The sequence below is a fragment of the Arsenicicoccus cauae genome, from assembly GCF_009707125.1.
In the GTDB taxonomy this organism is placed as follows: Bacteria; Actinomycetota; Actinomycetes; order Actinomycetales; family Dermatophilaceae; genus Arsenicicoccus; species Arsenicicoccus cauae.
In genome coordinates this window covers 1-168,467 of sequence record NZ_WLVL01000021.1, presented here as the reverse complement: position 1 = coordinate 168,467, position 168,467 = coordinate 1, and the positions used below count along the sequence as shown (strand labels likewise).

Below are 168,467 nucleotides of genomic sequence, written 5' to 3'. Positions count from 1 at the left end.
ACCCGCCGTCGTGCCTCCCGCCGCCGCGCAGGCCGCACCGGCCGCGACGGTCTCGCCGTCGGCCCCCGCAGCGACGGTCTCGCCGTCGGCCCCGGCCGCCACGCCGTCGACCCCGGCCGCGACGGTCTCGCCGTCGGCCCCGGCCGCCACGCCGTCGACCCCCGCAGCGACCCCGACGTCCAGCGGCACCACGCCGACCAACGCCAGCGACCCCGCCTGGGTGACGCCCGAGGTGCAGGCGCAGTACGAAGCGCTCAACTGCAGCGACCCGAACCTCGACCTCAAGGTCACCGACGACCCCAAGAAGCCGCTGGTCACCTGCTCGACCGACCGCGCGGCCAAGTACATCCTCGGCCCGGCCGAGCTCGAGGGCCAGGACATCGCCGACGCGACCTCGGGCCTGCAGCCCAACCAGGCGGGCGGCACGGGCACGGAGTACGGCGTCAACCTCACGCTGACCGGGGACGGCGGCAAGAAGTTCGCGGACCTGTCCAAGCGGCTGCTCAACCTGCCCCCGCCCCGCAACCAGTTCGCGTCGGTGCTGGACGGCGAGGTCATCGTCGCCCCGCGCATCACCGTGCCGATCCTCGACGGCCGCTCCAGCATCACCGGGTCGTTCAACGCCACCAGCTCCGAGGCCCTGGCCCAGCAGCTGAAGTTCGGTGCGCTGCCGATGTCCTTCCGCGTCGAGACGCAGGACACCGTGAGCCCGACGCTCGGCGCCGACCAGCTCAGCAAGGGTCTGCTCGCCGGCGCCATCGGCTTCGTGCTGGTCATGCTGTACGCGCTGGTCCAGTACCGCGCGCTCGGCCTGGTGACCGTGGCCTCGCTGATCATGGCCGCCGCGCTGACCTACCTGTGCATCACGCTGCTCGGCTGGTCGCAGAACTTCCGGCTCTCGATGGCCGGCGTCACCGGGCTGATCCTGTCGATCGGCATGACGGCCGACTCGTTCATCGTCTACTTCGAACGTGTGCGGGACGAGATCCGCGAGGGGCGCTCGATCCCGGCGGCCGTCGAGGCGGGCTGGCAGCGCGCCAAGGGCACGGTGGTCATCTCCGACGCCGTCAACCTGATCGCCGCCGTCGTCCTCTACCTGCTGGCCTCCAGCAACGTGCGCGGCTTCGCCTACACGCTGGGCCTGACCACGATCATCGACGTCATCATCGTCTTCTTCTTCACCCACCCGATGCTGGCGCTGCTGTCCCGCACGAGGTTCTTCGGCCAGGGGCACAAGCTCTCGGGCTTCGACCCCGGCGCACTGGGCGCCAAGCCCGCGCGCTACATCGGGCGCGGCCGGTTCCGCGACCCGGACGCCGAGCTCGAGGCGCTGGACGCCGAGCGCGCCGCAGCGCGGCAGCGCGAGGGCAGCTACACCAAGGAAGGCGGGGCCGTGCTGTGAGCAAGGTCGCTGATTTCGGTAACGACCTCTACACCGGTCGCCGGGGGCTCGACTACGTCGGGCATCGCAAGGTGTGGTTCCTCCTGTCCGGGCTGCTGCTGGCGGTCTGCATCGGGTCGCTCGCGTTCAGCGGGCTCAACCTCGGTCTGGAGTTCCGCGGAGGCTCGGAGTTCAGGGTGTCGAGCATCGCCGACACGTCCGGGTTCGAGACCCGGGCCAAGGACACCGTCGAGACGGCCGCTGCCAAGGCGGGCGAGCAGGCGGGCAACGTCACCGTGACCAAGGTCGGCAACGACTCCATCCGGGTGCAGACCGAGAAGCTCGCCGACGCCCCCACCCAGGCGGTGAGCACGGCGCTGGGCCAGGAGTTCAAGGTCGGCAAGGACCAGGTGTCCAGCACCTTCGTCGGGCCGTCCTGGGGGCAGTCGGTCAGCCAGCAGGCGTTGCGCGCGCTGCTGATCTTCTTCGCCATCGTCGCCGTCGTGCTCGCGTTCTACTTCCGCACGTGGAAGATGGCGGCGGCCGCGCTCATCGCGATGCTGCACGACATGGTGATCACGGTCGGCCTCTACACCCTGCTCGGCTTCGAGATCACCCCCGCGACGACGATCGGCTTCCTGACCGTCCTGGCCTACTCGCTCTACGACACCGTCGTGGTCTTCGACAAGGTCAAGGAGAACGTCCGTGCGGCGAGCCACACGGGGCGCCAGACCTTCAGCCAGGCGGCCAACCTCGCGGTCAACCAGACGCTGGTGCGCTCGATCAACACCTCGATGATGTCGGTGATCCCGGTGACCGTCGTGCTCATCGTCGGGCTGCTCGTGATCGGCCCCGGCGTGCTGCTCGACCTGTCCCTGGTCCTGCTGGTGGGCATCCTGGTCGGTGCGTACTCCTCGGTCTTCATCGCCACTCCGGTGCTGGCGATGCTGCGCGAGCACGAGCCGGCCATGAAGGAGCAGGCCAAGCGGGCCCGCCGCTACCAGGACTCGCGAGGTGGCGCGAACTTCTCCGGCACTCTGCTCGCCGACCTGGGCCAGCACGGCACGCACAGCTCGATGCTCGACCCGGAGCTGGCGCCGGCCACCGCTCCGGCCGGCGTCACTGCCGGCACGACGCGCACGGACGCAGAGGCGGGCACGGGTGGTGCGACCTCGGCCACCCGGCCGGCCCCGGGGGCGACGGCCACCCGGCGCCCGACCCACCCCGCTGCGGGGGAGGGCCGTCGGCCCCTGCACCCGAGCGTCACCCAGGGCGGCCCTCGCAACCAGCCGCGGCGGGTTCCGCGGTCCAAGCGATAGGAGCCGTATGCCGACCAGCCCGCACCCCGACCGCGAGCAGCAGCGCGTCGCCGAGCTCGTCGAGTCCCTCATGCGGGACGTCCCGGACTTCCCGCAGCCCGGCGTGCTGTTCAAGGACTTCACGCCGCTGCTGTCCGACGGGGCCGCCCTGGCGCAGGTCGTCGACGACATCGCCCGCCGCCACCGCGGCGAGGTGGACGTCGTCGTGGGGATGGAGGCGCGCGGGTTCATCCTGGGCGCTGCCGTCGCCTACGCCCTGGGCGTCGGCTTCGTGCCGGTCCGCAAGGCAGGCAAGCTCCCCGGCGCCACCGTGACCGAGGACTACACGCTGGAGTACGGCTCGGCGACGCTCGAGATGCACCAGGACGCCCTGCACCGCGGCCAGCGGGTGCTCGTCCTGGACGACGTCCTCGCGACCGGCGGCACGGCCGCGGCCACCTGCCGCCTCGTGGAGCAGTGCGGCGCCACGGTCGCGGCGTGCGAGTTCGTGCTGGAGATCGACGCCCTGGGAGGGCGGTCTCAGCTTGTGGATCGCGTGGTCTCATCGCTGCTGCGGGCCTGAGCGCGTCCTAGGATGGCGGGATGAGGGACCAGGACACGCGGAGCCGTTCGGACCTGCCGGGTGCCGGCCCGGGCGCCGAGGTGACGGCGCTGCGCGCCGAGCCGGACCCCACCGTCTCGGACCTCGGTCCGGCCGACGCCGTGTCGGGCGCACCCGACGGCGCCGCGGTGCCGGAGCCGACCGTCCTGCTGCCCGGCTCCGCCCGCATGCGGGCCCGGTTCGCGCGCTTCGGCGGGCGCACGTCGGCCAACCCCGTGCTCGAGCCGATCCTGCGCTCGCTCAAGCTCACCCACCCCAAGGCCGACACGAGCGTCGTCGAGCGGGCGTACGCCGTCGCGGAGCGCTGCCACCGGGGGCAGCTGCGCAAGAGCGGCGACCCCTACATCACCCACCCGCTCGCCGTGTCAACGATCCTGGCGGACCTCGGCATGCCGCCCTCGACCATCGCGGCCTCGCTGCTGCACGACACCGTCGAGGACACCGACTACTCGCTGGACGAGCTGCGCCGCGAGTTCGGGGACGAGATCGCGCGCCTCGTGGACGGGGTGACCAAGCTCGACAAGGTCCACTATGGGGACGCCGCCCAGGCGGAGACGGTCCGCAAGATGGTGGTCGCGATGGCCCGCGACATACGGGTCCTCGTGATCAAGCTGGCCGACCGGCTCCACAACGCACGGACCTGGCGCTATGTCTCGGCGAGCTCTGCCCAGCGCAAGGCCCGCGAGACCCTCGAGATCTATGCCCCCCTCGCGCACCGGCTCGGCATGAACACCATCAAGTGGGAGCTCGAGGACCTGTCCTTCGCGACGCTGTACCCCAAGGTCTACGACGAGATCGAGAACCTCGTGGCGGGACGGGCGCCCGCGCGTGAGGAGTACCTCGCCGGCGTCCGCGAGCTGGTGCTCCACGACCTCGCGCAGGCGCGGATCAAGGCGACGGTGACGGGCCGCCCCAAGCACTACTACTCCGTCTACCAGAAGATGATCGTGCGGGGGAAGGAGTTCGACGAGATCTTCGACCTCGTCGGGGTCCGCGTCCTCGTGGAGTCGGTGCGCGACTGCTATGCCGCGCTCGGGGCCATGCACGCGCGCTGGACGCCGGTGCCGGGGCGGTTCAAGGACTACATCGCCACGCCGAAGTTCAACATGTACCAGTCGCTGCACACGACGGTCATCGGCCCGGGCGGCAACCCCGTCGAGATCCAGATCCGCACGCACACCATGCACCGGCGCGCGGAGTACGGCGTCGCGGCGCACTGGAAGTACAAGGAGGACGGCCCGGGCACCTCCGCCCCCACCGACGACGGCCAGACCGACATGTCCTGGCTGCGCTCCCTCGTCGACTGGCAGCAGGAGACCAGCGACCCGGGGGAGTTCCTGGACTCGCTGCGCTTCGAGATCAACACCCAGGAGGTGTTCGTCTTCACCCCCAAGGGTGAGGTTGTCGGCCTGCCCGCAGGGTCCACGCCCGTGGACTTCGCGTATGCCGTCCACACCGAGGTCGGTCACCACTGCATCGGCGGCCGGGTCAACGGTCGGCTCGTCCCCCTCGAGTCGCGCCTCGAGAACGGCGACGTCGTCGAGGTGCTCACCTCCAAGGCACCCGACGCCGGTCCGAGCCACGACTGGCTGACCTTCGTCAAGAGCGCACGGGCGCGCAACAAGATCCGCGGGTGGTTCTCCAAGGAGAGGCGCGAGGAGGCCATCGAGTCCGGCAAGGACGCGATCGCCAAGCAGATGCGCAAGCAGGGCCTGCCCGTCCAGCGGCTCACCTCCGCCGAGTCGCTGACCGCCTTGGCCCGCGAGCTGCACTACCAGGACATCAGCGGGCTGTATGCCGCGGTCGGCGGCGGCACCATCTCCGCCCAGCACGTCGTGTCCAAGATGCTCGCGCAGGCCGGCGGCGAGGAGGGGCTGACCGAGGACGCCGCCGAGACGGTGTCGCCGTCGCGGCGCACCCGCCGCGTGCGCGCGACCGACCCCGGTGTGGTCGTCGTCGGCACGGACGACGTGTGGGTCAAGCTCGCCAAGTGCTGCACGCCGGTGCCGGGCGACGACATCATCGGCTTCGTCACCCGCGGGCACGGCGTCTCGGTGCACCTGCGGGACTGCACCAACGCCGCCGGGCTGCTGGCCGAGCCGGAGCGGCTCATCGACGTGCAGTGGGCGCCCACGGCGTCCTCGGTCTTTCTCGTGCAGATCCAGGTGGACGGTCTGGACCGGTCCCGACTGCTCTCCGACGTCACCCGCGTGCTCGCCGACCTGCACGTCAACCTCATGTCGTCGAGCTCGTCCACCACGACCAACCGCGTGGCGACCTTCCGGTTCACCTTCGAGATGGGCGACCCCGCCCACCTCGACCACGTCATGCGGGCCATCCGCAAGGTCGACGGGGTCTTCGACGTCAGCCGGGTCGGCGGGGCCCGCAAGATCGAGCAGCAGTGAGGAAAGACCTTGCGTAGCAACGAATTCGGCCAGCCCATCGGCGATGACGTGTGGGGCTGGCACCCGCGCGTGCTCCCCCGCGACGTGCGCCTGGTGGGTCATGAGGTGACCCTGGTGGACCTCACGCGAGACCACGTGCCCAGCATGTTCGAGCTGACCTGCGGCGAGGGCGACGAGCCGCTGTGGACCTACATGTCCGCCGGGCCGTTCCGCACCACGACCGAGCTCGGCGCCTATGTCCACAAGCAGATGCGCAACCCCACGACCATCCCGCTCGCCATCATCGGCAACGAGACCGGGCGGGTGGTGGGGACCGCCTCCTGGCTGCGGGCCGACGTCGCCAACGGGGCCATCGAGATCGGCTCGATCCTCTACTCCCCGGAGATGCAGCACCACCGCGGTGGCACCGAGTCGATCTATCTCATGGCGCGGCATGCGATCGACGAGCTCGGCTACCGCCGCCTCGAGTGGAAGTGCGACGACCTCAACGAGCCCTCCCGTCGGGCGGCGGTGCGCTACGGCTTCACCTACGAGGGCACCTTCCGCAACGCCGTCGTCTACAAGGGTCGCAACCGCGACACCGCGTGGTACGCCATGACCGACGAGGAGTGGCGGCGGCTGCGCCCGGCCTACGAGCAGTGGCTGTCGGACGACAACTTCGACGAGGACGGGCGGCAGCGGTCTCGGCTGTCCGAGCTCACCGCGGCCGCGCTGGCGTGACCTCCCCGGCCCGCCCGCAGGGGCGCACCCTCAGCGGCGTGGGAGGGGGCGGCGGCGCGCGGCGAGCACAGCGATGGCCAGGCATGACGCCGCTGCCACCAGGGCTGACGTCAGGGGCCGTCCGGCGAGCGTCTCGGTGATGCGGGGGAGGGCCGGGGTGGGCACCCACGGACGCAGCACCGGCGCCATCCCCAGCAGCGGGAGCCCGATCATGAGCGTGCCGGCCACCGTCGCGAAGCCCGCCAGGACGCCCCGGGCGACCACCGCCGCCAGGGCCGAGGCGGCGACGACGAGCGAGAGGTATGCCGACCCCGCCGCCCAGCACCGCAGGACGGTCGGGACCGTCGGGGCATCGAGGAGCATGGTCGTCTCGTAGACCGCGCACCCCAGCCCCACGGTGAAGGCGACCACGACCGCGGCCCAGGAGGTCGAGGTCGTGGAGCCCGACGCCACCGCCGAAGTCGATGCCGAGGGCGCGGGTACGGATCCCGGCGGTCATGCCCGGCCTCCCCGGTCACGGCCGAGGAGCAGATAGGCCACCGGGCCCAACGGGAACGAGGCCAGGACCAGGACGGCCCAGGCCCAGCGGGGCAGGTGGCGCGCGCCCCGGCTGCGTGCCAGGTCGAGCAGGACGAGCGCCAGGGCGAGGAACGCCAGGGGGGCGAGGGCGGCGAGAGCACGGCTGTCCACGGGGACCTCCATCAGGGTGTGCGGGACTCACGTGCGGCGCATCGTGCGCTGCACGTCGGGAAGGGTGGGTGGTGGGTGGTGGGGTGGCGTACCGGGATCAGGGCCTTCGGCTCAGCGCCTCGAGCAGGGCTGCGCCGGTCGCCGCGTCGTCGACGGTGATCGTGAACCGCCGACCGTCGTGACGGGTCACCCGCAGCGCCGAGCCGCCGCGGGTGACCAGGGCCGGGCCGAGGACGGGGGAGAGGCGATAGCCCCAGCCGCCGTAGTCGACGGGGTCCACCTGGACGACCTCGGCAGCGGCGACGTCCTCGAGCGGCACGTGCCCGCGGGGCAGGCCCAGACGGCCGCGCCAGCGCAGACCCGCCTCGTCGACGGTCACGCGGTAGCCGGTGAAGGCCGCGCCGATGACCAGGACCAGGGCGGGCACCCAGGCCAGGGACCACGCGCGGTCCCGCAGCATGAGCGCGAGGGGCACCACGGCCCCGACGACCAGCACCACGGTCATCCACCGAGGCTGCCCCGTGCGGGAGACCCAGACGGCGCGCGTGCCGGGGGGCAGCTCCTGCCGGAGCCGGGGGGCCGGCGGGGATGTCGGGGCGGCCGGTCCCTCGGGGCAGAGCCGCGCTGCCAGCCACCCCGCGAGCAGCCCCAGTGCCACCGCGACGGCGGCCGACGGGACGGGCAGGCGGGCGGCATACGGGTCGGTGAGGTCGAGGTGGGCGTGCAGGACCAGGGCGAACACCGAGGAAAGGACGACCTCGACGGCGACCAGGCCCGCCACCAGGGCCGCCGGTCTCGGACCGCGCCGGCTGCTGACCAGCACGAGCGTGCCGACGACGGCCACGGCCGCGAGTGCTCCGTAGAAGCCGGTGACCTGGGCCGCGGCCTGGCCCACCTGGTCCGGCACTCCGGTGATGGAGAAGTGCGAGGCCATCCGATCAGGCAGGCGGGGCCACCACAGGAGCAGCAGGACACCCGGCACCGCGAGGCAGGCAAGCAGGGGGACGAGGGTGACCAGCAGGGTCCGCCGACGGGCGCGGGCCCCCAGGTCGACGTGAGGTCGAGGGCTGCGGACGGTCATGATGTCGCCTCCTGGTCGAGGAGAGTGTGGAGCTGGGGGAGCGTGAGGCCGTGGCGGCGGCCGACCTCCACGAGCGTGCGGGCGGCCTGCTCGAGCTCTGCCGTGTCCAGGCCCTTGGCGGTGACCACGGCGCCCCGGCCGCGGCGGAGCTCCAGCGCCCCCTCGTCGCGCAGCGTGGTGTAGGCCCGCAGGACGGTGTGCATGTTGACCCCGAGGCTGGAGGCGAGTTCGCGCGCGCTGGGGAGCTTGTCTCCGGGCCCGACGTCGCCGCGCAGGATGGCGCCGCGCACCTGAGACACGAGCTGGCCGTAGAGCGGCTCGGTCGACTCCGGGTCGATGATGATGAGCACGCGATAACTCTAGTTGTTCTAGTGCAACTAGAACAACTGCGTTGTCCGGGTCCTTGTGCCCCAGCCGTCGTCGTATGACGCAACCGCCCGCCTCCCGGTGATCGGGCAGGCGGGCGGTTCCGGCATACGGGGCGGGCTAGGACTGGGCCTTGTGGACCATCTCCAGCAGGGCCCGGCGGGAGGCCAGGGACTCCTCGGCGGCCTTGATCTTCTTGTCGTCGCCGGAGGCACGGGCCTTGTCCAGGGCCTTGTTCTCCTTCTCGAGGGCCCGCTCGATCTGCTCGGCGAAGGCGCTGGCGCGGTGGTTGACCTCCGGGTTGGACTTCTTCCACCGGGCGTCCTCGGCGTCGCGCACGGCCTGCTCGACCTTGCGCAGCTCGCCCTCGATGCGCCCCATGTCCGAGCGGGGGACCTTGCCGGCGGCGTCCCACTTGTCCTGGATGGTGCGCAGCGCGGACTTCGTGGCGCCCAGGTCCTTGATCGGCAGCAGCGCCCGGGCCTGCTCGAGCAGACCCTCCTTGACCTCCAGGTTGGCGCGGAACTCCTTGTCCTCCTCGGCCGAGACCTCGTCCTTGGCGTTGAAGAAGGCGTCCTGGGCGGCCTTGAACCGGCCCCACAGCTCGTCGTCCTCCTTGCGCCCGGCGCGACCCGCCTTGCGCCACTGGTCCATCAGGCGCTTGAAGGCACCCGCGGTGGGGCCCCACTCCTTGCTGGTCGAGAGCTTCTCGGCCTCGGCGACGAGCTTCTCCTTGGCGGCCCTGGCCTCGGACTGCGTGGACTCCAGCTCGGCGAAGTAGACGCGCCGGGCCTTGTCGAAGGAGTTGCGCGCCGCGCTGAAGCGCTGCCACAGGGAGTTCTCGGACTCGCGGTCGAGCTTGACGGAGGAGCGCTGGTGCTTCTTCCACTCGTCGAGGAGCTCGCGGATGCGCGCGCCGCTGGCCTTCCACTGCGTCTTGGCGGGGTCCTGGGCCGCGATCTGCTCGGCCTCGGCGACGATGGCCTCACGCTCGGTGCGGGCCTGGTCGCGGGCGGCGGCGCGCTCGGTCGCCTCCACCTGCCGGCGCGCCTCGATGGCGGTGGCGATCGACTCGACCTTGGCGTCCAGGCCGGGCAGGTCCCCGACCACGTTGGCCTCGCCGATGTGCTCGCGCAGCTTGGCGAGGTCGTCGGTGGCCTCCTTGGCGGACAGGCTGGTCTGCAGCACGCGGTGGTAGAGGAGCTCGGCGGCCGCCCACATCTCGTCGTACTTGCGGGCGAAGTAGGCCAGGGCCTCCTCGCTGCTCGCACCCGGGTAGGACCCGACGGCCTTCTCGCCGTCCGGGGTCCGCACGTAGACGGTGCCGTCCTCGGCCACCCGTCCGAAGGTCGCCGCGTTGCTCGGCGGGCCGGCGGGCGGGGCGATCGGCGCCGGCACGGCCGACGGGGACGCGGGCGCCGGACGCGCCGGGGGCTTGGGCATGGCGGCCGGGGTGGGCACGCGCGCCGGGCTGGGCGCTGGGCTCGGGGCGGCCGGCTCGTCCGTCGTGACGCCCTCGCTGGCGGAGGAGGTGGCCTCGGCCGAGACGTCGCTGCCCTCGCTCGCCGAGGTGCTGGTCTCGGTCGCGACGGTGGTGTCCGCGGGGACCGCCTCGTCGGCAGGCGCAGCGCCCTGCACCGGCGCCTCGACGCCGGTCTCGGCGGGGGCGGCCTGCGGGGCCTCGGACGACACGGCTGCGTCGACCTCGGCGTCGACGGGCTGGGTGGTCGGCTGCTCGGGCTGATCGGACACAGTCATGCCTTCTTCTTGGTGACGGAGACCTCGAGGATGCTGATCGGGGTCTTCGGACGGCCGTCGCCTCGGCCGTTGGAGTCGTCGGACCCCGCCGCGGCGATCTGGTCCACAATATCCATCCCGCCGGTGACCTTGCCGAATATCGAGTAGCCACCTCCGTCGGTGGGCAGCCTCGAGGCCTGGTGGACGACGAAGAACTGGCCGCCGTTGCTGTTGGGGTCCTGCGTCCGGGCCATGGCGACGACGCCGCGCGGGTAGGCGCCGTCGGCGGGCGCGTTCTCGATGCCGAAGCCGTAGCCGGGAGAGCTCGCACCCGTGCCCGTCGGGTCGCCGCACTGCAGCACGGACAGGCTCCCGGTGGTCAGGCGGTGGCAGGGGCTGGGGGCCCAGTAGCCCTCGCGGGCCAGGTGCAGGAAGGACGCGACGGTCTGCGGCGCGGCCTTGCCGTCGAGCTCGATCGTGACCGGGCCGCAGGTGGTCCGCAGCGTCGCCACCCAGGTCGCGCCCTCGGCGGTCGCCTTGTCCGGGACCTCGCCGAACTGCTTGGGCTTGCTCTGGAGCGCCGGTGGCGTCGTGCAGCGCCCCGACGGTCCGGCGGTGCCGGTGGGGGAGGCCGCACCGGACGGTGCGGCGGCCGAGTCCCCGCGCGGCCGCATCGCCAGCGCCACCCCCACCACCGTCGCCAGCACGATCGCCACCGTCGCGACCACCGCCACGAGACGCCGGGTGCGGGCACGCTGCTCCGCCCTGCGCCGCTGCGCGGCCTGGACCTTGTCGTGGCGCCGCCTGGCTCGCGCGCGCTCCTGCTCCCTCGTCACGCGCACGAGTGTAGGGAACGCCACCGACAGGCCCCGCCCGGGCGCCCCGTCTCGCCGACGGCGTCCCGTGCTCGGCCCGGTCCGCCCTCCCAGTAGGCTGACGCGGTGCTCGTACTCGCCTTCCCCGCGCAGGCCTTCGCCACCAACTGCTATGTCGTGGCCCCGGCCGCCGGCGAGCAGTGCCTCGTCGTGGACCCGGGCATCGGGGTGGTCGAGCAGCTGCGCTCCGTGCTCGTTGAGCACCGGCTGAAGCCCGCGGCGGTCCTGCTGACCCACGGGCACGTCGACCACGTCCACTCGGTGACCCCGGTGTGCACCACGGGCGACGACGCCGACCTTCCGGCATACATCCATGGCGACGACCGCTATCGGCTCGCCGACCCCGCCGCGTCGCTCGACCCGCAGCTGCTCGCGATGTTCGGGCAGCAGTTCGGGCGGGCGTGGTCCTGGCGCGAGCCGCCGCGCGTCGAGTCGATCGTCGACCGCCAGCACCTCGACCTGGCCGGGCTCGGCGTCGACGTGGCGCACGCGCCCGGGCATACCGAGGGGTCGGTGATGTTCACGCTCCCCGGCACCCCCGACGGCCTGCCCATCGAGGCCGAGCGCACCGTGCTCGCGGGGGACGTGCTCTTTGCCGGCTCCATCGGTCGCACAGACCTGCCCGGCGGCGACCACGAGGCCATGCTCCGCAGCCTGCGCGAGGTGGTCCTCCCGCTCGCCGACGACACCCTCATCCTCCCCGGCCACGGCCCCGCGACCACCATGGAGCGCGAGCGGGCCGCCAACCCCTACCTCAAAGGACTCTGACCTCCCGTGAGCACCAGGATCGCCCCCCTGTCCGGATTCCCCGAGTGGCTGCCCGCCGAGCGCGTCGTCGAGCAGGCCTTCCTCGACATCATCCGCGAGACCTTCGAGCTGCACGGCTTCGTGTCGGTCGAGACCCGCGCCGTCGAGCCCGTCTCCCGCCTGCTCGGCAAGGGCGGCGACGCCGACAAGGAGATCTACGGCGTGCACCGCCTCGCGGGCGACGCCGAGTCTGGCGCGGACCCCGACGGCGAGGCCGAGCAGTCCGACCCGGACAAGGCGCTCGGCCTGCACTTCGACCTGACCGTGCCGTTCGCGCGCTACGTCCTGGAGAACGCCGGCAAGCTGACCTTCCCCTTCCGCCGCTACCAGATCCAGAAGGTCTGGCGGGGCGAGCGGCCGCAGGAGGGCCGCTTCCGTGAGTTCACCCAGTGCGACATCGACATCGTCGACGCCGGCTCGCTCGCCGCGCACTACGAGGCGGAGATGCCGCTGGTCATCGCCGACGTCTTCAGCAAGCTGCCGATCGGGGACTACCGGATCCAGGTCAACAACCGCAAGATCCCCGAGGGCTTCTACCTCGGGCTCGGGCTGACCGACGTCGTCGGGACGCTGCGGATCGTGGACAAGCTCGACAAGATCGGGCCGGAGGGCGTCACCGAGCTCCTGGCCTCCGCCGGGGCGACGGACGAGCAGATCGGGCAGTGCCTCGCGCTCGCCGAGATCTCCTCCACCGACACGACCTTCGCCGACCGGGTGCGCGCCCTCGGCGTCTCGCACCCCACCCTCGACGAGGGGCTCGCCGAGCTGACCGCCGTCATGGAGGCCGCGATGGCGCAGCGTCCGGGTGTGCTCGTCGCCGACCTGCGGGTCGCGCGCGGCCTCGACTACTACACCGGGACCGTCTACGAGACCCAGCTGGTCGGCCACGAGTCCTACGGCTCGGTCTGCTCCGGCGGCCGGTATGACGCACTGGCCTCCGACGGCAGGACCACCTACCCCGGGGTCGGGATCTCCATCGGGCTGTCCCGCCTGCTCGCCCGCCTCGTGTCGACCGGCGCCGTCCGGGCCTCGCGCCCCACGCCGACCTGCGTGGTCGTCGCGCTCGGCGTCGAGGAGGACCGGGCGCGCGCGACGGCCGTCGCCGCCGAGCTGCGGGGGCGGGGCATCGCCACCGAGATAGCGCCCAGCGCAGCGAAGTTCGGCAAGCAGATCAGGTTCGCCGACCGGCGCGGGATCCCCTTCGTGTGGTTCCTCGGGGCCGAGGGCGCCTCGGACTCCGTCAAGGACATCCGCTCCGGCGAGCAGGTCGACGCCGAGTCGGCCACCTGGACCCCGCCCGCGGAGGACCTGCGACCCGTGCTGGAGCGCGTCGAGGACTGACGGGGTCGTCGGGTCGCCCCTGGGGCAGGCGCGACCCGACGAGGCGGGCAGGCGGCCTACAGTGGCCGTATGACGATGTCCGGGGGGACGTGGCAGGAGCAGGCGGCACGACGCACGGCGGTCTCCCGCGAGGCCCGGACCCTGCCGCGCGAGCCGGCCTCGTGGCCGTCTCGCGTCGCGCTGGGGCTCGCGACCGTGGCCTGGCTCGGGACGCTGGTGTGGCTGGTCGCCACGCTGCCGGAACGCGTGCCGACGCACTGGTCGAGCGGCACCATCCCCGACCGGTGGTCGAGCCGGGGCGTCGCGCTGGCGACGTCGGCGTTGCTGCCGCCGGCCATCGCCGACGGGCAGATCGGGGTCGCCGCGCACCGTCCCGGCGGGGAGGTGCCGGGGTGGGCCTTCCCGGTGACGCTGGCGTGCTTCCTCGCGTCGATCGGCCTCGTCGTGGCCCGGATGGGCCTCGGGGGGCGCTACCGACCGCGGGAGGACGACCCCGACCTGGGGTGACGGGACCCGACTGGCCGGCCAGGTCGTCCACGCCGGCCCCGCGGGTCAGGACGCCGTGGGGTCCCAGATCTCCCGGCCGGCGGCGCGGGCCTCGAGGTTGGGCACGAGCTCGCCGTCCAGCTGCTCGCGGATGATGTCGGCGTGCCCGGCATGCCGCGCGAGCTCCTCGACCAGGTGCAGCATCTCGTAGCGCCGGGTCCCCATCATCGCCGGCAGGCCATCCCACGGCGCCGGCGGCTGCATCGACTCCTCGTCCGGGTCGGAGGCGAGCGAGCGCTCGCGGCAGGCGGCTCGCCAGTGGTCCAGCTCGGCCAGGACGCCGGACAGGGTGTGCCGGTCGTCGAACGCGAACGAGTCCATGAAGGCGTGATAGCCCGCCTCGTCGATCTCTCCCGAGCGCCCGCCCTCGGCGTGCTGGCGCAGGACGTAGGTGACGTGGCGCATCAGGCCGCCGAGGCACAGCTCGCTGCGCGCGGGCCGTTCGCGAGCCTGGTCGTCGGTCAGGTCGGCGGCGCTGGCGCGCAGGGCGTCCACCTGCGAGTCGGCATACGCGGCGAGCATCTGGATCTCGGGATCGGTGGTGGGTGCGTACATCGGGACCTCTCCTTGTCGGTCAGGGTGTCTCGGTCGGCGTGTCGAGCTGGTCCGTCCGGTCGACCCGGGCGGTGCTCATGGCTCCACGGTGGCCTCCCCTGCGGACACCTTCTGTCCGCGGTGTCCGGCAGGATGTGCCGTATGGCGGACACCACCGCGCGGGCGCTGCGCCTGCTGTCGCTGCTCCAGTCCAGGCCGGTGTGGACCGGCCCCGACCTGGTCGCCGAGCTGCACGTCACCGACCGCACGCTGCGGCGGGACGTGCAGCGTCTGCGCGACCTGGGCTACCGCGTCGAGTCGGCGGCGGGGACCGGTGGCGGCTACCGCCTCGTGACGGGACGGGAGCTGCCCCCGCTGCTGCTGGACGACGACGAGGCCGTGGCGCTCGCGGTGTCGCTGCGCCTCGCCACGCAGGCCACGGTCGAGGGCATCGGTGATGCGTCGGTGCGGGCGCTCGGCAAGCTGGAGCAGGTGATGCCCGCACCCCTGCGGGAGCGGGTCGCCGCGCTCCAGGAGACGACCGTGATGCTGGCGCCAGGCGGGGCGCAGGTCGACGTGCGGGCCGTCACCGACCTGGCCACCGCGGCGCGGGGCCGCGTCCAGGTGCGTTTCTCCTATGTCAAGCGTGGGGGCGAGGTGGGGGAGCGCCGGGTCGAGCCCTACCACCTCGTCGTCGCGGGTCGGCGGTGGTACCTCTTCGCCTGGGACCTGGACCGCGACGACTGGCGCGTCTTCCGGGTCGATCGGACCTCGGACGTCCACGTCACGACCTGGCGGTTCACGCCCCGTCCCTGCCCCGACCCGGCCGGCCACGTGCAGCGGTCGATCGGCACCGGGGGTTACCGCTGGACCGTCGTGGTGCGCCTCGGCGCCCCGGCGGAGGAGGTGCGGGAGCATCTGCCCCCCGCCGCCGGGACCGTCGAGGCGGACGGGCCGGACGTCTGTGTCGTGACCGTCGGGGCCAACGACCTGCCGATGGCCGCGTGGTATCTCATGAACCTCGCCGAGGACGTGCAGGTGATCTCGCCGCCCGAGCTGCGTGACGCCTTCGCCCAGCTCGGCGCGCGGGCCCAGCGCGCCGCCTCGGTGCCGCTGGGTGACGGCGCGCGACGCTCGGTGAGGGCGGCGGTGGGAGATCGAGGCGCTGATCGTCAGGAGGGTTGACGGCCGCGGTCGACGCTCCTGACGGTCCGGAGGCGGCATCGACCATCCTTCGGGTGCGGCGCATGGCGCTGGGGGCTCAGCGTGCGGAGCGTGGCGCTGGGGGTCGCAGCCCCTGCTCTCGCAGCTCCATGACGGCCAGCGCGTGCACCACCTCGGGATCGCCGCGCCGCCAGGCGCCCACCGGGTCGGGGGAGATGCGGGTCAGGCGCTCCAGGGGCTGACGGGCCATGGCGCGCAGGGCGAACAGGTCGAGGTCGGCCTCGGAGTCGACGAACCGCTGCGCCGCCGTCGCCGCCCGCACGAACGCCACCCGCCGCGCCACCCACCACAAGGTGACCAGCAGGATCGGGACGGCCGCGGTCAGCAGGCCCAGCAGCCAGCCGATCTGCTGGATCTGGGCGACGAGGTCCGCGGACGAGCGGGCGATGCCGTCACCCGTGCCCGAGGCCCGGTCGAACGGCACCTTGAGGGTGTCGCCGACGAGGGGCAGGTCGCTGACCGACGAGCTGGCGTCCCGCATGGTGCGCCCCAGGTCGCTGGCGCGCGCCTGGATGCCCACGACGGGCTCGGCGAGGCGGACGACCGTGTCCTGCACCAGGCGCCCGACCCACACCCACGAGGCGATCCACGCGAGCAGCAGCAGGTCGCCCAGGACCTGTCGGAAGCGTCGGGCCGGGGCGGCGGCATACAGCGTCATGGGTCCAGTGTCTCCGGGGCCCCACCCCGCAGGAGGACCCGACACCCCCTGGCTAGACTCGCGGGTGTCGGGCGACGGGGGGCGATCCCTCCGGGGCCAGGTCGAGCACGGGGCCGATGGCGTCCCCGGCGTGGACAGGAGAGAGCACATGTTGGTTGGCATCCCCCGCGAGATCAAGAACAACGAGTTCCGTGTGGCGATCACCCCCTCAGGAGTGCACGAGCTGGTCGCACACGGTCACGAGGTGGTCGTCGAGAAGTCCGCAGGCGAGGGGTCCTCCATCACCGACGAGGACTACACCTCGGCCGGGGCCACCATCATCGACTCGGCCGACGAGGTGTGGGCCCGCGCCGACATGATCCTCAAGGTCAAGGAGCCGATCGAGGCCGAGTACCACCGCATGCGCGAGGGCCAGACCCTCTTCACCTACCTGCACCTCGCGGCGGACCGCCCGTTGACCGAGGAGCTCATAAAGCGCAAGGTCACGGGCATCGCCTACGAGACCGTCCAGCTCCCCGACCGCTCGCTGCCGCTGCTGGCCCCCATGTCCGAGGTGGCGGGCCGTCTCGCCGCGCAGGTCGGCGCGTACTACCTCATGAAGACCAACGGCGGACGCGGCGTCCTCATGGGTGGCGTGCCCGGCGTGCAGGGCGCCAACGTCGTCGTGCTCGGTGCCGGCGTGGCCGGCCTCAACGCCGCGCAGATCGCCGTGGGCATGCACTCCCGCGTCAAGCTGCTCGACATCAACATCGCCCGGCTGCGCTACCTCGACGCGATCTACCACGGTCACCTCAACACGGTGACCTCCAACGCCCTCGAGGTCGCCAACGCCGTCAAGGAGGCCGATCTGGTCATCGGCGCGGTCCTCGTGCCCGGCGCCAAGGCCCCCAAGCTGGTCACCAACGAGCTCGTCTCGCAGATGCGGCCGGGTTCGGTGCTCGTCGACATCGCCATCGACCAGGGTGGCTGCTTCGAGGACTCGCGGCCCACGACCCACGCCGACCCCGTCTACCAGGTGCACGGCTCCACGATGTACTGCGTCGCCAACATGCCGGGCTCGGTGGCCAACACCTCCACCTACGCCCTCACCAACGCGACCCTGCCGTATGCCGTGGCGCTCGCCGACAAGGGCTGGCGTGCGGCGCTCGAGGGCGACGACGCGCTCGCGCTCGGCCTCAACACCTACGACGGCCACGTGACCTTCCCCGGCGTGGCCGAGGCCTTCGACCTGGAGTGCACGCCCGTCGACGAGGTGCTGCGCTGAAGCCGGAGCGCGCCATCCGTGGGTGGCTCGACCACCTGACCGTGGAGCGGGGCGTGTCCGACAACACGCTCTCGTCCTACGGGCGTGACATGCGCCGCTACCAGGCCTACCTGGAGCAGCGCGGCATCACCGACGTCGCGCAGGTGCGCGAGGAGGACGTGGCGTCCTTCCTCGCGCACCTGCGCACGTCGGCGCCGGGCGAGGGAGACGCGCCGGGACGCACGGCCCTGTCGGCGTCCTCGGCCGCCCGCACCCTGATCGCGGTGCGGGGGTTGCACCGGTTCCTGCTGCTCGAGGGCGTGACCCAGGTCGACCCGGCGCGCGAGGTGCGCCCGCCCACCGTGGGGTCTCGTCTGCCCAAGGCCATCCACATCGACGAGGTGGAGCGACTGCTCGAGGCGGCCTCCGTCGGCGACACCCCCGAGTCGCTGCGCGACCGCGCGCTGCTGGAGGTCCTCTACGCCACCGGCGCCCGCGTCTCGGAGGCCGTGGGCCTTGACCTCGACGACCTGCCCGGCCCCGACGTGCCCGAGGAGGAGGCGGTGGTGCGGCTGCTCGGCAAGGGCGGCAAGGAGCGGCTCGTCCCGCTCGGGTCCTTCGCCCGCGAGGCGATCGGCGCGTATGTCGTGCGCGCCCGCCCCCTGCTCGCCGCCAAGGGATCCGGGGGACCCGCCCTCTTCCTCAACCAGCGTGGCCGGCGGCTGTCCCGCCAGAGCGCGTGGGCCGTGATCCAGACCGCTGCCGGGCGTGCCGGGCTCGACCAGCACCTGTCGCCGCATACGCTGCGGCACTCCTTCGCCACCCACCTGCTCGACGGCGGCGCGGACGTGCGCGTGGTGCAGGAGCTGCTGGGGCACGCGAGCGTGACGACCACGCAGATCTACACCCAGGTCACCGTCCAACGGCTCCGCGAGGTCTTTGCCGAGTCCCACCCCCGCGCCCGCTGAGGTCGCGGGTGGGTGCGGCGACCAGGGCGCTCATCCCTAGGATGAGGGCGTGATGCTGCCCGAGTGGTTGGTGTGGTGGGCGCTGCCTCCTGCGGAGCGCTACCTGCGGCGACGATCGCCGATGGCCCCCATGGTGCCGACGAGCGGTCAGCTACAGCGCGGTTCCGCGTCATACGTCCCGCTCACCGAACGACCGCTCACCGAGGACGAGCTCGCCCGGTGGCAGGCGGAGAACCCGATGCCCGAGCCGGACGAGGAGGAGCTCGAGCGCGGGTGGCGCGAGCAGGACGCCGCCGTCGAGCGCTGGAGCCCGCGGGCGAGGGCGTGCGCCGAGCAGGTCGTCCGCACCGGTCAGGGGAGCGTCGACGACGTGCCGGGGGTGGTGCTCGAGGCGCGGCTCGTGCGGTTCCGGTGGGGGAGATCGGTGGTCGAGGTCGACGCCCGGGCCCTCGACGGACCTGCGCAGAGCAGCAGCGCCAGCGTCGTCGGTCGCGACGCCGGACCCGAGGTGGTCGACGAGGTCGCCCTGCAGGTCGCCGGCGCGCTCGCACAGGTCACCACGTGACCGGAGTGTGATCACGCACCGTGGTCACGGTATGGTCACGTGTGACTGATCTGCGCGACGCAGACCGCCGCACCAGCGTGGGAGATGATCGACCGGTGAGCCACCCGGAGCAGACCCAGCAGCAGCCGAGCGCCTACGAGTCGCCGCGCCACGACGTCCTCCCGGGGACGGACGGGGTGTTCGAGGGCACGATGGGCCCCACCGGCCGACCTGTGGTGGAGTTCCCGGAGCCCGCCCCGCTGGCGAGCCACGGCCCGGCCCGCGTCATCGCCATGTGCAACCAGAAGGGCGGGGTCGGCAAGACGACCACCACCATCAACCTGGGGGCGGCGCTCGCCGAGCTCGGCCGCAAGGTCCTCATGGTCGACTTCGACCCGCAGGGCGCGCTGTCGGTCGGCTTCGGGATCCGCACCAACGACCTCGACACGACGATCTACAACCTGCTCGTCGAGCGCGGCCTGGACGTGCGCGAGGTCATCCAGCCGACGCGCACCGAGGGCGTCGACATCATCCCGGCCAACATCGACCTGTCCGCCGCCGAGGTCCAGCTGGTCGGCGAGGTCGCGCGCGAGCAGATCCTGGCGCGCGTCCTGCGCCCGGTGATGGACGACTACGACGTCATCCTCATCGACTGCCAGCCCTCCCTGGGCCTGCTCACCGTCAACGCCCTCACCGCGGCGCACGGCGTCATCATCCCGCTCGAGTGCGAGTTCTTTGCCATGCGTGGCGTGGCCCTGCTCGTCGAGACGATCGAGAAGATCATCGACCGGCTCAACCCGCGCCTGCAGATCGACGGGATCCTGGCGACGATGTATGACGGACGCACGCTGCACAGCCGCGAGGTCGTCCGCTCGGTGGTCGACCACTTCGGCGACACCGTTTTCCACACCGTCATCAGCCGCACGGTGAAGTTCCCGGACGCCACCCTGGCCGCCGAGCCGATCACGACCTACGCGTCCGCGCACAGCGGCGCCGAGGCCTACCGCCGGCTGGCGCGGGAGCTCATCGCCCGCGGTGGTGCCGCCTGAGCGTCATGACCGAGCCAGGTCGGGCAGCGGAGGCCACGCCGGGCGGCGTCATCACCCGACGAGCGGCGGTCACTCCGTTCGAGGTGCACCTGCACAACTTCGACGGGCCGTTCGACCTGCTGCTGGGGCTGATCAGCAAGCACAAGCTCGACATCACCGAGATCGCGCTGGCCACCGTCACCGACGAGTTCACCGCCCACATCCGCGCTGCCCAGAAGGCCGCGGACGAGGGCGGGCAGGACTGGGACCTCTCCCAGGCGTCGGAGTTCCTACTCGTGGCGGCGACCCTGCTCGACCTCAAGGCCGCGCGCCTGCTGCCCACCTCGGGGCCCGACGACGAGGAGGACCTCGCCCTCATCGAGGCGCGTGACCTGCTCTTCGCCCGCCTCCTGCAGTACCGCGCCTACAAGCAGATCGCCGGCGCCTTCGCCGAGCGCATGTCGACGCACGGCCGCATCACGGCACGCCAGGCCGGGCTCGAGCCGCAGTTCGCCCGGCTGCTGCCCGAGCTGGTCATGGCCGTCACGCCGGAGCAGCTGGCCATGATCGCGGCCCGCGCGCTCACCCCCCGCGAGGCGCCGACCGTGGGCCTGGCCCACCTGCACGCCGCTCAGGTGTCGGTGCGCGAGCAGGCGTCGATCGTCGTGGGCCGGCTGCGCTCGCACGGCACCATGTCCTTCCGCTCGCTGGTCGCCGACGCCGACTCGACGCTGGTCGTGGTGGCTCGCTTCCTGTCGCTGCTCGAGCTGTTCAAGGAGGCCGTCGTGTCCTTCGAGCAGGCCGAGGCGCTCGGCGAGCTCGACGTGCGCTGGACCGGCGAGGACCGCGAGGACGTGGAGATCACGGGGGAGTTCGACGCCGCCGACATGGCCGCAGCCGCCGACGTGGCCGCCGCCGTGCTCGCGGGCGGCGAATCCGTGACCGAGCGCGGGGACCCCAGCGAGGAGCAGCGCCTCCTGGCGGAGGCCGCCCTGGCGGCGGCGAACGACATACCTGCTGGTCAGGACCACGAAGGAGGGCAGACGAATGTCTGAGGCTCAGGTCGAGGTGCAGGCCGATGAGCCGAAACCTCAGGTCGAGGAGGAGGCGTTCGACGTGCGCCACTTCCCGGCCGGGCTGCGCGGCGCGCTCGAGGCCGTCCTCATGGTCGTGGAGGAGCCGATCGACGAGAGCACCCTCGCGGCCGCGCTGGAGGTCCCCCTTGACCATGTGCACGAGCAGCTCGTCGACCTCGCCCGGGAGTACGACGAGGGCTCGCGTGGTTACCAGCTGCGGGACTTCGCCGGTGGCTGGCGCATCTACTCCCGCCCGGAGTACGCCCCGGCCGTGGAGAAGTTCCTGCTCGACGGGCAGCGCGCCAAGCTCACCCAGGCCTCCCTGGAGACCCTCGCGGTCATCGCCTATCGCCAGCCGGTGTCCCGGGCCCGCGTCAGCGCGGTCCGCGGGGTCAGCGTCGACGGCGTGATCCGCACCCTCATGACCCGTGGCCTGATCACCGAGACCGGCCACGACGAGACCACCGGGGCCGTGCTCTACGGCACGACCCCCTACTTCTTGCAGCGGATGGGCCTTACGAGCCTGGACGAGCTGCCGGCCCTGGCGCCGTACCTGCCAGACACCGACATCCTCGACGAGATCGCAGAACAGGGGCGCTGACATGAGTCCGCAGCCGAACAGGTCCAACCGGTCGTCCGGGTCCGCCGGCGGAGGCCGCCGCAGCGGCTCGGGCGGCACGAGCCGCTCGAGCGCGCCGGGAGCCCCGCGTCGCATGGGCCCGGGCGCCAAGCGGGTCGCCGGGCAGCGCCGCGCCCAGCAGCCGCAGCGACCCCGCTCCTCCGAGCCCTACGTCGACGTCCACAACCCCGAGGGCACCCGCCTGCAGAAGCTCCTGGCGGGCGCCGGCGTCGGCAGCCGCCGGACCTGCGAGCGGCTCATCGCGGAGGGCCACGTCCAGGTGGACGGGCACGTCGTCACCGACATGGGCGTGCGCGTCGACCCCGAGACCCAGCAGGTCCACGTGGACGGCGAGCGGGTGATCTTCGACGAGAGCAAGGTCTACCTGGCGTTCAACAAGCCGCTCAACGTCGTCACGAGCATGCACGACGAGCTCGGTCGCGTGGACATCGGCGACTACCTCGGCGAGGGCCGCAAGCAGCGGCTCTTTCACGTCGGTCGGCTCGACCAGGACACCGAGGGGCTGCTCCTGCTCACCAACGACGGCGAGCTCGCGCACCGTCTGCAGCACCCTGCCTACGGCGTCACCAAGACCTATCTCGCGCAGGTCCCCGGGCCGCTGCCACGCGACCTCGGCCAGCAGCTGCGCGAGGGCGTCGAGCTCGAGGACGGCCCGGCGCGGGTCGACTCGTTCAAGGTCGTCGACTCCTCGCCCGGCAAGGCCGTGGTCGAGATCGTGCTGCACGAGGGCCGCAAGCACATCGTCCGGCGCATGCTCGAGGCCGTCGGGCACCCCGTGCTCAACCTCGTGCGCATCAAGGTGGGCGAGGTCAGCCTCGGCACCCTCAAGGCCGGCAAGATGCGCGCGCTGACGCGGGCCGAGGTCTCCTCCCTCTACGACGCCGCCCAGCTGTGAGCCCGGGTCCGACCCGACGTGCCCGGATCGTCGGCACCGGCCTCATCGGCACGTCGGTCGGGCTGGCGCTGCGCGCCGCCGGGTGGCAGGTCAGCCTGCAGGACCCGTCCCCGACGGCGGTGGCCCTGGCCCGTGACCTGGGGGCCGGCACCATCGACGACGAGACGCCCGACGTGGTGGTCGTCGCCGCGCCCCCGGACGTCGCGGCCGGCGTGGTGGTCGAGCAGCTCGACCGCTGGCCAGACGCCGTCGTGACCGACGTCGCCTCGGTCAAGGGGGCCATCGCCTCCGGCGTCGCGGCGCTCGCGGGGCCGGGGTCGTCGCAGCGGTATGTCGGCAGCCACCCCATGGCGGGGCGCGAGCGATCCGGCGCGGTCGCCGGACGGCCCGACCTGTTCGAGGGGCGGGCGTGGGTCGTCGTGCCGATGCCGGACTCGACCCCGCAGGCCGTGGAGACGGTGCGCGCCCTGGCTCGGGCGGCCCGTGGCGAGGTCGTAGTGATGACCGCCGAGGAGCATGACGCCGCCGTCGCGGCCGTCTCGCACGTCCCCCAGGTCATGGCCACGCTCACCGCGGCCCGGCTGCGGGACCGCGACGAGCATGCCGTGGGCCTCGCCGGCCAGGGCCTGCGGGACGTCACCCGCATCGCCGCCAGCGACCCCCAGCTGTGGACCCAGATCCTCGCGGGCAACGCCGCCGGGGTCCGCGAGGTGCTGCTCGACGTCCAGTCGGACCTCGCCGCGGCGCTGGACGCGCTCGGGGCGCTCGCCGACGAGGCCGCCACCCCGCATCACCACACCCCGGAGCGGGACGCGCCGGGTGCCCGAGCCGTGCTCGCCCGCCTCCTCGACGACGGCAACCGCGGCCGTGCCCGCGTCCCCGGCAAGCACGGTGGCGCGCCCACGGCATACGACGTGGTCACGGTCGTGATCCCCGACGAGCCGGGCTCCCTGGGCCGGCTCTTCGCCGAGGTCGGCGACGCGGGCATCAACATCGAGGACCTGCACCTGGAGCACGCTGTCGGTCATCCCGTGGCGCTGGCCGAGGTGTCCGTGCTGCCCGCTACGAGCGACCGCCTGCGCACCCACCTGCAGTCCACCGGATGGCGCATCCACTAGGCTCGCGGCCATGACCAGCCGCGCCTCGCAGACCCCCGCACCGACCCCGCCAGGCGACCACATGAACGGCCCTGACCTGGTCGTCGTCGCCATCGACGGGCCCTCGGGGTCGGGCAAGTCCAGCGTCGCGCGAGCGGTCGCGTCGCGGCTGCGCTATGGCTACCTCGACACCGGGGCGATGTATCGCGCGGCCACCTGGTGGTGCCTGGACCAGCACGTCGACCTGACCGACGCCGAGGGCGTGGCCGCCGCGGTGCGAGCCATGCCGCTCACCATCGGGACCGACCCGGAGGCGCCGGGCGTCGAGGTCGGGGGGACGGACATCTCCGTGCCGATCCGCACGACCGAGATCTCGACCCAGGTCAGCGCGGTCGCCACCAACCTCGACGTCCGCGACGAGCTGCGTCGCCGCCAGCGCGAGATCATCGGTCTGGTCGGGCGCGAGCGCGGTGGCATCGTCGCCGAGGGCCGCGACATCACCACCGTCGTCGCCCCGGACTCGGACGTGCGGATCCTGCTCTACGCCAGCGAGGAGGCCCGCCTCGCGCGACGCTCGACCGAGCTGCACGGCAACGCCTCCACCGCCAACGTCGAGGCGACCCGCGACCAGATCGTGCGCCGCGACCGCGACGACTCGACCGTGTCGAGCTTCATGCAGGCCGCGCCCGGCGTCTCCTTGATCGACACCTCCGACCTCAGCCTGCAGGGCTCGGTCGAGGCGGTGCTCGACCAGATCGCGTCCGACCTGGGCCGCATCCGTGACTGAGGCCCGCCCCGAGCTCGATCCCGCACGCGCGAGCGACCGCCTCATGGGCGCCACCGCCCGCGTGGTGCGCGGCGTCCTGCGGATGTACCGCCTGTCCGTGCTGGGGCGCGCGTCCTTCCCCACGTCGGGGCCGGTGGTCCTCGTCGCCAACCACAGCGGCCTGCTCGACGGCCCCCTGGTCGCCGCGGTCGCGCCGCGCACCCCGCACTTCCTGGTCAAGCAGGAGGTGTATGCCGGCCGCCTCGGTCGCCTCCTGCTGCGTCTCGGCCAGATCCCCGTCGACCGCGCCACCGGTGACCGTCAGGCCCTGGCCTCGGCCCGCACGGTGCTGGAGGCCGGGGGAGTGGTCGGTGTCTTCCCCGAGGGCACCCGCGGCACCGGAGAGGTCGCCGCCGTGCAGCAGGGCGCCGCCTGGCTCGTGCTGCAGACCGGCGCGCAGGTCGTGCCCGTGGCCTGCGTCGGCACGCGCGCTCCCGGACGAGGTGCCGGGTCGCTGCCACGACCGGGCGCGCGGATGGTGGTGGCGTTCGGCGAACCCTTCTCCGTCGAGGCGCCCGCTGGCGTCCCCGGTCGCGAGCGCCTCCGCCTCGCGACGTCCCAGATCCACGAGCACCTGCGCGAGCACGTCGCCGCCCACCGATGATGGCCATGGCTCGTTATCAGATATGATCATTTCATGGATGTGCTCGCGGAGGTGCTGCAGTCGGCCGTCCGGCTCCAGCGGCTGGTGCCGGATGCCGTGCTGGTCGGTGGCTCGGCAGCCGCCTACTACGCCGGTCACCGCCAGTCCTTCGACCACGACCATGTCCTGACCGACCTGGTCGAGCGCTACGGGGCTGTCCTTGACGCGGTCGAGGCGAGCGGCGGCTGGGCCACCAGCGTGCGGGCGTCGTCCCCGCCGTTCACCATCCTCGGCTCCCTGGACGGGGTCGAGGCAGGGCTTCGACAGCTGCGACGGCGTCGCCCGCTGGAGACGGCGCGCGTCGAGGTGGCCGGCGCCGGGGAGCTGGTGGTGCCGACGATCGAGGAGACCCTGCGCGTCAAGGCCTACCTGGTGGTCCAGCGCAACCAGACCCGGGACTACCTCGACGTCGCTGCCCTGGCGGACGCGATGGGTCACGCGCCTGCCGTGACGACGCTGCTCGCCATCGACGACTACTACGCGGACCGATCCGACGAGCAGGGTGCCGTGTCAACACTTCTCGTGGAGCGGTTGGCCCAGCCCGACCCCCGCGACCGCCGCACGATCGACGAGCTGCCTCGATACAAGGGGCTGCTGCCCCGGTGGCACGACTGGTCGGCGGTGGTGCAGGTGTGCGCAGACCTTGCCGCGGCCATGGTGGACGGGGACGAGTGATGGCGCTGAGCTTTCGCAACGTCGACGCCGACCCGAGCGACCCGGTCGAGTCGTGGCCCTACGAGGGACTGGTCACGGCCGTCGAGCGCGGCGGTCTCGCCGACTGGCGCCGGATCCATCGCGCCGTCCAGGCCGACCCTTGGGGCCCGGTGGCGCGCTCGCTCGAGGACTACTTCAACTACGAGCAGCCGTATGGCGTGACGCCGCTCCTGCAGCGCTCGATCGCCGACGCACGCGCGGCCGCCGAGGCTGCCGAGAAGGCGGCGGTGGCCGACGAGGTCACGGCGCTCGTCGCGGCGAGCGGACTGTCGCGCAAGGCCTTCGCCGAGCGCATCGGCACGTCACCGTCGCGGCTGTCGACCTACGCGTCCGGCAAGGTCTCGCCGGCGGCCTCCCTGGTCGTCCGGATGCGTCGCGTCGCCGGGGTTCGTGGCCAGGACCCCGGTGAGGGTGGCTGCGCGGATGCCCGTCCGGCGGGACAGGTGGGCGCGTCGCGTCGCTCGTTCGGGCCGCGGCGGGGCGTGAGGGACAATGGGATGCCGGTGCCCGCTCCGCGGCATACGGCAAGGACTGCTGAAGGACCGCTCACGTGACCGACCACGACAACCCGACCTCCGACGAGACCCAGGTGGGGCCCGCGGCCGAGGGCGCCCTCGACGAGGGGGTCGAGCAGGCGCTGCGGGCGGGGCTCGAGGACTTTGAGCTGTCCGACGAGGACCGCGCCCTCATCGACGCCGAGCCGGGCTCGCAGGACGACGACGACAACGCCGGGCCGCTGCCCGTGCTCGCCGTGGTCGGCCGCCCCAACGTCGGCAAGTCCACCCTGGTCAACCGCATCCTCGGCCGCCGCGAGGCCGTCGTCGAGGACGTGCCCGGCGTGACCCGCGACCGAGTCGCCTACGAGGCGGAGTGGACCGGGCGACGGTTCACGCTCGTCGACACCGGCGGCTGGGAGGTCGACGCCAAGGGCATCCACCTGCGGGTCGCCGAGCAGGCCGAGGTCGCCGTCGAGCTGGCCGACGCCGTGATGTTCGTCGTGGACGCCACCGTCGGGGCCACCGACACCGACGAGGCCGTCGTCAAGATGCTCCGCCGCTCCGGCAAGCCCGTGATCCTCGTGGCCAACAAGGTCGACGACCAGCGCGCCGAGGCCGACGCCGCCATGCTCTGGGGCCTCGGGCTCGGCCAGCCGTGGCCCGTCTCGGCGTTGCACGGCCGTGGCTCCGGTGACGTCCTCGACGAGGTGCTGCGGGTGCTGCCCGAGGTGTCCAAGGTCGGCGGGGCCTACGAGCGCGGCGGGCCCCGCCGCGTGGCGCTGCTCGGTCGCCCCAACGTCGGCAAGTCCTCGCTGCTCAACAAGCTGGCGGGGGAGGAGCGCGTCGTCGTCGACAACGTCGCCGGCACCACCCGCGACCCCGTCGACGAGCTGATCCGCCTCGGCGACACCACGTGGCGCTTCGTGGACACCGCTGGCATCCGGCGGCGCGTCCACCAAACCCGCGGCGCCGACTTCTATGCCAGCCTGCGCACCCAGTCGGCCCTCGAGAAGGCCGAGGTCGCGATCGTCCTCGTCGACGCCGGCGAGCCCATCTCCGAGCAGGACATCCGCGTCATCCAGCAGGTCGTCGACGCGGGGCGTGCCCTGATCGTCGCCTACAACAAGTGGGACACCGTCGACGAGGAGCGCCGCTACTACCTGGAGCGCGAGATCGAGCGTGAGCTCGTGCAGATCCAGTGGGCCCCGCGCGTCAACCTGTCCGCGCTGACCGGGCGCAACACCGGCAAGCTCGTGCCCTATCTCGAGACGGCCCTGGACTCCTGGGACACGCGCGTGCCCACCGGGCGGCTCAACGCCTTCCTCGGCGAGATCGTGGCCGGGCACCCGCACCCCGTGCGCGGAGGCAAGCAGCCGCGCATCCTGTTCGCGACGCAGGCGTCCACGCGGCCGCCGCGGTTCGTGATCTTCGCGTCCGGCTTCATCGAGGCCGGCTACCGCCGGTTCCTCGAGCGGCGGCTGCGCGAGGAGTTCGGCTTCGAGGGCACGCCGATCGAGATCTCGGTGCGCGTGCGCGAGAAGCGCGGCCGCCAGTCGCGGTAGGCGCCCGGCATACGGCCGGGGAGAGTCGGGCTGGCACCCACGGCACCCGACCCACGACGACGTCGAGGAGGACCTGATGACGAGCACGACCCTCGCCACGACCGGAGCCACCGGACAGCTCGGGGGGCTGGTCTCCCGGCTCCTCGACCAGGCCGGTATGCCGCACCGCCTCGTCGTGCGTGACCCGTCAAGCCCGCGGGTGCCGCACCACGACGCAGTCACGGACGTCGCCGCCGCCGAGTTCGGCGACCTGGACGCGGCGACGCGGGCGCTGGCCGGGGTCGACGTGCTGCTCATGGTGTCGGCGTCCGAGAGCGCGGACCGCTTGGCGCAGCACCGCACCTTCGTCGACGCGGCGGCGGCGGCCGGGGTGCGGCACGTGGTCTACACGTCCTTCCTCGGCGCCGCGCCGGACGCGACCTTCACCCTCGCGCGCGACCATCACGCCACCGAGGAGCACATCAAGGCCTCCGGCATGGCGTGGACCTTCCTGCGCGACAGCTTCTACCTCGACTTCACCGAGGCGCTGGTGGGCGAGGACGGGGTCATCCGCGGGCCTGCGGGAGAGGGCGCCTGCGCGTTCGTCGCGCGAGCCGATGTCGCGCGCTCGGCGGCCGCGGTGCTGTCGGACCCGGCCGCGCACACCAATCGCACCTATGACCTCACGGGGCCGCAGGCGCTGACCCTCGACGAGGTGGCGAGCACCATCTCCGCGGTGCGGGGGACAAGCGTCAGCTATCACGACGAGACGCTCGACGAGGCATACGCCTCCCGGGTCGGCTACGGCGCCCCCGACTGGCAGGTCGACGCCTGGGTGAGCACCTACACCGCGATCGCCGACGGCACGATGGCGACGGTGAGCAGTGCCGTTCACGAGCTCACCGGTTCGCGGCAGACGAGCCTGGAGGAATACCTGCGCAGCACCCCGCCGCGCTGACCTCCTCGCAACCGCGGTCCCCGCACGACAAAGGCGCGGATCCACCTCCAAGGGGGTAGGAGGTGGATCCGCGCCGGTCTATGGGCCGAGCCCGCGTCACTCGTGGCCGGTGGGCTCGCTCTCGGTGCGGCGCGCGAGCACGCCGCGCAGCTCCCCGTGGGTCTCCTGGTGCTTGCGCAGCAGGTGGCGGGCGTCGAGGTAGGCCTTCGTGCGGCGTGGGGACATGGGGGTTCCTCTCGGTGGTTCCTGGATCGTTCAACGACCGGGAGAGGACAGACATTCCCGTTGTGTGAGGGTTGGGGTGGGCGCTCCTGCGGGGCGTCAGCGGTGGGCGGGATCGATTGGGAATCGTGGCCGCTCGTGCGCTAAGGTGACGTGTCGCTCACCGCGGTGGGCAACGGGCTGTAGCGCAGCTTGGTAGCGCACTTGACTGGGGGTCAAGGGGTCGCAGGTTCAAATCCTGTCAGCCCGACCGAATCCGCTGGTTTACCAGCGGAAACGCGGTCACCAAGGTAGTGACATAGGTCCGAATCGGACCTATGTCACCGAAAGATCAGCGAAAGGCCCCAACACCACCTGGTGTCGGGGCCTTTCGCTTGCCTCAACGGTAGCGCCGTCACCGGGCGATGCGGTCAAGCGGGCTACCGTGGGGGAGCGCCTCCTGAACGCGACCGACACACGACTTTAGAGTGGCCAGTGCACGATCGGATGCTTGACGAAGGGACTGGTGTGGCGCGGCTCAACCTGAAGGCCATCGAGGAGCGGGTCGCACCGCTCGGCGGCCGCGAGTCCTACGACCGAGAGCTCATCTTCGAGCTGCTCCTGGCGTACGGGAAGCCGCAGGGCAACGTCACCCGCCTGCGCAACGGCTCCCTGAACATCGCCGCGGACCCCGGCAGCGAGGTTGCGCAGAAGAACGTCGTCTACTTCAAGGAGACGACCGAGGACCCCCTCGCCGTCATCGACGAGCTCAAGACCTCCCCGGCGGTGGTGCGGTATAGCACCCGGTTCGTCATCGTCACCGACTACGACGAGCTGCTGGCGGTCGACACCAAGACCGGCGAGAACCTGATGATCCCCATCCGGGACATCGACCAGCACTTCACCTTCTTCCTGCCCTGGGCGGGCATGGAGAAGGCCCAGTACGTGTCCGAGGCCCACGCCGACGTCAAGGCGGCTGAGCGGATGGGCAAGCTCTTTGACGAGCTCCTCGCGGCCAACCCCGGCGTGATGGATGGGGTGCAGGGGCGCCACGCTCTCAACGTCTTCTTCACCCGGCTGCTGTTCTGCTTCTTCGCTGAGGACACCGGCATCTTCACCGAGACCCAGTTCACCAATGCGGTCGGGTCTCACACCCAGCCCGACGGGTCGGACGTCCACGACTTCCTCACCGACCTCTTCACGGCCCTGGACACCGAGGACCCGGCGGACAAGCCCAAGCACCTGGCGGCGTTCCCCTATGTCAACGGTCGACTGTTCACGATGAGCGTCGGACTCACCGTGCCAAGGTTCACCAAGGCGGCTCGCGACCGGCTGATCGAGCTCGGCACGCTCAACTGGAGCGAGATCAACCCCGACATCTTCGGCTCGATGTTCCAGGCGATCGTGGCGCCCGGCACCCGCTCGGACCTCGGTCAGCATTACACGTCGGTGCCGAACATCCTCAAGACGATCGAGCCGCTCTTCCTCGACGGCATCCGAGACCAGCTGGACGCCGGCTTCGACAGCGTCAAGAAGCTCGAGGCACTGCTGGAGCGGATCAGCGAGATCAAGGTCTTCGACCCCGCCTGTGGCTCCGGCAACTTCCTCGTCATCGCCTACAAGGAACTGCGCAAGGTCGAGCACGCGATCTTGGAGCGCCTCGCTGAGCTCTCCCCGAAGCACCAGGTGCTGTTCGCCGAGTCGAAGATCAACATCGAGAACTTCTACGGCATCGAGATCGACGACTTCGCCGTCGAGGTCGCGATCCTCTCGCTCTGGATCGCCAAGCACCAGATGAACAGCGAGTTCAAAGAGAAGTTCAACGTGTCGATCCCGCTGATCCCGCTCAGGGAGGCCGGTCAGATCCAAGCAGGGAACGCCACTCGAGTTGATTGGAATGCAGTCTGCCCGAATGACGGCAGCGAGATCTACCTGATCAGCAACCCGCCCTACAAGGGTGCGAAGGCGCAGACCACCGATATGAAGGCAGACTTCCCTTTCGTTTTCGGTCGACGCCCATTCGACAAGAACTTGGACTACATCGCACTATGGTTCGTCAAGGGCGCGGACTTCATCCAGGGCACACGGGCGGAGCTAGCGTTCGTAACTACCAACTCGGTATCTCAGGGAGAGCACGTCGGACTGATGTTCCCGATGATCTTTGCCAAGGGCATCGAGATCGGGTATGCATACACGTCGTTCAAGTGGGAGAACAACGCGAAGCGCAATGCTGGGGTTACCGTTGCGGTGATCAATCTTCGCTCTGCGCGACCTGGTCAAAAGTTCATCTACACGGACGATCTGCAGATCGCCGTGTCAAATATCAACGGCTACTTGGCCGACGGCGCGGATGTCGTGATCGAGCGACGTAAGGTCCCCCTGGGTGCCGCACGTCCAGATATGGTGTTCGGGTCGATGCCGCGTGATAGTGGTGGACTCATCCTCTCGCCAAGCGAACGATCGCAGATGATCGACAACGATCCGGAGAGCGCGCAGTTCATCAAGCGCTACATAGGATCTTCTGAGGCGATCAATGACGGTGAGCGATACTGCCTATGGATCACGGATCTCTCAGCCAGCGCGGCCAGGGAGATCCCGGACATCGCTGCACGACTCTCTTTCGTTGCTAGCGAGCGTTCGGAGAGTAAGGCTGGTAGCACTGCTGCCTATGCCGCCCAGCCGCACCGGTTCGTGCAGATTAGCTACAAGCCGACGGACTCAATCATTGTTCCCAGCGTCTCCTCCGCCCGGCGTGCATACATTCCATTCGGCTACGTCGGACCCGACACAGTAATCTCGAACGCCGCATTCGCCGTGTACGACGCCGAGCCGTGGCTATTCGGCGTGCTGACCTCCGCCATGCACATGACGTGGGTCCGCTCAGTGGGTGGCCAGCTGAAGACTGACTACCGCTATTCGAACACCATCGTCTATAACAACTTCCCCGTCCCGCCGCTCTCGGAGGCAACGAAGGAGGAGCTCACCGTTGCAGCGCTGCGGGTCCTTGATGTACGCGAGTACCACTGCGAGCGAACGCTGGCGGAACTTTACGACCCGGAGCTCATGCCGGACGACCTCCGACAGGCGCACGCCGACGTCGACGTACTGGTCGACTCGATCTACTCGAAGCGCGGCTACGAGACGGACGAGCAGCGGCTGTCGGACCTCTTCGCTATGTATGAGGCCATGATTGCCGAGGAGGCCGCCAAGGCTCCGGTGAAGAAAACCCGAGGTGCACGCAAGTGAACGCGACCAAGAAGCCGATCAACATCGTCGATGTGACCTACGCCCAGACAGGCGCGTCGGTCAACGTCGACCCCATGGGCATGCGCGAGATGCAGCAGCGTGTCTTCGCTAAGCGCGACGCGCAGCATCTGCTGATCAAGGCCCCGCCGGCCTCGGGCAAGTCGCGGGCACTGATGTTCGTCGGCCTCGACAAGCTCTACAACCAAGGCCGCAAGAAGATCATCGTCGCCGTGCCGGAGCGCTCGATCGGCGGTTCCTTCGCCTCGACGGGTCTGACTCAGTTCGGGTTCTTCGCCGACTGGGAGGTCAAGCCCGAGCACAACCTGTGCGACCCGGGCTCGTCCCAAGGCAAAGTGGGCGCGTTCATCGACTTTCTCAACGGTCCCGACGCCATCCTGATCTGCACCCACGCGACCCTGCGGTTCGCCTTCGAGAAGCTTGCTCCCGATGCTTTCAACGGCACTGTCCTCGCGATCGACGAGTTCCACCATGTCTCGGCCGACACCGAGTCCAGCCGCCTCGGAGCCTTGCTGCGTGAGGTCATGAACGGCTCCGACGTGCACATCGTGGCGATGACCGGTTCGTACTTCCGTGGTGACTCGGTGCCCGTGCTCTCCGCCGAGGACGAGGCCCGGTTCACGCCGGTGACGTTCAACTACTACGACCAGCTCAACGGCTACGAGCACCTGCACTCGCTCGGCATCGGCCACCACTTCTACCAAGGCCGCTATACCGACGCGATCAGCGAAGTCTTCGACTTGGACAAGAAGACGATCATCCACATCCCGAACGTAAACTCGGGCGAGTCCACCAAGGACAAGATCGAGGAGGTCGGCTTCATCATCGACTCGATCGGCCACGTCGAGTCCACCGACAGCGACACGGGCATCATCACCATCCGCCGGGCAGACACCGGTGCCATGCTGCGCCTCGCCGACCTCGTCGACGACACCGACCAGAAGAAGCGCGCGGACACGCTGCACTACCTGTCGACGGTCGCCTCGAAGGATCGTGGCGCCGTCGATGTCATCCTTGCGCTCGGCATGGCCAAGGAGGGCTTCGACTGGCCGTACGCGGAGCATGCCCTGACCGTCGGCTACCGCGCCTCCTTGACCGAGGTCATCCAGATCATCGGTCGCGTCACCCGCGACTCGCCCGGCAAGGACCATGCCCAGTTCACCAACCTCATCGCCGAGCCGGACGCTTCCCAGGCCGAGGTCAAGGTCTCGGTGAACAACATGCTCAAGGCGATCACCGCATCGCTGCTGATGGAGCAGGTGCTCGCCCAGAACTTCGAGTTCAAGACCAAGCGCACCGGTGACGAGGACGCCACGCCGCCCGGTGTGATCAAGATCAAGGGCTTCAAGGAACCGTCATCGCCGCGGGTCAAGCAGATCGTCGAGACGGACCTCAACGACCTCAAGGCCACGATCCTGCAGGACGACACCTTCGCGAAAGCGGCGGCCGGCTCAGTCGACCCGGAGACGACCAACAAGGTGCTGATCCCCAAGATCATCCGCGAGCGGTACCCCGACCTCGACGAGACGCAGGTCGAGGAGCTGCGCCAGCAGGTGGTCGTGGACTCGGTGATCAAGAACGGCGAGGTCCGGCAGGTCGGCGACAAGCGGTTCATCCGGATGTCTGAGAAGTTCGTGAACATCGACGACATCAACATCAACCTGATCGACTCGGTCAACCCTTTCCAGCGGGCCTTCGAGGTCATGTCGAAGTCGGTCACACCGTCGGTCCTGCGGATCATCTCCGATGCCATCACAGCGACCCGGGTGGAGATCACCGAGGAGGAAGCACTGGCTGCATGGCCGAAGATCCAGCAGTGGGCCAAGGTGAACAACCGGAAGCCGAACGTGCGCTCTGACGACCCGACCGAGAAGCGGCACGCGGAGATCCTGCTGTTCCTTCAGAGGAAGAAGCAGGAGCGCCAGGCCGCCCAGCGCGAGACCGAGATGGTGGACGAGGCATGAGCCCCGAAGATGCACTCGAGGCGGAAGCGGCCGCCCCGGCTAGCCTCGACGACCTGCTGGACTCAGACGTCGACGGCCTGCTCGACGCACCCGTGAAGCAGGCCAAGGTCACCCATACCGATCGGCTTGAGCGAGCCTTTCTAGAAGTTGTCGAGTTCCGACGCACTCAGGGCCGCGTGCCGGACTCCACCACCCGCGAGATCGCCGAACGGAAGCTTGGTGCCCGTCTTGACGGGATCCTGGCGAACGAGGAGAAGATCACGGCGCTCAAGCACTTGGACGAGTTCGGGTTGCTGGAGGCACCGGAAGCACCCGAGTCGATTGACGACCTGCTTGGCGACGACGACCTCGACCTGCTCGGCGATGAGTCGGGGCTGCTGGACGTGTCAGACCTGCCGGTGCGCCGCCAGGTGCACGACAGCGGTGACGTCGCCCGTCGGGAGAAATCAAAGGACTTTGAGCAGTTTGAGCCGCTGTTCAAACAGAAGCATGTTGAGCTTCGAGCAGGGGCGAGCAAGCTGCTGCCGTACTCGGGCATGGCACAGATCGTTCCGGGAGCCTTCTTCGTCCTGAACGGGGTCATGCTGTTCATTGCCGAGGTCGGCGAGACGGAGTACAAGAAGTCAACAGCGCGCGAGAACAAGCGCGAGCGGCTCCGTTGCATCTTTGAGAACGGCACGGAGTCGTCGATGTACCGGCAGTCCCTGGCGATCCGACTGAGCGACGAGGACGGCCAAGTCGTCGTGCAGGCCGAGGTTCCCGAGATCCTCGACGATGACGAGGTAAGTGGCTACATCTACGTCCTCCGGTCCCTCAGCTCTGATCCGCAGATCGCCGAGCTCAACCACCTGCACAAGATCGGCTTCACGCGCGGCTCGGTCGAGGCGCGGATCAAGAACGCCGAGAAGTCACCGACGTATCTCATGGCCCCGGTGGAGGTCGTCGCCAGCTACCGGACCTACAACACCAGGGCCTCAGCGCTTGAGAACCTCCTGCATCGGGTCTTCGCAGAGGTGCGGTTGAACCTAACCCAGGCCGACCAAAAGGGTCGAAGCTACGACCCGGCGGAGTGGTACGTGGTCCCCTGCACGGTCATCGACCAGGCGATCGACCTGATCATCTCCGGAGACATCGTCAACGTCGTATACGACCGATCGGCTGAACGACTCGTCTCCCGTGCCCCTGCCAGTCACGCGGACGACTGAGATCGTGTCTGCGCCTGTCGCGCAAAGCCTCACAGCCAGGCCGGGCACAGCCCAGCCGGGTGTCGTCTAGAGGGCGGTTACCGAGGGTGGTTCCGCCTCCACCGCCGGAACCATCGAGGAGGCACTGCCGCCGGCGCCTCCGCCACGTCGCCGAACGGCCAGACTCCTGCTGGCTTTGCGTTCGCGAGGCGAACGATCCATTCGGCGCTGGTCCGCCCGTCAGCCCTGTCCAAGGCCATGAGCAACTTCGCGTTGTCGACCTGGTCCGGAGTGACCTTGATCGCCATGACCCCTCGCTTCACGTCGGATGCCCTTCCATCATCGCCGCGCCGACGTGCCAGAGCAACGGCGTCGACGCATGTTCGTCCGATGCGACACCGGAAACAGCAGGCCACGGGGCACCCCGCGCGCGACGCGGCGGAGGTGTCGGTGTTCTGACAGTCTTGGGCATCATCGGCGAGTCGGAGGTGTCTCTTGATCAAGTCAGCGAACCAGTACCCGGTACACACGCTCTTCAGCCATGAGGGCAACGTGTTGTACCGGATCCCGCCGTACCAGCGCGAGTACTCCTGGTACAAGGCTCAGTGGGAGGACCTGTTCGAGGACCTGATCGAGGCCGACGGCGCCCACTTCTTGGGCACGATCATCACTCTCGACCAGACGACCGACACGCTAGAGGGCAACATCCTCCACGTGGTCGACGGCCAACAGCGCCTGACGACCTTGACCCTGCTCCTCGCTGCGGTCTACTCCGTGCTCAAGGAGCACATCGACGAACTCGACGACGACACCCGGACGGACGTCACGAACCTCGGCCGCCAGCTGGTGCGCAAGGCTGACCAGCAGCCGCGAGTAACACCGCAGAAGCAAGGGCACAATCTCTTCGACTACCTCAAGACGCTCGAGGACGCCGGACTGCCCGTTGAAGGCGAGTGGAAGCCGTACTACCCCAGCCGGCGGATCGCCAAGTGCTACCGCTACTTCCGATCCGCCATCCTGAAGCTGGCCGAGACGGAGGGGCTGACAGAGACGAAGGCTGCGCTTCGGGTGCACGAGGCGGCTCTGCAGGCGGTCATCGTGAAGATCGAGGTTGCCAGCCACGCGGATGCCTTCGTCCTCTTTGAGTCCCTTAACAACCGCGGCATGCCGCTCTCGCCCGTCGACCTGATCAAGAACCACCTCCTGGCCGAGTCCGAGAAGAAGCAGATCATGAACGTCGACCAGGCGTTCAAGCACTGGAACGACATGCTGACGAGCCTGGGCGACAGCTACTCCACCCAGGAGCGCTTCCTGAGGCACTACTACAACGCCTTCAAGGCGGAGCTGCCTGATGTGCCCAACGCCTCCGTCGCCACCAAATCCAACCTGATCCGCATCTACGAGAAGCTCCTCGAGCAGGACCTCAAAAAGGTCGTCGACGCACTCGTCGAGGCGAGCAAGATCTACGGCCGCATTAACTGCGTCCTGGAGCTCGACCAGCCGACGTCCCTCGACCGGGCCTTCCAGCGGCTCATGCGCGCCCAGGGCGCGCCGTCCTATGTCCTCCTGATGTGGCTCATGACGAAGCAGGAAGAACTGGAGCTCAGCGACGCCCAGGTCGAAGCCGTTGCTGACCGCCTCACAAGCTTCTTCGTTCGCCGCAACCTGACTGGCTATCCGCCCACGTACGCGCTGGCGAAGCTCTTCATGACGACCATCGACGCCGTCGGCGACGCCCGCGGCGACGACGTGCTCAAGCTCGTCGGCGAGAAGCTGAGCGCCGTATCAGCGTCCGACGACGAGTTCCGGACTCGCCTTCTCGGCCGCATCTACGAAGAGAACACCGACGTGGCCCGGTTCGTGCTGACCACGTTGGCCGAGGACGCCATGACCAAGGAGACGAAGGTCGACCTGTGGCGTCAGGAGAAGAACCACTTCGTCTGGACCATCGAGCACATCCTCCCGCAGGGCGAGAACCTGCCGGCAGCCTGGCAGGCGATGCTCGGCGGCAAAGAGGTCGCAGCCCAGGTGCAAGAAGAACACCGGCACCGGCTCGGCAACCTCACCGTCACGGCCTACAACAGCAACCTCGGCAACAAGTCCTTCATCGAGAAGCGCGACAGACGGGACTCCAAGGGTCGATACATCGGTTACAAGAACGGCCTCTCGCTCAACGCCGAGCTGGCGGCACGGGAGTCGTGGACAGCTGACGACATCGAGGCCCGGACCAAGGTGTTGGCTGAAAGGGTGATCGAGCGGTTCCCGCTAGCCTAATGCGCCGCGTCGCCCCATCAGATCCGCCGCCCTCACCGGGACGTGGTCGTCCTGGGCGACTTCACGGAGTCTGATCGGTCAGTTCTCGACCTGACGCCGCCCGCCAGATGACGTGGTCCAAGGTTCGCGGGCTGACCTCGAGCTCCTGCGCGGCAGCCATGACCAACTCGACCGCGTGGTTGGTGGTGAGCGTCGCGTCGGCTCCAAGCGCCTGCTGCAAGAACCTCAGGACCATGCGGTCCGGCTTCACCGACGGCAGGCCCGCGAGCAGCAGCAGGTAGGAGTACGTCACACCGGAGCGCTGGCTCGGCAGTTTTCTTTCCCCTGCTCACCCTCGAGGGCCTCAGCCTGCACGCCGACGCGGTCCGCACCGTCGTCCAGGACCGCGAGCTCAGCCACCGCGGGACCGAGGCCGTGCTCCTGACGATCCGGCTGGCCGTGCTCCCGGGCCTGGTCCTCACCCTGCTCGGGCCGGGCCTGGGTGCAGCCTTCCTCGCCGTGCAGCTCGCCGTCTTCGGCATCTACATGGGCGCGACCTTCGCCCCCAACCACAAGGGGATGCCGCTGGTCCCGCGGGGCACGAGGATCGACTTCCTCTCCTGCCAGGTCCTGACCTCGCGCAACATCCGCGGCGGCCGGCCGTGGACTGGCTCATGGGCGGCCTCAACCTGCAGGTCGAGCACCACCTGTTCCCGAGCATGCCGAGCGGCAACCTGCGCCGGGCGCCGTTCGTCCGCGCCCACTGCGCCGAGCACGCCGTCCCCTACACCGAGGCCGGGCTACTCGAGTCCTATGGCATCGTCGTGCGGCACCTCAACCGGGTGGGGCTGGGTGACCGGGACCCGTTCGCCTGCCCGTTCGTGACGGCGCACCGGCAGGGCTGACCGCCGCGGCGAAGGCCGCCAGCGTCCAGTCCCGGACCAGCTCGGCCGCCGCGCGACGCCGGGCGGGCTGGACGATCTCGTGGCCCTCGTCGGGCACGATCTCGCAGCGCGCGGTCCCGCCCGCCGCCTGCACCGCCTTGGCGAGCTGCTGCGACTCGCTCGGCGGGACGTTGGTGTCGTGGGCGCCGTGCACCAGCAGCACGGGCGCGTCGATCCGGTCGGCCAGCCGCAGCGGCGAGATGGTCCGCAGCAGCTCGGCGTCGTGGACGGGGTGGCCGTACTTCGGCAGGGCGGCCCGCGCGATCCACGGCTCGGTGGTGGCGTAGAACGTGCCGAGGTCGCTCATCCCCGCGATGCTCGCCCCGGCTGCGAAGAGCCCGGGTCGAGCCGCCAGGCACGAGAGGGTCAGGTAGCCGCCATACGACCAGCCCACGCACGCCACCCGGTCCGGGTCGGCGAGGCCGCGCGCGACGAGGTCCGCCACGACGTCCTCGACGTCGTCGACGCCCCGCCAGCGCAGACCGACGTCGTCGGCGTGGGAGTAGGCCCGCCCGAAGCCTCCCGACCCGCGGACGTTGGGGGCGCAGACCGAGATGCCGACCCGCAGGAGCACGGGATACAGGTGCGACCAGCCGGGCCGCTCCTGGCCCTCGGGTCCGCCGTGCAGGTGTATGACGACCGGCCCGCCCCCGTCGACCGGGCGGTCCTGCGCCGGGTGCCACCAGGACGACACCTCCGTGCCGTCACGCGTCGTGGTGTGAAGCAGCTCCGGCAGGACGGCCTGCGGGTCGCGGGTGGCGCCGTCGACATCGACCCACGCCTGCGAGACCCAGCTGCGGGTGCGCAGGTCGAGGATCTCGACGCACCGGTCCCGGTCGGGGCTCTCGACCGTCAGGGCCAGGATCGAGCCGTCGGCGCTGAGGCTCGGCTCGGTCGCGACCCATCCGGGCAGGGGGATGGCCTCTTGGACGGTGCCGTCGACCAGCTCGACGAGGGCGAGCTCGCTGCGGCCGCCGTCGACGTTCCACAGGACCGCGGCGCGGGTGCCGTCCTCGCTGACGCAGAACTCCTCGACGTCGGCGTCCGGACGAGCCATCAGGACCCGCTCCGAGACGCCGCGGCCGGTCACCGTGAGCAGCGCCAGCCGCTGCCGGTCGCCCCCGACGTCGGTGCGGACCACGACGCGCAGGTAGCCCTCGCGGCTCTCCGACGGGCACGAGGTATGCGGGGGCAGCCGCTCCGACCAGCCCGATCGTGACGGCAGGCGCCGGGGACGGTGGTCGTCGAGGATCGCGGCGGCGTCCGTGACCGAGCCGGGGTCCGGGCGCAGCAGCGCGGTGTCCTCGCCGCCCCACAGCAGGCGCAGCGACCGGTTGCCGCGACCGCCCACCCGCACCAACGACGCGCCGCCCCACGAGTCGACGAACCGGCCCTCGGGACGCCGGTCGACGACCTCGACACCGAGCGTCTGCGGGTCGACCAGCCGAGACTCGCCGGAGCCGTCCTCCAGCTCGGCGGTGACCTGGATCCGCGCGCCGTCCCAGCCGACGAGCTCCGCCGACCCGTCGCGATCGTCGTCGGCGCGCCACGCCTGCGGGTCGCCGGGGTCGGTCGTGACGACCCACACCTGGGAGCGGTACCCGCCATACGGCGCGACCTGGCAGGCCAGCCACAGACCGTCGGGAGAGTGCCGCACCCGGGTGACCGGTCCGTCGACCGGCAGCCGGACGGGCCGCCAGGTGCCGGCGCGCGCCCCCTCGAGGAAGCGCTGCACAGCTCGGGGATAGCCATCGACGTCGACGACGTGCGCCAGGGCACGGCCGTCGGGGGCGACGGACGCCCCGTGGGTGGGGCGGCCGGAGAGCTCCATCACGGTCGGAAGGTCTGGAGCCACAGCTCCAGGGTCGCGAGCTGCCACAGCTCGTTGGAGCCGAGGGTCGTGCGGGTCGTGTTGGGATCGGCGAGCAGCCGGTCGAGCACGTCGGTGTCGAAGACGTGGCGGTCGAGCGCCGCCGACGAGCCGAGGGTGTCGCGGACCAGCTCGAGCACCTCGCCCTCGAGGTGGCGGATGCCGGGGACGGGGAAGTAGCCCTTGGTGCGGTCGATGACCTCGACCGGCAGGATCGACCGGGCGGCGTCCTTGAGGACCCCCTTGCCGCCCCCGGCGAGCTTGAGCTCGGGCGGGCAGGAGCCGGCCAGCTCGACGAAGTCGTGGTCGAGGAAGGGCACCCGGCCCTCGAGGCCCCAGGCCATCGTCATCGTGTCCACCCGCTTGACCGGGTCATCGACCAGCATGACCTGCGTGTCCAAGCGCAGGGCGGCGTCGACGGAGGTGTCCGCGCCGGGGGCGGCCTGGTGGGCGGCGGCGAAGGCCCAGCTCGGGTCGTGGTCGAGTCGGTAGTCCGGGTGCAGCAGGGCGCCCACGGCGTCGTGGCTGCGGTCGAAGAAGACCCGGCGGTAGGCCTCGGTCGTCCGGTCGCGGGGGACGTCCAGGAGCGGGGGGTACCAGTCGTAGCCCCCGAGCACCTCATCCGCGCCCTGGCCCGACTGCACGACCTTGACGTGCCGCGAGACCTCTTGGGAGAGCAGGTAGAACGCGATGCAGTCGTGGCTGACCATCGGCTCGCTCATCGCCGCGAGGGTGCCGGGGACGGCCGGCAGCAGGCGGCTGGTGTCGACGTGGATCTTGTGGTGGTCGGTGCCGTAGCGGGCGGCGATCAGGTCGGAGTAGGAGTACTCGTCGCCGGACTCGCCCCCGGCCGAGTCGAAGCCGATGCTGAAGGTCTGCAGGTCCTGCTGCCCCCGCTCGGCGAGCAGCGCGACGACCAGGCTGGAGTCGAAGCCACCGGACAGCAGCACCCCCACGGGCACGTCGGCGACCATGCGTCGCTCGACGGCGGTGCGCAGGGAGTCCAGCAGCGCGTCGCCCCAGTCGCGGGCGTCCCAGTCGGCGCGGTCCTCGCAGCGGGTGAACGACGGCTCCCAGTAGACGCGGTCCGTGTAGCGGCCGTCGGGCTGGTAGGTCCGGACGGTGGCGGGCGGGAGCTTCTGGATGCCGGCGAACATCGTGCGGGGCGCGGGCACGACGGAGTGGAAGGACAGGTAGTGGTGCAGCGCGACCCGGTCCAGCGACACGTCCACGTCGCCGGCGTCGACGATCGCGCGCAGCGACGAGGCGAAGCGCAGCCGGTCGCCGCGGCGCGAGAGGTAGAGCGGCTTGATCCCGAGCCGGTCCCGGGCCAGGGTGAGCACGCCGGTGTCGACGTCGGTGATCGCGAAGGCGAACATGCCGGTCAGGTGCTCGACGCAGTCCGGCCCCCAGCGGTGGTAGGCCTTGATGATCACCTCGCTGTCGGCGTGCGAGAAGAAGCGGTAGCCGTGACCCTCGAGCTCGGCGCGCAGCTCCTGGTAGTTGTAGATGCAGCCGTTGAACACCATCGACAGGCCGAGCTCGGCGTCGACCATCGGCTGGGAGCCGCGGGGCGACAGGTCGATGATCGACAGGCGCCGGTGCCCCAGGGCGACCCGCCCCTGGGCCCAGACCCCGCCGTTGTCGGGACCGCGCGCGACCATCGCCTCGGTCATCGTCTCGACCGCCGCGACGTCCGCGGGCCGAGCACCTCGCTCGCCGAACCTGACCTCACCGCAGATGCCGCACATCAGCGCTCCTCCCCGTCCGTCATGATCCACGTGTCCTTGCTGCCGCCACCCGCCGAGGAGTTGACGATCCTGCTGCCCTCGGCCCCGGACCGGCTCAGCGCGGCCGGCATCGAGATCGCCTCCGTCTCGCGGGTGCCGCTGCGCCGCCGCAGGTGCACGAACACCCGCAGGTCCACGTGCCGCGGCCGCAGGGCGTTGCCGTCGAAGGTCGGGTGCGTGGACAGGTCGACCAGCTCCTGCCCGATGTAGCGCTCGGGGTTGGCGAGGATCTCGCGCCGCCGCTCGGCGACCTGGGCGGACGTGGCGTCCGGCCCGATGAGCACCCCGAGCCCGCCGTGCCCGTCGATCGGCTTGGTGACGAGCTCGCCCAGGTGGCCAAGGACGTGCTCGCGGGAGTCCGCGTCGGCGCACAGCCAGGAGGGGACCTGGTCCAGGATCGGCTCCTCGCCCAGGTAGTAGCGGACCATGTGCGGCACGAAGGTGTAGACGGCCTTGTCGTCGCCCACCCCGTTGCCGAGGGCGTTGGCCAGCGTCAGGGTGCCCCGGTGCAGCGCCTCGATGACCCCGGCGCCCAGAGGCTGGCCGTCGCGGCCTCCCGCCGACAGCAGCAGGTCCTCGTCCATGCGCAGGTAGGCCACGCGCACCTGGGCCGGTCGTCCGGCCCGCCGCCGCATGAGGCGCCCGTCCTCGAACCACACCTGGCTCGGGGTGAGCACGTCGACGCCCATCGCCTCGGCCAGCCCGGTGTGCTCGGGCCACGCGGAGTCGGTGGGGCCCGAGGAGAGGATGGCGATCTCGCCGGGCTCGGCGGCGCCCCCCTGCGCGGCGGCGGACAGCGTGTCGCGCAGCAGCTCGGGGACGGGACGGACGGGCCGTATGCCGCGGGGGAACACCTCGGGCACGAACCGGCGCATCAGGGCGCGCGCAGCGATGGCGTAGCCGACCCCGGACGGCACGCGCAGGTTGTCCTCGAGCACCCGCCAGCGTCCGGGTCCGTCGCTGACCAGGTCCAGGCCGCTGACGTGGTTGCGGACGCCCGGCCCGCCGAGGCGCCCGCTGGAGCGGTAGCCCGGCGCCCGGTCCAGCAGCTCGCGGGGCATCACGCCGTCGGCGAAGATCGCGCCCTCGCCGTAGCAGTCGCGCAGGAAGGCGTCGAGCGCCCGCGCCCGTTGCTCGCCGCCGGCGCTGATGTGCTCCCAGTCGGACGCGGACACGATGCGGGGGATCAGGTCGACGGGGAAGACCTGGGGCTGCGGCTGGTCGCGCAGGCGGAAGGTTACGCCGTCGGCGCGCTGCAGGTCGACGATCGCGTAGTCGCGCTGGCGCAGCCCCCGGGTCCCCAGCCGCTGGAAGGCGGCGACCACGTCGGCATACGGCGGGCGCGGTGCACCGGTCTCGTCGACGGCCTCGTCGTAGGCCGCGGGGGCCGCCCCCTCGCGGGGCCGGTAGGACTCGAGCAGGTCCTCGGTGCCGTCGACCGGGGCCGCGACGCCACGGGCGGTCTCGGCGATGAGCTGGTCGACGACGTCCGTGAGCCGGCCCCGGCGGCGGCGCGCCCGGCGCTGGCGGGCGGCGGAGCTGCCGCGCAGCAGGGCGGCCGTGGTCAGCCCGTCGACGAGCTCCCAGTCGCCGTTGGCCCGCAGCCACGGCTCCAGCGAGGCGACGAGGTCGCGGATGATCTCGGGGGCCGGGGCGGTGCGGCCCGAGCGCAGGTCGACGAGGTCGCCCTCGAGCCCCGAGCGCGCCGCCCGCCAGGACGCGGCGCGGCCGACGACGGGGGCCAGGTCGAGCGGGGGGACGCCCGCAGCGATCGTCTCGACGGCCCGGTCCACCATGGCCCGGAACAGGCCGGCGACCAGCACGATCGTGTCGGTGGAGGGGCAGCTGTCGCAGATCCGCAGCTCGATCGTGCTGATGCGCGCGGCCGGCCGGACGTCGAAGTAGATCATCCCCGGGTCGCTGATCACGCCCGTGTCGACGAGGTTGGCCACCAGCCGGTCGAACTCGGCGGCGGAGCGGGCCCCGCTCGACAGGCCCGTCGTGGGCCAGCGGCTCCACACCAGGCTCCGCACGCTGGCATAGCCCGTGTCGTCCCCGTCCGACCAGTAGGGGGAGGACGCGGACAGCGCCAGCAGCGGGGGCAGGTCGGGGGCCACGTGCTCGGCGACCAGGCAGGCCTCGTCGAGGTCGGCCACGTCGACGTGCACCTGCGAGCCGCAGATCAGCTGCTCGCGCGTGAGGAGCTGGTAGTCCGCCAGCATGCGCCGGTAGCGCGGGGTCTCGGTCACGTCGATCTCGTCGGGTGCCGACAGCGGCAGGGAGCCGGCCGCCACGATCCCGAGCCCCAGCGGCGTCGCCGCCTGCACCAGGCCCTCCCGGCAGCGGAGCAGCTCGTCGCGCAGCTCGTCCAGGTCGGTGACGACGGCCGAGTTGACCTCGACGACGCACTGCTGGAGCTCGGCGACGTACTCCGTGCGGTCGGCCAGCGCCTCGAGCAGCTCGGGGGCCTTGGCGGCGAGCCGGCGCGTGGTCAGGTCGACGACGTGGAACTCCTCCTCGACCCCCAGCCTGCGGATCGGCCGGGTCCGCGGCTGCGACGTCTGCGTCGTCTGGGGGGACTGCCGGGTCTGGGCCTGCCCGCTGGGTCGTGAGCTGTCCATGGCGTGAGGCTTCCACGCTCATGTTGCGGGCGCGTTGCGAAGTCGTGTCGGCCTGCGTCCCGCGGGCGCGGGTCGGCTCATGCCGGCCGGTCGAGGGCACCGAGCTTGGCCGGGTTGCCGTGGAGCTGGACGGTGCGGACGAGTCCGTCGCGCACTTCCAGGACCAGGCAGCGCAGCGACCCGTCGGGGGCGCTGGGCCCTTGGGGTGGGAGTGCCACGCGGTGCGGGCGCCCGGCGTGAACCGCACGTGCGCGCAGCCCACCGCGGACTGCTTGTCCGGGTTGCGGATCCCGTCGATGTAGACCGTGCCGGTGAACCAGTCCTGCGGCCCGGGGGCGGACTGACCGCCGCTCTGGGTGAACCTCATGCGATCTCTCCTCGTCCTGCTGGTGATGGCGCAGCTGCTGGAGCTGTCGATGGTGGTGGCGCCCACGACGGTGGGGTGCCTCCGGCGCATCCTCGCCCCGCCACCGCCCACAGCGCCACGTCGCAGACGGCCATCCCGGCCGCGCACCAGAACGGCGCCTTGCCACCACCGCCGAGGACGCCGACCGCGAGCGCAGCCCCGAGCCCCACCGCGACGCGTGCGGGTCGGGCGGGTGGGCGCGCCCCGGCCAGCACGGCGAGCTGGGCGCCGGCCAGCCCGGCCACGGCCTGGGCCCGCAGCGACGCAGGCGACCACCGGTGCGGGTAGCCGCGCACCCCGGTGGCGGCGTCGTCGTCCAGGTCGGGCAGGACGTTCAGCAGGTGGGCGGAGCAGCCGAGAAGCGCGCCGGCGACCGTCTGCCACAACGGCGCCGGCCCGTGGCGGGGACCACCTCTGGTCAGATGCGGCACGTGCGGAAGCCCCCCGAAGGCCACGGCATACGGCAGGATCGAGGCGGTCGAGCGCTTGAGACCAGCGTTGTATGCCCAGCCCGACCCGACGACGAGGACCACATGGACGACTCCGGCAGCACCACCGCACCTGCCCGACAGGAGCAGACAGGCACCCGTGGCCACTCCGAGGGCCCTGCGGACCACCCGCGCAGCGGCGGGGTCGCTCGCGAGCGGCTTGTCGACGCGCCCCGCGACCCGGTCCCGCCCGGCGTCGACGAGGTCGTTGCCCCACCCGATCGTCAGCTGACCGGACAGGACGGTCGCGCCCACCAGCAGGACCCGCCGGCGGGGGAGGCCGCAGCCCGCGGCGAGGGCGGTGGCGAGCCCGGTCACGACGACGGTGGGGCCGGGGTGGCACGTGGCCGCCAGCAGGCGCAGGACGGAACGGGGCATGAGCCCACGGTAGGCCCCGGACCGAGGCACGGACGGCCCAGCTCGGTGGTCGCCGTCCGCGGCGTGCTGCCGACCCACACCTATCCGCAGCACGAGATCACCGCCGCGGTGGCGGAGTTCACCGGCGCCGCGTCTGGTCCTCGCCGCCGCATGCTCGAGCAGGTGCACGCCAACGCGGGCGTGCGCACCCGTCACCTGGCCATGCCGCTCGAGCGCTACGCGCGACTGGCGGACTTCGGCGAGGCCAACGACGTCTTCATCGAGGCCGCCGTCGACCTCGGGTGCGAAGCCGTCGAGGCGGCCCTGGCCGACGCCGGTCTCGCGCCGCGCGACGTGGACCTGCTCGTCAGCGCGACCGTGACCGGCCTGGCGGTGCCCTCGATCGACGCCCGGATCGCTGCCCGCCTGCGGATGCGTCCCGACGTCCGTCGGGTCCCGCTCGTCGGTCTCGGCTGCGTCGCCGGGGCGGCCGGCATCGCCCGCGTGCACGACCACCTCGTCGGTCACCCGGACCACGTGGCCGTGCTGGTCGCGGCCGAGATGTGCAGCCTGACGGTCCAGCGCGAGGACACCACTCCCGCCAACATGGTGGCCAGCGGGCTCTTCGGCGACGGCGCCGCCGCGGTCGTGATGGTCGGCGCGGACCGACGGCCGCCGGCAGACCCGGCGGGCCCGTCCACGCGGCCGCAGGTGCTGGACACCCGGTCGCGGTTCTACGACGACACCGAGCGCGCGATGGGTTGGGACGTCGGGGCCACCGGGCTGCGGATCGTGCTGGGCGTCGAGGTGCCCGAGCTCGTGCGCTCGCACGTGCGCGACGACGTCGACGGCTTCCTCGCGCTGCACGACCTCACGCGGGACGACATCGAGTGGTGGGTCGCCCACCCCGGCGGCCCCAAGGTCCTGGAGGCCATGCAGGACGCGCTCGAGGTCCCCCGCGACGCCCTCGGCGTCACCTGGGACTCCCTCGCAGCGATCGGCAACCTGTCCTCGGCGTCGGTGCTCCACGTCCTCGCCGACACCCTCCGCACCCGCCCGCCCCGGCCCGGGTCGTTGGGGATGCTGCTCGCGATGGGCCCGGGGTTCTGCCTCGAGATGGTCCTGCTGCGGGCCCCTGAGGACGCCCGATGAGGAGCCAGACCGCGTATGCCGGACTGGTCGCCGCCGTCGCGGCCGAGCGCCTCGCGGAGCTGGTGGTGTCGCGCCGCAACGCCGCCTGGTCCCTCGCCCAGGGTGGGCACGAGGTGGGGCGCGAGCACTACCCGGCCATGGTGGCCCTGCACACCGGGCTGCTCGGGGCGTGCCTCGCCGAGATGCACTGGGGCCAGCGGAGGTTCGGACGCGGGGGATGGGTCGCCCTCGCCGGTGTCGGGGCGGCCCAGGCGCTGCGGTGGTGGTGCATCCGCACCCTCGGTCCGCAGTGGAACACGCGCGTGATCGTCGTGCCCGGCGCCACCCGGGTCACGGGCGGCCCCTACCGCTGGCTCGACCACCCCAACTACGTCGCCGTCGTCGTCGAGGGCGTCGCCCTGCCGATGGCGCACGGATCCCGGTGGACCGCAGCGGGGTTCACGATCGCCAACGCAGCGCTGCTGGCTCGCCGCATCCGGGTCGAGGAGCAGGCGCTGCGCACGCTGCACGAGACGGCCTGACGGTGGCGAGGGACCCCCGAACGCCAGGCACCGGGGCCGACGCTCACGCCAGGGCGGACGTGGATCTGGTCGTCGTCGGCGGCGGACCGGTCGGGCTGGTCGCGGCTCTGCACGCGGCGCGGCTCGGGATGAGCGCCGTCGTCGTCGAGCCCCGCCTGTCACCGGTGGACAAGGCCTGCGGCGAGGGCATCATGCCGGCCGGCGTGGCCGAGCTCGCGGCTCTCGGGGTCCACCCGGACGGCCACCCGATCCGGGGCATCCGGTACGTCGACGGCAGTGCCCTCGACGGACGCGGCCCATCTGCCGACGCACCGGTCGGGCCGCAGCCTGGGCTCGGCGTGCGCCGCACGACCTTGCACGCCGCCCTGACCCGGGCCACGGAGGCGGCGGGGGACGGCATACGGCAGGTGCAGGATCGAGTCGTGGACCTGGCTCAGGACGACGGGGGGGTCACGGTGGGGCTGGCCGGGGGAGGCGAGGTGCGCGCCGGGCACGTGGTGGCGGCCGACGGGCTGCTCTCGCCGACGCGACGGCTGCTCGGGCTCGACCGTCCGTCGCGGGCGCCGCGGAGGCGCGGGCTGCGACGGCACTACCGGGTCGCGCCGTGGACGGACCACGTCGAGGTGCACTGGGGCCGGTCGTGCGAGGCCTATGTCACGCCCGTCGCGGACGACGTCGTGGGGGTGGCCGTGCTGACCGCCTGCGTCGGGGGATTCTCCGAGCAGCTCGTCGAGATGCCCTGGCTCGCAAGCCGTCTCGAGGCCGCCGCACCGCTGGACGAGGTGCGCGGGGCGGGGCCGCTACGACAGCGCGCGGCCCACCGCGTCGCCGGACGGGTGCTGCTGGCCGGCGACGCCGCCGGTTACGTGGACGCGCTGACGGGTGAGGGGCTGACGCTCGGGTGGAGACAGGCGAGGGCGGCGGTCGAGTGCGTCGCGGTCGGCGACGCCCGGGGCTACGAGGCCCGGTGGCACGCCATCGGAATGCCCGCCCGCGCGCTGACGAGCAGCCTCGTGGTGGCCACGCGCTCGACGGTCGTGCGACGGCACCTGGTCACGGCCGCTGCGTGCGTCCCGTGGGCGTACCGCTCGGCCGTCCGGGTCGTGGCCTCCTCGGGCTAGCTGCAGTCCACGCTGGCCCCGAGCACGCGGGCCCTCGATCATCGCCTGACGATGCACGTGAGGCCGTCACATCGGTCGGGGGAGCGCACGCGGGCCGACGTGACTAGCTCAGGTAGGGCTGCTCGGGGATGAACGAGGGGTCGTGCGTGCCGACCTTGCGCGCCGCCGCCAGGTGCCCGCCGAGGAAGCCGCCCGCCCCCACGGCGCCGAGGGCGACGAGCCCCAGGGCCGCGCCGAGCCGGTGCCGGCCGTTGCGACGCGCCACCCACGACGCGACCTGCAGCCCGGCACCGGCGCCGTTGGCGATGGCGTGGACCACCCCGACGCGACGGGAGCGGGTGTCGGTCTCGGCATACTCCGACCAGCCCGACAGCGCGGCCGGCACGGCCGCCAGCACGCCGACGCCCGTCAGCAGGCGGGCCCCGTCGCGCGAGTCGTCGTCGCCGGCGAGGTCGAGCAGGCTCGCGCTCATCCACGTGCCCATGGGCACCTCGACGAGCAGGGGGTGCAGCGCGTGGCCGAGCCAGGCGCCCTGGAGCACCCGGCGCCGCAGGTCGTCGGCGACGATCGCGCCTGAGACGCGGTCACCCACGGTCACGACGGGGTCGAGGACGGTGGCTCTCTCGATGGCGTGCACGGGTGCGGCTAGCGGCGTGCGGGGTCGGGTGGTCGGCTGGTCGCGGACGGTCTCGCTGGTCATGAGGACTCCTGGTGGGAGAGGGCGGTATGGCGGGAAGGGGTGGCCGTAGAGATCAGGCGCGCACGTGTCGGGAGCGCAGCTCGGGCAGGACCTCCTTGCCGTACGCCTCGATCATGTCGGCGTAGCGGGGGCCCATGTTGGCGACATACACGTCGTCGAAGCCGGCCTCGACGAAGGGCGCGAAGGCCTCGACGTGGGCGGACACGTCGTCCCCGAAGGTCGCCGACCCGGCGATCTTCTCCCGGGTCACGAGCTCGGCCGCCTGCTCGAAGTGCTGCGGGCTGGGGAGCACCTGGCTGAGCTCGCCGGGCACCCCGGCGTTGGGCCACAGGCGGTAGGCGTCGTCGATCGCCTGCTCCTGGTCCGGGCCCCAGCCCACCTTGAAGCCGGCCTGCGTGGGGGCGTCCGCGCCCTTGGCCTGGCGGAAGGTCCGCACGCTGTCGGCATCAGGCATCGTCGTCACGAAGCCGTCGCCCACCCGGCAGGCCAGGTCCAGCGCCTTGGGCCCGAAGGCCGACACGAAGATCTGCGGCGTCTCCTCGGGCAGGGAGTAGATCCGCGCCGTGTCCACGGTGTAGTAGGGGCCCTCGTGCGAGACGACCTCGCCGGTCCACAGCTCGCGGATCAGCCCTATGGCCTCCTCGAGCATCTCGAGCCGCTGGCCGGCGTGCGGCCAGACGTCGCCGAGGATGTGCTCGTTGAGCGCCTCGCCGGAGCCGACGCCGAGGGTGAACCTCCCCGGGCCGAGCAGGCACGCGCTGGTGGAGGCGGCCTGGGCGACGATCGCCGGGTGGATCCGCACCGTCGGGCAGGTCACGGCGGTCGTGACGGGCAGGTCGCAGACCTGGCTGATCGCCCCGATCGCGGACCACACGAAGGCGGACTCGCCCTGCGCGTCGGTCCACGGGTGGAAGTGGTCGCTGATCCACAGGGCGTCGAAGCCTGCCTCGCCCGCGAGGCGGGCCTGCTCGACGATCTCGGCGGGGGAGTACTCCTCGCAGGACAGGAAGTAGCCGATGCGCTTCACGGTCGTGCCTCCTTCGTGGTGGGGCTGCTGCTCCCCATCCCACCAGGGCGCGTGGCCCGGGGGGAGGTTGTCAGCCGGGAGACTCGACGGTCGCTCGACGCTCGCGGTCAGCGGGCGAGCACCGTGCCGGCCCCGCGGTCGGCGGCCCGGTCCGCGACGTATGCCGCGAAGACGACGTCGGTCGCCGCGATGCCGAGGTTCTGGCAGGGGAGCCGCCCGTCGGGGCGGGGACGCCGGATCGCGTCGCCGGTCCACCCGGACGCCGGCGGAGGGCTTGGGCGGCACCTGCGCGCGTGCCTCGGCCCGCGCGACGGCGACCCGTGGCTCGGGCAGCAGGTGCTGGACCTCGGCGTCGGACAGGTACCGCAGCGGCGGGAGACTCACCCGTCGACCCTGGGGGACGGCGCGGGCATGGTGACGGCCCCGCCGCGAGGGGGACGCGACGGGGCCGTGCGAGGGGGAGGGGGTCGGTCAGCGACCCCGGTAGCCCGGGACCTCCGGGTTGAACGCCGCCAGCGTCCAGCGGTCGAAGGAGCGGAGCCAGGTCTTCATGAGCGTCATCGGGTGACCTCCTGTCGTCGGTGTGCATGGTGCGGGCACCCCGTTGTGTCACCACTCACAAGTATGACGAAAAGCGGCGCCATGATGCAAATAGCAGATTATTGACGATCCGTCAGACAGGGCACAGCCGGTGCTGCCGCCCGAGGACAACCTGCGGCGACAGGTCGCCCCCGAGCCGCTGCTCAACGTGGTCACCGCCCGCACCGGCTGCCCCTACCGGGGGTAAGGGCATGAGCCGGGCTTCGTTCGCCAGGCTGATGATCCCGCCGGGGGTAAGGGCATGAGCCGGGCTTCGTTCGCCAGGCTGATGATCCCGCCGGGGGTAAGGGCATCAGCCGGGCTTCGTTCGCCTGCGTTGCGGCCCCCCACGCTGCCGCACCCGTCTCGGGCGGGACCGGCATAATCGGGCGGGACCGGCATAATGCTGCGATGGTCCCTCCCGAGGTGCGCGCCGCCCTGGACGCCCTGCGTCGTCAGACGCTCGAGCGGGTCCAGGACCTGGAGCGCGACCGGTCGCGCATCGTCGACGCGAGCAGGTCGAGCAACGCCGACGACGAGCACGACCCCGAGGGTCAGACCATCGCCTGGGACCGTGAGCAGACCGCCGCCCTGCTGCGGGACGCCCGCGCGCGGCTCGCCGAGATCGACGTCGCGTCGGCCCGGCTCGACGGCGGGTGGGACGGGAGCTGCGAGGTGTGCGGCGGGCCGATCCCGCCCGGTCGCCTGCTCGCCCGCCCGACCACGGCGCGCTGCGTGGGGTGCGCCTGAGCGCGAGTCCCCGCGAGATGCCGAAGCGGCCTAGGGTGAGGGACATGGACTTTCGATACCTCGGCAACAGCGGTCTGAAGATCAGTGAGATCACCTACGGCAACTGGCTCACCCACGGATCCCAGGTCGAGAACGAGACCGCGAAGCGCTGCGTGCGCGCCGCGCTCGACGAGGGCATCACGTCCTTCGACACCGCCGACGTCTACGCCAACACCAAGGCCGAGACCGTGCTCGGCGAGGCCCTCAAGGGCGAGCGCCGCGAGTCGCTGGAGATCTTCACCAAGGTCTACTGGCCCACCGGCCCGGGAGGGCACAACGACTGCGGCCTGTCCCGCAAGCACGTGATGGAGTCGATCAACGGCTCGCTGCGGCGGCTGCAGACCGACTACGTCGACCTCTACCAGGCGCACCGGTTCGACACGGAGACGCCGTTGGAGGAGACCATGCAGGCCTTCGCCGACATCGTCAGGCAGGGCAAGGCGCTCTACATCGGTGTGAGCGAGTGGACCGCCGACCAGATCCGCGCCGGTCACGCCCTCGCCAAGGACCTCGGCATCTCCCTGGTCTCCAGCCAGCCGCAGTACTCCATGCTGTGGCGCGTCATCGAGCCCGAGGTCGTCCCCGCCTGCGAGGAGCTCGGCATCTCCCAGATCGTGTGGAGCCCGATGGCCCAGGGGGTCCTGTCCGGCAAGTACCTCCCGGGCCAGCAGCCGTCCACCGACACGCGCGCCGGGCACTCCGAGGCGGGCCAGTCCATGAGGGACCTGATGCGCGACGAGGTGCTCGAGGCGGTCCAGGGGCTCAAGCCGGTCGCCGCCGACGCCGGCCTGACCATGCCGCAGCTCGCCATCGCCTGGGTCCTGCAGAACGACAACGTCGCGGCCGCCCTCGTGGGCGCCTCCCGGCCCGAGCAGATCAAGGACAACGTCAGGGCCGCCGGGGTGCGTCTCGACGACGAGATCCTGCGCCGGGTCGACGAGGCGCTCGGCGGGGTGGTCGAGCGTGACCCGGGTCAGACGGCTGCGCGCGCACCGAAGTCCCGGCCCTGCTGATGACGGAGCTGACCGAGGAGGAGATCGCCTTCCTGCAGGGGTGCTTCGACCTGGCGCGCGACGGTGACCTGCAGCTCGCCCACCTCGTGGACGAGGGGCTCCCCGTCAACCTCACCAACGCCAAGGGCGACACGCTGCTGATCCTCGCCGCATACCACCAGCACGACGCCCTCGTGTCGGCGCTGCTGGCGCGCGGCGCCGACACCGAGCGGGTCAACGACAACGGGCAGACCGCGTTGGCCTCGGCGTGCTTCCGCCGCAACGCCGAGATCGTGAGCTCGCTGCTGCGTGCCGGGGCCGACCCCGCGACCGGGGAGCGCTCGGCGCTGGCGATCTGCGAGTTCTTCGCCCTGCCCGAGATGCTCGAGCTGCTGCGCGCCGCACCAGCCCCTCCCACCGCTCGCTGATCGTGAGGGTCTGGTCCACCATCCTTGGACCAAACCCTCACGATCCTGGTGGCGGCGGTGAGCTGGTGGAGACGGTGGAGCGGTGAGGTGTCGGGAGGTCAGGCGGAGGGGTGGGTCATGTCCATGGGGACCACCCAGCGGTCGAAGTCGCCCTCGCTCACGTCCCCGCTCGCGATCGCGGCCTCGCGCAGCGTGGTGCCCTCCTTGTGGGCCCGCTTGGCGATGGCGGCGGCCTTGTCATAGCCGATGTGCCGGTTGAGCGCGGTCACGACCATGAGGTTCTGCTCGAGGTTGGCCTCGATGCGCTCGCGCTGCGGCTCGATGCCGACGGCGCAGTGCAGCCGGAAGGACTCGCACCCGTCGGAGATCAGCCGGATCGACTCGAGCACCGCGTGCGCCATGACGGGCTTGTAGACGTTGAGCTGGAAGTTGCCCTGCGAGCCGGCGAACGCGACGGTCGCGTCGTTGCCGAAGACCCGCGTGGCCACCATCGTCAGCGCCTCGCACTGCGTCGGGTTGACCTTGCCCGGCATGATGCTCGACCCCGGCTCGTTCTCGGGGATGGTGATCTCGCCGATGCCGTTGCGGGGTCCTGAGGCGAGCCACCGGACGTCGTTGGCGACCTTCATCAGCGCGCCGCCGAGCGTGCGCAGCGCCGCGCTGACGCCGACGAGCGCGTCGTGGGCGGACAGCGCGGCGAACAGGTTGGGGGCCTGGACGAAGCCCAGCCCGGTCTCGTCGGCGATCTTGCGGGCCGCCAGGGCGCCGAACTCCGGGTGGGCGTTGAGGCCGGTCCCGACGGCGGTGCCGCCGATCGCGAGCTCGAGGACGCGGTCCTCGGACTGACGGACGGCGTCGAGGGCCTGGTCGATCTGCGCGACCCAGCCGCCGATCTCCTGACCGAGGGTGATCGGCGTGGCGTCCTGCAGGTGGGTGCGCCCGACCTTGACGACGTCGGCGAACTCCTCGCTCTTGCGGGCGAGCTCGTCCCGCAGCGCCTCGACGTGGGGATAGAGACGCTCGGTCAGCTCGAGGGCCACGGCGATGTGCATGGCCGTGGGGAAGGTGTCGTTGCTGGACTGGCCGCGGTTGACGTGGTCGTTGGGGTGCACGGGCTCCTTGCTGCCCATCACGCCTCCTGCCAGCTCGATGGCGCGGTTGGAGACCACCTCGTTGGCGTTCATGTTGGACTGCGTCCCGGACCCGGTCTGAAAGACGACGAGGGGGAAGTGGTCGTCGAGCCGTCCGGCGATCACCTCGTCGGCGGCGCGGACCACGAGGTCGGCGACGTCCTGGGGGAGCTGACCCAGCTCGGCGTTGGCCAGGGCGGCGGACTTCTTGAGGATGCCGAGGGCCCGGATCATGGGGGCGCCCCAGACGAAGGTGTCGCGGCCGATGTCGAAGTTGCCCAGGCTGCGCTGCGTCTGAGCCCCCCAGTACCGGTCCTCGGCGACCTCGACGGTGCCCATGCTGTCTCGTTCGGTGCGCGTGCTCGTCATGCCCCCACCGTATGCCGGAGGCCTGGGGACCGTGAGGCTGCCTCGCCCGCAGACGCGGTCGCTGCCCGGTGCCGCCCGCTAGATGTGGTAGTCGTCGAGCCCGGCGAGGGCCGCCTCCTCGACCGGCTCTCCCGCGGCGGCGGCCACGGCGACCGCGTCGGCGGCCTCGGAGAACTCGTAGCGCCGCTTGTAGAGGTCGAACAGGGCGATGATCGTGGCTCCGACGGGCACGCCGAGCAGCGCTCCCGAGGCGCCGAACAGCGCTCCGCCCATCATCGCGGACCCGAACGCGACGGCGGGGTGCACGTCGACCGCCCGGGCGCTGATGCGCGGCTCGACGAAGATGTTCTCGACCTGCTGGTAGGCGATCGCGTACAGCAGCACCCACAGGCCGTCGCGGGGCTCGCTGCTGACCACGCCCACGAGCACGGGCAGCACGATCGAGACGTAGGTGCCGATGTTGGGGACGAACTGGGCGACCAGGCCGGTCCACAGGGCCAGCGGCAGCCAGTAGGGCAGGTCGATGATCCACATGAACACGCCCATGGCGGTGGCGTTGATCGCGGCGAGCACCAGCCGGCTGGAGACGTAGCCGCCGATCTTGACGAGCCCGATCTCCCACATGCTGAGGACGACCCCTTGCAGGCGCGGTGGGAACAGCCGGGCGAGCCAGGTCCGCAGCCGGGGCGCGTCCGCGGACAGGTAGAAGGTGAACAGCAGGAAGGCGAAGGTGCTGAGCAGCGCGGACAGCAGGCTCGTGACAAAGCCCAGCAGGCCGGTCGCGAGCTGGCCGGCGAGGGCGGTGATCCGCTCGGAGCTGAGGTTGAGCCGGTCCATGATCGAGCTCTGGTCGATGTCGAGGCCGAAGCGCTGGTTGGCCTGCTCGACGGCGGACTGGACCAGGCTGGGTGCCTGGGTCACGAGGCTGGTCAGCTGGTCGCGCAGCATGCCGCCGAAGGCGAGGAAGAAGGCCACGAGCAGGACCGCCACACCGAGCATGACCAGCGCGGTGGCGATGGGGCGCGGCATCCGCCCGGCCAGGCGCGAGACGGCTGGCTCCATCGCGGAGGCGGCGAAGAAGGCCATCAGTGCGGTGAACAGCACCGGGGCGCCGTCCGCGAGCACGAATCGCGCGAACGTCGCCAGAGCCAGGACGGCCACCACGACCCACGCGGCCCGCCATACGGAGTGCTGGTCCAGGACGACGGTGGCCGCCGGGGTCGCGTCGGCCTCGGGCGCGCGCTCGACGACCGGCTGTCCGGTCGGCCCGGACGACGCCGGCGCGTCCACTGGATCCGGCTCGGTCGCCGGTCGCCTGGGCAGTCGCAGTCTCACCGTGGGTCCCTCCGACAGGTCGTATGCCGTCCCGCCCACGGTCACGCGGGGTGCGGGCTCGGCGCGACGAGCGTAACGCCGACCAGTTCGGTTCAACGACCGGTCACCGACGGTAGTGTGCCCCCCGTGCCACACGAGCAGGCCGCGCCGTCGGGCGCCCCCGACGAGCGTCAGACGCGCCGGCTGCTGGTGTATCTCGCGGCGGCCCTGGTCGCGGGCGGCATGCCGGTCCACGAGGTCGAGGCCGACGTGCGGCGGTGCGCGCGGGCGCTGGGCCAGTCCGGCTGCCAGCTGTCCGCGCTGCCCACGGGTGTCGTCCTGTCGCTGGGCTACGGCTCGCCGGCGACCTTCGAGGCCGTCGAGGGCTCGCTGCGGCTGGACCAGAGCGCCGAGGTCAACGTCATCCAGCGGGGCCTCGAGGACGGGACCGTCACCGCGACCGAGGCGCTCGAGCGACTCGTCACCCTCCGTGCTCGACCGCACCGCTACGACGTGCCCGGCATGTATGCCGGGGGCGCGTTCGTGGCCGCCGGCATCGCCCTGATCCTGCAGCCGTCGCTGCGCAGCGTGCTGTTCGCCCTGGTCTGCAGCCCGCTCGTCGTCGCGCTCCTGCGTGTCAGCGGGCGCCACCGGCTGCTGACGATCCTGTTCCCCAGCGTGGCGGCCTTCGTCGTGAGCCTGCTCGCGTTCTGGGCGGGGGAGCACGGCTGGGTGCCCGGCCCGTTGCGCAGCCTGCTGCCGCCCCTCGCCGTCCTGCTCCCGGGGGCGCTCATCGTCACGGGGCTGTCCGAGCTGGCGGCGGGCGCCATGGTGGCGGGGACCTCCCGGCTCGTCTACGGCGCGAGCCAGCTCGTGCTCTTCGGCCTGGGGGTGGGGGCGGCGGCGGTCCTGCTGCGGGTGCCGCCGGACCTGCTCGCCAACGATCGCAGCCACGACCTGGGCTGGTGGGCGGCCCTCGTGGGCCTGGTCGTGCTGACCGTCGGCATCAGCCTGATGGAGGCCGTCCCGCCGCGTCTCGTGCCGTGGGTCCTGCTGATCCTCGCCGCGACGTTCGCCTCGCAGGTCCTGGGCCAGGCGCTGGTGCCGAGCCCGTGGTTCGGGGCCTTCCTCGGTGCGGTGGCCGCGAGCCTCGGGGCGAGCGCCGTCGAGCTGCTGCGTCCCCGGCTGCCGCGCCTGGTGGTCTTCCTGCCGAGCTTCTGGCTGCTCGTCCCCGGTTCGCTGGGGCTCATGTCGGTGACCCAGCTCGGCCTGGACACCCCCTTCGCAGCGGACACGATCGCGCTGTCCGTCGGAGTCATCTGCGCCATCTCCGTGGGCCTGGTCGTCGGGTCCGGCATCGCGCGGGGGGCGTGGTTCGTCGGGCGCGTCTCGCGCTCCCAGCTGCGTCAGCGCGCCGGCCGGTGGGACCGGGTCAGTCACCGTCCGGGGCGCTCGCGCTGACGAGCCGCAGCACCGGGGAGGGGTCCGTCGCGGTCTCGACCGCACCTCCCGCGGCGCGCACCTCGAGATGCAGGTGGCAGCCGTCCGGCGCACCCAGGTTGCCCGCCTCCGCGAGCGGGGTGCCCGGCTCCACGCGCTGCCCGGGGGAGACGAGCAGGCGTCGCGCGTGCCCGACCAGCGTGTCCCTGGTCCCGTCCGCGGAGCGGACGCGGAGGGCGAGCGGGCCGTATGCCGGACCGGGTCGTCGCGGGACCGCCGGATCGACGACGGTGCCGGCGTGGCCGGCGGTGATCACCGTGCCGCAGGGCAGGGCCACATCGGTCCCGTGGTGGAAGCCCTGCCCTCCCGGGCACCGCGGGTCCGCTCGGTAGGAGGGCGCGGTGGTGCAGCCGTAGGGCACCATCACGGGCCAGGCCCCCGCGAACCACGGCGAGCGGTGCAGCGAACGATCCGTGTCGTAGAAGCGGTTGGCCGGGTCGAGCCCCGCCGGCAGGACGGCCGTCGTCGACGGTGACCCCGTGGCCGTCGAGGCCGTCGAGGGCGCCGAGGTCATCGAGGGCGTCGAGGGCGCCGAGGCGGCAGGGGAGTCCGCCGAGAGGTCACGGGCAGCCGGCGGGGTGTCGCCCGGCACGGTGATCTCGAGCCGGGTCGGCGTCGGCGTCGGGTCCGGCGGCGCGCAGGCCGTCAGAGCTGTCGTCGCCGTCAGCGCCGTCAGCGCCGTCAGCGCCGTTATCGCCCTCATCGCGGGCGTCCCCGTGAGGGTGGCGGCGGTGGCGGCACGACCGGGCCCGGGGCTCACAGGTCGACGACCACCACGGTGACGTTGTCCCGGCCGCCGGCGTCGAGGGCCTCGTGCACCAGCGCCCGGGTCGCGGTGCCGGGGTCCTGGTCCGCGAGCAGCGTAGTGATGCGGGCGTCGTCCAGCTCGCCGTTGAGGCCGTCGGAGCACAGCAGCAGCCGACCGGTCGCGGGCACGACCGCCACGCCCGGCGTCGCCTCGCCGTGCAGGTCGTCGGTGATAGCCCTCGTGATGCGGTACTGCCCCGGGTGGGTGCGCGCCTGCTCGAGCGTGATCATGCCGAGGTCGACCATCTCCTGGGCGACGTTGTGGTCGCTCGTGAGCGCCACCAGCTCCCCGTCCACCAGCAAGTAGGCCCGGCTGTCCCCGACCCACGCGACCACGAGCTGCCCGTCCGCGCCGCGGGCGGCGACCACGAGGGTCGTGCCCATGCCCGCCGTCACCGGGTCCTGGCGGGCCCGGTCGACCACCGCGCCCCTCGCCGCGGCCACGGCGTCCTCCAGCAGCCCCCGCACGTCCTCGCTGCGGCCCACCGCGCCACCACCGGCCATCCGCACGACGGCGTCGACGGCCACCTGGCTCGCGACCTCGCCGCCGGCATGCCCGCCCATGCCGTCCGCCACGACCCACAGGTCGTCCTCCACGGCGTAGGCGTCCTCGTTGTGGTCGCTGACGCGCCCCCGGTCGGTGAGGGCGGCGTGGCGCTGCGACGTCGTCATGCCAGCATCCTGACACGGGAGGCCGGGCGAGCACCGCAGCGGCGGGCGGACCCTCGCGGGTGACGCGTCCCACCCGTCGGCGCGTCAGCCCGGCCCGGTCTGGCGAGGTCCTAGCCTGGAGCCCGTGGAGGACCCAGGGATGCCGAGCGGATCCGAGCCCGCCGTCTCGACGCGCGTGCTCACGCTGCCTAACGCCCTCACGCTGCTGCGGCTGCTGCTGATCCCCGTCTTCTTGTGGCTGCTGCTGGTGCGCCACGCCGAGCTCGGGGCGTTCTGGGTGCTGGCGGCCTCGGCGGCGACGGACTGGCTGGACGGCGTCGTGGCCCGCCGCTACGGGCTCGTGAGCCGGCTGGGCCAGACCCTCGACCCGGTGGCGGACCGGTTGTTCGTGCTCACCACTCTGCTCGGGCTCATGGTGCACGGTGTCGTGCCGTGGTGGTTCGTCGTCCTGCTGCTCGCCCGCGACCTGTGGGGGGTGATCGAGATGGTGCGCCTTCGGCGCCACGGCCTGCGCACGCTGCCGGTGTCCTTCATCGGCAAGGCGGCGACCTTCGCGCTGCTCACCGCGTTCCCGCTCATGCTGCTGGGGCACGGGCCGGGCACCCCCGCGGCCGTCGTCCGGTCCGTGGCCTGGGCGTTCGCCTGGTGGGGGGCCGGTCTGTACTGGCTGTCGGCGATCATGTACAACATCCAGGCGCAGCAGGTCGTGCGCCGTGAGTCGGGGGAGGAGGCACGATGAGCACGTCGCCTCGCCCGCGCCGTCCGGACGAGAGCATGACCCTGCTGACGGAGATGATGGATCGTCCGCTGGACCCCGGGTATGCCGCCGAGGCCGACCGCCGGGTCGCGGCGGGCCTGACGCCGACGCCTTCAGGGCGCACGTGGCGCACCACCGTCTACCTCCTGCTGATCGGGGTGCTCGTGGCGAGCGCCGGCATGGCCCTGCGGCAGCCCAAGGCCGCCGTCACCGCGGAGAAGTCCGCGCTCGTCGCCCAGATCGAGCGCCGTCAGGCCGAGGCGGACCGGACCCAGGCGCAGATGGCCACGTGGGAGGCCGAGATGGCGCGCGTCCAGGTCCTGGCCGGCCAGGCCGAGCAGGGCCTGACGGAGCAGCTGAGGCAGGCCGAGCTCGGGGCGGCGGCCGCCCCGGTCCAGGGGCCGGGGCTGGCGGTCACCGTCGACGACGCGCGCACGAGCACCGGGACCTCCGCCGACGGCAACCCCCGCACGTCCGGGCAGGACCCGGGGCGCGTGCAGTCCAGCGACCTGCAGCTCGTCGTCAACGGGCTGTGGGAGGCGGGCGCCGAGGCGATCGACGTCAACGGGCACCGGCTCACGGCGACGTCGGCGGTGCGCTTCGCCGGGGAGGCGATCCTCGTGGACTACCGCCCCCTGACCCGCCCCTACGTCATCCACGCCATCGGGGACCCGCAGCAGCTGCGCACGCGGTTCCTGGCCACCGAGGGCGGCCGGTGGCTGGATGCCCTCGGGCGCGAGGTCGGGATCCGCCACGACGTCGTGGCGCAGGACCGACTGGTGCTGGAGGGCGACAGCGGCGTCCGCCTGCGCCACGCGACATCGGTGCCGCCCGCGGCCGGCATACCGACCACCCGCGCCGCCACCACCGCTCCCACGACCCCCAGCACAGCCCAGATGCCCGTCCCCAGCACGACGACCAGCACGACGGAGGCCAACCCGTGATCCCCGCCCTCGGACTGCTCATCGGCATCGCGATCGGGGTCTTTCTCGACCCGTCGGTGCCGGTGTGGCTGCAGCCCTATCTCCCCATCGCGATCATCGCGGCGCTCGACGCCGTCTTCGGCGGCCTGCGGGCCGTCCTCGACGGCATCTTCAACGACAAGGTGTTCGTCATCTCGTTCCTGTCCAACGTGGTGGTGGCGGCGCTCATCGTCTTCCTCGGTGACCAGCTGGGCGTCGGCGCACAGCTGTCCACCGGGGTCGTCGTGGTCCTCGGCGTCCGCATCTTCTCCAACGTCGCCTCGATCCGCCGGCACCTCTTCCACGCATGAGCACCCGCGTCCCGGACCCGCCCCAGCCCGATCCCGAGCGCCAGCCCGATCCCGAGCCCCAGCCCGTTCGCCCCTCTGCGTGGCGGCGGCTCGCCCGCGTGGGGCGCCCCCGCCTCACCAAGGCCAACGCCGTCGCGACCGCCCTCGCGGTGCTGCTGGGCTTCGCCCTCGCCACGCAGCTGCAGTCGCAGTCCCGCCGCGGCCTGGAGTCCCTGCGGACCACCGACCTCGTCCGGATCCTCGACGACCAGAACGCCCGCTCCGACCGCCTCGACGCCGAGGCCCGCCAGCTCCAGGCGCAGCGCGACGAGCTCGTGAACGGCTCCCAGCAGGGCCAGGCGGCCGTCGCCGCGGCCCGCGAGCGCCTCGACACGCTGGGCATCCTGGCCGGCACCGCCAAGGCCAAGGGTCCTGGCGTCACGATCCGCATCACCGACCCCCAGGGCAAGGTCACGGCGCCCATGCTGCTGGACGTGGTGCAGGAGCTGCGGGACGCGGGTGCCGAGGCGATCCAGGTCGGGGACGTGCGGGTGGTGGCCTCCACGTGGTTCGGCTCCCAGGACGGCTCCCTGCGGGCCGACGGCAAGCCGCTCCGCGCCCCCTACGTGGTCAGGGCGATCGGTGACCCGGCCACCATGGACGCCGCCATGCGGATCCCCGGTGGCGTCGTGGAGAGCATGAGGCAGGAGGGTGCTGACGCGGCCGTGGCGCGGACCGATAGCATCACGGTGGACGCGCAGGCGACGCCGGCGCAGCCACGTCACGCTCAACCCGTGCCGGCCCCGACGACGGGACCCGCTCCGTAGCACACGCCCACGGAGGCCTGTCGGAGCCGGAGTCATCCGCGACCTACAAAGGAGCGCCATGTCGGAGCTGTCCTACCCCGAGAACCTTCGCTACACCGCCGAGCACGAGTGGGTCGCCGTCGAGGGCGACCTTGCCAAGGTCGGCGTCACCGCGTTCGCCCAGGACGCCCTCGGCGACGTCGTGTTCGTCAGCCTCCCCGCCGTGGGGGACGAGGTGGCGGCGGGTGACTCGTGCGGCGAGGTGGAGTCGACCAAGTCCGTCTCCGACCTGTTCTCCCCGGTGTCCGGCGAGGTCGTCGAGGTCAACGAAGAGCTCGACTCCGCGCCCGAGTCCGTCAACTCCGACCCCTACGGCAGCGGCTGGATGTTCACCGTCAGGGTCAGCGACCCGGGCGAGCTCGACGGTCTCCTGGACGTGAGCGCCTACAAGGCCCAGCTCGACTGACCGATAGGCTGGTGCCTCGGCCACAATTCTCATACGGTGTCACCCGCAGTGACCCGCACGTTCTCGTGACGGGCACGGCGGGTGACACCGATTGATCGCCAAGGAGTGACTGCCTCATGAGCAACCCCGAGCAGGAGGGCCGCCGCCCTCTCCCCGAGGGTCCGTCGACGCAGCAGTTCCAAGGTGTCGGTCCCGACCTGGACCACGCCCTCGAGGGCGGCGGCGCCCAGGGTGGGCACGACCAGGCCACCGTCGACGCCCTGCGGCCCGGCACGGCCCTGCTGGTCGTGCTGCGCGGCCCCAACACCGGCGCGCGCTTCCTCCTCGACGCCGAGGAGGTCAGCGCCGGCCGTCATCCCGACAGCGACATCTTCCTCGACGACGTGACCGTCTCCCGTCGGCACGCGGTCTTCGTGCGCATGGGGGACACCTTCGAGGTGCGGGACGTGGGCTCGCTCAACGGCACCTACGTCAACCGCGAGCGCACCGACGCCGGTCGCCTGCAGGCCGGTGACGAGGTGCAGATCGGCAAGTTCCGCCTCGTGTTCTACGCCCCGTCGTCCAGCTGATGCCGGTGAGTGACGGCCCCTCCTCGCACAGCACCTACACGATCGGCGCCGTCGTCGCGGCGCTGGTCGACGACTTCCCCGACCTGTCGATCAGCAAGGTCCGGTTCCTCGAGGCCAAGGGGCTGCTCACTCCCGAGCGCCGCCCGTCCGGCTACCGCGTGTTCTCCGAGGCGGACGTCGAGCGGCTGCGCTACATCCTCACCGCGCAGCGCGACCGGTTCTGGCCGCTCGAGGTCATCCGCGAGGCGCTGGACGCCATCGACCGGGGCCTCACCCCCTCCGGCGCGGGGGAGTCCAGCCTCCCCACCGTGCCCGAGACCGTCGCCGTGGACGCGGTCGACCCGCTCCTCGCCGCCCCCCGCTCCTCGGTGCTGCTCACCGAGCGCGAGCTGCGCCGCCTCGCCGGGATCGACGAGACCACGCTCAGCGGTCTGCTGACCTACGGCCTCCTGCGCCCCGACCGCCAGGGCCACTTCGACGAGGACGACCTGGCGGTGGCCCGTGCCGCGGGCCGGCTCGCCGCCCACGGGATCGAGCCGCGGCACCTGCGGCCGTTCCGCACGGCCGCCGACCGTGAGCTGGCGCTCGTCGAGCAGGTGCGCGGACCTGCCGCGCGACGGCGTGACGACGACCCCGCGGTCGACATACTGCGGGCCTGTCTGTCCCTGCACGCCGCCCTGGTCCGAGGCGGTCTCGGGGACTGATCAGGGCCTCGCGACACGCGACGAGCCGCAGTCGGGGTACCGTGGCGGGGTGAGGTCACTAGAGGTGCTCGGGGTCCGGGTCGAGATGCCCACCAACAAGCCCATCGTCCTGCTCAAGGAGACGGACGGCACCCGCTTCCTGCCCATCTGGGTGGGGGCGGCCGAGGCCACCGCCATCGCCTACGCGCAGCAGGGGGTCGAGCCGCCGAGGCCGCTGACCCACGACCTGATCGCCACCCTCATCCCCGCGCTCGGCCACCGGCTGACCGAGATCCGGATCAGCTCGCTGCAGGACAGCTACTTCCGGGCGACGCTCGTCTTCGATGGGACCGTCGAGGTGGACTCCCGCGCCTCCGACGCCATCGCCATCGCGCTGCGCACGGGCACGGGCATCGTGACCACCGAGGCCATCCTCGACGAGGCCGGCGTGACCATCTCCGGGGAGGGCACCCAGGGGGAGGGCGGCGAGGGCGGGGAGGTGACGGCCGAGGACGAGGTCGAGCGCTTCCGCGAGTTCCTCGACCACGTCACCCCCGAGGACTTCGAGGGCGGCCCGGGCGAGGGCCCCCACGAGGCCTGAGGGCGCGTCGCCGTCCTAGGCCGTTCGGGTGGGGGGTCCCGCACGCCCCGGTGGCGCCGCCCGACACACGCCCCGGCTGCGGGCTGATGTGATTGACGACCCCTGGGCCGGGACGTACCGTCGATCACGAGCCCGGCACCACGTCCCGCGATCGCGCGGGGCGCCCTACAGCCGAGTCGAGCAGCGCGAAGGGGAGGGGCCGTGGTTCCGGAGCACACCGACCGCCCGGTCGTGCCGACCGCCTCGCAGGGGCTGCTGTTCACCGACGACCTGCCCGACCTGTCCGAGGACATCGGCTACCGCGGACCCACCGCCTGCAGGGCCGCGGGCATCACCTACCGCCAGCTCGACTACTGGGCCCGCACGGGGCTCGTCGAGCCGTCCGTGCGCGGCGCCACCGGCTCGGGCACGCAACGGCTCTACGGCTTCCGGGACATCCTGGTCCTCAAGGTCGTCAAGCGGCTGCTCGACACCGGTGTCTCCCTCCAGCAGATCCGCGTGGCGATCTCCACCCTGCGCGAGCGCGGGGTCGAGGACCTCGCCCAGATCACGCTGATGAGCGACGGCGCGTCGGTCTACGAGTGCACCTCCGCCGACGAGGTCATCGACCTCGTGCAGGGCGGGCAGGGTGTCTTCGGCATCGCTGTGGGCCGCGTCTGGCGCGAGATCGAGGGTGAGCTGTCCTCGCTGCCGAGCGAGCGCTTCGAGGACGAGGTCCAGCCGGACTTCCCCGGCGACGAGCTCACCGCCCGACGACGCACCCGCTCCGCCGGCTGACCCACCTGATCGGCGCGCGCCAGGGCGCGCAGGCCCGACCTCACCCTGCTGCTAGGGTTTGCAGCGCTGATCACCTCACGTGGGAGAGATCCCGCGCGGCGAGGGCCACGCGACGACGCGATCATCCGGCGTCGCGCCGGGCCGCCCGTCCGCGGGGCGCCGAAGGGGCAACTACCCCGGAACCTCTCAGGCACCCGGACCACGTGGGCAGGCACCCTGGATGCGTCGCCCGTCGCAGACTGGAGGGGACGGACCCGCCGCCACGGCGAGCCCGACCTACGCCCGCCTGCCACGAGGAGCCTGCCGTGAGCGCAGACAGCACCACCACCGTGCCGGAGTTCGTCTCCCGCCACATCGGTCCGCGCGAGGACGACGTCGCGCGCATGCTGGAGGTCATCGGCCAGCCCAGCGTCGAGGAGCTCATCGCCCGCACCGCGCCGGACGCCATCCTCGGCGGGCCGGCCCTCGCGCTCGACGGGGCCCCCACCGAGCAGGCCGTCACCGACGAGCTGCGCACCATCGCCGACCGCAACCAGGTCAAGACCTCGCTGATCGGCCTCGGCTACTACGGCACCGTGACGCCGCCCGTCGTGCGGCGCAACGTGCTGGAGAACCCCGCGTGGTACACCGCCTACACGCCCTACCAGCCCGAGATCAGCCAGGGCCGGCTCGAGGCGCTGCTCAACTTCCAGACGATGGTCATCGACCTGACCGGGCTCGACATCGCCAACTCCTCCCTGCTCGACGAGGGCACCGCGGCGGCCGAGGCCATGACCCTGATGCGGCGGTCCAGCAAGGCCGCCAAGGACGCCGTCCTGCTGGTCGACGAGCAGGTCCTGCCGCAGTCCTATGCCGTGATCGCCTCGCGTGCCCTGCCGCTCGGCATCCAGGTGGAGCGGATCGACCTGTCGTCGGTGACCACGGCCGAAGGACTGGTCGAGGCGTCCGGCGGCAAGGGCGTCTTCGGCGTCCTCGTGCAGTACCCCGGCGCCGACGGCGAGATCCGTGACTGGCGCGCGCTGACCGAGGCCGCGCACGAGGCCAAGGCCCTCGTCACCGCGTGCACCGACCTGCTCGCCCTCACCCTGCTGACGCCGCCCGGCGAGTGGGGCGCCGACATCGCGGTGGGCAACAGCCAGCGGTTCGGGGTGCCGATGGGCTTCGGTGGGCCGCACGCCGGGTTCATGTCGGTGCGCAAGGGCCTGGAGCGCTCCATGCCCGGGCGCCTGGTCGGGGTCTCGGTCGACGAGGCCGGCGCTCCGGCATACCGGCTCGCCCTGCAGACCCGAGAGCAGCACATCAGGCGGGAGAAGGCCACCTCCAACATCTGCACGGCCCAGGTGCTGCTGGCCGTCATGGCCAGCATGTATGCCGTCTGGCACGGTCCCGACGGGTTGCGGCGCATCGCCGAGCGGGTGCAGCGGCACACCGCCGCGGCGCGCCAGGCCCTCGTAGCGGCGTCCGTGGACGTGCGCACCCAGCACCACTTCGACACCCTCACGGTCTCGGTGCCGGGGCGCGCCGACGCCGTCATGGCTGCTGCGCTCGAGCGCGACCTCAACCTGTGGCGCGTAGACGCCGACACGGTGCAGCTGTCCTTCGACGAGACGACGGACCGGGAGCAGGTCGCGGCCGTCGTCGAGTCCTTCGGCGCGAGCTTCTCCGGGGGCGTGCCGGGCGACCTGGCCCCGTCCTGGCCCGAGGCGCTGACGCGCACCAGCGAGTACCTCACGCACCCGGTGTTCAGCGCGCACCACTCGGAGACGGCGATGATGCGCTACCTGCGCCGCCTCGCCGACAAGGACTACGCGCTCGACCGCGGGATGATCCCGCTGGGCTCGTGCACGATGAAGCTCAACGCCACGACCGAGCTCGAGCCCATCACCTGGCCGGAGTTCTCATCGCTGCACCCCTTCGTGCCGACCGACCAGTCCGCGGGCTCGCGCCAGATCGTCTCGGACCTGCAGCAGTGGCTCGTGGAGATCACGGGCTATGACGCCGTGTCGATGCAGCCCAACTCCGGTGCGTCCGGCGAGCTGGCCGGCCTCATGGCGATCCGCGCCTACCACCGGGCGAACGGGCAGGAGGAGCGCAACGTCTGCCTCATCCCGTCCAGCGCCCACGGCACCAACGCGGCGTCGGCGGTGATGGCGGGCTTCAAGGTGGTCGTGGTCAAGTCCACGGCCGGCGGGTCGATCGACATGGAGGACCTGCGCGGCAAGGTCAAGGAGCACTGCGAGGTGCTCGCCGCGATCATGGTCACCTACCCGTCCACGCACGGCGTCTACGAGGACACCATCGTCGAGCTGTGCGAGCTGGTCCACGAGGCCGGCGGTCAGGTCTACGTCGACGGCGCCAACATGAACGCCCTGGTCGGCGTCGCCCGTCCCGGGAAGTTCGGCGCGGACGTGTCCCACCTCAACCTGCACAAGACCTTCTGCATCCCCCACGGTGGCGGAGGCCCGGGCGTCGGCCCGATCGGCGTGCGGTCCCACCTGGCGCCATACCTGCCCAACCACCCGCTCGCCCCCGAGGCCGGACCGGACACGGCGACCGGGCCTGCGGCGTCCGCGCCGTACGGCTCGGCGTCGATCCTGCCGATCTCGTGGGCGTACATCCGGCTCATGGGCGGCGAGGGGCTGCGGCGCGCGACGCTCGCCGCTGTGCTCAACGCCAACTACGTCGCGGCGCGGCTGCGCGACCACTACCCGGTGCTCTACAGCCAGGACGGGCTGGTCGCGCACGAGTGCATCCTCGACCTGCGCGGCATCACGCACGACACCGGCGTCACGGTCGACGACGTGGCCAAGCGGCTGATCGACTACGGCTTCCACGCGCCGACGATGTCCTTCCCGGTCGCCGGCACCCTCATGGTCGAGCCGACGGAGTCCGAGGACCTCGTGGAGCTGGACCGGTTCTGCGACGCGATGATTGCGATCAAGGCCGAGATCGACCAGGTCGGATCCGGCGAGGTGGCGGCGGACGCGTCCGTGCTCCGGCACGCGCCCTACACCGCCGAGTCGCTGGCGGGGGAGTGGGACTACGACTTCGACCGGGCGACGGCGGCGTTCCCGGCAGGGGTCGACCCGCGTTCGAAGTACTGGCCGTCGGTGCGCCGCATCGACGGCGCGTACGGCGACCGCAACCTGATCTGCACGTGCCCGTCCCCCGAGGCCTTCGAGGACTGACGACCGCGCGAGGACACGAGCGACGTAGGAGCGAGGCCCGCAGCGCGGAGGAGGTCCGACCAGAGGGTTCGAGGACTGACGACCGCGCGAGGACACGAGCGACGTAGGAGCGAGGCCCGGAGCGCGGAGGAGTCCGACCAGCGGGTTCGAGGACTGACGACCGCGCGAGGACACGAGCGACGTAGGAGCGAGGACGGGCACCGGTGGTGCCCGGCCTCGCTCAGCCGCGGACGGGTCGACCCGCGCGGTAGGCGCTGGGCGCGATCCCGACGAAGCGCGTGAACTCGCGCGCGAGGTGGGCCTGGTCGAAGAATCCGAGCCGGGCCGCCAGGTCGGCGAGCGACTCGTCGGTGCGCGCGTCGAGGGCGGCGACGGCGTCCTGCAGGCGGTAGCGGCTGATGACGCGCTTGGGGCTGACGCCGACGAAGCGGGTGAACTGCCGCTGGAGGGTGCGTTCGCTGCTTCCCGTCTCGACGACGAGCCGGGCGACGGTGGTCAGGGAGGGGTCCGTCGCGATGTTCAGGACGGCCTCGTGGACCTCGACCCAGGCCGGGTCGACGCGGTCCAGGAGGCTCACCAGGGCCTGCTCGACCGTATGCCGGAAAACCTCGGGGTCACCCGGATCGTCGGCGGCGGCATACGCGTCCATGACCGCGCGCGGCAGCACCTCGTCGGCGAGGACGGTGCGGTCGGTGAGGGCGCCCGCGGGGACGTCGCTGACGGCGGCGAGGGCGCCGGGGCGGAACTTCGTGCCCAGCACGTAGCCGCGCCCGGCGAGGTCGACGTCGAACCGCCGCGTCGGGACGCCGGTGACCACGACGGCGTCATACGGGATCCCGGGACGACCCGAGCCCACCTCGTGGGTGAGGTTGTGCGAGAGCTGGGGGACGAGCGAGCCGGGGAAGCGCTGCTGAGCAGGCAGGTCCCAGGAGAGCAGCCAGTGGCGCTCGACGAGGGGCGCGAGCTCGTGGCCGGGCGCGATGCTCCGCGGGGGAGCCAACCGGTCCTGGGCGCGGGGGTGCAGCACCACGCCCGGCGGGGGTGGGGGCGCTGACGGGTTCGTCCAAGCCGGCACCGCTCGATCGTAGGAGCGTGGGGGCATGACGACCAGTGACTCGACCGACCCTTCCCCGACGACACCCGTGGCGCGCCTCGCGATGGTGACCCTCGACTGCGCCGACCCCGGTCCGGTCGCGGACTTCTGGGCCGAGGTGCTCGGGTGGGACAAGGCCTACGGCGACGAAAGCTATGCCATGCTGACGGGTCCGTCGCACGCGCTGGGCTTCGGGAAGGTCGAGGGGTGGCAGCCTCCCGCCTGGCCGGACACCGCAGGAGCCAAGCAGTTCCACCTCGACCTGGCGGTGGAGGACATCGCGGCCGCCGAACGGCGCTGCGTCGAGCTGGGTGCGACCGTGCCGGACGAGCAGCCGGCCGATCACGAGGAGGGGACCTGGCGGGTGCTGCGCGACCCGGCCGGGCACCTGTTCTGCCTGACCGAGGCCAAGAGCTGGGGCTGAGTCGCTGCCCGCGAAGCCCCTGCTCGCGAAACCTGGACGACGGGCGGATCCTCGCTCGTTAGCGTGGGTCGCATGCCCTCTCCCTGGCCGCGCCGCAGCGGCTCCCTCGTCCTGCGGGACGCGACGCCCGGTGACGTCGAGCAGCTGCTGACCTACCGCAACGACCCCGAGGTCAACCGCTGGATGATGCGGACCTCCGTGGATCCCGAGGAGTTCCGGCGCTCGTGGGCCGCGGCGCCCGGTAGCGACACCGACCACTCGTGCGTGGCCGAGTGCGACGGTGTCGTGGTGGCCATGGGCTTCCTGGAGATCGTGGACGACGGCCTGCACGTGGAGACACCGCGCGGCGTCGAGGCGCTCATCGGCTACATCGTCGACCCGCGCCGGGCCGGTCAGGGGGTGGCGACCGACCTCGCCCGCGGCTTGGTGGCGGCGGCCATCGACGACCTGGGGCTGCGGCGCGTCAAGGCCTGCTGCAACCGCGACAACCCCGCCTCCTCCCGCGTCCTGGAGAAGGCCGGGATGCGGCGTGAGGAGCATGGCGTCGAGGACTCCTGGCACGCCGAGCACGGGTGGGTCGACGGCTACGGCTACGCGATCCTCGCGGAGGAGTGGCGGGGTGAGGTGGGTGGCCTTCGTGAGATCCGCGACGCGTCGGCGGCCGTGCAGCCCCGGCGAGCCCTGCCACCGGCCGTCGCGTGGGAGACCGGCGAGCGGCATACGGCCAGGTTGTCCCTGGGCGACGCCGCACCGGACGACGTGGATCAGATCCTGCGCTACCGGAACCGTCCCGAGGTGGGGCGCTGGATGCTGCGAGCACGGGTGGAGCCGGAGGCTTTTCGACGGGCGTGGCTCGAGCCGGGGGAGCGCGACCGGTCGTTCGTGGCCCGGCTCGGGGACCGCGTGGTGGGGAGCTGCTCGATCCAGGTGCGCGACGGCAGCGGTCAGCCCGGCGGACCCGTGCAGGGCTGCGAGGCGGAGATCGGCTATGTGCTCGACCCGGCGTTCCACGGGCAGGGCTACGGGAGAGAGATCGCCGCTGCCGGCCTGGACCGCTGCTTCCGCGAGCTCCGGGTGCGTCGGGTGACCGCCGGCCTGTATGCCGACAACGTGGCGTCGGCCCGGTTGCTGTCCGGGCTCGGGATGCGCCTGGAGCAGTACGGTGTCCGCGACTCGTGGCTCCCCGACCACGGCTGGGTGGACGGTGCGGCATACGGCCTGCTCGCCCGCGAGTGGCGGGCCTGACCTCGACCAGCAGCGCCAGCCAAGTGACCACGCGGCCCGCCTGGCCCCCTGCCCCGTGGCCGAGGAGACCGATGGACCTGCGATTCCCCGCCCCGCTACGACCGGGGACACGGTCGGGGTGACGAGCCCTTGGTCAGGGGCGTCGGGGCCGCTGCAGACGCGTCTCGACGTAGGCTCCCGGCTATCGTGGAAGTCGTGATCACGGTCCAGGACAGCCTCGCCCGGCTGCGACGCCTCGCCGACGACGGCAGTCTGGCGAGCGCCTGCCGCGAGATCGGGGTGGCCCTCCTCGTGGTCCATGGATCCGTGCTGACGCGCCCTGACCGGGCCCGCGACGTCGACCTGGCCTACGCCACGCTGGGTGGGGCGGCGTCGGACGAGCTCACCCTGGTCAACCGGTTCCACGAGCTCGTGCCGGGTGACCACCTGGACCTGATGGACCTGGGCCGTGCCGACCCGGTCGCGCGCCTGGCCGCCCTGCAGCGGGGGGAGCTGCTGCACGAGGCGGAGCCACACCTCTACGCCGAGCAGCACCTGGCGGCGGTCGGCGCCTACCGGGACACGCAGTGGATGCGTGATCGCGCGCTGGAGCGGCTCTGATGCCCCCTCGCGACCTCGACGACCAGGTGGTCGTACGACGGCTGACGGCCATCCGTGAGCTGGTGGACCTGCTGGCCCGCCAGGGGGAGGTCAGCGGGGCGCAGCTGCGGGACGACCTCGTGCTGCGCCTGGCCGTGGAGCGCGCTCTGTCTCAGCTGGTCGACCTGGCCAGCGACGTCAACTCGCACGTCGTGGCCGTCGCAGGGATCGCCGAGCCCACGGACTACCGTGCGTCGTTCAACCAGGCTGCGCGAGCCGGACTGATCACTGACGAGCTGGCGAGACGTCTCGGCCCCAGCGTCGGCCTCCGCAACATCCTCATCCACGAGTACGTGCAGGTCGACCTGGACCTGGTGGCGAGCGCCGTTCCCCTGGCCGCGTCGCAGTTCGACGCGTACGTCGCGCAGGTCAAGACCTGGCTGCAGGCCCGCGCCTAGGAACCGGCTGCGCCGGTGACGCCGGTGAGCGGGCTGGCTAGTGTCGTCCTATGGTCCCCCAGGTGCACGGTGCCGACGAGGAGCGGAAGTCGTGACGGAGCCGAGCCGGTGGGCGCGCGCGGCCGTGGCTCATGTCAAGGGCATGAGCAGCGGTGCCCCGCTTGATCGGTCGCTGCGGATCACGCTCAACTTCCACCCAGACCGCGGATCGGCCGGCGACACCGTGGTGGACCGCCTGGCGCGAGAAGGCATCTACCGCGACCAGTTCGAGACCGGCACCAGCAACGGCGGGCTCACCGCGCACCCTGGTGGCGACCGGTTCCGTTGGGAATCACGGATCTTCGGGGGTGCGTATGACGACGCGCCCGCCTCCGAGCGACCGCGGTACGGCGCGCTGAACCACCGCCGACGGGGAGTGGGTGGCGCGGTGCGCTTCGGGTCCTCCCACCTGCGGCTGGCGGAGCACGTGCTGGACCGGGCGACCTTCTGCTTCCCGGACTCGTTCCGCGAGCCGGCGGACTTCGGGACCGCCGGTCGTTTCGACCTGCTGCGGATGTCGGCCGCGTTCGACCTCGCCGCGGCGGCGTGCGCCTCCGAGCGGGAGGAGGCAGAGCAGGGCGGGATCCTCGACGACTACGTCGAGGCGCACGTGCACGGTGTCGTGGCTCTGGCGGAGGACGTCGAGGCGGTGGTGCTGGATCCGTCATACCGCGGCACCGAGGTCGAGGCGGCGGCCGCGCGGCTCGGGGTCCCGGTCGAGTGGCACGAGGGCCGGGTGCTGACGGTCGAGGAGCTCGGGCGGCGCCGGCACTACCGCGACCCCGATGCGTATGACCTGGGGCTGGCCGTCGCACGGGAGGGGCTGCTCGACGCCGCGGTCATCGGTGAGGCTGCGCGCACGGGACTGCACCATCCGCAGAGCATCAAGCAGGTCTGGCACCTCACGGCGCGGTTCGGTCGTCCGGTCCACGACTGGCGGACGATGACGCACGACTGGGGCACCTCGGTCGACCACGTGCACCTCGCTGAGCTGCGTTGCGGCGCACTGATGCTCGGGGGAGTCAGCCTGCGGCACCTGGTGCTCGAGGTGCTGGCCTACGCGAATGACGAGGCCGAGGCCCTGGGGCGCCGGGGACTGGCTGTCGTCACGCTGCACCCGGACGGGTCCGTGGAGATCCGCGACGACGGACGGGGGACGGACACCCGCCGCGACGACGCCGGGAGGATCGTGCGCAAGCCCGTGATGGCGACGCAGGACGTGCGCTTCGCCGATCCCGGGTCCGCGCCGAGGCTCGCGGACAGGCGGCCTCGGGTGGGGATGTCGTCGGTGGCCGCCGTGTCGCGCTGGCTGGTGCACACCAACCGCCGGGAGGAGGGCGCCTGGTCGCAACGCTACGAGCACGGGGTGCCGACCACGACCCTGGCGGACGTCGCAGGGTGCGCGGGGGAGGGGACGGGGACGAGCGTGCGGTTCCTGCCGGACCCGGCCTACGTGACGGTGGGAGTCCTGTCGACGAGCGACCTCGGTGGCCACGCATGGATCGAGGTCGCGCTCCGCCGGTGACGCCTGGGGCTGCCATCCTCGCCCGGCGGTCCCTGCCGCCCCACGTCCTCCCTCGGACATGGCTGGCTCACACGGCCTCCGGCAGGGCGCGGACCTCGAGGGAGGAGCCGTTCTGGGTCCGGATCAGCCTGACCTGGGCCGGAATTCGCTGCCTGAGCTCGGCGACGTGGCTGATGATGCCGACGCTGCGACCGCCTGCTCGGAGGCCGTCGAGGACCTCCATCACGTGCTCCAGAGCCGCCTCGTCGAGCGTGCCGAAGCCCTCGTCGACGAACAGGGTGTCGAGGTCGACGCCGCCGGCCTCGGCCCGCACGGCGTCGCCCAGGCCGAGCGCCAGCGCGAGCGAGGCCATGAAGGTCTCGCCGCCGGACAGGGTCGTAGTGTCCCGGGCCTTGCCGCTCCACGCGTCGACGACCTCGAGCCCCAGCCCGCTGCGGGCGCCGCGCGCCGCCAGACGGTCGGAGTGGCGCAGCTCGTAGCGCCCGTCGGTCATGACGGCGAGCCGCTCGTTGGCCAGCGCGACGACCTCCTCGAGGCGTGCGGCCAGCACGTAGGTGGGCAGGCTCATGCGGCGCAGGTTGTTGGCCCCGGACCCGGCCACGGTGTCCGCGACCTCACGGATGACGTCGGCACGCCGGACCGCGGGAGCCAGCGACTCGAGCAGGCCGAGCGCCTCGGCGGTGTGCCGGGCGAGGAGCCCACCCGCGTCCTCCGCGACGCGTGCGGACCCGGTGGCGTCGCGGGCCTGCGCTCTGGCCCGCTCCACGGCGACGGCGAGGGCGTCGAGGTCAGGGGTGGGAGCGGCCATGGCCTCGGCGACCTCCGGGTCGTCGAGGACGGTCCTTGCCTGGAGGACGGCCTGGTCGTGACGCGTCAGGGTGGCCTCGAGCCGGCGTCTCTCGTCGACCGGCAGCGCGGCGGCCTGCACCTGGCGCGCGTCCTCGAACTGCGAGCCCTGCAGCCTCTCCGCCAGGACCTCCTCGGCTCGACGCAGCTCGCGTCGCGCCCGCGCGTGCGCCGTGCGGGTCTCGTGCAGCACGCCCAGGGCCTCGACGGTGGAGCGCACGGTCGTGAGGAGCTCGCGGACCAGGGCTCCAGAGGGCACGTCGGACCGCTGCGGGGCATCAGCCGGGGGGAGGGCAAGCTCGAGGGCGTCCTCCTCGGCCAGCTCATCGAGCAGCCTCCACGCCTCTGCGCGCTCGACCTCGCTGCGGCTGCGGGCCAGCTCCACGCGTGAACGGGCGGCGGCGAGCTGCTCGGCCGCCGTGCCGAGCGCGGTCCGGCGGCGCTCGATGTCGGCGTCCGCCTCGCGCAGGCGCGCCTCGGCCTGTGGCAGGGCGGCCGCGGCGCGTCGGGCGATGGCGTGGCGCTCCCGGGCGGTCGTGAGCGCCGCTCCCACGTCTGCCGCGCGGAGGTCGTCGAGCGCAGCGAGGCGTTCGCGCAGCTCGTCGGCGTGCGCGATCCGCGTGGCACGAGCGGACTCGAGCGCGGACAGCGCCTCGACCTCGGCAGACCTCGCCTCGGCGAGCACCTGCTCCGCAGCCTCGACGTCGTCGGCCGTGACCAGGTCCCCGGCCTCGCCGGTGGCGGGGTCCGGGTGCTCGGTGGCCCCGCACACGGGGCACGGCTCGTCCTGCTGGAGGCTCAGGGCGAGCTCGGCCGCCAGGCCGTCGGCGCGTCGACGGTGCAGCCCGGCGGTGTCCTCCTGGCGGTCGGCCCGCCACGCCGAAGCCGCCGCGGCGGCACGCGCGCAGGCCTCCACACGGGCGTCGTCCTCGGCCAACGCCTCCACGCGTGCTGCCGCCTCCCGCAGCCGGTCCACCGTGAGGCGGGCCGACTCCTCCACCTCGGCCTGGTCGGTCAGTGCGGCCAGGGCATCGGCGCGCTCGGCACGGGTGCTCTGAGCCTGCTCCAGTCCGGTCCGTGACTCCGCCACCGCGGCGGCGTGGCCGGAGACGGCTGCCGCGCTGGTCTCGGCCTCCTCTCGGGCGCCGTCCGCGTGGGACACCTGGACGGCGATGCGGGTGGCCAGGTCCGCCACGGCGTCCACGCGGCGGGTGACGTCGCGCAGCACCTGCTCGTCCAGGTCGTCTGCGGGGCCCAGCCCGACTCCTGCACCGGCTTGGCCACGGGCACCCTGACCACGCGCATCCTGGGCTCGCGCATCCTGGGCTCGCGCATCCTGGGCTCGCGCACCCTGGGCCCGCGCGCCGTCGGCCCGCAGCCCGAGGGCCGCGCACAGCCCCGCCGGGAGGGCCTCGACCGCCTGCTCATGGGCTGCAGCCGCTTCGGCAGTGGCGGCGGACAGGTGGGACGCGGCGGTGACGTAGGCGACGAGCTCGGCCGCCGCGGCTGCGCGACCCAGCTGATCCCGCATGGACGACATCTCGTCGGTCCGCGCCTCGAGGCCGGCCAGGGTCGCCGCGGCCGTCGCTGCCTTGGCCCGCAGGGCGTGCACCCGGCGCCCCGCCTCGTCGGCGCTCGCGGCGTGTCGGCGTGCCGCGTCAGCATCGGTGGCCGCGGCGTCGAGCGACGTGGCCACCTGGCCGACCCGAGTGGCGAGCCTCGTGAGTGCCTCCCGGATGGCCACCGCGTCGGACGACGAGGTGTCGACGAGCAGGTCCTCGATCACGATGGGCGCCTCGGGGGGGCCGTCGTCGGCTGCTGGCCCGTCCGCGAGCGGCCCACCGGCGGATCCGGGCGACGGCGCCGCCGCGGCCACGGCCAACGCCTGGCCGGCGGCGTCGTTGACGCGCGTGAGCGTGCTCGTGAGCCTGGCGCGGGCGTCCTTGACCTCTGCCTCGACCTCGCGCCGTCGAGCCTCCAGCCACCGCTGCACCTGCTCGAAACGTGAGGTGTCGAACAGCCGCTGCAGGATCCCTGCTCGCTCGTCCGTCGAGGCCCGCAAGAACCGCGCGAACTCCCCCTGCGGGAGCAGGACCACGGTGGCGAACTGCTCAAGCCCGAGCCCGACGACCTCACGCACGATGCCACCGATCTCGTCGGCGCGCCCGGACCCCCGGTCGACCCAGGCGCCCTCGACGCGCTCGACCATGACGACCTTGTGCTGCTGCCGGGTCGTGCCGGCGCCGCGCTTCTTGGGGCGCACGAACTCCGGGGAGCGGGTGGTGCGGAACCGCCGGGACCCGACCGACCACTCGAGCTCCACCTCGGGCACGGCGTCCGCGCCGGCGTGGTCCGAGCGCAGCGAGCCCTTCTGCCGGGCGCCGGGGATGTCGCCGTAGAGCGCGAAGCAGACGGCGTCCAGCAGGCTGGTCTTGCCGGCGCCGGTGGGGCCGTTGATCAGGAAGAGCCCGGCGGCGCCCAGCTCGTCGAGGTCGACCTCGACCGTGCCGGCGAAGGGCCCGAACGCGGTGACCCGCAGGTGGTGCAGCCTCACGACGATCCCTCCCCGCTGGTGGCGACACGGACTGCCTCCAGAGCCTCCACGACCACGGCGTGCTCCTGCGGCGTAGCGGCCGCGCCGCCGCGGACGTGCTCGAGGAAGCCGTCCACGAGCTCCGGGTCGGAGGCGACGCGCAGGCGGGCGGCATACGACCTGCTCTGCGACGGCTCGACCCCCTGCGGGTCGAGCTGCAGGGACAGCGTGTGGGGGAACCGACGCCGGACCTTGTCGATCGCGTCGAGGGGGCGGACCGCGTCGGTCAGCGTGACCTGGCAGTAGGCGGACTCCGCAGCACGGTGCGCGGGGTCGCGCAGCAGGTCCTCGAGGTCGCCTCGCAGCACCGCCAGGGGCGTGTGGACGGGGGCCTCGATCCGCTCGGTCCGGACGGCGCCGGAGCGCTCGTCGCCGAGGTCCACCAGCCACGAGGACTTGGTGTGCCGCGCCTCGGAGAAGCTCATGGCGACGGGGGACCCGGAGTAGCGCACCCGCTCGTCCAGGGTCTGGCTGCCGTGGAGGTGCCCCAGCCCCACGTAGTCCGCCTCACGGAACAAGGCGAGGGGCACGTCGCCCACGCCGCCGACGCTGATGTCACGCTCGCTGTCGCTGCTCTCGCCGCCGGTAACGAAGGCGTGGGCGAGGACGACGACGGGGCCGGCGTGCCGCTCGGCGTCGGCGGTCACTCGGGCCAGGGCTCGCTCGATGACGCCGTGGTGGGATCGCTCGGCGCCGTCGAGCTCGTCCGCCACGACGGCGGGCTCGAGGTACGGCAGGGCGTAGATGCGCGTCGCGCCGATCGAGATGGGTCGCGCCAGGTCGGCGACCGAGGTGCGCAGGTGCACCCCGGCCCGTTCCAGCAGGGGACCACCGAAGCCGAGGCGCACCGCCGAGTCGTGGTTGCCGCTCGCGAGCACCACCTGGGCGCCCGCGTCGGTGATGCGGCGCAGCGCGTCGGAGAGCAGGGACACCGTCTGCGGGGCGGGGAGCGCGCGGTCGTAGACGTCGCCGGCGACCGCCACGACGTCGACGGCCTCGGAGCGCACCACGTCCACGAGGTGGTCGAGGAACTGCTCCTGGGCAGGCAGCAGCCCGACCTGGTGGAAGGAGCGGCCCAGGTGCCAGTCCGAGGTGTGGAGCATCCGCATGGTCGACACCCTAGGAGCGACCACCGACAGACCCTCGGGGACGCGCCCTCGGGAGCCGGACGCGCGGGACGTGACGCGCCGCGGACCGGTCACGGTGCGCGCCGCGGCCGCAGGTGTGGTGCCCTAGTCCGCATGGGTCAGGAGATCTCCGCCGGGCTGAACGCCCGAGAGCAACGTCAGCGGTACCGCGAGAAGGTCCAGCAGTGCCTGGACGTGCTGGAGCGCATGCTCGGGCAGCAGGACTTCGAGACCAGCGAGCCGATGGCGGGGCTGGAGATCGAGATGAACCTCGTCGACCAGGACCTGCGACCCAGCATGACCAACGAGGCGGTTCTCGAGGCGATCGACGACCCCTTCTTCCAGAGCGAGCTCGCGCGCTTCAACATCGAGCTCAACGTGGAGCCGGAGCCGCTGGCCGGTGACCGGCTCCACGCGCTGGAGCAGACGCTCCGCGAGCACCTGCGCGCCGCCCGGGACAAGACCGGTGACACCGACATCGTCACGATCGGCATCCTGCCCACGCTGACCAAGGAGCACCTCGGGCGGGACGCGCTGACGCCGACCCCGCGCTACATCGGGCTCAACGACGCGATCATGGAGGCGCGAGGCGAGGACCTGCTCCTGGACATGGAGGGGCGAGGCGGGGAGCGGGTGGCCACCTTCGTGGACACGATCGCGCCCGAGGCCGCCTGCACGTCGGTCCAGTGCCACCTTCAGGTGGCACCCGAGGACTTCGCGGAGTTCTGGAACGCCGCTCAGGCCATCGCGGGGGTGCAGATGGCGGTGGGCGCCAACTCGCCATACCTCTTTGGCTCCCAGCTGTGGGCGGAGACCCGGATCCAGCTGTTCCACCAGGCCACGGACACCCGACCGATCGAGCTGCGCAACCAGGGCGTGCGGCCCCGGGTGTGGTTCGGCGAGCGGTGGGTGACCTCCATCTTCGACCTGTTCGAGGAGAACGTCCGCTACTTCCCCGCCCTCATCCCCGAGGTCAGCGAGGAGGACCCGGTGGGGGTGCTGGAGTCGGGCACGGCCCCCGCGCTGTCCGAGCTCAAGCTGCACAACGGCACCGTCTACCGCTGGAACCGCCCCATCTACGACACCGTGGACGGCAAGCCGCACCTGCGGGTGGAGAACCGCGTGCTGCCGGCCGGACCCACGGTGGCGGACACGGTGGCCAACGCCGCGTTCTACTACGGCCTGGTCAACGCGCTGGTCAGCATGGAGCGTCCGCTGTGGTCCAAGATGAGCTTCGCGTCCGCGAAGGAGAACTTCTTCGCCGGCTCGCGCCGCGGGTTCAACGCCAACCTCTACTGGCCCGGGCGTGGAGACGTACCCGTGGACGAGCTGGTCCTGCGTCAGCTGCTGCCGCTGGCGGACTCGGGGCTGGAGTCGTGGGGGGTGGCGACGGCGGTGCGAGACCGTTACCTCGGCATCATCGAGGAGCGCTGCAAGGCCGAGATGAACGGAGCAGCCTGGCAGGTGCGCTGCGTGGACCGGCTGCAGGAGCGAGGCGCGAACCGCGACGAGGCCCTGCGGCGGATGCTGCACCGCTACATCGACAACATGCACGAGGGTGAGCCCGTGCACACGTGGTCCCTGCCGCGCTGACCGGGTCCTGCGACCTGGTCAGCGGCTGGGCGTGACCGAGGTGCGCGGTGCTCAGCGTGGTGCGAGCTGGTTCCAGCGCTGGATCGACGGGAAGGCCCGCTCGTAGCCCAGGACGCTGATCGACCCGGCGTGCAGCTCCAGCTGCGCCCCGAACCTCGGCTCCGTGCGCAGCCATACGCTCGTCAGGATGCGGGTGGTGTGGCCGTGCCCCACCAGGACGACGTCCCTGCCCTCCTTGAGGACGGGCATCACGCGGTCGATGACGGCACGCGCCCGGGCCGCCACCTGCTCGATCGACTCGCCCGGGGTGTCACCGGGCACGACCCCGTCCTCCCAGACGGTCCAGTCGTAGCCGAGCTCCTCGCGGATCTCGGCCGTCGTGCGTCCCTCGTAGCCGCCGTAGTCCCACTCCACGAGGTGGGGGTCGATGTCCGGCTCGGGGAGACCCACCAGCTCGGCCGTGCGTCGCGCTCGCCGCATGGGGGACGACAGGACCAGGGCGAAGTCGAACTCCTCCAGCAGCGCAGCCGTGCGCCGAGCGGCTTCCTCCCCGTGCTCGGTGAGGTCCAGGTCCGTGGTGCCCGTGTGCTTCATGGCCTTGGACCACTCCGTCTCGCCGTGCCGGATCAGGACCAGCCGGCCCTCGGGGACGGGGCGTTGGGTGGGGCTACCGGTGTCGTTGCTCACGGTGGCAGGCTAACGGTCATGTCGACCGCCCAGCAGCCTGAGCACCACCGTTCCGTCCAGCTCCGGCGGACCAGCCTGGGGCGGTATGCCGCCACCAACGCCCGCGGCGGGACGTTGGAGCTGGGCACCGGCGAGGACGCGGCGTTCACTCCCGTCGAGGCCCTGCTGGCCGCGATCGGGGGCTGCACGATGGTCGACGTCGACCACCTCACGTCTCGGCGTGCCGAGCCAGTGAGGTTCTCGGTCGAGGTCGGGGGAGACAAGGTCAAGGTCGACGGCGAGGCCCGGCTGGAGGGGTTGACCGTGACCTGGGAGGTGACCTTCCCGGACGGTCCTGCGGGCGACGAGGCCCGCCGGGTGCTGCCTGACGCGATCCGTCGGTCGCACGACCGGCTCTGCACGGTGGGGCGCACCGTCGAGGTCGGGACGCCGGTCGCTAACATCGTGTCAGGTGAGGAGCCTCGCCGGGAGCGGGTGCGACCGGACGCAGAGTGATCCCACGACGCGGGCTCCGCCGACGAGCGAAGGAGCCTGTCATGACCCACGACACCATCCCCAGCGACCGCATCGTCGTCGGCGTCGACGGCTCGGCGCTCGCTCGCCCGGCCCTGGAGTGGGCGGCCCGAGAGGCGGACGGGCGCAGGGCCTCCCTGCTGCTCGTGATGGCGCAGGAGGTCGCCCAGCCCGCTCCGCACGAGCTGGGGTGGTCCTACGGGCTCGAGGAGCTGGTCCAGCAGGGCACCGAGCGGGTCCTGGACGAGGCTCAGGCCACGGTGCGCGCGTCCCACCCCGGCCTGGAGGTAGCGACGCAGGCCGTGTGGGGCAGCCCGTCCGCCGCGCTGATCGAGGCATCGCGCCACGGTCAGCTCGTGGTGACCGGTAGCCGCGGCGCGGGCGGGTGGGAGGGGTTGCTGCTCGGCAGCGTCTCCGGGGCGGTCGCCGCGCACGCACACTGCCCGGTCGTCGTCGTGCCTGACCGGGCCGCGGGCGCGCCCGCGGACGGCCCGGTGGTGCTCGGCGTCGACGACTCGGCCGAGGGGCACCGCGCCGCGTTGTTCGCCTTCGGCGAGGCCGACGGTCGCGGGTTGCCCCTGGTCGCCGTCCGGGCCTGGACGATGGAGTTCGAGGGCGGCGTGGTGCCGACCGAGGAGGGGTCGTCGGCCCACGCGGAGATGAGCCGGCGCCACACCGAGCTGGTCGAGCACGTGCTGCAGCACGGACGCGAGCAGCACCCGGACGTCGTCGTCGAGACCCGCACCCTGCGCGGCTCGTCGGTCAAGGTGCTGGCGGAGGCCTCGCGCACCGCCTCGCTGGTGGTCGTGGGCAGCCGCGGGCGTGGTGGTTTCGCCGGCATGCTGCTGGGGTCGACCAGCAGGCAGGTGCTGCAGTCCTCGCACGCGCCGGTGGCCGTGGTCCGCGTCTGAGCGGCGAGTTGTCCACAGGACGGCGTGTTCCCCGACCGTCGTCCACAGGCCCTGCACTGCGTCCGGCCACCGAACCCGCCGCGGGACACACTGGGCCCCGGTGAAGGAGGAGGGCCGACATGACGGCGACGAGGACCGACCCCTCAGAGGTCGTTCGCGAGCTGATGGGTGCGCACCCGCACGAGTGCGTCGTGTGCTACGTGGGGCGCATGGTGCAGCGGTTCGACTGCGACGGGTCCTGGCGGTGGGTGCAGACGTGGCGGGAGCAGCGAGCGCCCAGGGCGACCCGCCTCGAACGCCGGCTGGGGGTCCGGGGCGCGTCGTGCGACTGCGAGCTGCAGCTGCGGGCCTACGAGGTGGAGCCCCGCGCGCTGGCGGTCGCCTGGGACGGTCCGATCGCCTCTGTCGGCCACTGCCTGGAGGTCCGGGCGGGCTCCACCCAGCCGTGCCGTCTCTGGCGTCTCGCGCAGCGCAACTGGTGGGCGGGGGAATGCCATGCGCCGCAGACGTGTTAGGCCGACATCGCCCTGACCGAAGGAGCATCCGTGGAGGACCTGCGCTACCTGCAGCTGTCGATGGCCCAGCACCTGTTCGACCAGAAGAGATACGCCGCGGCCGCCCACTCGCTCGCCGATCTGCTGGGGACCGAGCCGGACAACGTCGCCGTGCGCCTGCTCCTGGCTCGGGCGTACTACCACTCGGCGCAGCTCGGCCGCGCGCGGGACGAGCTGACCGAGCTCGTCGAACGGGCCCCGACGGACGACTACGTCCGGCTCCTGCTCGCGCGCACCCTCGAACGCCAGGGGCTGGGCGCGGAGGCCGCCACGCAGCGGCGGATCCTGGCAGCGCTCACGGGCGACGACCGCCACCTGGCGCAGGGGACGGCGCACGGGCCCGGGACTGCGCCCTGAGGTCGGTGGGTATGTCGAAGTTCATGACACGCACGCCCAAGAGGATTCTGATCGTCGTCACCAACACCCCCCGCTACACCACCGCCGGCTACCGCACCGGGCTCTGGCTGGGGGAGCTGACCCACTTCTACGATGTGGTCACGGAGGCGGGCCACGACGTGACCATCGCCAGCATCGACGGAGGCGCCGTACCGCTGGACCCCGAGAGCCTGTCCGCGCCGATGCTCAAGAGCGGGGGGACGGGGGAGCGCTACGCCGACCCCGACTTCATGTCCCTGCTGGACGACACGGTGCGGGTCGCGGACGTCGCGGCGGAGGACTTCGACGCCATCTACCTCACCGGGGGACACGGCGTGATGTTCGACTTCCCCACCAGCCAGGCGCTCGGAGCCCTCATCGCCGACCTGGACGCCCAGGGCAAGGTGGTCTCCGCGGTGTGCCACGGCCCTGCGGGGCTGCTGGCCGCGCGCCGCGAGGACGGCACCCCCGTCATCGCCGGACGCAAGGTCACAGGGTTCTCCTGGCCGGAGGAGAAGCTCGCCAAGCGTCAGGACGCGGTCCCCTTCCGCCTGGACGAGGAGCTGAAGGCGCTGGGAGCCAAGTACTCCAAGGCCCTCCTGCCCTTCAAGGACAACGTCGTGCGGGACAAGAACCTCATCACCGGACAGAACCCCCAGAGCGCGCAGAGCGTCGCCAAGGCGGTGCTGAAGCGCCTGAAGTGACGTGCCACCGGGGGTGAGTGGGGCGGGGGACCTGGCACGGTCAGGACCCCCGCCCCCGTCTCGAGGACGGCGGGTGCATCTCGACCAGCAGCACTGGTGTGGCGAGGTCTGACCGCGGTCCAGACGTCCGCCCGCAAGGCGTAGGTCTGGCTGCAGCCGGTGTCGAGGTCGGTGATCCGCGCCTGGACGATCCCGTGCTCGTCGAGGGTGTAGAACGTTCCCGCGACGGCGGGACGTCGCACTGCGCCGACGCCCAGCGCTGGACGGTCGCCCCGCGGGTGGGCTGGTGCGCCTGTCGCGAGACGGTTGTCTTGAGACGGCTGTCGGGCCTGCGTCAGGACCCCGGTTGCGGCAGGGGGCGCTCGCACGCGTCGTCGAGGGGGAGGGACGTGTGCTCGTGCGTGATGCGAGGGCCGTTGTCGCCCGGCTCCCACACCTGGGTGAAGCGCGACACGACCTCCGTGCGCCCACCCTCGCGGTCGTCGGCGCCGTAGCAGGCGAGTCCGGAGAGGACGAGGATGGTGTCGGACCCGGCGACCCGCGGCTCACGGATCTCGCACGCCCCGTTGCCCGCGAGGTGGCGGAACCACATGTCGACGGCGGCCCGCCACTCGTCGCGTGAGGTGTACTGCCAGGCCGAGGTGCCGTCGAAGACCCGCGCGTCCTCGGCGTAGAGGTCCAGGAGCCTGTCGACGTCGATCGAGGCGACCGCCCGCTCGTAGGAGGAGATCAGCTGGGGTGCGTCCATGCTCATCATGTGAACACTGTATACATGCTCGATCGGGCGCTACAAGGGGTGGCCCGCGGCACTAGCGGAGGTCGGGCGAGAGCAGCTCGTACAACTGGTGGTCCTGGTAGGTGCCGGCGATCATGACGTACTTGCGGGCCAGCCCGTAGGGCTGAAAACCGTTACGCTCCAGCACCCTTTGCGAGGCGGTGTTGTGCAGCAGGGTCCCGGCCTCCAAGCGGTGCAGTCCCCACTCGCCGAACGCGAGGTCGACGAGCTCGGCCAGGGCCCGGGTCGCCAGGCCACGCCCAGTCTGCCCGACGCCCAGCCAGTAGCCCACGCTCGCGTACTGGCCGGCACCCCGCACGATGTTGTTGAGCGTGATGCGGCCGGCCGGCGAGCCCTGCTCGTCCAGGACGACATAGGGGCCCATGCGGCCGCCCCGGCGCTCGGACAGGGCGAGACGCACCAACTCCTGCTGCCCGCCGAGGGTGTAGAAGCGCTCGGGCCGTGCCGGCTCCCACGGCTCCAGGTGCTCGCGGCTGGCGGCGACCAGCTCGGTGAGGGCCGGGGCGTCCGACAGCTCGAGGGGTCGGATGACGGTCATGAGGGGATCATCGTAGGTGAGTCAGCGACGCTGCAGGTGCACGAGGATCTCGGCGTGGGTGGTCTGCGGGAACATGTCGAACAGCCTGGCCGCGGCGACCCGCCACGACGGCATGTCGGCGAGGTCGCGGGCCAACGTCGCGGGGTTGCAGCTGGAGTAGATCACGGTGCTGGCGGAGGACCGCTCGAGCCGGTCGGCCAGCCCCGTGCCAATGCCCCGACGCGGTGGGTTGACCACGACCAGGTCCGGGCCCGAGCTGGGCCGCAGGGCATGGGACGTCGCGTCGCCGTCGACGAAGAGTGCCGAGGTGAGCCCCAGCTCGTCCGCGCTGCGGCGGGCGCTGCTGATCGCCTCTGGTGACACCTCGACCCCCGTCGTCCGGAGCGATCGGTGGGCCGCACGTGCGCGCACGGCCGCGTGCAACGCGAATCCGCCCACCCCGCAATACAGGTCGAGCAGGTCGGTGGGTCGGGCAGCGAGGATCCAGTCGCCGGCCTGCGTGTAGAGCGCGTCCGCGACGGAGGTGTTGGTCTGGAAGAAACTGCGTGTCCCGAGGTGGAGCGTCATGCCGGCCACGTGCATCGGCAGGGTGTCCGCGTCGGTGAGCACGACCTCGTCGTCGCCCTCCAGGACCGCGGCGTGCCGTGGCTGGACGTTGGCCGACAGCACGCGGGCCCGGGGGAGGGCAGCGAGGATCGTGGGGAGACCTCGGCGCAGGCGTCCCAGCTGGTTGGTCGACCGCAGCACGAACCGCACCATCAGCTCGCCCGTGGGGGAGTGGGTCACGAGCAGGTGCTTGAGCTCGCCCTGACGGGCCCGCACGTCATACGGCTGGAGCCCGAGAGCGGGCACGACCTCGGCGAGCGCGAGCACGGCCTCGTGCAGGCCGGGCTCGTAGAGGCCGCAACGGCGCAGGTCCACCCCCTCCCCGCCGGCGTCCAGGATGCCGAAGGTCGGGGCGCTCGTGGTGCCCGCCACGGCGAGCTTGGCCTTGTTGCGGAACCCCTCCTCGCGGCTCGCCTGCGGGTCGAGCCACGCGTCAGCGGTGACGTGGTCAGCCAAGACGTCCGCGACGGCGCGCTGCTTGTCCGCGAGCTGGGTGGGGTAGGGGACACCCATGAGGGTGCACGAGCGGCAGCGCCCCGCGTCGAAGTAGTCGCACTGCATGGCCGCAAGGCTACGGGCAGCCAGGCCAGGCGAGCTTCCGCCCGCTGTCGAACCGGCGCCGCGACCCGTCCACGGGGTCGACGAACTCCAGGGTGCGGGCGAGCAGCCGCAGCGGCTCGGTGAAGTCGTCGACGGCGTCGGGCAGGACGACGGGATACAGCGGGTCCCCGACGATGGGGACACCGAGCGAGGCCAGGTGGAGCCGCAGCTGGTGCGTCCGCCCCGTGCGGGGACGCAGCCGGTAGCGGGCGAAGCCGCCGCGTGTCTCCACCAGCTCGACGAAGGTCTCGGCATTGGCCGGCAGGCCGGGGACCTCACGAGCCGTCAGGACCCCGCGGTCCTTGACGATGTGGCTGCGCATGGTCGTCGGCAGCGCGAGGTCCGCCCGGTGCGGGGCGATCGCCTCGTAGGTCTTGACGGGGACCCGTTGCTCGAACATGCGCTGGTAGGGCGTGCGCCAACGACGCTCGGTGGTCAGCACGAGCACGCCGGCGGTCAGGCGGTCGAGCCGGTGGGCGGGCCCGAGCTCGGGCATCCCGAGCATGGCGCGGGCCCGCACGACCACCGACTGCGCGACGTGGCGGCCGCGTGGGAGGGTCGAGAGGAAGTGCGGCTTGTCCACCACGACGATCCGCTCGTCCTGGTGCAGGACCGCGAGCTCCCCTGGCACGACGGCCTCCTCGCGCAGGTCGCGATGAAACCACACGAAGGTGTGCGGGCGGTAGGGCTCCTGCCCAGTCCAGGCGGTGCCGGCGTCGTCCACGAACCGCCCTGCGGCCAGCATGGACTCGACGTCGACCTCATCAGGCAGCTTGTGGCGCAGCCACTCCCGCATCGTCGCCCAGGGCGGAGGCTGCTCGGGGTCGCGGTCCGGGGTCCGCACCCACGCCGCCTGCAGCCCGTGGCGGGGCGGCAGGGGGGAGTGGGACGGCACCGGTCCATCTTGCCTCGCCTCGGGTGGGTCGTCCTCCTACCCTGGCCGTATGACGACGAACCAGGCCGCTGCCACGTTCATCATGTTCGAGGGGGCGGCGCAGGACGCGATGGCGCTGTATGCCCGGGCCTTCGGCGAGGACTGGGCGCCAGGCCCGGTGTCACTGCGCGACGGGGATCTGGGGCCGGCGACCGGACCGGTCCTGCACGCGTCGGCGGAGCTCAAGGGCCACCGTCTCATGGTGGTGGACTCAGGCGTCCCGCACGCGTTCGGCCTCACCCCGTCCATCTCGCTGTGGGTGGACTGCGCCGACCAGGCCGAGCTCGACCGGGTCTGGGAGGTCCTGGCCGACGGTGGGCAGGTCTACATGCCGCGCGGTGACTACGGGTTCACGCCGTACTTCGGCTGGGTGGGTGACCGCTACGGCGTCACCTGGCAGCTGTGCGTGGGCACGGCCGTCTGATCCGAGGGCGCATGGCTGCGCAGACGGGCCCGGTGCACGGCTCCGCCCGCCCCCGTCTGCGCTTAGACGGCCAGACCGTGGTCGTCTGGCGGATCGGGCGCTGGTCCCGACGGGTCCGCGGGGTCCGTGGGGTCCGTGGGATCCGTGGGGTCCGACAAGTCCGACGAGTTCGCGGGGTCTGGCGGGTCCGGTGGCTGGGGCGACCCTGGCAGGCTCGTCGATGGCGCCGGCTCCGGTGGCCCGGACGCGTCGGATGCTCGGGGCGCCGGTCGCCAGCTGCCCATGACGTTGACGACATCCCACTCGACCCGTGTCCCGTCGGGCGTGACGCGCCCGTTGATGTCGTGCTGATGGACGAATCTGTGGTGGTGCCCGCACAGGAGCGCCAGGTTGACGGCGTCGGTCGCGCCCCCGTCGGCCCAGTGGATGATGTGGTGGACGCGTGACCACGAGGCGGGGTTGCCGCAACCCGGGAAGGTGCACCCGCCGTCGCGCACCTCGAGCGCACGTCGCTGACCCTTGCTGGCCAGCCGCTCCGTCCGCCCGAGCGCCAGGGGCTGACCGTCCTCACCCAGCCAGACCGGGGTCACCTCGGCGTCGCACGCCAGCTCGCGAGCGTACGCAGGGAGCAGGTGCGTGCCGAGGTCGTCGACGGCGGCGACGGGCGTGGGGCAGTCGCAGGGCTCCCCGGTGGGCCGCCAGAGCCCGAAGGCGTCCTGCGCTCGGTGCTCGCACGGCCGGGCGAGGGCAGCCAACGGGATGGCGAGGTTGACCCGGGTGCCGGCACCCATGGGGCCGGTCTGCGTGGAGGCGCCGACCAGCTCGGCCATGCGCATGAGGGCGTCCAGGCGGCGCTCACGCGGGAGCCGGGTGTCGACCTGGCCCGTCTCGGGGTCGGGTGCCGGCGCGGACAACGCGGTGATGACCGCGTCCAAGGTGGCCTTGTCGTCGGGGGCCAGCAGGCCCTCGAGGCGATACAGACCGTCCGGCATCTCGGTGCAGGTGGACAGTCCACGCTGCGCCTCGTGGTGCCTGCGCGTGCGCTCCTCGCTGTCGAGGGTGCCGTAGCGGGCGAGCATCTCGGTCTTGAACCGGGCCAGCGATCGTCGGCTGGTGCACTGACGGGCGAGGGTCGTGGCGGCCTCGGCGATCTCGCCGTGCATCGCGGGGTCCGTGGCCGTCCGCAGCTCGTCGAAGACGGAGGCGGCACGACCGGCGTCGCTCGGCGTCACCTCGCCCGTCGCGAGCGCGTCGCGCAGACCGGTCAGAGCCGGCCGGGTCGTCGTGTCGATGGCCCGGCGGATGGCGTGCGCATCGGTCTCGGTGAGCGCGGCGCCCGCGTCGGTCAGCCAGGCGGCGGCGTTGGTCGACCCGGACTCGCGGATGACACCCCGCTCGCCGGCCTCGATGGTGACGGCGCACGCCAGACCGCGCGCCGCGGCGGCGACCTCGGTCGCCGTCACGGCCAGACCTGCCAGCTCCATGGACTGGACCGAGCTCAGCCCGGCACCGAGGACGCGCAGCGCCTGCAGGGCCCCGTCGAGGGTGCCCCTGGCTGCGAGTACGTCGGCGTACGTCATACAGTCAGGATATCGAACAGCAACTCGAAAATCCATATGGTTTGACCATGATAGCCGGTATTTAACCCAGCGTAGAGCGCGTCAACACTCTGCGATCAGCAGGCCTCGAGGCGTCAGGACCATGACCCCAGTGGCCAGGTCAGGGCCGGTGCCACTCGTACGGCGTCGTCGTCGTGACCTTCACGAAGCCGGAGCGCTCCAGGATCGGGCGGGAGTGCTCGGTGGAGTCGCTCTGCAGCAGCCGGATCCCGCGCCGCACGGCCGACCTCGCGCGCTCGGCGGTCAGCGCTCGATAGATCCCCCTCCGGCGCCAGCCCTCGAGCGTGGCCCCACCCCACAGCCCCGCGAAGTCGGTGCCGGCCACCGGCTCGAGTCGCCCCGTGCACACCATCTCGCCGTCCACCTCGGCGACCCACAGCTCTAGGTCGTCTCGCCCGAGGGACAGGCGGTGGAGCAGCTCGTCGGCCATCCCCGGGACCGCCTCCCCGAAGGCCTCGTCGGCGCTCGCGCACATCCGCCGCACGTCCTCCTCGGCGCTCACCCGCCGGACGACCACGCCCTCGGGCACGGGCACCTCAGCGGCCAGCACCGCTGCCTCCCCGATCATCACGGACTCGTCCTCGCCCCGCACGAAACCCCGACCGACGAGCGCCTCGTGCAAGCCCGGCGCCGCGTCGTGGCCGCGAGTCTTCCACTCCACCTTGGTGATCCGCGGGTCTGACCGATAGTGGTCGAGGGTCTCCTCGACCAGCCGGTCGATCCCGTCTGCGTCGAGCCCGCCCAGGTCTCGGTAGGTGACGAATCCCCGCGCCCCGCGATACATCCCCCACAGGACGGGTCCGTGACGTTCGCGGCTGTCGGCGGAGACGAGCTCGGCCTCGTCGCGCAGCTGGGCGTCATACATCCTGAGCAGGTCCGCGGGGGAGTGGTGCGTCATGGGCGCGAGTCTCCCCGACAATGGGGCGGACAGCACCCGACTTTCCGTGGAGGAGCCATGATCACGATCACCGTCGCGCAAGCCGGCAAGGAGCACGTCGAGTCCGGCCACTTCAAGGAGGCCATGAAGGTGCAGGGTCGGTACGCCGCCACCCGCCCCAAGGTCATCTCGTTCGAGAAGCCCGGCACCGGGTGGGACGAGCTCGGTGAGATCGAGATGCCCTGAGCCTCAGCCGGACTCAGTCTCGGACCGTATGCCGGAGGTGGTCACCGTCATGACCTCCGGGCCCGCTCCGTGATGGCCTCGGCGACCTCGTCCGGGTGACACTCGGGCAGCCAGTGCCCGGCGTCGAGCTCGACGAACCGGTAGTCCGCGTCGACGAGGTCGGCCGTCCCCTCGGCAGCCGCGCGGCCGAGCGCCACGTCGTGCCGCCCCCACACATAGGTCGTCGGGACCCGGACCTGCGAGGACCGTTGCGCACCAGCACCCTTCGTCGCACCGCCACCGGTCCTCCTGCCGGAGCCGCGGGATGAGAGCGACCGCCAGGGGGCGCTCGCGCGGTACCACCCGATCGGGCCGCGCAGGCTCGCCGGGCTGGCGAAGCGGGCGGCATACCGCTCGGCATGGTCCGCCGGAAGCCCCGCGCTGGTCAGGAAGCGCCGCATCGACCGGGACAGGACCCGCTCGGGCAGCCCCGGGACCTGGAAGGCCAACATGTACCAGCTGCGGCGCGCCTGGTCCGGCGTCCGCAGGGCGCGCGCCATCGCAGTGGGGTGAGGTGTCGACAGGACGGTCAGGGACAGCAGGCGCTCGGGCGACGACAGTGCGGTGGCCCACGCGACGGCGCCGCCCCAGTCGTGGCCGACGAGGTGCACGCGCTCGGCCCCGGAGGCGTCGACTAGGGCCAGGACGTCGCGCACGAGCTGGGTGACCCGATAGGCATCGGTGCCGGTCGGCGACGCGCCGGGGGAGTAGCCGCGCTGGTCGGGTGCGAGGGTGCGGAAACCGTTGTCGTGCAGTCGTTCCGAGACCGCTGTCCACGCGGACGCGTCCTCGGGGAAGCCGTGCAGCAGCACGACCACCTCGCCGTCGCGCGGCCCGCCGTCGACGACCTCGAAGGTCAGCCCGTCACGGGTGAAGGACGTCAGGGGAGGGGTGTCGACGTGATCCGCCATGGTGGGTGCCGTTCGTCGTGGTGAGTCTGGCCAAGGCCACCCTAGTCCGGCAGACGCGTCGTGGTCCGAGGACTGGAGCGAGTTCGCCGGGTCCGGTGCGGTGCCCGGCGGCTCGACGGCGTCGACGGGCAGGGGAGTGCGGGCCCGGAGCCGGTCCAGGCACAGTCGCGCCTCGAAGTCGTCCGTCCGATCCATGGTGGTCACCCTCCCATCACGTGGTCCGTCACGGGTAGTGGCTCCCGCGCCGCCTCAGGTGTGACCGCCCGCGGGATCATGGTTGCCGGGCCGTCGCGTCCAGGAAGGCTCTCCAGTGACGTTGACCCTGCGTGAGCCGCCCGCCCGCGCCCGCCCGCGCGAGCACCTCCTGGGTGGCCGATCGCGTGTCGTCGTCCCAGGACCCGCTGGGTCGTATGTCGAAACCCCACACGTGTCGGCACATCGCCTGCACTGCCTGGACCTGGATGCGCGACCCGGGGGAGAAGGTGCTGCCGGTTGGACCGGAGCGCCCGTCGTCCACGTGGATGTGGTTGTGGTGCGCCTCGTCGTAGAGATAGGTCAGGACCGAGGCGAAGTCGTGGTGCAGGCTCGCGGCCAGCCGCCAGTAGGCGCGTTCGAGAGCAGCGCGCTGGGCGCCAGAGCTGTTCTGCCACAGGTCATACCGACAGCTCACCCGGTCCGTGCCGTCCCCGGCTCGGACCCGCCCAAGGTCGAAGGCGCGTCCGGCGTGGTGCCACGAGAGGCGCGGACGGTCCTTGAGCCTGACCCAGGCGCCATACGACCAGAGCTGGGTCGGCGGTGGTGCCGCGAGGTAGATCCAGTGCCGGGCCAGCGTCGCGGAGAGACGTTGCGCGAAGGCCGGCTCGATCCGGAACCCGGTCGGCGTGCCGGAGATCTCGTAGTAGAGGCGCGCGTCGGCAAGGCGATCGACGCGGTGAAGCTGCTCTGACGCGACGGCCGTGGGGTCGGTGGACGGCAACGACGGATCGTCCTGCATCAGCTGATCCACGCTCTCCTGCAAGGGATCTCGAGCCGCCCAGGCCGCAGCAACGCCCAGCACCGTCACCGCGCCGGTCGCCAGCACCGCTCTTCGAGGTGGGCCTGCGCGGGGCGGCTCTGGGATGGTCATGTCGCGAGCGTCAGACGCATCATGGGGGAGCGGGCCACCCAGTCCTCGATGCTGTGCCCCTGGCCGGCATACCAGGGCTGCACCCGCCAGGCGCTGCGCGCGACGTGCTCACGGGCAGCGGGGGCGGTCACCTCGGTCGCGATGACGCGAAACTCGTTGCCCTCGAACGACAGCGACGCTCGCGGGTGGGCTCGCAGGTTGGCGATCCAGCCCCGGGGTCCGGGGGTGCCCACGACGTGCACGGCACCGTCCACCTGGACGAACCAGATCTCCACCGTGCGCTCAGCCCCGGTGCGCCGACCCGTCGTCGTGAGGTCGCAGGTCCCGGTCGCCGGTAGGTCCTCCAGCCGCAGCCTGCCCATGCGCCGAGTGTAGGCCGCGCGCCGGGGCGGACGGCAGGGAACGGGAAGGGGAACTGGCGGCAGCATGACCGGGAAGGGGGGGTGTGTCTGGGAGGCGCTGGTGACTCATCCGATGCACGACGCAGACTCGTAAATGACATAATGTAGATTATCGGCGCTAGATCACCCGTTGGGGTTCCACGTCGCGGCCCGGTGGTCGGCTTCCGGCATACAACTGCTGTGACTCCCGCGTCCGCACCAGCCGGGCGGTGCGCTCGGCGAGCGGCCAGGGCAGCTGCCGCCGCTGCGCGTGCCGTCGATCGTGATCCTGGCTCTCGCCGTCGCCGGTGTGGGCTACGCCCTCGCCTCACGCCGCCCGTTCGACCTGCCCAGTTGCGAGGCATGACCGACGTTGCCCCGTGAGCCGCTGGCTAGGCCGACATGCAGGGCGGCCTCCACCGCGTCTCAGTCGACCGAGGTGATGATCTGGTCCTGGCCGCCGAAGCTGAAGGTGTCGTCGGCGCGCAACCCGTGGATCACGTCGTAGATCGGCGCGTCCGTGGCGATGCCCTCGTAGGCCACGCCGCCCGACACGAACTCGTCCGTGGGCACACCCACGACGTAGTGGCGGCCGTCGAGCTCGATGATCGCCCCCGGCCCCACGACGTCCCGGGGCGAGACGTCGAGAGCTCTGGCCTCCTTGAGGTCGAGCCGCTCCTGCGCGTCGGCTCGGCCGAAGATGTCGTGCAGGTCCCCCGCCTCGTCCCGCTGGGAGTCGTCGTCGACCCGTCGCTGTTCCGGGGCATCCGCGCCGGCCGCCGCCTGCTGCGCCGTGCTCGAGGTGCTGGAGGCGAGGCGCTCCTGGAGGTGCGCGAGCAAGTCGTCCTTCACCTGCTGCTTGCTGCGGCTGTCCATGGATCGAGCCTAGGCGCCGACGTACTCGGCGAGGTGCTGGCCTGTGAGCGTGTCCCGCCGTCTTACGAGCTCGCCTGGGGTGCCCTCGAAGACGACGCGCCCGCCGTCGTGCCCTGCGCCCGGACCGAGGTCGATGATCCAGTCGGCGTGCGCCATGACCGCCTGGTGATGCTCGATCACGACGACCGACCTGCCGCCGTCGACGAGCCGGTCGAGAAGACCGAGCAGGTTGCCCACATCGGCCAGGTGCAGGCCGGTCGTGGGTTCGTCGAGCACGTATGTCGTGCCCTTGTCCCCCATCTGCGCGGCGAGCTTGAGGCGCTGGCGCTCGCCGCCGGACAGCGTGGTCAGCGGTTGCCCGATGGTGAGGTGGCCGAGCCCGACGTCCTCGAGCCGCTCCAGGACCTTGTGCGCCGCGGGGATCCGCGCCTCGCCCTCGCCAAAGAACGCGCGCGCCTGCGCCACCGACATGGCCATCACCTCGGCGATGTCCTTGCCACCCAGGTGGTGGTCCAGCACCTCGGGCTGGAACCCCTTGGCGCCGCACACCTCGCACGGCGTGGACACCGTGTCCATGAAGCCCAGCTCGGTGTAGATCACGCCCGCGCCCTTGCAGCTCGGGCAGGCGCCCTCGGAGTTCGCCGAGAAGAGAGCGGGTTTGACGCCGTTCGCCTTGGCGAAGGCCTTGCGCACCGGCTCGAGCAGCCCGGTGTAGGTCGCCGGGTTGGACCGCCGCGAGCCCTTGATGGCGCCCTGGTCGATGACCACGACGTCGTCGCCGCGCAGCGACCCGTGGATGAGCGACGACTTCCCCGACCCGGCGACCCCGGTGACGACGCAGAGCACGCCGAGGGGCACGTCGACGTCGACGTCCCGCAGGTTGTGGGTCGACGCGCCGCGGATGGGGAACGCCGACGACGCCTCGCGCACCGTCGCCTTGAGCTGCGCCCGGTCCTCCAGGTGGCGACCGGTGAGGGTGCCGCTGCGCCGCAGCCCGGCGACGGTGCCCTCGAAGCACACCTCGCCTCCTGCGGCTCCGGCGCCCGGTCCCAGGTCGACGACGTGGTCGGCGATCGCGATCATCTCGGGCTTGTGCTCCACGACGAGGATGGTGTTGCCCTTGTCGCGCAGCCGCACGAGCAGCTCGTTCATGCGCTGGATGTCGTGCGGGTGCAACCCGATCGACGGCTCGTCGAAGACGTAGGTGACGTCGGTCAGCGACGACCCCAGGTGACGGATCATCTTGGTGCGCTGGGCCTCTCCCCCGCTGAGCGTGCCCGCGGGCCGGTCCAGCGACAGGTAGCCCAGCCCGATCTCGACGAACGAGTCGAGCAGGTGCAGCAGCCCGGTCAGCAGCGGGGCAGCCTCGGGATGCTTCAGCCCCCGCACCCAGGCCGCGAGGTCGGTGATCTGCATGGCGCAGCAGTCGGCGATGTTGACGCCGTCGATGCGCGACTCCAGGGCGTGCGGCGCCAGCCGGGTGCCACCGCACGCGGGGCATGGCTTGAACACCACCGCCCGGTCCACGAAGGCCCGCACGTGCGGCTGCATCGCCTCGCGGTCCTTGGACAGCATCGACTTCTGGATCCGCGGGATGATGCCCTCGTAGGTGAGGTTGATCCCCTCGACCTTGATCTTGGTCGGCTCCTTGTGGAGCAGGTCCTCCCGCTCGGCCTTGGTGAACCTCCGCACCGGCTTGTCCATGTCGAAGCCGAAGCCGGAGAAGATCCGGCCGTACCACCCGTCCATCGAGTAGCCCGGGACGAGAATCGCCCCGTCCGCCAAGGACTTCGAGTCGTCGACGATGGCGGCGAGATCGAAGTCCGAGACCCGGCCGGTGCCCTCGCACTCGGGGCACATGCCGCCGGTGATCGAGAAGGTGCGCTTCTCCTTCTTGCCCTTGTTGGCCCCCGTCTGGATCGTCACGGCGCCAGCACCAGACACCGAGGGCACGTTGAAGGAGAACGCCTGCGGTGAACCGACATGAGGAGATCCGATGCGGGAGAAGAGGACTCGCAGCATCGCGTGGGCGTCCGTGGCGGTCCCGACGGTGGATCGCAGGTTGGCGCCCATGCGCTCCTGGTCGACAAGGATGGCGGTCGTCAGCCCCTCGAGGTGGTCGACGTCCGGGCGGGCGAGCGACGGCATGAAGCCCTGCACGAAGGCGCTGTAGGTCTCGTTGATCATCCGCTGCGACTCGGCCGCGATGGTCGCGAAGACCAGCGAGCTCTTGCCCGACCCCGACACCCCCGTGAATACGGTCAGCCGGCGCTTGGGCAGCTCGACGCTGATGTCCTTGAGGTTGTTCTCCCGCGCACCCTGCACGCGGATCAGGTCGTGGTGGTCGGTGGCGTGCTGCGTCATCGGGTCTCCGTTCGTCGGGCCTGCGGCCTCAGGTCGCCGGGGCCATCGTGGACCGAGACCGGTCCGGCGGTCTGCCGCCTGGCCGGGTCTGAGCCCGTATGCCGCAGCGCCGCCGTCCGGACGATCGGCGCCTCAGAGGTGCTGGACGCCGCCGCCCAGCATCGCTCCGGTCGCCGCTGCCCGGGCGGCGGGGTTGCGGCCCCTGGCCTTGTCGTGGGGGACGTACTCGTCGTCCGGCCAGGGCTCGTGCTGGTCGTGCGAGGCCCGGGCCAGCCGCTCGGAGAAGGGCAGGTCCGTCTGCCTCGCGGCGTCGGGCTCGTCGTGGTCGCGCCTCATCGCTGCCACCCACTCTCGTGCTCGCACCCACGCGCCGGCGCGTCGGTGCTGGTTCGCCCAGGGTACGCCGCGCGGCCGGGTGACGCGCGTGCCCGCGGCCGGCAAGGGGGACCGGTCGCGGGCACGCGGGTGCGGTGCGGCTCAGGGCGTGGTGCTCCCCGTCCGTTCGACTGCGGGTGCCTGCTCGTCGGTGCGCCGGGGTGCATGACCCAGGCTGAGGGTGACGACGGCCGCCCCGACCAGCAGGGCGCCGACCATCCACAGGGCGGGCTTGGCGCTGCCGGTCAGGTCGATGCTGAAGCCCGTGACGAAGGGCGCCGCGAAGCCCGAGATGTTGCCGAGCGAGTTGATCAGGGCGATGCCGGCGGCGGCACCGGCGCCCGTGAGGAAGGCGCTGGGCAGCGACCAGAAGACCGGCAGAGCGGCGCAGAACCCGATGGCCGTGAAGGTGATGGCGACCATCACGGCGAGCGGCGAGTGCTGGTAGAGCGCGACGGGGATCGAGACCCCGGCGATCACGGCCGGGACGGCGACGTGCCAGCGCCGCTCCCCCACCCGGTCGGAGTGGTGGCCGTTGACGACCATGGCGACCGCGCCGAACAGGAAGGGGACGGCCACAGGTGCGGAGCGGGTGGTCGCGCGGGTCCTCGCGCGGGCGCCGAGGTCCTGGGCGGGCCAGGTCGGCGAGCGCACGGTGGCGCTGCTCACCCAGACCGCCGACGAGGCGACCATCGCCCTCGGCCCCTCCGTCGCCCACCACGTCGTCGTCGCCGCCGTCGAGAGGCCAGACGTCGATGGGGACGGTCGAGCGGTGGCGGTGCGCCCGGTGGTGGAGGCAGGCCGAGGGTTGGGGCGACCGGGGCCCGCGAGCGCGTCACCCGTCGCGTCAGCCGTCGCGGCGGCCTGGCGGCGGGCTGACCGAGGGGTCGGCGTCCTCGCGGCGCTGGGCAGGCCCGCCGCGGTGGTGCGGTCCGAGGACCTCGGCATCCTCGCGGCGGTGCTCACCAGCGCGGGCGAGGGCTCCGGCGCGGCGCACGTGCGCTGGCAGCTCGGTCCGTTGCTCGACCGCGACGCCGAGACCGGTAGCGACCTCGTCGGGACGCTCGCGGCCTATCTCGGCTCGGGGCGGTCGCACGCCGCGACGGCTGCGCGTCTCGGCGTGCACACCAACACGCTCTACCAGCGGCTGCACCGGATCGACGAGCTGCTCGGCGAGCGCTGGCGCGAGCCCGGGCGGACGTTCGAGCTGGGCCTGGCCCTGGAGCTGCACCGGCTGACCGAGCGCGTGAGCCGAGTCGGCTGAGCCTCCAGCGATGGCCCCGCCCGGTGCTGCAGGGATGCCCGTCAGTGACCGAGACCGTTGCTCTGCAACGGAAGTCGCGCAGCGTCGGGGCCGTAGCGGACGACCGTCGCGAGGCTCGGCGGCCGGATGTCGAGGTCGTAGAGCGCCTCGGAGTCGAACCACCGGAACTCCATCCCCGGCACGAGCGCCTCGGAGGAGGTGCGGTCGACCTTGGCCTCGAAGGCGAGGTTGATCTCGTGGTGGGCCACACCGTCCAGCTCGAAGGCGTTCTCCACCACGGCTATCAGGTCGGCGACCTTGGCCTCGAGCCCGAGCTCCTCGAGGATGTCCTTGTGCAGCGCGTCCTTGGCCGACTCGCCCAGGGTCACCGAGCCGCCGGGCAGGAACCAGTAGTCATGGTCCTCGAGCCGGGTCAGCAGCACGCGGGGCCCGCTGCGGATCACGGCCGAGACGACGACGTCGAACTTCTCCGGTCGGTTCGCCATGACATGACTGTAGTCACGAGGGTCGCCGCAGGACAGCCTCCCCCCGGCCATCACCGCCGGGCCCTCGATCCCGAACCAGGGTGCGCAGCGGTGAGGACAGCGCCCACGCCAGCGCCAGGAACCACACGATGGCGGCGCCTGTCGTCCAGTCCGACCTCGTGAGCTCGCTCCTGCGGGCGGGGGCAGCGCGCCCGCTCGACGAGGTCCCCGTGGTGCACCTCCTTGCGCCCAGACTACGTCCGGCCGGCCCGTTCGTGGTCGGTGACGACCCCGCGGTCGCGATGCAGGAGCGCGATGGTCTCGACCTGCACCTCGTAGCGGGACTGCGCGCCGCCGGGTGTCTGGTAGAAGCGTCGCCGCAGCGCCCCGCGCACCTCCACGTGGTCGCCGGCGGCGAGGTCCACCGCCTGCTCCTGCGCGTCGCCGGGCCAGCAGGCCACGTCGATGGTGTCCACCGTCGCCGCCCGCCGGCCCTCCTCGGCCGCCCGCGGGTCCGGCGGCCGAGGCACGACCACGCGCAGGCTCACGAGGAGCACCCCGCTCGGCAGCGCCCTGAGCTCGGGCTCGGCGCTCACCCTCCCTCGCAGCCGGACCTCGTTGCACACCTCATCACCCCCACCTCTGTCGTGCCCGCCCGTGTCGTGCCCGCCCTCGCCCTCCGCCGCCTCCACGTCCAGCCGCCCCATCTGCGTCATCTCCGTTCCTCACCTGATGCCTCCTACCGCCGATGGCGGGTCGAGGACCACGGTGGCAGCGGGACGGCATACGACCAAGGCTCCGTCGGAGGCTGTGGACGACAGCGGCGGGAACGCGTCAACCTGTGGACGAGGCGGCGCCACAACGACGTCCGAGCCGCACGACCTCGCGCGGCTCCGCCGTCGCCGGCTCGACGGACACGGCCACCTCCCGACCACCGTCGAGGACCACCACCAGCTCGGTGGGGCCGGTCCACCTGGCCGAGGTCATGGTGCCTCCGGCGTACTCACCGTTGATGCAGGCGGCCGGCCACCAGCGCGCGGACAGCCCCCAGCCGCGGTGCCGCACGACCACCGTGGTCAGGGGTGAGACGAGGTCGCCGTCACTGACGATGTCGGCCTCGTAGGCCTCGACCCCGGCCTCAGCCGGCGCGGGGAGGACCAGCTCGTCACGACCGGGGTTGACCCCCACGCTGAGGACCACCCCGACCAGGCCGAAGGCCGTGGCGCCGAGCGCCGCAAGCAGGACGCGGACCACGAGCCGACGCTGCGGGTCGCGGGCGATCGACGACATCCCCCACGCCAGCAGCAGGTAGCCAGCCAGCCCCAGCACCACGGGGTGGTCGAGGAGCTCGTGGACCAGCAGGGAGCACGTGGGGTTGAGCCGCCCCCAGGCGGCCGCGAGCAGGGTCGCGGCACCCGCAGCGATCCACCACGGGGCGCGACGGTGCCCGTCACCCATCAGCCGTCGTCGTCCTTGCGCTCGCCCCGCCTGATGAGCGACCCCATGCCGGGCAGCCCCTGGGCCGCGTGCGCCAGATCGGTCACGGAGTCGAGGATCTCGTGGACGTCCGGGGCGATCCGGTCGATCTGCGCGAGCGCCTCCGGGAGGCGGTCGATCATGGCCACGAGGGACATGACCTCGTCGCGCTCGACGCTCGCCACCACCTCGGAGGCGATCGGCAGGGCCTTGTCCGCCAGCTGCGCGAGCGGCTCGACCAAGGGCTGCAGCCGAGGCAGGGACGCCTCCCCCACCGCCGTCAGGGCCTCGGCCCTGGCCACCAGCGCCGACGCCCGCGCCGACGTCTCGGCCGCGGCGTCGGCGACCTCATCGACGTGCGCTCGGGTGAGGGCGGCCTGCGCGAGCAGGTCCTCCGCCAGCTCCAGCAACGCCTCCCCCCGGCCCACCATGGCCTCGACGCGGTCGATCAGGTCGAGGGTGCGAGGCCACAGGTCCGCGGCATCGGTGACCCCGTCCTTGACGGTGACGGCGGCCGTGAGCAGGTCATGAGGTCCGAGGAGGCGCATGAGGCCATCATGCCCCGGTGCCACGTCGTGCAGGCGCGCCGTGAAGGGTTCGACCGGCCAGTAGGCTCGGCCCCGGCGACCTCGACGGCGAGGTCCAGGCCGAGGAGAGACCGCATGCCCACGACCCCCGCCAGCGGCGTCGAGCCCCGCAGCCGTAGCACCCGCCACCAGCGCGCGTGGTACTGGTACGACTGGGCGAACTCGGCCTACGTCACCACCACCGCGACCGTGCTGATGGGCCCCTACCTCACGACCGTCGCCAACCGCGCCGCCTGTCCGGGCCAGCCGGCCTCCCAGAGCTGCACCGCGCACCTGTCGGTGCTTGGCCTGCAGGTCTCCCCGGGCTCCCTGTATCCCTACGTCACCACCGTCACCACGGTGCTGTCGGCGCTGCTGCTGATCGTGGTCGGTGCCGTCGCGGACCGCGCGCCGCGCCCTCAGCGGCTCCTCGGATGGTTCGCGGGCGTGGGCGCCCTGGCGGCGAGCGCGATGGTCCTCGTGCAGGGAACGGCCTGGCAGCTCGGCGTCGTCCTGGTCATGATCGCCTCGCTGTGCCTCGGCGCCTCGATGGTCGTCTACGACGGGATCCTGTGCCGCATCGCGCCACCCGACGACCGCGACCGCGTGTCGTCGCGCGGGTGGGCGCTGGGCTACGTGGGCGGCGGGCTGCTGCTGGCCGCCAACTTCGCGCTGCTCAATCTCGGGCCCCGGGTGGGGATCGGCACGGAGACCGCCGTGCGGATCAGCCTGCTGAGCGCGGGCCTGTGGTTGGGGGCTGTTCACCGTCATACCGGTGGTCGGTCTGCGCGACCTGCCTCCCCGGGAGCTCGCCGAGGGCCTCCCTCCCGAGGCGGCGCCAGAGCGCGGGGCGGTGCGCGGGGCCTTCGCTCAGCTGCATGACACCTTCACCGAGCTGCGGGGCTATCCCCAGACGCTGCTGTTCCTGCTCGCCTACCTGTTCTTCAACGACGGCATCCAGACGGTCATCGGCTCGTCCAGCCTCTACGGCTCCCTGGAGCTCGGCATCTCCCAGAGCCAGGTGCTGCTGACCTTCCTCGTGGTCCAGCTGGTCGCCGTGGGCGGAGCCCTGCTCTTCGGCCGCGTGGCTGCCCGGTTCGGCGCCTGGCGCACCGTCCTCGGCGGGCTGGTGGTGTGGACCCTCGTCGTGGGGGTCGCCTACTTCGTGCCCGCCCGGGTGTTCGCGGCCTTCCTCGCGCTCGGGATCCTGATCGGCCTGGTGATGGGCGGGACGCAGGCACTCACCCGATCGCTCTACAGCCAGCTCGTGCCGCGCGGCCGTGAGTCGGAGTTCTTCAGCCTCTACCAGGCCATGGAGCGTGGGACCAGCTGGTTCGGGACGCTGATCTTCGGCGTCGTGCACCAGCTGACCCACTCCTACCGGCTGTCGATCGTGGCGCTGGTCGCGTTCTTCGTCGTCGGCGGCGTGCTCCTCGCGCGGGTCGACGTCCGGGAGGGGATCCGCGCGGCGGGCAACGAGGCGCCCTCCGTCGTCTAGGATGGAGTCTTTGGGCGCCGACCACCGCGCCCGGGAACATCCCCCGGTTCAGCCGACGTTGATGGGGGTATGCCGTGAGCCAGTCACAACGAGGCTCGCGGTGTCGACGAAAGGGGATCAGACATGGCCGAGCGTTCACTTCGCGGTTCGCGACTCGGGTCCTTCAGCATGGAGACCGATGACGGCGTCGTCCCCAGCGAGCGCCAGATCGTGTCCTACACCTGCCCGCAGGGGCACGTGACCGAGCTGCCCTTCTCCATCGAGGCCGAGGTGCCTGCGACGTGGGAGTGCCGCTGCGGCGAGCTGGGCCGGCTCCAGGGCGGCGACGCCCCCGAGGAGAAGCCCGCCAAGCCGGCGCGCACGCACTGGGACATGCTGCTCGAGCGCCGTTCCGTCAAGGAGCTGGAGGAGCTCCTCGAGGAGCGCCTCACCCTGCTGCGTCAGTCACGTGGGGAGAAGCCGCGCCCCAAGCGCAGCGCCTGAGCAGCGTCGGACGTCGAAACGACGAGACGACGAGACGACGAGGCCCGCTTCCCCTCATGGGGGACGCGGGCCTCGTCGCGTCGCCGCCCCCCCTCACGATGATCGGGAGGGTTTCGTCCAACCGTCCTGGACCCCGCACTGACGATGCTGAGGGGTGGGGCTCAGAGGATCTCGCCCTCGATGACGTTGTCGTCCTTGTCACCTCGACGGGGAGGCTGCTGCTGCCACGTCCGGCCCCCTGGTGCAGGCCCCGGTTGCCGGTCCGGCGGCGGCATACCGGCTCCCCACAGCACGACCCCTGGACCGCTCGCCAGGAGCTGTCGGGTGATGACCGTCGTCAGCAGCCGGCGGGCCAGCGGGCGGGTGAACGGCAGGACGAAGAAGAAGCCCACGACGTCCGTCAGGAACCCCGGCGCCAGCAGCAGCGTGCCGCCGACGAGCACCAGCGCGGCGTCGGACAGCTCGCCCGCCGGCATGCGTCCGCCGGTGAGTGCACGCTGCAGGGCCGTCCACGCGGCGCGCCCCTCACGCTTGACGAGGTAGGCGCCGAGCGCGGACTCCACCAGCAGCAGCGCGATGGTGGGCCAACCCCCGATCACCTTGCCGACCCCGATGATGACGGCGATCTCGGCGACGGGGACGACCAGGAGCAGGACGAACGCGATCCACGTCCAGCGCGGGCGCCGTCGCGTCGGGGTGCTCACAGGGACTCCCACCGCTCGACCTGGCGGGCGGCGAGCCGCTCGCGGACCTGCGCCCGCCGGTAGGTCAGGCCCCACCGGGTGATCCGCAGCATGGACTCGCGGACGATGTCCCCGCTCATCTTGGAGTCTCCGATCTCGCGCTCCACGAAGGTGATCGGCACCTCCCGGATGGTCAGCCCCGCGTGCACGGTCCGCCAGGTGAGGTCGGTCTGGAAGCAGTAGCCGAGGGACTCGACGTCCTGCAGGCCGATGCTGCGCAGGGTCGTGGCGCGATAGGCCCGGAACCCGGCCGTCGCGTCACGGACGGGCATGCCGAGCAGGAGGCGGATGTAGAGGTTGCCGCCGAGGCTGAGCGCCTTGCGGTGCAGCGGCCAGTTGACGATGCCGCCGCCCGGGACCCACCGGGAGCCGATGACGAGGTCCACGGCCGGGTCGGCCAGCGCCGCCAGCATGGCGGGGAGCGTCTCCGGGGGGTGCGAGCCGTCGGCGTCGATCTCGACGAGCACGTCATAGCCCTCGTCGAGACCCCGCGCGAAGCCAGCCAGGTAGGCCGCCCCGAGGCCCTCCTTGCCGGGCCGGTGCAGGACCCGCACCTGCGGGTCGGCGGCGGCCAGCGCGTCGGCCACCGCACCCGTGCCGTCCGGCGAGCTGTCGTCGAGGACGAGCAGGTCGGCCTCGGGCACGGCGCGGCGCAGGCGTTCGACGACGAGCGGGAGGTTGTCCCGCTCGTTGTAGGTCGGGATCAGGACCAGGGTGCGCATGTCGTAGTCAACCGTCCGTGGGGTCCGATGGTTCCGTCAGCCTAGTGCCGCTCCCCCGCGTCGGCCGTTGCCGCCGACCCCACCGTCCCCGCCGTCCCCGCCGTCCCCGACGAGGGCGGAGCGCGAGGCCCAGTGCGAGCAGCCCCACCCCCACCCACACCGGCAGGTCCCCGATCCGCGCCGCCGGGGTGAGCTCGGAGCGCAGGGGCAGGGCGGCGTCGAGGGCGGCCGCGGTGAACAGCCCGGTCCGGTCGTGCGCGACCCCGTCGGGGGTGATCATCGCGGAGGCCCCGACCGTCGAGACGTGCACCACCGAGCGGCCGAGCTCGACGGCGCGCACGCGCGAGATGGCCAGCTGCTGGTAGGACTCGTCGGTATAGCCGAAGGTGGCGTTGTTGGTCTGCACGGCGAGGAGCTGGCCTCCGTGGTGCACGGCGTCGCGCATGAGGTCGTCGTAGGCCACCTCGAAGCAGATCCCCAGCCCGACCCGCACCGACCCGGCTCGGGTGGGCACGTCCATCACCCCCACCGTGTCCCCCGCGGTGAAGTCGTGGGTGAGCAGGTCGACCTTGTCGCTGAAGTGTCGGAAGAAGGAGCGGTAGGGAATGTACTCCGCGAACGGCACGGGGTGTCGCTTGGCGTAGGCCGCGACCGGGCCATGCTGGGCGTCCCACAGCAGGGTGGTGTTCTTGATGCGTGCCTGGTCGTCGGTGCGCAGGGTGCCGACCAGGACGGGGGCCTGGGCGGTCCTGGCGGCGTAGGTGATGGCCTGCCCGGCGTCGGCGTTGCGGACGGGGTCGATGTCGGAGGCGTTCTCCGGCCAGACGACCAGGTCGGGACGCGGGACGCCGGAGGCCGCGCGCGAGCGGACGGCCTCGACGGTGACGCCGACGTGGTTGTCGAGCACCTGGCGCCGCTCGGCGTTGAAGTCCAGGCCGGCCCGAGGCACGTTGCCCTGCACGGCCAGCACGTCGACCGTGCGGCCATCGGTCGGCACGGGCAGCAGGGCCGGGCCCCACAGGAGGGCGGCGGCCCCGAGGAGGGAGCCGAGGGACAGGGCCGTATGCCGAAGAGCCGTCGGCCGTGAGCGCCGGGCGGATCGGGCGCCGGCGGCATGGCGGACGGCCACTGCGAGGAGGCCGCCGACGAGCGCTACCGCGGCGGTGAGCCCGGGCGTCCCGACATACCGCACCAGGGGCAGGATCGGGGCGTCGGCCATCGCGAAGGCGACCTTGATCCAGGGGAAGCCGCCGAACGGGGTGGTGGCGCGCAGCCACTCCCCCACGGTCCAGGCGGCGGCGACGACCACGGGGTAGGGCAGGCGAGCCGGCAGCGGTCCAGGCAGCCGTCCGCCTCGGGGGCTCGTACGGGTGGGAGACAGCAGCCCGCAGAGGGCGCCGGTGATCCCGACGTAGAGCGCCTGCAGCACGGACAGCGCGACCCAGGGCAGGTCGCCGACGTAGATGCCCGACCAGTGCAGGGCGGGCAGGTAGGCCGCGAGGCCGGTCACCAGGCCCAGGAGGAAGCCACGTCGGACGCCGGCTCCGTGCGCCGCCACGGCGAGCAGGCCGATCCCGAGGGGCGCGAGCCACCACAGGTCGTGGTCCGGCCAGGACAGCCACAGGGCCAGGCCGGCGCCGATCGCGAGCGGCAGGGCCAGGAGGAGTCGACGCACGGCGTCACCCTAGCCGTACGGCCGGGTAGCCCCGTGTGTGCGGGAGGGGGGCGAGACACAGGACGAGGCACAGCACGACCCGCAGGCCGTTGGGGCCGACGCGGACCCGACCGGATGCCGGGTCCGCGCCGTTATCTACTAGGCGTGCGGGTCGTGCTGCTGTCCGAGGTGCGGTGATCGCTGAGCGGCGCCGCCGAGCACGGACGATGATCTGAATTCACCCGATCGGGCGCTCCCCAGGGAGTAATCACCACCGTCCACGACGGGGGACCCGAATCGGACCCCACTCCAGTGGTCGGACAACCTCCGTCAACCTAGAGCCTCACCCACAGTCGCTGTCAAACACCCTCTGACCTGCGACGATGGGGAGAACCGCTGGTCAGGGGCCTGAGCCTGCGTCGAAAAAAGTCGGGTGACTACGGCGTGTCGCCAGGATGCCCACGATGATCGCGTCTTCGGCCGAACGAGTGGACCAGATGACGGTGCGCCATCTAAGCTTGGGCGAGGGTGATCGCGTCTGTCAGACGTCGCGACGCTCCGGCACCACGACCACTCCGCGAGCCGTCGTGGCGATCACGGGCGGGTCAAGCAGCTCGGCGGCCGACGCCCCTCGGTCCGGCATGCCCCGGGCGACGACGCGGACCGCGAAGTCCATCTCGCGGGACCGCGAGCCCACCCGCACCAGGGTGCAGGTGATCTCGAGGCAGTCCCCCGCCCGCACGGGCGCGCAGAACTGCACGTCGCTGTAGGACGCGAAGAGGCCCTCGTCGCCGTCGGTGCGGATGCACATCTCGGTCGCGACGTCGCCGAACGCAGCCAGCGAGTAGGCGCCGTCGACGAGGTTGCCCGCGTAGTGCGCGTGGCTGTAGGGGACGTAGCGCCGGTGGACGACGGTGGCGCCGACCTCGGGCGGAGACGACGGCAGGGTCGGGGTGGCTGGGATGGTCATCGGGCTGGCTCCTCGGCGGTGCTGGGGTCGGCGGTGCTGGGGTCGGCGGTGCGGCGGTGGGAGATGGCGTGGACGAGGTATGACGCCACCTCGCCGGGCGTCGTCCCCTTGCCGAAGACCCGGTCCACGCCGAGCTCGGCGGCGGCGGACTCGTCGAACCGGGGTCCCCCGACGACGAGCAGCGGTGCGGTGCCTGCGGGATAGGCCTCGCGGAAGGCCGCCGACATCTCCTGGGTGTTGGTGATGTGGGCGTCCCGCTGGGTGACGACCTGGGACACGAGGACCGCGTCGGCCTGCTCGGCGCGGGCCCGCTCGACGAGCTCGGGCACGAGGACCTGGGCGCCGAGGTTGACCACGGTGATCTCGGAGTAGTACTCCAGCCCCTTCTCGCCCGCGAAGCCCTTGATGTTGAGGATCGCGTCGATGCCGACCGTGTGGGCGTCGGTGCCGATGCAGGCGCCGACCACGACGAGCGGGCGGCGCAGCTGTCGCTTGATGGCGGCGTTGACGTCCTTGGCCGGCAGGAGCGGGTAGTCGCGCTCGACCACGTGCACGTCCCGCAGGTCCACCAGGTGGGTGACCGAGCCGTAGACGACGAAGAAGGTGAAGTCCGGGCCGATCGCCCGGGCGTGCACCAGCAGGGCGGGCTTGATCCCCATCTTGTCGGCGAGCTGCAGCGCCGCGCCCTCGGCGCGCTTGTCGTGCGGCACCGGCAGCGTGAAGGACACCTGGATCATGCCGTCGCCGGTGGTGTCGCCATACGGCCTGATGATCTCGCTCATCGCGTCGCACCCTCCTCGAGCAGGGTCATGGCGGGGTTGTCGTAGTCCGGGCCCTTGCGGATGACGCCGTCCAGACCCTTGCCGGCGTCGGCGGGCCGCTTCATGAGGCCGAAGGTCCCGTCGGCGATGGCGTCCAGCAGGGTGTCGTCGACGATCCGGTCGAGCAGGTCCACGGCCTCGGAGAGCACCTGGCGGGCCCTGGTCTGGACGAAGCCGTCGGGCGGCGGCCGGAAGTCCTCGCGCAGGCCGCGCCCGGCCTCGAGGGCGTAGCGGACGTTCTGCAGGGCCAGGTCGCGGTCGGACAGGAACGGCGTGACGACCGCCTCGGTCATCATCCCGACCAAGAGGATCCCCTGGTCGGTGAGGCCCCCGACGAGGTTGAAGAAGCCGTCGAGCAGGTAGCCGCGGAAGACGTCACCGGTCATGTGCTTGGTGGGGGGCATCCACTTGAGCGGCGCCCGGGGGAACAGGTCGCGGGCCAGCATGGCGTGCGCCAGCTCCATGCGGAACGAGTCGGGCAGGTCCGGGTTGATCTCGAAGGCGTGGCCGAGGCCGAGCTGCCAGTCCTCGAGCCCGGCCTCCTTGGCGAAGTACTCGTTGAGCAGCTGGCTGACCGTCACCGTGTGCGCCGCCTCGACGGCGTCCGCGGTCGTCAGGTAGTTGTCCTCGCCGGTGTTGATGATGATGCCGGCGCGGGCGTGGACCTGCCGGGAGAAGCGCTGGTCGACGAAGGTGCGGATGGGGTTGATGTCGCGGAAGAGGATGCCGTACATCGAGTCGTTGAGCATCATGTCCAGCCGCTCGAGGCCCGCCAGCGTGGCGATCTCCGGCATGCACAGCCCGGAGGCGTAGTTGGTGAGCCGGACGTAGCGGCCCAGCTCCTTGCTGGTCTCGTCGAGGGCGGCCCGCATCAGGCGGAAGTTCTCCTGCGTCGCGTAGGTCCCGGCGTAGCCCTCGCGGGTTGCGCCCTCCGGGACGTAGTCCAGCAGCGACTGGCCGGTCGAGCGGATGACGGCGATGACGTCCGCGCCCCCGCGGGCCGCGGCCTGGGCCTGCGGCATGTCCTCGTAGATGTCGCCGGTCGCCACGATGAGGTAGACCCACGGGCGGGCGGGGGCGTCGCCGACCTTGGCGATCAGGCGCTCCCGGGCTGCGCGCTGGCGGTCGATGCGCGTCATCCCCTGGGTGACGGCACGTCTCGCGAGGCGCTGGGCGGCAGTGCGGTCCTTGCCCTCCGGCACACGGAAGGTCACGGCGCCCGCAGCGGCCTTCTGCGCCAGGGTGAGCAGGTCGGGGGCCTCGCCGCGCGCCAGGGCGTCGTGCACCGGCGTGGTGACCCCGCCCTCGAGCCCGACCTGGTCGCGCACGCCCGCCACCAGGTGGTTGACCCACGGGACGCGCTCGTGGTCGGCGCCGGCCAGCCCCGCGAGGCGCAGCGTGGCGCGCTCGACCGAGACCGTGGTGTGCTCCTGCGCCAGGCGGACGACCGGGCGTCCCGCCCGGCGGGCGAGGCTCCTCGCGCGACGTACGACCTGCGGGTCCAGGTCGAGGTGGGCGCGGGCACCCGGCGCGGGTGTGCGGGTCATGGCAGAGCTCCTTCGCTCTCGTGGATCGTGCGTCCGCCGACGACCGTCAGCAGGGCTCGGGGGGTGGGGGCCTCCGGGCGCAGCCGCGGCAGGCCGGGGGTCTCGAGCTGGGAGTGCGGGCCCTCGCCGAGCTCGCCCGGCGGCACCTCCCACACCACGAAGTCGGCCGGGAGCCCGACGCCGAGGTAGCCGCGGGTGTCGTGGCCGGAGGCGTGCCAGCCGCCCACCGTGTGGGCGCGGAAGGCCTCTCCCACAGAGACCCGCTCCTCCTCGAACCGATGCCAGCGGGCGGAGCGCAGGGTCTGCCACGGGTCGAGGTCCAGCCACGGCGAGGTGCTGGCGAGTGCGGTGAGCAGGCCGTCGACGCCGAGCGAGCCGAAGCGCATCATCTCGCGCGCCCGGACGGTGCCGAGGGCCCGCGTGAAGTCCCCCTCCGGCCCTCCCCAACGGCTGTCCACCTGGGGGACGCGCACCACGACCACCCCGAGGTCGATCAGCGTGCCCAGCACGCGCGGGTCCGCCAGGGCCAGGGTCATGGTGCGGTGGCGCAGCGAGCGGAAGCGGTCCAGCCCCACGGTCCGCACCGCGGTGCGCATGCCGTCGATCATGGCGTCGGCCGCCCGGTCCCCCATCGCGACGAGGCTGGTGCGGATCCCGGCGAGCGATGCGGCGACGAGGTGCTCGGCGATCGTCTCGGCGGGCATCGGGTCGGGGCCGACCTGGCCCGGCAGGTCGATGTAGGTCTCGTGCAGGGCCGCCTGGTGGCTGTTGACCGGCCCGTCGACCTGCAGCATGAAGCCGTGCAGGTCGTGCTCCCGCAGGAGCACGGCGGGGTCCTCGTCGGGGCGGCAGACGTGCCGCAGGTAGCGCTGCACGATCGGGCCCGGCAGCTGCGGGCGCGTCGTCGTGAAGCCGTCCAGGAGCCGCGGGCTGGAGATGTGGTCGTGCAAGCAGCCGATGCCGTGGGCCGCCGCGGCCGACAGGGCGCCGTCGAGGATCGCCTGCTGCTGGGCGGGCGTCCGCTGCGCCACGACCCCCGTGAGGAGCGCGCCGAGGCCCGGCCTGCGCGTCATGTCGGCCAGGCTGCGGGTGTCCACCCCCACCTGCGCGGCGCCGGCGGTGAACGCCGGGGAGCAGACGCAGGCCCCCTTGTCCGCCCGCAGGATGACGGCCGGTCGTCCCTCCACGGCGCGAGCCAGCTCCTCGGGCGTCGGCGGGCGCTGCTCGGGCCAGCGTCCCTCGTCGTAGCCGAAGCCCGTCACCGGGCCCTGCGACGTGCGTGCGGCGGCCGCCAGCCGGTCCAGCGCCTCGGTCAGCGAGCGCGCCCCCGTCAGCTGGGTCAGCGAGCGCCACTCGGCGCTCTCGGCCACGAAGTGGATCGGGTCGACGAACGGCGTCGTCACCAGGCACCCGTGCAGGTCCACCACCCGGTGGGCCTCGTCCACCTGGCCGTCGGCGTCGGCCTCGCCGCCGACCCAGAGCACCCGCGTATCGTCCACCAGCATGGCTGTGGGGAAGCCGCGGGTGGGGACGTAGACGTGGCCGTTGCGGTAGAGGGTGCGTCGTCGCATGGCGTCAGTGTGCCCGGGGCGCCAGACGCCCCTCGAACAACGCGCGCACCGACGGGTCGGACCTCAGCAGGTCGAGCGCCAGGGCCGCGTGCCCCGGGGTGTAGCCGTTGCCCACGAGCATGCGCACGTCGGCCGCCAGGCCCTCGGCGCCGAGCGCGGCGGCGCTGAAGCTGGTGGCCATGGAGAAGTAGACGATCGTCCCGCCGTCGCGGGTCACGAGGATGGACGGGTGCTCGCAGCCCGGCACGTCCACGCACACGACCGTGACGTCGGCCGGGCCGTGGGCGGTCTCGACGGCATCGAGGAGCCCGAGGGGGTCTCGCGCGTCGGCCAGGACGACGTCGTCAGCGAGCGTCGTGCCCGACAGCAGGTCCGCCTCCACCTGGACGGGGACGACCGCGGTGAGGTGGGCTGCTCCGGCCCGGCGTGCGGCGGCGAGCGACAGGGAGCCCGACTTGCCCGCGCCGCCGAGGACGAGCACGTCCGGCGCCGCCCCCGTGCGCGACCGGTGCTCCCGCACCACGCGGTCCACGAGCGCGGGGGCGCCGCAGACGTCCATGACCATGAGCGCGAGCTCGGGGTCGAGGTCGTCGGGCAGGACCGCGGCGATCGAGCGGCCGAAGAGGATGGCGTGGCCCTCGGCCGGGATCCGCTCGTCCTCGCCGTCCCAGCGGGCGAGCCCGTCGGTGATCCGCAGCGGCGTCAGGGACAGGCTCACCAGGGTGGCCACGCGGTCCCCCGGCCGCAGCCCGAGCGGGCTCTCTGGGCCGACCTCGTCCACCGTGCCGATCAGCATGCCGCCGGACCCCGTGACGGGATTCTGCATCTTGCCGCGCTCGCCGACGATGTCGAGCACCGCCTGGCGCAGGGCGCTCCCGGCATACGACCCCCGGAGCTGGCGATAGCTCGCGGCGTCGAGGTTGAGGGTCTCCACGCACACGCGGACCTCGTCGGGCCAGATCTCGGGCCGGTCGTCGAGCCGCCGGGCGGCCTGCGGCAGTGCGGGTCGCTCGCCGGGGCCGAGGATCACCCGGTGCAGGCCGAATGGCGAGGCGCCGGTCGCAGGGGGCGTGGCGGCAGCTGCGCGGGGACGCGTGACGTGCGCATTGTGCATACCGATTCTCCACTCTGAGATGGGTGATGGTGCAAAACCTGTTGACCATACTGTTGCAGGCCGCAAACTCTCCGCTACCGTAGGGGTCATGAGTGCGATGGAGCAACCATACGTCTACCGTCGGCGCGAGCTCGTGGAGCCCGACTGGAGGCGGCTGCCGGGCTGGCGCGACGTGACCGACAAGGAGTGGGCGAGCGCCCAGTGGCAGCGCACCCGGTGCGTCAAGAACGTCCGGCAGCTGCGTGAGCTCATGGGCGACCTGCTCACCGAGGAGGTCTACGCCGACCTCGAGCGCGACCAGGCCGAGCGGGCCACCATGTCGATGCTGGTGCCGCCGCAGATGCTCAACACCATGGTCCCGGCCGTCGACGCCCCCATGCCGGCGGCGGGAGCGGAGTTCAGCGCCGCGTTCCTCGCAGACCCGGTCCGCCGCTACATGCTCCCGGTGTACTCCGACCGGCGCACGGACTGGGCGAGCCACCCCCACGCCTCGCGGGACTCCCTGCACGAGGCCGACATGTGGGTGGCGGAGGGCCTCACCCACCGCTACCCCACCAAGGTGCTCGCCGAGCTGCTGCCCACCTGCCCGCAGTACTGCGGCCACTGCACGCGCATGGACCTCGTCGGCAACTCCACGGCGCAGGTCACCAAGCTCAAGCTCGCCGGCAAGCCCGTCGACCGGCTCGACGCGATGATCGACTACCTCAAGGGGTCCCCGCAGGTCCGCGACGTCGTGGTCTCGGGCGGCGACGTCGCCAACATGCCGTGGAAGAACCTCGAGTCCTTCCTCATGCGCCTGCTGGAGATCGACAACATCCGCGACATCCGCCTCGCCACCAAGGCGCTCATGGGCCTGCCCCAGCACTGGTCGGCGCCCGACGTGGTCGAGGGCCTCGGACGGGTGTCGTGGACCGCCGCCTGCCGCGGCGTCGGGCTCGCCGTCCACACGCACATCAACAACGCCCAGTCCCTCACGCCCTCGGTGGCCCACGCCACCCGGCTGATGCACGAGGCCGGGGTGCGGTCGATCCGCAACCAGGGCGTGCTGATGCGCGGCATCAACGACTCGCCCGAGGCCCTGCTCGACCTGTGCTTCACGATGCGCGACGAGGCGGCGATCAACCCCTACTACTTCTACATGTGCGACATGATCCCGTTCAGCGAGCACTGGCGGCTGTCGCTCGCCGAGGCCCAGCAGCTGCAGCACGCGATCATGGGATACCTGCCCGGCTTCGCGACGCCGCGCATCGTCTGCGACGTGCCGTTCGTCGGCAAGCGGTGGGTGCACCAGGTCGAGGAGTACGACCGCGAGCGCGGGATCTCCTTGTGGCGCAAGAACTACCGCACGTCGATCGAGGGCGAGGAGGTCGACGTCACCAGCACGGACTACGCCTACTACGACCCGATCTACACCCTCCCCGAGAGCGGGCAGCGCTGGTGGCGCGAGCAGCGCGACGAGGGTGCCGTGGCCGCTGCGCACGCCGCGGAGCTCGCTGCCGCGGCGGCCTCGCGCACCGCCTCCTTGGTCTGAGCGCCCCTCCCGCTGTCCCCGCCCACCCCTACCCCTGTAGGTAGTGAAGTAGTCGCCGGGCTTGGCCACCTGCGAGTCGTGGGCGAGGTAGATCCAGCCGCCCTCGAAGAAGTGCTTCCCTTCTGGGTGCCGGTGGGGTGCGGCATGGTTCCTCCTGTGGCGTCGTCGGCACGGACTGCGCTGCGGCAGAGGCGGTCTGGCCGCGTGCTCCAGACCACTGCCGCCCTTGTCCGAGGGGCCTCGCCCCGGTCATCTGCCCAAGGTTTGACCCAGGGAGCGATTGACACCTGATGCCTATCAATGAGGCGTGAACGGGTATTTGTGTAGATCAATCGGGCCGCCCTACCGTGGCGAGGGAGCGAACGCACTGCCCTCACCGACGAGGAGGTCACCGATGGAGCTGCGGCACCTGCGCTACGTCGTCGCCGTGGCCGAGCAACGTCACTTCGGCCGCGCCGCGCGCTCGCTGCACATCTCCCAGCCGCCGCTGTCCCAGGCCGTCCGCCAGCTCGAGGACGAGCTCCAGGTCGAGCTGTTCGAGCGGACCACCCGCACCGTCGCGCTGACGCCGGCCGGCGAGGTCTTCGTGGCCGACGCCCGGCGCATCCTCGCGGCGCTGGACGACACCGTGGAGCGCACCCGCCGCATCGCCCGCGGCCAGGTAGGGGTCCTGCGGATCGCGCTGACCGGGTCGGCGACCTACGGCTACCTCCCCCGCATGGCTGCCCTGGTCAAGGCCCGTATGCCGGGGGTCGGCCTGCAGATCCAGACCGACCGCCTCACGCCGCAGCAGGTGCACGACCTCGACGCGGGTCGCATCGACGTCGGTGTCCTGCGCCTGCCCGTCCGCGACGACCGCCTGACCACTCGCCTGGTCGCCCGCGAGCCCCTCGTGCTCGCTCTGCCGTCGGGCCACCGCCTCGTCGACGACCCGGAGGTCACCGTCCACGCCCTGGTCGAGGAGTCCTTCGTCGTCCTGGCGCCGAGCGCACGCTCCGTGGTGACCGACGCCGTGGTCCGCACCTGCCTGGACGCCGGCTTCTACCCCACCATCGAGCACGAGGTCACCGAGATGTCGACCCTGCTGTCCCTCGTGGCCGGCGGCCTCGGCATCGCCCTGGTCCCGGCCTCGACCCGCGCCTCCGGCCTGGAGGGCGTGACCTTTGCCGACCTGCCCGGCACCGCGACCGTCGACCTGGCGCTCGCGTGGCGCGCCGACCAGCCCAACCCCCTGGTGGAGGCCTTCGTGCAGACCCTCGAGGAGCACGACCTCCTGCAGGCCGACCCCGATCGGAAGGCCCCCCGATGACCGCCCTCCCAGCCACTGCGTCCACTGCGCCCGGCGCCAACCTCACCATCACCGAGGTCGAGACCATTCCCTTCGCCATCCCCTACCGCAAGCCCCTGGCCTTTGCCAGCGGGTCGGTGAGCGTCGCCGAGCACGTGCTCGTCCGGGTGCGCACCGCGGGCGGCCTCGTGGGCGTGGCCGAGGCTCCGTCTCGTCCGTTCACGTATGGCGAGACCCAGGCCTCGATCGTCGCCGTCATCTCCCAGATCTTTGCCCCGGCCGTCGTCGGGACCGACGCGCTGCACCGCGAGCGGATCCACGCCCGGCTGCGCCGGACCGTCGGCAACCCCACGGCCAAGGCCGCCCTGGACATGGCCCTGTGGGACGTCGTGGGCCAGGCCTTCGGGCGCCCGGTCACCGAGCTGCTCGGCGGCTACGCCGACCGCATGCGGGTGAGTCACATGCTGGGCTTCGCCGACCCGGCGGCCATGGTCGACGAGGCCGAGCGCATGCGCTCGACGTACGGCATCACGACCTTCAAGGTCAAGGTCGGGCGTCGCCCCTTCCGCCTGGACGTCGACGTGTGCCGGGCCCTGCGCCAGCACTTCGGCGACGCGGTGGAGCTCTACGTCGACGGCAACCGCGGATGGACCCCGTCCGAGGCCGCCCGCGCCCTGGACGCGATGTCCGACCTCGACCTCACCCTGGCCGAGGAGCTGTGCCCCGCCGACGACGTGCTCGGTCGCCGCTGGCTGGCGTCCCGCACCACCATCCCCACCGTCGCCGACGAGAGCGCCACCACCCCCGGAGAGGTGACGCGCGAGCTGCTCGGCGGCTCCGCGAACGCCATCAGCATCAAGACCGCCCGTACCGGCTTCACCGACTCCCGCCGCGTCCTGCACCAGTGCCAGGGCCTCGGGGTCGAGGTCGTGATCGGCAACCAGATCGACGGGCAGCTGGGCACCGCGTGCGCGGTCGCCTTCGGCTCGGCCTACGACGCGACGACCCGCCGCGCGGGCGAGCTGTCCAACTTCCTCGACATGAGCGACGACCTGCTCGCCGAGCCCCTGCAGATCCACGACGGCACCCTCGCCGTCAGCGGCCGCCCCGGCATCGGGGTCACCGTCGACGAGGACAAGCTCCAGCACTACCGCGTCGACCTCTGACGGCGGGGCGCCATACGGCCTCTGACCGCACGGCACCACCGCCCCACCGCCACCCGCCAGCACGACCCGCACCGCACACCACAGACCGGTGGCACCGATGCCACCCCAAGGAGAGATCATGAGCACCGACACCACCCAGCCCACCCCGACCACGCTCCAGGCGCGCGCCGCCGACTCCGGCGCCAACGCCACCGCCGCCTTCCGCAAGAAGCAGCGCACCCTCGAGGTGCCGCAGGAGCGCGTCGACGCGATCGCCACCGAGGCCATCGAGGCCCTCCACGAGGTCATCCGCAAGCACCGCCTCACCTACGAGGAGTACGACGTCCTCAAGTCCTGGCTGATCCAGGTCGGCGAGGACGGCGAGTGGCCGCTCCTTCTCGACGTGTGGTTCGAGCACGTCGTCGAGGACGTCAACACCGATCACCGCCAGGGCAACAAGGGCTCCATCGAGGGTCCGTACTACGTCCCGGACTCCCCGGAGCAGGGCTCGCACGGCACCATCCCGATGCGCGACGACGAGCCCGGCGAGGCCCTGACCTTCCAAGGTCAGGTGCGCACCACCGACGGCTCCGCCCTCCCCCACGCCAAGGTCGAGCTGTGGCACGCGGACGCGGGCGGCTACTACAGCCAGTATGCTCCCGGCCTGCCCGAGTGGAACCTCCGAGGCACCTTCACCACCGACGACGAGGGCCGCTTCGAGATCCACTCGATCATCCCCGCTCCCTACCAGATCCCCACCGACGGCGCCTGCGGCAAGCTGATCGCCGCCGCGGGCTGGCACGCCTGGCGCCCCGCCCACATGCACCTCAAGGTCTCGGCGCCCGACCACGAGCTGCTCACCGCGCAGCTCTACTTCCCCGGCGACCCCCACAACGAGGACGACATCGCCACGTCCGTCAAGCCCGAGCTCATGCTCGACCCCAGGCCGGCCGCCGACGGCCAGGGCAAGGTCGTGGACTACGACTTCGTGATCGACCCCGTCCGCGCCTGAGCCAGCCTCGACCCTGCCACCACCCACCACCTGCACCAAGGAGCACACCATGCTGTACGCCGTGAAGATGGACGTCGCGATCCCCCACGACCTGGATCCGGCCGAGCGGGACGCCACCCTCGCCCGCGAGAAGGCGTACTCCCAGGACCTGCAGCGCGGTGGTGAGTGGCGGCACATCTGGCGGTGTGCTGGCCAGTACTCCAACATCTCGGTCTTCGACGTCGAGAGCAACGAGCGGCTCCACGAGATCCTGTGGAACCTCCCGCTGTTCGCGTACATGACGGTCGAGGTCACGCCGCTGGCCACGCACCCCTCCGACATCCACACCTACCGTGGGTAAGGGCATCAGCCGGGGTTCGTTCGCCAGGCTCATGATCCCGCCCCCGGCGGGTTTTCGGGCCGTATGCCGCCCGCCCGTCGCCTGCCGCCCCGTGAGGCAGCGGGCGGCTGCGGCATACAGTGAGGCCATGGCCAGCAAGCACGCCTCATCCGGCACCCCCGCGACCATCGCGCTGGACCGGGCGGATGTGCCCTATGAGGTGCGGGCCTACCAGCACGACCCGGCGGCGCCGTCGTTCGGGCTGGAGGCGGCCGAGGCCCTGGGCGTCGACCCGGCCCGCGTCCTCAAGACCCTGCTCGTCGACACGGGCTCCGGTCTCGCCGTGGGCATCGTCCCCGTCGACCGACGGCTCGACCTCAAGGCCATCGCCCACGCGCTCGGCGTCAAGCGCGCGACGATGGCGGATCCGGCTGCAGCAGAACGCAGCTCGGGCTACGTGGTGGGTGGGATCAGCCCCATCGGTCAGAGGCGGGCACTGCCCACGGTGCTCGACGACTCCGCCGCCGCGCACGCGACGGTGCTGGTCAGCGGTGGACGGCGCGGCGTCGACCTCGAGCTGGCGCCGTCCGACCTCGTGGCGGTGACCGCTGCCGTCACGGCGCCGATCGCTCGCTGACGCCGTCGGCCTCGACCGAGCCTGCCCCCGCTCCCGCGGGAGCAGCCGCCGCGGGATCGGCCGCAGCGCGGACCGGCATACGGCCTGCACTCGCCGACCGCCCCTCCCAGGAGGTCGACAGGACCACCGTGGTGCGCGTCGACACGTTGCCGCGGGAGCGCACGAGCGCGATCAGCTCCTCCAGCTCGTGCGGCGTCGCGACGCGCACCTTGAGCAGGTAGGACATGTCGCCCGCCACCGAGTGGCACGCCTCGATGGCCGGGACGTCGCGCAGACGGTCGGGGATGTCGTCCGGCTCGGTCGGGTCGAGCGGCGCGATGGAGATGTAGGCCGCGAGCGGCAGCCCCGCCGCGTCCGGGTCGATCGTCGCGCGGTAGCCGGTGATGACCCCGCGTTCCTCCAGCCGCCGCACCCGCTGGTGGATGGCCGACGTGGATAGGCCGGTCGCCTTGCCGAGGTCGGTGTAGGACATGCGGCCGTCCCGCGACAGGTGCGCGACGATCTGCTGGTCGACAGTCTCCATCCCGCAACACTAGCTGCCGCACACGGTCCCGGCCGGAGGGGAGCGCCACCGAGTCCGCCGCCATCCGGCAGACTGGGCCCATGACGCCGCCTCCCTACTCTGCGAGCTCTCGTCTCATGCTGCTCGACGCGGCGTCGCTGTACTACCGGGCCTTCTACGGCGTCCCGGATCGCCGCAAGACCCCGGACTCGCCGCCGTCCAACGCCGTGCGGGGCTTCCTGGACATGGTGGCGACGCTGGTCACGACCCATGCCCCCACTCACCTCGCCGCGTGCTGGGACGAGGACTGGCGTCCGGCCTTCCGCGTGGCGGCGATCCCGACCTACAAGACCCACCGCCTCGCTGCCGGGTCCGCGGACTCCGAGGCCACCCCCGAGGCCTTGGTCCCGCAGGTGCCTGTCATCATTGATTCCCTGGCGGCGATAGGGATCTCGCGAGTCGGCGCGGCGGGCTACGAGGCGGATGACGTCATCGGGACACTGGTCCACCGGCACCGTCGCCAGCTTCCCATCGACGTCGTCACCGGCGACCGAGACCTCTTCCAGCTCGTCGACGACGAGTCGGGGGTGCGCGTGGTCTACACCGCGCGTGGCGGCGTGCGGGACGCCGACGTGATCGACCAGGCCTATCTCGCCGCCAAGCACGGGGTGGCGACCGGCGCCGCCTATGCCGACATGGCGGTGCTGCGCGGCGACACCAGCGACGGTCTCCCGGGCGTGCAGGGCATCGGCGACAAGACGGCCGCGGCCCTGATCCAGCAGTATGGCGACCTGCCCGCACTCCGAGCCGCCGTCGACGGTGGCGACCCCGCCATCAGGGGAGCCCGCCGGGCCCGGCTCGAGGAGGCGTCGGCCTACCTCGACGTGGCGCCGCGCGTCGTGCGGGTCGCCCACGACGCGCCACTGCCGGGGGTCACGCTGGACTCGTTGCGGCTGCCGACCGAGGTGGCGGACGTGCGGCTGATGTCGGCGGTGGCGGACGAGCTGGGCGTGGCGTCGAGCTTCACCCGGGTGCTGTCGGCCCTGCACATCATCTGACCCCGCGATCCGTCAGGGTGCGCTGAGCTCGCCAGCGGTGGGCCACGGGTTCGGGGTGCAGCCAGCCAGGCCCTTGCTCTGCTGCATCATGACCGGTGCGACCTGCCCCTTGCCGCCGCACTGCCGGTGACCGTGGCCGAGGAAGTGCCCCACCTCGTGGTTGACGAGATACGCGCGGTAGGCCGCGACGTCCGTGAAGGACGGCGTCTGCAGGGTCCAGCGGTCGGAGTTGAGGATCACGTCGTCGCCGTGACGGCAGCTCCACAGGCCCAACGTCTGCAGGGGCAGACACATGCGGTTGGTCGTCGGGGGCGACGCGACATGGATCGTGAACTCGGCCTGATGGGCGTCCGGCACGAGCTCGAACGATGCCCCCCGGTAGCCGATCCACCCGCGAGGGTCGTTGAGGACTCCGGCGATCTCGCGTGACGCCGCCGCCGCGTCGATGCCGGTGCCCCGCTCGACCTTGACGGCATACCGGTGGACGGTGGGGGTCTGCCGCGCGGGCTTGACCGCGGTCGGGGCCGCCGTCCAGGTGCCGTCGCCCGTGGTTCCCGAGCGTCGTATGCCGCCGCCCTCGGCCTGCCGGGGTCCCGACCTGGTGGCGCCGCTCGGCGAGGCGGTGGTCGGTGAGGATCGGGTGGCGGCAGGTGTGCTCGTTGCGCCGGACGTGGACGCGGCGGTGGTGGTGGCCGGCGTGCCCGGGGTGCCGGCGCTCGGGGTGGTGATGCTGGGCGCGGCGGATCCGGCGGGCTTGGCGGTGCAGCTGCGGATGAGCAGGCTGAGCGCGAGCACGACCACGAGGCCGAGAACCGCGAGGACGACCCTGCCACGCGGGGTGAGGCGGAGCGCCGGCCGGCGGGGCGCGGGCGTCTTCGGGGCTGTCACGTGCTCAGGCTAGGCAGGTCCGGTGGGCCTGGGTCTGTGCCACGCCGCGGACGAAGCCCGGCTGATGCTCCTACCCCCGGCGGGATCATCGACCTGGCGGACGAAGCCCGGTCGATGCTCCTACCCCCGGCGGGCTCATCGACCTGGGGGACGAAGGCCGGTCGATGCCCTTACCCCCGGTAGGTCAGTCGAGGCGGTCGGCGGCGACGACGCCGCGCATCACCAGGTCGATCGCCGCTCGGGCCGTGGCGGCCAGGGCGGGTTGGGGGGCGCACGTCGCGACCTGGCCGAGCAGGTCCACCACCTGCTTGCACCGCCGCACGAAGTCGCCCGCCGCCATGTCGGAGTCGCGCAGGCACACCTCGAGTGCCTGGCCCGAGGCCCAGCGGTGGACGGACCAGAGCATGCCGCCGTCCGGCTGGCCGGTCTCGGGCAGGTGCGCGGCGGCCTCTCGGTCGGCGATCGTGGCCCACAGCCGCACCATCTGCTGGTAGGCCTCGGCGACGTCGGCGCCCGGGGTGCGCGGGTTGGGGTCGCTCTCGTCGCGCCGCGGCTCGTAGACCAGGGCGGAGACGACCGCGGCCAGCGAGGGCCCGTCGAGCCGCTGCCAGACACCGTGGGCGAGGCACTCGGCGGCCAGGAGGTCCTTCTCGGAGTAGAGGCGTCGCAGCATCTGACCGCTCGGGGTGACCGCCTCCCCGGCGGCGTCGAGGTAGCCGAGCTCGGACAGCAGGTCGCAGATCTGGTCGAACTGCCGGGCCACGGAGTTGGTGCGGCCGGAGACCTTGCGCCGCAGCCCGTGCGTCTCACGCTCGAGCCGGTGGTAGCGCTCGGCCCAGCGGGCGTGGTCCTCGCGCTCGGGGCACTGGTGGCAGGGGTGGGCCTTCATCCGCTGCCGCAGCGAGGCGACCGCCTGCTCCCCAGCGGATGCCGAGCCGCTCTCGTCGCCTGCCGACCGCTTCCCCCTGCCGCGCGGCGGCGGCTCGTAGGGCACCTTGGCCCGCACCGTCGAGGCGAGGTCCTTGCGCATCTTGGTGTTGCGGGCGTTGAAGTTGCGGGGCAGCTGCAGGGTAGTGACGGGACGCACGGGCGCGTCGACGTCGTGGACCGTCAGTCGTCGCGCCCGCCCGTCGGCGTTGATCACGAGCGGCGTCGGCGGGTTGTTGCGGCCCGCGGTGTTGGCGTTGACGACGATCGCCATGCCGGTGTGACGGCCCTCGCGCAGCGAGATGACGTCGCCGGGCTGCAGGTCCCCCAGCGACTGCTCGATCTCGGCGCGCCGCGACGAGGACCCCTCGCGGGCCATGGACTTCTCGAGCTGGCGGATCTGCTCGCGCAGCGCGGAGTACTCCTCGAAGTCCCCGAGGTGGCAGGTCATCGCCTCGCGGTAGCCGTCGAGGGCCTCCTCGTTGCGGCGCACCTGCGTGGCGAGTCCGACGACGGCGCGGTCGGCCTGGAACTGCGCGAACGACGTCTCGAGGATGTCGCGGGCCTCGGCGCGCCCGACCCGCTCCACCAGGTTGACCGCCATGTTGTACGTCGGGCGGAAGGACGAGTTGAGCGGGTACGTGCGGGTCGACGCCAGGCCGCCCACGGCCAGCGGGTCGATGCCGCGCGACCAGACGACCACCGCGTGCCCCTCGACGTCGATGCCGCGGCGTCCGGCGCGCCCCGTGAGCTGGGTGTACTCCGCCGGGGAGAGCTCGACGTGCGCGTCGCCGTTGAACTTCACGAGCTTCTCGAGCACCACGGTGCGGGCGGGCATGTTGATGCCGAGCGCGAGCGTCTCGGTGGCGAAGACGGCACGGATCCGCCCGGCGGTGAACAGCTCCTCCACGATCTCGCGGAAGGTCGGGAGCATCCCCGCGTGGTGCGCGGCGTACCCCCGGCCGAGCGCCTCCACGAAGTCGTGGTAGCCCAAGATCCCGAGGTCCTCGTCGGCGACCCCGGCGATGCGCTCCTCGACGGTGCGGCGGATGCGCCGTCCCTCCTCGGGCGGCACGAGCCGGACGTCCTGCGCGAGCAGCTGGGCCACCGCGCCCTCGCACCCGGCTCGGCTGAAGATGAAGGTGATCGCGGGCAGCAGCCCGTCGCGGTCGAGCCGCGCGATGACCTCGGCCCGCGAGGCCGCGCCGCCGGGACGGCTGCCCCGCGCACCCGCGCCCGCGCCGCCACCCATCCCCTCGCCGCCGCCACCCGACGGGCCGTGCGGCCCACCCCCGCGGGGTCGGCCCGAGTCGGCGCCCCCGCGACCGCGCCCGCGACCGCGCGAGCCCCAGGGGTCGTTGGCCCGGCTGGTGCTGCGCATCCCTCGCCCGGCGGCGTAGGACGCGCGCTCCAGGGACTGCAACCGCTGCACGAGGTCGGGGTTGACCTTGACGATCTCGTCGGTGATCCGGTTGTGGGAGTCGCGGTCCTTGCCGAGGATGGCGCCGCCGTCGTCGACGAACAGGTCGAACAGCTCGCGTCCGACCATCATGTGCTGCCACAGCGGCACCGGTCGGTGCTCGGACACGACGACGGCGGTGTCGCCGCGGACGGTCCCCAGCCAGGCACCGAACTCCTCGGCGTTGGACACGGTCGCCGACAGCGAGATCACCTGCACCGGCTGGGGCAGGTGGATGATGACCTCCTCCCACACGGCGCCGCGGAACCGGTCGGCGAGGTAGTGGACCTCGTCCATGACGACGACGCCGAGGTCGTGCAGCGAGGTGCTCCCGGCATACAGCATGTTGCGCAGGACCTCGGTGGTCATGACGACCACGGGGGCCTCGCCGTTGACGGACGAGTCGCCCGTGAGCAGGCCGACCCGGTCGGCGCCGTGACGGGCGACGAGGTCGTGGTACTTCTGGTTGGATAGCGCCTTGATGGGAGTGGTGTAGAAGGCCTTGCGTCCCGTGGCCAGCGCCAGGTGGACGCCGAACTCTCCCACGATCGTCTTGCCGGCGCCGGTGGGCGCGGCCACGAGCACCCCGTGACCGTCCTCGACGGCGGCGCAGGCCTCGAGCTGGAACGCGTCGAGCTCGAACGGGAAGCTCGCGGTGAAGGTGTCCAGATGTGGGTGCTGCGCCATGCCCTGCAGGCTACGCGACGGGACCGACACACCCTGGTATGCCGGGCGCCCGACGTCAGAGCGGGCTGGCCTCGTCATCGGCGAGGTGGCTGTAGTCGGGCTCGCGCCGGGCGCGCCGGGAGTCCAGGACCCGCGCCACCCCGTAGGCCGCGAAGTACAGCCCGCACAGCGGCAGGGCCAGGGCGAACATCGTCCACGGGTCCGGGGTCGGCGTCATCATCGCGGAGAAGGTGAAGATCAGCACCACCGCGATCCGCCAGCCCTTGAGCATGATGTGCGCGGGCAGGACGTGGATGACGTTGAGCGCGACCAGCAGCACCGGCAGCAGGAAGGCCAGGCCGAAGCTGAGGATGAACCGGGTCACCCAGGTGAGGTAGTAGTCCGCCTGCAGGATGTTGGACGCGCCGACGGGGGTGAAGTCGAGCAGCACCTCGATGGCCTTGGGGAGGGCGTAGAGCGCGCCCCAGCAGCCGAGCAGGAAGAGCGGGACGGCGGCGGTGATGAAGGCCAGGGCCGTGCGCTTCTCGCGCTTGTGCAGCCCCGGGACGATGAAGGCCCAGATCTGCCACAGCCACACCGGGCTCGCCACGATGGTGCCGACGAAGACCGCGACCTTGAGCTTGAGGGAGAAGGCGCCGGTGATGTCGGGGAAGGACAGGATGACGTTGGCGCGGCGCGCGGCGGCGCTGAGCCGTAGCGGCTCCTGCAGGCGGAACACCAGCGGGTCGTAGTAGATCCAGCCGATGATCGAGGCGAGCACGACCGCTGCGGCGGCGATCAGGACGCGGTTGCGGAACTCGCGCAGGTGGTCCCCGAGGGACATCCTCCCCTCGGGGTTGCGTGCCCGGCGGCGCAGGCCGGGACGCGTCGACTGCTGGCGGGCCATGCGGTGGGCGACCGCCCGGCTCAGGCGCGGGGGGCGGAGTCGCCCGGCTCGCGCCGGTAGCGCACGCCGTCGATCACGACGTACTCGTCGCCGGAGGTGGCGGACGAGGCACCCTGCGCGGGCGGGACCGGCTGGGTCGTCTGCGTGGTGCGGGTCGTCGTGGTGGTGCGGTGCGGCTCGTCGAGGTCGGACATGCCCGCCGCGCCGTCCTGACGCTCGCCGTCGTGCTTCATCTCCGACACCTCGGACTTGAAGATGCGCATCGACCGCCCCAGGCTCCGCGCGGCGTCCGGCAGGCGCTTCCACCCGAAGACGATGACGATGACCAGGATGAGGATGATCAGGTGCCAGGGCTCGAACAGGTTGCGGGGCATCGGGGTCGACCAGCCTTCCAGTGGGTCTGCCTACGAGGGACGAGGGGTCCTGGTGCGTCATCCTACGGCCGTCGCCCCGGAAGGCACGGTATGCCGGTGAACGCCAGGTGACGCCGGGGCGACGAGCGCCGTCCGGTCAGCGGTAGTGCGCGAGGGCCAGCTCGGCCGCCGACCGCACCTCGGCCCGCAGCCCCTGCGGCGAGACCACGCGCGCGGCACCCCCGAGGCGCAGCAGGAGCCGTCGCAGCCACGCGGTGTCGCTGGTCGCGATGGTCACGCGCAGCCCGCCGCCGTCGCGCTCCTCCACCGACTCGCACGGGTAGTAGTCGCGCACCCAGCGGGCCTGCTGCTCGAGGTCCAGCACGACGCGCAGCGAGAGCTCGTCCGGGCGGAAGATCCCGTTGTCGAGGTCGCGGGGGCGGGCGTCGGCGGGCGGGGTGCCGTCGACGTCGAGGACCTGCAGGTCGGCGATCCGGTCGAGGCGAAAGAGGCGGACGTCCTGGGCACGGTGGCACCAGGCCTCGAGGTACCACGGCCCGTCCACGTTGACCAGGCGCATGGGGTCGACGTCGCGCTCGGTGGTCTCGTCGCGGCTCGGCACGACATAGCTGAGGTGCACCCGGCGGTGCGCGGCGAGGGCCCGGCGCAGCGCCGCGAGCTGCCCCTCGAGGCGCTCGCCGTCCGCGCCGCCGCCCTCGGCCTCGACGCCCATGTCCACACTGATCCGGTCGGCCTGCGCGCTGACGCCGGACACCTCGCTGGTGGCCGCCTCGAGCTTGGCGAGGGCCCGGTCGACAGCGTCGCGCTCCCCCAGCCCCGGCACGGCCGCCAGGGCCCGCAGTCCCACCATCAGGGACAGCGCCTCGTCGACCCCGAGCCGCAACGGGCGGGCGATCGTGTCGGCGTTGGAGACGTAGACCTGCCCGCCCTCCCACTGCGCGTCGATGAGGTCGTCGTGGTAACCGCCGGGCGTGCCGCACAGGAACAGCAGCGCGAGGTCGGCCTCGATCTGGGCCCTGGACACGCCGAACTCCGCTGCCGCGACGTCGATCTCGACGCCCTGGTGGGTCAGCAGCCAGGGCACCATCGTCAGCAGGCGGTCGAGCCGGACCGTGGCGGACTCGTTCATGTCCACGCTGTCGCGGCCGTCGCGGGTATCGGCGCCGGACCGACCGGACTTCCTCGGGCTCATCGGCTCGCCTCCAGCGCTCCGGTCAGACGACGTATGACGGCCTCGCGCAGCTCGGCGGGCGCCACCGCCTCGACGTCCGCCGCATAGCCCGCGAGCTCGTCGGCGAGGCGCTCGGTGTCGCTGCAGGGCAGGTCGACCTCGTCCCACCCGTCGGCCACCCCGGTGCGGGTCGCCCCGGCGCGGCGGCGCAGCGAGTGACCCGCGCCCGCGCGCACGCGCAGCGTGGCCGTGACCGCGGGGCGCTCGGAGGCCTGGGCCCGGATGGACGCGAGGGGGTCGTGGTCGGCGGGCACGGCATACGACGCGGCGCGGCCGGCCCAGGCGATGGGCCCCTCGACCCGGCCTAGGCGAAAGACGCGGGGGGCCTCCCGGTCGGTGTCGTAGCCCGTGAGGTACCACCGGCCGTGCCACGCCGCGATCCCCCACGGCTGCACGTGGCGGGTGGTCAGCGCGCCGGTGCCGGAGCGGCGGTAGTCGAACCGGATCGGGCGGCGGTGCAGCACGGCGTCCTTGGCGCGGGCGAAGGCCGGCTCGGCGGTGCGGACGCGCGGCTCGAGCCCGATCACCGAGGAGTCGTCACGCTCGACGCCCGCGGCCTCGAGCTTGCGCAGCGCCCGGGCGGCAGGCCCCGCCAGCGAGGCCTGCGCCCACGTGCGGCTCGCGAGCCCGAGCACCGCGATCTCGTCGGGCTCGAAGGCGACCTCGGGCAGGGCGTACTCGCGCCGGTCGATGCGGTAGCCCTCCTCGTCGTCGAAGAGCGGGTCGATGTCCTCGGTCACGAGCGGGATCCCCAGCTCGCGCAGCTCGTCCTTGTCGCGCTCGAACATCCGGTTGAAGGCGTCCTCGGACAGCGCCGAGCCGTACTGCGGGACGGCCTCGCGGATCTTGGACTTGGGCAGCGGGCGGCGCGTGTAGAGCAGGCAGATGACGAGGTTGAGCAGCCGCTCGGTCTTGGCCGCGCTGACGGGGGTGCGCGCAGGAGCCACGTCGTGCCCCTCCCTTCGATCGTCCGGCCACCGGCCCGGCCACTAGGGTGGCGCCGTGATCCGCTGGCGCAGCGCCCGAGTCGACGCCGTCCGGGCCGAGTGGCCCGGCGCAGTCGAGTATGCCGTAACTGTGTTCGAGGAGGCGGCTCGTGGTGCCGGGCCTGGCACCGCGTGTCGGGCGCTCGCCTACGTCGACCTCGTGGGCCGTCCCCAGGTCGGCGACAGGGTCATGGTCAACGTCTCCGCGCTCGAGCGCGGCCTCGGCACCGGCGGGCTCGCGCTGGTGGTCGCCGACCCGGACCGTATGCCGGCAGACCCGCCCGCGGGGCCCGGGCACGTCGTCAAGGCCCGCTACACCCCGCTGCAGGCGATGGTGCTGGGCGTCGACGAGCAGGAGTCGCCGCACCACGCGGTCCTCGCGGAGGCGGACTCGATCGACGGGATGCCGGTGGTGACGGCCGACCTGCACTCGGCGCTGCCGGCGGTCGTCGCCGGGCTGCGCGCGGACCGCCCCGACGCGGTGATCGCCTACGTGATGACCGACGGCGGTGCCCTGCCCGCGCGGTTCAGCCGCACCGTGGCGGGGCTGCGCGAGGCCGGGTGGCTGGCGTCCTGCATCACGGTCGGGCAGGCCTACGGCGGGGACCTGGAGGCCGTCACCGTCCACACGGGGCTGCTGGCCGCGCGGCTCGTCGTCGGGGCCGACGTCGCCGTCGTCGCGCAGGGCCCGGGCAACCTCGGGACCGGCACGCGGTGGGGCTTCTCGGGCACCGGCGCGGGCGAGGCCCTCAACGCCGCGCACACGCTCGGCGGGCTCGCGGTGGCCTCGCTGCGCGTGTCCGAGGCTGACCCCCGCCCCCGTCATCGCGGCGTCAGTCATCACAGCCTCACGGCATACGGCCGGGTCGCGCTCGTCCCCGCGCAGGTGCCGATCCCGCTGGAGGACAGCGGGATCGCACGCGAGGTGCGCCGCCAGGCGCACGAGCTCTGCGCGGGCTCGGGCGGCCGGCTCGCGCCGGTGGACGTCCCGACCGACGGGCTCGACGCGGCCCTGGCCACATCACCCGTCCGGCTCAGCACGATGGGGCGCGGCGTCGAGGACGACCGGGCGTCCTTCGTGGCCGCCGCGGCAGCCGGTCGCCACGCCGCCGCGCGCATCCCGACGCGCGAGTAACCCCCCGCAGTGACTAGCCTCCGGGAGAACGCGTGGCCTCGGCCACACCGTGCCGCTCGGAGGTAGCCGTCTGATGTTCACCCGCATCGCCATCGTCAACCGTGGCGAGGCCGCCATGCGCCTCATCCATGCGGTCCGCGACCTCAACGCGTCCCGCGGGCCCGGGTCCGCCGAGCCGAGGGTGGAGACGGTGGCGCTGCACACCACGGGCGAGCGGCGGGCGATGTTCGTGCGCGAGGCGGACCGGGCCTACGACCTCGGACCCGCCGCCGACCGGCCCTACCTCGACCACGCGGTGCTCGAGCGCGCCCTGCGCGAGACGGGCGCGGACGCGGCCTGGGTCGGGTGGGGCTTCGTGGCCGAGGACCCGGCGTTCGCGGACCTGTGCGCCCGCATCGGCGTGACCTTCATCGGGCCGAGCCCCGAGGCGATGCGCAAGCTGGGCGACAAGATCGGGTCCAAGCTCATCGCCGAGGAGGTCGGTGTGCCGGTCGCGGCCTGGAGCCGCGGCGGCGTCGACACCCTCGAGGACGCGACGGCGGCCGCGCGGGAGATCGGCTACCCCCTCATGCTCAAGGCCACGGCCGGCGGCGGCGGTCGCGGCATCCGCAAGGTGTCCTCCGACGCCGAGCTCGCCGACGCCTACGAGCGCACCCGCGACGAGGCGGCGCGGGCCTTCGGCTCCGGCGTCGTCTTCCTCGAGCGCCTCGTCACCGGCGCCCGCCACGTCGAGGTGCAGGTCATCGCCGACGCGCACGGCACCGCGTGGGCGCTCGGCGTCCGCGACTGCTCGGTGCAGCGCCGCAACCAGAAGGTCATCGAGGAGTCCGCCTCCCCCGTCCTCTCCCCCGACGAGGTCGCCGAGCTCAAGGCCAGCGCCGAGCGCCTCGCCGTCGCCGTCGGCTACTGCGGCGCCGGGACCGTCGAGTTCCTCTACCACCCCACCGAGCGCTTCTTCGCCTTCCTCGAGGTCAACACCCGCCTGCAGGTCGAGCACTCGATCACCGAGGTCACCACCGCGACCGACCTCGTGCGCCTGCAGATCCACGTCGCGTCCGGCGGCCGGCTCGAGGGCGAGCGGCCCGTCGAGAGCGGCCACGCCGTCGAGGCCCGGCTCAACGCCGAGGACCCCGACCGCGACTTCGCGCCGTCACCGGGCCGCATCGCGCTGCTCGAGCTGCCGGCGGGCCCCGGCATACGGGTCGACACGGGGGTCGCCGAGGGCGACACGATCCCGGCCGACTTCGACTCGATGATCGCCAAGATCATCGCCTCCGGGCGCGACCGCGACGAGGCCCTCGCCCGTCTGCGCCGCGCCATGCAGGAGACGACCGTCGTGATCGAGGGCGGCGCGACCAACAAGAGCTTCGTGCTCGAGCTGCTCGACGCCCCCGAGGTCATCGACGGCACCGCCGACACCGGCTGGATCGACCGGGTCCGTGCCGAGGGCCGGCTCAGCAGCCACCGCCACGCCGGCGTGGCCCTGGTGGCGGCCGGGATCCAGGCCTACGAGGCCGACGAGGCCATCGCCCGGGCCCGGCTGCTCGAGACGGCGCGCGGCGGCCGCCCGCAGCTGCAGCACGCCCCTGGCCGCAAGGTCGAGCTCACCCTGCGCGGCACCGCCTACACGCTGACCGTCTCCCGCGTGGCCCCGCACCGCTTCCGGGTCACCGTGGCCTCCCCCCCGGACGAGCGCACCGTCGACGCGACGCTGGACCGGATCGACGCGTATGCCGGACGCCTCCGCATCGGGGACCGCGAGCACCGGCTGATCACCGCCTCCCACGGCACCATCCAGCTCGTCGAGGTCGACGGAGTCACCCACCGGATCAGCCTCGACGAGGGCGGCGTGCTGCGCTCCCCCACCCCGGCGCTGGTCGTCGCCACCCCGCTCGCCGTGGGCGACGAGGTCGCCGCGGGCGCGCCCGTGCTGGTCCTCGAGTCGATGAAGATGGAGACCGTCCTGCCCGCGCCCTTCGCCGCGCGCGTCAAGGAGCTGCTCGTCTCCGCCGGCAGCCAGGTCGAGACCGGCACCCCGCTCGTGCGGCTCGAGCCCGTGGGTGACGACGAGGACGCCGCCGCCGAGCAGCAGCCGGGTCTCGATCTCGCCCTCGACCTGCCCGACGACAGCGAAGGCGAGGGCACCGGCAGCGGCACCGATCCGCACCGCCGCGCGGCGCGGCTGCGCGCCGACCTGCTCGCGCTGGTCCTCGGCTACGACGTGGACGCCCGCGACGAGGGGCGGGTGCTGGCGTCATACCTCGCGGTCCGCGACGAGGAGTCGAGCCCCGGGCAGAGCCGTGGGGAGAGCGCCGTCGCCGCGGAGGTGGAGCTGCTCGAGGCCTTCGCCGACCTCGCGGAGCTGTCCCGCAACCGCCCCGCGGGCGACGACCTCCACCTCGAGAACCGCATCCACAGCCCCCGCGAGCACTTCCACACCTACCTCCAGAGCCTCGACCCCGTTCGCGCCGCCCTGCCGGAGGACTTCCAGGAGCGGCTGGGGGCCGTGCTGCGTCGCTACGGCGTCGCCGACCTGGAGCACGACGACGAGCTCGAGCAGGCGGTCTTCCGGGTCTTCGTCGCGCAGCAGCGCTCGGCCCCCGACCTGCAGGTCGTGACCTCGCTGCTGCGCCGCTGGCTCGCCGACCCCGCGCCGGAGGCGCCTGACGACACCCGTGCCCGCGCCGCCCTGGACCACCTCGTGCGCGCCACCCAGCTGCGCATCCCCGTCGTCGGCGACCTGGCGCGCAGCGTGCGGTTCCGGTGGTTCGACCAGCCGCTGGTGGACGCCGAGCGGCAGGGCGTGCTCGGGGGCGTCGGCGACGAGATCGCCCGCATCGCCGAGCTGCCCGAGGGGCCGGAGCGCGACGAGCACATCGACGCGCTGGTGCGCATCCCCGAGCGGATCGCCTCGTTCCTCGCCCGGCGCCTCGCCGGTCCCGAGCTGCCGACCTCCGAGCCCATGCTGACCGTGCTGGCGCAGCGGCACTACCGCGGCCACGACATGCGCGACTTCCGCGAGATCCGCATCGACGGGCGACCGCTCGTCGTCGCCGACTACACCATCGACGACCGGCCCACCCACCTGGTCTCCACGATCGGGCGGGTCGACGACCTGCGGCCCGGGTCGGACCTCGTGCAGGACATCGTCGATGAGGTCGCCGAGGCCGGCCCCGGGCGGCAGAGCGTCGTGGACCTCTACCTGCGCTGGGACGACGCGCCGGCCTCGCTCGACCAGCTGTCGTCCGAGCTGGTGCAGCGGCTGTCGCAGCTCGACCTCGGCGGCGGCGTCCGCCGGGTCGCGGTGGGCGTGTGCAGCGACGGGCCCGAGCCGGTGCGCTACCTGACCTTCCGCCCGGGGGCCGCCGGCGACCGGGTCGTCGAGGACGAGCTGGTCCGTGGCGTGCACCCCATGGTCGGTCGACGACTCAACCTGTGGCGCCTCACCGACTTCGACGTGACCCGGCTCGAGGCCCCCGAGGACGTGCTGCTCTATCGCTGCGTCGCGCGGGGCAACGAGACGGACGTGCGTCTCGTGGCCATGGCGCAGGTGCGTCAGCTGGCCGTGGTCCGCGACGAGCAGGGCCGGGTCATCGGGCTCCCGCACGTCGAGCGGGCGATCGCCGGCTGCCTCGACGCCATCCGCCGGGCCCGCACCAGCGGCGGCGCGGCCGGCGCGCGGCTCGACATGAACCACGTGTGGGTCCACGTCTGGCCGACGATCGAGGGCGACGTCGAGGAGCTCACCACCCTCAAGCGCACCATCGCGCCGATGACCGCCGGCGCCGGTGTGGAGGAGGTGCTGCTCGAGGGATCGGTGGCCGTGCCCGGAGGTGACGGCGAGACCGTGCCCATAGCGGCGCGGTTCTCCTACCAGCCCGGGTCCGGGGTCGTCACCTCCATCGAGGGGCCGCCGCAGGAGCGGCTCCGCCCGCTCGACGACTACGCCCGCAAGGTGGTCACCGCCCGCCGCCGCGGCATGGCCTACCCCTACGAGCTGCAGTCGCTCATCGCCGGCCCCGGCGGGACCGCGACCGAGCACGACCTCGACGAGTCCGGTGCGCTCGTGCCCGTCGACCGTCCCTACGGCCTCAACCGCGCGGGCATCATCGTCGGCGTCATCTCGACACCCACCACGCGCCACCCCGAGGGGGTCAAGCGGGTCCTGCTGTGCGGCGACCCGCTGCGGGCCCTCGGTGCGGTCTCCGAGGCCGAGTGCACGCGCATCATCGCCGCGCTCGACCTGGCCGAGTCGATGGGGGTCCCCGTCGAGTGGTTCGCCCTGTCCGCCGGCGCCCGCATCTCGATGGACTCCGGCACGGAAAACATGGACTGGGTCGCCCGCGCGCTCAAGCGGATCGTCGAGTTCACGCAGGCCGGCGGCGAGATCAACGTCGTCGTGGCCGGCATCAACGTCGGGGCACAGCCGTACTGGAACGCCGAGGCGACCATGCTGATGCACACCAAGGGCATCCTCGTCATGACCCCGGACAGCGCGATGGTGCTGACCGGCAAGCAGTCCCTGGACTTCTCCGGCGGCGTCTCGGCCGAGGACAACTACGGCATCGGCGGCTACGACCGGATCATGGGCCCCAACGGGCAGGCGCAGTACTGGGCGCCCGACCTCGCGGGTGCGCTCCGCATCCTCATGACGCACTACGACCACGCCTACGTCGCGCCGGGCGAGAGCGGCCCGCGCGTCGCCGCCACCACCGACCCGGTCGACCGCGACATCACGACCCACCCGCACGACCCCGTCGACTCGGGCTTCACCACGGTCGGCGACATCTTCTCCGCCGCGACCAACCCGGACCGCAAGAAGCCCTTCGACATCCGCACGGTGATGGCGGCAGTCGCCGACCAGGACCACGCGACGCTCGAGCGGTGGGCCGGTATGGCGGACGCGGAGACCTCCGTGGTCTACGACGCCCGTCTCGGCGGGATCCCGGTCTGCCTCGTGGGGATCGAGTCCAAGTCGGTGCCGCGCCGCGGCTTCCCTCCCACCGACGGCCCCGACACCTACACCGCCGGCACGTTGTTCCCACGGTCCTCCAAGAAGGTCGCCCGGGCCATCAACGGCGCCAGTGGCAACCGACCCGTGGTCGTCCTGGCCAACCTCTCGGGCTTCGACGGCTCGCCGGAGTCCCTGCGCAACCTGCAGCTCGAGTACGGCGCCGAGATCGGTCGCGCCATCGTCAACTTCGACGGCCCGATCGTCTTCTGCGTGATCTCCCGCTACCACGGCGGCGCGTTCGTCGTGTTCTCCAAGGCGCTCAACCCGCAGATGCGGGTCCTGGCCGTCGAGGGGTCCTACGCGTCGGTGCTCGGTGGTGCTCCGGCTGCGGCCGTGGTGTTCAGCCGCGACGTGGACGCCCGCGCCGCCAAGGACCCGCGCGTGGCCGAGCTCGAGCAGCGCCTGGCCACGGCGACCGGCGAGGAGCACGCCGACCTGGCCGCCCAGCTGCTCGAGACGCGCCGTGACGTCCGCGCCGAGAAGCTCGGCGAGGTCGCCGCGGAGTTCGACCGGGTGCACAGCATCCACCGCGCCGTCGAGGTCGGCTCGGTGGACGAGGTCGTGGCCCCGGCCGACCTGCGCCCGCGGATCATCGCCGCGCTGCAGGGCTGGGCCCCCCGGTCCTGAGCCGCTCACGGCTGAGCCGCCCCCACCCACAACCCCAAAGATCGTGAGGGCTTGGTCCACCATCGGTGGACCAAGCCCTCACGATCTCGGGTGGCGCTGGGGGCGCGGCGAGCTAGCGGACCGCGACCAGGTCCACGACGAAGATCAGGGCCTCGCCGGGCTTGATGACGCCGCCGGCGCCGCGATCGCCATACGCGAGGTGCGACGGGATGGTGAGCTTGCGCCGGCCACCCTCACGCATCCCGAGCAGGCCCTGGTCCCATCCCTGGATGACCTGGCCGACGCCGACCTGGAAGTCCAGGGGCGCGCCGCGGTTCCACGAGGCGTCGAACTCCTCGCCGGTGGAGTAGGCGACGCCGACGTAGTGGGTGCTGACGACGTTGCCGGGCTTGGCCTCCGCACCGTCACCCTCCCAGACGTCCTCGATCACGAGGTCGGCGGGCGGCTGGTCGCCGGGGAAGTCGATCTCGGGCTTGGTGGTGGTCGGGTCAAAGGGCACGGTGTCCTCCTGGGGGTGCGGTGGTATGACGAGCGCGGGGCCGCCGCACGGGCGGCGACCCCACGGTGGGGCTATTGAGCCTTGACGAGGTCGACGACGAAGACGAGCGTCGAGTTGGCCGGGATCTTGTCCTGCGCCTTGGCGCCGTACGCCTCGGCGGGCGGGGCGACGACCAGGACACGGCTGCCGACCTTCTGGCCGGTCAGGCACTTGTCCCAGGCGGGGATGACCTGGCCGACGCCGATCGAGAAGGGCGTGGGCTCCTTGCCGTGGTCATAGCTCGAGTCGAACTTCGTGCCGTTGGTCCACAGCATGCCGGTGTAGTGCGAGGACAGCGTCTGACCGGCGTTGACGACGGGGCCGGTGCCCTCCTTGAGAACGTAGGCCGTGGCCTGCTTGGGGGCGGCGGCGGTGGTGGGCTTCATCGTGGCGGCCTTGCCGTCGGCGGCCGTGATCTCGGGCAGCCCCTCCTTGCTCGTGACGACCTTGCAGGGCTCGCCCTTGAAGCCGACCTTCTGGATCTCGACATAGGCGACCAGCGTCTCGTCGGCGGTGATGCCGGACTGCGGGTTGCCCTGGGCGATGAGCGCCGCGGCGTCGGCGGGGGCCATGGCCACGAGCACGCGGCTGCCGACCTTCTGGCCGAGCATGCCCTTGGCCACGCCGGGGATCCACTGGTTGACCGGGATCTGCTGCGGCTGGTTGGCGGCGAAGGTGTCCTCGAGGGTCTTGCCCGTCTTGCCCGACACGAACAACGCGTTGGCCACGACCATGTCGGTCTTGTTGACGACCTGCCCCGTGCCCTCGGTGACGACCTTGGCGGTGGTCTCCTTGGTCGTGAACGGCGCCTTGTCGACCTCGACCGTCGGCTTCGCGGGCGTGCCGCCGACGGTGATGCCCGCCAGCTCGCCCTTGGCCGCCGGGATGATCGGCGCGGACGCCGTGCTCGCCGACGCCGAGGCGTTCGGGCTCGCGGTGGTCGTCGTCGACGAGGTGGTGGTGGCCCCGCCGCTCCCGCACGCGCTGAGCGCGATGGCAGGGACGGCCGCGAGGGCGAGGGCAGAGCTGGTACGCAGGCGCAAGAGAGGGGTCTTTCGCTCGGGGGTGGGTCGTGTGAGCTCGTGCCACCCTAACGGGCGATCCTGTGGCAGCGCTGTCGCGTCCGGCTCGTCGCGTCGTCGGGTCCTCGGGTCAGGGCCCGGCCGGGGCCGGGTGCTCCCCGAGGCTCGCGACCAGCCGCTCGACGCGCGGGTCCTCGTAGGCGAGCGGGTCCTTGCACAAGATGGTGCGCTGGTTGCCGTCGTTGAGCTTGAGGTGCACCCAGTCGACCGAGTAGTCGCGCCGAGCCTCCCGTGCCGCCGCGATGAAGTCGCCGCGCAGCTTGGCCCGGGTCGTCTGCGGGGGCGTCGTGACCGCCTGCTCGATCTGCTCGTCAGTGGTGACTCGCGCGGCGAGCCCCCGGGCCTGCAGCAGGTTGAACAGCCCGCGCCGCGGGTGCAGGTCGTGGTAGGCGAGGTCGATCTGCTGCAGGCGCGGGTGCTCGAGCGGCAGTCCGTCGCGGGTGGAGTACTGCTCGATCAGTCGCCGCTTGATGACCCAGTCGATCTCGGTGCCGACCTCGTGCAGGCGGCCCGAGTCGACGGCGGACAGCACCCGCTCCCACAGGTCGAGGACGCGCTGGTGCACCGGGTCGTCGCTGCCGCCCTCGTCGACGAAGCGTCGGGCGGCCCGGAGGTAGGCGCTCTGCGCCGCGAGGGCGCTGGTGGTGCCCCCGGCGGCGAGGTCGACCTCGGCGCGGCCGGTCGGGTCGGTGCTCATGGTGCGTATGGCGGCCGTGGTGCTCGCGAGGGTGAGGTCGGGCAGCGGGACGCCCTCCTCGATCATCCGCAGCACGAGGTCGGCGGACCCGACCTTGAGCAGCATCGTCGTCTCCGACATCGTCGAGTCCCCGACGATGACGTGCAGGCGGCGGAACTTCTCGGCGTCGGCGTGCGGCTCGTCACGGGAGTTGATGATCGGCCGCGAGCGCGTCGTGGCGGAGGACACGCCCTCCCACATGTGGTCGGCGCGCTGGCTGACGCAGTAGGTCGGGCGGCCCTGCGGGTCGACGACGAGCTTGCCTGCGCCGCAAGTGATCTGGCGGCTGACGAGGAAGGGCACGAGCGTGTCGGTGACGGTGCGCAGGTCGGTGGCGCGGTGCACGAGGAAGTTCTCGTGGCAACCGTAGGAGCTCCCGGAGGAGTCGACGTTGTTCTTGAAGACGTAGACGTCCCCGACGATCTCGTCCTGGGCCATGCGCAGCTGGGCGTCGTCGGCGAGGCCCTGGACGATGCGCTCGCCGGCCTTGTCCTGGGCGACGAGGTCGAGCAGGGAGTCGCACTCGGCGGTGGCGTACTCCGGGTGGGACCCGACGTCGAGGTAGAGCCGGGACCCGTTGGCGAGGAAGGCGTTGGAGCTGCGGCTCCAGGTGACGACGGAGCGGAACATGTAGCGCGACACCTCGTCGGGGGTCAGGCGCCGCTGCCCCTCGGAGGTCGCGGTCACGCCGTACTCGGTCTCGATCCCGAAGATGCGTCGCTCCATGCGCCGACCCTACCGGGGGTAAGGGCATTAGCCGGCCTCCGTCCCCCAGGCTGATGATCCCGCCCCCGGTAGGGGCATCAGCCGGCCTCCGTCCCCCAGGCTGATGGTCCCGCCCCCGGTAGGGGCATCAGCCGGCCTCCGTCCCCCAGGCTGATGATCCCGCCCCCGGTAGGGGCATCAGCCGGCCTGCGTCCCCCAGGCTGATGATCCCGCCCCCGGCGGGTCCGCGACGTGGACCCCAGCCAGCGGACGAAGGGGATCACCAGGCACCGCACGAACGCGGCCAGCACGACCAGCCCCGCCCAGATGGCGAAGGCGTCCCAGAGCTCCGCATCCCGGTGCACCCTGTCGCCGAACGCCACGGTCAGGCCGTAGATGACGGCGAGCACTCCCACGATGCCCGCCCCGGCGCGCAGGCCCATCGGCTCCCCCTCGGTCGCGGTTGCCGCGACGCTAGACAGCGGCACGCCGGGGGCGCCTGTGACAGGTGTCAGGAGCTCGGGTGAACCTCAGGCGAAGAAGGAGGCGTTCATCCGGGGATCGGTGCGGAAGGGCACCGTTCGCACCCGCGTCCGCGAGCGCTCCCAGCGCAGGTCCTCGATGGCGAGGCAGACCGCGTTGGCGCGCTCGCACTGGCTGTCGGACAGGTAGAAGGCGAACCGCCGCAGCCGCTTGTGCAGGGCGTAGAAGGCCTCGAGGTCCACGTCGCGGGCGCCCTCGACGTCCAGGCTGCCGGCGGCCTCGAGGTCGGCGAGGGCCTGCTCGACGTCCTCGGGACGCACCCGCGGAGCGAGCTCGGGATAGACGTCGATCATCCCGTCCTCGGACACGATCACCGTCAGGCACGGCGCGGTGGACGCCTCGGTGTAGCGAACGGCCGAGTTGTAGCGCGACCCGCGGCTCGGGTCGCCGGCGCCGGTCGCGACGCCGTCGAGGATGACGCCGACGGCGTGGCAGACCCCGTCGGGGGTGAGCAGGACGGCGCCGTCGATGCGGGTGACCGCGTCCAGGACCTCCGGGCTGAGCTGCTGGGGGCGGATCGACAGGGCCTGGGGCGCGAGCCGCCGCGCCTCCTCGGCCGCCGCGGTCGTGACGACCAGCAGGGCGCCGCGGGCCTGCTGCGCCGCGCTCTGGGCGAGCATCCAGATGCCTCGTATGTCGTGGTCGGACACCTCGTCGAAGACGCGCCGCATGGCGTCGATGAACAGGTTCGTGGACATCCGCGGGCGGGGCAGCTGCGGGTGTCCGCTGGAGACCCGCAGCAGCGGGTTGCGGTTGTAGGCCATCTGCCAGGACCCCTGCTCGAGCAGCGTGAACCGGAAGATGTCGTTGTCGGAGTCGTCCGGCTCGTCGTGGGCGAGCGGCTGGACCGACCCGAGGCCGTAGATGCGCTGGCCGTCGATGAGCAGGTGAAGGCCCGGCCGCGTCATCTCCAGGAGCTTGCGGAACTGCCGTCGCTCGCGCACCGACACCGCCGAGCGCAGCTGCACGTCGACCGAGATCCGCGGGTGGCCCTCGCGGGCCATGACGACGGTGCCGGAGCCGACCCGCCCCTCGTAGGGCGTCGACGACAGGCCCTCGAACGCGTCGAACAGCCCCTGCCCGAGCCGCTCCCCCGCGATCAGGGCGGCGGAGTAGACGAGGTGGTTGGCCGACCGGCGGATCGCGTCGTTGGGGACGTCGTCGTCGATGGGCGAGATCGACCGGGGCGGCCGGGCGGCGAGGAGGGCGTGGGTGGCGATGCGCAGCAGCTCCACGACGATGCCGTGGGCCAGCGAGGTCGTGAGCGGCACCCCGTCGATCTCGTCGTACGGGAGGGCGTTGAGCTCGGCATACGCGCTGCTGTCGACGCTGATGGCGGGGTGCACGACGTAGTCGCCGACCCGTGCCCCGCTGCCGATGAAGAAGGTGCGTCCGCGACCGGCGCGGCCGCTGTCGAGGGCCGCGGCGACGGCCTCGCGCCGGGTCTCGTCGAGGAAGTGGTCGAGCCGGGCCTGCTGCACCTCGACCGACTCGTAGGTCTCGTCGTGCGCCGGGTGCGCCTCGAAGCGTCGCTGCGCGTCGGCGCGGATCCCCTCGAGGTCCTGGATGCTGAAGCCGCGGTCCGCGGGCGCGATGCACACGTCCGGCGCCCCCGGTTGGTCGACGTCGTCGGCGAGGAAGCCGACGAGCAGCGCGTCGGCCGACACGATGGCGCCGATCTGGTCGGTCGCACGGTCCGTGGCACGGTCCAGGGAGAGGCGGAACTGCTCCTGGAGCTCCCACATGAGGTGGTGGGGGGTGGGGTTGACGGTCACGTGCTGCCTTCGGGGGTGCCTGCGGTGGTATGACGGGCCCCGGCCCGTACCCCACCGGCGTGGACGCGGGCCGACCCCCGCAAGGATATGTCCGTCCTCGTCCGGTTCGGACCATTCCCTCGGATCCGCACCCGGACGCAGGCACCGCAGCGGGCATGATGTCCGCATGGCCGATGCAACTGCTGCCGCCCCTGTCGTCGAGCCCGTCGTCGGCCCTGGCGGGTCCCTCCCCCACGTCGTGGTGGTCGGCACGGGCGGGACGATCGCGGGGTCGTCCGCCGCGACCACCGCCAAGCACTACGAGGCCGGGGTGGTGACGGTCGAGGACCTGCTCGCGGCCGTCCCGCAGGTCGGCGAGCTCGCCGCCGTCACGTGCGAGCAGCTGTGCCAGATCGACTCGGTCGAGATGGACCTGCCGCTGCAGCTGCGTCTCGTCCGCCGCGTGGCGGAGCTGACGGACCGGGAGGACGTCGACGCGGTGCTGGTCACCCACGGCACGGACACCCTGGAGGAGTCGGCCTACCTGCTCCACCTGCTCGTGCCGTCGGACAAGCCCGTCGTGGTCGTCGGGGCGATGCGGCCGGCCGACGCGCCCGGCGCCGACGGGCCGAGCAACCTGCTGAACGCCGTCCGGGTGGCCGCGCACCCGTCGTCGCGCGGCCTCGGCACCCTGGTCGTCGCGGGCGAGGAGATCCACTCCGCGCGTGACGTCCGCAAGGAGCACACCTCCCGCGTGGACGCCTTCGGCTCGCTCAACGGTCCCCTCGGGGAGGTCGCCGGGGGTGTGCCGCGCTATGCGCATGGGCCCAGTCGGCTGCACGGCCGGGCGTCGGCGTTCGACCTGGAGGCGCTCGCTGGCCTCGACGACCTGCCACCGGTGGAGGTGCTGGTCACCCGGGCCGGGCTGCCGGGGTCGATCGTGGACGCGGTGGTGGCCACGGGCGCGCGCGGTCTCGTGCACGTCGGCCCTGGCGCAGGCAACATCCCCGAGGGGGTGGCGCGGGCGCTCGACCGGGCGCGCGCGGCCGGGGTGGTGGTCGTCCGGTCGACCCGCGTCGCGTGGGGGACCGTCGCGCGCGGTGGCGCCGTCGACGACGCCGGTCACGACTTCGTGGCGGCGGGCGACCTGGGTCCCTACAAGGCGCGGGTGCTGCTGGCGCTCGCCCTGGCCGTCACCGACGACACGGCCCGGATCCAGGAGGCCTTCGACACCCACTGAGGGTCAGCGGGTCACTGACCGCCCTTTTGCACGAAGCCCTTGACGAACTCCTCGGCGTTGGACTCCAGCACGAGGTCGATCTCGTCGAGCACCGAGTCCAGGCCTGCGGCGTCGACGCTGGTGCTCACCGGCGCCGTGGGCACGGGCGCCGGCATGTCGGCCGGGTCGGGCTCGCGGCGCTGGGGCTGGATCTGCTCCTGGGACATGGGTGCCTCCTGTGCGGGCGGTGACGTGCTGGTGCGGGCGGTGGTCGTGCTGGCGGGGTCAGGCGATGCGCTCGAGCAGGTCGGCCATGGTGGGGCTGGCCTCGATGATGCCCTGCAGGTGGGCGCGGGTGCAGCGCTCCGGCTCCGGCAGGGCCAGCCGGCTGGGCGGCTCCCCCGGCGTGCGCCGGACGATGACGGAGTCCCAGGACGCGGCGAGCAGCTCGTGGGGGTAGCGCTCCACCATCGTGCCGCGCAGCCAGGCCCGCGTGTCCTCCGGCGGCGCGGTGACGGCCGCCTGCACCCGCTCCGGGGAGGTGAACCGGTCGATCCGGCCGGCTGCCTCCAGCCTGTGGTGCAGCCCCTTGTCGGGGCGCACGTCGCTCCACTGGATGTCCATGGCGCGCAGCCGGGCGTCGTCCCAGGCCAGGCCGTCGCGCGCGCGGTACTGCTCGAAGAGCGCGAGCTTGGCGACCCAGTCCACGCTGTGCGCGGCCGACAGGACGTCGTCGCCCAGCATGACCATGAGGTGGTCCCAGCGGGTCATGATCTCCTGCGTCTCCTCGTCCAGGTCCTGGCCGTAGTGACGCGACAGGTGGTCGTCGATCATCTCGTAGTGGGCCCACAGGAGGTCGAGCCCCGTCATGCGGCGACCGTCGGCGAGCTCCACCGTCGTCGTCAGCGTGGGGTCGTGCGAGATCTGTCGCAGCGCCGCCACCGGGTCGGCCAGGGTGAGGGTGCGCGGCACGTCGTCGTGCTCGATGAGGCGCAGCACCAGGCTCGTGGTGCCCAGCTTGAGCAGGGTCGCCGTCTCGGCCTGGTTGGCGTCGCCGATGATGACGTGCAGCCGGCGGTAGCGGGTCGGGTCGGCGTGCGGCTCGTCGCGGGTGTTGACGATCGGGCGGCGGATGGTGGTCTCGAGCCCCACCTGCCGCTCGAAGAAGTCGGCGCGTTGGCTGATCTGGAAGCCCGCCTGGTGCGACTCGGGGCCGATGCCGACGCGGCCGGCCCCGCAGATCACCTGGCGCGCCACGAAGAAGGGCATGAGCTGCCGCGCCACCGTGGCGAACTCGACGTCCCGGGCCAGCAGGTAGTTCTCGTGGGTGCCGTAGGAGCTGCCCTTGCCGTCGGTGTTGTTCTTGTAGAGGTTGATCTGCCGCCCCGACTGCTCCGCCTGGCGCTGCACGGCCTCGGCCATCACCAGCTCGCCGGCGCGGTCCCACACGACGGCGTCGTGGGGCGAGGTGACCTCGGGCGAGGAGTACTCCGGGTGGGCGTGGTCGACGTAGAGCCGGGCACCGTTGGTGAGCACGACGTTGGCCGCGATCTCGTCGTCCTCGTCGGTCAGCTGGCTGGAGTCGGCGACCAGGCGCGGCATCTCGTGCCCGAACTGGTCGGTCAGTGGCGACTCGGTCTCGTAGTCCCACCGGGTGCGCGAGACCGTGATCTCGGGCCGCGTGGCGTAGGCGTTGACGATCTGTCCCGACAGCACGATCGGGTTGGCGTGCGGCTCCCCCGGCACGGAGATGCCGTACTCCGTCTCGATGCCCATCACTCGGCGAACGGTCATGCCGCCCACCCTAGTGCGAGCCCGTGACAGACCCCCCTCGGTCGAGGATCCGCTGGACCGCGTCGCCGTAGCGATCGACCAGCTCCTCGTCCCGCGTCCGGTCCGACAGCAGGCCCAGCACCCTCGCCGACACCGCGAGCCCGACGAGCGTGGCCACCACCATCTCGGCGGTCTGCTCGGCCGTGGCCCCACCCCCGAGGCGGGCGGCGAGCGGGACGGCATACGCCTGCCGGAATCGTGCCCGGACCTCCTCGATGTCCGGGGCCGGCAGGGCGAGGACGACGGCACGGGCGAGCGGCTCGGGCCCGTCGGATCCGAGCCGTCCGACGACGCTGCGGACGAGTTCGTGGCCGAGGCGGTCGACGGGGTGCGACAGGTCCTGCTCGTCCGGCGCGAACTGCACGGAGGAGCTGAAGAGCTGCGCCTTGCTGCCCACGAGCTTCATGACCAGGGACGGCGAGACGCCGGCCTCGGCCGCGACGTCGCGCACCGACACCGAGGAGTAGCCGCGTTCGGCGAAAAGGCGCCGGGCAGCCCGGACGATCAGCTCTCTGCTCTCGCTCACCGACCGATCCTCTCAGGTGTCCGCGTGCCCTCGCCCGCGACACCGCGGGGCCGCGCCGGCTGCGCCTCACCGGCCACCGGGCCAACCGCCGGGCCAACCGCCGGGCCCAGGTCGAGGTCGACGTCGCGCGGCACGCCCGTGAGCGTGACGCCCACCGACGAGGTGCGACCGCTGCCCGCGTCGACGCCGGTGACCACGTGGCGCCCGTGCGTCGACAGCGGCAGGACGTAGCGGCCGTCCGGGCCCGTCGTGGTCGTCCCCGTGACCTGGCCGGCGAGCGCCGTCATCGTGACCAGCGCGCCCTCGACGGGCCGCCCGTCCGCCGTCACCCGCCCCGCCAGCTGCAACCGGTCCCCCAGGTCGATGTCCTGGACGTGCGCCCCCTGCACGCGGACGACCTCGCTGTGCGGCGCCCAGCCGTCGGCGGCCGTCACCGTGAGGTAGTCGCCGGGCCCGGGGAGCACGATCGCGTAGCTGCCGTCGGGCTCGACGCGCGCCCAGTCCACCTGGTCGCCCGCGAGGTCGACGACGGTCACGACCGCGGACCGCACCGGGCGCGCGCCGGCGGCGGTCACCCGGCCCGCCACGACGATCTCCTCGGGCTCCTCGCCCTGCCGGTCGACCTGCTCGCGGGCCGGGACCTGCGCCGATCCGGCGCTCGGGAGGAACGCCGCCACCAGCGCCGACACCAGCGCGGCGAGCGCGCACACCCAGAAGATGTCCTTGAACGCGTCCAGGGTCGGCAGCGAGACGTCCCCGAGGCTGGTGACGGTGCTCGTGAGGATCATCGCGACGACGGCGCTGGCCGAGGAGGTCCCGACGGCTCGCAGCAACGAGTTGAGGCCGTTGGCGGAGGCGGTCTCCGAGATCGGCACGGAGGCCATGATGAGGGTGGGCATGGCGGCATACGCGATCGCGGTGCCGGCCGAGACCAGCATCGCCCCGACCACGATCTGCCACAGCTGGTCGACGAGGAAGACCCGCAGCACGTAGCCCCCGGCCAGCACGAGCGCGCCGGTGATCAGGGTCGTGCGGCCGCCCCAGCGACGGGTGATGGCCGCGGACGCCGGCGACAGGACCACCATCATCAGACCGCCGGGGACCATGGCGAGGCCCGCCTGCAGCACGTCGAGTCCGAAGCCGAAGCCCGTCCGCTGGGGCAGCTGGAGGAGCTGGGTGGTGGAGAGCATGTTGCCGTACATCGAGAACCCGACCAGCACCGACGCGACGTTGGTCAGCAGGACCGGGCGGCGCGCCGCGGTGCGCAGGTCGACCATCGGCGTCCCGGTCCGCAGCTCCCACGGCACCCACATCGCGAGGAGCACGACCGAGACGACGGCGAGGACCAGGGTGGTCTCGCTGGTCCACCCCCAGTGGCTCCCCTTGGTGACCGGGAGGAGGAAGGCGACCAGCGCCAGCGACAGCAGGACGGCCCCGACCCCGTCGAAGGACCCCGGGGCCCTCAGGGTGGACTCCGGGACGACGAGCGGTATGGCGACCAGCATGGCCGCCGCCATCAGCGCGGAGACCCAGAACAACGCGTGCCAGCTCGTGTGCGCCGAGATCAGCCCCGCGAGCGGCAGGCCCGCGGCGGAGCCGATGCCGAGGGTGGCCGACATGAGGGCCACGGCCCCGCCGACACGCTCGCGGGGCAGCTCGTCGCGCATGATCGAGATGCCCACGGGGATCAGCGCGGCCGCGAAGCCCTGCAGCGCCCGCCCCGCCACCACCACGGCGAGCGTCTCGCCCAGGGCACCGAGCACCGACCCGAGGATCTGCAGGACCAGGCAGACCATCATCATCCGGCGCTTGCCGTGCATGTCGGCCAGGCGGCTGACGATGGGGGTCGCGACCGCGCTGGTCAGCAGGGTCGCCGTCACGAGCCAGGACGCGTCCTCGGCGGTGGTGCCCAGCAGCGCCGGGAACTCCGGCAGCAGCGGCACCATCAGGGTCTGCTGCAGCGCCACGATCGTGCCGGTGAGCGCCAGCACGGTGGTGACGAGGGTGGGGTCGGGGCGCCTGCGGTGCAGGGCGGCCCGGGTCGTGGTGGGGGCGGCCGTCACGCGTGCCTCTCAGGTCGTTGGGGCTCGGGTCGTCGGGGTAGGGCGCTGGATGAGGGTGAACGAGCGTTCACCCGGGTCCAGGTTAGCGCAGGCGCGGCGGTGGCTAGGCTGGCGTCATCCCCACTCATCGAGGAGCTCAGATGGATCTGTCCGCTGCCCGCGACTACGCCCGCGAGGCCATGCCCCGACTGCTCGAGGACCACGCCACCCTGGTGGGCCACCCGTCCGTAGCCTTCCCCGGCTACCCCCGGGAGCCCATGGACGCCATCGCCCAGGACCTGCTCGAGATGTTCCGCCGCAACGGCGTGGCGGACGTCGAGCTGCTCGACATCCCGGGCGGCTACCCCGCGATCCACGCCGTGGTCCCCGGCCCCGAGGGCTCGCCCACCGTCACGATGTACGCGCACTACGACGTGCAGCCGTGCCCGTCCTCCCAGCAGTGGCACTCCGACCCGTGGGTCGCCACGCGCAAGGACGACGGCCGCATCTACGGCCGCGGCACCGCCGACTGCAAGGCCGGCGTCATCGCGATCCTCGGCACCATGGGCGCCTTCGACGGCACACCGCCGTGCACCGTCCGGCTGCTGCTGGAGGGCGAGGAGGAGACCTTCAGCCACATCGAGGACTGGGTCGCCGCCAACCCCGAGATGGTGCGCAGCGACGCGTTCATCATCTGCGACTCCGGCCCGTCCAAGGTCGGCGTCCCGTCCATCACCTCCGGCCTGCGCGGTGACGTGGCGTTCACCGTCACGCTCACCACGCTGGACAACGCGGTGCACTCGGGCCTCTTCGGCGGCGCCGCGCCGGACGCCCTGGTCGGCATGATCCAGCTGCTGTCGACGATGCACGACCAGGACGGCAACACCGTCATCGAGGGGCTGCACTCCTTCGAGTGGGAGGGCGCGGACGTGGACGAGGCGGAGTTCGCGGCGTCCGCCGGGGCCAAGGACGGCGTGGGCCTGCAGGGCACCGGACCGCTGGCGTCGCGGCTGTGGTCGCGCCCCTCGGCCACGGTCATCGGGCTCGACATGGTCCCGGTCGACCAGTGCTCCAACGCGCTCGTCCCGTCGGTGCGGGCCCGGATCTCCGTGCGCATCGCCCCCGGGGCCGACATGGCCCAGGAGCTCGAGACGGTCATGGAGCACCTGCGCCGCCACGCCCCCTACGGCGCGACGCTGGAGTTCTCCGACGACAAGGCCGGCTCCCCCTTCCTCGGCGACACGTCCGGGCCGATCACGGCCACCGCGCTGGCCGCGCTCGAGGAGGTCTACGGCAGCACGCCCGCCCAGGTCGGCTCCGGCGGCTCGATCCCGCTGGTCACCGAGCTGCTGCACGCCTCCCCCGGCGCCGAGGCGATCCTGTGGGGCCCCGAGGACGAGGAGAAGGCCAAGATCCACGGCCCCGACGAGTCCGTCGACCCCGCCGAGATCGAGCGGATCATGCTCGCGCAGATCCGCTTCCTGACCGAGCTGGGGGCACGCTCCTCCGGCTGACCGCCCGCGCACCAGGGGTGGGGCATGACAGGTGTCATGCCCCACCCCTGACTGCTGTGCGTATGCCGTCCGCCCGCCGCCCGGCAGGGTTGAGGCATGACACGAAACCGGTACTACTGCGTCGTCTTCCCCATCCTGTGCCTGGTGCTCGGTTACCTCGGGTACTGGCTGCACGAGCACCGCGGCCTCGAGTACGGCCCCACCGGCATCGCCATCGCGGTCCTCGCCGTCGCCGGCGGCTGGCTCCCGCAGCATTGCCGCCAGGACGCCACCGCGGCGCCGTCGGCTGAGCGACCCGCCTCCTGACCTCACGGTTCCCGTGCGGTATGCCGAGACAGGGGGCGGCATACCGCACGGGTAGGGTCGAGGCCATGCGTGTCTCGGCCCCTCGTCTCTCGGCCTCCCTGCTCCTGGACCTGCTCCTCGTCGTCGCCTTCGCGGCGATCGGACGACGCTCGCACGCCGAGACCGGCGCGCTGGTGGGGGTCCTGAGCACCGCGTGGCCGTTCCTGGTCGGCTCGCTGGTCGGGTGGGGCGTCGCGCTCGCGGCGCGGCTCGTGCCGACCACCGTGCGCGGCGGCGTCCCGGTCTGGCTGTGCACCGTGGCGGTCGGAATGCTGCTGCGGGCCGTCACGGGGGCCGGCACCGCGTTCAGCTTCGTCCTGGTCGCGACCACGGCGCTGGCCATCCTCCTGCTCCTGCCCCGGGTCGTCGTGGAGCGCTCGCAGCGCCGCGCCGGCGCCTGACCCGCACGCCCCTCACCCCCAGCGCCCGTCACCTCGCGCGCCCGCCACCCCGCGCCGGGGGCGAGGGTGTCTCGCTGTGCAGGGTGCGACGGGCGCGGCCACGTGGGTCGGCCGGGTTCTGGCTGGGCCGGTCCCGGGTGCGCCGGCGAGGCGGGCGCGGTCAGTCGACCTTGAGGTCCTTGCCGCCGACCAGCGTGTGGAGGTTGACGATCCGCTCGCCGCGCTTGCCGGAGATGCGCGCCCAGTCGTCGGGGTTCGTCGTGTTGGGGAGGTCCTCGTTCTCGCGGAACTCGGCAACGTAGGCGTCCATCAGGTGCTCGAGCCGCAGCCCGCGCTCGCCGGTGGTGATCAGCGCCTTGATCGCGGCGGTCTTGGCCCGGTCGACGATGTTCTGGATCATCGCCCCGGACGCGAAGTCCCGGAAGTAGAGCACCTCCTTGGCGCCCGACAGGTAGGTCACCTCGAGGAAACGGTTGTCCTCGCTGGCGGCGAACATCCGCTCCATCACGGCGTCGATGAGGTCCTCGACCGTCGCGGCCGGGTCGCCGTCGTGGTCGTCGAGCTCGTCGGCGTGCAGCGGGACCTCCGTGGTGAGGTACTTCGCAAAGATCTCGCGCGCGCCCTGCTCGTCCGGGCGCTCGATCTTGATCTTGACGTCGAGGCGGCCCGGCCGCAGGATCGCCGGGTCGATCATGTCCTCGCGGTTGGAGGCGCCGATGACGATGACGTTGTCGAGGCGCTCGACGCCGTCGATCTCGGCGAGCAGCTGCGGCACGATCGTGGTCTCGACGTCCGAGGACACCCCGGACCCACGGGTGCGAAAGAGCGAGTCCATCTCGTCGAAGAACACCACGACGGGCGTCCCCTCGTCGGACTTCTCCCGCGCCCGCTCGAAGATCAGGCGGATGTGCCGCTCGGTCTCGCCGACGTACTTGTTGAGCAGCTCGGGGCCCTTGATGTTGAGGAAATAGCTCTTGGGCGCCTCCTCGCCGGTCTGCCCGTTGCGCTCGGCGACCTTGCGGGCGAGCGACGCGGCGACGGCCTTGGCGATGAGCGTCTTGCCGCACCCGGGCGGGCCGTAGAGCAGGACCCCCTTGGGCGGGCGCAGGTGGTGCTCGCGGTAGAGCTCGGGGTGCAGGAAGGGCATCTCGACCGCGTCGCGGATCTGGTCGATCTGCGGGGACAGCCCGCCGATGTCGGCGTAGGAGATGTCCGGCACCTCCTCGAGCAGCAGCTCGGACACCTCGGCGTGCGGCACGGTCTCGAGCACGAAGCTGCTGCGGGCGTCCAGCAGCACGGCGTCGCCCGGGCGCAGCCGCACGCCCTCCAAGGACCCCGCCACCCGGACCACGCGCTCCTCGTCGTTGCGCAGCAGCACGATCACGCGGTGGTCGTCGAGCCGCTCCTTGACGATGACGATCTCACCGGCCTGCTCGTAGTCGGCGAGCCCCACGACGACCAGCGCCTCGTTGAGCCGCACCTCGCGCCCCGGGCGGATCTCGGCCATCGGCAGGTCCTTGGACACGGCGACCCGCAGCTTGCGCCCGGCGCTGGTGATGTCGGCGGTGCCGTCGTCATATGTCCGCTGCACGACCCCGTAGGTCGACGGCGGTGCGGCGATCCGGTCGATCTCCTCGCGCAGGCTCGTGATCTGGTCGCGGGCCGCCTTGAGCGTCGTGGTGAGCCGCTCGTTGGCCTGCCCGAGGGCGCCGTTGGCGGTCCGCAGCGCCGACAGCTGGGTCGTCAGGTCGCGGATGCGGGCGGCGTGCGCCTCGCTGGTCGGGTCATAGCTCACCGGTCCACCTCCTGCTCGTCGGGGCGGTCCTCGCCCGTTGCGTCCTCGTCGGTCCGGGCCGTATGCCGGTCCGCCGGCGTCTGGCCGTGGTCGCCGTCAGGGCCGGGGTCGCCGTCGCCGGCCTCGCCGTCACGTCGCCGGGGCGCCATGTCGGGCGGGGGTGCCTCGCCGGTGACCGTGCGGCGGATCTTGCGCAGCCGCTTGTCGGAGACCACGCGCTCGCCCACGTCCTCGGGCGTCCACTCGCGGTCGACCTCCACGCCGAAGGGCTGCTCCTCGGGGTCCTCGGGGCCCTTGGCCGGGCGGCGCTTGCGCAGCGGCGGGGTGACCCCGGGCGCCAGACGGCGCGTGGTGATCAGGAAGCCGGTGTGGCCGTGCATGCGGTGCACGGGACGCACGGCGAGGCCCTCCAGGTGCCAGTCGCGCTCGATCGTCTCCCAGGCGTGGGGCTCGGTGAAGCCGCCGTGCTCCTTGGCCCCCTCGGCGACGCGGGACAGCTGGGTGGCGGTCGCGACGTAGCAGATCAGCAGGCCGCCCGGCACGAGCGCGTCGGCGACGGCGTCGAGGCACTCCCAGGGCGCGAGCATGTCGAGGACGACGCGGTCCACCGACCCGGGCGCGCAGACCTCGGGCAGGGTCTCGGCCAGGTCACCGACCGTTACCGTCCAGGCGGGGTGGTCGGCGCCGAAGAAGGTGCGGGCGTTGCCGCGGGCGATCTCGGCGAAGTCCGCGCGCCGCTCGAAGGAGTGCAGGCGCCCCTGGTCGCCGATGGCGCGCAGCAGCGACATGGACAGGGCGCCGGACCCGACTCCGGCCTCGACGACGGTGGCGCCGGGGAAGATGTCGGCATACTGCACGATCTGGCCCGCGTCCTTGGGATAGACGACGGCGGCGCCGCGCGGCATGGACATGACGTAGTCCGACAGCAGCGGGCGCAGCGCGAGGAACTCCTCGCCGGCGGTGTTGGTGAGCGTGGACCCGTCGGGCAGCCCGATGACGCCGTCGTGCAGGATGCGGCCGCGGTGGGTGTGGAACTCGCCGCCCGCCGCGAGGGTGATCGTGTGCATCCGCCCGCGCGCGTCGGTCAGCTGCACCCGCTCGCCGGGCTGGAAGGGGCCTCGGCGTCCGGCCGCGCCGGTGGGCTGCGGCGGGGCGAGGGGCGCGGTGGCGTCGGGCTGTGTCGTCATGGTCCTCCCACTGTAGTGAGCCGCACCGACAGACCCCGACCGCGTTCGGCGCCGGGCCCTCCTGCGGGTCAGGCGCGACGCGTCGCCGCGTCCTCGACCTCCCCGGCGTCGAGCAGCCCGTGGCCGCCGCTCGGCAACCGCACCAGCACCACGCCGGCCCCGAGCTGGGCCATCCGCTCGACCGCGTCGGTGACGGGGGCGTCGGGCGGCAGGTCGACGACCCAGCCGGACGGCTGCTGGTGGGCCACGGCGAGGGCGGGGGTGGCGGCCTGCTGGTCCACGGGCACCGACTGGACCGCGCGCGGGTCGACCACCGCCGTCGGCACCCCCCGCGCGTCCGTCACGGCGACGACCTGCGCTCCCTGGGCGCCGAGGAGCCGCACCGCGTCGGCCACGGAGGAGCCGGTCGGCACCAGGGCCGTGGGGTGCAGCAGGTCGCCGAGGCGGACCCGGTCGAGCAGCGCGCGGGCCCGGGCCGAGCGGATCGCGCCGCCGGCCCCCGCCCACAGGAAGCTGCCGATGAGCGCGCCCCAGGCGATCGAGAAGAAGTCGGGTGCCCGGCCGGCGAGCAGCGGCCTCCCGATGAACCACAGGGCCACCAGCGCCGCGAGGACGCGTCCGCTCCACCCCGCGACCAGCAGGCCCGCCGTGCGGCGACCCGTGATCCGCCATACGAGAGCGTCGAGCACGAACCCGCCGTCCAGGGGCAGGCCCGGCAGCAGGTTGAAGACCGCGACGAAGGCGTTGGAGTAGGCAATGGCGCCCATGAGCAGCCGGGGCACCCCGACGGGGGTGACGGCGAGGAGCTGCCAGGCCACCAGGGCCAGGGCAGCGCTGGCGAGCGGCCCCGCGAGGGCCACCATCGCGCTGCGGCCGGGCGTGTTGCTGTCGGACTGGTATGACGTGTGCCCGCCCATCAGGTCGGCGACGATCCGGTGCACCCGGTGCCCGAACGCCTGCGCGGTCAGCGCGTGCGCCGCCTCGTGCGCGAGGACCGACACGAGCAGCAGCAGCGCGTAGGCGAACGCCACGGCGTACGCCCCGGCCCCGAGATCGGGCCGCGACCGGGACAGCGACGGGCCGAAGGTCGCGAGGATGACCAGGACGAGGATCGGCCAGGTGCGCCCGAGATAGATCGGCGTGCCGCGCAGCGACCCGATCCGCCAGCCCGGGTGGGTCTGCGCCTCGGCGTCCACGGCCGGCTCGAGGGGGCGGTCGGGCGGCGTCGGCTGGGGTCCACGCGGGTCGGACATGGCGCGAGCCTACGTGGCGCAGGGGGTATGTCGGTGCCAGGTCCTATCGTCGGTCCCATGGTTGCCGCCCTGTCCCCGAGCCGAGCCGCCGACTTCATGCAGTGCCCGCTCCTCTACCGCTTCCGCGTGATCGACCGGCTGCCCGAGCCGCCGTCGTCCGCCGCGGCGCGGGGCACGCTGGTGCACTCGGTGCTGGAGCGGCTGTTCGACGTGCCGGCGCCGGAGCGCACGCTCGAGCACGCGGCGTCCCTCGTGGGGCCGCAGTGGGAGGCCCTGCTGGCGGAGCGGCCCGAGCTGGCCGAGCTGATCGGGGACGGCGACGAGGCCACCGAGCTCGCGACCTGGCTGACCTCGGCGACGGCGCTGGTCGAGCGGTGGTTCGGGCTGGAGGACCCCACCGACCTCGAGCCCGCCGAGCGTGAGCTCTATGTCGAGTGCGACCTCGACGGCCTGCTGCTCCGGGGGTATGTCGACCGCCTGGACGTCGCGCCCAACGGCATGATCCGCGTGGTCGACTACAAGACGGGGCGCTCCCCGTCGGTGCTCTTCGAGGGCAAGGCGCTCTTCCAGATGAAGTTCTACGCCCTCGTGCTGTGGCGGCTCCGCGGCGTGGTGCCGTCGATGCTGCAGCTCGTCTACCTCGGCAACGCCGAGATCGTGCGCTACCAGCCCGACGAGGCCGACCTGCGGGCCACCGAGCGCAAGCTCAAGGCGCTGTGGCAGGCCATCGTCCGGGCCGCCGAGACCGGCGACTGGCGGCCCAACCGGTCCCGGTTGTGCGACTGGTGCGCCCACCGCGACCTGTGCCCGGCGTGGGGCGGCACTCCCCCGCCCATCCCCGAGGGGGCGGTCGCGCGCGCTCTCGACCCGGCCGCCTCGGCCCCGGTCGACCGCGACGTCGAGGACGAGGACGACCCGCTCGAGGCCTGACGCGACCGTGGCCTGACATGATCGGGGCGTCATGACTGTCGCCCACACGATCGCCACGCCCGCCGTCGCAGGGGGCGCCGTCGCCCAGGTGCTGCCCCGGCTGGGGGTGACCCCGGAGCGGGTGTCGCTGATGTGGCTGCTGGTCGCCTTCGTGGTGACGACGGTGCTGACGCGGGCGGCGACGCGCTACATCCGGCATCGGGCCGACCGCGCCCCGGCCGGCGCCCGACCACGCGGGCCGATCCGCGACATCCTCATCAACGGCGTCCACATCCACCACCAGGTGTGGGGGATCCTGCTGATCCTGGTCGTCGGCCTCCTCCAGGTGGCCTACCGCCCGACCGGGGTGGCGGCGGACCTCGCGGCGGCGGCGTTCGGCGTGGGGGCGGCGCTGACGCTGGACCAGTTCGCGATGTGGCTGCACCTCGAGGACGTCTACTGGGCGCCGCGGGGCCGCACCTCCGTCACCGCCCTGATCACCACCGCCATCATCGCCCTCGCCCTCCTGCTCGGCACCGACCCGCTCGGGCTCGCGTCGACGCCGCGCGGGTCCGGAGCGGTGCGCTGGGCGGTGTCGGGTGTCCTGGTCGTCAACGTCCTCGCCGCCGTCGTCTGCCTCCTCAAGGGCAAGCCGTGGCTGGCGGTGGTCGGCATGTTCGTGCCTGGCATCGCCTGGGTCGGCGCGGTCCGTCTCGCCCGCCCGCGGTCACCGTGGGCGCAGCGACGTTATGCGGCCGGCAGCGAGCGCGAGCGGCTGGCGCAGGCGCGCCAGCGTCGCCACGAATCCCGGTGGAACGCCGTCGTCGACTTCATCGGCGGACCCCCCTCCCGCTGACGGACCACCCCCGCCCCGCCATTGGTCACCAATGACGTCTCCCCCACGTGTTTGAACGATTCAATACGCCATTGGTGACCAGTCGCGGGCCGTGGGTTGCGGTGGTTCGGGGTGGGTGTGGGGTCGCGGCACCCGCCGTCAGGCGAACAGCCGCCACAGCTCGGGGATCGACGCGCCCGTCATGGTGGGGACGATGCGCAGGCCTTCCTGCTCGGGGATCTCCACCATGTGCGGGATCCCCACGGTGGGCACGCCCGCCGCCAGCGCGGACGCCAGCCCCGTGTTGGAGTCCTCGATCGCGAGGCAGTCGCGGGGCGCCACGCCGAGCAGGCTCGCCGCGGTGAGGTACGGCTCGGGGTGCGGCTTGCCCCGCGTGACGACGTCGCCGGTCACGACCGCGTCGAAGGTCCCCGCGGGCAGCGCCTGGACCATGACGTCCGCGAAAGCGGCATACGACATCGTCACCAGCGCGCACGGCACCCCGAGCGACCGGGTCGAGGCGAGCAGCGCCTGGGCGCCAGGTCGCCACGGGATGTGCTCGCGGAACCGCCGGATGACGCCGGCGAGCAGGGTCTGCACGACGTCCTCGCGCGGCATCGTCACGGGCGTGTGCGCGCGGATGTAGTCGGCGGACCACAGCAGTGCCTGGCCCACGAGCTGGTGCGCGTGCTCGTCGGACCACTGCCCGCCGTAGGCCTCGACGAGGGCGTACTCCTCGGCGATCCAGTAGGGCTCGGAGTCGACCAGGGTGCCGTCCATGTCCCACAGGACGGCGGCGGGCAGCGCGGCGCGCTCGGTCATCGGGCTCGTGCTCCTCGGGTGCGCGTCGCTCATGCCTTGAAGTAGCTCGCCTCGGGGTGATGCGCGATCAGCGCGTCGGTGGACTGCTCGGGGTGCAGCTGCAGCTCCTCGGACAGGGTCACACCGATCCGCTCGGGCTCGAGCAGCGCCACCAGCGTCGCGCGGTCCTCCAGCTCCGGGCACGCGGGGTAGCCGAAGGAGTACCGCTCGCCGGTGTACTTCTGGCGCAGGATGTCGCCCAGCGCGGTGGCATCGGCGCCCGACACGCCCAGCTCGGAGCGGACGCGGGCGTGCCAGTACTCCGCGAGGGCCTCGGTGAGCTGCACGGACAGGCCGTGGAGCTCGAGGTAGTCTCGGTAGGCGTTGGCCGCGAACAGCTCCGCCGTCGCGCCGGCGACCCGGTCACCCATCGTCACGAGCTGGAAGGTGACGACGTCGGGCTGCCCGTCGGCCTCGACGGCCTCCTTGGGACGCCAGAAGTCGGCCAGGCACAGCCGCCGGTCGCGGCCCTGGCGCGGGAAGGTGAAGCGGGCCCGCTCGCCGCCGAGCTCGATCGTTCCGTCGGGGCGCTCGGTGTGCTCGAGCACCACGAGGTCGTTGCCCTCGCTGTAGCACGGGAAGTAGCCGTAGACGACGGCGGGCTGCACGAGGTCCTCGGTCTTGATCCGGTCGAGCCACATGCGCAGCCGCGGCCGGCCCTCGCGCTCGACGAGCTCGTCGTAGGACGGGCCGTCGTCGGCGCGCGACGGCTTGAGCCCCCACTGGCCGAGGAAAGTGGCCCGCTCGTCGAGGTAGCCCGCGATGTCGCTGGTCGCGATGCCCTTGACGACGCGCGTGCCCCAGAACGGCGGGGTCGGGATGGGCACGTCGACGGCGACGTCGGAGCGCCGGGTGTCGACCTCGACGGGTTCGGCGGCTTCCGTATGCCGTGCTGCGACCCGCCGCTCGCGGAGCGGGGGCAGGGCGTCGGACAGCTGCACGGTGGGGTCCGCCTTGGCCTTGGCCACCGCGTCCATGAGCCGCAGCCCCTCGAAGGCGTCCCGCGCGTAGCGCACGTGCCCGTCATACAGCTCGGCGAGGTCCTGCTCGACGTAGGACCGGGTGAGGGCCGCGCCCCCGAGCAGGACCGGCCAGCGGTGGGCGAGGGAGCGGGAGTTCAGCTCGAGGAGGTTGTCCTTCATGATCACGGTGGACTTGACCAGGAGCCCGGACATGCCGATGGCGTCGACCGCGTGCTCCTCGGCCTTGTCGATGATCTCGTTGACCGGCACCTTGATGCCGATGTTGACGACCTCGAAGCCGTTGTTGGACAAGATGATGTCGACGAGGTTCTTGCCGATGTCGTGGACGTCGCCCTTGACGGTGGCGAGCAGGACCTTGGCCTTGGCCTCGCGCTTGCCGCCGCCCGCCGCGGCCTCGATGTGCGGCTCGAGGTGGGCGACGGCGGCCTTCATCGTCTCGGCCGACTGCAGGACGAAGGGCAGCTGCATCTTGCCGGAGCCGAACAGCTCGCCCACGGTCTTCATGCCGGCCAGGAGCATGTCGTTGATGATGGCGAGGGGGTCGTGCCCGGCGGCCATGGCCTCGTCGAGGTCGGCCTCGAGTCCGTTGCGCTCGCCGTCGATGATGCGCTGGCCGAGGCGCTCCTCTAGCGGCAGGGCGGCGAGGGCGTCGGCGCGCTCCTGCTTGAGGGAGGTCGAGTCGACACCCTCGAAGAGCTCGAGCATCCGGGCCAGCGGGTCGTAGGTGCACTCGGACTCCCCCGGCTCGCCGGCCCACTCACGCCGGTCGTGCACGAGGTCGAGGGCGACCTGGAGCTGGTCCTCGGGGATGCGCGAGATCGGCACGATCTTGGCGGAGTTCACGATGGCGCTGGTCAGGCCGGCCTTGACGCACTCGGCGAGAAAGACCGAGTTGAGGACCTGGCGCGCCGCCGGCTTGAGGCCGAAGGACACGTTGGACACGCCGAGGGTGGTCTGCACCCCCGGGTAGCGGGTGGTGAGCTCGCGGATCGCCTCGATGGTCTCGATGGCGTCGCGGCGCGTCTCCTCCTGGCCGGTGGCGATCGGGAAGGTCAGGCAGTCGACGACGATGTCCTCGACGTGCATGCCGTGCTCGGTCGTGAGGGCCTCGATCAGGCGTGACCCGACGGCGACCTTGTGCTCGCGGGTGCGGGCCTGGCCCTGCTCGTCGATGGTGAGGGCGACGACGGCGGCGCCGTGCTCGGCGACCAGGCGCATCATCCTGGCGTAGCGGGACTCGGGGCCGTCGCCGTCCTCGAAGTTGACGGAGTTGATGACGGCGCGGCCGCCGAGGCGCTCCAGCCCGGCCTGGATCACGGCGGGCTCGGTCGAGTCGAGCACCAGCGGCAGGGTGCTGGCGGTGGCGAAGCGGGACACGACCTCGCTCATGTCGGCGGCCCCGTCACGTCCGACGTAGTCCACGCACACGTCGAGCAGGTGGGCGCCGTCGCGGGTCTGGGCGCGGGCGATCTCGACGCAGTCGTCCCACTTCTCGGCGAGCATCGCCTCGCGGAAGGCCTTGGAGCCGTTGGCGTTGGTCCGCTCCCCGATCGACAGGAAGGACGCGTCCTGGCGGAACGGCACGGGGGCATAGAGCGAGGCGACGCCGGGCTCGGGCCGCGGGGTGCGCTCGCCGAGGGGTCGGCCGCCGACCGCCGCGGCGACGGCGCGCAGGTGCTCGGGCGTCGTGCCGCAGCAGCCGCCGACCAGGGCGACGCCGTAGTCCTGGGTGAAGGTGCGGTGCGCCGCCGCCAGCTCGTCCGGCTGCAGCGGGTAGCGCGCGCCGTCCTTGGTCAGCTCGGGCAGGCCGGCGTTGGGCATGCAGGTCACCGGGATGCGCGACTGCTGCGACAGGACCCGCAGGTGCTCGCTCATCTCGGCCGGGCCGGTCGCGCAGTTGAGCCCGATGGCGTCGATGCCGAGCGCCTCCAGGGCGGTCAGCGCCGCGCCGATCTCCGACCCGAGCAGCATCGTGCCCGTGGTCTCGACAGTGACCTGGACGATGACCGGCAGCGTCTCGTCGGCCGCGGCCAGCGCGCGCTTGGCGCCGACCACCGCGGCCTTGGCCTGCAGCAGGTCCTGGACGGTCTCGACGAGGAGCGCATCGGCACCGCCGTCGATCAGACCGCGGGCGTTCTCGGCATACGCGTCCCGCAGGGTGGCGTAGTCGATGTGCCCGAGGGAGGGCAGCTTGGTGCCCGGGCCCATCGACCCGATGACATAGCGCAGCTTGTCCGGCGTCGACCAGTGGTCGGCGGACTGGCGGGCGATCTCGGCGCCCGCGCGCGCCAGCTCGTAGATGCGGTCGACGATGTCGTACTCGCCGAGGTTGGCGTAGTTGGCGCCGAAGGTGTTGGTCTCCACGAGGTCCGAGCCGGCCTCGAAGTAGGCGTCGTGCACCGAGCGGACGACGTCCGGGCGCGTCACGTTGAGGATCTCGTTGCAGCCCTCGTGGCCCTGGAAGTCGTCCATGCTCGGGTCGGCCGCCTGGAGCATCGTGCCCATGGCGCCGTCGGCGACCAGGACTCGTCGGGTCAGTGCGGTGCGGAGCTCGTCCGAGCGTGCGCTCACGGCTGGGCCTGCCTTTGCAGTCGGGGACCTGGCGAAGTCTAGGCTGGGTCGAAGCATTGGCGTGGACGCGTCCGTGTTGCGTCATCCCGCCGTCAGCCCGCTAGTCAGTCCGCAGTCAGTCCACCAGTCGGTCCACCAGGAGTGCGCGTGATCCAGTTCGATGACCTACCGCCGCTGCGGCGACCCGTCATGATCGCCGCCTTCGAGGGGTGGAACGACGCCGGCGAGGCCGCCACCGACCTCGTGTCGCATCTGTCGCAGGCGTGGGACGCCGAGCCCGTCGCCGCGATCGACCCGGAGGAGTACTACGACTTCCAGGTGACGCGTCCGCGCATCGTCAGCCAGGACGGCGAGCGGCTCGTGACCTGGCCGACGACGCGGATCCTGCACGCGACGCTGCACGGCGAGGACCGCGACGTCCTGCTCGTCGAGGGCATCGAGCCGTCCGTGCGGTGGCGCGCGTTCACCGAGGAGCTGCTGGACCTCGCCGAGCAGGCCGGCGTGGAGCTGCTCATCACGCTCGGCGCCTACCTGGCGCCCATCCCGCACACCCGCCCCATCGGCACGGACGTCACCTCCGAGAGCTCCGAGCTCGCGCACCGGTTCGACATCTCGCCGTCCGGCTACGAGGGACCGTCCGGGATCGTGGGGGTGCTCAACCTGGCGGCCGAGCAGATCGGTATGCCGGCGGTCAGCGCCTGGGCCGCGATCCCGCACTATGCCGGGTCGGCGCCCTCCCCCAAGGCCTCGCTGGCGCTGCTCGGACGCCTGGAGGAGCTGCTGGACATCACGATCCCGCGGGGCGACTTCCCCGACGACGCGGTGGCCTGGCAGCACGGCGTCGACGAGCTGGCGTCGGGCGACGAGGACGTGGCGGAGTACATCTCGTCGTTGGAGGAGGCGCAGGACACGGCGGACCTGCCCGAGGCGAGCGGCGAGGCGATCGCGCGCGAGTTCGAGAAGTTCCTGCGTCGCCGCGACACCGACGGCCCCGGCACCCCGCCCGGCAAGCACTGACCTACCGGGGGTAAGGGCATCGACCGGCCTCCGTCCCCCAGGCGGATGATCCCGCCCCCGGTAAGGGCATCAGCCGGCCTCCGTGCCCCAGGCGGATGATCCCGCCCCCGCTCGCCCTACTGGCGCCATTGGTCACCAATGATCGGATCGCACCCCTTTGGAACGATCCAAAACGTCATTGGTGACCAATGGCGCGGGGTGAGCGTGGCCGTATGCCGGAGGCGGCCCGCGGCACTCGTGGTCGCCGTCGCCGCGCCGAGTGTCCGGGCCACGAGGCCGCCCTCACGTGACGAAGGCGCTGGCTCGACACAGCGTTGTCACGTGCAGGCCCGCGTGGCGTGCTAAAGGTGCTGGCTCGACGCAGCTTTGTCATGTGCAGGCCCGCATGGCGTGCTGAAGGTGCTGGCTCGACGCAGCTTCGCCGCCCCTGCTACCCCGGCGCCTGGACCTGCCCGCGGTGGGTGCGCAGGCTGCGCAGGAACGCCGCCTCGTCCACCGGGATCTCCTGCGCCTCGGTGGCGTCGCGCTCGGGCACGCTCGTCGTGACCCGATAGATCCCCGAGTCCCGGTGCAGGTAGCGGTAGTTCACCAGCTCGCGCCGCAGCCAGGCGTGGTCCTCGTGCGCCGCGCCGAGGATCGCGGTGACCTCGCTCTCGGCATACGACCGCCCGATCTCGAACCGGCTGAGCAGGTGCAGCAGCACGGCCACCCGCCGGCGCCTCTTGACGGGGATCGACACGATCCGCTCCCCGTCGACGAACGGCCGCACCAGCCGGGCGATCTCGTCGACGGCGCGGGTCACCTCGGGGGGCGGGAGGGCGAGCACGGCCGCCTGCGCCGCGGTGTAGGTCTCACCGGTGCGCTCCATGCGCGCGCGGATGACGGTCTTGAGGTCTGCGTCCTGGGTCATCGTGGGTCCTCGACGCTGCGCCTGCGTGCCCCAGCCCACGCGCGCAGCGGGTCGCCGACGATGTGGTGGTTGCTCGTCCGAGGATCTGCTCCCCTTGGCCCGGTGCGGCACGGGCTGGGGACCGGTGCGCGGGCTGGGCGTCGGGCGACGCCGCTGGGGCCCAGCCTGCCCAACCCGTATGCCGACCGTCAACCCGCTGTGCGGGGTCAGCGCACGTCGACGCCGAGCAGCGCGTCGAGCGCAGCCACGACCTCGCCACCGGCTCCCGCATCCGTCCCGCTCGCGGCGGCCCACGCGTCGACGGCGGCCAGCGCGGCCGGGGTGTCGAGGTCCTGGCACAGGGCGGCGCGGACTTGGGCCACGACTTCATCCGCATCCGGTGCCGCCTCACGCGCGACGGCGACGCGCCAGCGGTCGAGGCGGTCCTGGGCCCGAGCGAGCAGGTCTTCGGTCCAGTCCCAGTCGGTGCGGTAGTGCTGGTCGAGCAGCACCAGCCGCACCGCCATAGGGTCGACGCCCGTCTCGCGGAGCCGGGACACAAGCACGAGGTTGCCCTTGGACTTGCTCATCTTGGCGCCGTCGAGGCCGACCATCGCCTGGTGGAGGTAGGCCTGCGCGAACCCACGCTTCCCCGTCAGCCCGGCGGCCTGGACCGCGGACATCTCGTGGTGGGGAAAGATCAGGTCGGTGCCGCCGCCCTGCACGTCGAAGCCCATGCCGAGCGTGTCCAGCGCGATGGTGGTGCACTCGATGTGCCAGCCCGGTCGGCCGCAGCCCAGCAGCCCTCCGGCCCAGGCGGGTTCGCCGCGCCGCTCCGCGCGCCACAGCAGCGGGTCGAGGGGGTCGCGCTTGCCGGCCCGGTCGGGGTCGCCGCCGCGGTCGGCATACACGCTCATCATCTGGTCGCGGCTCCACCCCGACACCTCGCCGAAGCTCTCCTGCTGCGCCAGGTCGAGGTAGTAGTCGGCCGCGCCCTCGCGCACCAGGTCATGCTCGCCCTCGGGCACCGGCACGGGGTATGCCGCCCCCGTCTCGACGAGCTGGGCCACCTGGTCGGCGATGGCCTCGACCGACTCGACGACGCCGACGTAGTGGTCGGGCGGCAGCACCCGCAACGCGGTCATGTCATCGCGAAAGAGCTGGATCTCCTTGGTGGCCAACGCGGTCCAGTCGACACCGTCGCGGGCGGCCCGCTCGAGCAGGGGGTCGTCGACGTCGGTGATGTTTTGCGTGTAGTGCACCTCGTGCCCCGCCTGGCGCAGCGCGCGCCCGAGCAGGTCGAAGGTGACGTAGGTCGCCGCGTGGCCCATGTGGGTCGCGTCGTAGGGCGTGATCCCGCAGCAGTAGATCCGGGCCGTTGGGCCGGGTGACAGCTCGACCACCTCGCCTCGCGCTGTGTCGTGGAGGCGTACGGGCAGCGGGCTGCCGGGGACGGGCGGGACGGCGGGTGCGGGCCAGGACTTCACGCGCAGAGCCTAGCGGCGCCCGCGGACAACCCCTGCCCGCGTCCAGACCTACCGGGGGCGGGATCATCAGCCTGGCGAACGAAGCCCGGCTGATGCCCCTACCCCCGGCGGGATCATCAGCCTGGCGAACGAAGCCCGGCTGGTGCCCCTACCCCCGGCGGGATCATCAGCCTGGCGAACGAAGCCCGGTCGATGCCCCTACCCCCGGTAGGTCAGAGTGGGGGCCAGGGGATCGGGTACTGCCCGGGGTTCGGCTCGGGATAGGTGCCGGCCGCCAGCAGCGCCGACACGCGCGCCGCCAGCGAGGCGATCTCGTCCTCGCTCAGCAGCCCCACCAGCCCCTGCACCAGCGCGGACCCGGGTTCGCCGAGCAGCGACTCCAGCAGCGACAGGCGCTCCACCTCGGCCGCGGGCAGCGGGTCACCGACCCAGCCCCACAGCACGGTCCGCAGCTTGGGCTCGGCGTGCAGCGTGATCCCGTGGTCGATCCCCCACGCGCGACCGGTCGGGTCGACCAGGACGTGCGAGCCCTTGCGGTCGGCGTTGTTGACCACGCAGTCGTATGCCGCGAACCGCGCCGCCGCCTCGTCGTCCCGGTGCACGACCACGACCTGCTCGCCGGCCGGGGTCTCCCCCGTGAACACCGGGATCACGCCCTCCCCGATCGCGTCGGGTGCGACCAGGTCGACCATCGGGCTTGCGTCCGCGTCGTGGTCGATCCACAGCTGCACCGACCCGGGGCCGAGGGGCCCCTCGCGCAGGACGGTCGGCGGCACGACGGCATACCCGCCCTCGTGCGACACCAGGAACGCCGCCGTCTCGCGCTGCGCCAGCGTCCCCGGCGGGAAGTCGTGCAGCGGGCGTTCGCCGCGCGTCGGCTTGTAGATCACGCGGATCGGCGCCTGCCCGCTCTCGTCCTCGCCGTCCCCCACCAGCCCGAGGAACACGCCGTTGGACGCCTCCACCAGCTGCCCCACCAGGCGCAGCTCCTCCCCCGCCAGGCGTCCGAGCATGGCCTCGACGGCGGCCCGGTCCGTCGGATCGACCACCGGGTTGGGCAGCATCAGCTCGGGCGGGATCTCACCCGACGCCTCGCGCGCCTCCTCGCCCGGCGTCTCGTCGGGACTCACGTCACCGCTTGTAGCCGTTGGCGCGCGGACAGATGTGCCCCTCGGGGTCGAGCGGCTCGCCGCAGAAGGGGCAGGGCGCGCGCCCCGCCGCCACCAGCGCCAGCGATCGGCGGGCAAAGGCTCGCGCCGCGGCCGGGGTCAGCACGACGCGCACGACCTGCGGGTCGCTGGGCACCGCGCCGTCCAGCCCGTGGGCGGCCACGTCCTCGGGGTCGGGCTGCTCCTCGAGGTCGCCGTCAGAGCAGTCGATGATCACGACGTCGCGGCGGTCGTCGTACGCGAGCCCGATGCTCTGCACGCGGAACTCGTCCTCGATGGGGGTGCCGAGCGGCTCGTTGTCGACGAGTCGCGCGGCGGCGGCGTCGGAGCCGGTGAGGGGGGCGTGCACGTCGAGCAGGTCGTTGCAGCGGTCGGCGAGGATCTGGACCTGCTGCTTCTCCAAGGACATGCTCGTCAGCCGGCCGCGACCCGCGGCCTGGAGAAAGAACGTGCGCTGCCCGGGCGGCCCGACGGTCCCGGAGACGAACCTCTCGGGCGGGTCGAAGATCTGCTGCGGCATGTCCCGACCCTAAGCCGTCCCACCGCCCACGGCGGCATCACCGCGCGGAGTCTCGTCCTTCGGGCGGGTGGGGGCCAGCCCGGAGAGGTCATGGCCTCCGTCGTTGAGGCGTATGACGAAAGGCCGCGTCGCCGTGTAACGGATCACCGACAGGGACGCAGGGCCCACGACGAACCGTTGGAACAGGTCGAGGTGCGACCCGGCGGCGTCGGCGAGGATCGCCTTGATGACGTCTCCGTGGCTGACGAGCAGCCACACGGCGTCGGGCCCGTGCTCGGCCTCGACGAGACGGTCCAGGTCGCGGACGGCGGCGACGGCGCGGTGCTGCAGGTCGGCGATGGACTCGCTCGCGTGCTCCTGCGACGCCGGGAAGCGCGCCCGCGACGGGTGGTCCTGCACGGTGCGCCACAGGTCCTCCTGGGCGAGCTCGGCGAGCGGACGCCCGGTCCACGCGCCGTAGTGGCACTCCCCGATCGCGTCCACCGTCACCCGGCGCGCCTCGCCCCAGCCGCCGTCGTGCGCCCGCGCGGCGGCATACAGCTCGTCCGCGGTCTCCTGGCAGCGCTGCAGCGGGGAGACGGCAGCAAGCCGGACGGGCAGCCCGGCGAGGCGGGTCGCGAGGTCGCGCGCCTGGGCTCGTCCCTGGTCGTCGAGGCCGACCCCCTCGGTCCAGCCGGCGAGCAGTCCGGTCGCGTTGGCGTCGGTGCGTCCGTGACGGACGAGCAGCAGCGTGGGCACAGCACCACTGTGCCACGCGCCACCGCCCCTCGGCTCGACGGTCCCGCAGCCTCGCGACCCTGCAGGCCGTACCCTTGCTGGTTGTGATCGTCGACCAAGCTCTCTACCGCCACGGCCGCCGGATGCCCTGCGGGGACCTGAGCGAGGAGCTCGCCGCGCTGCGGGACCGCGCCGACGACGGGTTCTTGTGGATCGGGCTCAAGGACCCGACCGACGAGGAGTTCGCCCTCGTCAACGACGAGCTCGGGCTGCACCCCCTGGCCGTGGAGGACGCGCTCACCGGCGAGCAGCGCGCCAAGCTCGACATCTACGACGACACGATCTTCATGGTGGTCAAGACGCTGCGCTACGTGGAGCGCACGAGCGACGTCGAGACCGGCGAGGTCATGCTGTTCATCGGCGACAAGTTCGCCCTCACGGTCCGCAGCGGCGAGGCCAACCCCCTGGCCGGCGTCCGCGCGCGCCTCGAGCTGGCGCCGGAGCACCTGGCTCACGGCCCCGCGGCGGTGCTCTACTCCGTGCTCGACTCCATCGTCGACAACTACCTGGTGATCGACGCGGAGCTGGACGACGACCTCGACCGGATCGAGCGCGACATCTTCGGCGGCGCCAAGGGCGACCACGCGTCCGAGATCTATGAGCTGAAGCGTGAGGTGCTGGAGTTCAAGCGGGCCTCGGTGCCGCTGGCCGAGCCGGTGCGCCGCCTCGCCAAGGACCGCTCGGTGCCGGTGGTGCACAAGGCGGCTCGCCCGTTCTTCGCCGACGTGCTCGACCACCTGCTCAAGGTCAACGACCACGTCGAGTCCTACGACCGGCTGCTCACCGACGTGCTCAACGCCCACCTCGCGCAGATCGGCGTCAAGCAGAACGAGGACATGCGCAAGATCTCCGCGTGGGCCGCGATCGGCGTCCTCCCCACGATGATCGCCGGCATCTACGGCCAGAACTTCGAGTACATGCCCGAGCTCAAGGCCAGCGTCGACGTGGGCGGGCACGAGTTCTACTACGGCTACTTCGTGGTGATGGCGCTGATGGTGACGGGCTGCACGTTCCTCTACCGCCGCTTCAAGCGCTCCGGGTGGCTCTGAGACCTGGATCCGCCCGACGGCCGGACTTGCCACACGTAACGCCTGACGTGGCCAAACTGCTGGTGCGACGCACTTTCGCCACGCCTTGGGGCGCCTGACGTGGCCAAACTGCTGGTGCGACGCACCTCGGCCCCGACGCGCGTTGGCCGTGGCCCCCACCGTGCTCAAGGCCGTATGCCGAGAACCGGCCGCCTCGTCGTGACGCGACCGGTTCCGGCATACGACGTGAGGCCCGGCGATCAGGTCGCGGACATCCACCCGGCGGCCAGGGCCACCAGCACGGCCGCGCCGACCAGCACGCGCCACGAGACGAAGAACATCAGGCTGTTGTTCTTCACGAACTTCAGCAGCCAGGCGATCGAGGCGTAGGCCACGACGAAGGACACGATCGTGCCGACCGCCAGCTGGCCGAGGCCGACCACGGAGGTGTTGACGTCCTTGAGCTCGTAGAGGCCGGCGCCGACCAGCGCGGGGATCGCCATGAAGAACGACAGCTCGGTGGCCGTGACCCGGTCGAGGCCGCGGAACAGCCCGGCGGTGATCGTGGTGCCGGAGCGCGACACGCCGGGGACCAGCGAGAAGCACTGCATGAGGCCGATGATCACGCCGTCCTTGACGGTGACCCGGCTGCCCTCGGGGCGGTCCTGGCCGGCGGCGACGAGCCGCGCGTGGTATCGCTCCCCCGCCCAGATCACGATGCTCCACAGGATCAGGGCGCCGGCGACGACCCACAGGCTGCGCAGCGGCCCCTTGATCAGGTCCTTGAAGAGCAGGGCGGCGACGACGACGGGGATCGAGCCGACGATGACGGCCCACGCGAGCGAGTAGTCCTGCCGCTCACGGGCCTTCGGGTCGCGGAGGCCGGCGACCCAGGCGAGGAACATCGCCTTGATCTTGCCCCAGAAGTAGATGAGCGTCGCGAGGATCGCCCCGAGCTGGATGACGGCGGTGAACGACGTGATCGCGGGGTCGTCGATCGGCAGGCCCAGCATCTTCTCGGCGATGGTGAGGTGGCCGGTCGAGGAGACGGGGAGGTACTCGGTGACTCCCTCGACGATCCCGAGGATGATCGAGTCCAGATAGCTCAGGGCAGACACGTGGTTCGCTTTCGCGTCGGTGAGTGGGGGTGCAGGGACGGCCCGCAGGGGTGGGCCGCCGACCATTGTGGCCCCTGCCGCCTCCACGAACGCTGACAACGCCGAGATCCGGGTGGATCTCGGCGTCGTCAGGCGCGCGGGCGGCCGGTGCGGTGGTGGACGACCAGCCGGTATGGCGAGAAGCCGTCAGCGGCGGGGGCGGCGGTCGTCGCCGTCCTCCTCCTCGTCATCCTCGTCGTCGTCTTCGTACTCCTCGTCGTCGAGGCCGACGTAGGGGCCGTCCTCGTCGTCGTCATCGTCGTCGTCGGTGTAGATGCCGAGCGGCGTGACCTCCCCGAACGCGTCGTCGAGGGCCTCGTCGTAGGCCTCGAACGCGTCGGCGAGCTCCTGGTAGGCGTTGACCACGGCGGGGTCGTCGTCGCCACGGCGCGAGGCCGCAGCCTCGAAGTGACGCTCGATCGCGGAGATGAAGGTGGCGAGGGCGGCGCGCGGCTCGGTGCTCATGGGACAGACGTTACCCCGTCGACGCGGACGACAGCCATGGGACCTGGGGGTTCATGGCATGGTGGTGCCGAGGGACGGGCCGGAGCCGGGATCTGGCTTGTCGGGACCGTGGGACCGTGGGACATGGAGGGAGCCGAGCCGTATGGCGGAGTACGAGTACCGCACCGTGACGTTCCGCCGGGACGCGAGTCGCGGCGAGATCCGTCAGGCGCTGACCGACGAGGCGGAGTACGGCCACTGGGAGCTGACCCGGATGTCGCTCTACTGGGGAGGGGTGCGCCGCGCCGAGATCCGCCGCCGCGTGATCCGGGTGACCCGCACCGCCTGAGTAGGCATACGGCTCAGCAGGTGGCGAGCAGCCGCTGCAGCACGCGCGTCCCGAACTCCAGGGAGTCCACGGGGATCCGCTCGTCGATGCCGTGGAACATCCCCACGAAGTCCAGGTCGGCGGGCAGGCGCAGCGGGGCGAAGCCGTAGCCCGTGATCCCCAGCCGCGACAGGGCCTTGTTGTCGGTGCCGGCGGACAGGCAGTACGGGAGCAGCAGCGATCCGGGGTCCTCGGCCTGCAGGGCGTCCGCCATACGATCCACGAGGTCGCTGCCAAAGGGGGCCTCGAGCGCGGTGTCGCGGTGGTGCACCGAGACCTCGACCCGGTCGCCGGCGAGGGCGCGGATGGTGTCCATGAGCTCGTCCTCGTGGCCCGGCAGGTAGCGGCAGTCCAGCGTCGCGGAAGCGGTCTGCGGGATGACGTTGTGCTTGTAGCCGCTGTCGAGCATCGTGAAGCTGCTCGTGTCCTGCAGCGTGCCGAGCACGAATCCCCGTGCGCCGCCGATGTGCTCGAGCAGCTCGCTCGCGTCCTCGTCGGTGTAGCCCGTGCCCGTCACGGAGGACAGCCCGTCGAGCAGCTCGCGGACGCTGGCGATGTAGGTGCGTGGCCACTTGTGGGCGTTGATGCGCTCGATCGCCTGGGCGAGGTGCACGATCGCGTTGTCGTCGTTGGGGACCGAGCCGTGGCCGGCGCGACCGTGGGCGGTCAGGCGCAGCCAGGCGATGCCCTTCTCGGCGGTCTGCAGGAGATAGGCGCGCACCTGATCGCCGGTGTCCTTGCGCGGGATGGTGACGGAGTAGCCGCCGACCTCGCTGATCGCCTCGCTGGCGCCCTCGAACAGCTCGGGGTGGTGGTCGACCATCCAGCTGGACCCCTTGACGCCGCCCGCCTCCTCGTCGGCGAAGAAGGTGAAGACCACGTCGCGCGGCGGCTTGGTGCCGGTGCGGGCGAGGTGGCGCAGGTTGGCCAGGATCATGGCGTCCATGTCCTTCATGTCCACGGCGCCGCGTCCCCAGATGCAGCCGTCCTTGACCTCGGCGCTGAACGGGTCCACCGACCAGTCCCCCCCGTCGGCGGGCACGACATCGAGGTGGCCGTGCACGACCAACGCGGGCCGCTCGCGGTCGCTGCCCTCGACGCGCACCGACACGTTGGCCCGCTTGTCCTCGGACTCGGCGTAGAAGGGGTCCAACCCCACCTCGGTGAGCTGCTCCATGACGTACTCCGCGCAGGCCCGCTCCCCCGGCCCCGACCCGTCGCCGTAGTTGCTGGAGTCGATCCGGATGAGGTCGCGGCAGATGCGCTCGACCTCCTGCGTCGGGTCCGTCACGGTCGTCTGGGCGCTCGAGTCGGTCATGCCCCCGACCCTATCCCTTCCGTATGACGCACCCCCGGCCACCGCCACGACCAACGGCCTCAGGCCCGGCGCTCACCTCCCGTCCACGGTCTTCACTGGTCGGCGAGGAGCCAACGCAGCGAGTCAGCCCAAAGCAGGAGGTCTTCTTATGTATTGGTGAGGAGACCCGCCCTGGATCGCGCACGGGCGGCGCTGATAGGCCCGATCTGCGCCTCGATGGCGTGCAACTGTTGCCCGGCCTGTTCGCGCGTGAGTTTCTCAACGATCGCGTCTCCCATGGCGGCCTCCCGTGGTTCTTCTCGCTACGTGGTCGACGCTAGCCGCTACCACCGACAGACCGCTCGGCTCTTGCGAGGCCGCCGCGTCAGGCCTTGCGAGGTGCGGTGCTCCTGACGTCCGTCACCGCGAAGCGCGCGTCGTTGGCGTCCATCTTGGCCGTGACGGCAGCGCCGAGGTCGAGGTCGAGGGCGTTCGCCAGGTGCAGCAGATAGATCAGCACGTCAGCCATCTCCTCCCCGGCGCGGGTGGTCGAGACGCCTTCACCCGAGGGCGCGGCCCACTGGAACAGCTCTGCCAGCTCGCCCACCTCCCCCGTCAGCGCCAGGATCAGCGACTTGGGGTCGTGGAACTGCGCCCAGTCGCGCTCCGCGGTGAAGGCGGCGGCGCGGGCGGCGAGGTCCGAGAGGGGGGCGTTGGACTTCATACGGCTGAGCCTGTCACGGCGCTGCGCCCCACAGCACGTGGGGCCACCTCGTAGGCTGGCGCTCCCGACGTCGCAGAGGATCCGGAGGCCCCGTGGCAGGTAAGGCGTTCGTGAGGCGCATCCACTTCCACGAGAGCGCCCTCACCGACCTGGTCGAGGAGCTGCAGCGGGCGGGCACCGACGACGAGCGTCGTCTGGCGCGACACCTGCTGGACTTCCCGACCGTCTACGTCGTGCACAAGGGCGATGGCGCCGGACGTTACGAGGTGTACGTCGGGGAGACCTCGGACATCCGCAGCCGGACCGTGCAGCACCTGCGCGCCGACATCCTTGTCCGGGAGGACTGGGCGGATCTTGCCAAGGCCACGGACGCTCAGATGTACGTGATCGGCCACCAGCACTTCACCAAGTCGATGACGCTCGACGTGGAGAACCGTCTCATGCACTGGCTCAACGGCTCCGACGCCGTCGCGCGGCTGCACAACCGGAAGCACAATCCCCAGAACGACTACTACTCCCGGGACCTGCTCGATGCGGCGTTCCGTGACACCTGGAACCAGCTGCGCCGGCACGACGACGTCCTGTTCCCCACCGAGAAGATCGTGCGCGAGTCGGCGCTGTTCAAGGCATCGCCCTTCCACAAACTCACCCAGCAGCAGCTTGCGGCGAAGGCCCGAATTCACGACGCGATCGTGGATGCCCGCGTCTCGAATGCCACGGGTCAGCTGATCCTGGGACTGTCCGGCTAACGGTGTAAGTGGCGTTTGCATGGTCAGCGGTCCTCCGCCGCGGGCATGCGGTCGGCGAAGGTGATGGCGAACGCGTTCAGTGCTGGCTTCCACCTAGTGACCCATCTTCTCTGTCC

The 168,467-nt window shown here is 72.1% G+C and carries 162 protein-coding genes, 1 tRNA gene and 1 riboswitch; of the genes, 82 read left to right on the top strand and 81 right to left on the bottom strand.

All coding sequences use genetic code 11. The features are described from left to right. The coding region (locus GGG17_RS16350) for a hypothetical protein (protein ID WP_230082738.1) at positions 1-192 on the bottom strand (192 nt) is incomplete at its 3' end. 28 nt (positions 193-220) lie between these two features. Between GGG17_RS16350 and secD the strand changes: the two genes are divergently transcribed. The 5 genes from secD to GGG17_RS06390 all read left to right on the top strand — a co-directional run bounded on the left by secD (position 221) and on the right by GGG17_RS06390 (position 6,426). Next, a complete protein-coding gene (secD, locus tag GGG17_RS06410) occupies positions 221-1,402 on the top strand; it encodes a protein translocase subunit SecD (protein ID WP_311966475.1) in 1,182 nt (393 codons plus the stop codon). Next, positions 1,399-2,700: a protein translocase subunit SecF gene (gene secF, locus GGG17_RS06405; protein WP_311966474.1), complete on the top strand. Its 1,302-nt coding sequence runs from the start codon at positions 1,399-1,401 to the stop codon at positions 2,698-2,700. Before secD ends, secF begins: the two co-directional genes overlap by 4 nt. A gap of 7 nt (positions 2,701-2,707) precedes the next feature. Then, on the top strand, positions 2,708-3,262 hold the full coding sequence (locus GGG17_RS06400) for an adenine phosphoribosyltransferase (RefSeq protein WP_154592904.1): 555 nt from the start codon (positions 2,708-2,710) through the stop codon (positions 3,260-3,262). A 206-nt stretch (positions 3,263-3,468) separates the two neighbouring features. Continuing rightward, positions 3,469-5,706, top strand: coding sequence for a RelA/SpoT family protein (locus GGG17_RS06395; protein ID WP_230082760.1), 2,238 nt, complete (start codon positions 3,469-3,471; stop codon positions 5,704-5,706). Positions 5,707-5,715: 9 nt separating this feature from the next. Continuing rightward, entirely contained in the window at positions 5,716-6,426 is a 711-nt protein-coding gene (locus tag GGG17_RS06390; RefSeq protein WP_154592902.1) for a GNAT family N-acetyltransferase, read from the top strand. Positions 6,427-6,456: 30 nt separating this feature from the next. On the opposite strand, the gene GGG17_RS06385 is transcribed toward GGG17_RS06390, so the two are convergent. From GGG17_RS06385 to GGG17_RS06360, 6 genes are all read right to left on the bottom strand, one after another. Then, entirely contained in the window at positions 6,457-6,879 is a 423-nt protein-coding gene (locus GGG17_RS06385; RefSeq protein WP_154592901.1) for a hypothetical protein, read from the bottom strand. A 42-nt stretch (positions 6,880-6,921) separates the two neighbouring features. Then, positions 6,922-7,116, bottom strand: a complete 195-nt coding sequence (locus tag GGG17_RS06380; protein ID WP_195849139.1) for a PLDc N-terminal domain-containing protein — start codon at positions 7,114-7,116, stop codon at positions 6,922-6,924. Positions 7,117-7,213: 97 nt separating this feature from the next. Further along, positions 7,214-8,197 carry a DUF1648 domain-containing protein gene (locus GGG17_RS06375; protein WP_154592899.1) on the bottom strand — a complete coding sequence of 328 codons (984 nt, stop codon included), beginning with the start codon at positions 8,195-8,197 and terminating at the stop codon, positions 7,214-7,216. Further along, entirely contained in the window at positions 8,194-8,547 is a 354-nt protein-coding gene (locus tag GGG17_RS06370) for a GntR family transcriptional regulator (RefSeq protein ID WP_288799587.1), read from the bottom strand. The genes GGG17_RS06375 and GGG17_RS06370 overlap by 4 nt, the downstream gene beginning before the upstream one ends. A gap of 136 nt (positions 8,548-8,683) precedes the next feature. Then, positions 8,684-10,321, bottom strand: coding sequence for a DUF349 domain-containing protein (locus GGG17_RS06365; protein ID WP_154592898.1), 1,638 nt, complete (start codon positions 10,319-10,321; stop codon positions 8,684-8,686). Beyond that, positions 10,318-11,136 carry a peptidylprolyl isomerase gene (locus tag GGG17_RS06360; protein WP_289033422.1) on the bottom strand — a complete coding sequence of 273 codons (819 nt, stop codon included), beginning with the start codon at positions 11,134-11,136 and terminating at the stop codon, positions 10,318-10,320. Before GGG17_RS06360 ends, GGG17_RS06365 begins: the two co-directional genes overlap by 4 nt. Before the next feature lie 105 nt (positions 11,137-11,241). Between GGG17_RS06360 and GGG17_RS06355 the strand changes: the two genes are divergently transcribed. The 3 genes from GGG17_RS06355 (at position 11,242) to GGG17_RS06345 (ending at position 13,830) form a co-directional block, all read left to right on the top strand. Next, complete coding sequence (locus GGG17_RS06355; RefSeq protein WP_311966473.1) at positions 11,242-11,943, top strand: MBL fold metallo-hydrolase; 702 nt, start codon at positions 11,242-11,244, stop codon at positions 11,941-11,943. A 6-nt stretch (positions 11,944-11,949) separates the two neighbouring features. Further along, complete coding sequence (gene hisS / locus GGG17_RS06350) at positions 11,950-13,323, top strand: histidine--tRNA ligase (protein WP_311966472.1); 1,374 nt, start codon at positions 11,950-11,952, stop codon at positions 13,321-13,323. A gap of 69 nt (positions 13,324-13,392) precedes the next feature. Continuing rightward, positions 13,393-13,830, top strand: a complete 438-nt coding sequence (locus GGG17_RS06345; RefSeq protein ID WP_230082737.1) for a DUF1648 domain-containing protein — start codon at positions 13,393-13,395, stop codon at positions 13,828-13,830. Positions 13,831-13,875: 45 nt separating this feature from the next. Here the strand turns inward: GGG17_RS06345 and GGG17_RS06340 are convergent, their stop codons facing one another. Further along, positions 13,876-14,424, bottom strand: coding sequence for a mycothiol transferase (locus GGG17_RS06340; protein WP_154592897.1), 549 nt, complete (start codon positions 14,422-14,424; stop codon positions 13,876-13,878). Between the two features lie 141 nt (positions 14,425-14,565). On the opposite strand from GGG17_RS06340, the gene GGG17_RS06335 reads away from it, so the two are divergent. After that, positions 14,566-15,588 carry a helix-turn-helix transcriptional regulator gene (locus GGG17_RS06335; RefSeq protein WP_154592896.1) on the top strand — a complete coding sequence of 341 codons (1,023 nt, stop codon included), beginning with the start codon at positions 14,566-14,568 and terminating at the stop codon, positions 15,586-15,588. 76 nt (positions 15,589-15,664) lie between these two features. On the opposite strand, the gene GGG17_RS06330 is transcribed toward GGG17_RS06335, so the two are convergent. Beyond that, entirely contained in the window at positions 15,665-16,285 is a 621-nt protein-coding gene (locus tag GGG17_RS06330; protein ID WP_154592895.1) for a hypothetical protein, read from the bottom strand. Positions 16,286-16,433: 148 nt separating this feature from the next. Here GGG17_RS06330 and ald point away from each other — a divergent pair, with 148 nt between their 5' ends. From ald to GGG17_RS06260, 14 genes are all read left to right on the top strand, one after another. Further along, complete coding sequence (gene ald, locus GGG17_RS06325) at positions 16,434-17,549, top strand: alanine dehydrogenase (protein WP_154592894.1); 1,116 nt, start codon at positions 16,434-16,436, stop codon at positions 17,547-17,549. Then, positions 17,519-18,496, top strand: coding sequence for a site-specific tyrosine recombinase XerD (xerD, locus tag GGG17_RS06320; protein WP_375804506.1), 978 nt, complete (start codon positions 17,519-17,521; stop codon positions 18,494-18,496). Before ald ends, xerD begins: the two co-directional genes overlap by 31 nt. Positions 18,497-18,545: 49 nt before the next feature. Further along, positions 18,546-19,061 carry a hypothetical protein gene (locus GGG17_RS06315; RefSeq protein WP_154592893.1) on the top strand — a complete coding sequence of 172 codons (516 nt, stop codon included), beginning with the start codon at positions 18,546-18,548 and terminating at the stop codon, positions 19,059-19,061. A 191-nt stretch (positions 19,062-19,252) separates the two neighbouring features. Next, positions 19,253-20,089 (top strand): ParA family protein, encoded by an 837-nt coding sequence (locus GGG17_RS06310; protein WP_154592937.1) that lies wholly within the window; start codon positions 19,253-19,255, stop codon positions 20,087-20,089. Between the two features lie 5 nt (positions 20,090-20,094). Beyond that, entirely contained in the window at positions 20,095-21,123 is a 1,029-nt protein-coding gene (locus GGG17_RS06305) for a segregation and condensation protein A (RefSeq protein ID WP_154592892.1), read from the top strand. After that, positions 21,116-21,745 (top strand): SMC-Scp complex subunit ScpB, encoded by a 630-nt coding sequence (gene scpB / locus GGG17_RS06300; RefSeq protein ID WP_154592891.1) that lies wholly within the window; start codon positions 21,116-21,118, stop codon positions 21,743-21,745. The genes GGG17_RS06305 and scpB overlap by 8 nt, the downstream gene beginning before the upstream one ends. 1 nt (position 21,746) lies before the next feature. After that, positions 21,747-22,679, top strand: coding sequence for a pseudouridine synthase (locus GGG17_RS06295; RefSeq protein ID WP_154592890.1), 933 nt, complete (start codon positions 21,747-21,749; stop codon positions 22,677-22,679). Continuing rightward, positions 22,676-23,797 (top strand): prephenate dehydrogenase, encoded by a 1,122-nt coding sequence (locus tag GGG17_RS06290; protein WP_311966471.1) that lies wholly within the window; start codon positions 22,676-22,678, stop codon positions 23,795-23,797. The genes GGG17_RS06295 and GGG17_RS06290 overlap by 4 nt, the downstream gene beginning before the upstream one ends. A gap of 61 nt (positions 23,798-23,858) precedes the next feature. Next, positions 23,859-24,563 carry a (d)CMP kinase gene (gene cmk, locus GGG17_RS06285; protein ID WP_154592936.1) on the top strand — a complete coding sequence of 235 codons (705 nt, stop codon included), beginning with the start codon at positions 23,859-23,861 and terminating at the stop codon, positions 24,561-24,563. Continuing rightward, on the top strand, positions 24,556-25,206 hold the full coding sequence (locus GGG17_RS06280) for a lysophospholipid acyltransferase family protein (protein ID WP_154592889.1): 651 nt from the start codon (positions 24,556-24,558) through the stop codon (positions 25,204-25,206). Before cmk ends, GGG17_RS06280 begins: the two co-directional genes overlap by 8 nt. Before the next feature lie 33 nt (positions 25,207-25,239). Next, positions 25,240-25,920, top strand: coding sequence for a hypothetical protein (locus GGG17_RS06275; protein WP_154592888.1), 681 nt, complete (start codon positions 25,240-25,242; stop codon positions 25,918-25,920). Further along, on the top strand, positions 25,920-26,513 hold the full coding sequence (locus GGG17_RS06270; RefSeq protein ID WP_154592887.1) for a helix-turn-helix domain-containing protein: 594 nt from the start codon (positions 25,920-25,922) through the stop codon (positions 26,511-26,513). Before GGG17_RS06275 ends, GGG17_RS06270 begins: the two co-directional genes overlap by 1 nt. Then, entirely contained in the window at positions 26,510-28,018 is a 1,509-nt protein-coding gene (gene der / locus GGG17_RS06265; protein WP_375804505.1) for a ribosome biogenesis GTPase Der, read from the top strand. Before GGG17_RS06270 ends, der begins: the two co-directional genes overlap by 4 nt. A 76-nt stretch (positions 28,019-28,094) precedes the next feature. Then, positions 28,095-28,955 (top strand): SDR family oxidoreductase, encoded by an 861-nt coding sequence (locus tag GGG17_RS06260; RefSeq protein WP_154592886.1) that lies wholly within the window; start codon positions 28,095-28,097, stop codon positions 28,953-28,955. A gap of 96 nt (positions 28,956-29,051) precedes the next feature. On the opposite strand, the gene GGG17_RS16865 is transcribed toward GGG17_RS06260, so the two are convergent. Beyond that, on the bottom strand, positions 29,052-29,180 hold the full coding sequence (locus GGG17_RS16865; RefSeq protein WP_283809766.1) for a hypothetical protein: 129 nt from the start codon (positions 29,178-29,180) through the stop codon (positions 29,052-29,054). 173 nt (positions 29,181-29,353) lie between these two features. Here GGG17_RS16865 and GGG17_RS06255 point away from each other — a divergent pair. From GGG17_RS06255 to GGG17_RS06235, 5 genes are all read left to right on the top strand, one after another. After that, positions 29,354-29,427 (top strand) — tRNA-Pro (locus tag GGG17_RS06255). Positions 29,428-29,684: 257 nt separating this feature from the next. Beyond that, complete coding sequence (locus tag GGG17_RS06250) at positions 29,685-32,402, top strand: DNA methyltransferase (protein WP_311966470.1); 2,718 nt, start codon at positions 29,685-29,687, stop codon at positions 32,400-32,402. After that, positions 32,399-34,384 carry a DEAD/DEAH box helicase gene (locus GGG17_RS06245; protein WP_311966469.1) on the top strand — a complete coding sequence of 662 codons (1,986 nt, stop codon included), beginning with the start codon at positions 32,399-32,401 and terminating at the stop codon, positions 34,382-34,384. Before GGG17_RS06250 ends, GGG17_RS06245 begins: the two co-directional genes overlap by 4 nt. Next, complete coding sequence (locus GGG17_RS06240; RefSeq protein ID WP_154592885.1) at positions 34,381-35,589, top strand: GIY-YIG nuclease family protein; 1,209 nt, start codon at positions 34,381-34,383, stop codon at positions 35,587-35,589. The genes GGG17_RS06245 and GGG17_RS06240 overlap by 4 nt, the downstream gene beginning before the upstream one ends. A gap of 474 nt (positions 35,590-36,063) precedes the next feature. Continuing rightward, entirely contained in the window at positions 36,064-37,842 is a 1,779-nt protein-coding gene (locus tag GGG17_RS06235) for a DUF262 domain-containing protein (protein WP_154592884.1), read from the top strand. A 61-nt stretch (positions 37,843-37,903) separates the two neighbouring features. Here GGG17_RS06235 and GGG17_RS06230 read toward each other — a convergent pair whose 3' ends face one another. After that, positions 37,904-38,134, bottom strand: a complete 231-nt coding sequence (locus GGG17_RS06230; protein WP_230082736.1) for a DUF8548 family protein — start codon at positions 38,132-38,134, stop codon at positions 37,904-37,906. Between the two features lie 361 nt (positions 38,135-38,495). Here GGG17_RS06230 and GGG17_RS17105 point away from each other — a divergent pair, with 361 nt between their 5' ends. Beyond that, on the top strand, positions 38,496-38,726 hold the full coding sequence (locus GGG17_RS17105) for a fatty acid desaturase (protein ID WP_311966468.1): 231 nt from the start codon (positions 38,496-38,498) through the stop codon (positions 38,724-38,726). On the opposite strand, the gene GGG17_RS06220 is transcribed toward GGG17_RS17105, so the two are convergent. The 5 genes from GGG17_RS06220 to GGG17_RS06200 all read right to left on the bottom strand — a co-directional run bounded on the left by GGG17_RS06220 (position 38,656) and on the right by GGG17_RS06200 (position 46,318). Next, positions 38,656-40,596, bottom strand: coding sequence for an alpha/beta hydrolase family protein (locus GGG17_RS06220; protein WP_154592932.1), 1,941 nt, complete (start codon positions 40,594-40,596; stop codon positions 38,656-38,658). The genes GGG17_RS17105 and GGG17_RS06220 overlap by 71 nt on opposite strands. Then, positions 40,596-42,386: an N-acetylglutaminylglutamine amidotransferase gene (locus GGG17_RS06215; RefSeq protein ID WP_154592883.1), complete on the bottom strand. Its 1,791-nt coding sequence runs from the start codon at positions 42,384-42,386 to the stop codon at positions 40,596-40,598. The genes GGG17_RS06220 and GGG17_RS06215 overlap by 1 nt, the downstream gene beginning before the upstream one ends. Continuing rightward, complete coding sequence (locus GGG17_RS06210; RefSeq protein ID WP_195849138.1) at positions 42,386-45,046, bottom strand: glutamate--cysteine ligase; 2,661 nt, start codon at positions 45,044-45,046, stop codon at positions 42,386-42,388. Before GGG17_RS06210 ends, GGG17_RS06215 begins: the two co-directional genes overlap by 1 nt. 77 nt (positions 45,047-45,123) lie before the next feature. Next, positions 45,124-45,264, bottom strand: a complete 141-nt coding sequence (locus tag GGG17_RS06205; RefSeq protein WP_154592882.1) for a hypothetical protein — start codon at positions 45,262-45,264, stop codon at positions 45,124-45,126. Positions 45,265-45,409: 145 nt separating this feature from the next. Then, positions 45,410-46,318 carry a UbiA family prenyltransferase gene (locus GGG17_RS06200; RefSeq protein ID WP_154592881.1) on the bottom strand — a complete coding sequence of 303 codons (909 nt, stop codon included), beginning with the start codon at positions 46,316-46,318 and terminating at the stop codon, positions 45,410-45,412. 45 nt (positions 46,319-46,363) lie between these two features. On the opposite strand from GGG17_RS06200, the gene GGG17_RS06195 reads away from it, so the two are divergent. Genes GGG17_RS06195 through GGG17_RS06185 form a run of 3 tightly spaced genes read left to right on the top strand, consistent with a single transcriptional unit; the run spans position 46,364 to position 49,091 of the window. Beyond that, positions 46,364-47,449: a type III polyketide synthase gene (locus GGG17_RS06195; RefSeq protein ID WP_311966467.1), complete on the top strand. Its 1,086-nt coding sequence runs from the start codon at positions 46,364-46,366 to the stop codon at positions 47,447-47,449. Next, complete coding sequence (locus tag GGG17_RS06190; protein WP_154592880.1) at positions 47,446-47,970, top strand: isoprenylcysteine carboxyl methyltransferase family protein; 525 nt, start codon at positions 47,446-47,448, stop codon at positions 47,968-47,970. The genes GGG17_RS06195 and GGG17_RS06190 overlap by 4 nt, the downstream gene beginning before the upstream one ends. A gap of 59 nt (positions 47,971-48,029) precedes the next feature. Then, complete coding sequence (locus GGG17_RS06185) at positions 48,030-49,091, top strand: NAD(P)/FAD-dependent oxidoreductase (protein WP_311966466.1); 1,062 nt, start codon at positions 48,030-48,032, stop codon at positions 49,089-49,091. A gap of 103 nt (positions 49,092-49,194) precedes the next feature. Here GGG17_RS06185 and GGG17_RS06180 read toward each other — a convergent pair whose 3' ends face one another. Both GGG17_RS06180 and GGG17_RS06175 read right to left on the bottom strand, forming a co-directional pair. Then, positions 49,195-49,791: a DUF2231 domain-containing protein gene (locus GGG17_RS06180; protein ID WP_195849137.1), complete on the bottom strand. Its 597-nt coding sequence runs from the start codon at positions 49,789-49,791 to the stop codon at positions 49,195-49,197. 52 nt (positions 49,792-49,843) lie between these two features. After that, positions 49,844-50,818 (bottom strand): TIGR03557 family F420-dependent LLM class oxidoreductase, encoded by a 975-nt coding sequence (locus tag GGG17_RS06175; RefSeq protein WP_311966465.1) that lies wholly within the window; start codon positions 50,816-50,818, stop codon positions 49,844-49,846. Positions 50,819-51,808: 990 nt separating this feature from the next. On the opposite strand from GGG17_RS06175, the gene GGG17_RS06170 reads away from it, so the two are divergent. The 3 genes from GGG17_RS06170 to GGG17_RS06160 are packed head-to-tail and all read left to right on the top strand — an operon-like array spanning position 51,809 to position 53,606. Then, a complete protein-coding gene (locus GGG17_RS06170; RefSeq protein ID WP_154592879.1) occupies positions 51,809-52,147 on the top strand; it encodes a TraR/DksA family transcriptional regulator in 339 nt (112 codons plus the stop codon). A gap of 44 nt (positions 52,148-52,191) precedes the next feature. Then, positions 52,192-53,199, top strand: a complete 1,008-nt coding sequence (locus GGG17_RS06165; RefSeq protein WP_154592878.1) for an aldo/keto reductase family protein — start codon at positions 52,192-52,194, stop codon at positions 53,197-53,199. Beyond that, entirely contained in the window at positions 53,199-53,606 is a 408-nt protein-coding gene (locus tag GGG17_RS06160) for an ankyrin repeat domain-containing protein (protein WP_195849136.1), read from the top strand. The genes GGG17_RS06165 and GGG17_RS06160 overlap by 1 nt, the downstream gene beginning before the upstream one ends. 98 nt (positions 53,607-53,704) lie before the next feature. On the opposite strand, the gene fumC is transcribed toward GGG17_RS06160, so the two are convergent. Together fumC and GGG17_RS06150 are read right to left on the bottom strand one after the other, a co-directional pair. Continuing rightward, a complete protein-coding gene (gene fumC, locus GGG17_RS06155) occupies positions 53,705-55,105 on the bottom strand; it encodes a class II fumarate hydratase (RefSeq protein WP_154592876.1) in 1,401 nt (466 codons plus the stop codon). Between the two features lie 78 nt (positions 55,106-55,183). Beyond that, entirely contained in the window at positions 55,184-56,440 is a 1,257-nt protein-coding gene (locus GGG17_RS06150) for an AI-2E family transporter (RefSeq protein WP_195849135.1), read from the bottom strand. Positions 56,441-56,566: 126 nt separating this feature from the next. On the opposite strand from GGG17_RS06150, the gene GGG17_RS06145 reads away from it, so the two are divergent. Continuing rightward, positions 56,567-57,880, top strand: coding sequence for a threonine/serine exporter family protein (locus GGG17_RS06145; protein WP_311966464.1), 1,314 nt, complete (start codon positions 56,567-56,569; stop codon positions 57,878-57,880). Here GGG17_RS06145 and GGG17_RS06140 read toward each other — a convergent pair. Both GGG17_RS06140 and GGG17_RS06135 read right to left on the bottom strand, forming a co-directional pair. Then, complete coding sequence (locus tag GGG17_RS06140; protein ID WP_154592874.1) at positions 57,852-58,622, bottom strand: M23 family metallopeptidase; 771 nt, start codon at positions 58,620-58,622, stop codon at positions 57,852-57,854. The two genes, GGG17_RS06145 and GGG17_RS06140, sit on opposite strands and share 29 nt — an antisense overlap. Positions 58,623-58,675: 53 nt before the next feature. After that, entirely contained in the window at positions 58,676-59,398 is a 723-nt protein-coding gene (locus GGG17_RS06135; RefSeq protein ID WP_154592873.1) for a PP2C family protein-serine/threonine phosphatase, read from the bottom strand. A gap of 139 nt (positions 59,399-59,537) precedes the next feature. Between GGG17_RS06135 and GGG17_RS06130 the strand changes: the two genes are divergently transcribed. The 10 genes from GGG17_RS06130 (at position 59,538) to gcvP (ending at position 68,497) form a co-directional block, all read left to right on the top strand. After that, entirely contained in the window at positions 59,538-60,137 is a 600-nt protein-coding gene (locus tag GGG17_RS06130; protein WP_154592872.1) for a CDP-alcohol phosphatidyltransferase family protein, read from the top strand. Beyond that, complete coding sequence (locus tag GGG17_RS06125) at positions 60,134-61,099, top strand: DUF881 domain-containing protein (protein WP_154592871.1); 966 nt, start codon at positions 60,134-60,136, stop codon at positions 61,097-61,099. Before GGG17_RS06130 ends, GGG17_RS06125 begins: the two co-directional genes overlap by 4 nt. Further along, positions 61,096-61,428 (top strand): small basic family protein, encoded by a 333-nt coding sequence (locus tag GGG17_RS06120; protein ID WP_288798079.1) that lies wholly within the window; start codon positions 61,096-61,098, stop codon positions 61,426-61,428. Before GGG17_RS06125 ends, GGG17_RS06120 begins: the two co-directional genes overlap by 4 nt. Continuing rightward, positions 61,425-62,234: a DUF881 domain-containing protein gene (locus GGG17_RS06115; RefSeq protein ID WP_154592870.1), complete on the top strand. Its 810-nt coding sequence runs from the start codon at positions 61,425-61,427 to the stop codon at positions 62,232-62,234. Before GGG17_RS06120 ends, GGG17_RS06115 begins: the two co-directional genes overlap by 4 nt. Before the next feature lie 58 nt (positions 62,235-62,292). Next, positions 62,293-62,679 (top strand): glycine cleavage system protein GcvH, encoded by a 387-nt coding sequence (gene gcvH / locus GGG17_RS06110; RefSeq protein WP_154592869.1) that lies wholly within the window; start codon positions 62,293-62,295, stop codon positions 62,677-62,679. A gap of 116 nt (positions 62,680-62,795) precedes the next feature. Beyond that, the gene (locus GGG17_RS06105) at positions 62,796-63,248 is read left to right on the top strand and encodes an FHA domain-containing protein (RefSeq protein WP_154592868.1); all 453 of its coding nucleotides are present in this window, start codon (positions 62,796-62,798) and stop codon (positions 63,246-63,248) included. A 5-nt stretch (positions 63,249-63,253) separates the two neighbouring features. After that, positions 63,254-63,952, top strand: a complete 699-nt coding sequence (ftsR, locus tag GGG17_RS06100; RefSeq protein ID WP_311966463.1) for a transcriptional regulator FtsR — start codon at positions 63,254-63,256, stop codon at positions 63,950-63,952. A gap of 49 nt (positions 63,953-64,001) precedes the next feature. After that, a complete protein-coding gene (locus tag GGG17_RS06095) occupies positions 64,002-64,532 on the top strand; it encodes a bifunctional nuclease family protein (RefSeq protein WP_311966462.1) in 531 nt (176 codons plus the stop codon). A 201-nt stretch (positions 64,533-64,733) separates the two neighbouring features. Next, a complete protein-coding gene (locus GGG17_RS06090) occupies positions 64,734-65,309 on the top strand; it encodes a MerR family transcriptional regulator (RefSeq protein ID WP_311966461.1) in 576 nt (191 codons plus the stop codon). 70 nt (positions 65,310-65,379) lie between these two features. Next, positions 65,380-65,521, top strand: a riboswitch (glycine riboswitch). A 27-nt stretch (positions 65,522-65,548) separates the two neighbouring features. Further along, the gene (gcvP, locus tag GGG17_RS06085) at positions 65,549-68,497 is read left to right on the top strand and encodes an aminomethyl-transferring glycine dehydrogenase (protein WP_154592924.1); all 2,949 of its coding nucleotides are present in this window, start codon (positions 65,549-65,551) and stop codon (positions 68,495-68,497) included. 220 nt (positions 68,498-68,717) lie between these two features. Here the strand turns inward: gcvP and GGG17_RS17100 are convergent, their stop codons facing one another. Continuing rightward, a complete protein-coding gene (locus GGG17_RS17100; RefSeq protein WP_195849134.1) occupies positions 68,718-69,572 on the bottom strand; it encodes an AraC family transcriptional regulator in 855 nt (284 codons plus the stop codon). 25 nt (positions 69,573-69,597) lie between these two features. Between GGG17_RS17100 and GGG17_RS06075 the strand changes: the two genes are divergently transcribed. The 5 genes from GGG17_RS06075 (at position 69,598) to GGG17_RS06055 (ending at position 73,860) form a co-directional block, all read left to right on the top strand. Then, positions 69,598-70,014 (top strand): VOC family protein, encoded by a 417-nt coding sequence (locus tag GGG17_RS06075; RefSeq protein ID WP_154592864.1) that lies wholly within the window; start codon positions 69,598-69,600, stop codon positions 70,012-70,014. 72 nt (positions 70,015-70,086) lie between these two features. Next, complete coding sequence (locus GGG17_RS16335; RefSeq protein ID WP_230082735.1) at positions 70,087-71,259, top strand: GNAT family N-acetyltransferase; 1,173 nt, start codon at positions 70,087-70,089, stop codon at positions 71,257-71,259. 195 nt (positions 71,260-71,454) lie between these two features. Beyond that, on the top strand, positions 71,455-71,859 hold the full coding sequence (locus tag GGG17_RS06065) for a hypothetical protein (RefSeq protein WP_154592863.1): 405 nt from the start codon (positions 71,455-71,457) through the stop codon (positions 71,857-71,859). Next, positions 71,859-72,296: a type VII toxin-antitoxin system HepT family RNase toxin gene (gene hepT, locus GGG17_RS06060; protein ID WP_154592862.1), complete on the top strand. Its 438-nt coding sequence runs from the start codon at positions 71,859-71,861 to the stop codon at positions 72,294-72,296. The genes GGG17_RS06065 and hepT overlap by 1 nt, the downstream gene beginning before the upstream one ends. A 91-nt stretch (positions 72,297-72,387) precedes the next feature. Beyond that, complete coding sequence (locus tag GGG17_RS06055) at positions 72,388-73,860, top strand: DUF3626 domain-containing protein (RefSeq protein WP_311966459.1); 1,473 nt, start codon at positions 72,388-72,390, stop codon at positions 73,858-73,860. A gap of 67 nt (positions 73,861-73,927) precedes the next feature. Here GGG17_RS06055 and GGG17_RS06050 read toward each other — a convergent pair whose 3' ends face one another. Together GGG17_RS06050 and GGG17_RS06045 are read right to left on the bottom strand one after the other, a co-directional pair. Continuing rightward, positions 73,928-77,260 (bottom strand): AAA family ATPase, encoded by a 3,333-nt coding sequence (locus GGG17_RS06050; protein ID WP_154592861.1) that lies wholly within the window; start codon positions 77,258-77,260, stop codon positions 73,928-73,930. Beyond that, positions 77,257-78,408 carry an exonuclease SbcCD subunit D gene (locus GGG17_RS06045; RefSeq protein ID WP_154592860.1) on the bottom strand — a complete coding sequence of 384 codons (1,152 nt, stop codon included), beginning with the start codon at positions 78,406-78,408 and terminating at the stop codon, positions 77,257-77,259. Before GGG17_RS06045 ends, GGG17_RS06050 begins: the two co-directional genes overlap by 4 nt. Positions 78,409-78,540: 132 nt before the next feature. Between GGG17_RS06045 and GGG17_RS06040 the strand changes: the two genes are divergently transcribed. Then, positions 78,541-80,019: a glutamate-cysteine ligase family protein gene (locus GGG17_RS06040; RefSeq protein ID WP_154592859.1), complete on the top strand. Its 1,479-nt coding sequence runs from the start codon at positions 78,541-78,543 to the stop codon at positions 80,017-80,019. Between the two features lie 51 nt (positions 80,020-80,070). Here the strand turns inward: GGG17_RS06040 and GGG17_RS06035 are convergent, their stop codons facing one another. Continuing rightward, positions 80,071-80,706 carry a histidine phosphatase family protein gene (locus GGG17_RS06035; RefSeq protein WP_311966458.1) on the bottom strand — a complete coding sequence of 212 codons (636 nt, stop codon included), beginning with the start codon at positions 80,704-80,706 and terminating at the stop codon, positions 80,071-80,073. Positions 80,707-80,724: 18 nt separating this feature from the next. Between GGG17_RS06035 and GGG17_RS06030 the strand changes: the two genes are divergently transcribed. The 5 genes from GGG17_RS06030 (at position 80,725) to GGG17_RS06010 (ending at position 83,763) form a co-directional block, all read left to right on the top strand. Beyond that, a complete protein-coding gene (locus GGG17_RS06030; protein ID WP_154592858.1) occupies positions 80,725-81,201 on the top strand; it encodes an OsmC family protein in 477 nt (158 codons plus the stop codon). 41 nt (positions 81,202-81,242) lie between these two features. Continuing rightward, positions 81,243-82,130, top strand: a complete 888-nt coding sequence (locus tag GGG17_RS06025; RefSeq protein WP_154592857.1) for a universal stress protein — start codon at positions 81,243-81,245, stop codon at positions 82,128-82,130. Between the two features lie 119 nt (positions 82,131-82,249). Beyond that, positions 82,250-82,645: a DUF2695 domain-containing protein gene (locus tag GGG17_RS06020; protein WP_154592856.1), complete on the top strand. Its 396-nt coding sequence runs from the start codon at positions 82,250-82,252 to the stop codon at positions 82,643-82,645. A gap of 30 nt (positions 82,646-82,675) precedes the next feature. Further along, entirely contained in the window at positions 82,676-83,041 is a 366-nt protein-coding gene (locus GGG17_RS06015) for a tetratricopeptide repeat protein (RefSeq protein ID WP_311966457.1), read from the top strand. Positions 83,042-83,064: 23 nt separating this feature from the next. Beyond that, positions 83,065-83,763 (top strand): type 1 glutamine amidotransferase domain-containing protein, encoded by a 699-nt coding sequence (locus GGG17_RS06010; RefSeq protein ID WP_154592855.1) that lies wholly within the window; start codon positions 83,065-83,067, stop codon positions 83,761-83,763. A gap of 334 nt (positions 83,764-84,097) precedes the next feature. Here the strand turns inward: GGG17_RS06010 and GGG17_RS06005 are convergent, their stop codons facing one another. The 4 genes from GGG17_RS06005 to GGG17_RS05990 are packed head-to-tail and all read right to left on the bottom strand — an operon-like array spanning position 84,098 to position 87,198. Then, entirely contained in the window at positions 84,098-84,520 is a 423-nt protein-coding gene (locus GGG17_RS06005; RefSeq protein ID WP_154592854.1) for a YybH family protein, read from the bottom strand. A 52-nt stretch (positions 84,521-84,572) separates the two neighbouring features. Beyond that, positions 84,573-85,097: a GNAT family N-acetyltransferase gene (locus tag GGG17_RS06000; RefSeq protein ID WP_154592853.1), complete on the bottom strand. Its 525-nt coding sequence runs from the start codon at positions 85,095-85,097 to the stop codon at positions 84,573-84,575. A 21-nt stretch (positions 85,098-85,118) separates the two neighbouring features. Beyond that, a complete protein-coding gene (locus GGG17_RS05995) occupies positions 85,119-86,264 on the bottom strand; it encodes a methyltransferase domain-containing protein (protein ID WP_154592852.1) in 1,146 nt (381 codons plus the stop codon). A 10-nt stretch (positions 86,265-86,274) separates the two neighbouring features. Further along, positions 86,275-87,198 (bottom strand): pseudouridine synthase, encoded by a 924-nt coding sequence (locus GGG17_RS05990; protein WP_311966456.1) that lies wholly within the window; start codon positions 87,196-87,198, stop codon positions 86,275-86,277. 49 nt (positions 87,199-87,247) lie between these two features. On the opposite strand from GGG17_RS05990, the gene GGG17_RS05985 reads away from it, so the two are divergent. Further along, positions 87,248-87,661, top strand: a complete 414-nt coding sequence (locus GGG17_RS05985; RefSeq protein WP_154592851.1) for a VOC family protein — start codon at positions 87,248-87,250, stop codon at positions 87,659-87,661. A gap of 62 nt (positions 87,662-87,723) precedes the next feature. Here GGG17_RS05985 and GGG17_RS05980 read toward each other — a convergent pair whose 3' ends face one another. Next, entirely contained in the window at positions 87,724-89,241 is a 1,518-nt protein-coding gene (locus GGG17_RS05980; protein WP_195849133.1) for an HNH endonuclease signature motif containing protein, read from the bottom strand. A gap of 139 nt (positions 89,242-89,380) precedes the next feature. Further along, positions 89,381-90,178 (bottom strand): GNAT family N-acetyltransferase, encoded by a 798-nt coding sequence (locus GGG17_RS05975; RefSeq protein ID WP_154592849.1) that lies wholly within the window; start codon positions 90,176-90,178, stop codon positions 89,381-89,383. A gap of 57 nt (positions 90,179-90,235) precedes the next feature. Here GGG17_RS05975 and GGG17_RS05970 point away from each other — a divergent pair, with 57 nt between their 5' ends. Then, entirely contained in the window at positions 90,236-90,403 is a 168-nt protein-coding gene (locus GGG17_RS05970) for a hypothetical protein (RefSeq protein ID WP_195849132.1), read from the top strand. A 47-nt stretch (positions 90,404-90,450) separates the two neighbouring features. On the opposite strand, the gene GGG17_RS05965 is transcribed toward GGG17_RS05970, so the two are convergent. From GGG17_RS05965 to GGG17_RS05935, 7 genes are all read right to left on the bottom strand, one after another. Further along, positions 90,451-91,353 carry an alpha/beta fold hydrolase gene (locus tag GGG17_RS05965; protein ID WP_154592848.1) on the bottom strand — a complete coding sequence of 301 codons (903 nt, stop codon included), beginning with the start codon at positions 91,351-91,353 and terminating at the stop codon, positions 90,451-90,453. A gap of 271 nt (positions 91,354-91,624) precedes the next feature. Continuing rightward, positions 91,625-92,347 (bottom strand): extensin family protein, encoded by a 723-nt coding sequence (locus tag GGG17_RS05960; protein WP_154592847.1) that lies wholly within the window; start codon positions 92,345-92,347, stop codon positions 91,625-91,627. Between the two features lie 128 nt (positions 92,348-92,475). Continuing rightward, positions 92,476-92,841 carry a nitroreductase family deazaflavin-dependent oxidoreductase gene (locus GGG17_RS05955; protein WP_195849131.1) on the bottom strand — a complete coding sequence of 122 codons (366 nt, stop codon included), beginning with the start codon at positions 92,839-92,841 and terminating at the stop codon, positions 92,476-92,478. A 444-nt stretch (positions 92,842-93,285) separates the two neighbouring features. Beyond that, complete coding sequence (locus tag GGG17_RS05950) at positions 93,286-93,735, bottom strand: hypothetical protein (RefSeq protein WP_154592845.1); 450 nt, start codon at positions 93,733-93,735, stop codon at positions 93,286-93,288. A 9-nt stretch (positions 93,736-93,744) separates the two neighbouring features. Further along, on the bottom strand, positions 93,745-96,099 hold the full coding sequence (locus GGG17_RS05945; RefSeq protein WP_154592844.1) for an ATP-binding cassette domain-containing protein: 2,355 nt from the start codon (positions 96,097-96,099) through the stop codon (positions 93,745-93,747). A 132-nt stretch (positions 96,100-96,231) separates the two neighbouring features. Continuing rightward, complete coding sequence (locus GGG17_RS05940; protein WP_154592843.1) at positions 96,232-96,435, bottom strand: hypothetical protein; 204 nt, start codon at positions 96,433-96,435, stop codon at positions 96,232-96,234. Positions 96,436-96,576: 141 nt separating this feature from the next. Next, positions 96,577-97,143, bottom strand: a complete 567-nt coding sequence (locus GGG17_RS05935; protein WP_195849130.1) for an MFS transporter — start codon at positions 97,141-97,143, stop codon at positions 96,577-96,579. Here GGG17_RS05935 and GGG17_RS05930 point away from each other — a divergent pair. Further along, positions 97,130-97,738: a PucR family transcriptional regulator gene (locus GGG17_RS05930; RefSeq protein ID WP_195849129.1), complete on the top strand. Its 609-nt coding sequence runs from the start codon at positions 97,130-97,132 to the stop codon at positions 97,736-97,738. The two genes, GGG17_RS05935 and GGG17_RS05930, sit on opposite strands and share 14 nt — an antisense overlap. A gap of 41 nt (positions 97,739-97,779) precedes the next feature. Here GGG17_RS05930 and GGG17_RS05925 read toward each other — a convergent pair whose 3' ends face one another. The 4 genes from GGG17_RS05925 to GGG17_RS05910 form a co-directional block, all read right to left on the bottom strand. After that, positions 97,780-98,223, bottom strand: a complete 444-nt coding sequence (locus GGG17_RS05925; protein WP_195849128.1) for an NUDIX hydrolase — start codon at positions 98,221-98,223, stop codon at positions 97,780-97,782. Positions 98,224-98,456: 233 nt separating this feature from the next. After that, a complete protein-coding gene (locus GGG17_RS05920; protein ID WP_230082734.1) occupies positions 98,457-98,918 on the bottom strand; it encodes a single-stranded DNA-binding protein in 462 nt (153 codons plus the stop codon). A 118-nt stretch (positions 98,919-99,036) separates the two neighbouring features. Then, on the bottom strand, positions 99,037-99,660 hold the full coding sequence (locus GGG17_RS05915; RefSeq protein ID WP_154592839.1) for a hypothetical protein: 624 nt from the start codon (positions 99,658-99,660) through the stop codon (positions 99,037-99,039). Then, complete coding sequence (locus GGG17_RS05910; protein WP_154592838.1) at positions 99,660-100,226, bottom strand: hypothetical protein; 567 nt, start codon at positions 100,224-100,226, stop codon at positions 99,660-99,662. The genes GGG17_RS05915 and GGG17_RS05910 overlap by 1 nt, the downstream gene beginning before the upstream one ends. Before the next feature lie 114 nt (positions 100,227-100,340). On the opposite strand from GGG17_RS05910, the gene GGG17_RS17095 reads away from it, so the two are divergent. The 3 genes from GGG17_RS17095 (at position 100,341) to GGG17_RS05900 (ending at position 102,225) form a co-directional block, all read left to right on the top strand. After that, positions 100,341-101,126 carry an MFS transporter gene (locus tag GGG17_RS17095; RefSeq protein WP_311966455.1) on the top strand — a complete coding sequence of 262 codons (786 nt, stop codon included), beginning with the start codon at positions 100,341-100,343 and terminating at the stop codon, positions 101,124-101,126. After that, a complete protein-coding gene (locus tag GGG17_RS17090) occupies positions 101,020-101,742 on the top strand; it encodes an MFS transporter (protein ID WP_311966454.1) in 723 nt (240 codons plus the stop codon). Before GGG17_RS17095 ends, GGG17_RS17090 begins: the two co-directional genes overlap by 107 nt. Positions 101,743-101,865: 123 nt before the next feature. Next, on the top strand, positions 101,866-102,225 hold the full coding sequence (locus GGG17_RS05900; RefSeq protein WP_154592837.1) for an RNA polymerase-binding protein RbpA: 360 nt from the start codon (positions 101,866-101,868) through the stop codon (positions 102,223-102,225). Positions 102,226-102,386: 161 nt separating this feature from the next. Here the strand turns inward: GGG17_RS05900 and GGG17_RS05895 are convergent, their stop codons facing one another. The 8 genes from GGG17_RS05895 to kdd all read right to left on the bottom strand — a co-directional run bounded on the left by GGG17_RS05895 (position 102,387) and on the right by kdd (position 111,367). Then, a complete protein-coding gene (locus GGG17_RS05895; protein WP_288797981.1) occupies positions 102,387-102,929 on the bottom strand; it encodes an FxsA family protein in 543 nt (180 codons plus the stop codon). Beyond that, a complete protein-coding gene (locus tag GGG17_RS05890) occupies positions 102,926-103,690 on the bottom strand; it encodes a polyprenol monophosphomannose synthase (protein WP_154592836.1) in 765 nt (254 codons plus the stop codon). The genes GGG17_RS05895 and GGG17_RS05890 overlap by 4 nt, the downstream gene beginning before the upstream one ends. 7 nt (positions 103,691-103,697) lie before the next feature. Beyond that, positions 103,698-105,365, bottom strand: coding sequence for an apolipoprotein N-acyltransferase (gene lnt, locus GGG17_RS05885; RefSeq protein ID WP_289032812.1), 1,668 nt, complete (start codon positions 105,363-105,365; stop codon positions 103,698-103,700). Positions 105,366-105,885: 520 nt separating this feature from the next. Then, positions 105,886-106,314, bottom strand: coding sequence for a 3-aminobutyryl-CoA ammonia lyase (gene kal / locus GGG17_RS05880; protein WP_154592835.1), 429 nt, complete (start codon positions 106,312-106,314; stop codon positions 105,886-105,888). Then, positions 106,311-107,096, bottom strand: a complete 786-nt coding sequence (gene kamE / locus GGG17_RS05875; RefSeq protein WP_154592834.1) for a lysine 5,6-aminomutase subunit beta — start codon at positions 107,094-107,096, stop codon at positions 106,311-106,313. Before kamE ends, kal begins: the two co-directional genes overlap by 4 nt. Continuing rightward, positions 107,093-108,682 (bottom strand): lysine 5,6-aminomutase subunit alpha, encoded by a 1,590-nt coding sequence (gene kamD / locus GGG17_RS05870; RefSeq protein ID WP_154592833.1) that lies wholly within the window; start codon positions 108,680-108,682, stop codon positions 107,093-107,095. Before kamD ends, kamE begins: the two co-directional genes overlap by 4 nt. Continuing rightward, the gene (locus tag GGG17_RS05865) at positions 108,679-110,253 is read right to left on the bottom strand and encodes an amidohydrolase (protein WP_154592832.1); all 1,575 of its coding nucleotides are present in this window, start codon (positions 110,251-110,253) and stop codon (positions 108,679-108,681) included. Before GGG17_RS05865 ends, kamD begins: the two co-directional genes overlap by 4 nt. Before the next feature lie 4 nt (positions 110,254-110,257). After that, positions 110,258-111,367: an L-erythro-3,5-diaminohexanoate dehydrogenase gene (gene kdd / locus GGG17_RS05860; protein ID WP_154592831.1), complete on the bottom strand. Its 1,110-nt coding sequence runs from the start codon at positions 111,365-111,367 to the stop codon at positions 110,258-110,260. A gap of 88 nt (positions 111,368-111,455) precedes the next feature. On the opposite strand from kdd, the gene GGG17_RS05855 reads away from it, so the two are divergent. From GGG17_RS05855 to ybaK, 6 genes are all read left to right on the top strand, one after another. After that, positions 111,456-112,898, top strand: coding sequence for a KamA family radical SAM protein (locus GGG17_RS05855; protein ID WP_154592830.1), 1,443 nt, complete (start codon positions 111,456-111,458; stop codon positions 112,896-112,898). Between the two features lie 394 nt (positions 112,899-113,292). After that, positions 113,293-114,207, top strand: coding sequence for a LysR substrate-binding domain-containing protein (locus tag GGG17_RS05850; RefSeq protein ID WP_154592829.1), 915 nt, complete (start codon positions 113,293-113,295; stop codon positions 114,205-114,207). Next, the gene (locus GGG17_RS05845) at positions 114,204-115,352 is read left to right on the top strand and encodes a mandelate racemase/muconate lactonizing enzyme family protein (protein WP_154592828.1); all 1,149 of its coding nucleotides are present in this window, start codon (positions 114,204-114,206) and stop codon (positions 115,350-115,352) included. Before GGG17_RS05850 ends, GGG17_RS05845 begins: the two co-directional genes overlap by 4 nt. A 118-nt stretch (positions 115,353-115,470) precedes the next feature. Then, on the top strand, positions 115,471-116,343 hold the full coding sequence (catA, locus tag GGG17_RS05840) for a catechol 1,2-dioxygenase (protein ID WP_154592827.1): 873 nt from the start codon (positions 115,471-115,473) through the stop codon (positions 116,341-116,343). A 49-nt stretch (positions 116,344-116,392) separates the two neighbouring features. Continuing rightward, the gene (gene catC, locus GGG17_RS05835; RefSeq protein WP_154592826.1) at positions 116,393-116,683 is read left to right on the top strand and encodes a muconolactone Delta-isomerase; all 291 of its coding nucleotides are present in this window, start codon (positions 116,393-116,395) and stop codon (positions 116,681-116,683) included. Between the two features lie 127 nt (positions 116,684-116,810). Further along, positions 116,811-117,299: a Cys-tRNA(Pro) deacylase gene (gene ybaK / locus GGG17_RS05830; protein WP_154592825.1), complete on the top strand. Its 489-nt coding sequence runs from the start codon at positions 116,811-116,813 to the stop codon at positions 117,297-117,299. On the opposite strand, the gene GGG17_RS05825 is transcribed toward ybaK, so the two are convergent. Beyond that, positions 117,277-117,822, bottom strand: a complete 546-nt coding sequence (locus GGG17_RS05825) for an Lrp/AsnC family transcriptional regulator (protein WP_154592824.1) — start codon at positions 117,820-117,822, stop codon at positions 117,277-117,279. The genes ybaK and GGG17_RS05825 overlap by 23 nt on opposite strands. Positions 117,823-117,902: 80 nt before the next feature. Here GGG17_RS05825 and GGG17_RS05820 point away from each other — a divergent pair, with 80 nt between their 5' ends. Next, positions 117,903-118,859 carry a 5'-3' exonuclease gene (locus GGG17_RS05820; protein WP_230082733.1) on the top strand — a complete coding sequence of 319 codons (957 nt, stop codon included), beginning with the start codon at positions 117,903-117,905 and terminating at the stop codon, positions 118,857-118,859. 12 nt (positions 118,860-118,871) lie between these two features. Here the strand turns inward: GGG17_RS05820 and GGG17_RS05815 are convergent, their stop codons facing one another. From GGG17_RS05815 to GGG17_RS05790, 6 genes are all read right to left on the bottom strand, one after another. After that, positions 118,872-119,747: a DUF3152 domain-containing protein gene (locus GGG17_RS05815; protein WP_154592823.1), complete on the bottom strand. Its 876-nt coding sequence runs from the start codon at positions 119,745-119,747 to the stop codon at positions 118,872-118,874. A gap of 184 nt (positions 119,748-119,931) precedes the next feature. After that, a complete protein-coding gene (locus GGG17_RS05810) occupies positions 119,932-122,820 on the bottom strand; it encodes a DEAD/DEAH box helicase (RefSeq protein ID WP_195849127.1) in 2,889 nt (962 codons plus the stop codon). A gap of 55 nt (positions 122,821-122,875) precedes the next feature. Beyond that, positions 122,876-123,706 carry a twin-arginine translocase subunit TatC gene (gene tatC, locus GGG17_RS05805; protein ID WP_230082732.1) on the bottom strand — a complete coding sequence of 277 codons (831 nt, stop codon included), beginning with the start codon at positions 123,704-123,706 and terminating at the stop codon, positions 122,876-122,878. Positions 123,707-123,726: 20 nt separating this feature from the next. Continuing rightward, on the bottom strand, positions 123,727-124,080 hold the full coding sequence (gene tatA, locus GGG17_RS05800) for a Sec-independent protein translocase subunit TatA (RefSeq protein ID WP_154592821.1): 354 nt from the start codon (positions 124,078-124,080) through the stop codon (positions 123,727-123,729). A gap of 136 nt (positions 124,081-124,216) precedes the next feature. Continuing rightward, positions 124,217-125,272: a helix-turn-helix transcriptional regulator gene (locus GGG17_RS05795; protein ID WP_154592820.1), complete on the bottom strand. Its 1,056-nt coding sequence runs from the start codon at positions 125,270-125,272 to the stop codon at positions 124,217-124,219. Then, complete coding sequence (locus GGG17_RS05790; RefSeq protein WP_311966453.1) at positions 125,269-126,258, bottom strand: helix-turn-helix transcriptional regulator; 990 nt, start codon at positions 126,256-126,258, stop codon at positions 125,269-125,271. The genes GGG17_RS05795 and GGG17_RS05790 overlap by 4 nt, the downstream gene beginning before the upstream one ends. A gap of 55 nt (positions 126,259-126,313) precedes the next feature. On the opposite strand from GGG17_RS05790, the gene GGG17_RS05785 reads away from it, so the two are divergent. Then, positions 126,314-127,432 (top strand): DUF3866 family protein, encoded by a 1,119-nt coding sequence (locus GGG17_RS05785; RefSeq protein ID WP_311966452.1) that lies wholly within the window; start codon positions 126,314-126,316, stop codon positions 127,430-127,432. 73 nt (positions 127,433-127,505) lie between these two features. Next, positions 127,506-133,073, top strand: coding sequence for an ATP-binding protein (locus GGG17_RS05780; protein ID WP_154592819.1), 5,568 nt, complete (start codon positions 127,506-127,508; stop codon positions 133,071-133,073). Between the two features lie 112 nt (positions 133,074-133,185). On the opposite strand, the gene GGG17_RS05775 is transcribed toward GGG17_RS05780, so the two are convergent. From GGG17_RS05775 to GGG17_RS17085, 5 genes are all read right to left on the bottom strand, one after another. Continuing rightward, positions 133,186-133,572 (bottom strand): FKBP-type peptidyl-prolyl cis-trans isomerase, encoded by a 387-nt coding sequence (locus GGG17_RS05775; protein ID WP_289032322.1) that lies wholly within the window; start codon positions 133,570-133,572, stop codon positions 133,186-133,188. Between the two features lie 71 nt (positions 133,573-133,643). After that, positions 133,644-134,654 (bottom strand): FKBP-type peptidyl-prolyl cis-trans isomerase, encoded by a 1,011-nt coding sequence (locus tag GGG17_RS05770; RefSeq protein ID WP_154592818.1) that lies wholly within the window; start codon positions 134,652-134,654, stop codon positions 133,644-133,646. A 109-nt stretch (positions 134,655-134,763) separates the two neighbouring features. Next, positions 134,764-136,155 (bottom strand): Pup--protein ligase, encoded by a 1,392-nt coding sequence (pafA, locus tag GGG17_RS05765; RefSeq protein ID WP_154592817.1) that lies wholly within the window; start codon positions 136,153-136,155, stop codon positions 134,764-134,766. Between the two features lie 77 nt (positions 136,156-136,232). Next, complete coding sequence (locus tag GGG17_RS05760) at positions 136,233-136,622, bottom strand: hypothetical protein (RefSeq protein WP_154592816.1); 390 nt, start codon at positions 136,620-136,622, stop codon at positions 136,233-136,235. A gap of 42 nt (positions 136,623-136,664) precedes the next feature. Continuing rightward, positions 136,665-138,452, bottom strand: coding sequence for a diadenylate cyclase (locus tag GGG17_RS17085; protein WP_154592815.1), 1,788 nt, complete (start codon positions 138,450-138,452; stop codon positions 136,665-136,667). 166 nt (positions 138,453-138,618) lie between these two features. Here GGG17_RS17085 and GGG17_RS05750 point away from each other — a divergent pair, with 166 nt between their 5' ends. Next, positions 138,619-139,671 carry an asparaginase gene (locus tag GGG17_RS05750; RefSeq protein WP_154592814.1) on the top strand — a complete coding sequence of 351 codons (1,053 nt, stop codon included), beginning with the start codon at positions 138,619-138,621 and terminating at the stop codon, positions 139,669-139,671. Positions 139,672-139,682: 11 nt separating this feature from the next. Here GGG17_RS05750 and GGG17_RS05745 read toward each other — a convergent pair whose 3' ends face one another. From GGG17_RS05745 to GGG17_RS05730, 4 genes are read right to left on the bottom strand one after another with little or no spacing between them, the layout of a single operon-like run. Next, complete coding sequence (locus tag GGG17_RS05745; protein WP_154592813.1) at positions 139,683-139,877, bottom strand: ubiquitin-like protein Pup; 195 nt, start codon at positions 139,875-139,877, stop codon at positions 139,683-139,685. 58 nt (positions 139,878-139,935) lie between these two features. Next, positions 139,936-141,444: a depupylase/deamidase Dop gene (gene dop, locus GGG17_RS05740; RefSeq protein ID WP_154592812.1), complete on the bottom strand. Its 1,509-nt coding sequence runs from the start codon at positions 141,442-141,444 to the stop codon at positions 139,936-139,938. Between the two features lie 10 nt (positions 141,445-141,454). Next, positions 141,455-142,009, bottom strand: coding sequence for a TetR/AcrR family transcriptional regulator (locus GGG17_RS05735; protein ID WP_154592811.1), 555 nt, complete (start codon positions 142,007-142,009; stop codon positions 141,455-141,457). Further along, positions 142,006-144,072: an MFS transporter gene (locus tag GGG17_RS05730; RefSeq protein WP_154592810.1), complete on the bottom strand. Its 2,067-nt coding sequence runs from the start codon at positions 144,070-144,072 to the stop codon at positions 142,006-142,008. The genes GGG17_RS05735 and GGG17_RS05730 overlap by 4 nt, the downstream gene beginning before the upstream one ends. 140 nt (positions 144,073-144,212) lie before the next feature. Between GGG17_RS05730 and GGG17_RS05725 the strand changes: the two genes are divergently transcribed. The 3 genes from GGG17_RS05725 (at position 144,213) to GGG17_RS05715 (ending at position 146,311) form a co-directional block, all read left to right on the top strand. Continuing rightward, entirely contained in the window at positions 144,213-145,565 is a 1,353-nt protein-coding gene (locus GGG17_RS05725; RefSeq protein WP_154592809.1) for a M20/M25/M40 family metallo-hydrolase, read from the top strand. Between the two features lie 96 nt (positions 145,566-145,661). After that, entirely contained in the window at positions 145,662-145,871 is a 210-nt protein-coding gene (locus GGG17_RS05720) for a hypothetical protein (protein ID WP_154592808.1), read from the top strand. A 65-nt stretch (positions 145,872-145,936) separates the two neighbouring features. Next, positions 145,937-146,311 (top strand): DUF3054 domain-containing protein, encoded by a 375-nt coding sequence (locus GGG17_RS05715; RefSeq protein WP_154592807.1) that lies wholly within the window; start codon positions 145,937-145,939, stop codon positions 146,309-146,311. A 160-nt stretch (positions 146,312-146,471) separates the two neighbouring features. Here GGG17_RS05715 and arc read toward each other — a convergent pair whose 3' ends face one another. The 3 genes from arc to GGG17_RS05700 all read right to left on the bottom strand — a co-directional run bounded on the left by arc (position 146,472) and on the right by GGG17_RS05700 (position 150,546). Further along, positions 146,472-148,106 carry a proteasome ATPase gene (arc, locus tag GGG17_RS05710; RefSeq protein WP_375804504.1) on the bottom strand — a complete coding sequence of 545 codons (1,635 nt, stop codon included), beginning with the start codon at positions 148,104-148,106 and terminating at the stop codon, positions 146,472-146,474. Then, positions 148,103-149,293, bottom strand: coding sequence for a tRNA (adenine-N1)-methyltransferase (locus tag GGG17_RS05705; protein ID WP_154592806.1), 1,191 nt, complete (start codon positions 149,291-149,293; stop codon positions 148,103-148,105). The genes arc and GGG17_RS05705 overlap by 4 nt, the downstream gene beginning before the upstream one ends. Positions 149,294-149,361: 68 nt before the next feature. After that, positions 149,362-150,546, bottom strand: a complete 1,185-nt coding sequence (locus GGG17_RS05700) for a M50 family metallopeptidase (protein ID WP_154592805.1) — start codon at positions 150,544-150,546, stop codon at positions 149,362-149,364. A 57-nt stretch (positions 150,547-150,603) separates the two neighbouring features. On the opposite strand from GGG17_RS05700, the gene GGG17_RS05695 reads away from it, so the two are divergent. Further along, entirely contained in the window at positions 150,604-151,476 is an 873-nt protein-coding gene (locus tag GGG17_RS05695) for a RecB family exonuclease (protein ID WP_154592804.1), read from the top strand. Positions 151,477-151,507: 31 nt separating this feature from the next. Continuing rightward, entirely contained in the window at positions 151,508-152,311 is an 804-nt protein-coding gene (locus GGG17_RS05690) for a hypothetical protein (RefSeq protein ID WP_230082731.1), read from the top strand. Positions 152,312-152,449: 138 nt separating this feature from the next. On the opposite strand, the gene GGG17_RS05685 is transcribed toward GGG17_RS05690, so the two are convergent. After that, on the bottom strand, positions 152,450-153,112 hold the full coding sequence (locus tag GGG17_RS05685; protein WP_230082730.1) for an HAD family hydrolase: 663 nt from the start codon (positions 153,110-153,112) through the stop codon (positions 152,450-152,452). 29 nt (positions 153,113-153,141) lie between these two features. After that, positions 153,142-156,762, bottom strand: coding sequence for a methionine synthase (gene metH, locus GGG17_RS05680; RefSeq protein ID WP_154592802.1), 3,621 nt, complete (start codon positions 156,760-156,762; stop codon positions 153,142-153,144). A 90-nt stretch (positions 156,763-156,852) separates the two neighbouring features. On the opposite strand from metH, the gene GGG17_RS05675 reads away from it, so the two are divergent. Then, positions 156,853-157,722, top strand: coding sequence for a PAC2 family protein (locus GGG17_RS05675; protein WP_289033810.1), 870 nt, complete (start codon positions 156,853-156,855; stop codon positions 157,720-157,722). A 430-nt stretch (positions 157,723-158,152) separates the two neighbouring features. Here the strand turns inward: GGG17_RS05675 and GGG17_RS05670 are convergent, their stop codons facing one another. The 5 genes from GGG17_RS05670 to GGG17_RS05650 form a co-directional block, all read right to left on the bottom strand. Then, positions 158,153-158,632 carry a DUF2087 domain-containing protein gene (locus GGG17_RS05670; RefSeq protein ID WP_154592801.1) on the bottom strand — a complete coding sequence of 160 codons (480 nt, stop codon included), beginning with the start codon at positions 158,630-158,632 and terminating at the stop codon, positions 158,153-158,155. A 206-nt stretch (positions 158,633-158,838) separates the two neighbouring features. Beyond that, positions 158,839-160,098, bottom strand: coding sequence for a cysteine--1-D-myo-inosityl 2-amino-2-deoxy-alpha-D-glucopyranoside ligase (mshC, locus tag GGG17_RS05665; protein WP_311966451.1), 1,260 nt, complete (start codon positions 160,096-160,098; stop codon positions 158,839-158,841). Between the two features lie 212 nt (positions 160,099-160,310). Beyond that, positions 160,311-161,228, bottom strand: a complete 918-nt coding sequence (locus tag GGG17_RS05660) for an Rv2133c family protein (protein ID WP_311966450.1) — start codon at positions 161,226-161,228, stop codon at positions 160,311-160,313. Between the two features lies 1 nt (position 161,229). Next, the gene (locus tag GGG17_RS05655; protein ID WP_154592799.1) at positions 161,230-161,787 is read right to left on the bottom strand and encodes an Rv2134c family protein; all 558 of its coding nucleotides are present in this window, start codon (positions 161,785-161,787) and stop codon (positions 161,230-161,232) included. A gap of 9 nt (positions 161,788-161,796) precedes the next feature. Further along, positions 161,797-162,525, bottom strand: a complete 729-nt coding sequence (locus GGG17_RS05650; protein ID WP_288799668.1) for an Rv2135c family putative phosphatase — start codon at positions 162,523-162,525, stop codon at positions 161,797-161,799. A gap of 83 nt (positions 162,526-162,608) precedes the next feature. Between GGG17_RS05650 and corA the strand changes: the two genes are divergently transcribed. Continuing rightward, complete coding sequence (gene corA / locus GGG17_RS05645; RefSeq protein ID WP_311966449.1) at positions 162,609-163,613, top strand: magnesium/cobalt transporter CorA; 1,005 nt, start codon at positions 162,609-162,611, stop codon at positions 163,611-163,613. A 239-nt stretch (positions 163,614-163,852) separates the two neighbouring features. Here the strand turns inward: corA and GGG17_RS05640 are convergent, their stop codons facing one another. After that, positions 163,853-164,710: an undecaprenyl-diphosphate phosphatase gene (locus GGG17_RS05640; protein WP_288799672.1), complete on the bottom strand. Its 858-nt coding sequence runs from the start codon at positions 164,708-164,710 to the stop codon at positions 163,853-163,855. 186 nt (positions 164,711-164,896) lie between these two features. After that, entirely contained in the window at positions 164,897-165,214 is a 318-nt protein-coding gene (locus GGG17_RS05635) for a primosomal protein (protein WP_154592798.1), read from the bottom strand. A 142-nt stretch (positions 165,215-165,356) separates the two neighbouring features. Here GGG17_RS05635 and GGG17_RS05630 point away from each other — a divergent pair, with 142 nt between their 5' ends. After that, complete coding sequence (locus GGG17_RS05630; RefSeq protein ID WP_154592797.1) at positions 165,357-165,542, top strand: DUF5703 family protein; 186 nt, start codon at positions 165,357-165,359, stop codon at positions 165,540-165,542. Between the two features lie 13 nt (positions 165,543-165,555). Here GGG17_RS05630 and GGG17_RS05625 read toward each other — a convergent pair whose 3' ends face one another. Continuing rightward, a complete protein-coding gene (locus tag GGG17_RS05625) occupies positions 165,556-166,899 on the bottom strand; it encodes a M20/M25/M40 family metallo-hydrolase (protein ID WP_154592796.1) in 1,344 nt (447 codons plus the stop codon). A 364-nt stretch (positions 166,900-167,263) separates the two neighbouring features. Beyond that, entirely contained in the window at positions 167,264-167,602 is a 339-nt protein-coding gene (locus GGG17_RS05620; protein WP_154592795.1) for a nucleotide pyrophosphohydrolase, read from the bottom strand. 92 nt (positions 167,603-167,694) lie between these two features. Here GGG17_RS05620 and GGG17_RS05615 point away from each other — a divergent pair, with 92 nt between their 5' ends. Then, positions 167,695-168,351, top strand: a complete 657-nt coding sequence (locus tag GGG17_RS05615; protein ID WP_154592794.1) for a GIY-YIG nuclease family protein — start codon at positions 167,695-167,697, stop codon at positions 168,349-168,351. Positions 168,352-168,467: the final 116 nt, after the last annotated feature.

What these genes read in the sequence shown, in the direction of transcription:
- GGG17_RS06400 (WP_154592904.1), top strand. Translation starts at nt 2,708, where the DNA reads ATGCCGACCAGCCCGCACCCCGACCGCGAGCAGCAGCGCGTCGCCGAG.
- GGG17_RS06395 (WP_230082760.1), top strand. Translation starts at nt 3,469, where the DNA reads ATGCGGGCCCGGTTCGCGCGCTTCGGCGGGCGCACGTCGGCCAACCCC.
- GGG17_RS06375 (WP_154592899.1), bottom strand. Translation starts at nt 8,197, where the DNA reads ATGACCGTCCGCAGCCCTCGACCTCACGTCGACCTGGGGGCCCGCGCC.
- GGG17_RS06365 (WP_154592898.1), bottom strand. Translation starts at nt 10,321, where the DNA reads ATGACTGTGTCCGATCAGCCCGAGCAGCCGACCACCCAGCCCGTCGAC.
- GGG17_RS06345 (WP_230082737.1), top strand. Translation starts at nt 13,393, where the DNA reads ATGACGATGTCCGGGGGGACGTGGCAGGAGCAGGCGGCACGACGCACG.
- GGG17_RS06340 (WP_154592897.1), bottom strand. Translation starts at nt 14,424, where the DNA reads ATGTACGCACCCACCACCGATCCCGAGATCCAGATGCTCGCCGCGTAT.
- GGG17_RS06335 (WP_154592896.1), top strand. Translation starts at nt 14,566, where the DNA reads ATGGCGGACACCACCGCGCGGGCGCTGCGCCTGCTGTCGCTGCTCCAG.
- GGG17_RS06330 (WP_154592895.1), bottom strand. Translation starts at nt 16,285, where the DNA reads ATGACGCTGTATGCCGCCGCCCCGGCCCGACGCTTCCGACAGGTCCTG.
- ald (WP_154592894.1), top strand. Translation starts at nt 16,434, where the DNA reads ATGTTGGTTGGCATCCCCCGCGAGATCAAGAACAACGAGTTCCGTGTG.
- GGG17_RS06310 (WP_154592937.1), top strand. Translation starts at nt 19,253, where the DNA reads ATGGGCCCCACCGGCCGACCTGTGGTGGAGTTCCCGGAGCCCGCCCCG.
- GGG17_RS06305 (WP_154592892.1), top strand. Translation starts at nt 20,095, where the DNA reads ATGACCGAGCCAGGTCGGGCAGCGGAGGCCACGCCGGGCGGCGTCATC.
- scpB (WP_154592891.1), top strand. Translation starts at nt 21,116, where the DNA reads ATGTCTGAGGCTCAGGTCGAGGTGCAGGCCGATGAGCCGAAACCTCAG.
- GGG17_RS06295 (WP_154592890.1), top strand. Translation starts at nt 21,747, where the DNA reads ATGAGTCCGCAGCCGAACAGGTCCAACCGGTCGTCCGGGTCCGCCGGC.
- cmk (WP_154592936.1), top strand. Translation starts at nt 23,859, where the DNA reads ATGAACGGCCCTGACCTGGTCGTCGTCGCCATCGACGGGCCCTCGGGG.
- GGG17_RS06275 (WP_154592888.1), top strand. Translation starts at nt 25,240, where the DNA reads ATGGATGTGCTCGCGGAGGTGCTGCAGTCGGCCGTCCGGCTCCAGCGG.
- GGG17_RS06270 (WP_154592887.1), top strand. Translation starts at nt 25,920, where the DNA reads ATGGCGCTGAGCTTTCGCAACGTCGACGCCGACCCGAGCGACCCGGTC.
- GGG17_RS06260 (WP_154592886.1), top strand. Translation starts at nt 28,095, where the DNA reads ATGACGAGCACGACCCTCGCCACGACCGGAGCCACCGGACAGCTCGGG.
- GGG17_RS16865 (WP_283809766.1), bottom strand. Translation starts at nt 29,180, where the DNA reads ATGTCCCCACGCCGCACGAAGGCCTACCTCGACGCCCGCCACCTGCTG.
- GGG17_RS06240 (WP_154592885.1), top strand. Translation starts at nt 34,381, where the DNA reads ATGAGCCCCGAAGATGCACTCGAGGCGGAAGCGGCCGCCCCGGCTAGC.
- GGG17_RS17105 (WP_311966468.1), top strand. Translation starts at nt 38,496, where the DNA reads ATGGGCGGCCTCAACCTGCAGGTCGAGCACCACCTGTTCCCGAGCATG.
- GGG17_RS06220 (WP_154592932.1), bottom strand. Translation starts at nt 40,596, where the DNA reads ATGGAGCTCTCCGGCCGCCCCACCCACGGGGCGTCCGTCGCCCCCGAC.
- GGG17_RS06215 (WP_154592883.1), bottom strand. Translation starts at nt 42,386, where the DNA reads ATGTGCGGCATCTGCGGTGAGGTCAGGTTCGGCGAGCGAGGTGCTCGG.
- GGG17_RS06210 (WP_195849138.1), bottom strand. Translation starts at nt 45,046, where the DNA reads ATGGACAGCTCACGACCCAGCGGGCAGGCCCAGACCCGGCAGTCCCCC.
- GGG17_RS06200 (WP_154592881.1), bottom strand. Translation starts at nt 46,318, where the DNA reads ATGCCCCGTTCCGTCCTGCGCCTGCTGGCGGCCACGTGCCACCCCGGC.
- GGG17_RS06190 (WP_154592880.1), top strand. Translation starts at nt 47,446, where the DNA reads ATGAGGAGCCAGACCGCGTATGCCGGACTGGTCGCCGCCGTCGCGGCC.
- GGG17_RS06180 (WP_195849137.1), bottom strand. Translation starts at nt 49,791, where the DNA reads ATGACCAGCGAGACCGTCCGCGACCAGCCGACCACCCGACCCCGCACG.
- GGG17_RS06170 (WP_154592879.1), top strand. Translation starts at nt 51,809, where the DNA reads ATGGTCCCTCCCGAGGTGCGCGCCGCCCTGGACGCCCTGCGTCGTCAG.
- GGG17_RS06165 (WP_154592878.1), top strand. Translation starts at nt 52,192, where the DNA reads ATGGACTTTCGATACCTCGGCAACAGCGGTCTGAAGATCAGTGAGATC.
- GGG17_RS06160 (WP_195849136.1), top strand. Translation starts at nt 53,199, where the DNA reads ATGACGGAGCTGACCGAGGAGGAGATCGCCTTCCTGCAGGGGTGCTTC.
- fumC (WP_154592876.1), bottom strand. Translation starts at nt 55,105, where the DNA reads ATGACGAGCACGCGCACCGAACGAGACAGCATGGGCACCGTCGAGGTC.
- GGG17_RS06140 (WP_154592874.1), bottom strand. Translation starts at nt 58,622, where the DNA reads ATGAGGGCGATAACGGCGCTGACGGCGCTGACGGCGCTGACGGCGACG.
- GGG17_RS06135 (WP_154592873.1), bottom strand. Translation starts at nt 59,398, where the DNA reads ATGACGACGTCGCAGCGCCACGCCGCCCTCACCGACCGGGGGCGCGTC.
- GGG17_RS06130 (WP_154592872.1), top strand. Translation starts at nt 59,538, where the DNA reads ATGCCGAGCGGATCCGAGCCCGCCGTCTCGACGCGCGTGCTCACGCTG.
- GGG17_RS06125 (WP_154592871.1), top strand. Translation starts at nt 60,134, where the DNA reads ATGAGCACGTCGCCTCGCCCGCGCCGTCCGGACGAGAGCATGACCCTG.
- GGG17_RS06115 (WP_154592870.1), top strand. Translation starts at nt 61,425, where the DNA reads ATGAGCACCCGCGTCCCGGACCCGCCCCAGCCCGATCCCGAGCGCCAG.
- gcvH (WP_154592869.1), top strand. Translation starts at nt 62,293, where the DNA reads ATGTCGGAGCTGTCCTACCCCGAGAACCTTCGCTACACCGCCGAGCAC.
- GGG17_RS06105 (WP_154592868.1), top strand. Translation starts at nt 62,796, where the DNA reads ATGAGCAACCCCGAGCAGGAGGGCCGCCGCCCTCTCCCCGAGGGTCCG.
- GGG17_RS06075 (WP_154592864.1), top strand. Translation starts at nt 69,598, where the DNA reads ATGACGACCAGTGACTCGACCGACCCTTCCCCGACGACACCCGTGGCG.
- GGG17_RS16335 (WP_230082735.1), top strand. Translation starts at nt 70,087, where the DNA reads ATGCCCTCTCCCTGGCCGCGCCGCAGCGGCTCCCTCGTCCTGCGGGAC.
- hepT (WP_154592862.1), top strand. Translation starts at nt 71,859, where the DNA reads ATGCCCCCTCGCGACCTCGACGACCAGGTGGTCGTACGACGGCTGACG.
- GGG17_RS06045 (WP_154592860.1), bottom strand. Translation starts at nt 78,408, where the DNA reads ATGCGGATGCTCCACACCTCGGACTGGCACCTGGGCCGCTCCTTCCAC.
- GGG17_RS06040 (WP_154592859.1), top strand. Translation starts at nt 78,541, where the DNA reads ATGGGTCAGGAGATCTCCGCCGGGCTGAACGCCCGAGAGCAACGTCAG.
- GGG17_RS06030 (WP_154592858.1), top strand. Translation starts at nt 80,725, where the DNA reads ATGTCGACCGCCCAGCAGCCTGAGCACCACCGTTCCGTCCAGCTCCGG.
- GGG17_RS06025 (WP_154592857.1), top strand. Translation starts at nt 81,243, where the DNA reads ATGACCCACGACACCATCCCCAGCGACCGCATCGTCGTCGGCGTCGAC.
- GGG17_RS06020 (WP_154592856.1), top strand. Translation starts at nt 82,250, where the DNA reads ATGACGGCGACGAGGACCGACCCCTCAGAGGTCGTTCGCGAGCTGATG.
- GGG17_RS06010 (WP_154592855.1), top strand. Translation starts at nt 83,065, where the DNA reads ATGACACGCACGCCCAAGAGGATTCTGATCGTCGTCACCAACACCCCC.
- GGG17_RS06005 (WP_154592854.1), bottom strand. Translation starts at nt 84,520, where the DNA reads ATGATGAGCATGGACGCACCCCAGCTGATCTCCTCCTACGAGCGGGCG.
- GGG17_RS06000 (WP_154592853.1), bottom strand. Translation starts at nt 85,097, where the DNA reads ATGACCGTCATCCGACCCCTCGAGCTGTCGGACGCCCCGGCCCTCACC.
- GGG17_RS05995 (WP_154592852.1), bottom strand. Translation starts at nt 86,264, where the DNA reads ATGCAGTGCGACTACTTCGACGCGGGGCGCTGCCGCTCGTGCACCCTC.
- GGG17_RS05985 (WP_154592851.1), top strand. Translation starts at nt 87,248, where the DNA reads ATGACGACGAACCAGGCCGCTGCCACGTTCATCATGTTCGAGGGGGCG.
- GGG17_RS05980 (WP_195849133.1), bottom strand. Translation starts at nt 89,241, where the DNA reads ATGACGTACGCCGACGTACTCGCAGCCAGGGGCACCCTCGACGGGGCC.
- GGG17_RS05975 (WP_154592849.1), bottom strand. Translation starts at nt 90,178, where the DNA reads ATGACGCACCACTCCCCCGCGGACCTGCTCAGGATGTATGACGCCCAG.
- GGG17_RS05970 (WP_195849132.1), top strand. Translation starts at nt 90,236, where the DNA reads ATGATCACGATCACCGTCGCGCAAGCCGGCAAGGAGCACGTCGAGTCC.
- GGG17_RS05965 (WP_154592848.1), bottom strand. Translation starts at nt 91,353, where the DNA reads ATGGCGGATCACGTCGACACCCCTCCCCTGACGTCCTTCACCCGTGAC.
- GGG17_RS05960 (WP_154592847.1), bottom strand. Translation starts at nt 92,347, where the DNA reads ATGCAGGACGATCCGTCGTTGCCGTCCACCGACCCCACGGCCGTCGCG.
- GGG17_RS05955 (WP_195849131.1), bottom strand. Translation starts at nt 92,841, where the DNA reads ATGGGCAGGCTGCGGCTGGAGGACCTACCGGCGACCGGGACCTGCGAC.
- GGG17_RS05950 (WP_154592845.1), bottom strand. Translation starts at nt 93,735, where the DNA reads ATGGACAGCCGCAGCAAGCAGCAGGTGAAGGACGACTTGCTCGCGCAC.
- GGG17_RS05945 (WP_154592844.1), bottom strand. Translation starts at nt 96,099, where the DNA reads ATGACGCAGCACGCCACCGACCACCACGACCTGATCCGCGTGCAGGGT.
- GGG17_RS05940 (WP_154592843.1), bottom strand. Translation starts at nt 96,435, where the DNA reads ATGAGGCGCGACCACGACGAGCCCGACGCCGCGAGGCAGACGGACCTG.
- GGG17_RS05925 (WP_195849128.1), bottom strand. Translation starts at nt 98,223, where the DNA reads ATGGCGAACCGACCGGAGAAGTTCGACGTCGTCGTCTCGGCCGTGATC.
- GGG17_RS05920 (WP_230082734.1), bottom strand. Translation starts at nt 98,918, where the DNA reads ATGACGCAGATGGGGCGGCTGGACGTGGAGGCGGCGGAGGGCGAGGGC.
- GGG17_RS05915 (WP_154592839.1), bottom strand. Translation starts at nt 99,660, where the DNA reads ATGGGTGACGGGCACCGTCGCGCCCCGTGGTGGATCGCTGCGGGTGCC.
- GGG17_RS05910 (WP_154592838.1), bottom strand. Translation starts at nt 100,226, where the DNA reads ATGCGCCTCCTCGGACCTCATGACCTGCTCACGGCCGCCGTCACCGTC.
- GGG17_RS17095 (WP_311966455.1), top strand. Translation starts at nt 100,341, where the DNA reads ATGCCCACGACCCCCGCCAGCGGCGTCGAGCCCCGCAGCCGTAGCACC.
- GGG17_RS05900 (WP_154592837.1), top strand. Translation starts at nt 101,866, where the DNA reads ATGGCCGAGCGTTCACTTCGCGGTTCGCGACTCGGGTCCTTCAGCATG.
- GGG17_RS05890 (WP_154592836.1), bottom strand. Translation starts at nt 103,690, where the DNA reads ATGCGCACCCTGGTCCTGATCCCGACCTACAACGAGCGGGACAACCTC.
- kal (WP_154592835.1), bottom strand. Translation starts at nt 106,314, where the DNA reads ATGACCATCCCAGCCACCCCGACCCTGCCGTCGTCTCCGCCCGAGGTC.
- kamE (WP_154592834.1), bottom strand. Translation starts at nt 107,096, where the DNA reads ATGAGCGAGATCATCAGGCCGTATGGCGACACCACCGGCGACGGCATG.
- kamD (WP_154592833.1), bottom strand. Translation starts at nt 108,682, where the DNA reads ATGACCCGCACACCCGCGCCGGGTGCCCGCGCCCACCTCGACCTGGAC.
- GGG17_RS05865 (WP_154592832.1), bottom strand. Translation starts at nt 110,253, where the DNA reads ATGCGACGACGCACCCTCTACCGCAACGGCCACGTCTACGTCCCCACC.
- kdd (WP_154592831.1), bottom strand. Translation starts at nt 111,367, where the DNA reads ATGCACAATGCGCACGTCACGCGTCCCCGCGCAGCTGCCGCCACGCCC.
- GGG17_RS05855 (WP_154592830.1), top strand. Translation starts at nt 111,456, where the DNA reads ATGAGTGCGATGGAGCAACCATACGTCTACCGTCGGCGCGAGCTCGTG.
- GGG17_RS05850 (WP_154592829.1), top strand. Translation starts at nt 113,293, where the DNA reads ATGGAGCTGCGGCACCTGCGCTACGTCGTCGCCGTGGCCGAGCAACGT.
- GGG17_RS05845 (WP_154592828.1), top strand. Translation starts at nt 114,204, where the DNA reads ATGACCGCCCTCCCAGCCACTGCGTCCACTGCGCCCGGCGCCAACCTC.
- catA (WP_154592827.1), top strand. Translation starts at nt 115,471, where the DNA reads ATGAGCACCGACACCACCCAGCCCACCCCGACCACGCTCCAGGCGCGC.
- catC (WP_154592826.1), top strand. Translation starts at nt 116,393, where the DNA reads ATGCTGTACGCCGTGAAGATGGACGTCGCGATCCCCCACGACCTGGAT.
- ybaK (WP_154592825.1), top strand. Translation starts at nt 116,811, where the DNA reads ATGGCCAGCAAGCACGCCTCATCCGGCACCCCCGCGACCATCGCGCTG.
- GGG17_RS05825 (WP_154592824.1), bottom strand. Translation starts at nt 117,822, where the DNA reads ATGGAGACTGTCGACCAGCAGATCGTCGCGCACCTGTCGCGGGACGGC.
- GGG17_RS05820 (WP_230082733.1), top strand. Translation starts at nt 117,903, where the DNA reads ATGACGCCGCCTCCCTACTCTGCGAGCTCTCGTCTCATGCTGCTCGAC.
- GGG17_RS05810 (WP_195849127.1), bottom strand. Translation starts at nt 122,820, where the DNA reads ATGGCGCAGCACCCACATCTGGACACCTTCACCGCGAGCTTCCCGTTC.
- tatC (WP_230082732.1), bottom strand. Translation starts at nt 123,706, where the DNA reads ATGGCCCGCCAGCAGTCGACGCGTCCCGGCCTGCGCCGCCGGGCACGC.
- tatA (WP_154592821.1), bottom strand. Translation starts at nt 124,080, where the DNA reads ATGCCCCGCAACCTGTTCGAGCCCTGGCACCTGATCATCCTCATCCTG.
- GGG17_RS05795 (WP_154592820.1), bottom strand. Translation starts at nt 125,272, where the DNA reads ATGAGCCCGAGGAAGTCCGGTCGGTCCGGCGCCGATACCCGCGACGGC.
- GGG17_RS05780 (WP_154592819.1), top strand. Translation starts at nt 127,506, where the DNA reads ATGTTCACCCGCATCGCCATCGTCAACCGTGGCGAGGCCGCCATGCGC.
- pafA (WP_154592817.1), bottom strand. Translation starts at nt 136,155, where the DNA reads ATGGAGCGACGCATCTTCGGGATCGAGACCGAGTACGGCGTGACCGCG.
- GGG17_RS05750 (WP_154592814.1), top strand. Translation starts at nt 138,619, where the DNA reads ATGGCCGATGCAACTGCTGCCGCCCCTGTCGTCGAGCCCGTCGTCGGC.
- GGG17_RS05745 (WP_154592813.1), bottom strand. Translation starts at nt 139,877, where the DNA reads ATGTCCCAGGAGCAGATCCAGCCCCAGCGCCGCGAGCCCGACCCGGCC.
- dop (WP_154592812.1), bottom strand. Translation starts at nt 141,444, where the DNA reads ATGACCGTTCGCCGAGTGATGGGCATCGAGACGGAGTACGGCATCTCC.
- GGG17_RS05725 (WP_154592809.1), top strand. Translation starts at nt 144,213, where the DNA reads ATGGATCTGTCCGCTGCCCGCGACTACGCCCGCGAGGCCATGCCCCGA.
- GGG17_RS05720 (WP_154592808.1), top strand. Translation starts at nt 145,662, where the DNA reads ATGACACGAAACCGGTACTACTGCGTCGTCTTCCCCATCCTGTGCCTG.
- GGG17_RS05715 (WP_154592807.1), top strand. Translation starts at nt 145,937, where the DNA reads ATGCGTGTCTCGGCCCCTCGTCTCTCGGCCTCCCTGCTCCTGGACCTG.
- GGG17_RS05705 (WP_154592806.1), bottom strand. Translation starts at nt 149,293, where the DNA reads ATGACGACACAGCCCGACGCCACCGCGCCCCTCGCCCCGCCGCAGCCC.
- GGG17_RS05700 (WP_154592805.1), bottom strand. Translation starts at nt 150,546, where the DNA reads ATGTCCGACCCGCGTGGACCCCAGCCGACGCCGCCCGACCGCCCCCTC.
- GGG17_RS05695 (WP_154592804.1), top strand. Translation starts at nt 150,604, where the DNA reads ATGGTTGCCGCCCTGTCCCCGAGCCGAGCCGCCGACTTCATGCAGTGC.
- GGG17_RS05690 (WP_230082731.1), top strand. Translation starts at nt 151,508, where the DNA reads ATGACTGTCGCCCACACGATCGCCACGCCCGCCGTCGCAGGGGGCGCC.
- GGG17_RS05685 (WP_230082730.1), bottom strand. Translation starts at nt 153,112, where the DNA reads ATGACCGAGCGCGCCGCGCTGCCCGCCGCCGTCCTGTGGGACATGGAC.
- metH (WP_154592802.1), bottom strand. Translation starts at nt 156,762, where the DNA reads ATGCTTCGACCCAGCCTAGACTTCGCCAGGTCCCCGACTGCAAAGGCA.
- GGG17_RS05670 (WP_154592801.1), bottom strand. Translation starts at nt 158,632, where the DNA reads ATGACCCAGGACGCAGACCTCAAGACCGTCATCCGCGCGCGCATGGAG.
- GGG17_RS05655 (WP_154592799.1), bottom strand. Translation starts at nt 161,787, where the DNA reads ATGCCGCAGCAGATCTTCGACCCGCCCGAGAGGTTCGTCTCCGGGACC.
- GGG17_RS05635 (WP_154592798.1), bottom strand. Translation starts at nt 165,214, where the DNA reads ATGAGCACCGAGCCGCGCGCCGCCCTCGCCACCTTCATCTCCGCGATC.
- GGG17_RS05630 (WP_154592797.1), top strand. Translation starts at nt 165,357, where the DNA reads ATGGCGGAGTACGAGTACCGCACCGTGACGTTCCGCCGGGACGCGAGT.
- GGG17_RS05625 (WP_154592796.1), bottom strand. Translation starts at nt 166,899, where the DNA reads ATGACCGACTCGAGCGCCCAGACGACCGTGACGGACCCGACGCAGGAG.
- GGG17_RS05620 (WP_154592795.1), bottom strand. Translation starts at nt 167,602, where the DNA reads ATGAAGTCCAACGCCCCCCTCTCGGACCTCGCCGCCCGCGCCGCCGCC.